The sequence below is a fragment of the Catelliglobosispora koreensis DSM 44566 genome (genome assembly GCF_000379685.1).
In the GTDB taxonomy this organism is placed as follows: domain Bacteria; phylum Actinomycetota; class Actinomycetes; order Mycobacteriales; family Micromonosporaceae; genus Catelliglobosispora; species Catelliglobosispora koreensis.
In genome coordinates, this window is record NZ_KB903252.1 from 56368 (window position 1) to 287053 (window position 230686).

A 230686-nucleotide genomic window follows, 5' to 3' on the forward strand; every position below is an offset into this window, starting at 1 on the left:
GACCCGGGTTTCCCCGGACAACGAGTGTGCGAAATCGCGCAGGCCTAGCCACATCGCCGGGGTCTGCGCGTTGCGCACCTCCGGCCGGTCCAATGTCACTGTCGCGACAGGACCGTCGATAGAAACACGGAAGCCGGTCGCGGTCATCCCCGGCCGGCTTCCTTCAGGCTCGCGCTAGCAAGGGCGCGGCTAGCGCCAGCCATCTGAGTCATGCTTTTTTGCGCCGACGGGCGCCGCCGCGCTGGCGAAGCTGGACACCCGACTCGGTAAGCACTCGGTGGATGAACCCATACGAGCGACCGGTCGAGGCGGCCAGCGCACGGATGCTCTCACCCGAGGTGTAGCGCTTCACGAGGTCTTTAGCGAGCGTTTGACGTTCGGTGCCGACGATCCGGCGTCCCTTCTCCGTCGTGCTAGCTGTGCCGGTGGCTGCCATCCTGATTCCCTCACGTCCTAGTGACGATACGGACTTTGCGGTCTCATCTATTAGACCGCCTTCGACGATCATGCGCTAGATATCAATTTCATGCCAACCGACACGCGCGCTCCTGTCGGGTACCCGATAGCGTGTTCCGCCGTGAGGACTCGTGAGCAAAGGGATCTGGCCGGCTGGTTGTTGCTGGTCAGCGTGGGGTTGCTCGTGACGTGGCTAGCGGTGCGCGGCGGCGCGCGGCTAGGCACCGCGAGTGCGCCATTCCTCGGCAGCTATCGATTTGAAGTTTCACCGCTATCACTGGCTGCTCCGGCCGTGGCCGTTGCGGTGCTTGCGTTTACCCGGCGCGGGCTCATGGACCGATTGCCGTGGTGGGCCATCTCCGCCGGGTCGGCGCTCGGCCTGCTGACCTGGTCTGTCGCACTGGCCCTTGTGGACGGAACCGCAGGACTCACGCGTTCACTCACGCCAGATAGCTATCTCGGCGATCTCGATGACGTCGGAGACGATCCGATTGGCTATCTGAAATCGTTTACTACTCGCAATGCCGAGCACACGATCGCCACTCGCGGACATCCGCCGGCGCCCGTGCTGTTCCTGTGGTTGCTGCAGCGCGCCGGAATCACCGAGCACTTCGGCTTCGCGATGGTGGTTACCATCATCGGCGCCATGGCCGCTCCGCTTGTCCTGGCAGCGATCCGCGACGCCAGCGGTGAAACGGCCGCACGCCATTTCGCTCCTGTCATCATCCTCGCGCCTTACGCCGTTTGGCTCGCCGTATCCATGGACGCCGTCGTCCTAACCATCGCCGCGGCGATGACCGTCGCGGGCCTCAAAGCCACGCGCCACAAAGGCTGGCAGGCCGCGCTCTGGGCCCTCGGGGCCGGTCTCCTGCTCGGCGTCGCGGCACTTTTCTCCTATGCCGCAGCCTGGCTCGGACTGTCCATTGTGGGCATTTACTTCGCCCGCCGCCGCGCCGCGCTAAACGTCTTCAGCGGCATCGGCGCTCTGGTGCCCGTCATGGGCGCCTCCCTGCTCGGCTTCACCTGGACCGACGGACTCCTTGCCGCGTATGAGGATTTCGCCACCCACATCGAGCCCGACCGTTCCGCTTTGTGGTGGGGCCTTATCAGCATGTGCGCCCTCCTCATCGCCGCCGGCCCACCTTTGGTCGCCAGCATCCGCAAGCTACGCAACACTCCCGGCTGGCCCTTCCTCCTCGGCGGCGCCGCGGCCGTCGTCTTCTCCGTCCTAGCCGGACTCGCCCGCGGCGGCATCGAACACGCTTGGCTGCCTTACTTCCCGTGGCTAACCATCGCCGTCATCGCCCCCGAAATCCAAGGCGGCGAACCAGCTCCCCCACCCTTGCTCCTCGTCGCCGCCGGAGCTCTCACCGCCATCGTCATCGAGGCCGTGCTCCTCACGCCATGGTGAAAACCCTTTAAGAGCCCGCTTTCCGACGCCCGCCGTGGTCCCGGCCGTCCCTCCCGCGAGGCCGCCACCTCCGCGCGCCCCGGCCTCTTTTCACCCACCCGGCCTGCCTTCGCGCCCCCCTGCGGTCGCACGCCCTAGGTCACGCCCACCGTTTTCACTCACTCGGCCTACCCTGCCGCCATCAGCCTTTCGCATGCCCGGGTCACGCCCACCCACCCGCCTGATCTTGCCGCCGTCCCGCTTTCGCTTCGTATCCCGGCCTCGCAACTCGCTTTGGGTTCCCTTCGCCAGGGCCTCAACGCCGCGCGTTCTCATCCCACCATCGCCCTTTTCCGCCGCCGCGTTCGCTTCGCTCTCCCCCCGCGGCCTCTTTCCGCATCGCCCTTCCCCCGCAATGCTCGCGCTTCCACGTTTCGCTTGCGCCCGGTCGCCCGCAATGCTCCCGCTTTCCCGTTTCGCCTCCACGTTTTCGCTTCCGCTGGTCAGTCCTCCCCGTTTCGCTTTTGCCCGCTCCCCGCGATGTTCGCGCGTCCCCGTTTGCCTCCGCCGGCCAAATCCTCCACTGCGTTTCGCTTGCGCCCGGTCCGGATTCGCTTTCCGTTTTTCCCGGTAATCCGTGGTCACGGTTACACCGTCCATTTCGGACGTTTTACCCTGCCGCCTCAGCGCCGAGCGTCGCGGTGTCCATATTGGACCGATCGGTGGAAAAGACCATTGGACCGTCTCGGGATGTGAATCTTGAGTCGTGATCCACATCCTAAAAGGAGTGATCAAATCGCCTGTGGATCACCCTTTTCGGAATCCGGATCATGCTCAAAGATCATCCTGGCCCCAAACCGAGATCCACATCCCACCAGACGTGATCAAATGCCCTGTCGATCACGTCCCAGTGGCTGTGGATCTCACTCTTGGCTGTGGATCAAGCCCAAGTAGCCCAAGCTGCTCATGCCGCCGAGGCCCATGTCTCCAGCGACCGCTCACCACATCCTTTCGTCGCAACGGCATACCTCAGGGCCGACATGGCGATGACAGGTGAAGCGGAGTGGGGCATGGAACCCGGAGCACGCGAAGGCAGCGGGCAGCGCGGGGCCGGGATGCGCCGAGGAAGCCGCCGAGTGGGGCGAGGAGACCCGTGCCGCCGGCGTCACGGGATGCGGATGGCGAGGCTCGGACGCGACGCGAAAGCAGGACGGCTCCCCGTGAAGCGGGGTGGGTGAAAGAGGCCGGGGTGCGCGGAGGTGGAGGCCTCGCGGGAGGGACGGTCTGGACCACGGCGGGCGTCGGACCAAAGGGGTTGAAGGGGTTGCGGCGTCAGGCGAGTTCGACGAGGTCGAGGAGGTCGTCGGACCAGGCGTCCTCGTCACCGTCGGGCAGAAGGATGGCGCGGTCGGGTTTGAGCGCGGCCACGGCGCCGGGGTCGTGGGTGACGAGGACGATCGCGCCGGGGTAGCGGGCGATGGCGTCGAGGACCTGTTCGCGGCTGACCGGGTCGAGGTTGTTGGTGGGCTCGTCGAGCAGGAGGACGTTCGCGCCCGAGCAGACGAGGGTCGCGAGGGCGAGACGGGTCTTCTCGCCGCCGGATAGTACGCCGGCCGGCTTGTCGACGTCGTCGCCACTGAACAGGAAGGCGCCAAGGATGCGGCGCAGCTCGGTGTCGGTCTGTTCAGGGGCGGCCGAGCGCATGTGGTCGAGGATGGAACGGTCGACCTCGAGCGTTTCGTGCTCCTGGGCGTAGTAGCCGAGGCGCAAGCCGTGACCTGCGTTCACGGAACCGGTGTCGGGCGTGAGCAGACCGGCGAGCATGCGCAGCAGGGTGGTCTTGCCCGCACCGTTGAGGCCGAGGATGACGACGCGGGAACCACGGTCCACGGCAACGTTGACGTCGGTGAAGATTTCGAGGGAACCGTAGGACTTGGACAGTTCCGACGCGGTCAGTGGGGTCTTGCCGCACGCGGCGGGCGTGGGGAAACGCACTTTGGCGACCCGGTCACTGGCACGCACCTCGTCGAGGCCGGAGAGCATCTTCTCGGCGCGCTTGGCCATGTTCTGCGCCGCGATCGTCTTGGTGGCCTTGGCCCGCAGTTTGTCGGCCTGTGCCATCAGGGCTCCGGCCTTCTTCTCCGCGTTGGCCCGCTCCCGTTTGCGGCGGCGCTCGTCGGTTTCGCGCTGTTCGAGGTAGGTCTTCCAGCCGACGTTGTACGTGTCCACAGTGGAACGGTTGGCGTCGAGGTACCAGACCTTGTTGACCACGGCTTCCAGGAGCGAGGCGTCGTGGGAGATGACGATGAGCCCGCCCTTGTGCCCGGACAGGAACCCGCGTAGCCAGGTGATGGAGTCGGAGTCGAGGTGGTTCGTGGGCTCGTCGAGGAGCAGGATGCCGCCGCCGTTTTCGCCCGCGTCGCGGAACAGGATGCGGGCTAGTTCGATGCGGCGGCGCTGGCCGCCGGACAGGGTGCCGATGGTTTGCGCGAGCACACGGTCGGGCAGGCCGAGGTTGGAGCAGATGCGTGCGGCTTCGGCTTCCGCCCCGTACCCGCCGAGCGCGGCGAATTGGTCTTCGAGCTGGCCATATTTACGCAGCAGTGCGTCGTCGGTGCCGAGCTGAGGCTCGAGTTCCTTCATCTGCGCGAGGAGCCGGTCGAGCCCGCGGGCGGACAGCACACGGTCAGCGGCCGTGACATCGAGATCGCCCGTGCGCGGATCCTGCGGGAGATAGCCCACGGCACCCCGGCGGTCGACCTGGCCCGCGTAGGGCGAGCCTTCCCCGGCGAGCACCTTGAGCGTCGTCGTCTTGCCCGCGCCGTTGCGGCCGACGAGACCGATTCGGTCACCCGGCTGCACGCGCAAGTTCGCACCCTCGAGCAGGATGCGTGCGCCCGCGCGCAACTCAAGGCCATTGGCCGAAATCATGACTTCCTCCACCGCGACAGCAAACCGACCAAGCTTACTCGTTGGCGAATCAGGCTAAAAATGGTTTAAATCCGGCTTACAGTCATGAACGTGAGCATCAACGAAAATGCCAACGTCGACCCCTCACAGGTCGAGGACATGCGCGGCCAGACAGGTGGCGGCGGCGGGGGCGGCTTCAACTTCCCCGGCCTGGGTTCCGGCGGGGGTGGTGGCGGAGGCGGCGGAGGCATGGGCGGTCTCGGCGCCGGGGCAGGCTGTCTGAGTGCTTTCCTGCCGATGTTCAAGAAGAACCCCAAACTTGGCTGCGCGATCGTCATCATCCTCGCGCTATGCATCGGTGGCTTTCTCTGTTTCGGTGGCGGTGGACAGCTCGGCAACCTGGGCAACGTCGGTGGCCTGGGCGGTGGCGGCACGGCTCCCCAGCCCGGCGACAACACCGACCTGCAAAAGGCATGTGATGTCAGTAACCCTGAGCGGTTCCAGCGCACCGACTGCCGCAATCTGCTCTACATCAACTCAGTTCAGGCGTACTGGCAGCAGGCCATGCCGCAATACTTCGGCACCCCGTATCAGAAGGCGACCACGCGTTACTTCAGCGGCGGCGTGAACACGGCATGTGGCAGTGCCAGCTCCGGCATGGGGCCGTTCTACTGCCCGGGTGACAATCACGTCTACATCGACCTGGCCTTCTACGACGAGCTCGCGAGACGGTTTGGGGCTTCGGGGCAGTTCGCTCAGGCTTATGTTCTGGCCCACGAGTACGGGCACCACGTGCAGACGCTGCTCGGCACGGAAGCCGAAGTTAGAAGGGCACAGCAGCGCGACCCGGCCAACGCGAACCGTTACTCCGTCGCCATGGAACTTCAGGCGGACTGTTTCGCCGGGACCTGGGCCAACGCCGCCTCCCGCACGACGGACGCCACGGGACAGCCTCTTTTCACGAGCATCACGCAAAAGGACATCGACGAGGCACTGCAAGCCGCAGCGGCGGTCGGCGACGACACCATCCAAAAGCGAGCGACCGGCACGATCAACGAGTCTGGCTTCACGCACGGATCAGCCCAGCAGCGGCAGCAATGGTTCAACCAGGGGTTCACGACCGGCGACCCGCGCCAGTGCAACACCTTCGGTTCGTAACACTTTTGCAATGTTCCTCACATAACGTGGGCCAATGGCGGATCTCTTCGAGGACTACCGCCTTGGCCCGGGCTGGGATGAGATGTTCGCCGAGCCCGCCGTGCCTAGGCCCAGCTACGAGACCCTTTACGCGACGCTTCAGGCACTGTCCAGTGCGGACTTAGGCCTGCGCTCAGAGGTGCTCCAGCGCGCCTTCCTGGATCAGGGCATCACGTTCGCCCTCAAAGGTGTGGAACGGCCGTTCCCGCTCGACATCGTGCCGCGGGTCATCACCGCCGCCGAGTGGGCACATGTGGAAGCCGGTGTGGCGCAACGCATCCAGGCCTTGGAGATGTTCCTCGCCGACGTTTACGGCCCGGCCACCGTGCTCAGTGACGGCATCGTGCCCAGGCGAGTCGTCGTGACCAGTGCCCACTTTCACCGGGAGGCCGCGGGGATCAACCCGGCCAACGGCGTGCGCATCCACGTCGCTGGCGTCGACCTCATACGCGACGAGCAGGGAGCGTTCCGCGTCCTGGAAGACAACGTGCGCACGCCGTCAGGCGTCAGCTATGTCATCGAGAACCGCCGCGCGATCTCGCATGTGCTGCCGGAAGTGCTTGCCTCGACCCGGATCCGGCCGGTGGACTCCTATCCCGCTCAGTTGCTTGCCGCGCTGCGGGCAGCCGCTCCAGCCGGGGTAAGCGATCCGACGGTCGTCGTGCTGACGCCGGGCGTGCACAACTCGGCCTACTTCGAGCACACGCTGCTGGCCCGCGAAATGGGCGTGGAACTCGTCGAAGGCCGCGACCTGCTGTGCGCGGCCAACGAGGTCTCGATGCGCACCACCGCCGGTGAGAAGCGGGTCGACGTCATCTACCGCCGCATCGACGACGACTTCCTCGATCCGGTCCACTTTAGAGCTGACTCAATGATCGGCGTCGCTGGCTTACTCAACGCCGCCCGCTGCGGCAAGGTCACCATCGCCAACGCGGTCGGCAACGGTGTGGCCGACGACAAGCTGCTCTACACCTATGTCCCCGACCTGATCCGCTACTACCTGGCGCAGGAGCCGATCCTGCCCAACGTCACCGCCTACCGGCTCGAGGACAACCCTGATGTGCTCGAATACGCCTTGGGCCGCATGGATTCGCTCGTGTTCAAACCGGTCGACGGATCGGGCGGGGCAGGCATCGTGATCGGGTCACGGGCCTCGGAAGAGGTACTGGAGAAGTTGCGAGCCCGGATAACCGTTGACCCACGCGGCTGGATCGCCCAGGAGGAAGTCGCCCTGTCGATGGTGCCGACGCTGATCGGCAACCGGCTGCGCGGCCGTCACGTCGACCTGCGCCCGTTCGCCGTCAACGATGGCGTCGCTGTCAAAGTTCTGCCGGGCGGGTTGACCCGCGTCGCGCTGCCTGAAGGCGAACTGGTCGTCAACTCCAGCCAGGGTGGCGGTTCCAAGGACACCTGGGTGCTCGCCGAAGCGACCGACCCGTCCGAGCCCAGCCCACAACACCCGCGCGGGGCCGCGATTCCACAACCCAGAAAACCAGACCCTGGCCCTGGTACTGGAGAAGTCGTCGCCCAGCAACAACAACAGCAACAGCAGACCGTCGGGGAGGCGCCATGCTGAGCCGGATAGCCGAGTCGCTCTACTGGATCGGCCGTTACGCAGAACGCGCTGAGGGAACCGCGCGCATCCTCGATGTGCACGTCCACGGCATGCTTCAGGACCCGTGGGTCGATCAGGAAGAGGCGTGCCGTTCACTGCTCAAGGTGATGGGCGTGACGACCGATGCCACACAGGTCTCAACGCTGCAAGTGGTCAGCCTGCTCGGACTCGAGCAGGCCAGCCCGAGCTCGGTGGTCGGAGCGCTCGCGGCCGCACGCGAAAACGCCCGTGGCGCAAGGGAAACCATCTCGACGGAAATGTGGGAGTGTCTCAACGCGACTTGGCTCGGCCTGCCGGCCGCGCGCATTCGGATTGAGCAGCAAGGCATGCACGCGTTCTTCGGGTGGGTCAGGGAACGCTGCTCGCTGCTCAACGGGCTGACCGAGGCGACGATGAGCCGTGATGACGGGTGGCTGTTCCTCATGCTGGGCCGCAGCATCGAGCGGGCTGACATGACGGCACGGCTGTTGTCGACGCACGCTGACGCGGGCGGCAGCATCCAGTCGTGGCTTTCGCTGCTGCGCTCGTGCGGGGCTTGGGAGACGTTCCTGCGCACCTATCGCGGCGCTCTGACGGACCGTCATGCGGCTGAGTTTCTCTTACTGGACAGACTGTTTCCCCGGTCCGCGTTCGCGGCCCTCAGCGCCGCGGAGTCATGTTTGGACGAGCTGGAGCAGGCGACCGGCCCACGGGCCGGAGTCGCGACGGACGCTCACCGCATCATCGGGCGTGCCCGCACCGATCTGGAGTTCCGTGGTGTCGACGAACTGCTGTCGAATCTGAGCAGCGTGCTGTCCACAGTGGAGCGTGCGTGCTCACGCGCCAACACCGCCATCACCGGCCGCTACTTCCGGGCGACCGCCGCGGTGACGTGGGCCGTCGCATGAACCAGGGCTGGCGCATGCGCATCACTCACCGCACGTGGTTCCAATACGACGGCAAGGCCGCCACGTCCTACAACGAAGCACGGATGTCGCCTCGTTCCGAGGGACGCCAGTCGGTGCTAGACGCGCGCGTGGAGATTCAGCCCGCGGCTTGGCTGTACAAGTACGAGGACTACTGGGGCAGTGTCGTCACCGCGTTTGACTTGCAGGAGGCGCACGAGTCGCTGACCGTGGTCGCGTCCGCTCTCGTGGAGACAATGCCCTCGGCACCGGTCACGCCGGACGGCCCGTCGTGGAACGATCTCGAAAACGAAGACAGGTGGCACGAATATCTGCTGCCGACCCCGCGCACAGCGCTCGACGAGGAACTGACCGCCCTGGCACTGGAAATCAAAGGCGCACACGACGGACCGCAAGCGGCGGCGCTAGCCGCGTGCGAGCTCGTCCAGTCCGAAGTGGAGTATCAGCCCGGCAGCACCGGTGTGCAGACCGACGCGGTGCACGCGTGGCGCCAGCGCAGCGGTGTCTGCCAGGACATCAGTCACCTTGTCGTGGGGTTGCTGCGCGGAATGGGTACGCCCGCGAAGTATGTCTCTGGGTATATGCACCCGCATCCCGACGGTCCCGTCGGCGAAGACGTGGCCGGGCAAAGCCATGCCTGGGTCGAGTGGTGGTCTGGCACCGGCTGGACCGGTTATGACCCCACGAATGGGGCCCCGATCCAGCCGCGCCATGTGGCCGTTGGCCGGGGGCGGGAATATGGCGATGTCCCGCCCCTCAAAGGGGTTTACTCCGGCCCACCGAGCGCGAACCAAGGCGTCGAGGTCCGGATAACGCGACTGCGCTAAAGGCTGCTGTCCACGCAGTAGTAGTCCGTGCCCGTGACACGTCCCTTGCGGGTGCGCTCTTCCATGTAGACATCGAGGTCGCCACAACCGTTTTCGGAGTTGGCTTCCGAAATCACCTTGCCGTCGTGGGTCTGTTCGCAGGCGACCCACTTCCAGCTGTCCGTGCCCGTGATGGCGACACAGCCGCCGACGCCGGACTTCGGCGCCCCGATCGCGACGGCGGCGATGACACCGACGAGCGCGAGGGGAACCCCCAGGCCAATCATGGTCGGGCGCAGGTAGACCGGCTTGCCCAGCGGCAGCGGCTGACCCGAGTTGGCGTCGGGCTGACGGGCCGGGAGCTTGGCCACCTTGCCGCGCTGGAACAGGTTGATGAGCAGCACGAACGGGGTGACGATGAACGATCCGTAGCCCCACCAGCCCTGCACGAGCGTGCGGCTGGTCATCGTGCGGAACGTGGAGATGCCACAGTCGCGGCAGAACGGTCCCTTTTGCTTGAGGAACTGCATCACGATGATGAGCCCACGGTGGCCACGGAACGTCGCGTCGGCGGTCGGCCCGGCCCCACACATCACGCACGGTGGCGTCCCGTGCTGCGGCGCATATGCCTGCTGCGAATACGCCTGTTGTGGGTATGCCTGCTGGGGCTGAACCTGCTGCGGATACGCCTGCGGCGGCACGGGTTGTGCGGGAGCACCTGGCTGCGCAACGCCATACGGCTGCGGAGGAGCCGATTGCGTTGGGTCAGCAAACGGTGACGGGTAAGGGTTTTGAGGTGGTTGGACTGTCACGCGGCGGGACTTTACAAGAACTACTGATCTCGCGCATGCCGGGAAAACCGTGCCCACAGCCACTCGGTGGCCCCGTCGGGCCATTCATGACCGCCACCATCGACGATGATCGTGGCAACCTCAACGTTTCCTGAACACTGCCAACGGTTCTGCGTGTACTTTCCGGACGGTGAGCTGACGCTCGCGCTCGGACATTGGGCCGTTCGGAGGAACGGGTCTAGCGATTCGTCCAGGGAACGGTAGTCCACTTTGGTGACTCCGGCCGGTCCTACACCGCCCTCAATCGGCACATTGCGGTCGGCGGTGCCGTGGATCGCGAAAACGGGCGTCGGCTTAGCCTTGTCACAGTCGGCGATCCGCGCACCCGCGACCGGCCCGATCGCTGCCACGTCGTCAGGAAACGCACACGCCACGGCGTACGACATCATCGCCCCGTTCGACATGCCCGTCACATAAACCCGCCGGGCATCCACTAACCCGTCGCGAACCAGTCGCGTGATCTCGCCGTGCAGAAAAGCCGCGTCGTCGTGCTCCTGCGGTCCACAGCACTCCGGTCCGGCGTTCCAGCTGCGGGACTTGCCGTTGGGGTAGGCGACCACGAAGCCGTGCTTGTCTGCGGCGGCGTCCCAGCCGTAGGCGCGCCGAGCTTGCGAGGCGCTGCCGAAGCCGCCGTGGAGCATCACGACCAGCGGCGCCGGTTTCACCACGGAAGAGGGGACGTAGACGATGGTTTCGTCAGAGCGCCCATCGGAAGCCGCGGCGGAACACCCAGCGAGCACTAGGAGCAGCACGGCTAATGCGGCCTTCATAGAACACCGGCCAAGCGGCCCTTCCACGGCCCGAGGATCCGTGCCGCGTCGGCGGCCAGCACGCGTTCGAGCACCGTCGTGTAGACGTCGCGGAAATCGGTGGTGTACTTGAGATCCCCGTTATCCAGATCGGACAGATTCGGTGGCTCGCCGTGGAGCCCACCAGTCACGCCGTCCCCCAGCAGGAACAGGCTAGATGCGGTCCCGTGGTCGGTGCCGTCGGAGGCGTTGGCTTTGACCCGCCGCCCGAACTCCGAATAAACCAGCACCACCACGTCTTTGCCCTGCACCCGTTTCAGGAACGCGCCCAGAGCCTTGTCGAGGATGCCCAACAGCCCTTGGTGCGGTTGCTTCTCATCGGCGTGCGTATCGAAGCCGCCAAGGGACACCGAGAACACCCGTGTCGCTACCCGTGCCTCAATGCATTGCGCGACAAGGGAAAGCTGAGCGTCGAGCCCGGCTCCCCCACCCGTGCCCGTTGCCTGAGCCTCATCGTCGGGCGAAGGCGAGTCGTCGGCGGCTTCCGACACCGTTGTCATGAGTTCGTCCACGCGCGCCAGATCAGCGAAGCACGCTGCGGCACGCGCTTGGAACGGTGATTCCCCGGACACCGAAGTCCCAAGAGCGGCAAGGGTTTCCCGCGTCACGCCGCGCGGCAGCTTGATTTCACCCGTGCCTACGACCGCTCCCGCGCTTGAGGCTCCCGCGAGCAGTGGTGGCAGCACCTTCTCGAACGAGACCGCCATCCTCGGATCGCCGCCGACGGCGTCGAGCCACCGGCCTAGCCAGCCCGTGGGGCCCGGCCGCTCTGGTTCGGCCGTGTGCCAGATGTCCATCGACTTGAAGTGACTGCGGTCGGGCTTGGGGTAGCCGATGCCACGGATGACGGCGAGCCGCCTCGTGCCGAACAATTCATGCAAGTTCTTCAGCGCTGGGTTCAGGCCCGTCGTGGCGTCAAGCTTGAGCACCTCCGGCTCGTCATAGGCCAGCTCCGGACGCGCGGAGTGATAAGCCTTGTCGGCGAAGGGAATCACCGTGTTCAGCCCGTCGTTGCCGCCATAGAGCGTGACGACCACCAGTGTCTTGGCTCCCGATGGCTTGTCGCCAGCGGTTTTCAGTACGTCTGACAGGGAAAGGGCGGTCGCCCCGGCCGCAAGCGCGCCAGCGCCCACGACCCCACTGCGGATCAGAAACTTACGTCGCGTCAAGGCATCCATCGCATCCTCCTCAGTGGACCGCGTATTCCGGGCTGGCCAAGGCCAGAGCGAGCCTGCGGCGCGGATCCTTCACGCCTTCGAGCAGTTTGCGAGTGCGGTCAGTCCAGGCGTCCACGCACAGCACGCGGGCGGCTTCGTCCGTATCGCTAGGGACGGTGACCGCCTTGGCCGCCAGCGCTTCGGCGACCCGCAGCCGGGTCTGCGCCGAAAACGTGGTGAGCCAAGCGTTGCCCGACGGCCACCCGGCCACACTCGGCGGGCGGAACGGCACCTGGTCCAAAGCGGTCAGTCCCTTGTAGAACGCCGACCGGTCGCCGGAGATCCCGAGCTGGCGCACGGCACCCACAAGCCATTCCACCGGTTGCTTGACGAGCTGCCCCTGGGCTCGCCCGAATTCTTCGGAACGAAGCATCGCGGTCATCATCGAAGCCACATCACCGGCAGCGCTCATGCTTTCCAGCACGCTCGATGGAATCGGTTCAGCCGAGCCGAACCGGAACCACAAACGGCTGGCCACAAACTTGGGCGCGGCCGCTTGCGACACCAGGTGATCGGCCAGACTGTCCACATCGAACTTGGCGGTCCGGCCGAGGATCATCTTTTGCCCGTCGTCGAACTTATTGGGTTCCAGTGAGGCGACTCCAGTCGTGCGGTCGATGGTCCAGCCCGTCAGCGCGCGGGCCGCTTCCTTGACGTCAGCCTCCGTGTAATTGCCGATGCCGAGGGTGAACAGCTCCATCAGCTCGCGCGCCAGATTCTCGTTGGGCGCCTTGCGCGTGTTGCGCTGACCATCGAGCCACAGAATCAGCGCGCTATCGCGCAGCATGGCCTTGACGAAATCGCCGAACGGGCCGTGCGCACGGGACCGGAAGATTTGTTGCTGCGCCAGCATGAGGTGTGCCGAGTTCACCTTCTGCACACTGGTCGCCCAGTGCCCGTGCCAGAAGAACACGAGCTTTTCGGCGAGCTGCCGCTCCGCCGTGACCATCCGGTCCAGCCACCAGCCGGTGATCTGCTGCACCTGCTCCCGGCGCGTCTTCTGAGCGGCCTGCCGCTCCTCGCGCGTCGACTGCCTCGTGAGCGCCGCGTAGGGGTCGGGCTCCAGCCGCGGATAGCTCAGATTGTCCGGACTGGACGGTCGCACCAGCATCTGCAGCGTCGCTTCGAACCCACGCTGCTCCGCCGCGTCGACTTCTCGCATGGTGGGACCAAACGTGGCGCGCCGCAGCAAATGGGCGGCCTTTTCCCGTTCAGGCATAAGCCGAACGCTAGTGGCGCGATGTAAGACGAATGTTCGGTGTTCCCGAACATGGCGTGAGCGTTTACAGTGTTCGGCGAGCGCAATGTCGGGCTTACGGAATGACACGTCACACCCTCCCGGAGCCTCGCCGTGCTTGCCATCACCGCTCTTCCCCGCCTCGTAGGCTGCGCTGACCTGCCGCTTTTCGCCCAGGCCGCGCCAGTGCCCGTGCTCGCCCGCCAACTGCCGGCGCTTCCCACGCAGTGGGCTGAAGTTCCGGGCACCCGCGTCGTGACTGACGCGCAGTGGTTCGCCGAGTTCCGGCATCCGTCCGGGAAAACCCTTCAGCTGCATTCGGTGTCAGGCTTGGGGTTTAGCCCACTGCCGTCGATCGCCAGGATCAGGCTCAGGGGGTACTCAGTGAGGGTTTCGAAGTCAAACGAGGGTTATGAGGCCCGGTGGGAAACGGCGACCGCGGCCCACCGGGTTTGGTGTTCAGGCAGTTTGGCGCAAGTCATGGACCTGCTCTATTCGCTTAGCTGGACGGAAACTCCCACGACAGCGTCACCGTCTCGGAACTTTCCGCAGACCCAGCTGAGCGGTACGTAGCCAGCGCGACCTCGTTGTCCGGGTCGACGCCCACCCACATGCCATAGCAGCCGTTGTCCTTAGCGATCTGTGCCAGTGCGTTGGTCAGGGCACGGCCGATCCCGTTGCGGCGGTACTTCTCCCCTACCCCTAGCTCGTAGAGGAACATCTCGGTTCCTTTGTCGGGATGGGTCATTTCGACACCACTGATGAAGCCGGCTGGAGCATCGTCCACATAGGCTATGAGCAGGTGGTGCCCGTGGCTGGCCAGGAACGTGGCGGCCCACTCGTGGCGGGCGGGATTATCGAAATGCTCTTCCGCGGCGAGAATCTCGGCCGGATCTGTGGCCCGGCGGATATCGAAGGTCAGCACCCCGCCATTATCTCTCCCCTTCCGGGTGGCAGTATGGCCCGGTGGCCTATGACCTGCGCACTCTCGAAGCCAAAGACACCGATGCCTCCTGGGACCTCGGCGCCGTGACATTCGGCTATCACGGCCAGCCACGGCCGGATAACTGGAGCGCGGTCACCCCGGGACGCATCGCGGTCGGGGCCTTCGACTCGACGGGACAGCTCGTCGCCAGGGCCGTCGACCGGGTGCAGGATCAGTGGTTCGGTGGACGGCCCGTGCCCACGTCGGGTGTCGCCGGAGTGGCCGTGGCGCCCTACGCGCGCCGGGGTGGCCTGGGACGCCTCGTGCTCACGCGCCTGCTCGCTGACGCTCGTTCACGTGGCGCGGCGATCAGCACCCTGTTCCCGACGACAGCGTTGCCTTACCGGGCGCTCGGCTGGGAAGAAGTCGGCGCGCTGACCTACACCGCTTTCCCGGCCAGTTCCCTCGCCCAGGTCAAGGCATCGCCGTCGATCACTTTGCGTCCGGCCACGGTTGACGACTTCCCGGCGATCCACGCCCTCTATGCGGCGGTCGCGTCCGCGAGCACCGGCATGCTCGACCGCGCTGGCCCCTGTTTCACGGCCACTGCGGCCGAGGCACTGGCGTCCGTCAACGGCTTCACGGTCGCGGTCAACCCCGACGGCGAGGTGTGCGGTTACGCGAGCTGGGACCGTGGCCCCGGTTACGACGCCACCGGAAAGTTGACCGTCTATGACCTCATCGCCAGCTCTTCGGCCGCGACGGCGAGCCTGCTGGCGTTCGTGGGCAACTGGGCCAGCGTCACGCCCACGGCTGTGCTGCGGCTGACCCCCGACGATCCCGCGCGGTACCTGTTCTCCCAAGTCGGCGCGACCGTCGAGAAGACGAACTCGTGGATGCTGCGCATCGTCGACGCCGTCGCCGCGATCGCCGCGCGCGGCTGGCCGTCCACTCTCGACGGTCGCGTGTCACTTGCCCTGAGCGACCCCGAATGTCCTTGGAATGCGGGCGATTTCGTGCTCACGTTCTCGGGCGGCAAGGCGACCCTGGAGCCGGGCGGTTCTGGCGACGTCGCGATGTCGCCCCGTGGCCTCGCCCTCTGGTACGCCGGCGTCAGCCCAGCCGTGCTCCGGCGCGCTGGTTTCCTGTCCGGCGACACGGCCTCAGACGCCTTGCTACAGACCGCTACCGCTGGCCCTCCGCCGTCCATTCACGACTACTTCTAGCCGGACTCGGCAACACCACCTCCCGGCACGGCGTCCCGCCCTTCGCCCGAGCCGATAGTGCCCGGGCGATGTTGGTTGCGGCGCCCCTTTTCAGGGCTGTGCTGCCTCTGCCTAGTCGCGTAGTTCTACGCGACTAGGCAGAAGAGGTGTCCGGCCGCGGACGGGCAGAGCGTGTGCGCGGCTACGTGTGCCGCGCGGCAAGGAGGTCAGTGACGGTGACGAATTCAAATCCACGGTTCTTCAGCCCGGAGATCATCGCGTCGAGATTGCCGATCGCCACGAGACGGTCCGCCGGACCTGTGTCGTGGGCGAGGATGATGTCGCCGGGCGCGGTCGCGGCGCTGATGTATTCGACTAGACCGGGCGGATCATCGCGGTAGTCCGACTCGAGCATCTGCCGGCTCCACAACACGACCGTGTAACCGAACTCGGCGGCGGTCAGCATGGTGCTGCCGGCGAGATGACCATACGGCGGGCGCAATAACGTCGGTGCTTTGCCTGTCACCTTGGTGATTTCGTCATGCGCGCGCTCAATGGCGTCTGTGGCTTCGGCGAGATCCTGGCGGGCCAAGTCTTTGTGTTCCCACGTGTGATTGGCGAGCTCGTGCTGCCCTTCGTACCCGCGGAAAATGTCTTTGTTCGCGGCGAGATTGCGGCCAACCACAAAGAACGTCGCCGGAATGCCCTGGCGTTTAAGCGATTCAAGCACCTTCGGCGTCCAGTTAGGCATCGGCCCGTCGTCGAATGTGAGCGCCACTAGCTTCCGCTCGGTGTCGACCGACCAGACCGTGTCCACTTGCGCGTGCTTCGGCGGCGTTCGGCGGTCGGCGTGGATGGAGGCGGCGGGGCCTTCGTAGAAAGGCAACGGGCCATTGGCTTGGATCGCGTCGACCGCCTTGACGGCGGCCGCTCCAGCGAAGGCGCCCGCCGTGGCGGACACCCCATGCCGCAGGAGCGCCCGCCTGCCACCGGAAAAAGTCACGCGAGCAAAGTTACCTTCTTAGCTCTGCGATGCAGCACTTAACGCTGCCGCCGCCCTTCTTGAGCTCAGAGAGGTCGGTGAGCACCGGCACGTAGCCGCGGTCCATCACCTTGGTGGCCATGCCGACCGACTCCGTGTTGAGGAAGACATTCAGCCCGTCGCTCACGAGATTGAGCGCGAACGCTTCGGCGTCTTCCTCGTCGGCGATCAGCGCGTCGGGGAACAGTTGCCTGAGCACGCGCTGGCTGGCTTCGCTGAACGCCTGCGGGTAATAGGTGATGTTGTCATCGTCGAGCGCGGCCAGAGCCGTGTCCAGGTGATAGAACCGCGGATCGACCAGCTTCAGACTGACGACCGGCCGCTGGAGCGCCTCCTGCGCCTCGGCGTGTGCTGTGACGTCAGTGCGGAATCCGTAGCCCGCGAGGATGAGCCCGTTGGCGTAGGCGAAGTCGCCTTCACCTTCGTTGGTCAGCGTCGGCGCCCTGAATGTCCAATCGCGACTCTCGTAGAACTCCCGGTGCGCCTTGGCTTCATCAGAGCGCTGGGGGTACTTGAACTTCGCCCCATAAGCGACCCCATCAACCGTGAACGCACCGTTGGCCGCGAACACCATGTCCGGCAGCCCCTTCTCCGGAACGAGCGTGTGCACGGTGTGCCCTTTGCTGATGAGAGCGTCCTTGAGCGCCTCCCACTGCTTGACCGCCAGGCGTGCGTCAACCTCCGTGGACGTATCCATCCACGGGTTAATCTCGTACTCCACCGCGAAGTTCTCTGGCGGGACCATCAGGTACTCCCGCGCGCGCAGCTGCCTCGTTGCAGCGGTCTGGCTCATCACGCGCACGAGATTACGTAACGATCCGTTGTGTCCCTACTTCGATCTGTTGCGTGTCTCCCGTCACGCCGTCGATCCATTGCAATCTTTACGGCGTGGAGGCTGACTCGGCGGCCGAGGACGGCCGTTTGAGTTTCGCGGGGGCGCGGGCTTGCTGATAACGCCACCAGAAGAAGGTGGCCGCTCCCAGTGGAATCGGCAGCATCCACGTGAAGATGCGGTAGAGCAGTGCCGCGGCGAGGATCTGGGCTTGGTAGTTGCCACCGTCGAGGGCGAGCACACCGAGGATGATGAACTCGGTGACGCCGATATTGCCTGGTGTTATGGGAACGATGGCAGCTATGGTGCCCAAGGCGAACGCGTAAAACGTTTCGCCCCACGAGATCAGCTCCGGCCCGAGCCCCACGAACCTAAGGGCCGCAAAGAGAACGACACTATTGGCGAACGCGGCAGCCAGCTGTCCAAACGTGACGAGCCAGCCGCGGCGCTTGAACTCTTTCACGATTAACGTGTGCAAACGCAGGACGCGTTCCGTGATTCCTGACGGGGCGGGCCGTTTGAAGAGCTTCGCCATCTTGTGCACGGCGTGTTCGAGACGGTGCGCGAACCGGTGTGCCAGGTCCTCGCGGCGCAGCAACAGCCACGGAATGATGGTCAGCAAAGCGAACGCGAGCAACCCCACGGCGAGAAGCAACGGTGTGTCATCGTCGCCGCGTCCCGTGAGCACGAGCACGGTCATGCCGATGAGGGGCAGAGACAGGAGGGTTAGATAACGGCCCACTCCCGTAACCGCGATCGCGGCGGTCACTTTTGAGGCGTTGAAGCCCCACGAGCGGTACATCGCGAAACGGACCGCCAAGTCAGCGCCGGTCGGCACAAGCGCGGTCAGAAAGTTGGCACAGACAGTGCTCAGGGTCCCGCGCCACCAGCTCAGGCTCCCGAGCGCCAGCTTCGCCGACCATCCCGTGACCGCGATGACGCCGAGCCCGAGGGCGAACAGCGTGACGATCTCCCCCGAACTCAGGGTGCCGATCGCGTTGGCGATGTCGGAATAACTCGCCACCCGCGGCAGCACCCACACCGCCACGATGACCACGCCCGCCAGTCCGGCGAGCCATATGATCTTCTCCCGCTTGCCTGTTCCGCTCTGCCGCGGTTCGGGCTCCATGGACTCAGATCCTAGGCGAGCGCCGTCGCAGATAGTTCCGTAACAGATTATCTTGCTACGCTCGGGACATGAACACGTCTGCTCCTGCCCGGAACGTAGACCTCATGCTGCTCTTGAACGTCGCGAGCCACAATCTCCTGACCGAGATGACCGCACGCCTGGCAGACCTAGGGATAACCCCAAGAGCCCATTGTGTACTCAGTAAGGCCGTCCGCCAGGACCTGACGCAATCCGAACTGGCCGAGCTGGCAAACCTCGACAAGACCACCATGGTCGTGACCATGGATGCTCTTGAGCAGGCCGGCCTCGCGGAGCGCGTGCCCTCCACGACTGACCGCCGGGCACGGATCATCCGGGTGACAGAGGCTGGCGAGGAAGTTCTCGACCAGGCCGACGAGGTCGTGTTCAGCATCTTCGATGACGTTCTGGACTCGCTGCCAGACGACGAACGGGCCGGCTTCCTGGCTGGCCTTCGCCGTCTCGCGCAGGGACGCCTTTCTGCCGCTCCCATGTGCGATAACCCTCCACGCCGGCGGGCTCCGCGAGTACCCAAGAAAATTGTTGGTTAAAAAATAGTCCCGAACAAAACCATCTGGTACGGTCCCAGTTATGACCGCCTCACAACCATCGGCTCGTTCGCGCTGGATCGCGCTCGTCGTGCTCTGCGCAGGCATGCTGATGATCGTTCTGGACCAGACCATTGTTAACGTCGCCCTGCCCGCTATTCGCGATGACTTGAAGTTCACTGACGCCGGGCTGGCGTGGGTGATCAACGCTTACCTGATCGCGTTTGGTGGCTTGCTGCTCCTGGCTGGACGCCTCGGCGACCTGATCGGCCGCAAACGCATCTTCCTGATCGGCTTGACCGTCTTCACCCTGGCGTCGCTTCTCTGCGGCGCGTCAACGACGCCGGAAATGCTTATCGTGTCACGGTTCTTGCAGGGTGTTGGTGGTGCGATGGCTACAGCAGTGACGCTGGGCATGATCGTGACCATGTTCCCCAAGCCCGCCGAACAAGCCCGCGCGATCGGCGTCTTCAGCTTCGTCGCCGCTGCCGGAGCCTCAATCGGCCTGCTGCTTGGCGGCGTCCTGACCCAGGCGCTGAACTGGCACTGGATCTTCCTCGTGAACGTCCCCATCGGTATCGCCGCTTTGGTATTCGCGACCCGGCTCATCGCCAACGAGCCCGGTGTGGGGCTACGCGAAGGTGCCGATGTCCTTGGCGCCACTTTGATTACGGGCTCACTGATGCTCGGTGTTTACTCCATTGTGGAGAGTCAGGCTCTACTCGGCGTGCTTGCCGTCGTGCTGCTTGCTGGCTTCATCGTGCGCCAGCTGACAGCTGCGAACCCGTTGCTATCACTGAGGATTTTCCGCTCGCGGAACATCACTGGCGCTAACGTTGTGCAAATTCTGATGATCGCTGGCATGTTCGGCATGTTCTTCCTCGGCACGCTTTACATGCAGTTTGTGTTGGGCTACAACGCTTTGCAGATCGGCCTGGCCTTCCTGCCGGTCGCTCTCGCCATCGGCACCTTCTCAGCCGGTTTCTCCGCACCGCTGATGGGCCGCTTCGGTCCAAAACCGTTGCTGATCGCGGGTTTGACGCTAGTTTTGGCTGGCCTGATTTGGTTCGCCCAGGTGCCTGTTGACGGCGTGTACTTGCGCGACATGTTCCCGGCGATGCTGCTCCTCGGTATCGGCGCTGGCGTCTCGTTCCCCACCTTGATGACGCTGGCGATGTCTGGCGCCACGTCTTCCGACGCTGGCCTGGCTTCCGGTCTCGTGAACACAACAGCCCAAGTCGGTGGCGCCGTTGGGCTCGCCGTGCTCGCTACGCTCTCCACGACTCGCACGGAATCCCTTGCCGCTACTGGAGTTTCGGCACCTGTCGCCTTAACTTCGGGCTTCCAGCTAGCGTTCTGGACCGGAGCGGCACTGGTCGCGATCGGCGTCGTCATCGCAGCGACGGTCATCCGCATCGTCCCCGCAACGGAAACCTCAGACGAAGAGGCCCCCGAGCGCGTCCTCGTGCACGTCTAAGCCCCGCTTTGTTGGGCGGCCTCGCGCCTCCGGCGCCCGGCCGCCCTACCAACGATATGCTGCAAGAGTTCACCTGGTCCCGCATATCCACGTCTCCCTTTTCGGGCACCCTCGCAGGGCTTGCCGAGGTTTAGCCGCATTGGGACATCCCCAGGACACAAGTATCAATCCATCTCAGGAAGATTTCCGCTCCCATAATCTTCGCCAAGTTGCTTTGTCAGAAATTCCGTGAAGGTTTCCCATCGCATCATTGGAGCGGAGTCTCCTTCCATATATAAAGCGACCGCAGGATCCGGGGACCCGGAGTTCTCCATCCAGTACACCTGGTATCCCTGGTGCATCGCAAACACAATGGCGCCGTCTGGCAACGGGATTCCGTCCAAATCCTCCGCAAAGAAGTCAGCGGCATCTTCGGCGAGGCTAAGGATTCCCGGATAAAAGGCGTCGGTACCTTGTAGGAGATGGCCTGCCCTGACGCCCATCTCCGAGAGAAACTCGGCATACACCTCTGGGAGTTCACCTACCCCGTATGCCGCCGTAACTTCATCGATCTGCTCCCGTGACAACCCGACCACAGAAGTTGGGTCCTGGCCCTTAATGAACACAGAGATCCGGCGAATGGTTTCGTGCATAAGCGTTTATCAACCTGTCATGATGTTGATCCGGATTCCCGGAAATGCCTGAGTGAACTGGCCAATCAGGCCGGAACCGCCTGTTGCACAAATTTGCCGAGCCAACACTCTCCGGATCGGAGTTGGCCAAGTGACGGACCACATACAAGCTAGTCCGCCTCGACGCTACTCTCCAATTTAGATCATGAGCCCGTCAATTCGAAGCGTGTCGCCGTTTCGGGAAACCTGCCCGCTCCAAAAGCGCAAACCGCTGGCCCGAATGTGCCAATACACGGCGCCCGGAAAACGCGAAGCCCAACCATTAAAGCTGGCCCACAAAGGATTTATCTCGTCCACTACTCGCCCACCGGACTTTGGCCCATTAATCGCTCTCCGATCGCCAGAGCCCATTCCACGCCACGACGCTACGTGTCGAGGCACCGAGGACTACCCCAGCACAAATGGAACGTCGGCCCGTCTCAACCCGCCTCTAGCAAGGCAACATCCACCCTAAACGTCCACATTGGATTGTATCCATCGATTCGCATGTGTTCCAGGCATTTGACAGCAGCCGTGACAGCAACGCCCTTCGGTGCACGACATTACCGAACCAGCACTCTCCGGAGCTGTTGCAAAGACCTCACCGCTCCGGATCAATCGAATGCAGTGAATGCTAAATTTCTGACGCCTTGCCGTGCTCCGCTTCAATTTCGGAGATCATTTCTGTCACATCATCGTCCGTAAACACAAAGGGACGCATTTGATCGGTAACAGCTTCTCTTTTAGCCTCTGGCGTGTACAAGTCATTCCACATTTTGACAAGGTAATCACGAATGGCTGGTCGTTCCATTGCTCGCGTGTCAAAACGACGCCAATCACGCCAACCCTGTGCTTTCCGAGGCTCTCCAGATGCATCATGATAGGCAATGATCGACTCAACCAGCCGTTCATGAATATGGCTCAAGAATGGACTCCCCTGCACCGCCCAATCCACATCGGACGTGTTGAAGCGGATCTCCATTAGACCCTTCTGAAGTGCGTAAAGCTCGTCGATGTTGTCGATCTCGAACATACTTCCTCATCATCCGAACGGATTCAGGCCGTGGAACACGACGTCGTCGAGCGTAAATCTGAACGATCCAGTGTGCATCAGCTCATTTGGCTGAGAACCAGGGGCTAGTTTAGTCCCGGCTGGAAGCCTGAAAGCGATCAGGTGGGTACCTCTGTCCCCGCCCCGTCCCATGAAGAGCGCGTTGCTTGTCTCTTTTGAGCTAAGCATTTCTTTCGTGAAATACGCGACGCCCTTTGAATTTGCAGTTATCACGCCACCATCCATGACTCCGGCGTGGCCAGCTTCCGACGTGTAATGGAATACAACATTGTCGTCAAGCGAGTCCGCGAGGTTATCCACGCTGTGTTTCGCCGCGTCGCCGCAGTTGTGGACCAAGACCGGGGTGTCGGCGGCCATCACAAAGTAGGTGTGGATTTCGGCGACCGTGAGGTCGCGCATTTCCTGTTCGCCCACGAAGTTGTGGACTGAGGCGACGGTCACTTGTTCGCCGTTCGGGGTGAACAAGTGGTGGCCGACGACCAGCTTGGAGGCGCCCGTCCATGCCTTCGTCGTGACGTCCCAGAACGGGTGGTTCGCGGTCGTCTCGATGACCTCGGTGGTTCCGTCTGCGAGCTGGACCTCGACGTTCGTTAGCTCAAGGTCGGTGTTGATAAAGACTCGTTCGACGGTGCGGGACTTGACTTCACCGGTTTCGGGATCTGTGGCGGCAACCTTGTCGCCAACCTTGATGTCGCCTATCCGTTTAGTCGTGCCATCCGCCATCAACACACGAGTGTCAGGATCGAAACTGTGTGTCTTGCAGGCTCCGCCCGCTTTCAGGTCGTCGAGTTTGGACTTGGCGTTGGCGATCAGGTCGTCGGCCTTCTTGAGGAACGCCTCCCCGACAGCGACGACTTTCTTCCACGCCTTGTACGCCGCCATACCTCGGTCGATGGCGTCGTAGATGGCCTTGCCCGCTTTAGCGACTCGGCCAAACGGCAGGAAGCCCAGGAGCATGGATCCGCACGCAATGGCGTCGCCACCAAAGCAGTCGAGGATGTCCTGCACACCAATCACGTCTAGAAGGAAGGCGAGGCCAACTCCGAGAAGGACGTCCTTGATTGACTTCTTCTTCTCCTTCTCGGCTGCGTTCTTCTTGGCTTCCAGATCCGCGATGTAGTTGGCTTCCTGGCAGATGTCGTCGCAGTACTGCGCCTCTTTGCCATCACACGCTTCGCCGTCGATGCAGGACTTGAGGCCTGACGGGTCGCTTCGGGTGACAGGCGAGCTATTGCTGTAGGTGTAGGGGTTCCACTGCTGCGGATCGCCAAGGTCCATGATCGGGTCGACGCTGACAAACCGGCCGATGCTCGGGTCGTATTCGCGAGCACCAAGGTGTGTTAGGCCCGTGGGAGTGTCCTTGGTTCCGCCAACGTAACCCGCGGTTCCCAGCCACGAAGCCGGTTCGAGCCGCGATTCGCCATACGGCATAAGGCGACGACGGTCAATGGTGCTGAGATTGGCAGAGTCAATTTGAACGATAGCCGTGCCTTGGTGATTGGCGACCGTCCATTTGAGACCAGTGTTGTTGCGGATAGCCACGCCGCCGAGATAACGCTGGCCGGAAACCGCCGTGCCCGTCTTTTCGAGCTCTGTGCCATCCGGAAGGTACAGCGTGGTCTTTGTCGTTCCGTTGACGGTGTTGGTGGCAAGCAGACGACTGCCGTCGGTGTTGTAGACATACGACGCAACTGTGGCCACACCCTCCTTCACCGTCTTGAGGTGGCCTTCGGCGTCCCAGGTGAGGTCTTGGAGAACTCCGGCCTCAGTCGTCCGGGTCTTCATGTTGCCGGCGTTGTCGTACGTGAAGGTCCTTGTGGGCTTCCCAGACGCCGTGATTTGACCGACCTGGTGTGGATCCACCGAACCAGCGGAGCCGTTGACGTAGGTCCATTTCGTTGCTTGCGAGCCGTCGGTGTTCTTATCGGTCTGGAATTTGCGGTTCCCGACGTCGTCAATTTCCCAGGTCCGCCAGTACGCGTCGGAGCCGTTCTTTTGCGGTATGCACTGGCCGGAGTTTTGGGTCCAGGCTTCGGTCAGGCGCCGCAGGCTGTCGTAGCGGAAACATTCCATGCCGTCGGATGCGCCATTTTTGTTGGCATCAATTGATGTCAGGTTTCCTGCCGGGTCCCATGCATGCAAGTAGTCAAAGGGAACACCGAATTGGCCTGGCGCGCCAAACTTCTCGGTCTGTATCCAGAGCTTGGACAGACGACGGGTAGTTGCGCTGAAGTCGGACACCACCTTGACCTGCTTACCCGCATTGCCGTGCAGACGCTGAAGCACTACGCCGTCGAAGTCATAGGTAGTGTCGGCGACAAGCTTCATTCCGCCGTAGCCGTTGGTATCCAATGTGGAGGGTAGTCCAGCACTGTTGTAGCCGACCGTCAGGTCTTCTGCGGCGAGGTCGCCAGCCGTTGGGAGCTTTGTCTTTTTCGGAGCGCCGTTGACCTCATACTCGAAAGTTGTCTCGTAAGTCAGTCCAGCACCGCCTACGCCAAAGCCCGGAGCAGTGAAGGTTGTTTTCTTTGGCCGGTAGCCGGAGTCGTAGTCGTTGATCTGAGTGACGAAGTCGCCAGTGGCGTCCTTGCGGGTGGTGGAGGACAGCTGGCCGACGGCCTTGACCGTCGCGCTTCCGTTGAACGCGGCCTTGTCATATTCCCACGTCGATAGCAGCGGTCCCGACGCCGAGTCGGCGTGCAGTTCGATTTGCCGGCCTAGGTCGTCGTACTTGTACCACAATTGCCGGTTCTCTGCGTCCTTCGTGGACAGAACCGAACCGTCGTTCCGGTACGAGGTATACGAGGTACCGGAGTCAGGATCGTTAATTTGGATCTTGCGGCCAAGCTTGTCGTAGATGTAGGTCCACGAACTGTTCGCCGGATCGGTTACCTTCCACAGCTGCCCGGAACGGTTGTACTCGTACTTTGTATTGACCGTCCCACCGGTGGGCTTTGCCTGCCTGAGCTCAGAAATATTGCCTCGGGCATCTGTGTAGGTGACGGTATGCGTCCCACCCTGCGGCGGTGTAGCAATCGTCCTGTGGCCCTGCGGGTCAATCGTGGTGTTCCAGCTGGACCCAAGCGGCGCTCCCCCGCTCCACGGAACGATGCTCGTTTGCTCGCCAAGGTTGTTATACGTGAACTTAGCCCGCTGCTTAACGAACGCGGTTTCGTAGCCTTCCATGTTCTGGTTAGGAGCACCAGCCATACCGAAGGTAAGCGAGTCAGCAACTCCACCCGTTGCGTAATACCAGATGTCAGACACATGCCGGTCGGTGCCGTCGGCCTGAAGGGTCTCGGTGCGTCGTGGGCGGAGCAATCCGTCGAACATCTCGAACGATGCCGGCAGCAAGGTTCCGCCCGGTCCGAGGACCTGAGTCTTAATGTAGGACGCATTGAGGGGGCGCAGCACATACTCGTACTGAGCATCAGGAGTCACATTGACCGGCCTATTGTTCTTCCAGACTTGAAGAAGCCGTCCCTGAGCATCGTATCGGGCTGTCGTCATAACGCCGTTCACATCGAACGCCACTTTCGGCAGTCCAAATCTGACATCCATCGTGGTCGTAGTCTTGTGACCAAGAGCGTTGGATACCTCGATGCTTGTAACCGGGCCGCCTTCGGCCGGGGAGTACACAGTCTCCGTCACCCGGTCCATGCCGTCCGCGGCTTTCTTGATGCGACCGTGTTTGTCGTAGTCGGTGGCAACGATGGTTCCGGTGGGGATCCAGACGTTTGCGCCGCCAGACTCTTCTTTGATGGCTTCTGTTTTCGTCACGCGGCCGAGTGCTTCGGCACCGGTTCCGAGTTGGCCATGGCTGGTTTTGCCGTCGTAGTAGGTGCGGTTGCCGGCGAGGATGTTACTGACACCGGTTCCGGCACAGTCTGTGGTTAGGGCTTGTCCTGGCAGTCCGATGATCCATTTGGCAGTGTCGTGGATGTATGTCGTTTCGGTGCAGACGTCGTCGTTGATGCCGGAGGGGTGGCTGCCGCCGTTTTCACCGTTGTCGGTGACTTTCAGCGGGAGCGGGTAGGTGGGGTCCCATGTGGTGGCGACCGTGGTGTAGCGGGTGTAGTCCTCATTGGAGGGTCCGCCGGCGGGATGGTGGGTGCCGTTGGTGGTGTGGTTTTCCAGTGCCCGCCAGCGTTTGATGGCGCCGCCGCTGATGTTCTGGTGGCCGAACTGCAGGACTTCGTGCTGGTGGCGGCTCATGCGGACCCAGGTGCCGGCTTGGCCGTCCTTGCGCAGGACGAGGCGTGGCTTGCCAGCTAGGGCGGGGTGGTCTTTGACCGGGGTTCCCCAGCCGTCGTTGATGTAGACGGTGCGGTTTTCCCACATGCCGCCGGAGCGGTCGGCGTCCATGCCGCGGAAGTAGATGGTGTCGGTGACTTGCTGATTGCCGGTGTTATCACGGGCGCCGACGATCGTGCGCACGTTGGTGTAGCCGCGCCATTGGTTGTGGGTGCGTTCGGTGGCGGGCACCAGCCAGTTGTCGTCGAAGTGCCAAAGGGCGCGTTCGATGCTGCTGCCTTGCCCGGCGCCGTTGGTGGCGGCGTCATTGGTGTAGACGTAGCGGGTCAAAACGTTTGGCGCGCCGCCGATGCGGTCGTGCTGCTCGATCTCGTTGACGACATACTTGTGGTACCAGTTGAACGCGGCACCTTCCCAGCGCGGGTAGCAGCGTTTTGTGTTGCGTTCTGCGTTGGACATGTTCGCATCCGCGCGCACGCAGTCCTCGCCCGAGTAGGCGACGGTGGTGTAGTCACCGGCGGGGCCGGAAAACGCGCTGATACGCCAGCGGGTCATCGGCGGCCGGCCAACATCGTTGCCCCACACGACCGCGTTGTTCTTCTGGTGCGCGTTGACAACAATCACGGTTTCGTTGCCACTGTTGGGGCGCACGACCTTGTTCAGCCACAGGGTTGGGGCGGTGTCTTGCACCCCAACAGGATTAACGAAATCACCCGTGGCCGGGAATGTCTGCTCGGTAGCGAACTTGTCCACAGTGGACCAGCCCGACGGCGCGGCCGCGTCCTTGACAGTCGACTCGATACCGGTCAGCCGGTACACCGACCAAAACGTCGGGCTGGTACGCCCCGGGCACGTTGACGCCAAATCGCCGCACGACTGATCCCACGGAGTATCCGGCCAGTTCGACGTGGAAAAGTCGGTGGTGCAGTTGGTGTTATAGCAACGCCAGTCATAGGAGTAGATGATCTTCGCCGCCTCAGTCGTGCCGGTGACCCGGTTGTTGAGGCCGTAGTGGATTTCCCGCAACACCGGCATCATGTCGTAGCCGAAAACCGTGGTGTTGCCGTTGGCCCCGTAATTATTGCGGTACGACTCCCACTTGTAGGTGATCTGGTTACCGAACCGGTCGGTCACCAGATCCAGGTTCCACCGGTAACCCATGGTGCACCATGAATTAGCGAACCCCGACCCGGTCCGGTTGAAACACGGCTCGTTCGCGTCGTTGGAATACACCGGCATGACCGCCGTGCCACCACCCAGCGACCCTGGGCCGCCATTGCCGTGTGGCTGAGACCCGAACAGATACTGGGTGCCATCCATCGTGGTAATACGGAAGTGCTCCCCCTCCCACGCCCAGTTCGCCGCACCCGTGAGCCGCTCCACCTTCCAGCCCAAAGACGCGTCAGCCACATCCCACTTCTGCGTCACCGAATCGCGAATGATCTGCGTCGACTGCCCATTGAGGACAATCGACAGCGGCGCCCAGTCAATGAAACACAGGTCGCCCTGGTTACCGCCCTGTCCGTCGTACTTGCACTGCCGGTAAGACCGCTCAATGAACGACACCCCACCGATAGACCAGCCATCACCAGCCTCAGAAGATTGGTTATTAGTCCCCGAACCCAGGCCATCGACAGACTGCGACGAGTAGTCCAACGTCACCGACGGAACCAAATCACCCGGCACCGGCGGCACTTTCAGCGAAACGCTCGTGGAAAACCCGCCAGCGCTACCGCCAGCTGACCACTGAACTGCCTCATTCATCTTCGTCTTCGTAAAGTCACCCGACTCCGACGACGCACCCGCGGCCAGCGCGAACACTGAGGCCCCGGCAGGCTCGGCCTGTTGTGCCGACATCCCCGCGATCTGCTGCCCAGCGGGCTTAGACGCGGCCGGAATTTCGACAGACGCCTCAACCGTCAAATCGAACACGTCATTGACCACACTGGCAACCGGGGTCTGCTGCTGACATTCCTTCAACGAAGGCGTGGTCAAAGCACACGCCGGCAGCTTGACGATCCGCAACCGGGAGCCGAAGTCAGCACCATAAGCGTTGGCGAACTTGCCGTAGTTCGCCGCCACACGCACCGACGGCCCCAAATCCCCCTGCGGAGCAGCCGTAAACACCACACCCCGCACGCCAAGCGCCGCTGAGGCAGACTGCGGCAAAACGCTCACATCAACCAAACCGCCAGAGCTTGGCAGTGATTGCGCCAGCAAACCTTCCGGATCCCCAGCCGTCGCGTCCGCCGTAATAGACAACGGCAATCCGCCCACCGTCACCGGTTCAGTTTCATCGGTCGAAGCCGAAAACGACGACATCCCACCAGGAATTTCAATCGTCGCCGACGCCGCAATGGGCCACGCAGGCGCCGCACCCTGCCACTTAGGCAACTCCGGCGACGGCAACGGCGCGGCCGTCTTACCCGGCAGCGAAGGCACCAGAGCCATAGGCGTCGGATCCACACCCGCCGCCGAAGCGGGCAACGGCGGCAACACAGCCACCAGCCCAGTCAGCAAGGAAACAGCAAACGACGCAGACAGCGAACGCGCGAAACGCACGGCAAAGCCTCCCCGTAACAGTGCCCGGGGGTTGGGGCACAGGGCAGCAACTTACGTGTCTTGGATGCGTAAGGTCAAGGTCAAAAGTGTGACTTCGCAGGCCAGGCAAGGTATGCCGAAAGGATCTTTCCCACTACGCCCGCCGCTTGCGGCAGGAAAGACGCCAATCGGTCGCTGGGCTAAGGTCTGGGCATGGCAGACATAATCTTGGTAGTCGCGGGAACGCTGGCTGCCCTGCTGGCGGGGTTGTTCTTTGGGTTCCAGGTAGCGGTTATGCCTGGGCTGGCGCGGTCCAGTGATCGCGAGTTTCTCCGGGCGATGCAGAACATCAACCGTGTCATCGTGAATCCGGTGTTCTTGCTGAGTTTCCTTGGCCCCATTGTGCTTCTGCCGATCGCGGCGTGGCTGAACTGGGACAAAGCCGGCTGGCTATTGGTAGCGGCCAGTGTCGCGCATATCGTTGGCGGGGTTGGGGTTACAGGGAGCAGGAACATTCCGCTCAACAACCGGCTCGATGCGCTTGATCTGGATGCGCAGAGCGACGCGGAGGCCGGTGCCTTCCGCAAGGAGTTTGAGAAGCCGTGGAATCAGTGGCATCTCATGAGGACAGTGGCGACGATACTCGCCACTGTCGCGGCGTTCGTAGCCGCGCTGCAAAGCTAATGAAACAGTGGCGCCGCTGAAAACAGCGGCGCCACAAAGGAACCCTAGCTCAGGGCCCGCTTGCGCCGGCGGAACTTTTCCCAAAGTTCAAGCGGCACAAAGATGATGGTGATGACGGCCGCCCCGACGATGGCCCAGAGGATCACAGCGCTGGGTCCCATGTGCGCGACGTCCAGCGCGTTCTTCCATGACGCGGGGTTGAGGCCGAGCAGCGGGAAGCCCTCCCAGAAGACGAACCACAGCAATGGGAGCAGACCCATCGCGACGCCGTAGGCGGTGAAGTGGCCGGCTTTAGAGAACAGGATGCCGAACAGCACAGCCAGGACAAGGTAGATGATGACCACCGTCTGCTGGCCGCCCTGGCTGGGGAAGCGGTCGGCCAGGTAGTTCCAGCCGTCGCCGATCGAGTTGAGGATCTGCTCCCAGAAGACGATGCCGAGCACCAGAACCGCCACCAGCACGGCTGCGATCAGCAGCCCGCGCATTATCTTTGTGCCGCCGCCCTCGCTGTCAGCCACGGCGCACCTCCAATATCACTTGAGGGATGAAGCAGCACCGATCATTGCAGTTGCGGTCCACTGTGGTCGATATCCGAGAGGATTTTTCTGGGTACCCCTATGGCAGGATCGTGCTATGGCGAAGTGGGAGTATGCCCGGTTCGAGTACAAAGTGGCCGGGACACTGGGTGATGACAAGTTTATGGATTGGGACGCTGTCTTCCATAGCCCGCAAGGTCCGCAGCGCTGGGGCACGGACGAGCGGTTTGACGACTTGTTTCACCTGAACAAGCTGGGGGAAGTCGAGTGGGAGGTGTATTCACGCAGCCCTGTCTACATGCACAACGAACCGCACCGGCTCTATTCGGTGACGTATTCGCTGCGCAGGCTAAGGCACGAGCCGGATACGCACTAGTTGCGCGTCAATAACGGCCTGCTCAAGGACGGTGAGCCGGGGTTCGGGGACGTCGAGCAGACGGTCATGACGCAGTGGCAGCAAGGCAGCGAGCCGAGCGTCAGCGAGGATCGCGTCGACGGTGGAACGGTCTCCCCCGCACACGAAGGCGTCCAAAGTGCCCGCTGGTAGCAGGATCCGGCAAGCAATGTCAGCCGCTTCACGAACGCCCGCCGCGGCCTGGTTGCCGCGGCGGCGCGCATATCGCTGCTGTGACCAGCCGCCGGCCGCTGTTCTCCCTTGCACGTAGAAACGCTCCACTTTGGACGCTTCCAGCGTTGTGCCTGATGAGACGCCTACGGCGACCGCGCCAGCGCGGGCTAACAGGAACCCGAGCCGTCGCGCGACGGTCAGTTCTGACAGAAAGTCGTCAACGTTTTGCACCGGTGGCATGCCTGGCGTCAGCTGAAGCTCGGCGGTGTCGCCGTTAGCGGCCCTGAGCAGCAGTCCTGTCTCGACGGCGCCGTCGTGACGTTGATAGAAGCCGTCGAGCCAGCCCCGGATTCGCGACGGGGAGATCTCGGCCCACCGGCCGCCACCGGCCGCCGGCTGCACCTTCATGAACCGAACGCTAGCCCATCGGACTCGGCGCGATAAAGCGAGATCGTTAGTTCGGCCATCTCCTCGGCGGTGATCTGCCCGTCAACGTAACGCTGGGCGATCGCTAGCGCGGCGGGACTGCGGCCGAGCTCTTCGAGCCGCAGCGTGGCGTCGGCTTCCGCCTCGGCGAGGGCACGCTCATGGGGATCCATAGGAACCCATCGTGCCACCAACCCAGCCCGGCCGTCCCCGATACGGCCAATGACCAGGCCACCCAGGCGCGGCGACACGGGCCCCGGTGGAAGGCGGGCCGGGAAGAAGGGCAGGCAGCAAAGGGCGGAGGCGGCCGATGGTGTCGGGGGTGGGTGCGAAGATCGAGCGATGGCGGTACGAGAGCTGGTCGATCAAGTGCGCGAGACGCTCCGCTCCCAGCGAGACGCTGAGCGGGCGCCGGCGATGAAGGCCTACATGCGGGACCAGTTCGAGTTCCTGGGGATCGCCAGCCCGCGGCTGAAGGTGCTGATCCGCGGGCTGAAGCTGCCGAAACTGGCCGATAAGGAACTGGCGAGTTTGGTCACAACGCTGTGGCGGGAGCCGGAGCGCGAGTATCAGTATGTCGCGCTCAGTGTGCTGCGGCGGGACGCTAAGAAGCTGGACAAGACATTCATCGAGACTGCTGAATCACTGATCGTCACCAAAAGCTGGTGGGACACGGTCGACGAGTTAGCCCAGCATTTGGTGGGGGTGCTCGTGCAGAACCACGCTGACCTAGTACCCACAATGGATGTTTGGGTAGAAAACGAGAATATGTGGCTTGTCCGCACCGCGATCCTGCATCAGAACCGGTATAAGAGCCAAACTGATGTGACAAGGCTGTTCAGCTATTGCGAACGCCAGGCTGGCCATCCAGACTTCTTTATCCGTAAGGCGATCGGCTGGGCGTTGCGGGAATATGCCAAGACCGATCCCGAAGCGGTGCGTGATTTCGTCAAACGCAACGACGATAGGCTTTCGGGTCTATCCAAGCGAGAAGCGCTCAAGAATATCGGCTAGCCGGGGAGGGACGCCGTTGTCTGAGCTGGGAGGCAGGCCAGATCCGGGCACGGCGCAAAATGCGGCCGGGTTCCTTGATCTGCTAAGGCAATTGCGGGTGGCCGCGGGCAATCCGTCACTGACGGTGTTGAGCCGGCGGACCGACGTTCCGCGTACGACGCTGCACGATGCCCTGAACGTTAGGCGCAGCACCGTTCCGCCGCTGGAGCTGGTGACCAAGGTGGCCGCGGCATGTGGCTGCCCGCCCGCCGAGGTCAAGGCGTGGGCGGCGGCGTGGCGGCAGGTGTGCCAGGCCAACCTGGTGGCCAGTGCTTATGTTCCGCGCCAGTTGCCAGCGCCACCAAGGCTTTTCAGCGGCCGGGAGGCTCAGCTCGCGGAGCTCAACAGTGTTGAGGGCACGAGCGCCGTCGCTGTGGTCACGGGAGTCGGCGGGATCGGCAAGACCTGGCTCGTCTTGCGGTGGGCGCATGACAACCTGGACCGGTTCCCTGACGGACAGCTTTACGTGGATCTGCGCGGCTTTGACCTGGCACAGGAGCCAACGCCGGTAGCGGTCGCCATCCGGTCGTTCTTGGACGCCCTGGGCGTTGAGGCGGCCAGCATCCCGGCTGACCTCGACGCACAGATCGGGCTCTACCGCACGGTGATCGCCCGCAAGAAGACCCTGATCGTGCTCGACAACGCGCGTGACACGCGGCAGGTGGTGCCGTTGCTGCCGGGCAGTCCACAGACGACAGTGCTGGTGACGAGCCGGCGGATGCTGGCTGGCATGGTGTCGGCGCACGGGGCATTGCCGGTCAAACTAGACGTATTGCCCGACGATGAGGCGCGGGAGTTACTGGCCCGGCACGTCGGCCCGGACCGTCTGGCGGCTGAACCGTGCGCGACGCAGGAGATCCTCGACATGTGCGGCGGCCTGCCGCTGGCGCTGTCGACCGTGGCCGCGCTGGCCGCCACGCAGCCCACCTTCAGCCTGTCGGTGATGCGCGACGAGCTGGCCGAGGCGCGGCTGGACGCTTTGGACACCGAAGACCTGCCTGCCAGCGTGCGCACGGTTTTCAACCAGTCCTATCGCGCGCTGGATCAAAACGCTAAAGAGCTGTTTGGCCTGCTCGGGCACGCACGGGGACCGGACATCAGCCTTGCCGCGGCGACGGCACTCGCTGGCTGGCCCGCCCGCAAAGCGCTCAAGGAGCTGCACCTGGCACATCTGGCCGAAGAGCATCAGCCGTCGCGGTTCCGGATGCATGACCTCGTGAAGCTCTTCGCAGCCGAGCAAAACCCGCCGAGCGCGGCGGCGCTGAAGCGGTTCGTTGACTTCTATTTGCAATCAGCCCTGAACGGGGCGTCCATCTTGGACAAAGACCGGCCTCCTGTGGACACTTCGGCCCCCGTCGAAGACTCACATCCGCTGACCTTCCAGACGCGGGCCGAGGCGCTGGAGTGGTTCGACGGTGAACGGTTCTGTTTGCTTGCGGCACAACGGATCGCGGCCGACCACAGCTGGCACGCGATGGTGTGGCAGCTGGCCTGGGCGATGAACATCTTCCACCGGCTGCGTGGCTTCCAGCATGACGCGCTCACAGCGCTGAGGGCTTGGGAGGGCGCGGCACACCGGCTCGCCGATGAGCCAACGCTCGCGCTGGCACGCCGTTATCTCGGCCGGGTGCTGGCCAACCTCGGCTCACACGAGGAGGCGATGGAGTGCCTGCGGCAAGCCCTGGAAGTCTACGAACGCAATGACGATCTGCTCGGGCAGGCCTACACGCGCCTGGTCATGGGCTGGTCGTGCGGCAAGCGCGGCGATCTGGCCGAGGGACTGGAGCACTCACAGCACGGGCTGAAGCTGTTCCGCGATGTGGGCCATCCGGTTTGGACAGTCGACGCGCTGTGTGCTGTCGGCACGTATCAAGCGCGGCTGCAAAGACCAGAGGCCCTAGCCACGATCACGGAAGCCTACGAAAAAGCCAAGCAGCACGACTACCGCGAGGGGCAGGCTAACAGCCTCGACCAGCTCGGCGTAGTACACCTGATGCTTGGCGATTATCCGAAGGCGGTCGCGGCACTTTCTCAAGCGCTGCAAGCGTTCCGGGATCTAGGCAACGTCTTCTTCGAACCAACGTGCCTGGGTTACCTCGGCGACGCTTACGCGGGGCTGGGCGAGGCGAAGACGGCCGAAACCCATTGGCTGCAAGCGATTGATCTGCTCACCGAGCAGTCGCGTTTCAGCGAGATCCCGCCCCTGGAGGAGAAGCTGAGCGCAATAGTTTCAGGAGCTCGTGACCGTTGAGCACGGTGGCGTCGGCGTCGTCATTCGGCGCCGGGGCCATCAGGATCGCGGCACCAACACCCGCACGCCGGGAACACTCGATGTCGCGGTGCACGGTGTCGCCCACCATCCAGCAATCCGAAGGCGCGACATACAGTTCGCGGGTCGCCGCGAAGATCATGTCAGGGTGCGGCTTGTAGCGGCCGAGTTCGTCGCTATAGACCTGCAGCGCGAATGCTCCGCCCACGCCAAGATGTTCGAGACCGACCCGGTGGGCCTGACCGGACGCGGTGTTGCTGACGACGGCGACGGGCAGTCCGCTTTGGAGCGTGTAGTCGAGCAGGTCAGACATGCCGTCCACGAGACGCCAGCTGCGGCGGTAACAGTAGTCGTAGGTCAAGTCAGCGGCATGGGCCACCACAGCTTCGCGCGCGGGCGCTGGCCACAAGTCCGCTACGAGCTCGCCCCAGAACCGCTCGGGCGAGATCTCCAGGCACTCGGCCGATTCCTTGCGCAACTCGTCGCGCAGCTGACCGGCACGCTGCAGCTCCGACTCGATCTCCGCCACGGTCAGCACGCCACCGATGAGCTGGCGCACACGCCCCGCCAGCTTCGGTAAGACCTCAGCGGAATGACCACGATCCGAGGTGACGATCACGCCACCAAAATCCAGCAGCAGGGCACGAGGTCGGGGTAGCACGCCCACACCCTATAAGCGTCGCGCCTATTCCGCGACCAGTGTTACCTCTCCGCCGTCGTGCTTTACCGCGAGCAGGGTTCCCGGCGGGTACGCGTCGAGGACCTCGGGCGGAAGCTGAATGGTGCCATCGCCCGCGATGACCGCGAACTCACGCCCGTTGCGGCCTTCCGAGCCGACCCGTCCATCCCGGATGGTCACGGCACGGCCAAGTCTCTCGCCGACGGCTGGATCGTGAGTCACCGCAACGATCGTGGTGCCCCGCTCGCGGTTGATGGCTTCGAGCGCGTCTAGCACCTCGTCTCGCCCCGCCCGGTCAAGCTGGCTCGTCGGCTCGTCGACGAGCAGCAGCCCGGGTGACGACGCGATCCCCACGGCCAAAGCGGCACGCTGCGCTTCGGCTGGTTCGAGATCGCGAACGCGGCGGTGCCCGTGACCGGGCAGCCCGACCAGGGCCAGGATCTGGTCGGGAGGCTCCAGGTCACGGGGCCTCACCTGAGCCGCCCGGCGCTGGGCGAGCCACAGATTGCTCATCAGTGTGGCGTATGGGAGCAGATTTCGCTTGGCGCCCTGAAGCACAACACCTAAGTCGGTGCCGCGCAAGCGGGCGAGCTCTTTTTCGCTGAGTTGCCCGATATCGGCGAGTCCAACCTGGACCCGGCCCGCGCTCGGGCGCATTAGCCCTGCGAGCAGGGCGATCAGCGTGGACTTTCCCGAGCCCGACGGCCCGACAAGGGCCACCATGCCGCCCGGGGCGATGTCGAGGTCCACACCGGACAGTGCGACCACGTCACCACCTTCGGCACGGTAGATGTGCACCACACGGCGGCAGACAACAGCTAGCCCGATCATCGCGAACTCCCCTCGGCACGGGCCACACGGGCCGCCACCCAGCAGATCACCAGCAGTCCGCCGAACGCCGCTCCCAGCACCGGAAGCAACGCGGAAACGTCTGGCAGGACAGGGATTCCGACGAGTTTGCTGCCGTCGGAGAACACCGGCACGACATGACGTGCCAGCCACCAGGAGATCCCGGCGGCGATCAGCCCGAGGAGAGCTGAGACGAACAGAGCCGCCCAGCGCAGCCCGGCCGCGACCGAACCGAGGGTGCCCGTCTTGAGGCCCTGCGGCCGCAGCGCGACGAAACCGTCTTCGGGCCGGTTGCGTTCCAGCACCGCGACGACCAGCAACGCGCCGGCCGCGATCACGAGTGCCCCAAACGCCGCCAGCACAAGGAATCTGGTCGCCTGCGCCGGGGACTGGTCGCGCAGTTCACCCTGGCGCACCGCGACCGTGCGATCCTCAAGCACCGTAAGCCCCGCGGCACGCAGGCGACCAAGCACATCAGCCGGTGCCTTGCGGTTAAGCCAAACTTCCGGCCGCGCGATCTCACCGCCGCCCGCGGGACCCAAATCCATGTATTCGATATCCATGACCGTGCCCGTGCGCCCAAACCGCGGCACCTGCTTCAGCGTCGCCACCGTGGTCACCGGATAGACCACGGTTCCACTGTGGCCGGTCAATTCCTGCGGCACACGTCCTGCCCCAGCCATGGGCACCTGCGCCGGAATCGCCTGCGGATAAAGCCTCGCGTCTTCGTTGGCGCCGGCGGGCATTTCGATCACGAGACCGTTTGCCCCGCCGTCGAGCAGGTACTTCGACGTCTGCGGCTTGAGCCAGCGGGCCCGGTCGCCCATTTCCGCGAGCGGCACCAGCACTTCACCGGACTCGTTCGTCATCTCGCCGATGGTCATTTTGAGCCGCGCCTGACGGGTCAGGAACCGCACTTCCAGCTCATCAAGCTGACATTCCTTTTGACAAACATCAGCTGGTACTCGGTAAGTCTGCCGGCCCGGCAGAAGTTCCACCGGATCCAGCGATTTCAGCACGCCACCGGACAGCACACGCATGTTGAGGACCACCAAAGCCCCGGCTGGCAATTCGGTGTCGAGCGTGAGCACGAATTCCTTGCCCCGCAACATAAGCGGCTTAGCCGCCACCGGGTGCAACGCCTTCGCGATGGTCTCGTCGTGCCACACCGCCACCGTCGCGAGCCGTGAACTGTCAACGGCCAGGATCGGTGCCTCGGACGATCCGCTATATTCCACGGCCGCCATAGCGAACTCGCCGTTGGGATCGGTCTGGCGGATCGCCTCCATAAGCAACGGAACGCTCGTGCGATCGACCCGTACGACACGGTCAGCCCCGAGCTCGATGCGCGCTCGTTCCTCGCGCGCACGCTCGGACACGTCACCGGCCGCGAGCGCGAAGCCGAACATGCCAAACACGACGGTGAGCAAGGTGACGATGGCGGGAGTGCCGGGACGCCTTGCCAGGGACAGGAAAATCAGTCCCGTGCGCATGAGCCCACGGCGCAACGCCCAGCGGCCGGCCCGGCTGGCTGGACCGGTCAGCAGCCTGGCGCCCGCGAGCCCAAGCCCAAGCGCGATCCCCACCGGGGCAAGCAGACCAACGCCTCCCTGCCCGGTGGTCAGTAACGCGGCCTGAACGCCAGCCCCGGCCGCGAGCACCAGCGCGCCGATCTCAGCGACCTGCCGGCCGGTGCCCGCCGCCACGGTTCTGGTGCGGCGCAACAGGGTCAGCACAGGTGCCGTGAGTGCACTGATCTGTGCCGCGCCACCGGCGATCAGCGCCCCGCCAATGGCCACGCCCGCGTAGGCGGCCGCTTCCCAGCCCGGCACCGGTTCGCCCGCGATCAGCTGCACGGCAAGGTATCCGAGGAAGTAGCCGGGCACGGCTCCAGCGAGCACGGGAATCGCGGTCTCCAGCGTCGGCAGCAGCCAGCGCCACCAGGCCGGAACGCCGCGCAAGGCGGCCAGTCCCAGCTCGCCACGCCGTTGCTCGACAGCCCCTGTAACGGCCAGGAAGAGCACCAGCCAGCTCAGCAACACCAGCGGAACCGTCGCCGTGAGCAGGCTTGTCGCCAGCAGTTGGTCGCTGCGCTCGATGCGCTCGATGAGTTCGGGCATCTCAGTGTTGACGCCGTACTGTCCCGCGAGCATGCGCTGCTGGATGACGTCGAGCTCGCGCTTGAGCGTGGGCAGGTCGGCGAAACCGGCTGGGGAACCAAGCAGGTCAACGATTTGCGGGCCCTCGCCCGTGGCAAGGGCGGCGGTGCGGTCGGTCGTGATGATGGGGCCGCCCTGGGCACCGATGAGTTCCTCGCGCATCGACCAGTACGGGTCGGACGCGTCCAGGAACCGGTAAACACCCACGATCACGAGCCGAACGTCGCCAATTTCAATGCCGTTGAACGTGATCTGGCTGCCGGGCTTGAGGCCCGTGTCTTCGCGGACGATCACTTCACTGTCCGCGACCGGGCACCGTCCACTCGCGAGCGACAAATGACCGCACGAGCCTGTTCTGCTCACCAGAAACGGAAGTCTTGTGCCCGGCCAGTTCTCCACCTGTCCCGGCACGATCCAGCCGTAGATGGTCTGAAACCCTGGCAGGTAAGGCACGGGTTCTTTCGTCTCAGCACCCGTGGTGGAAACCGAGCGCGACGCCAGGATCGTTCGTTCCATGACCGGCGCGGCCAGCACCTCAGCGGACCGCGAATGTTGCTGCGCCACGGAACCGAACAGCGGCCCAGCGACGGCGGCAGCCGTCGCGAAAGCCGACAGCACGAGCGTCACCACAGCGATCATCAACCGCGCCCGCAACGCGGGCCACAACAACGTCGTCATCGCCAGCCCCCAGCGGTGTGCGCCGCTTGGGCGCTGGGCGCGACCCGGAGCGCTTCGGCCGCGTGGCATGGTAGTGGGGTCATGCGGCACCTCCGGCGACGGCGCGGGCGAGGGCGCGTTTGGCGAAGCGGGCCGCGATCGCGAGCAGGACGGCCGAGCCAGTGAACACGGCCAGCAGCACGAGCGGGTCGGGTGGCTGGCCGACGGTCGGACTGACTTGCCACGTGAGGAGTGCGGTGAGCAGAGCGACCGGCATCGCCGCCGCCACGAGCAGGCCGTAGCCGCCGGTGGCCCGGTCCACGATGGACTGTGGAACCCCTTGCAACCGCAGCGCTTTGAGCTCAACGGCACGTGCCCGGCGGTCCGCTGACGCGACCACGGCCATCGCTGGCAGGAGCAGCAATAGCCCGATCACGGCCGCGATCAGGCGCAGCCGTGCTCCCGGCCCGGCACCGTAAACACCGATCTGAGCGGCCCGGCTCGCCACGGTTTCCGTCTTGATGGGGGTCAGCCCGGCGGCCCGCAACCGTGCCTCGGCATCAGACGGCGCGGCTGGCCCGAGCCAGACCTGAAGCAGCGCGCTGTTATCGAAACTGTCGTCGAGAAGGTCCGCGATCTCCAGGTCGGTTAGCACCCCGTTGACGGGCAGCCCCGGCAGGACCGGAATCGCGGCAATGAGGTCCAGCGGGCGTTCCGCCCCGCCGAATAGGGGGTGCGACGCGAGTTCTCTCGTGTACAGAAGGTCGGGCGGGCCGGACACGAGCGCGGGCACGGGAACCGGGTTTCCCGCCACGACAAGGCGAACCGCGGGATTGTCACCGGGACGGCGGGGCGCGTAAAACACCATCGCCGAGTCTTCGCCCATGAGCAGGTGTGCGGCACGGTCGTAGTTGAACTCCGTACGCCAGCGGCCGGGTGCGGCGATCTCCGGCCCGGCGAGCAGTGTCCTATCTGGACTGAGCTGACTGATGCGGATCAGGCTGAGGCCCGCTGGAGAGAACGCGAACTTTAACCAGGCCAATCGGCAGCCCTGCTTCGCAGTACACGCTGGGGTCGGAATCTTTCCTTGGGTTTGTTCAGGTTTAAGGGTGAACGAGCCCGAGACGGGAAGTCCGTCGGGGCCTTCGAGCACCACGGTCACTTCGACGGTGGCCACGAAGTTGGCTTCGCCCCGGAAGTCAAACACCGCTTCCGATCCGGTCACGCGAATCTGCTCCGCGCCTTGGGGGCGCAGGCGCCCGGCATACCCGGCCAGATCGGCGTGCCCGGTGACCGCGGCTAACCGCGTCGCGTCAGCGGCCACCAAAGCCACCTCATCGGTGTTTTCCCGCGCCACGGCCATCGCCCATTTGCCCTCGGGATCGGCCGTGCGCACGGCATGCAGCAAGTGGGTACGCGGCGTGCGCGCGACCGTCATCACCGAAGCCGCACCGAGCTCGGTTTCGGCTTGGGTCAGGGCCTGCTTCGCGGCGACGTCCCAAGCGGCGGCCGCTTGCAGCGCCATCGCGACCGCGACCACGATGAGCGTCACCAGACGGTCCGCCCCGGGGCGGCGCGAGAGCTGAATCGTCGCCAGGCCCAGGGAAAGCCGGCCTCGCCTAAGCGCCGCCGCTCCGGCTCCGGCCGCGATGCCACGCACCAGCCGGGCAGCCGCCAAGCCAGCGACAAGAGCGACCGCGACGGGGGCGAGCATGCCGATCCCCGACTCCGGGCCAGACGAAACCGCTTGCACCACAGCCAGGGCGGCGACAGCGACGGCGACCGCCTCGGCGATCAGCGTGGCCCGGCCGCCGCGGCGGGACGGAACGTTGCGCAACGCTTCGTGCAACGGCACCGCGTTCACACGCGAGATCGCGATAACGGCCGTCGTCAGGATGACGAGAACCGTTACCCCGGCGGCGATCCCGGCACCCGCGGTCGGCATCGCCTGGGCCGCAAGCAATCCCAGGACGAACCCGAACGGGCTAAACAGCAGCAGGGTGACAGCTGGCGGGGCAAACGTCGTGGCGAGCCGCACGCGGAACGGCGCTCCCCGCAACAATGTCACGCCGGACTCTCCCCTGCGCTGCAACGCACCGTAGGTGATGGTCAGCAGCAGCACGAGCCAGCACAGCAACAACAGCTGCACCGCTCCGGCGGGAAGCGAAGATCCCAGTGCGCGCCGCGTCGTGGTCACGCGGTCGAGCAGATAACGCAGCCCACGTGCCTCGTCGGGCGTGAAGCCGTAGGGAACCCGTTGGCGCAGTTGGCTCGCCAGCTCCGGCAGGTCGCCTTTGGACAGTGCTCCCGGGCCGGCGATCAGGTCAGCGTTGGCCGTGGCCGATCCGACACCGGATTGCACGATGGTGGCCGCTGGCGTGAAAACGGGGTTCGCGCTGCGATTCGGGTAGGGCGTCAGCGCGGACCGCCCGGCCCAGAAGGATTCGCTGACGGCGGCGACTTCGTCGTACACCCCGGTGACTTTGAGCGGGGACTCAGCACCGCCGCCGAAGGCGAGATAGGTGAACGTATCGCCGGGCTTTAAGTTCAGTTCTTTCGCCAGTGTCTGGCTGATGACGACATCACCTGTGCTGACGGGGCAGGTGCCCTGCAGCTTGAGGTGGTCGCAGACGCCTTCGCGCGCGGCGAGCACGGCGTCCACTTTGGAGTCAGCCTTGACGAACGTCCCGCTGACCCAGCCGCCTGTCGCGACCGTGAGCGCTGGCCACGAAATGACGGCCTGCAACTTCGACCGCATGCTCTCGGCGGCTGTCGCGATGTTGGCGTCGGGCGTCGTCATGCTCACCGTGACGCTGCGCTCGTTGGCCGTCGCCATTTCGAGCTCCGTCTCGATGGCGGTCCGTTCAGCGCTCTCCAGATATAACGGCGTCGCCGTCGCGGCGGCTGACGCCAAGACGGTCAGCACGATGAGCGCCAGCGTCTCCCCACGACGGCTGCGTAAGGCAGCCCACAGCAACCGAAACATTTAAGCCCCGTTCGTCGCGGCGCGGCCGTTGGGTTCCGCGGCGACAGCGCGGCCGTCGATGAGGTGCACGATGCGGTCGCAGGCCGCCGCCGCGTCCGGGTCGTGCGTGGCGAAGACGACCGCTGCCCCACGCGTCGCCTCGGCGCGCAGCAAATCGAGCACCTTCTGCCGGTTTGCCGCGTCTAGTTCGCTGGTTATCTCGTCGGCGAGCAACAGTTTGCCCCGCAAGGCGAGCCCGCGCGCGATGGCAGCCCGTTGCTGCTGACCGCCGGAAAGTTCCTCGACCAGTTGCGTGGCCTGACCGGCGAGCCCGACTTGCTCCAGCGCTTCTGAGCTACGCCGGCGCGCGTCAGGCCCGCTCACTCCATTGGCCAGCAGCACGACTTGCAGATTCTCGGTCGCGGTGAGCATGGTGGCCAGCCCGTTGTCTTGCGGGATGAGCACGATGCCCTGTTTGACAGCATGGTCCCGGTCGCCAACGCTGGAGCCTTGCCAGGAAACCTTGCCCTGCAACGGTTTCAGCAGCCCGGCCATCAGCCGCAAGAGCGTGGTCTTGCCCGCACCCGAAGGCCCAGTGACCGCAAGCATTTGCCCCGGCTCGACGCGCACCGTGAGCGCGCGCAGAACCTCTTTGCCGGGAACGTATCCGGCCGTCACCGCGTCCACTTCGAGCATCCGCGACCTTCCCTCATTCAGCTCATAAGAACCGCCAGGGCGAGACCGCCAATCATCAGGCTCGACGCCATTGCCGTGCCTAGCCGTCCCTTGGGCGTGGCCAGCACTTTGCCGACCATCGCCCCGCCGCCAGCCAGCAGCAGTTGCCAGGCGGCGGATGCGGCGAACACTGCCAGAACCCAGACAGCGCTCTCCGCGGCGGTGAAGCTTCCAGACGCCTGCCAGCCCAGAACCAACGCACCAAAGTAGAGGACCGTGGCCGGGTTGAGCAAGGTCAGTCCCAGAAGGACGCCGAACGATCGCATAGGGGTTGTCAGGCCCCCGAGGTCTTTGGCTTTCGCCGGATCGCGATAGTGCGCAATGGCGGTCACCGTCGTGCGGACCGCTAAGAACAGCAGCACCGCGACGGCGACGTATTTAAGCGGGACGGAAATGGGCTCAATGAACCGCGCCAGGGACGCGCCCCCGAGCACCGCTATCAGCGCATAGATGCCGTCAGCGGCCGCCACACCCAGTGCCGCGGCCGCGGCGATCTTCAGTCCGGCCCGTGCTCCCAGACTCACCAGCAGGGCACCGATCGCCCCGAGCGGGATAGCCACCCCGAGCCCGGCGAGCACGCCAGACCACAGTGCCTCACTCATGCCGAAGACTCCCTTCGGTCGCCTTCGTCACGAGGCACTAAGCGCCCTGCAATTCCGATGGGCTCGACAAGCTCGCCCATTAGCGCTGCGCCTTACGCACCGATCCCTCCGGCGTCGCCTGCTGCTGTCGCGCCGCCTTGAGGCCGGCGGACAGAGACTTAAGGCGGATTCGGGAATCAGTCATGCCCCGAATCTAACCGCGGTGTCCAGCGGTTTTATGACGGATCCAGACGTTGGGCTCCACGTAGACCGCGACGCCGTGCTCGACATCGCACAGCACGGGAGCCAGCGCCTTGGGCACCACGACCGGGCCGCTCGTGTCGAACGGCAAGCCAGTCCACTCGCGCCACTCGTCAAGCGTTCCGGGGATGACCATCGAGCGCGGGGCGACTTTGTCGATCGTGCCGCCGGCGCGCAAATGCACTCGCAGCCACGGATCGATGGGCTGCCCGTCCTCGCGTGTCTGGTACGCGTAGACGCTCATCGGCAGATGTGGATCGGTCTTCCCGTTGGGCCGCACCGGCGCCAGCAGCTCAGCGAACCCGTGACGGCCCGCGTTATCGCGCAGCGCGGCAAGGATCTGCGCGCTTAACCCCGTGCCTTGCAGGCCTGGCTTGATGACAATCTCGATCGCGGAAATCTTGTCCGGCTTTCCGCCCTCGGTCAGCGTCTGAATCCCGCGGCGGATCGCTCCATCCCAGCCATCGTCTGGAAGCTCATCGCTGCCCAGGTGAAACGGCACGGAGTAAGCTTTCGCCACGATCTCGCCGCTCTCGTCCTGGCAGACCAAGATGTATTCAGCGAACTTGCCGAACATGCCGTAATACATGTTGCCGATGGGGTCGTGCTTCATGAACTCGGGCCACGGGCTTTCCATGTCCCAGAACAGATCCATCAAGCCCGGGCGGTCGGCGAGCACCGAGATCTTCAGCTGCATAAGACCTATCCTGCCCTAACGGGCAACTCATATTTGCGCCTAATGCTCGATCCGAGCGCCGCTACGTCCGCGCCATAGATGTGGATGGAAATCACGCGGGTACTCGATGAGTTGCGCACCGAGTGAATATCACCTGGTGGCTCAAGGAAAACCGCTGTCCCAGCGTGGTTGTAGCTCACGCCATCTTCGGTTAGCACGCCGCCCACGAAGCGATAGCGCGTCTCTTCCTCGACCCCTTCGTGTGTCCCCACGACACACCAGCTGACGTGATCGTGAATGCAGGTTTCCTGTCCGGGTAGCCAAACCACTGCCGTCACCGAAAACGATCCGTCGGGTTCGACGTGCAGGATGTGCTGGCGGTAAGTGTTCGGGTCCGGTTCGGACTGTTCCGGTGTCAGCAGGTCATCACGGGTTAGGTACTTCTCGAGTACGTTCGCGATGTCCTGGGTCCGGAACGTGGCACGGATTTCCTCGACTAGCGACTGTATAACCACGACACTCTCCTTTCACGTCTTGTTGTTTCACTCCCCTGCACCGCTTCGCGTTCGGCGGTCAGGTCACGAGGACCGCCCCGAGGTAGGCCAGCCCCGCGATGAGCGCCGTCGACAGGAGCCCGAGGAGCGCCGCAGGCAAGCCAGCCCGGCGTAGCGTCCGCAGGCGAACCGCGGTGCCAAGCGCGAAAAGCGCCGCGGCGAGCAGATAGCCGTCGATCGTGTTGACGACCGTGAGCACGTTCGCCGGCACGAGCCCGGTGCTGCGGATGCCGATCATCAGCAGGAAGACCCCGACGAACAGTGGAAGCAACGGCGGCCGTTGCGCCGCGGAAGCCTTGCGGCGCTGGACAAAACTGACCGCCGCCAGCATCGGCGCGAGCAGCACGACCCGCGTCAGCTTGACCGCGACGGCGATGGCCAATGCTCCCGTGACCGGTGCCGCGGCGGCGACCACTTGTGCCACCTCGTGCACGCTGGCACCCGCCCAGATGCCGTAAGCCAAGTTCGACAGTCCCGTGAACGGCTGCAGCGCCGGAAGCACGAGCATGGCCAAGCTGCCGCAAAGCGTAACCAGGCCAAGGGCTTTGGCCACGTCTTCCTCATCCTGCTCAGCGACGCCATTCATGGCCGCCACCGCTGATGCCCCACAGATGGAAAATCCTGTCGCCACAAGCAATGTCGTTCCTTCGCCCGCGTTGAGCCACCGTCCAAGACGGACAGTCCCTACGAAGGTCACGACCACCACGGTCACGATGACGGCCAGCACGGCAGGCCCGAGCCCGAGCACGTCTGAGACCGCTAGCCGCAGGCCCAGCAGCGCCACCCCGATGCGCAGAATCTTCTTGGCTGTGAACTGAATCCCCGGCGCGAACAGCGGCGTGACCACGCCGACGTTGGCTGCCAGCACGCCGAGGAGGACAGCTCCCGTGAGCACACCCACCGCGCTCACGAAGGCGTTCAGCACCACCGCCACCGCGACACCAGCGGCCGCCAGGCCCACCCCCGGCACCAACCTCGCGGCAGCCTTCCGCCCTGTCGCAACATGTCCGAGGCCTGCGCCGTCACGGTCGTGTCCGGCACCCGTGCGGTCAAGCCCAGATGCGGCCACCGCGGTCCGCGGCCGCGCGTCTCCATCGCGAAGACTCGGCGCATCTTCTCCCGGCCCGGCCCCGTCGCGCTCGGGTCCGATAACGGTGCGTCCAGACGTGGCCGGTTCTGTGAAGTCGAGCGGTGGCAGGGGTTGGTTCAGCTTATGTGTTGGCTCATGGCGAAGCGTGCCGTTCAGAGCGGCCGCAGCATCGCGGGACGGGGAAAGAGCCACAGCCTCACGATCGTCTCGCGAAGCTATGAGCGGCAGAGGCCAGTTTGCGTTAGCCCTATAAGGCGTGCTTATGCGTGGCGGCCTGGCTGAGCAAAGCGTCGAGCGTGGCCCGGATCGCCGGGACGCGCAGGAGATCCGGCCACGTGTACGCCGACACCCGCCGTGTGACCTGCGGACTCACCGGCACGGCCACGATGTCGGGGTGCCGCAGGAACGACAGCACGAGCCGGGGTGACAACGACACCCCTAGCCCGGCTGAGACGAGACTCTGGATCGCCATGTTGTCGTCGGTTGAGCAGACGATGTCGGGAGTGAACCCCGACTCCTCGCACACCTCGACAAACTTGCCCCGGCACCGGGGACATCCCGCGATCCACCGCTCACCTGACAGCTCGGATAGTTTCACCTGCGGACGCGAGGCCAGATAGTGCCCACGCGGCAAGAGCACCGCCAGCGGATCGTCAAACAGCTTGACCTGCATCAGTTCCGCCGACTCCGGCGGACCGTCATAGTCGAACGCGACCACCAGATCGCAGGCGCCCCGCCGCAAAATGTCGAACGAATCCGGCGGCTCGTGCTCACTCAACTCCAGGCGAATGTTGGGGCGGCCCTTAATCAAAGCAGCGGCCGCCCTGGGCACTAGCGAAGCGTTGGCGCTCGGAAAGGCGCAAACCCTAACGGTGGCAACGTCATTGGCGGCGAGCGCCTGCACTTGCCTTTGCATGACCGCCATATCGTCGAGCATCGCCTCACAACGTTCCGCGAGCACGCGCCCAGCCTCGGTCAGCTGCAACCCCCGCCCGACCCGCAGAAACAGTGGACCTCCTACAGCCTTCTCCAAAGCCCGCATCTGCTGACTGATCGCGGGCTGACTGCAATGCAGCGCCCGGGCCGCGGCCGAAAACGACCCTGCCCGCACCACTTGCACAAACATCTCCAGCTGCCGCGTATCCATAAGCACAGCTTGGAGGTTACGCCTCAATCCACGACTCGCGGTTCCTCAAGCCATGGTGATGCGCACAGCCCTACTCCGCCGGCGTAAGCCGAGACGGGCAGCGGCACAGGCTAGCTATCAGGGAGACCGCGCCAGGCTTCCGCCTCAGTCGGCTTGGGCAGAACCCTGAACAGCGTGAACAACTATGACAACAAATCGGATCACCGCCCCACGTCGAGCGTGCAGACCCGAACTACCGCTCACACCATCACGTTTCCGGGGTGGGCAAACTTAGTCATGATCCATATCCCCATCCGTGATCCACAGCCCTCCAGACGTGATCAAACTGCCTTTTGATCACGTCCCCACGGATGTGGATCACAAAGTCGGTCGCCGACACGGGAAAGCGCGAGCCGCGAGGAGAAGGCGAGCCGCGGGCCGGGCGGGAGCCGCGGGGAGGGCGGAGGGTGGAGAAATGCTCGCGAGCCGGGGATGCGCGGTCCTTGAGGGCCTCGCGGGAGGGACGGTCGCCACCACGACGGACATCGGAAATAAAAGCTCTGAACGTCTTAACCCACGGCCCCAACCGAATACGCATAAACCAAAGCCGGCACCGCGACTCCCAGGAGTCGCAGGCACCGGCTCAATCCCAGCCCGTGAAGGCGGGATTAAACGTTGAAGCCCAAGGAGCGCAGCTGATCCCGGCCCTCGTCGGTGATTTTGTCGGGACCCCATGGCGGCAGCCAGACCCAGTTGATGCGCACGTCGGAGACCAGTCCGCCGCCTGGCCCGGTGCAAAGGGCGGTGCGGGTTTGCTCTTCGATGACGTCCGTCAGAGGACAAGCCGCTGACGTGAGCGTCATGTCAAGCGTGGCAACGTTTTCGTCGTCGATGTGCACGCCGTAGACGAGGCCGAGGTCGACAACGTTGATGCCCAACTCCGGGTCAACGACGTCTTTCATCGCCTCAGTGACGTCATCTTCAGCGGCTTTAACGATCTCGGTCATTGGTCCTCCACCTGGCCGATGGCGTCTTTTAGCGCCATCCAAGAAAGCAGCGCGCATTTCACTCGCGCGGGAAACTTTGCTACTCCAGCGAACGCCACACCGTCGCCGAGAATTTCCTCGTCCGGCTCGACCTGGCCTTTGCCGGTCATCAGCTCGGTGAACGCCGCATGCGCCTTCAGTGCGTCGCCCAGCTCAGCACCAGCGAGCAGTTCGTAGAGCACGCTCGCCGAGGCCTGGCTGATCGAGCAGCCGTGGCCTTCGTACGAAATGTCGATCAACTTGTCGTCGGCCAGCTGAACGCGCAACGTCACTTCATCGCCGCAAGTCGGGTTCACGTGGTGAACCTCGGCTGAGAACGGCTCGCGAAGCCCGCGCCCCTTTGGGTGCTTGTAGTGATCCAGGATGATCTCCTGGTAAAGCTGATCGAGCTGCATGGCTAGCTAAACATCCTCTTCACTTGATCGAGACCGCGTACCAGCGCGTCGATCTCGTCAGTAGTGTTATAGAGATAGAACGATGCCCGTGTCAGCGCTGGAACGCTGTAGCGGTCCATGATCGGGCGGGCGCAGTGGTGGCCAACCCGAACCTGGATGCCCAGTGAGTCCAGCACCTGGCCGACGTCGTGCGGGTGCACGCCCTCGACGCTGAAGGAGAGGGTCGCTCCCCTGCCGACAGGCACCTTTGGTCCGTAGATCCGCACACCGTCCACAGTGGACAGTGCGTCAAGCGCGTAGGACGTCAGCGTCTTCTCGTGCCAGGCGATAGCGTCCATGCCGATGTCGTTGAGGTAATCGATCGCGGCACCGAGGCCAACCGCTTGCGCGATCGGCGGCGTGCCCGCCTCGAACCGCGCTGGCGGGGCCGCCCACGTGGAGCCGGTCATGCGGACCGTTTCGATCATCGATCCGCCACCGAGGAACGGGGGCATCTTCTCCAGCAGTGAGGCACGCCCCCAGAGCACGCCAATGCCGGTGGGCCCCAGCATTTTGTGTCCCGTGAACACGATGAAATCCGCGTCGTAGTCGACGACGTCAAACGCCTTGTGCGGGATGGTTTGCGAGCAGTCGAGCATGAGCAGGGCGCCCACTTCCCGCACACGGTCGGTGATGCGCGCGGTGGCGTTGACCGTGCCGAGCACGTTGGAGGTGTGTGTAATCGACACCAGCTTCGTACGTTCGTTGATCAGTGTGTCCACATCGGACTCATCGAGGCGGCCAGTTTCGGTCAGCCCGAACCACTTCAGCGTCGCTCCCGTGCGCTCACACAAAAGCTGCCACGGCACGATGTTGGAGTGGTGCTCCATTTCGGAGATGACGATTTCGTCGCCCGGCTTGAGCGAGGAGCCCCAGCTGTGCGCGACAAGGTTTATCGCCTCGGTCGCGTTCTTGGTGAACACGATCTCGTCCGCGCTGGGCGCGTTGATGAAACGGGCGACCTTCTCACGAGCGCCCTCGTAAGCGAGGGTCGCCTCGGTGCCGAGCTGGTGCACGCTTCGCGCGACGTTGGCGTTGTGCAGCGCGTAATGCACCGCCATCGCCTCGATGACCTGTTGCGGCTTCTGCGAAGTGTTCGCACTGTCCAAATAGATCAGTGGCTGACCGCCGACCTCCCGGCCCAGGATCGGGAAATCCGCCCGGACCCTGTCCACGTCAAAGGTCGGCATATCGTCGTACTGCGGCATGCCGGCCGGGATGGTCATGGTCATGTCACGCTCCCTGGACCGCGCTGTAGCGCTCGTAACCTTCGGCTTCCAGCTTGTCGGCGAGCTCCGGGCCGCCTTCTTCCACGATCTTGCCCGCGACGAACACGTGCACGAAGTCCGGCTTGATGTAGCGCAGGATCCGCGTGTAGTGCGTGATGAGCAGAACGCCAGCGCCGGTCTCTTCCTTGACCCGGTTGACGCCTTCGCTCACTACCCGCAGCGCGTCAACGTCCAAACCGGAGTCGGTCTCGTCGAGGATGGCGATCTTCGGCTTGAGCAGCTCCAGCTGCACGATCTCGTGCCGCTTCTTCTCACCACCGGAGAAGCCCTCGTTCACGTTGCGGGAAGCGAAAGCCGGGTCCATGCCCATCTTTTCCATGCTGCCCTTGAGTTCGCCAGCCCACGTGCGCAGCTTCGGCGCTTCACCGTCGATCGCGGTCTTAGCGGTACGCAGGAAGTTCGCGACGCTCACGCCGGGGACCTCCACTGGGTACTGCATAGCGAGGAACAGCCCGGCACGAGCCCGCTCGTCGACCGACATCGCCAGCACGTCCTGACCGTCGAGGGTCACCGAACCGCTGGTGATCTGGTATTTCGGGTGTCCCGCGATGGAGTAGGCGAGCGTGGACTTCCCGGAGCCGTTGGGCCCCATGATGGCGTGAGTCTCGCCCGACTTCACGGTCAGGTTGACCCCGGACAGAATCGGCTTGAGCTCACCATCGGGAAGCTTGACCGACACCTGAAGGTCGCGGATTTCCAGGACGCTCATCACTTTGCTCCATTTACATCGACGTAGATCTCACCATCGCGGATCTCTACGGGAAAAACAGGTACGGGCTCTGTCGCCGGCAAGCCGGTCGGCTCACCCGTGCGCAGATCAAACCGGGAACCGTGCAGCCAGCACTCGAGAGTGCAGCCGTCCACTTCGCCTTCGCTCAAGGCGACAGCGGCGTGCGAACACTCGTCGTAGATCGCGTAAAACTGGTCGTCCTCGGCGTGGACCAGTGCGACCGGGGTGCCAGCGACCTCGACCGCGAGGGCCGTGCCTTTCGGCAGATCGTCAGCACTCGCCACGCGCATCATGCTCCGAGCCTCGCTTCAATGGCTTTGCCCAGCCGGTCACGAAGCGACTCGACCGGGATCTTGCCGAGAAGCTCAGCGAAGAATCCCCGAACGACCAGCTGCCGCGCCTCATCCTCGGGGATGCCGCGCGACATCAGGTAAAACAAGTGCTCATCATCGAAGCGGCCGGTCGCGCTGGCATGTCCGGCGCCAGCTACCTCGCCCGTTTCAATTTCCAGATTTGGTACTGAGTCAGCACGCGCCCCATCACTGAGGATCAGGTTGCGGTTGATCTCGTAAGTGTCCGTTCCGGTGGCCTCGGCGCGGATCAGGACATCGCCGACCCACACCGTGTGCGCGTCATCGCCTTGCAGCGCGCCGCGATAGCCGACGTAGGAACGACAATCCGGAACGGAGTGGTCAACGAGCAACCGGTGTTCCAGGTGCTGGCCAGCGTCGGCGAAGTAAAGGCCCCACGCCTCGACATCGCCACCGCGGCCGGCGTATTCCACGCTTGTGTACTGCCGGACCAGGTCACCGCCAAGGCTCACGTGAACGTGGATGACACGTGCGTCCTTGCCCACCTTGAACTTGATGTGCTGGGCCTGAACCGCGTCGCGGTCCCAGTCAGCCACCGTGACGAAGGTCAGCTTGGCGCCGTCTTTGACTTCTACTTCAACGTTGTCGGCCAGCGTTGCCGTGCCGGTCTGCTCAAGCACGAGCACCGCCTCGGCGAACAGCCCCACCTTGACGAAGGTGCGGGCGGCCGCGAAGCCTTGTCCCCCACCGGAAACCGTCACGATAGCGGGCTCCGCGACGACACCATCGATGTCGATGAGGGTGACGCCTGCGGCCTTCTCGAACGCGAGCGCGCTGATGCGGTCAAACGGCGTGAGCACGGGGCTGACGCTGTCCACAGTGGACACCGTCACGCCCTGCGGCAGCTCGTGGGAGTAGCTGACCTTCGCGGTCGGGTCCTCCGTTGTGCTTGCCAAGCCACGCAACCGCTTAAGTGGCGTGAATCGCCACTCCTCTTCACGGCCAGTCGGCACGGGGAAATCGTCCACCTTGAACGACCGCAGGGTTTGCGACTTCGTCTTCGGCGGTGCCAGTTCAGTGGTGCTCATTAGCCGACGGCGCCTTCCATCTGCATTTCGATCAAACGGTTGAGTTCAAGTGCGTACTCCATGGGGAGTTCCTTGGCGATCGGCTCGATGAAGCCACGAACGATCATGGCCATCGCCTCGTCCTCGGTCAGGCCGCGGCTCATCAAGTAGAAGAGCTGGTCGTCGCTGATCTTGGACACGGTCGCCTCGTGACCCATCGAGACATCGTCTTCGCGGATGTCTACGTAGGGATACGTGTCCGAACGCGAGATCGTGTCCACGAGCAGGGCGTCACACTTCACAGTCGACTTGGAGTGGTGCGAACCTTCCAGCACCTGAACCAGGCCACGGTAGGAAGTGCGGCCACCGCCACGGGCGATCGACTTGGAGATGATCGTGCTCGACGTGTGCGGCGCGGCGTGCACCATCTTGGCGCCGGCGTCCTGGTGCTGGCCTTCGCCCGCCATCGCGACGCTGAGGACCTCGCCCTTGGCGTGCTCGCCGACCATGAAGACCGCCGGGTACTTCATCGTGATCTTGGAGCCGATGTTGCCGTCGATCCACTCCATCGTCGCGCCCTCGTGGCAGACCGCCCGCTTGGTGACGAGGTTGTACACGTTGTTCGACCAGTTCTGGATCGTCGTGTACCGGCACCGGGCGTTCTTCTTCACGATGATCTCAACGACAGCCGAGTGCAGCGAGTCGCTTGAGTAGATCGGGGCTGTACAGCCTTCGACGTAGTGCACGTAGGAGTTCTCGTCCACGATGATCAGGGTCCGCTCGAACTGGCCCATGTTCTCCGTGTTGATGCGGAAGTAGGCCTGCAGCGGGATCTCGACGTTGACGTTCGGCGGCACGTAGATGAACGACCCACCACTCCAGACAGACGTGTTCAGGGCGGCGAACTTGTTGTCGCCCACCGGGATCACGGTGCCGAAGTACTCCTGGAAGATCTCCGGGTGCTCCTTGAGCGCGGTGTCGGTGTCCAGGAAGATGACACCCTGCTCCTCAAGGTCCTCACGGATCTTGTGATAGACGACCTCAGACTCATACTGAGCGGCCACTCCAGCGACGAGGCGCTGCTTTTCCGCCTCCGGGATGCCGAGGCGGTCGTAGGTGTTCTTGATGTCCTCGGGAAGGTCTTCCCAGCTCTGGGCCTGCTTCTCGGTGGACCGAACGAAGTATTTGATGTTGTCGAAGTCGATGGTCGACAGGTCAGCGCCCCACGATGGCATCGGCTTGCGGCCAAACAACCGCAGCCCCTTCAATCGCAGGTCGAGCATCCATTGGGGCTCGCTCTTCTTCGCTGAAATGTCCCGCACGACGGCCTCGGAAAGGCCACGCTGCGCGGCGGCACCGGCCACGTCTGAATCGGCCCAGCCGTATTCATAGGTGCCCAGCCCGGCGAGCTGGTCGTGAGCTGTTTCAGTCATCGATCTTCCTCACTAAATGCTGACCCGGAATGTGTGTAGTGCACACCCCATCGCCATGGGCGATAGTTGCGAGACGTTGCACGTGCGTGCCGATAAGCCGGGAAATAACCTGGGTTTCGGCCTCGCACAATTGCGGGAACTCGGCGGCCACATGAGCCACCGGGCAGTGATGCTGGCAAAGCTGGCCGCCCGAAGCGATCGTCGACGCGGACGCAGCGTAACCCTCGGATGTCAGGGCGTTAGCGAGCGCCTCCGCTCGGGCGAGAGGATCGTCACCCGCTTCACGAACCTTCGACGCACACCGCTCCTCCAGCTCGGCCACCTGAGCCCGGGCGAATTCTTCCACCGCCGCGCTGCCACGCTCCGCCGAGATCCACCGCAAGGCGGAAACAGCCAGGTTGTCGTAGGTGTGCTTGCCGTGCCCTTCACGGGCAGCCGGAGTGAGCTCGAAGAATTTGGCCGGGCGCCCCCGCCCCCGCGGACCGCGCCGTGGCTGCTCCCGCTCCGTGACCAGACCCTCTAGCAGCATGGCGTCTAGATGGCGGCGAATGGCCGCTGGTTTTAACCCCAGCTCAGCGCCCAGATCACTGGCGGTAGCCGCGCCCTGCGACAGCAGCGCGATAACCCGGTCTCGCGTACGGAGATCAGGCGCTGCATCGACGAGCGCGCTCTTTTTCACTACACCAGTGTGACTTATTTCAGCCGGGCAGGGCAAACCACCCCACCGGTGATCCGGCACACCTCAAGTTAGGCTAACCTAACATGACCTCTCCCGGGCGCTCAAGTTGGCCCCTCCACCGCCCGGCGAGCCGCGGACCCAGTGCGCCACTCCACCGCCCGGCGAGCCGCTGGCCCAGTCGCCCGGCGAGCCACTCCGCCGCCGGCCTAGCCCCCAGACCCGTGATCCACATCCCCTGGGACGTGATCAACAGGCGGTTTGATCACGTCTCGCGGGATGTAGATCACTCTTCGGGATGTGGATCACCGACAGCAAGCGGTGACGGGCGGGATGTGGATCACCGACAGCGAGCGGTGACGGGCGGGCCGTTTAGGTGACGGGGATGTCGCGGCGGCGGAACGCTGATAGGCCAGCCGCCATGAGCACGATGGCGATCGCGGTCAGGACGATCATCGGGGTCCAGGCCATCTCACCGCCGGGAACCCGCGGCGTGTGGGTGAACGGTGAGAGGTCGAGGACGGTTTGGCTCAGCCCGAGCAACGCTCCGACCTGGCCCAGCATCAGGCAGGCCGCCAGCGCACCCCAGCCGATGCCCGGGGCCAGCCGCGGCACCAGGCCGAACGCGGCGACCGTCAGGGCGGTCAGCACCCAGATCGCTGGGAGCTGGACGAGCGCTCCGCCTAGTACCCGCGGAAGGTCGTCAAAAACGGCACCGGTGCTCGCTCCATAAACGAGACCCGCGGATAGGCCGGTCGCCGCCATGACGACCAGCGGACCGAGGAACGCGAACACCAGGTGACTTGACGCCCAGCTCATCCGGCTCACCGAGGTGGCGAGGACCGGCTCACTGCGCAGCGACGCCTCTTCCAAACGCATCTTCAGCGCGGCCGAAATCCCATATGCCGCAACGGCTATGGCTCCTATGCCCATGGTGCCCGCGAGGAACATGTCCGCCGCCACTGAGTCACCGCCTAGGCGGGCCATGATTTCCTTGAGCTGTTCGTTGTCAGCTAACAGTTTCGTCGTGCTGTCGGCGACCCCGCCGAACAGAGCGCCGCCGACGAGCCCGAGGCCTATGGTCCAGCCCCACATGTTGCCGCGGTGCAGCCGCCAGGCCAGGGCTAGCGGTGTGCTGAATCCTGGGGAGGCAACGGCTCGCCCCAGGCGAGGTGGCAGGAGCCCGGCACCGACGTCACGGCGCGCCGACAGGCTGATCGCCAGGTAGGTGAAGGCAAGGGACGCAACGGCTACGAGCCCGAAGATCCACCAGCGGTCGAGAGTATAGGCGAAGACGTGATGGCTCCAGCCCAAGGGAGACAACCAGTTCAGCCAGCCGGTGTCGGTCATGTCCGCGGCACCGCGCACGGCGAAGGACACGCCGATGATGCCCAGGCCGATGCCACGCGCGGCGCCTGCGCCTTCGCTGAGTTGTGCGGCGATGGCTCCTATCGCGGCGAAGATGATGCCGGCCGAAGCCCACGCCAGACCCATGGCCACTGATCCCGCGGCAGGGGTGTCCTGGCTCATCATGCCAAGCGCCACAAGGATTCCGACGGCCACACTCGCGCCAGATGCGGCGAGCACAGCGGCCGCGAGACCAGCGTTGCGGCCGACGACGGCTGAGCCGAGTAGTTCGCGGCGCCCGGCCTCTTCTTCGACCCGGGTGTGCCGGATGACCATGAGCAACGTGATGATCGCGAGGATGACGATTCCGGTCGCTGACCGCCAGAAGACAAGCGCGCCAAGGCTTGGCTCAAGCGGCTTCGGGCCATAGAACATGACGAGCATGGGATTGGCCGCCAGGCCGTCAATGTAGCCTTGCCGGCCGGCGTCGGTTGGGTAAAGCGCTGCGGTGCCTGACGCTAGCGACAGCGGCAGCAGACCCATGAACAGGATCCAGATCGGCAGCAGCACCCGGTCACGGCGCAAGATGAGCCGGATCAGGGCACCGGTTCCGGTGAAGGAGTTCATTTCTGGTTCGCCCCCGCCGTTTCGGGCGTCTCGTAGTGGCGCAGGAAGAGTTCCTCAAGCGTGGGCGGCTGGCTCACGAGACTGCGCACGCCGCTGGCGCTGAGCTGACGGAGCACCGCGTCGAGCTGGGTCGAGTCGACCTGAAGGTTGACCTGGTGATCTTGGATGTGCACATCGTGCACACCGGGCAGTTCGGCGAGCCCGTTGGGCGGGCTGGCAAGCTCGGCTGAGATCGAGGTGCGGGTGAGGTGGCGCAGTTGGGCCAGGGTGCCGGTTTCGACGGTCCGTCCCAGGCGGATGATGCTCACCCGGTCACAGAGCGCCTCTACCTCGGACAGAATGTGGCTCGACAGCAGCACGGTGCGCCCGTTGCGCGCCTCTTCGGCGATGACCTGACGGAACTCTTCCTCCATCAGTGGATCGAGGCCGGACGTCGGCTCATCGAGGAGCAGAAGCTCCACATTGGACGCTAGCGCGGCTATCAGCCCGACCTTCTGCCGGTTGCCTTTGGAGTAGGCCCGCCCCTTCTTGCGAGGGTCGAGGTCGAACCGTTTCAGCAAATCTTTGCGGCGCTTGGGGTCCAGCCCACCGCGCAGGCGCCCGAGCAGGTCGATGACTTCACCGCCGGACAGGTTGGGCCAGAGCGTCACATCGCCGGGCACATAGGCGAGGCGCTTGTGCAGGGTGACCGCATCGCGCCAGGGGTCGCCGCCAAGCAAGGTCGCCTGACCGCTGTCAGCGCGAAGGAGACCGAGCAGCACGCGGATCGTCGTGGTCTTCCCGGCGCCGTTCGGCCCAAGGAAGCCGTGTACCTCGCCTGTAGCGACGGTCAGATCAAGGCCGTCCAGGGCACGTGTTGGGCCGAAGTTCTTGACGAGCCCAGACACCGAAATGGCGTTTTCCATAATTCAAAACGCTACACTCGTTTCACCAACTTGTGAAACTTCAGAAGCTTGCATTGACGATTTCTTGACGCGGGTCACGATGACGGAGGATTCGCCTATGACCAAGGCACCGCTGAGCAAGGCACCACAGCGTGACGAAGAGGCCATGCGGCAGTTCGTCGAGGACATGGCCCGGCTGCTCGCTGACTGGGGCTTTCCGCCGATGGCCGGGCGTGTGGTGTTCACGCTCATGGCCGCTAACGAGCGTTCGCTGACCGCGGGCGAGCTGGCGGAACGGCTCGGTGTCAGTGCTGCGGCGATCAGCGGGGCGGTCCGTTATCTCATTCAGATCAGCATGGTCGCCCGGGAACCGGTGCCCGGGTCAAGGCGTGACCGCTACCGCCTGGTTGACGATTCCTGGTACGAGGTGACTGTCGCCAAGATGTCCCTGCTCAAGACCATCGCCGACGCGGCCGACCAGGGAGTGACCGCCGCCGGTGGCCCGGGATCCATCGCCGGTGCCCGGCTGGCTGGCATGCGTGACTTCTACCTGTGGGTCCAGGACAACCTGCCCAGCCTGCTCGACCAATGGGCCGTGGAGAAACGTAAAGCGGGACGTTAAGGCGCGCCAGCCCATTGGGGGTGGCTGGCGCGCACTAGGGGTAAAGCTTCAGTTCACGGCATCGGCGAGGAGGTGGCCGAAGGCGTTCATGCCGTTGGCGTTGGGGTGCAGCGGGGCGGCGACGGACGTGGGCACGAAGCCCTCCAGCCACCGGTTGCTTGACGACTGACAGGTGTCATGACCGGCACCCGGTGTGCGGATGTCGACATAGGTGGCACCTGCGGCAGCCGCTTCACGGGCGGTGATCGTGTTGAGGTAGTCCACTTTGGCCTGCACGTAGTTGGCGTCGATCGGCAACAGCGGCTGGACGGGCCAGCAGCCGTTTCGCTTGACGTAAAGGCCATACCCGACGACGAAGACGCGTGCCTGCGGCGAACGCTGCTTGATCCCCGCCAGGGTCGCGGCGAGCTTGGGCGCGTACGCGTCGATGCGCTGATTGACCAGGTCCACGCCATTGACGACATTGTCGTAATAGCACGGACGCTCGAACGGGTTGAGCCGAACACACGACTCCCCGAGCGAGATCAGCCTGGTGTCATTGCCCCCGATCGTCAGCGAAACCAGGGTGGTGTCCCCGGTCAGCGCGTCGAACTGTGGCGGGACACCGCTTTGCGACTGCGTCATGTGGTCGGTTTTCGCTCCACTGCACGTCACGTCGCGCAATGTTGAGACGCCAAGCAGGTCAGCGGCAACGTGGGGGTAGTTGCGGGCTGAACGCCAGCACGGGTCGAGGGTCAGCTGCGGGAGGATTCCGGGCCCTGAAGCAGCCGAGTCTCCTAACGCGACATAGACCTCGCCCGCGGCCGCTGAGGCAGGTGACACCCCGGCAACGGTGGAGATCAGGAGTGTTACCGCGGCAACGAGGGCGTACCGAAGGGGTCTGCGATCCATCGATTCTCCTCAGGATTGTGAACGATGGGTGTCGCAGAGATGATGAAACTAAATTCCAGTCTGGTGAACTGGTGCGTAAAGTAAATTAATGGAGACCGATTTGTGATGGTGCACAAGGCCCTCAGTAAGCAGATCACGAGCCGGCTCACGGAGCTGGTGTCACGCATCATTTCCCGGCTGCTCCTCGAGGTCCCGCTCTATGCCAGGCTTCCGGCCGAAGAGCTGTATGGCGAGGTTTCGGCCATCATCACGCACAACGTGCGGCTGCTCGGCGTGCTCCTTCGCGAGCAACGGCTCGCCTTCTCCTCCGAACTGGACAGACAGCGCGCCTCCGCTCGCCGCCGGGCCGAAGAGGGGGTTCCTCTCGACGCCGTGCTCGAGGCCTACCACCTGGGCACGCTGGTCCTTTGGCAAGACATAACCTCGGGGGTACGAGATAGCGCTCTACACGACGAATATGCCCTTCTGCTCGGCTACTTGCGCCAGGTCACGACCGCGGTGAGCGCCGAATACATGGACGCGCGACAGTCGTTCCTGCAGTCCGAACACGACGCCCGGCGGTCCCTCATCACGGCCCTGCTGGCAGGCGTCGCCCTGGACAACCCAGCCCTGTCGCTGCCCTCGCGTTATGCCGTGCTCGTGCTCGCCATCGGACACCACCCGGACGAGGCCGACGAGTCCGTCAGCGCGACCGTGGCGGGCAGGCGGAAGATGCGCCGCGTTCAGGACGAGTTTGAGCGCTTTACCGAGGAACCGGTGCTCTCGGCATTAGACCCCACGGGCGGGATCGTCCTGCTCACGATGCAGGACTGGGACAAACTGCGGCACCTCATCTTGGCCGTCGGGTCAGCGGCGGGGGCACCCGTGATCGCGGGCGGCGGCCTGGCCTCGCCCGCCGACGTCCCGGCGACGGTCCGTGAGGCGACGGAAGTGCTGGAGCTGGTGCAGCGTCTCGGCTACGAACCGGGGCTTTACCGCCTCGGGGACGTGCTGCTGGAGTATCAGCTGTCGCGCCCGAGTGCCGCGCGGGCGGGGCTGGCGGAGCTGCTGGAGCCGCTCAACGGCAAGCCTGACTTGCTGCGCACGTTGCAGGTGTATCTACGCAACGAACTCAGCCGCACGCGAACAGCGGCTGAATTGTTCGTCCACCCCAACACGGTTGACTACCGGTTGCGGCGGATCGCTCAGCTGACCGGCCTGAATCCGGCTAGCCCGCAAGACTTGCCGCACCTGCGGGCGGCGATTCTGTCGAGATGAGGAAACCCCGGGGTTCGCTTGCGCGACCGGCTGGACAAGGCCGGGTGCCCCGGGGAATCTGGTAGCTGTTTAGCTCGCCGCGCCGCTGTTACACGGTCCCGGCAAAATTTTCGCCTGAAGAACAGCGGCTAACGAACAGCCACCTCAAGAGTCCTGTCGCTTAACAAAGCAGGATCACCTCCTTTCGCCGTGTACCGCGAACATTAACCACAACTGGCCGCGGCAACAACACTTTTTTGATCGCTGAGAATCAGCTTAGGATTCGCAGATGGCGGCACCCCTCCTCGGCCGCGCAGCCCCGGCGGCCCGGGTCAGGCAACTCCTGGCCGCGCAGAGCCCCGTGCTCGTCACCGGTGTGGCCGGAATCGGGAAAACGACGTTCCTGGAGCACCTGATTTCCGTGCGCGGTGGCGACGTCTGGCATCTGGCCCCCAGCCCCAGTGACCGGCACGTGCTCTTTTCCACGCTGGCTGCTCTGCTCACAAAGACGCCCTCGGCAGCAGCTGAAGCGTTGCCAGAGGTCTTGCGGGACGCCCTAGAGGTGCTTCGTGGCCGCGTTCCTGACGCACTTTCGCCGCTTCGCCTGCGCCAGGCGTTCCTGGAACTCCTGTCACCCGGCCTCCTCGCCATCGACAACGCGCACAACGTCGATGTAGCGAGCTGGGAGGTGCTGTGCTACCTCGCCGCCCACGGCCACCTCGGTTTGCAGACCGTCGCCACTACCCGGCTGCCCCAGACTTGGGACGGGTGGGTGACTGTCCGCTTAGGAGCGCTAGAGCCGGAACAGATCGCGCAACTGTTGCGCGGGGTGCCCTCGCGCGTGGCGGCACAGGTTCACGCGGCCAGTGGCGGGATCGCGGGGCTCGCGTTACGGGTGGCCGCAGACGACACCGTGGGCATCGCCGATGCCGTGAAAGCCTTGCTGGAACCAGTGTCGACGTCAGCTCTGGAGACATTGCGGCTGGCCGCTTTCGCCCGTCAGCCCACGGTTCGGTCCCTGATGCGGGCCGGGCGTGCTGACGCATCACGTGAGATGGACGCCTGCGCGGCCGCTGGACTGACCACAGTGGACGGTGACCGCGTTTCGTTCGTGGCGGGTGCGGTCGCTGCCCATCTCGTGCGCACGAGCACGCCGGCGCAACGGGCGCACTGCCACGGCATCCTGGCCACGGCGGCCGACGATCCCGTGGCGGCGCTGTGGCACCGGGCCTGCGCTCAGGACCACCTTGCTGCGGGGGTGAGTGCTCATTTGGTACCAGCCGCTGGGTTGAGAAGGCGTGATGGTGACCCGGTGTTCGCGGCGGAGCTGGTGTTGCGCGCGGCTGATCTTTCGCCGGCCGCCGCGGAACTCGCTGACGATATCGCCTGTGCGGCAAGGGATGCCGCTGCGGGCGGGCGGATGGATCTGGTGCGGCGCGCGGTGGCGTTGCTGGAGACGACTGGCGCCCCTAAGGCCGGGCTCGTGCGGGCACGCCTGGCGGTCGCTGACGCCGCCGGCCAGGCGCTCGATGGGCTCGATGAGATGCTGGGCCAGGCACGGGTTGAGGCTACGGGCGATCCTGCGTTGCTCGCACAAGTGCACCTGCGGCTCGCCTTGCGCGCCAACCTTTCCGAGGGTTCGCCCGAGAAGGCCAGTGAGCACGCGCGGCGTGCCGCCGAACACGCGCGAGCGGCCGGTGACGCGGCCACGGAGGCGATGGCACTGACGATGGTGGCCCGGATGCTCCGGATTCTTGGTGAGCCTGTCGCCGAAGACGTGCTACAGCAAGCACTTAGCCTGCCCGCACCGCCAGCGGGAACCGGATTGCGGGACACGGCAAGGTATCTAGCGGTCCGGCATGCCGTGTTCGACGATCGGCTCAGTGTCGCTCGTGAGGCGTTGCTGGAGATTCTGCCCGAGACGACCGCCGCTGGGATCGCCGAGGATCTCGTTGACGTGCTGAGAAGTCTGTCCGAAGTGGAGACTCGAAGCGGGCGCTGCCAAGCGGCGATCGAGCACGCCGCCAGAGCAATCACGGTCAGTGAACAAGCTGGCCTGTCCCCCGGCCCGGCTTGGTACACAGCGGCCGTGGCCGAGTGGGCGGGCGGCACCGCCGAACGCGCGCATGAGTTTGCCGCGCAAGCCATTCAGGCGTCACAAGAAGAACATGATCAGGTGTACTTGGCCCGGGCCATGCACATCACCGGCTTGATTCAGCTCATCCACGAACCGGCCGCCGCGGCGGCGACGCTGCGGCAAGTTCGTGCTCTCGAAGAGGCGCAACAGGCGCGAGACCCGTCCCTGTTGCGCTGGCATGGCGATCTGGCTGAAGCCCTTGTGGCCGTGGGAGAATACGACGAAGCTGAGCGGACCGTCGCGCACTGGCGCTCTGTCGCTTCGCGACTTAAGCGCACCGGTGTGCAAGCGGCACTCGCTCGCGCCGAAGGGGTGCTGCAGTCTTCTCTCGGTGAAGGAGACGCCGCCGTCGAGCTTCTGTATCGGGCATCGGACACGTTCGCTTCACTAGAGATGCCCGTCGAACAGGCACGAACGTTGATCTCACTGACCGTCGCGCAACGCCGCCGCCGACGGCGGGCCGCCGCACGGGAAGCTCAGGAGCAGGCCGTTGCCTTGCTGACATCGCTTGGCGCATATGGTCTTTTGCCTGCCGCTCAAGTCACAGGACTGTCCGAAGCGGACACTACCAGCGGCCTCACCGGCGCCGAGGCCCGCGTCGCCGAACTGGTCGCCAGCGGGGCCAGCAACCGCGAAATCGCCGCGACGTTGTTCTTGTCAGTGAAGACGGTCGAGGCCATGCTTACGCGGATTTACCGCCGTTTAGGCGTCCGTTCCCGCACGCAGCTCGCCACCGCTATGAGATCGCTGGCTTAACCACTGCGCGTGACGCAGCATCACGAAACTCGCCAGGTACACCCCGAACGCCGTGACACTGATCGCCATTAGGAACAGCGCGAAGAAGAACAACGACGGCGGGACGCGGTCAGCACTTAGCAGCGTCAGCGAGAGAGCGAGCGTCAGCCCGACGGTCAGCGGCAGCCCAATCCCCTGCGCGGGATGCGTCACCAGCCGCGGCGTTTCCGGAACCTTGTCCTTATAGGACGGACGAATCTCGGTCATGGCTAGAGGGTAGGGCAAAAGTGTGGGCTCCGGGGTGCAGCCGGAGCCCACGGTCCCCCTGGGTTAGAGCGTGATGGACCAGGAGTTGACGGAGCCGAAGTTCCAGGACCGGACGTCGGTCACGCGCAACTTCCAGGTGCCGCTAGCGGGCGAGGCCACACCCGTAGCGGAGTAGGTGCCTCCGCTGTAGCTGGCGCACTGCGTACCCCCTGATGGTTTGAGGTTGTAAAGGGATCCGTTGGGAGCGACCAGGTCGATGCGCAGTTCCGCGGCGCACCAGTGTGAGGCGGTCACCGTGACGGAGACGGTGCTCGCGGCGGAGCCGGTAGCGGTGGACGTGATGGGGCTGTCGACCGTGCCCGGGTCGGGGATGAAGACGAATTGGGTCGAGGTGAAGGTGCGGCCGCCGGGGGTGCCGGGCTGGGTGGTCGCGGTCACCGCATTGCTTGCGGCAGAGGTGTTTCCGGCCGCGTCACGAGCTTTGACCGTGAAGGTGTACGACGTGGAAGGGCTCAAGCCGGTGACAGTGGCCGAGGTGCCGGCGACCGAGGTCGCTAAGGCGGAACCGTTGTAGACGTCGTAGCCCGTCACACCAACGTTGTCGGTTGAAGCGGTCCAGGAAAGGCTGACGCTTGATGAAGTTGTGCCAGTGGAGGACGCGTTGGACGGAGCGGTCGGCGGCTGGGTGTCGCCGGTAGGCGGATCGACGACGAGGGTGAGGTTCCACTTGGCCAGTGCTTCGTTGACGGGCTGGAACCACGATTCCTGCTGGCCGCAGGTGTCGTTGTAGCCACCCTCATGCAGGCCAACGGCTTTACGCTCACTAGCGTTGACCCAAGCGCCGCCCGAGTCGCCGCCCTGGCCGCAGGTGCTGGCGTAGGTGAGGCCGCCGACGCTGAAACTGCCGTAGTTCACCGTCTGGTTGACCTTCGTGACGCTGCCGCACTTCCACTTGCTCGTGCCGCCGGAGTGGCAGACTGACTCGCCGACGATCGCTTCCTTGGAGCCAGTGATGCGAATGTCTTGTCCCACACCGTTTCCGGTCACGATCGGGCTCAACACCCAAGCGGATTCGGTGACGTCGACGAGGCCGAAGTCGCCTTCGAGCGCGTTGACGGTCTTGCTGCCGCCCACATTGGACGTTCCGATCCGGGTGCCATCCTTGCCATAGGCGGCCTGGTTGGCGTCGTTGGTGCAGTGTCCTGCCGTGAGGAAGTGCCGCTGTGAGGTCGCGCTGCTGGTCACGGAGAAGCCGACCGAGCAGTTCGGCTCCGAGCCCGGCTTCCAGTAGTCGCCGCCGCGAACGTCACCGCCATGCTGAACCGGTGTGTTCCTGCTGGTGTGGACCACGATGGCGTCGTGGCGGAGCGTGAACGCTGCCGGGTCGCTCGTGATCACGACAACGCGGTCGCTGGCGATGTCTGGGCCCCAAGCTTTTACGCTCGCTGGCGGGTTGCTCGCACTGATGGCGGCGCTGATGGCGTCAAGCTTGGCCAGGCCGTGCTTGACCGTCTTTGCCTGGGCGCCGGCGCTTTGGATAGCGCCTAGGTGGGTGGAGTCCGTCACGGCGACTTGGAGCTTGCCGGTAGCCGCGTCGATCCACGTCTGCCCCGGCTGGATGCCCGCCCGGGTGAGGGTTTGGAGAGCTTGGTTGGCCCTCGCCTCTTGGGCAAGCCGTGTTCTGGCTTGCGCGGTCGTGAGGCCCATGTCACGGCGCATCGCCTCGAGCAGGACGTCATCTTCGGCCGCCGCTGCTGCCGGGACGCTCAATGTCGCAGCCGCGATAACGGCTGTGAACAAGATATGTAGAGGTTTCACGGCGCGGAGCGTAGGCAGGATTCGGCATACGTCGATACGGGGGAAACCCTTGCCAGGAAGGGCTAAGTGAGCGGGGGTTATGCTCGGCTGCGTGCTGCGCTCACTGACTCTCGCTAACCTCATCGCGAACGTTGGCATCGTTGTCACAGGCGGCGCGGTGCGGCTGACCGGATCTGGCATGGGCTGCCCGACCTGGCCCAAGTGCACGTCGGACTCCTACGCCGCGACCCAGGCACTCGGCGTCAACGGGGCGATCGAGTTTGGCAACCGGGTTCTGTCGATCATCGTGGGCATGATCGCCGTCGCGACGGTGCTGGCCCTGTGGAAGCACCCGTCACGCGCGCTCGCCCGGTGGGTCCTGGCCGGAGTGTTGTTCCAGGGATTCCTCGGTGGACTGACCGTTCGCTTCCACCTCAGCCCCTATTTCGTCGGGCCGCACTTCCTGTTTTCGATCGTGCTGATCGCTCTGTCTTACTTCCTCTGGCGCCGGGTGTCCGCTGCAGCTTCCGGTCGCCCGGCCGCAGGCGCTGATTTCGCCGCTGCGGCCACGGAGCCCCGGCTTCGGCCGCTGGCCTGGGCGGTGACCGTCATTAGCGCTGTGGTGCTGGTGATCGGGGTCATCGTGACGGGCAGTGGACCGCACTCGGGTGACGCTGACGCGGTGCGCACGGGCCTTGACCCAGAGCTGATCTCGCAGCTGCATGTGGACGCGGTCTTCCTGTTCCTAGGGCTGTCCGTCGCGCTGTGGTTCGCCGCCCGGGCGCTGTCCTCACGTGAAGTGGCGCGGGCCGCGACTATCCTATTAGGAGTGTCGCTGAGTCAGGGCGCGATCGGGTTCGTTCAGTACTTCACGAATCTGCCGATCGTTCTCGTCGGCTTGCACATCTTCGGCGCGTGCCTCGTTTGGATAGCCACTTTGGCGGTCCTGCAAGCTACAGGGACAGGTCAAGATGGCCGATCGGGTGGTCTAGACCGCCAGGTGCGGGAGGATGCACCGGAGTTGGTCACTATCTGATAACCACCAGATTCCGATCTGGCACCCATCCCGCAGAGTAACCGTATGCCCCAGCGATGATGGGCAAGTGCCTTCCCCACTGCGCCGCGCCCCCCTCGCGCGCCCGGTTGACGCCCTTCCCGGCGCGGTGGCTCATGCCTTCACCCCTGCAGGACAACTGGACTACTGGTCTGCTGTCCGGCATGCCGAGGCAGCGGCCCCGCTGGTGGAAGAGCTTGCTGGACTCGTGCGCACAGGACAGGCGGCAGCCGCGGTGGCACCCCTGGCTACCGCGATCGGCCTCCTACTGACCACATTGGACAGTGCCGACGACTCCTCCGGGGCACTGGATCACCTCCTGGGACGGCTCCTGGCCGCCCATGCCGAGGCATGCCGCTCAGCGCCTTTGCCTGGCCTAGCTGACTGGCTGCTGGAGGTTCAGTTCACCGATGGCCGTTGGTGTCCCGTGGACATCACCGAATATGGGCCAGCCTTGTCTTCCCACGAACTCGAGCATTACCGCGCCGGGGTTCGCAAAAGGTGGGCCGCGGACCCCGGCGACCTAAGCGCACGCGACGCCCTGGAACGCCTGGCGTCGTGGGAACGTGACGTCACGACCCTCGTCGAGGTGATCGGTGGCGACCTGCGGCACGCCGCCCAGTACGGGCGGTTGGCGCGTGCTCTAGCCGAGATCGGCGAACCGCTCGCCGCCCGCGAGTGGGCCTCCCGTGGCCTTGCCGCGCACCCCGACGATCCGCCAGGGGCGGGGTTGCGCGCGTTTCTGTCCCGGCCCGCCGTGGTGGGCTCGCAGCACTGACGCGTTAGCGGGCTGGGAGGTGGCGCTGCAGGGCGGTCGCGAAGCGGGTGGCGGCGCCTTCGGCGTAGCCGAAGAACAGCGACGGTTCGGTCAGCTCTAGCTCGAGCAGCAGCGGGTTGCCGTCGCGGCCGGGGATGAGGTCGACGCGGGCGTAAAGCAGGTCCGAGGGCAGAGTGCGCACGACAGCGTCACCGATCGCGAGTTCCGCCGCCGTAGCTTCCCTCGGCGAGATGCTCTCCTGCTTGTAGAGGCCGTCGGCACCGGTGTCTGGGCCGTCGAGCAGCGGCCCTTTGCGGATCGCGTGACTGAACTCGCCGCCGAAGTAAAGCAGGGCCGTCTCACCGTAACTGTCCACAGCGGACAGATAGGGCTGGACCATGACCACTCGCCCGTGGCGCTGCAGCCGTGCCATGTGGGCGGACGCTTCGCCCGAAGTGGAGGGACCGTAGCGTCCAGTGTCACGGCTGCCCGCACTGACCGTTGGCTTGATGACGTATTCACCGTCGCCCGCAGGCGGCAGCCACACATCGTTAGGTGACACGAAAGTCGTTGGGGTGACGGGAATTCCGGCCGCTGCCAGCTCGGCCAGGTAGCGCTTGTCAGTGTTCCACGACACGACACTGGCGGGGTTCACCAAACGAGGCACCGAAGCAGCCCAGGCCGTGAACTCGGCGTGCCGCTCGGTGTAGTCCCAAGGTGACCGCAGCACGGTCAGATCGAACGCCTCCCAGTCGGCCGACGGCGAGTCCCACGCCACCGCCTCGACTTTGATTCCAGCTGACGACAGTGCCTGAACCGCGAGCTGATCGTCAGGATCGAGCTCCAGCAGCTCAGAGCACGTTACAAAGGCGACGGTGTAAGGGGCAGCCACGCCAGCAAGGCTATCAGCCAAAAAGATCGGCCCGGGCGTGAGCCCGGGCCGGAAACGGTCAAAGGGGTGGTGCCAGAAAACGTCAGCGGGACAGCGTGCGCTTCGACATCGAGCGCCACAGGTCGTTGGTCGGGCGCATCAACTCGATCAGCTCCCGCTCCCACTCGTTGTCGACGGTAACGCCAGCTTTCTCACAGGCCTGCCGAGCCGCCGACGTGCTTTCGGCGAACTGGTCGCCCCACTCGCCGTCATTTCCCACCAGGACAATGCGAGCGCCGCGGCGGCCAACATATTCGATGACTGCCTTTGCGCCGCCGTGAGCGCCTGCGAACTCCTTCAGGCCAGAAATGAGACTGGCTATCGGTTGTTCAAGCGTCACCGTCGTATCGGAACCATCTGCCATGCGGACCACACTAGCCATAACTAAGCGCCGCCATCGGACTGATGAACGCGAAATGTGATGCCAGTTACGGCTTGCCGCACACCTTTGTCCAGTTATATCGGCATTTATGTGGGCCGATCTTCACGCCAAATTTGAAGAGGCTGGCGAATCGGGCGCGTCCGGACGTATTCAGATAAAGACGTCTACCGCGGCGGCGACGAACACGATCGTCAAGTAGGCCGTGGACCAGTGGAAGAGCCGCATGGGCTTCACATCCTCACCCTTGGTGACGCGGCTATATAGCCCATGCGCCTCAAGGATGAAAAAACCGCCACAGATCATTGCTGGTACGCCGTAAATCGTCGACATTCCCATCGGCCACGCCGCGAGCGACACCAGGACGGTCAGCCACGCGTAGATGACCGCGTCGCGAGCGACGTGCCGTGGTGTCGCCACCACCGGCAGCATCGGGATGCCCGCCTTGGCGTAATCGTCACGGAACCGGATGGCCAGCGCGTAAAAGTGCGGCATCTGCCAGAAGAACACGATCCCGAAGAGCACCCACGCCAGCGGCGACAGCGACCCGGTCACGGCGGCCCAGCCGATGAGCACCGGCATCGCCCCGCAGATGCCACCCCAGAACGTGTTGTGCTTGGTGGTGCGCTTGAGCCACGCCGTGTAGATGACGTCGTAGTAGAAGATGGCGCCCGCCGTGAGAGCGGTAGCCAGAGGGTTCGTGAACGCCGCCATCAAGCTCACGGAGATGACCGCCAGCGTGAGCCCGAAGATCAGCGCGTTGCGTGGGGCGATCACGTGCGTGGCTAGCGGACGCTGTTTGGTCCGGCCCATGAGCGGGTCGATGTCGCGGTCGAGGTAGCAGTTGATCGCGCTTGACCCACCCGCGGCAAGCGATCCGCCGACGAGCACGACCAGCATCAGCCACCACTGCGGAAGCCCTTTGGCGGCAAGCATCATCGCCGGCAGCGTGGTCACCAGCAGCAGCTCGACGATCCGCGGCTTAGTCAGCGAGACATAGGCGCGTGTGCGGGAGAGTCGTTTGGCGGCGGTGACAGGCTGGGCTTCGGTGGCGATGGCCGTGCTCACGCCGCAAAGGGTACGGCCCGGGGGTTCCGCCTTGGCGCTCGGGGTGGTAATAGGCGAAACACACCACGGCACGCCATCGCGGGAAGGTAAATCGGCGCTGCGCGCTGCCCATCGTGCGGCCTCGAAACGCACCTCGTGCTCGCCTTTCGCGCGGCCTTGAAACGCCCTACGGGCTCGCCTTTCGTGCGGCATCGAAGCACGCTGCGCGCTGCCCATCGTGCGGCCTTGAAACGCCCTACGGGCGTCAAGGCCGGGTTCAAGCATGGAGCGTGCGCGCAGTGGGTAGGGTCAACTAGCGTGGAGCAACTCAACTGGTCCGATCTCGACCGCCGCGCTGTTGACACCGTACGCGTTCTGGCAATGGATGCCGTAGAGAACGCCGGTAATGGCCATCCAGGCACCGCTATGAGCCTGGCCCCCGCCGCCTACCTGCTTTTCCAGCGGGTCATGCGGCACAACCCGGTAGACCCCGACTGGCCGGGACGTGACCGGTTCGTGCTCTCATGTGGGCACTCCAGCCTCACCCTATATATTCAGCTTTACCTATCAGGTTATGGGCTTCAGCTCGGTGACCTCAAGGCGTTGCGCCAGTGGGGATCGCTCACTCCCGGGCACCCCGAGCACGGGCACACCAAGGGCGTGGAAACCACGACCGGCCCGCTCGGGCAGGGCCTGGGCAACGCGGTCGGCATGGCGATGGCGACCCGTCGCGAGCGCGGGCTGTTCGACCCCGACGCCGCACCTGGGACCAGTTTGTTCGACCACGACATCTACGTCTTCGTCTCCGATGGCGACATCGAAGAGGGTGTGACGCACGAGGTTTCGTCGATCGCCGGACACCAGAAGCTCGGCAACCTCATCGTGATCTACGACGACAACGAGATCTCGATTGAGGACGACACGAAGATCGCCAAGTCCGAGGACGTGCTCAAGCGCTACGAGGCTTATGGCTGGCACACCGAGCGCGTGGACTGGGTCGGCGCCGACGGTTATCACGAGGACGTTGACGCCCTGTGGGCGGCGATCCAGCGGGCCAAGGCCGACCGTGACCGCCCGAGCTTCATCTCCCTGCGCACCATCATCGGCTGGCCCGCGCCCAACAAGCAGAACACCGGGAAGATTCACGGTTCAGCGCTGGGCAAAGAGGAAGTGGCCGCGACCAAGAAGGTCCTCGGGTTCAACCCCGACGCCAGTTTCGAAGTCGCCGCCGAAGTCCTGGAGCACTCTCGTGAGGTGAGCGCTCGGGGCCGCGAGATGCAAAAGGAGTGGGAAGCCAAGTTCGAGAAGTGGGCCAGTGAAAGCCCAGACCGGGCTGAGCTGTTCAGGCGCCTCTCCACGCGTACCCTCCCGAAGGATTGGGAAGAGCAACTGCCCACCTTCCCGGCGGACCCCAAGGGCATCGCCACGCGCGCTGCTTCCGGGCAGGTCTTGAACGCCCTCGCCCCGGTGCTGCCGGAGTTGTGGGGCGGCTCGGCCGACCTCGCCGAATCGAACAACACCACGATGAAGGGCGAACCGTCCTTTGTGCCCAGTGAGTTCGCCACGAAGGAGTTCCCCGGCTACGAATACGGCCGGACCCTCCACTTTGGCATCCGTGAGCACGGCATGGGCGCGATCCTCAACGGCATCGTCCTGCACGGTGGCACGCGGGCGTACGGCGGAACGTTCCTGGTGTTCAGCGACTACATGCGCCCGGCGGTTCGCCTGGCCGCGCTGATGAAGCTGCCGGTCATCTACGTCTGGACACACGACTCGATCGGTCTCGGCGAAGACGGCCCGACGCACCAGCCAGTCGAGCACCTGGCGACGTTGCGCGCGATCCCCGGCCTCGATGTGGTCCGCCCGGCTGACGCCAACGAAACCGCGCTCGCGTGGCGGATGGCGCTCAACCACAAGGACCGCCCGACCGCGCTTTGCCTTACGCGGCAAGCACTTCCGGTCATGGAGCCGTCGGCCATCAAGGACTTCGACAAGGGCGCCTACATCCTGGCCGAAGCGACGGACAGCAACCCTGAGGTCATCATCATCGCCACGGGTTCGGAAGTAAACGTCGCGCTGACCGCCCGGGAGCGGCTGGAAGCCGAGGGCCACCGCGTGCGGGTCGTGTCGATGCCGTGCCGCGAATGGTTCGACCGCGCTGACGAGAGCTACCGCCACAAGGTGCTGCCGCCGTCGGTGAAGGCACGCGTGAGCGTCGAGGCCGGTATCGCGATGCCGTGGCGTGACCTCGTTGGCCCGTACGGGCAGTGCGTTTCGCTGGAGCACTTCGGCGCCAGCGCGCCCTACCAGGTGCTGTTCGAGCAGTTCGGCTTCACGCCGGACAACGTCGTGGCGGCGGCCCGTGCCACGTTGTCCCGCACCTTTCAGATCAAGGGCGAAACGACCGGGAACTGAGGAGTTAAGTCATGAGCGAGTGCTTGCACGAGCGAATCGAAATTGCAGGGTGCTTAGTGCCTCAGGGCGAAGGCGACCGAAGGGAGACTTCGGCATGAGTGGCAATCTCAAGGCTTTGTCTGACGCGGGTGTGGCGGTCTGGCTCGACGACATCTCGCGCGAGCGGCTGACCGTTGGCGGTTCGCACACGGCACTCACTGAGCTGCGGGACAACTCGCACGTCGTCGGGGTCACGAGCAATCCGACGATTTTCCAGCAGGCGGTGTCCTCAAGCGACGACTACGACCAGCAGCTCACCGATCTGGCCGTCCGCAAGATTTCCGTCGAGGAAGCGCTGCGGATGATCACGACCTATGACGTGCGCTGGGCGTGCGACGTGATGCGGCCGGTGTTCGACGCGACCAACGGGCTCGATGGGCGCGTGTCCATTGAGGTCGATCCACGGCTCGCGCACGTGACGTCGCCGACGGTCGCTGAGGCCAAGCAACTGTGGTGGCTGGTCGACCGGCCCAACCTGTTCATCAAGATTCCGGCGACCCGGGCGGGCTTGCCCGCCATCACTGCGGTGCTCGCCCAGGGCATCAGTGTCAACGTGACGCTGATCTTCTCGCTCGATCGGTACAAGGACGTCATGGACGCCTGGCTGTCCGGGCTGGAGCAGGCTGATCAGAACGGGCACGACCTGAGCAAGATCGAGTCTGTGGCGTCGTTCTTCGTGTCGCGAGTGGACACTGAAATCGACAAGCGCCTCGACGCACTGGGCAAGCCCGAGCTGAAGGGCAAGGCGGCCGTCGCGAATGCTCAGCTGGCCTATGAAGAGTTCCAGAAGGTCATGCAGAGCGCCCGCTGGGTTTCGCTTAAAGCGAAGGGCGCCAACCCACAGCGGCCGCTGTGGGCGTCAACGGGCACGAAGAACCCCGACTACTCCCCCACCCTCTACGTGGACGAGCTGGTCGCGCCGGGGACGGTCAACACCATGCCGGAGAAGACGTTGCAGGCTGTCGCGGCCTCCAGCACCGTCATCAGCAAGGACGCGATCACCCCGAATCTGGCCGAGGCGCATGCAACGATGGAAGCGCTCAAGGCCGCCGGAGTGGACTATGACGACGTCGTCGAGGTCCTGGAACGCGAGGGAGTGGAGAAGTTCTCCACGAGCTGGCAGGAGCTCCTTGACGGCGTGAAGTCTGCATTGGAGAGTCATGGATGATCAGCTTTTCGCCGCCGGCGGTCTCACGGTCCGCGTAGCCGAACCGGTATCGCTGGACGAATTGGCCGAAGCGGCGCCACTACTGGCGGCGAAGGACCCCACGCTGTGGGGTTCGGAGGCCGAGCCCGAGGCGTCCAAGCGCCTCGGCTGGGTCGACACGTTCGTCCGCAGCCGTGACCTCATCGCTCAGCTAGCTGAGCTTCGCGATGAGCTGGCCGATCTCGACCACGTGGTGCTCGCGGGGATGGGCGGCTCGTCGCTCGCCCCCGAAGTCATCACGCGCACCCTCGGCGTACCGCTGACAGTGCTCGACACCACCGATCCCGGCCAGGTGCTCGCGGCGCTCAAGGACCGTCTGCTCACGACGGTGGTGGTCGTGGCGTCAAAGTCGGGCTCGACCGTCGAAACCGACAGCCACCGCCGCGTGTACTGGCAAGCGTTCCTCGACGCTGGGCTCACCGAGGCGGAAGCCGGGCGGCACTTCGTGGTCGTCACCGATCCAGGCTCACCGCTTGAGACGACCGCCCGGGAAATGGGCGCCTACGTCATTTTGGCCGACCCCGATGTCGGCGGGCGCTACTCGGCGCTCACCGCTTTTGGTCTCGTGCCGTCAGCTCTGGCCGGCGTCGACATCGCCGAATTGCTAGACCAGGCAGCCGAATTCGCGCCCTCCATCGGATCCGCGACGGACAATCCGTCGCTGCTTCTCGGCGCGGCGCTGGCCAAAACGAAGTTTGCCGCGCTCATTGACGACGGCACCGGCATCACCGGTCTCGGCGACTGGGCCGAGCAGCTCATCGCCGAGTCAACCGGCAAGGAGGGCAAGGGAATCCTGCCGATCGTCGTCGAGACGCCGACCTCGCCGGGAGCCACCGGCCCGGGGGTTTTGACCGTGACCACGGGCGGGTCGCTCTACGCCGGAGACGTGCCTGGAAGTGGTGTCGCGCCAGGGGTTTCGGTCAACGGGCCGCTCGGGGCACAGTTCCTGTGCTGGGAGGCGGCGACGGCGTTCGCTGGCAAAGCCTTGGGCATCAACCCGTTCGATCAGCCCAACGTCACCGAGTCCAAGGACAACACGGCGGCGATCCTCACCTCGGGCATCCCCGTGGAGCAACCGGAGTTCGTGGACGGTGCCATCACCGCCTACGGCGTCGGCGGCTCGCTCACGGCAGCCATCGATTTGCTGGCGTCAGACGCCGATTACGTCGCCGTCATGGCCTATCTCGACCGGTTCGCGGACGCTGCGATCGCCGACCTCCGCCCTCTGCTGGCCGCTCGCTTCGGCAAGCCGGTCACCTTCGGCTGGGGGCCGCGCTTCCTGCACTCCACCGGGCAATTCCACAAAGGGGGGCCACAGGTGGGCGCCTTCCTTCAGCTCACCGGTGCGATTACCGAAGATTTGCGGGTACCAGGTAAGCCCTACACCTTCGGTGAGTTGCAAGCCGCTCAGGCGGCCGGTGACCGCCAGGCCTTGCTGACGCGTCAGAGCCCGTTGCTGCACTTGCACTTGAGCGACCGCGCCGCCGGCATCGACGAGCTGCTCAAGGCGCTGTCATGAGCGAGGGGGCGCCAATCGCAGCAAGGCCGGCCAATTGGTGGCGAAGCCTGAGCGCGAAGCACGTTTCCGGCTTTCCCGAGCGAATCGGGATCGCAGGGTGCTTAGTCCCTCGCGGCGAATGCGACCGAAGGGAGTGTTCGGCGTGAGTGACCGGTTGTCGAATCCGTTGCGGGATCCGCAGGACCGGCGGCTGCCGCGGGTCCCGGATCCTTGTGCCCTGGTCATTTTCGGTGTCACTGGTGACTTGGCGCGCAAGAAGCTGCTTCCCGCGGTTTACGACCTCGCCAACCGGGGGCTGTTGCCGCCCGGTTTTGTCGTGCTCGGGTTCGCCCGGCGCGATTGGGGTGACGGCGATTTCGAGCAACTGGCCCGCAAGGCGGCTCAGGAACACGCGCGCACCCCGTGGCGCGAAGAGGTGTGGGCCCGGTTGTCGGGCAACATTCGTTTCGTGGGCGGCTCGTTTGATGACGATGCCGCCTTCGATCACCTCGCGTCCACTTTGGACGAGCTGCGCGAAACGCATGGCATCCCCGGCAATGCGGCGTTCTACCTATCGATTCCGCCTTCGGCCTTCCCCATCGTGCTCAAGCAACTTGAGCGCACCGGCATGGCCAGCAACGCGAAGTCGGGCGGCTGGCGCCGTGTCGTGGTGGAGAAGCCGTTCGGCGAAGACATCACTACCGCCAAGGCACTCAACGATCTCGTCGACGACGTTGTCAGCGCCGAAGACGTGTTCCGCATCGACCACTACCTTGGCAAGGAGACAGTGCAGAACATCCTGGCGCTGCGTTTCGCCAACGCGCTCTGGGAACCGTTGTGGAACACCAAGTATGTCGATTCCGTGCAGATCACGATGGCCGAAGACGTCGGCATTGGATCGCGAGCCGGGTTCTATGACAACACCGGTGCCGCCCGTGACGTGCTGCAAAACCATCTGCTGCAGCTGATGGCGCTCATCGCGATGGAAGAACCGACGACGTTTGAGGCCGACGAGATCCGCAACGAGAAGCTGAAAGTGTTGCGGGCCATCACGATCCCTGCCGATATCGCGGCCGACACCGTGCGCGGTCAATACACGAGCGGCTGGGTGGCCGGGCAGCGCGTGCCGGGATACAAGGAAGAACCTGACGTCCCAGCGGAGTCCACCACGGAAACCTATGTCGCTGTGCGGCTGGGGATCCAAAATAGACGGTGGGCCGGAGTGCCGTTCTACATCAGGGCCGGCAAGCGCCTGCCCCGCCGGGTCACCGAAGTCGCCGTGCTCTTCAAGAAGGCGCCACACTTGCCGTTTCGCACCGACGACGCTGAACTGCTCGGGCACAACCAGCTCGTCATCCGGGTGCAGCCCGATGAAGGCATCATGCTCAAGTTCGGGTCGAAGGTGCCGGGCACAGCGATGGAGCTGCGCGACATCACGATGGACTTCGCCTATGGCGAGGCGTTCACCGAGTCCAGCCCGGAAGCCTACGAGCGGCTCATCCTCGACGTGCTGATCGGCGACCGGACGTTGTTCCCCGACGCCGCCGAAGTCGAAGAAGGCTGGCGCGTGGTCGACCCGCTGGAAGCCGCGTGGAACGCGACGACGCCGTTCAACTACCGCGCTGGCGAATGGGGGCCACGAGCCGCCGACGAGATGCTCGCCCGCTACGGCCACACCTGGCGAAGGGCCTAACATGCTGGCACTTTGGGACACCACTGGCACCGAAGTGGTCAAGAAACTCGCCGCGGAGCGGCGTAACGCGGGCGGCGTCGCGAGTGGACTCGCGCTCACCCTCGTCGTCATCGTGGACGAAGCTCGCGTACGCCAAGTGGAAGACGCCGCGACGATCGCCGCCTCGGCTCATCCCTACCGGCTGCTCGTCGTCTCACGCGGCCCCGTGCCTGGACCGGACGCGGCGACCGCCAACGCGAAGGACCGCCTCGACGCGGAAATCATCGTGGGCGGGCGCCTCGGTCCCACCGAAGCGGTCATCATGCGCATGCACGGCCGTCTCGCTCTGCACGCGGAATCGGTCATCATGCCGCTTCTGGCGCCCGATGTCCCCGTGGTCACGTGGTGGCACGGCCCTCCCCCGGAAAAGCTGGGCTATGACCCACTGGGCGTGGTCGCCGAGCGCCGGGTCACCGACATCGCCCAGTGCTTCGATCCCGCGACCTCGCTCCTGCAGCGGGCCGCGGATTACGCACCAGGCGACACCGACCTGTCGTGGACCAGGCTGACCGGCTGGCGCTCACTGATCGCCGGTGCCTTCGACACCGGTGGCGCGACGGCGATGCGGGCCAACGTCACGGGTTCCTTGCAGGACCCGGCGACCATCCTGTTGCGCGGCTGGCTCACCGACCGGCTCGGCATCGACGTCACGTTGACCGAAGCCAAAGCACTGTCCGGAGTGGACTTCCAGCTCGACGACGGCGGTGTGCTCAGCCTGACCAGCCGGCACGACGGGACGGCGGTGCTACACCGCAGTGGCGTCAACGACCGGATCCTGCCGCTCGTCAAGCGGCGCCTCGGGGAGGAACTCGCCGAAGAGCTGCGCCGCCTGGATCCAGATCAGCCTTACAGCTCCGCGTTGGGAGCGGCCACGGGCGTCGAGGGGCTTGAAGAGCGTTCCCCCTCGCGTACCCACATCTGGGTGGACCCGGCGAAATGACCACTGACGTTGTCGTTCACGCCGACCCTCACCTGCTCGCCCAGGCCGCCGCGGCGCGGCTGATCGTCAAGATGATCGACGCGCAGGCCTCCCGGGGGCTGGTCAGCATCGTGCTGACCGGCGGCCGGGTGGCCAAGGCGATCTATGAAGCCGTCGCGACGAACCCGGCCCGCGACGCGGTCGACTGGTCGCGCGTCGAGCTGTGGTGGGGAGATGAGCGGTTCCTGCCCAGCGGCGATCCCGAGCGCAACGAAACCCAAGCGCGCCAAGCACTTCTGGACAAGGTCCCGCTGAACCCGGACCGGGTGCACCCGATGCCCCCGAGTGATGGGCCAGACGGTGCCGATCCGGAACTGGCCGCCGCGCGTTACGCCAGTGTGCTGGCCCGTGCCGCGGCTCCCACCTCAGCCGAGCTGCCGTACTTCGACGTGGTTCTGCTGGGCGTGGGCGAAGACGGTCACGTGGCCTCGCTGTTCCCGGAGCATCCGGCGGCATACGAGTCCCGCCCGGTTAGTGCCGTGCGGGGCAGCCCGAAGCCGCCTCCCGTGCGGACGACGCTGACGCGGACCGCGCTCAACACGGCCGAAGAACTCTGGCTGATCGCCGCAGGACCGGACAAGGCGAAAGCGGTCGGCATGGCATTGGCTGGCGCGGGGCCTGTGCAAGTGCCCGCTGCTGGTGTGAGCGGCGTCACGAAAACGGTGTGGCTGCTCGACCGGGCCGCCGCGACTGAGGTTCCGCTCAAGTCCCGCGCTCTGCGCTAAAGCACTAGCTACGCCTGAAAGACACGCAGAAGGCCGCGCTCAGTGAGCGCGGCCTTCTGAACGTATCGAAGCTGTTAGCGGCCGAGGAAGGCGCTGAGGGCTTGAGCGGTGGTGTCCGCCGCCGGCTTGGCGAGCTCAAGCTTGAGCCACAGGCCGAGGCCGATGATGCAAGCGAGCCACACGATGCCGACGAGCAGGGTGTAACGGTCGAGGTTCTTCTCCGCGACCGAGGAGCCGGCCAGGCTGGTCGACACACCGCCACCGAACATGCTCGACATGCCGCCGCCCTTGCCGCGGTGCAGCAGGATCAGCATGGTCAGGATGGCGCTGGTGATAACCAGCAACACGATCAACGTGTAGGCAAAGCCGATCGGCATGATCATTTCCTCGGTTAGTCAGGGGTCGGAGCGTAGGCGGGACAAGAATACTCTAAGACGGCGATCCTGCTGTGCTCAAAAGGCCCATGGATGCCAGATCGGGCATGCCGAACGCGGAGTGAATGAACGCGCCCGCCACGTTTGACCCGTGCAAACGGATGGCCTGAGAGTAAATGATCGGGATCGTGGTCGCCTTCTGCTGCAGCCTCTTGTCGATCTCAGCCCAGTGCGCCCACTGCCGCTCGATGTTGTTTTCGAGCATGGCCTCGTCGATCATTCCGTCGATCTCGGGGTCCTGCAGATAGGAGTAGTTCGAGCCACCGATCGGTGCCGCCTGTGTCGCCACTTCCGTGCTCTTGAAAAGCGCCGGAAGCACGGCAGAACCGTTTGCCCAGTCAGGAATCCAGCCCACGTAAGCCATGTGCAGCTTGGTCTGCTGGTCGTAACGCTTCAGCAGGTTGTAGTAGTCGCCGGGCGGGATCGGGCGGAACGTGAGCTTGATGCCGAGCTCAAGGTAGGGCTCGACCATCGTCTTCATGTAACGGTTGGTCGTGGCGGCCACGTCAGGGTGAGCGACGATCAGCTCGGCGGGGCAGGTCACGCCATCGGTCTTGGCCTGGTTGAGCAGTTCCTGCGCGCGCTTGAGGTCGCCGTCGCCATTGGTGATGGCCGTGTTGTAGAAGTCGAACGGCTGATAGGCCTGCAGCGTCGGCGGCAGCACGGTCGTGGCCAGGTCACCGAGCAGTGAGCCACCCATCGCCTGGCGGAACTTGCGCTTATTGAACGCGAACGCCAGCGCCTGCCGGCACTTCTCCGGGACGAGCTTGGCGTTGAGCGCCATGTACCGGACCGCTCCCATAGGGCCAGACGCGGTGCGCGACAGCAGCGCCGGGTCGGTCATGACCTGCTGCACGAAGTTTGGCGCGACATCCTGCGACAGCATGATCGTGTTCTGGTTGTCGCCCTGGTTCTCGATGAGCGCGTTGGTCACCGCGGGAACGTTGCGGTCAGCCTTGAGGACGATCTCGTCCGGGAACGCCCGGCGAACCTTGTCCACCGTGGCCGACCAGTGCTCGTTGCGCACGAAAACCATCTCGGTATCGCTGCGGCTCTTGATTTTGTAAGGCCCGCTCGTCAACGGCGCGCGGTTGAACGCGTCTTTGTCGCTGTCAGCACCTGGCTTGACCGGGGCGAAGATCGGCAGCGCGACAGCGTAGTTGAAATCGCCGACCGGGTGCTTGAGCTGATAGCGGATCGTCTTCGTGTCGGGACACGTCACCGACTTGAGCCCCTCGGTGTTGCCGCCAATGAACGGCCCTTGATAGGCCGGCTCGTTGTCTTTCAAGTAACTGCGGGCGTAAGGCAAACCTGCCGCGAAGCTGGCGAAGTTGCGTTCCGCGCCGTACTTGAGCTGGGCACAGGTGATCGGGGATCCATCGGCCCACTTGATTCCGGGGCGGAGCTGGAACTCCCACATCGTGTTGTTCTCGCTGGCCCGGCCGAGGTCATTAGCCAGGTCAGGGACGATGTCGCCACTGGCCTTGCCCGACTCGGTCTTGAAGGTCGTCAGCGTCCTGGTGATCAGCCGGCTGACGTTGGCATCCACGGCCTGAGTGATGCGCTGCGGGTCGAGATCGGACGGCAGCGCGTTGAGGACCACCCGCAGAGTGCCACCGGTTTGGATGGCCGGCGCGGTATCTGTCGGGGAGTTACAGGCGGCAAGACTAACCGCGAGCAGAGCCGCGGCGGCAATGCGTGAGGGGTGACGCATGGTTGCACACTCTAGGGTGCCCACCCGGGTGTTAAGAACCCGGGTGGGGTAAGTAGTTTTATTTACCTAGGCGGCAAATGCGGGCAAACTCCTCGGCGTCGAGGCTCGCCCCGCCCACCAAAGCACCGTCCACATCGGCTTCGGCCATGATCTCGCCGACGTTGGCCGCCTTGACCGACCCTCCATAGAGGATCCGCACGGCCTGTGCCACGGTGTCGCCCTGTGTCTCGGCCAGCCGCGCCCGGATCGCGCCAATGACCTCCTGCGCGTCGGCGGGAGTGGCCGTCTTGCCCGTGCCAATCGCCCAGACCGGCTCGTAGGCCACGACGACCTTTTCCACCTGAGCCGGCGTCAGCCCGGCCAAGCCACCGTCGAGCTGCGCCAGCGTGTACTCCACGTGGGTGCCAGCCTCACGGATGTCCAGGCCCTCGCCCACGCACAGGATCGGCGTCAAGTCGTTGGTCAGCGCGGCTTTGACCTTGCTGTTGACCAGAGCATCGTCCTCGTTGTGGTACTGACGGCGCTCCGAGTGGCCCACCGTGACATAGGTGCAGCCGAGCTTGGCCAGCATCGGGCCGGAGATGTCACCGGTGTAGGCGCCGGAGGCGAACGGCGACAGATCCTGTGCGCCGTACCCGATGAGCAGTTTCTCGCCATCGACAAGCGTCTGAACGCTGCGGATATGCGTAAACGGCGGCAACACCACGACGTCAACGTCATTGAGCTGCTGTTCGGTTAGCGTCAGCGCGACTTTCTGCGCCAGGGAGATGGCCTCATAGTGGTTGAGGTTCATCTTCCAGTTGCCCGCCATCAATGGCTTGCGCTTCGATGCGTCCATGCTCAGATTCCCAACGCCGCGAGGCCCGGAAGGACCTTGCCCTCAAGGTATTCCAGCGACGCTCCGCCGCCGGTCGAGATGTGGCTGAAGGCTTCATCCTTGAGCCCAAGCGCCCGCACGGCGGCAGCCGAGTCGCCTCCACCAACGACGGTGAAAGCGCCTGAGGCGGCGATGGCCTGAGCCACGCCGAGGGTTCCGGCCGCGAAAGGCGCCAGCTCGAAGACGCCCATAGGACCATTCCAGAACACCGTTTTGGTACCAGCCAGAGCCTGCGAGAAGTCCTTAACCGATTCCGGGCCGATGTCTAGCCCGAGCCACCCGTCCGGGATAGCCGCGGCGTCCACAGTGGACACCTGCGCGTCGGCGGCGAACTTGTCCCCGATCACGATGTCGCGCGGGAGCACGATCTTGTCACCGTGCGCGGCGAGCAGCTCCTTGCACGTGTCCACCATTTCGTCCTGAAGCAGGGAGCCTCCAACGGAGTATCCCTTGGCTTTAAGGAACGTGAAGCACATGCCGCCGCCGATGAGGAGCTTGTCCGCTTTGGACAGCAGCGCCTCGATGACGGCCAGTTTATCGGAGACCTTGGAGCCGCCAAGCACGACCACATAAGGCTTTTCCGGGTTCTCGGTGAGCTTCTTGAGAACCTCGACCTCTTTGCCAACGAGCTGGCCAGCCTGGTGCGGCAGCCGCGCGGCGACGTCGTAAACGCTGGCGTGCTTGCGGTGCACCGCACCGAACGCGTCGTCAACGTAAACGTCGGCCAATGCGGCCAGCTGGTCGGCGAAGGCGCCACGCTCAGCGTCGTCCTTGCTGGTCTCGCCCGCGTTGAAACGCAGGTTCTCCAGGAGCGCCACGTCACCCTTGCCAAGAGCGTCCACAGTGGACTGTGCGCTCGGGCCAATGGTGTCGGTGGCGAACGCGACTGGCGCGTCAAGGAGTTCGCCGAGACGGACCGCCACCGGCCCGAGCGTGTACTTAGCCTGATCTGCCGTTGGCACTGGCGTGCCAAGTGGTTCGCCCTTGGGACGGCCCAGGTGCGAGATGACGATGACGCTCGCGCCGGCTTCGCGCAGCGCCCGGATCGTCGGCAGGACCGCCTTGATCCGGCCATCATCCGCGATGACGCCCGGCTGGTCCTTCAGGAACGGCACGTTGAGGTCGGCGCGCAAAAGCACGCGCCGACCGTCGACACTCGGGAACATTAGAGCGAGGCACCCACGTACTTGACGAGGTCAACGAGACGGTTCGAGTAACCCCACTCGTTGTCGTACCAGCCGACGACCTTGACCTGGTTGCCAATGACCTTGGTCAGGCCCGAGTCGAAGATGCAGGAAGCCGGGTCGGTCACGATGTCGGCCGACACGATCTCGTCTTCGGTGTAGGTCAGGATGCCCTTGAGCGGGCCCTCGGCGGCGGCCTTCATCGCGGCGTTGACCTCTTCGACCGTCGTCTCACGGCCAGCCGTGATGGTGAGGTCGGTGGCCGAACCGGTCGGGATCGGAACGCGCAGCGCGTAACCGTCGAGCTTGCCCTTGAGCTCGGGCAGCACGAGGCCGATCGCCTTGGCGGCACCGGTCGACGTCGGCACGATGTTGAGCGCCGCGGCCCGTGCGCGCCGCAGGTCACTGTGCGGACCGTCCTGCAGGTTCTGGTCCTGGGTGTAGGCGTGGATCGTCGTCATCAGACCCTTCTCGATGCCGAAGGTGTCCTGGAGGACCTTCGCCATCGGGGCCAGGCAGTTCGTGGTGCAGGACGCGTTGGAGATGATCGTGTGCGCGGCCGGGTCGTACTTCTCGTGGTTCACACCCATGACCACGGTCACGTCTTCATTCTTGGCCGGAGCCGAGATGATGACCTTCTTCGCGCCACCGTCGATGTGCGCCTTGGCCTTGGTGGCGTCGGTGAAGAAGCCGGTCGACTCGATGACGATGTCAGCGCCCAGGTCGCCCCAGGGCAGCTTGCCCGGGTCGCGCTCAGCGAACGCCTTGAAAGACTTGCCATTGACGGTGATGTCCTCGTCGGTCGCCTTCACCTCGTATGGAAGGCGGCCAAGGATGGAGTCATACTTCAGCAGGTGCGCCAACGTCGCGTTGCTGGTCAGGTCGTTTACCGCGACCAGCTCAATGTCCGCGCCGGAGGCAAGGAGCGCCCGGTAGAAGTTCCGCCCAATGCGGCCGAAGCCGTTAATGCCAACCCGGATGGTCACAGGTTCCATCTCCTCGAAGAAGAAGCGCCGAACCATATCTGGCCGGCAGCCGAATGGATGTATGGCCGGCGCCGTCGCCGTACTCTTGCGACCCTACACGGACAGCATTTCCGCAGTGACAGCAGCTTCGGTGTCTGGGATGCCAAGGTCACGCGCGCGTTTGTCAGCGAGGGCGAGCAGGCGCCGGATCCGCCCGGCGATAGCGTCCTTCGTCAATGGCGGGTCAGCTAGGCCACCCAGCTCTTCCAATGATGCCTGACGATGTTCGAGGCGGAGCTTGCCGGCACTCGTCAGGTGACTTGGCGCGTCCTCGGAAAGGATCTCCAGCGCCCGGGTGACCCGCGCCGCCGCCGCGACGGCCGCCCTAGCTGAGCGCCGCAGGTTCGCGTCGTCGAAGTTCGCCAGGCGGTTCGCGGTGGCCCGCACCTCACGCCGGACTCTTCTTTCCTCCCACGCGAGCACGCTGGCGTGGGCACCGATGCGGGTCAGCAGCGCCGCGATGGCGTCACCATCCTTGACCACGACCCGGTCGACTCCCCTGACCTCGCGCGCCTTGGCGCTGATGCCCAGTCGCCGTGCCGCGCCCACGAGAGCGAGCGCCGACTCCGGGCCCGGGCACGTGATCTCCAGGGCGCAGGAGCGCCCTGGCTCGGTCAGTGAGCCGTGTGCCAGGAACGCACCGCGCCAGGCGGCCACGGCACAGCAGACCAGCCCGTTGACGACGTTCTGCGGGAGGCCGCGCACGGGCCGTCCCCGCACGTCGAGCAGGCCCGTCTGGCGGGCGAGCGCTTCACCGTCCTTGACGATGCGCACGATGTAGTGGCTGGCCTTGCGCAGGCCACCGGACGCCAGGATGTGGACTTCCGACGGGTACCCGAAAAGGTCCGCGATCGAGGTGCGCAGCCGGCGTGCCACCGCCCCGGTGTCGAGCTCCGCCTCCACGACCACGCGGCCGGAGACGATGTGCAGGCCACCAGCAAAGCGCAGCAGAGCGGCCATTTCGGCTCGGCGGCAGCAGGGCTTGGGCACGTCAACCCGGCTCAGCTCATCTTTCACAGCTGCGGTCATCGCCATTGTGTAGTCACCTCGGGGCCGGGAATCGCTTAAGTTCGTACGTGCTTAACGAGCGGTGCCCAAGAGCGGCACCAAGGCTTGGCCCATTCGGACCGGATCGTGTCTTGCGGTGCCGTCTTGGACGGCGATGGAGCCAGAAGCGATCCGGGCACCAAGCATCCGCGCCGCATTTGCGACGGGCTCAGGGTCCGGAACAGCACCATTGTCCACAAGCACCATATCTACCCGCAAATCAGGCAGATATCGGGCCAGGGCCGCAAGATGGTCCGGAAGGGACAGACCGGCAGTTTCGTTGTCAGCGGCCAAGTTCAAAGTGACCAGCCGGCGGGCCGGGCTGTCCACAATGGCCTTCGCCAAATCCGGGACGATCAGATGCGGAATGACACTCGTGTACCAGCTGCCTGGCCCAAAGAGCAGCCAGTCGGCCTCCGCGATGGCGTGAAGCGCCTCCGCGCAAGCGGCCGGGGCTGGCGGAACGATCCGCACTTCGAGCACCTCGCCAGCCGCGACAGCCACCTCATGCTGGCCGTTGATCGTCACCACTTCGCCGTCGCGCAACAGATCCGCTTCGATACCAAGCGGTTCGCACGCCATCGGCAACACCCGGCCGACCGCGTTCACCATCGAGGCGGCGTGATCTAGCGCCAGCACCGGATCGTTGACCAGCTCCATCAGCCCGCACAACACCAGATTGCCCACGGGATGGCCACTGAGCGCGTCGCTGCCGGGAAAACGGTACTGGAACAGGGCTGCGTTGCCAGTGCTGAGTTTGTCCTCTCCAGCGAGCGCTGCGAGGGCCTGGCGGAGATCGCCGGGCGGCAGGACCCCACGGTCGGCGCGCAGCCGGCCGCTGGAACCGCCGTCATCGGCGACAGTAACCACGGCTGTGATCTCCAGCGGAAGACCGGTTGCCCGCAAGGCCCGCAATGTCGCGCCCAGGCCGTGCCCGCCGCCAAATGCCACTACCCGCAACTACTCACTCCCGTCCCAGATCGCGGTGCTGCGCGTGCGCCAGCAGCCGCTGCTCACGCAACCGCCGTGCCAGCTCCTCAGCGATGGCAACGCTGCGGTGCTTGCCACCGGTACACCCGACGGCGATGGTCAGGTACCTCTTGCCCTCGCGCTCGAAACCAGGCGCGGTCGCTACGACAAGTTTCGCGTATGTCTCGACGAAGGTACCCGCACCGCGCTGTCCAAGCACATAGCTACTGACTGGTTCGTCCCTTCCTGTCTGTTCCCGCAGCTCCGGAACCCAGAACGGGTTGGGCAAGAATCGCGCGTCCAGCACGAAGTCAGCGTCAGGCGGAAGACCGTACTTAAAGCCGAAACTCAGCACCGTCACGCGCAATTTCAGGGCTTCCGGGCTGGCGAAAAGCTCCTCGACCCGGGTCCTGAGCTGATTGACGTTCAGGTGCGACGTGTCGATGAGCACGTCGGCTGACTCGCGCGCCTCAGCGAGCAGAGCCCGCTCGGCGGCGATGCCGTCAGATAAACGCCCTTGCCCCTGCAGCGGATGCGAGCGGCGCACGCTCTCAAACCGCCGGATAAGCACCTCATCGTCGGCGTCGACAAAGACCACACGCGGCTCAAAGCCGCGTTCACGCAACTCCCGGATCGCACCGGACAGGTCAGTAGAAAACGCCCGGCTGCGCACGTCGAGCACCATCGCTGTCTGCCGCGCCGCTCCCCCGGCCTTGGCCGCCAGCTCCGCCATCTGCACCATCAGCGCCTGCGGAAGGTTGTCGACCACGTAGTAGCCAACGTTTTCCAGCGCCCGCGCCACCGTGCTGCGCCCGCCACCGGAAACACCGGTGACCACTACGAGATCCGTCCCGGAGTGTTCCTCCGGAATCTCACCGGCCGCCGCAGCAACCGCACTCGCCATCAGCTCCGCCCCCACCGGGCAATATTAGACGGACACCACAGCGGCCACGCCGGGCCGGTCCCCCCCGGCCGACCTGCGCTCACCGCCGCCGTACCCGCAAAACAGTCCTGATTGGAGAAACCATCAGCTTCAGGCTTTGCCCCGTTCACGAGGAATTGGCGGAGCTTTCTTGGTGCGGCACCTCGTCGTCAACTGTTGCTTCGGCGGGCTGAGGCTCGATGACTTCGGCACTGGCGGCTGCGCGGCGTTTACGGCCGTTGGCAGGGGCAGCCGATGGCGTGGTCTCGCCTTTGAGGGCGTCGAGAATCACCTGTGCGATGCGGGGCCCGATGCCCGGGACGGCCGCGACATCGTCGAGGCTGGCGGCCGAAAGCCGTTTCACCGAACCGAATTGGCGCAGCAACGCTTGCCGGCGGGTCTTGCCGACGCCCGGCACATTGTCCAGATCGGACATTGTCATGCGTACGGAACGCCGCTGGCGATGGAACGTGATCGCGAACCGGTGCGCCTCGTCGCGGACGCGCTGCAACAGATAGAGCCCCTCTGACGTGCGCGACATGATGACCGGCATCGGATCGTCGGGCAGCCAGACTTCTTCCAGCCGTTTCGCCAGCCCACACACGGCCACGTCGGTCACGCCCAGCTCGGTCATCACCGCCGCCGCGGCATTGACCTGTGGCCCACCACCGTCGACGACCACGAGCTGCGGCGGATAGGCGAATTTCTTCGGCCTTCCCTCGTCTTCGAGTTTTTCTTCCACCTGCATCCGGTGGAACCGGCGCCGGATCACTTCGCTGATCGCCGAAACATCGTCGGTCGCGCCCTTGATGACGAACCGGCGATAGTCACTCTTGCGGGCGATCCCATCTTCGAAGACCACCATCGACGCGACGACGTCGGTGCCCTGAATCTGGGAAATGTCAAAGCATTCGATGCGCAGCGGAGCCGTGGCCAAGCCAAGCGCGTCCTCGATCTCCTCCAGCGCGCGTCCCCTGGCGGTCAGGTCACCGGCCCGGCGCAGCTTGTGCTGCGCCAGCGCCTGCCCGGCGTTACGCGCGACGGTCTCCATCAGGGTCTTCTTGTCACCGCGCTGCGGAACCCGAAGGGCCACTTTGGACCCACGTTTTTGCGACAGCCACTCCGACAGCGCGTCGGCGTCGCCGGGAAGCTCAGGAACGAGGAGCTCACGTGGCACGTCATTCTCGCCGGCCTCGTCGCCATAGATCTGCGTGCAGAAGTGATGCACCAGATCGCCGATCGTCAGGTCTTCGGTCTTTTCCACGATCCAGCCGCGCTGACCGCGCACGCGGCCCCCACGCACATGGAACACCTGAACCGCCGCCTCAAGCGGATCGTCAGCGAAGGCCACCACATCGGCGTCGGTGCCGTCACCGAGCACAATGGACTGTTTCTCCATCGCCCGGCGCAACGCCATGAGGTCGTCGCGCAGTCGAGCCGCCTGCTCATATTCCTGATGCTCGGCCGCCTCATACATATTGCGCTCGATCTTGCGCTGCATGTGTTCCGTGCGCCCGGCCATGAACTCACAGAAGTCGAGCACGATGCCGCGATGGGTTTCCTCATCGACGCGCCCCACACACGGGGCGGAGCACTTGCCGATATCGCCGAGCAGGCAAGGACGGCCGATCTGGCCGGCCCGTTTGAACACCCCGGCCGAACACGTGCGCGCGGGGAAGATGCGCAGCAACAGATCTAGCGTTTCGCGGATCGCCCAGGCATGGCTGTAGGGCCCGAAATAACGCACCCCTTTGCGTTTCGCCCCGCGCATCACCTGCAGTCGCGGAAACGCCTCGTCCAGCGTGACGGCAAGGTAGGGATAGGACTTGTCGTCGCGATAGCGGACATTGAATTTCGGGTCGAACTCTTTGATCCAGGAGTATTCGAGCTGCAGCGCCTCGACCTCGGTCGTGACGACGACCCAGTCCACAGACGACGCCGTGGTGACCATCTGCTGGGTGCGCTGATGCAGCGTCCACGGGTCGGCGAAATAGGAGTTGAGCCTGCTCCGCAAGCTCTTGGCCTTGCCGACGTAGATGATCCGCCCCGTGGCGTCACGGAACCGGTAAACCCCGGGCGCATCGGGAATCGTGCCCGGAGCAGGCCTATAAGTTATCGGATCACCCACGTCGGCAAGACTAGTACGACGGTGTGACTCCTCACGCGAGCGTGATAGTGCCGCCTTCAACCTTCAGGTTCTTCTTCGACAGCGCCTGCCGTGCCGGGCCGTTGAGCACCTTGCCATCGGCGATGGCGAACTCGCTGCCGTGGCAACCGCACTTGATTCTGCCGTTTTCGATCTTGGCCAGGATGCACTGCTGGTGGGTGCAGATCGCGTTGAGCCCGACGAACGTGCCAGCAGTCGGCTGCGTGATGACTACCTCGTCCTCACCAAAGATCTTGCCGCCTCCGACGGGGATGTCACTCGTCTTGGCGGAGAACCCCTGAACCGGGGCCCCGGTTGTCGTCGCCGTGGTCGGCTTGGCCGTGCTGGTGCCGTTTGCCGTGCTGTTGGCCGCGGGGGTTTCCTCTCCCCCACAGGCCGCGAGCACGCCGGCGAGCCCGACGGCACCTGCCCCGGCGAAAACAGCCCGCCTGGACGCATGTACATCAGTCACTGTTTGCTACCTTCCACTCCGGACACTGGTCTTCTTCTTCTGCGCGACCACCGCTGGCTTGCCCACAATCTTGCGCAGGAACTGACCGGTGTAACTCTCCTTCACCTGAGCCAGTTCCTCGGGCGTGCCCATCGCCACGACGGTGCCACCCTTGTGGCCGCCCTCCGGGCCCATGTCGATCAGGTAGTCGGCGGACTTGATCACATCGAGATTGTGCTCGATGACGATCACCGTGTTTCCCTTGTCCACCAATCCCTGCAGGACCAGAAGAAGTTTTCGGATGTCTTCGAAGTGCAGGCCGGTCGTGGGCTCGTCGAGCACATAGACCGTGCGGCCGGTTGACCGTTTCTGCAATTCCGAAGCGAGCTTCACACGCTGAGCCTCACCTCCCGACAGCGTCGGCGCGCTCTGCCCGAGGCGCACATAGCCCAGGCCGACGTCGACGAGTGTCTTGAGGTGCCGGTGGATGGCGGGGATCGCCTCGAAGAAGCCTGACGCCTCTTCGATCGGCATCTCCAGCACCTCGGCGATGGTCCGGCCCTTGTAGTGAACCTCCAAGGTTTCCCGGTTGTACCGGGCTCCCTTGCATACCTCACATGGCACGTAGACGTCCGGGAGGAAGTTCATTTCGATCTTGATCGTGCCGTCGCCGGCGCAGTTTTCACACCGGCCGCCCTTCACATTGAAGGAGAAGCGCCCTGGCCCATAGCCACGGACCTTCGCCTCGGTGGTCTCCGCGAACAGCTTGCGGATGTTGTCGAAGACGCCGGTGTAGGTCGCCGGGTTGGACCGGGGCGTCCGGCCGATGGGCGACTGATCGACGCCGACGACCTTGTCCACATGATCCAGGCCGGTGACCCGGGTGTGGCGGCCAGGGACCATCCGGGCGCCGTTGATCTGATTGGCCAGGACGGTGTAGAGGATGTCGTTGACCAAGGTTGACTTGCCCGATCCGGACACGCCTGTGACCGCGATGAACTGTCCTAGGGGGAAGGCCACCGTCAGGTTGCGCAAGTTGTGTTCACGGGCGCCGACGACGGCCAGTTCACGGCCAGCCGTGCGGGGACGCCGGTGCGACGGAATCGGAATCTCCTTGCGCCCGCTGAGGTAGGCGCCCGTTGACGATTCTTTATTGGTCAGCAGCTCTTTATAGGGTCCACTGTGGACGATGCGGCCACCGTGCTCCCCCGCGCCGGGGCCGATGTCGACGACCCAGTCAGCGGTGCGGATGGTGTCCTCGTCGTGCTCGACCACGATCAGCGTGTTGCCCAGGTTGCGCAGGCGCACGAGTGTTTCGATCAGGCGCTGGTTGTCGCGCTGGTGTAGCCCGATCGATGGTTCGTCGAGCACATAGAGCACGCCCACGAGACCGGACCCGATCTGCGTGGCGAGCCGGATCCGCTGCGCCTCACCACCGGATAGCGACCCCGACGGACGGTCCAGCGAAAGGTAATCCAGGCCGACGTCGATGAGGAACCGCAGCCGCTCGTTGATTTCCTTGAGCACGCGCTCGGCGATGATCCGCTGACGGTCCGACAACTCAAGCTCGGACAGGACAGCCGCGGCCTCACCGACTGACAGTGAACACAACTCGGCGATGCTGTGACCGCCGAGTGTCACCGCGAGAACCTCGGGCTTGAGCCGGGACCCGCCACAGGCCGCACACGGAACCTCCCGCATGTAGCCCTCGTATTTTTCGCGCGACCACTCACTGTCGGTGTCGGAGTGCCGCCGCTCCAGCCACGGCACCACACCCTCGAAACCTGAGTAGTAGGAACGCTCGCGGCCGTATTTGTTGCGGTAGCGCACGTGCACCTGGTCTTCGGCGCCGTGCAGGATCGTCTTTTGCGCCTTGGCCGGCAGCTTGCGCCACGGCGTCTTCATGTCGAAGCCCTGCTCGTTTCCGAGGGCTTCAAGAAGGCGGACGAAATATTCCATCGTCTGGCCGTTGGCCCAGGGCGAGATCGCGCCGTCACCCAGAGACTTCTCCGGGTCGGGGATCACCAGCTCGGGGTCGACCTCTTTCTTGGTGCCCAGGCCGGTGCACTCGGTGCAGGCGCCGTAGGGCGAGTTGAACGAGAAGACCCGGGGCTCCAGGTCTTCGATCCCGAGTGGATGGTCGTTGGGACAAGCCAAGTGCTCGGAGAACTTGCGCTCACGGTTCTCGTCGTCTTCGGGGAGATCGACGAAGTCAAGCAGAACGATGCCACCGGCCAGGCCTAGCGCGGTCTCGATCGAGTCGGTCATGCGCTGCTTGGCACTCGCCTTCACGGCGAGCCGGTCGACGACCACCTCGATCGTGTGCTTCTGCTGCTTGCTCAGTTTGGGCACCTCGGTCAGCGAGTGCACCACGCCGTCAACGCGCGCCCGGGCGAAACCTTTGGCCTGAAGCTCGGCGAACAAGTCGACGTATTCACCCTTGCGGCCGCGGATCACCGGCGCGAGGACCTGGAACTTGGTGCCATCAGGCATCGCGAGCACACGGTCGACGATCTGCTGCGGGGTCTGCTTGGTGATGGCGTGGCCACACACCGGGCAATGCGGCTGACCCGCGCGAGCGAACAGCAGCCGGAGGTAGTCATAGACCTCCGTGATGGTGCCCACGGTCGAGCGCGGGTTGCGCGAGGTTGACTTCTGGTCGATCGAGACGGCTGGGGAAAGGCCCTCGATGAAGTCGACATCCGGCTTGTCCATCTGGCCGAGGAACTGGCGCGCATAGGCGGAGAGCGATTCGACGTAGCGTCGCTGCCCTTCGGCGAAGATGGTGTCAAAGGCAAGGCTCGATTTTCCGGAGCCGCTCAGGCCGGTGAAAACGATCAGCGCGTCGCGCGGCAAATCCAGGCTGACGTCACGCAGATTGTGCTCACGCGCACCACGAATGATCAAACGGTCGCTCACGGCGCAAGCCTAACCGCGCGGTATGACATTCCCGTTTTCACCACTACCGCCTCCGCTAGCTCCGAACTTTCACGGGCAACAGGTCTGTTCGCCCGTTTGGTCGGCTCCGGCTCGCTTTGCGGCCGGGGGCCGACAGGGAACACTGACGGAATGCCGTCACTTGACGGGCCAGGCGGATCTTGCGGCGGTCGTGATTGAATCCCGGACATGAATTCATCCCCCTCCGGCGTTACCCCCTCTGGTGAGCAGCCAGCTCCGGGCGAAGATCTGCCCGGGGTCAAGCTCACCGAGGCCGGCCCGGAGGCTCAGCCGCGCAAGCGGGTCAAGCGCTTAGTCTACGTGCTCAGCGTCCTGACCGGCCTGGTTGTGCTGTTGTGCGGCGGCGTCGTGGGTGGTCTATGGCTCTATGCCGGATCTGTCGACGACAAAATGAAGCGGGATGATTCCTTCGCCGGCCTCACCGACGAGATGCGGCCGTCAAAGTCGGCCTCCAAGGCACTCAACATTCTCTTGCTCGGCAGCGATTCGCGCGCGGGACGCGACGAGCCAGAAAGCGGTCCGGATGCCCGCGCCGACACGATCATCCTCGTGCACATTCCAGCGGCACGGGAAAACGCTCAGCTGATCTCGATCCCCCGCGACACCTGGGTGACGATCCCCGGCAAAGGCCAGCACAAAATCAACGCGGCGCTCAGTCTCGGCGGGACGCCGATGATGGTGCAGACGGTCGAGTCGTTCACCAACGTCCGCATCGATCACGTCGTGATGATTGACTTCTATGGCTTCAAGGACGTCGTCGACGCGATCGGCGGCATCGACGTCATGGTCGAAAAGGACTTCGTCTCCTATCACCAGCCGAAGCGCAAATTCACCAAGGGCATGATGCACATGAATGGTGAAGTGGCGCTGGATTACTCACGTCAGCGCAAGCAGTTCGCCGATGGCGACTTCAGCCGCATCGAGCACCAGCAGCAGGTCATCAAAGCGGTGCTCGACAAGGCGGCGTCCTCGGGGCTGATGACCGACCTGCCCCGCATGAACGCCTTCGTCAAGGCGACGGCCAGTTCACTGACGGTCGATCACGGCTTCTCGATGATCGACCTCGCGCTGGAGCTGCGGCACATCCGCGGGAGCAACCTGACCTTCATCACCAGCCCGTCCAAGGGATCGGGCATGATCAGTGGGCAGAGCGTGGTTCTCACCGACCCCGAGAAAGCTCCGGAACTGTTCGCCGCGGTCAACTCCGACCAGGTCGGTGCCTGGCTGAGTGCCAATCCGGCGTACGCGCGCTAGCACTGATCCGGTTCTGCTGGCGCTTCTGCTCAAACTCGAGCTCACGCACCAGTTTGAGCCAGCTGGCCCAGCGGCGGTGGGCGAGTTCTCCGGTAGCCAGCGCGGCAGCGATGGCGCACCCGGGCTCCCCCGCGTGAGCGCAGTCGGGGAACCGGCATTGCGCGGCTAGCCCACGCACATCGCTGAACGCGCGGTCGAGCCCCTGCACCCCGTCGAGCATGCCAATCGCCCTGATGCCTGGCGTATCGAGCAGGGCGCCGCCTCCGGGCACGGCGATGAGCGCGCGGAACGTGGTGGTGTGTTTGCCTTTTCCGTCGACGCGGCGGACTTGCTGAGTACCCATGATGTCTTCGCCTACCAGGGCGTTGACCAAAGTGGACTTTCCGGCGCCGGAGGCACCGATGAGGCCAAGGGTTTTTCCGTGTGCTGCCAAGGCTTTTAGCGCTTCGAGCCCGGTGCCCTGCTCGGCGCTAGCCGGGATGACCGGCACGCCGGGAGCGATGTCTGTCAATTGTTCAGCGATCGCGTCCGGATCGCGGACCAAGTCTGCCTTCGTGAGGATGAGCACCGGGGGTGCACCGGAATCCCAAGCTAAGGCCAGCAGCCGTTCGATCGTGGCCGACTCGGGCAACGGGTCCATCGAGGCGACCACGGCGGCCGTCGTGATGTTGGCGGCCAGCACCTGGCCGGCGGAGTCCTTGTCGGAGGTGCGCCTAATGATCGCCGTGCGCCGCGGGAGAATCTTCTCCATCGTGACGCGCTTGTCGGGCCAGTGCCGCACGAGCACCCAGTCGCCAGCGCAGGGCAAGGCCACCGGGTCGGCCGCGGCACACGCCATCGCGGCGCCGCCGAGGCTCGCCCGCACTTCGCCGGACGCGGTCACGACCGTGCTAATCCCACGATCAGCACGGACGATGCGGCCCGGTTCCATATCGGCCGGCACAGCGGACCGGTGGCGTTCCCAGCCCAGAGAGGAAAGAGACGTAGTCATTTGCCGACCGACGCTAGACCCTCGGCCGTCGCACCTCAAGCAGGTTATTCAAACACCTATGCGACCGGGACGTCGTATTGATAGAGGTTGTACTGGCGCATCAGCTCAATGAGCTTGTCTGCGTACGCCGGGCTCGTGGCGTAGCCGGCCGCGTGGACCTCGCGGGCGAAGCGGTCGGGGTCGCCCGCGTGCTTCATCGCCTCGGCATACCGCGACATCGACGACAGCTGACGCCCGTGGTCCACATAGGAGTCCTTCGTGCTGCGGTAGGAACGGAAGTCATCGTGCGTGGACCAGCAGTTTTGCCCCGAGCACTCGTGCGTGGCGTAGTTGCGGCAGCCGATCGCCAGTGGGCCCGGGCTGCCGAAGCACTTCATGCCGAAGTAGTTGTGGTCGTCGCGGGTCAGCGTGCTGCGGCCCCAGCCGGATTCGAGGATCGCCTGGGCGAGCGTCACCGACGCGGGCACTTTGTGCTGACGCTGGCTTTCGCGGGCCGCCTCGGCTGAGCTGGAGATGAACCCGGCCGTGCCGCCGTGGGCCGCCACGGCGGCGTCCTGACCACACCACGGGATCCACGGAATGCCGGAGGACCATCCGACGTAGACAGCCGACACATAGCGGCCTTCGCCGATGCGCATCCACACGTAACTGCCGGCAGCCTCGCTGCCCCACGTTAGGCATGTCACTTCGACGGGGCTGCCGTCGGAGGCTTGCGCCACGACGGAGTGCTCGGTTCCGGGGCCGGAACGCACGTTTAGGCCGGTCCCGGCCGTCACCCGGGAGTGTGTCGGGCCCGAAGACGAACACCACGGCACGACGGGACGTGATGGAGACCACGCCACGTAGGCGTCCGCTATGAACCTTCCGCCACCTATCCGATTCCAGAAAGGGCTGCTTCGCTGCGTACCCTCGATGTGTTCGCCCCATAGCTGGCACTCAACGGAGATCGAGTCATCGTCGTTGAGGGACCCGACGACGCTCTTGTCTGTGCCAGGTCCTGAGCGGATGTTCAGCGAAACGCTCTCCGAATCGATCTTGGTGTCCAGCGAAGAAGTGAAAGCCGCCGCAGGTAGGGGCAAAGTTAGGAACACTAGGACTGCGACCAGGAACGCGGCCAAGGACGACATATCCGACATAACGCCAATGACTCACCCTGAGTGATGAGCCAGCACCTTCTTAAGAAAGAATGAGCAGCATGCCAACCCGCCCTGATCTCCGCAATGTCGCTATCGTCGCGCACGTCGACCATGGCAAAACTACGCTCGTGGACGCGATGCTGACCCAAGCTGGTGCGTTCCACGCCCGCGCGGCGGCGGCAGACCGGGTCATGGACTCCATGGACCTGGAGCGGGAAAAAGGCATCACCATTCTCGCTAAGAACACCGCGGTGAAATACGTCGGCGAAGACGGCTCCCCCACGGTGATCAACATTATTGACACCCCGGGCCACGCTGACTTCGGCGGTGAGGTCGAGCGCGGCCTGACCATGGTGGACGGTGTCATCCTCCTGGTGGACGCCTCCGAAGGCCCGCTACCGCAGACTCGCTTCGTGCTGCGCAAGGCGCTCAAGGCACGGATGCCGATCATCCTGGTCATCAACAAGGTGGACCGCCCCGACTCGCGGATCAAAGAGGTCGTCGACGACACCTACGAGTTGTTCCTCGACCTTGACGCCGACGAAGCACAGATCGACTTCCCGATCGTGTACGCCTGCGCCCGTGACGGCATCGCCTCGCTGACCCAGCCGGCCGATGGCACGGTGCCCAGTGACAGCAACAGCTTGCAGCCGCTGTTCCAGACGCTGCTCGACACGATCCCGGCACCGTCCTACACGGAGGGTGCTCCGCTGCAAGCGCACGTGACAAACCTTGACGCGTCACCGTTCCTAGGCCGTCTGGCCCTGTGCCGGGTGCGCGAAGGAGAGATCCGCAAAGGACAGACCGTCGTGTGGTGCCGCACCGATGGCACGCAGGAACGGGTCCGCATCTCCGAACTGCTCATGACCGAAGCGCTGGAACGCAAGCCCGCTGACAGTGCGGGCCCGGGTGACATCATCGCCGTCGCCGGCATCCCAGAGATCATGATCGGTGAGACACTGGCCGACGCGGAGAACCCGATTCCGCTGCCGCTGATCACGGTCGACGAGCCAGCCATCTCGATGACCATTGGCACCAACACTTCCCCGCTCGTGGGCCGGGTCAAGGGCGCCAAGGTAACGGCCCGCATGGTCAAGGACCGCCTCGACCGGGAGCTGGTCGGTAACGTCTCGCTGCGTGTGCTCCCGACGGAACGCCCAGACGCCTGGGAAGTTCAGGGCCGCGGTGAGCTCGCCCTGGCGATCCTCGTCGAGCAGATGCGCCGGGAGTCCTACGAACTGACCGTCGGCAAGCCGCAGGTGGTCACGCGCGAGATCAACGGCAAGACCCACGAACCGGTGGAGCGCTTGACGATTGACGCTCCAGAGGAATATCTCGGCGCCATCACGCAGCTGCTCGCGACCCGCAAGGGGCGCATGGAACAGATGGTCAACCACGGCACCGGCTGGGTGCGCATGGAGTGGCTCGTTCCGGCTCGCGGTCTGATCGGCTTCCGGACCGAATTCCTTACGGACACTCGCGGCACGGGCATCTTGCACCACGTCTTCGAAAGCTATGAGCCGTGGTTCGGCGAGTTGCGTACGCGCTCGAGCGGGTCGCTCGTGGCCGACAGGGCCGGCACCGCAACGCCTTTCGCGATGATGAACATCCAGGAACGCGGCTCGCTGTTCATCGAGCCCGGTTCCGAGGTCTACGAAGGCATGATCGTGGGTGAGAACTCCCGGTGGGACGACATGGATGTCAACATCACCAAGGAGAAGAAGCTCACCAACATGCGCGCCTCCACCTCGGAGGAAACCGAGAAGCTGATCCCGCCGCGCAAGCTGTCGCTGGAGCAGGCCCTCGAGTTCTGCCGCGAAGACGAGTGCGTTGAGGTAACCCCGGCGAATGTCCGCATCCGCAAGGTGACCCTGGACCAGACCGTTCGCGCCCGGGAGATCTCGCGCCGCAAGCACGCTTAGTTGTACGCTGCGCGGATGTCCCGCGCAGTGATCATCGCTTTCTTCGCCTTCTCGGCGGCCAACATCGTGGCTTCCGGTTTCGAAAACGAGGCCGTCGAGACGGCGACTAAGCCGTTTTTGTTGTCCCTGCTGGCTTTGTGGGTTTTCCTGACCCACCGGCACTGGGGATTGATCACGGCGCTGTTGTTCTCACTGGCCGGCGATATCGCCATTGGGATCAACTTCATCGCGGGTATGGCGCTGTTCTTCTGCGCTCACATCGCTTACATCATCACGTTTATCAAAGCTGGGGCACGCCCTCGACCGGTCGTCATAGCCGGATATGCGGTGTTCCTTGGCATCGCTTTGGCATGGCTGTGGCAACCGCTTGGTGCGATGGCGGTGCCGATGCTGGGCTACGGCTTGGCTTTGACGACCACGGCGGTGCTGTCGAGCGCACTCAACTGGCGCACTGCCATCGGAGGGGCGCTATTCCTCATCTCCGACTTGCTGATCGCCGTGCGGGTGGCCGAGGTCGCCGACATTCCCGCTCAGGGCGCGTGGGTCATGCTGACCTACTGCGCGGCGCAATACCTTCTGGCGACAGGGTTCGTTCAGTACCGCGTCATCAACTCGCGGACGTTGTCCACGTAGCCAACGTTGGGATAGTTGACGTCGTCGCCGTCCTTGATCTCATCGATGACGGCTTGATGCCCGAAGTTGTAGGCGCTGATGACGGCGTTCAGCAAGCAGGCCTTGCGATTCGCGCATGCCGCCGGGTCCATGCTGAAGTCGCTGCCGAAGGCGGCCTTGCCGATCTCGCGCATCAGCCATTGCAGGTAAGCCGAGCCGAGCATCGTGTTGCCCGCGAGCGTGTATGGCCCGTATTGCTTGGTGCTCTCAAAGATCAGGTGCATGTGCTCGACCGTGGTGTTCATCAGCTGCATCGTGCCAATGCCACCGTCAGCCGCGATGCAGTTGGAGAACCAGCCGCTTTCCTGCTGGGCGATGGCTTTGATGAGTTCCGGTGGCACGCCATAGATGGGCGTCTCGGTCCAGAACCGGGTCTTGGCGGCCTTGTCGAGCGCGGCATTCACTTGCTGTGCCGTGGCTTTCTCGCCCTTGAAGCCGCCGCCGCACTCGGGCGGGCCCGGTGTCTTAGGCGGCTTTGAAGGCTCTTTTGAGGGCGGGGCTACCGATGGCGGTGGCGGTGTTGGGGAAGCTGGAGATGGCTTATATGCCGCGGCTGATGGTGATTGGCTTGGTTTCACAGGCTTCGTAGCGATGTCCGCTATTACCGCTTTCACCATGAAGAATCCGCCGAGGAGAGCGGCGGCGACAACCGTCGCCATGGCAGCCCAAACGTATTTGCGTGACAAATTTCCTCCCCCGTCTTGCCCGCCGAGATTAACTCACGGGTTACCTAGCGCCAACTGATAGGTTCGTCGGCGTGAACAGCGAGCTGGAGAAGGAACTAGACGCGTTCCCTGGCACAGCGTCTGTCTGGTTTGGACCGTTGGGCGGGCCGGCCCGGTTCAGCCGTGCCGCCTCCGCCCCGCACTACGCGGCTAGCACGATGAAGGCCGGCGTCATGGTCGCGGCCTTCCGCGAATTCGCCGATCTGAGCGCCCCCGTCTTGGTGCACAACAGCCACCGCTCGGCGGTCGAAGGCGCTCCTGCGTTCGGCAACGACCGCGGCGAAGACGGCGACATCGAAGTGTGGGACCGCCTCGGCCACGAAGTGCCGCTGCGCTGGCTGATCCAGCGCATGATCGTGCGCTCGTCGAATCTCGCGACCAACCTCGTGCTCGCGCAAACCGGTCTGGCGCAAGTGAATCAGGTCTGGCGCGACGCCGGGGCCTCGTTGGCACACACCGGCCGCGGGATCGAAGACGCGATGGCTCGCGAAGCCGGCATCTCCAACGACGTCACGGCGGCCGACTTGTCCAAGCTGATGAGCGCGCTCGCCCTGGGCCAGCTGGCACAGCCGGTCGAGACGAGCGAGATGCTCGCCATCCTGTGCGCACAGGAGTATCTGGACGATTTCGCCCAGGGACTCCCTTCTGGTACTCGGATGGCGTCGAAAAACGGCTGGGTGACCGGAGTGCGCCATTGCACGGCGGTCATCTATCCCGATGACGCCCCTGCCTACGTCTTGTCGGCCTGCACGACCGGGGAGATTTCCGATAGCGACGCTTGTGCCCTGCTGGGCCGCATCGCCAAAGCGAGCTGGGAGAACCGCAAGTGAGCATCGTGGCCGTCCGTGCCCATCGCATCAGTTCTCCCCTGCACACACCGTTTGTCACGGCTCTGCGCCGGGCGACGACGGCGGATTCGCTGATCGTTGAGGTCGTGGACGGCGACGGCAACTCCGGCTTCGGTGAAGCGCCGCAGGTGTGGGCGGTCACCGGGGCCAATATCCCCGGCTCTCAGGCATGTGTCGAGGAGATGATCGCTCCGAAGCTGATCGGCAAGGACGCTGACGATCTCAACGCCCGCTGCCGGGAAGTGGCGCGCGCTGTCGTGGGCAATGAGGCGGCCAGAGCGGCCGTTGATGTCGCATTGCATGACCTGGCCGCACGGCGCCTCGGCATACCGCTCTACCGGCTCCTAGGCGCCACCTCGCACGTGGTCCCCACCGACGTGACCCTCGCGGCCGGGGAACCAGGAGAGATCGCGGCAGCCGCCGAGGCGCGGCTCAGTGAAGGCTTCACGACCCTCAAACTGAAAGTCGGCACCGACGCCTCGACCGACCTCGACCGCATCAAGGCGGCCTGCGGTGTCGAAGGCGCCCAGATCCGCCTGGACGCCAATCAAGGCTGGACCGCGCGCGAAGCGATCCGGATCATCAACGGCATCTCGGCGGCCGGTTTGCCCGTCGAGCTGGTCGAGCAGCCTGTGCACCGGGCTGATCTGGCCGGTCTAGCCGAGGTGACCCGCAATGTCGATATCCCCATCATGGCCGACGAATCAGTGTTCTCGATCCGTGACCTCGTCGAGGTGATCACTCGTAGGGCCGCTGACCTGGTGAACATCAAACTCGCCAAGTGCGGCGGACTGTCCATCGCGCGCGTCATGCTGGACCTGGCCGAAACACACGGGCTGGGCACGTGTGTCGGGTCGATGATGGAAGGGCCGGTGGGGCTCGGGGCGGCGGCTAGCCTGGTCGCGGCCTACCCCACCACCGTGCTCAGTGATCTGGACGCCGCTTGGTGGCTGGCCAGCTCGCCGGTGCGCGGAGGCCTCACCTACGAGAACGGAACTGTGGTGCTGCCCAGCACCAGCGGATTGGGGTTAGAGGTATGAGCGAGGGCTTGCCTTTCGGCGCAGGACCACCGACGAGGTGGCGGGACCTGGGCGCGAAGCGCGTCTCAGGCTTTCCCGAGCGAATCGGGATGACAGGGTGGACAGTGCCTCAGGGCGAAAGCGACCGAAGGGAGTTTTCGGCATGAGGACAGCGACGGTCAGCGCGCCGGTGGCGACCCTGTGGGCCAAACCGGATTCGCCGCGTCCCGGCGTCGATGCGGCAGCCCTTGCGCCGCAATGCAATCCGGCCGAATGGGTGTCCGGAATGGACACGAGCGAGCGGATCTATCACGGCGTGCTCACGCAACTGCTTCAAGGCGAACCGGTGCTGATCGAGGAGATCAGCGACGGCTGGGCCCGGGTTGTCGCGACGGCACAGCCCGCTCAGCGCCTCGACCCGCGTGGCTACCCCGGCTGGCTTCCCGTGGATCAGCTGCGTTTCGATGACGTGCTGGAGATCGCGCGCAGCTGGATCGGCGTGCCCTACGTGTGGGGTGGGCTGACCGCGCACGGCATCGACTGTTCTGGCCTCGTGCACTTGGCGTTCCGCCGCGCTGGGCAGACCCTGCCCCGTGACGCCTCCGATCAGGCGCGCGCCACCACCGCGGTCCCGGCCGGGCAAGAGCGTGCGGGCGACCTTTACTTCTTCTCCAGCAAGCCTGATGGCCGGGTCACCCACGTCGGGTTCGTGACCGGCCCTGGCCGCATTCTGCACGCGTGCGGCGACCAGGGACTGGTCGTGGAAGAAGAGATGCCGCAGTACCGGCGCGAGACCCTACTGGGAATCCACCGGGCCGACTGAGGCCCTGGCCTTCTTATCGTCGCGAGACGACTTGATGAGGCTCGCCACCGTCGCCACCGCGAGAATGCCGATGATCACGCCTAGCGATACGCCAATGCTGATGTGCGGCACGTGGAACGGCTGACCGCCGTTGATGAACGGCAGGTTGTTGGTGGCGAGCGCTTCCAGGATCAGCTTGACCCCGATGAAGCCGAGCACCGCCGCAAGGCCGAGTGACAGGTAGACCAGCCGGTCGAGCAGCCCGCCGAGCAAGAAGTAAAGCTGCCGCAAACCCATGAGCGCGAACACGTTTGCCGTGAAGACGAGGTAGGGCTCTTTCGTCAGGCCGAAGATGGCCGGGATCGAGTCGAGCGCGAAGATGAGGTCGGTCGTCCCGATCGCGATCATGACGATCAGCATGGGGGTGAAGAACCGGCGGCCATCGATCGTCGTGGTCATCTTCGAGCCGTGGTAATCCTTGCTGATCGGCAGCACCCGGCGCGACCAGCGGATCAGCATGTTCTCCTTGTAGTCCTCTTCACCGGTCTCGCCGTGGCGAGTCAGCGTCCAGGCGGTGTAGATCAGGAAGACGCCGAAGATGTAGAACACCCAGGAGAACTGCGAGACCAGGGCTGAGCCAGCGGCGATGAAGATGCCACGCATGATCAGCGCGAGCACGATGCCGATGAGCAGCACCTTCTGCTGATAGATCCGGGGAACCCGGAACCTGGTCATGATGATCACGAAGACGAACAGGTTGTCCACGCTCAGGCTGTATTCGGTGACCCAGCCGGCGAAGAACTCCTGCCCATACGTCGAGCCGTAGTTGAAGAAGATCCAGGCGCCGAAGGCACAGGCCAAGGCCACATAAAAAACGACCCATGCGGTCGCTTCCTTCATCGACGGCTCGTGCGGCCTTCGGCCGACGACGAACAGATCGATAGCGAGAACCGCGGTCATCGCGATGAGGGTCACAACCCAGACCCACGTGGACACATTCACTTGAAAAACCCTCCGGTCGGCAGCACGACAAGCCCGGAGGTCTCTCCCGCTGCTGTCCGCACCTCAATGCGGCCTCCCCAGCGGCCGACGGTGCCGGGATCAGGCGCGAGCCTGATGCCGTGCTGACGACACCGCCGTGAAGGGATACTCCCCTCCCGATAACCCAGTATTCTTCACCATCCTCGCCGGTGCCTAATGATCGGGGCATGCAATGATCGGGCGCATGGTTCTCGAGGTTGCTCTAATCGACATCGCCCCAGGCCAAGAGGACGCTTTCGCGGCGGCCTACCGCAAAGGACATGAGATCCTTGCCACAACTCCGGGCTGCCTCAGCGTGCGGATGACCCAGGGGATCGAATCGCCTTCGCGTTTCGTCCTTCTGGTGGAATGGGACACCGTCGCGTCCCATGAGGACAACTTCCGCGCCACCGATCGGTTCACCCAATGGCGGGCATTGATCGGCTCCTACTTCGCCCAGCCACCACTGGTCGAGCACTTCAATGACATTCACCCTTAAGACCTCTGATGGGGTACTAGTAAGCGCGCACCACGAGCCGGGAGACCAAAGCGTGGCGTTCGTCGTCGCGCACGGGTTCACCGGCTCTTGGCGCCGCCCCGCGATGCGAAGGGCCGCAACGGTTTTCAAGTCCTACGGTGGTGTGATCACGTTTGACTTCCGTGGCCACGGCACTTCTGGCGGCACCTCAACCGTTGGCGATCAGGAGATCCACGACGTAGAAGCGGCCGTTCAGTGGGCTCGTTCGCTTGGCTACCAACGCATCGCGACCGTTGGTTTTTCCATGGGCGCCTCCGTAGTGGTTAGGCACGCCGCCCTCCTTCGTGATGTGGACGCCGTCGTCGCCGTGAGCAGCCCCGCCCGGTGGTACTACCGCGGCACTCCCCCGATGCGCCGAGTGCACTGGGTCATCGAACGCCGCCTGGGCCGTCTCGTCTCGCGGGCGGTGCTGCGTACCCGGATCGCTGTCGGCGGCTGGAATCCCGTGCCCGAAGCCCCACACGAGCTCGCCGGGAAGATCACGCCCACGCCTTTGCTTGTCGTGCACGGAGACGCGGACACTTACTTCCCGCTTGAGCACGCACATCAGCTCTACGAAGCGGCGTCGGAGCCGAAGGAGCTGTGGATCGAGCCCGGCTTCGCCCACGCCGAAAACGCGGCGACAGAAGACCTCCTCCACCGCATCGCCGCCTGGATCACGACCCACCTTCGCTAGCTCGCCCGCCGCCGGGCGCTTCCCTCCGTGATCCACGCCCTCGCCGCTTCACGCCATCCCCGCTTTCCTCCGTCGCCGCTTCACGCCCCCGTCGCTTCCCTCCGTGATCCACATCCCGTTAGACGTGATCAAACCGCCTTTCGATCACGTCTGACGGGATGTGGATCTGCATTGCGGATGTGGATCACGATGAAGCGGTGGCGAGGGACCACTGGACGGCGACGGGGATGTCGACGACAGGAAACAGGACACTGTGGACCGTCCGGTCCGGATCGACGATGAGGATGAACCGTCGCAGCCGTGGAGTCTCCCCTCCCGTGAACACAGGCAGGCGCAGAGCGGCCGTTAGCTCCAGCTTGGCGTCGGACAGGAGCGGAAACAGTACCCCCTCGTGGTCTGAGAAAGCCCGCTGCTGAGCTGGCAGCTGCGTGCTGACCCCGCGCACCGCGAGCCCCTTGCTCTGGAATTCGGCGTGAGCGTCGCGGAAGAGGCGGTTTTCCAGCGTGCAGCCGGACGCACCCGGGATGTCGTGCCAGCCCTCGGGCGGCGGTTGAGTGACGGTCATCGGATATCCAAATAGGACAGTGCGGGTCTCGGCGACGACATCGAGTGTGCCGCCGGTCGTGGCGGGCAAGGCGAGCTCGGGAACCCTGGTGCCCACGAGACCGTGCAAGCGGGCGGAAGTCGCGGGATCGTCCTGAGCCGAAGGCATGCCGTCGCCTAGGAGCCAGCGGTCACCCCAGTCCTGCAGGGCGACAAGGACAGGCACGAGAGCCGCGCCCCTGGGCGTCAGCCGGTACTCAAAGCGGACCGGCGCCTCCTGGTAGGGATGACGGTCGATGAGACCGTGCACTTCCAGTTTCCGCAGCCGTTCCGTGAGCACCTTCCGGGAGATGCCCAGCTCGGCGGTCAGCTGATCGAACCGGCGGATGCCGCGGACCAGGTCACGCACCAAAAGGACGTCCCACGCGTCGCTCAGCACCGCTAGCGACTGGGCGACCGCGCAGTGAGATTCCGGAATCCAGCTTGCCTGCGGCACCCCTGACCCCCTAAGTTCCCTTTTGAAACTGACACTAACACAACGGGGGTAGCCGAGATGGTCTGGCGGAGCTTGCGTGAGCTTCCAGTTTGGCTGAGAGTTTTCGTCTTCGGCCGCCTGATCAAATCGGCTGGTTCGCTCGCCTGGCTATATCTGACCGTCTATCTCGTCGACGAGCGCGGGCTCGACCCCGCTGTCGCTGGCCTCATCGTCGGCGCCAACGGGGTCGGCATCGTCGCCGGGGTCGCGTGCGGCGGCTGGATCGGTGACCATCTCGGCATCCGGCGCACGATGATCGTGGCGAACCTGGGCTCGGCTGCCGCCGCGCTGCTCGTTCCGGTGTCGCCGATCGCGTTGCTGGGTCCCGTTTTCACCCTCGGCGGGTTCATCGGCGCGATGTCGTTCCCGCTCGGCATGGCCTTGGTGACAGGCTCACTCCCGGAAACGCAACGTCGTGCGGGAGCCGCGCTATCGCGAGCGGCCATGAACGCGGGAGTGGTCATCGGGCCACCGCTCGGTGCGCTTGCCGCGGCGTACAGTTTCCACCTCATCTTCGTCATGGAAGCCGTTGCTGGCATAGCGATGGCGCTCTTGATTTGGCGGCTCGTACCGTCACCACCGGTCGCTCACGGTCCCACGCCCCGTCTGAAGTGGAATGCACTGCTAGCTGACCGTCCGATGTGGACACTGCTCGTGGCGGTCATGTTCGTTGACGCGGCGTACCGGCAGATCTTCACAGGACTTCCGTTGATGCTGACCGGATCCGGGACGCCACTGCTCGGCTTCGGCGTGCTTATCTCGCTGAGCAGTGTGCTGATCGTGCTCGCGGAAACGCCTTTGGCGATCCGCTTGAAGGGGCACTCCGCGCTGCGGATCATTCCGCTGGGCTACGCGTTCATCGCCGCCGGGTTCCTGGTGCTGACCGTCTGGCCCGCCTACGGTGGCGCGGTGCTGGCGATCGGCGTCATCACGACCGGCGAAATGCTTTACAAGCCAACGTCTGCCGCGTTCGCCGCCGACCGGGCGCCAGATGGCATGCACGGGCGCTACCAAGCGCTTTACAGCTCGGCCTCCATCATCGGCTCGGTTATCTCTCCACCGGTTGGTGGCGCGCTGTACCAGTTCGCGCCCTCACTGCTGTGGCCCGTCTGCACGCTGCTCGCCGCCGCCGGTGGGCTGATGCTCTACCGCGTCTCCCGCACCGGATCTCACGCACCGGCAAGCGCCAGCGACAACGTGTCTGGCACGGCTGGCCAAGCGGCTACCAGCCCGGCCTTGACGAGTGGCCGCATCCGGCCGTCTGTTGTGGACGACCGGATCCCGCGGCAGCACCGGCGGCGGCACTTTCCGGCGGAGTTTCGCGCGAGCCGCCCCGGGGTATCCCGAGACGCATGACGCTGCCACCCCTGCCTCACCTTCCTGGTGAAGACGACGACTTCCACTATCGTCCGCCCGGCCGCAGCATCATCGCGGTCCTGAGCGATGAGCATCTGCAGATCGCCGCGCTGTCTGCCGAGCTTTCCGAAAGCGAACAGCCAAATAAGGACCTGGCGAGCGTCGTGACAGCAACGGTGACGCGCCACCTTTCCGCCGAGGAGCAATACCTTTACCCGGCGGTCAAAGACGCGCTTCCCGACGGGCGGTCCATCGCCGAGCGTGAGGTCGCGCGCGATGCGGAGATCCTCAAGAAGCTGGCACAGCTCGAAGCCGAGAAGCCCGGGACCCGTGCGTTCAAGAAGCTCGTCGACACGATTGGCGCCGAGTTTCACGAGCACAGCAAGACGTGCGCGGGCGAGATCTTTCCCCGGTTGCGCGACGCGATAAGCGAAGCCAATCTGGTCCGCCTCGGCAACCGCGTGGAGATCGCGGAAGAGGCCGCTCCCACGCGGCCCCATCCCAGCTCTCCCGCGACCCCTCCCCTGAATAAAGTCACCGACGCCGCGCTGGGCGCCGCGGACAAGATCCGCGACGCCGTGACCGGCCGGAAGACCTATCCTGAAGATCTGGCCTAAGCGGCCTGCGCCATCTGGCGCAACTCTTTCTTCAGTTCGCGAATCTCGTCGCGGATCCGGGCGGCTAGCTCGAATTGCAGCTCCCCGGCCGCGGCGAGCATCTGCTCGGTCAGCTCCTGGACGAGGTTGCCCAGCTCCGCCTTGGCCATGCCTTCGGTCTTGGCGTCGATGCGTCCACGATCACGCGAACTCGTGCCTGGCGTCGGAGCTTTGCCCCGGCTCATCTGACGGCCGGAACCACCGATGATCGCCCCGCCCGGCCCGTGGCCGCCCATCGCGCTCTCGGTGTCTTCGGCCTCACGGTAGATGTCGTCGAGGATGTCGTGGATCTTCTTACGCAACGGTTGCGGGTCAACACCATTGGCGACGTTGTGCGCGACCTGCTTCTCACGGCGCCTGTTCGTCTCTTCGATCGCTTCGCGCATCGACGGCGTCATCTTGTCGGCATACATATGCACTTCACCGGACACGTTTCGGGCAGCACGCCCGATCGTCTGGATCAGTGACCTGCCGGACCGCAAGAAGCCTTCCTTGTCAGCATCCAAAATGGACACTAGCGAAACCTCTGGCAGGTCAAGACCTTCACGGAGCAGGTTGATGCCGACGAGCACGTCGTAGTCGCCCTTGCGCAGCTCCTTCAGCAGCTCCACCCGGCGCAGCGTGTCGACCTCGGAGTGCAGGTAACGCACACGGATGCCGTTTTCCAGCAGATAGTCGGTGAGGTCTTCGGCCATCTTCTTGGTCAGCGTGGTGACCAAGACGCGCTCGTCCTTCTCGGTGCGCACCCGGATCTCGTGCATGAGATCGTCGATCTGGCCCTTGGTCGGCTTGAGCACGACCTGCGGGTCGACCAGACCGGTGGGCCGGATGACCTGCTCGACGAACTCACCTTGGGCCTGGCCCATCTCCCATGGGCCAGGGGTCGCGGACAGGAAGACCATCTGCCCCACGCGCTCCAGGAACTCATCGAAGCGCAACGGCCGGTTGTCCATGGCGCTCGGCAACCGGAATCCGTGCTCGACCAGGATGCGTTTGCGGGAGGCGTCGCCCTCATACATCCCGCCGATCTGCGGGATCGTCACGTGCGACTCATCGACAACCGTGATGAAGTCGTCGGGGAAGTAGTCGATCAGACAGTGTGGCGGGCTGCCCGCCTCGCGCCCATCGATGTGACGCGAGTAGTTCTCGATGCCGGAACAGAAACCAACCTGGCGCATCATCTCGATGTCATAGCTCGTGCGCATGCGAAGCCGTTGTGCTTCAAGCAGTTTGCCCTGCCGCTCCAGTTCTTCGAGGCGCTCGGCGAGCTCTTCCTCGATCTGGCGCAGCGCCCGCTCCATGCGCTCGGGGCCCGCCGTGTAGTGGGTCGCCGGGAAGATCAGCAGCTCGTCGGTTTCCTTCACGACGTCGCCGGTCAGCGGGTGCAGGTAGGACAGCTTGTCGATCTCATCGCCAAACAGCTCGATGCGGATCGCCAGCTCCTCATACGCCGGGATGATCTCGAGCGTGTCACCGCGCACCCGGAACGTGCCACGGCTGAAAGCCATGTCGTTGCGCGTGTATTGGATATCGACCAGGCGCCGCAACAGTTTGTCACGGTCGATCTCTTGGCCGACCTTCACACGGACGGTCCGGTCGAGGTATTCCTCAGGGGTGCCCAGACCATAAATGGCGCTGACCGTCGCGACCACGATCACGTCACGGCGGGTCAACAGCGACATCGTCGCGGAGTGCCGCAGGCGCTCAACCTCTTCGTTGACCGACGAGTCCTTCTCGATATAGGTGTCGGTCTGCGGAACGTAAGCCTCGGGCTGGTAGTAGTCGTAGTAGCTGACGAAGTATTCCACCGCGTTGTTGGGCAACAGCTCACGGAACTCTTTGGCCAGCTGCGCGCAGAGTGTCTTGTTAGGAGCCAGAACCAGCGCCGGGCGCTGCAACTGCTCGATCAGCCACGCGGTGGTCGCCGACTTTCCCGTGCCGGTGGCACCCATGAGCACCGTGTGCTTGTCGCCCCGCTTGACCCGGCGAGTGAGATCAGCGATCGCCGTCGGCTGATCGCCAGCTGGCTTGAACTCACTAATAACCTCAAACTTGCCGCCTGCCCGCGGAATGTCCAGCACCATACAAAGAACCTAACTCGCCGGTGTGACAATCCGCGCCCACAACCAGGTCACCAGGCCCGATGACGCTAGGTAAGTGACCAACTCCGATGTAGTGATTGTGTGGTGTTTCTCACCGAGATACCGTCGTTGGGTAGGCCGCTCGCGGCGGCCGCCCCGCGATAGTTAACCGGTCGCGGCCGGACCTCCACACCGGCCGGCCAGCGACTGGCGCACCGGTAGCAGCACCCGATCCGCCCCACCGCAGGATCGGTGAGCGCACCGAGTGCGTGACCGTTCTATCGCGCAGTGGGCCCCGTCGCGGGCGGTCTAAAAACACCCAGCAGCACCCGATCCGCCGCCGGGCCACCAGATGCAGGACCGGAACCGAGTGCGTGACCGTTCTATCGCACAGTGGGCCCCCTCGCGGGCGGTCTAAAAACACCCACCAGGGCATCTCAGCACGGCACACATCAGAGCGTCACTGGAAGCGTGCGCAGAGCGTTGCAATTGCCGTGAGCGAAACCCTTCCGCGCCGTAAGGTCCTCAATGTCGTGCTGATTGTCGTTGTCGCCGTTGGGCTCATAGGCACGATGGCCGGGGTGATGGCGTCGTGCACCGGTGACGGCAAGGGCAAGACGAGAGCACTGTCAGACAGTGAGCTGCAGCTGCTGTCCCGGATGCGGATGAACAATCTTTCTGACGGCGCGGTGGCGATAAAGGCCCAGGTCGGCACCGGGTCGCGGTTGTCGAACATCGATGGCTGGGTGGACTGGAAGCGCAACCTCCTGTACTTCTCCGCGTATTCGCCGTCATCCAACGCGCTCGTGCAGGCGCGGCCGGGCGTGATCGCGATCCGGCCGGGAGACCCGGCGAAACCGGTCACGGGCAGCCCGCCGGAAATCCCGCCGGCCGATGGCTGGCGTGTGCGGCCGCTGTCGTTCTCTGGCGAGGACAAGGCACCGCTGGACAACCTGATCGCTTTCCTGTTCCTCATGGCGCACGATCAGCCCGACCGCGCGGATCTCCTTAAGAGCCTGCAAACCCAGTGGGTACGCCGTGACAACGCCAACGGCACCGAGGTCGATGTGCTCTTGGGCCCGGCGGTGATCCCGCAGACCGCACCCTCAACACCATCGCCGCTACCGCCCCTCACCCCGCAAGCCACACCTGACCCCAGTGCGAGCCCGAGCCCAAAGGAGAAACCGGCCGACCCGTTGTCGCTGGAGGCCAATGGCGGCGCCGTCGGCTATTGGCTCGACGCTGACGCCCGGTTGCACAAGGTGGAAACGTTCCTGGGCAAGGACATGAGCACGGTCATCGAGTTCACCCGGGGTGCCAAGAGCGATTTCGTGGCCGTCGATGCGCTCGGTGGCCGTGAAATCGCCCCGCGAGCGGTCAGTGACCCGGAGGCGACGCTGATTTCCGCGATGCGACAGCGGGACTACCGTGCGCGCGGTGCTGAGGTGACCGTGACGCTGCCGGTGCTTCCCGGCGCGCTGCGTAAAGCCAAGGGCTGGCTGGACTGGCAGCGCGGCGTGGTTTACCTGAGCGTGCGGGACATTGACGATCCGTCGCACAACGTCTTTCTGCACGCGACGCAGAAGGGCGTAGCCCTTCGTCCAGCTGGCGAGGCCGCGCCCGAGTTTCCGCCGGTGCCAGCCGCTCGTGAGAACTGGGAGAAGGCTCAATGGGGTGATCTGAGTGGCACAGAGGACCTCACCGATCTGGATGTGCTCGTCTTCGAGGTGCTGGGGATGGGCGTGAACAAACTCGACGACGTCAAACGGATCAAGGAAGGTGCCCGTCGGCTGCGGGTGGACGTGCTCAACGGAGTACCCGTTGGGGTGTTTGAACTTGAAGCCACGGCCCCGCCGGGGCAGGCACGGTTGCGCTATTGGCTCGACAACGGCGGGGTGTTGCGGCGTCTGGAAGCGCGGACCGCGACCGGCGGGCTGGCACAGCTCGACCTGACGCCGGGCACGACGTTGCCCGCCTTGCCCCTGACGGTCAGCTAGTCAGGATCTCCCACACTCTGTCCACTTGGGACTTGAGTTCCTCCAGCGTCCCGTCGTTGTAGATCTCCAGTCCCCCGGCGGCGTGCCGTTGTTCGTCGGTGGCCTGCGCGGCGATGCGGGAGCGTGCCTCATCTTCGGTCATGCCGCGGTCTCGCACGAGCCGGGCGATCCGCGTTTCCTCGGCGGCGAAGACGATGATGACGGCTTCGTACACCGGCACCAGGCCGGCTTCGATCAGCAGCGGAACGTCGTTGACGACAACCGTGTGTTCGGGTGCCTGCGAAGCCAGCTCAGCCGAGCGTTCCCGCACCAGCGGATGAATGATGCTCTCGAGCCGCTTGCGACGATCGGCATCCCCGAACACGAGACGCCCCAAGGCGGGCCGGTCGAGCGAGCCGTCACTGGCCACAATGGACGGTCCGAACATGGCGACAACCTGTTCGAACCCAGGCGTCCCAGGCTCAACCACTTCCCGTGCGATCTTGTCGGAGTCGATGATCACCGCCCCGTGCGCGGCCAGCATGCTGGCCACCGAACTTTTCCCCGACCCGATACCGCCTGTAAGACCGACCCATCGCACGCGCGCACGATAACAAATGACCAGCCCGCGCGCCTAGCACGATTCCGGCGAAACACCCCATAACGTTGCGAGACGTGGAACAGCTCAGCCTTGTCGTCTCTCACCGCTATCGCGGTCCCAAGCACCGCAACGGAACCCCGGGTCTCGTGCCCTACCGGCAGCGCAGCGGGCGCCCCGCCCGGCACCGCCGCCGAACCCGGGTCAAGATGCACCAAGTCACCCTCGCACTGGCGAGCATCACGGCAGGAATTCTGTTGGTGCTGAGCGGTTACCGGGCCGCCGAAGGTGCGGCGGTCATCCTGAGCATGTTCTGATCACGCCGAAGCCGGGCGCCGCCATGAGGCTGCGCCCGGCTTTCGTTTGCCCGCATGCGAAAGGCCCGCGGCAGTGCCGCGGGCCTTTCGGTTCACCAAGTGTTAGTTGCCGCCAGCGAGCTTCTCGCGCAGAGCCGCGAGAGCCTCGTCGGTGGCCAGGGTGCCACTCGGCTCCTCGGCCTTCTTCGCCTCGACCGGGGTCGAGGTGGAGACGTTGCCGGTAACCGGTGCCTCGGCAGCCGCGACAGCGTCGGCGGCACGCGAGGTCTGGACCTGCTTGGTGTGAGCTTCCCAGCGCGTGCGGGCGTCAGCGTATTGCTTCTCCCACAACTCGCGCTGCGAGTCGTATCCCTCAAGCCACTCGCCGGTCTCCGGGTCGAAGCCTTCGGGGTAGATGTAGTTGCCCTGCTCGTCGTAGGTCGCCGACATGCCGTAGAGGGTCGGGTCGAAGTGCTCTTCACCCTCGACGAAGCCCTCGTTGGCCTGCTTGAGCGACAGGCTGATCCGGCGGCGCTCAAGGTCGATGTCGATGACCTTGACCATCACGTCAGAACCGACCTGCACGACCTGCTCCGGGATCTCCACGTGGCGCTCGGCCAGCTCGGAGATGTGGACCAGACCCTCGATGCCGTCCTCGACGCGCACGAACGCACCGAACGGAACGAGCTTGGTGACCTTGCCCGGCACGATCTGGGTGATCGCGTGGGTGCGGGCGAACTGACGCCACGGGTCTTCCTGGGTCGCCTTCAGCGACAGGGAGACACGCTCGCGGTCGAGATCGACGTCGAGAACCTCGACCTCAACCTCGGTGCCGACCTCGACAACCTCGGACGGGTGGTCGATGTGCTTCCAGGACAGCTCGGAAACGTGGACGAGACCGTCGACGCCACCAAGGTCCACGAAGGCACCAAAGTTGACGATCGAGGAAACGACGCCCTTGCGAACCTGGCCCTTCTGCAACTTGTGCAGGAACTCGGTGCGCACCTCGGACTGAGTCTGCTCGAGGTAAGCACGGCGGGACAGGACCACGTTGTTGCGGTTCTTGTCCAGCTCGATGATCTTCGCCTCAAGCTCGCGGCCCACGTAAGGCTGCAGGTCGCGGACGCGGCGCATCTCGACCAGGGAGGCCGGCAGGAAGCCACGGAGACCGATGTCCAGGATGAGACCACCCTTGACGACCTCGATAACCGAGCCGCGGACGACGCCGTCGTCTTCCTTGATCTTCTCGATGGTGCCCCAGGCCCGCTCGTACTGCGCGCGCTTCTTGGACAGGATCAGCCGGCCTTCTTTGTCCTCCTTCTGGAGAACCAGGGCCTCGATGTGATCCCCGACCGTGACAACCTCAGCAGGATCCACGTCGTGCTTGATCGACAGCTCACGAGAAGGAATAACCCCCTCGGTCTTGTAGCCGATGTCGAGCAGGACTTCGTCCCGATCGACCTTGACGACGGTGCCTTCGACAATGTCGCCGTCATTGAAGTACTTGATGGTTTCGTCGATGGCGGCGAGGAAAGCTTCCTCAGAGCCGAGATCGTCGACGGTAACCTTGTTGGCGCTCGAGGTGGCCTCGATGCTGCTCGTCATGTGGACAGTTGCTCCGGTTGAATGGCGTCGTGCAGACTCCTGGGGACGCCCGTAGGTGACTGACCTATCTGCTCCCTGCTGAGATGGCCCCCAGCTCTCCCACCGATGGATGAGAAGCTGAACCCACGAACGCCGAAGCACAGCTTACCGTGCCTATTACCACATGGCGCAACCCCACCCCTGTGGTGACGCTCCTCTCTAACCGCCCATATCCTCGCTGGCGTGGAGCCAGGAGCAACGCGACGTGAGGTAACGGCCGCCGAGAACAGGCGCGCCTCGCGCGGCTGGTGGGACACGGATGCCGATAACTACCAGGAAGAACACGGCGATTTCCTCGGTGAGGTCGACTTCGTGTGGTGCCCGGAAGCGTTACGTGAACAGGACGCTCGCCTCCTCGGCGACGTTCGCGGTAAGCGAATTCTGGAACTCGGCTGCGGAGCCGCTTCCTCCGGGCGCTGGCTTGTTTCCCAGGGTGCTGAGGTGATTGGCCTAGACCTGTCCGCCGGCATGTTGCGCCACGCGGTTTCCCAAAACACTTCTTCGGGGGTACGCGTTCCGCTCGTTCAAGCCGACGCGACAGCGCTTCCCTTCCGCCCTCAGGCGTTCGACACCGTGTTCACCGCCTTCGGCGCCGTCCCGTTCATCGAAGACAGCGCCCGCGTCATGCGGGAGGTGTTCCGCGTGCTCAAGCCGGGCGGGAAATGGGTGTTCTCGGTCACGCACCCGATGCGGTGGATCTTCCTCGATGACCCGACCGAGCACGGTCTCGTGGCCGTGCACTCCTACTTCGACCGCCGTGCCTACGTCGAATACGACGAGACCGGTGCGGCGACCTATGTCGAGCACCACCGCACACTGGGCGACCGGATCAGGGAACTGCTCGCCGCGGGATTCGTGCTCGACGATCTCATCGAGCCGGAGTGGCCCGAGGGGCACGAGCAGATCTGGGGTCAGTGGTCTCCTCTGCGCGGCAAGCTTTTCCCCGGCACCGCGATCTTCGTGTCACACCGGCCGGCCGTTTAACGTCTCCCACAATTGCGTGCGCGTCCCGTTGGCTTCCAGCCGTTCCTGTGCCGCCATCACCGTTGACTGCTTGGGCAGCACCCAGCCGAAGCTGAAGATCAGGGCAGTGATGAAGCCGGGCAGGTAGAGCAGGAAGCTGCCATCCTGGACCGCGAGCGTCAGTCCCACCAGGGCAGCGGCTTCACTGACCGCCATGCCGGCCAAGACGCTCGCGCGCCACTTGCCTAAGGCCGCTGGCGTCGCCTCTTCGGTGGTGAGGCCAGCCGCAAGCGGCGTCAGGATAGAGCGCATCATGAAAACGGCAGCTAGCGGCAGCAGCAAAGCCGTGGCCACGGCGATGGTGAACAGCGTCTGGTTATGCACGGCGGTGTCCGGTGCGATCAGGTAGGCCACGGCGAGCATCAGCACGAGCCCGCCGTTGACCGCCAGAATCAGGAGCCGCATGACGCTCAGTGGAGTCTGCATGGCGAGATCGTACGGCCAGCACTCCAATCACGAGCATTCGCGACGTAGCGTGTAGGCGTGCTGTCGTACCGGGTCCTTGGCGAGCTGAGCATCAGTCGCGACGGGCAGCCTATTGAGCTGCCGACGCTGATGCTGCGCAAAGTCGCCGCGGTCCTGCTTTGTCACGCGGGCGAATACGTTTCGGCTGACGTGCTCGCCGACGCGATCTGGGAGGGCAGCCCGCCACCGACGGCCCGCAAGACGCTGCAGATCTATGTGCACCGGTTGCGGCGGGCGCTCGGCGGCGAGCACACGGTCGCCCGGGGACCGGTCGGCTACAAAGTCTCCCTAGATGACGCCGAAGTCGACGCCCTGACCTTCGCGTCGCTGCGCAAGCGGTCCGCTTGGGCGGAGGCGCTCGCGCTGTGGACGGGCCGCGCTTTCCAGGGCACGGGCGACTGCTCCTATGTGGACAAATTCGCTGCCGCGCTTGAGGAGCAGCGGGTGCAGACGGTGGAGCGGCTGGCTGACGGCGATCCCGGTTTGCTGGATGTGCTCACGGAACTGGCCGCGCAACATCCGTATCGGGAGTCGCTGCAAGCCAAGGTGATGCTGGCCTTGTTTCGCGCGGGCCGGCAGGCTGAGGCGCTGGAGCATTTCCAGACGGTCCGTGCCCGGCTCGCCGAAGACTTGGGTGTCGACCCGGGCCCAGAGCTGCGCCAGACACACGAAAGCTTGCTGCGCAACGACATCGCCGCGCCCAACTTCCTGCCAGCGGCGGTGACCGCCTTTACGGGCCGTGGCGCGGAACTCGCCTGGCTCTCGGGCACCACGGCCCCACTCGTGCTCATCAGCGGCGCGGGCGGGATGGGCAAGACCGCACTGGCCGTGCAGTGGGCCCGTCAGCAAGCGGCACGCTACCCCGACGGACAGCTTTACATCGACCTTCATGGCTACGATCCGGAGCAGCCACTCACGCCCCGGGAGGCGCTGACGCATTTGCTGCGTTGTCTCGGCGTACCAGCTGAACGAATTCCGGTTGAAACAGGGACCGCCGCGGCGCTTCTCCGGGCCGAATTCGCGGGCAAGCGGATGCTTCTCGTGCTCGACAACGCGCGCACGCTCGCCCAGATCCGGCCGCTGTTGCCGGGCGAGCCCGCCAGCCTGACCCTCATCACCAGCCGGGACCGGTTGTCCGGGCTGATTTCGCGGGAAGGCGCGCAGCGGCTGGTGCTGACTGTCCTATCCGGACCGGAGGCCATCGCGCTGCTGCGCCAAATCGCGGGCCCGCGTGTGACAGCCGAACCCGAAGCGGCGCAGGAGCTTTCCGAGCTGTGCTCACGGCTGCCGCTCGCCGTGCGCATCGCTGGGGCACACCTGGCCGATCAGCCGGCCCTGTCACTTCAGGATTATGTGGGCTATCTGCGTGCCTCAAACCGGGCCCGCGTGCTGAGCGTTCCGCATGACGAAAGCTTCGGTGTGCACGCTGTCATGGAACGGTCCTATGACACGCTTTCCGTTGGCGCCCAACGTGTTTTCCGGTTGCTCGGCTCGCTGCCGGCCGTGAGCTTCGGCTCCGAAGCCGTGGCCGCGCTGGCCAGGATCCCGCGGTCGCAGGCAGCGTCGCATCTGGAACATCTCGCCCAGACACATCTGCTGGAGCAGCGAGAGCCCGGGCGGTATACGTTCCACGACCTGTTGCGTGAGTTCGCCCGTGCGCTGCCTGAGGCGGAGCGGCCCGTCGCCTTGCAGCGCTACTACGACTGGCTGCTGATGATGACGAGCCAGTCCCGTGCGCTTCTCGCCCCTGGAGCCATCGGCCTGCCCGTGCCGGACTACGAGCACCGGGCGTTTTCCTCCCACGCCGAGGCCGTTGGCTGGCTCGACGCTGAGCGGGAGAACCTGCTGCCCGCGGTCGCCAGTGCCGATCAGCTCGGCCTCGGCGAGTTTGGCTGGCTCATCGCCGACAGCCTGCGCTCCTATCTGAAACTGCGCCGTCACATGGGTGACTGGCTGCAGATCGCGGTCGAGGGACTGGCCGCGGCTGTTGCCGCGCAAGACTTGCGGGCACAGTCGGGCTTGCTGAGCAATGTCGCGTCCGTGCACTACTACCTGTCCGAGTTCAAAGACGCGCTGAGGCACAGCGAGCAAGCCCTTGCCGCGGCGGAGGAATGCGGCTGGGTGGACGGGCAGACGCTGGCGCACAACGGCATCGGCGTGGTCCACCTCATGCAGGCGGAAATTCCTGAAGCCCGCGAAGCGTTCCAGACCGCGGCTGCCCTAGCGGAGTCAGCCGGGCACACCACCTTCGCCGCCACGCTGCTCAACAATCTCGCCTTCGTCGAACTGGACCGCGGCGATTTGCGGGAGGCGATGCGCCTGAGCGAACGTTCCCTGCACATGCACCAGGCGGCCGGGGCCAAGGTTTCCGCGACCTATGACTTGATCGCGCTCGCGTTCGGCCACCGCGATCTGGGCCAGCTCAACGAAGCCGTCGCCGCGGCGAACGCCGCCGCCGCCATGTTCGCCGAGCTCGGTGATATCGGCGGCATTGCCTCCACCAACGCCAGTCTGGCCTGGATTCTGTCCGAATCGGACGATTTCGCCAAGGGCCTGGCTATCGGCGAGGCCGCGCTGACCCAGTCACAGGAAGTCGGCAACGTTCGATCCGAAGGCGTCTCGAACTGCGCGCTCGCGGGCATCTCCCGCCGCATGGGCCTGCACGAGAGGTCGCTCAGCCACGCAGATCGCTCGCTGTCGCAAATGAAAGCGGTCGGCGAGACCCCCGGGCAGATCTATGCTCTGCTCGAACTGAGCCTCACCAAGCTCGCGCTCGGCCTGCCTGAAGACGCGATCGGCTATGCCCGCAGCGCGCACGATCTGGCCCAGGCTCGTGGACTGTCCAATCTGCACGGCCGGGCCCTGACCGTGCAGGCCCGGGCCCTGGCCGCGCAAGGCGCGCAAGCCGCGGCGCTTTCCGCCGCACGGCAAGCCGTAGCCATCTTCACCAGGACGGGAGAGAACCTTTACCGCCCTAGCGCCATGGCCATCGTGGAGGGGACCGCCCCCGTGACGGTCCAGCCCACGCCATAAGTTTGCCGGCCGGCGGTTGCACAATTCCTGCACGGCGTTCAAGGGCCCCACGGCATCGACAGCCACCGCTACAGTGAGGCGGTGTCGACCACCCTTCCCGTTTCCCGGGCACGATCCCGGCTGACCACGATCGCGGCGCTGATCAGCGTCCTCATCGTGGCCATGGCGGCCCAATGCCGGCCCGCCGCTGGGCAATCCGTCAAGGATTTCCGTGCCAAGTCGCCCACGCTGCAGCGTGCGGACAGCAGCCGCGTGCTGCGCATCGGCGTGACCGAGGAATATCCGCTGATGAGCATCTACGACAAGAACAGCACGGCGAAGGAAAGCCAGCGCTGGAGCGGATTCGACGTGGCGATCGCGCGCATGCTCGCCCGGGAACTCGGCTTCTCTCAGCCGGAGAATGTGCAGTTCGTTCCGATCACGACAGACAAGCGCATCCTTTCGCTGCAAAACGGTGATGTGCACCTAGTGGTGGCCGACTTCACGATGACCGACGAAAGGCGCAAGCACATCAGGTTCGCGGGGCCTTATCTGGTGACCACCCCAGAGGTGATGATCCGCAAGGAAGACCTGGGCCGGATTCGCAACATCGACGACCTGCGCAAGGCGAAGGTGTGCACCACCGGCGCCTCAACAACGGCTGACATGCTGGAGGCCGAGCACGTACCGCATACCAAAGTCGCGCGTGGTGCCGAGTGCGCCGCAGGACTCAAGACGGGTCAGTTCGACGCCCACTGCACCGACGAGGTCGTCATCGCGGGCTTCCTGCGCGGGGACGACACCCTGGCCAAAGTGGACATGCCCTTCACACAAACCGAGCCGCTCGGGATCGGGTTGCCGCTAGACGACCCCTACCTTGAGGCGTTGCTGGCGCACTATCTGCGCAAACAGCTCGCCCTCGGTTCAGCTAGCGAATGGCAGGCCGCCTACAACGCCTTCCTGACCGCCTCGCTCGGCCCGAAGGAACAGCCTCAGCTGCTGCCCGGATACCCCGAACTCGTCGACCAAGAGAACAGCCGTGGTTAAAGAGGGCAAGGATAACGAAGCATTTTGGACGGTCGCGATCGGCTTGCCCGTGCTGCTGTCCGTGCTGCGGTTGTGGGTCGAAGCCGGCGGTGAACTGCAAACCACCCTGCTACTCGTGGAACACATCGATCCGGTGAACCTGGTCGCCGCGATGGTCGCCACCGCCACCTGGCTCGTGACCGCCATGTTCGTCGCCGCGCTTGCCCTTGGCGGCGTCCTGAACGCCAGTGGCGAAGCGGGACAAGGGTTCTGGCTCGCCCGCTGGGCGGCCAGGGCACCCCTTTGGCTCAAGGCCGGCAGCTTCGCGCTCGCCGCGATCACGTGGCAAGTGCTTTACCTTCCCTTGCTGGTACTCGCCGCCTGTGCCGCGTATCAGTTGCGCCCGAGGGGCTGGCCGGGATGGCTGGCCGTCACCGGATTAGCGGCCGCCTATGGCTATCTGATCGGTCCAGTCGTCGCCGACGCGTGGCGGCTGGGTCCCTCGGTCTACGTCATGACCTACGTCCTGTTGCTTGTGCCGCCTTTGCTCAGCCTCGTCATCGCCGGCCCGCTCGCGCCCGGTGCCGTGCGCCCCATCGCGATTGTGACCCCGCTCGCGTCGGCTTTTCTGCTGGCCTGGATCGCCGTGCCGCTTGTGCAAACGCCCATCCTGCCGCACACGGTCACGATGATTAGCGCGCCGCCTGACCAATCGCCAGGCGCACCGAAATACATCGGTGGGCACATCGTCACGAGCGACAACACGCACACCGCCATCCTCGCGCAGCAGGGCGGCATCACTTATGTGCGCAACGAGCGCATTGAGGCGCAATACCTGTGCCCCACGGACGAGGAGTTCCCCCGCTATCCCCTGCGGATCCACCGCGCGGGACTCAGCATCGAACTGGAGCACTCCGTCTTGCGCGGCCTTGGCCGCGCCAACCGCGCCGGAACGCCCCTTCACCCCGCCTGCCGCGTGCCCGCCGGCAAGTGAACCGGCGCTCTGCGGTCAAACCCGCCGTGCCGCTGGCGGGAGCGGCGCTTCGCCGCAGGGGGCAGCGCGGCGAACCGGAGCTTCAGCCACCGTGTCGCTGGTCATCGCCGCAGGCTCAGTGTTCGGCGCTGTCCCAGTCGCGTCCGACGCCGACGGACACCTCAAGTGCGACGGTGAGGTCGTATGCGCCGCCCATTTCTTTGCGCACCAGCGCTTCCAGCTGTTCGCGCTCGCCGGTGGCGACTTCGAAGACCAGTTCATCGTGCACCTGCAGCAGCATCCGGGAACGCATTTCGCTGTCGCGCAGCGCTTTGTCGACGCGGAGCATCGCCACCTTGATGATGTCAGCGGCTGATCCCTGAATCGGCGCGTTGAGCGCCATCCGCTCGGCCATCTCGCGGCGCATCCGGTTGTCGCTGTTGAGGTCGGGCAGATAACGGCGGCGTCCCAGCACGGTCGCCGTGAAGTCGTCACGCCGGGCTTGAGCCACCACCGAGTGCAGATAGTCGCGTACTCCGCCGAACCGGGCGAAGTAGTCCTCCATCAGCCCGTTGGCTTCCGCCGTGGTGATGCCCAGCTGCTGCGACAGGCCATAGGCGGACAGCCCATAGGCCAGGCCGTACGACATCGCCTTGATCTTGCGACGGTGGTCAGCCGTAACATCCTTGGTGTCAAAGACTTTCGAGGCGATCGTCGTGTGCAGGTCTTCACCTTCGCGGAACGCCTCGATGAGTCCTTCGTCGCCGGACAGGTGGGCCATGATGCGCATCTCGATCTGGCTGTAGTCGGCGCTCATCAGTGACTCGAAGCCCTCGCCCACGATGAAGGCCCGGCGGATGCGCCGCCCCTCCTCCGTGCGGATCGGGACGTTTTGCAGGTTCGGGTCGGTGCTCGACAGCCGGCCCGTCGCCGCCACGGTTTGGTAGAACGTGGTGTGGATGCGCCCGTCATCACTGACAGACTTGAGCAGACCGTCCACTGTGGACTTCAGCTTGGCCACGTCGCGGTGGCGCAGCAGGTGTTCGAGCACGGGATCGCCGGTCTGCGCGTAGAGACCTTGCAGTGAGTCGGCGTCAGTGGTGTACCCCGTTTTGATTTTCTTGGTCTTCGGCAGTTTGCGTTCCTCGAACAGGATCTCCTGCAACTGCTTCGGTGAGCCCAGGTTGAACTCGCGCCCAACGATCGAATAAGCCGACTGCGCGGCCGCTTTCACCTCACCGGCGAAGAACGCCTCCAGCTCGGAAAGATAGTGCGTGTCGGCGGCGATGCCGGTGCGTTCCATCCGGGCCAGCACGTGCACCAGGGGCAGCTCAACCTCTTGCAGCAGCCGGTTGCCACCGTTTTCCCCGGCCTTGTCCAGCTCTGCGGCGAGCGCGTCCACCAGATCGAGCGTCGCCCGAGCGCGCAGCATGAGGCTTTCTTCGGCTTCGGTGTCGCCACCGTCGCCGAAATCCAGCGCCAGCTGGCCGTTGCCGGAAGCGGTCTCGGCCCGCAACTCGCGGTGCAGGTAACGCAAAGCAAGGTCGGCCAGGTCATAGGAACGCTGATCGGGCCGGGCCAGATAAGCGGCCAGGGCCGTGTCGCTGGACAGCCCCTGCAGATCCCAGCCGCGGGCGGCGAAAGCCAGCATCGCGGGCTTGGAATCGTGAATCACCTTGGGCTTCGCGGGATCGCTGAGCCACTGGGCGACGGCGGCCTCATCGTCACTGTCCAACGCGGACGGATCGAACCACGCCGCCTGATGCTCCCCGGCCACGGCGACGCCGGTGAGGTTGCCGGTGCCACGGCCGAAGGTGCCGCTGACGGCGATGCCCACGGGACTGCCCGCGTTGGCCTCGAGCCAGCGCTTCACCGCACCCGGCTCGCGCAGCACGGCACCGTCCACTTCGAACCCGGACTCCGCCTCGGGCTCGTTGGTCTCCAGGTATTGATAGAGGCGGTCACGCAGCACGCGGAACTCAAGGGCGTCAAAGACCCGCGCCACGGCTTCGCGGTCCCATCCGGACCACTTGCTCTCGTCAACGGACAGCGGCACGCTGAGGTCGTCGAGCAGCCGGTTCAGGTCGTAGTTGCGGATCACCCCGGCCAGGTGCTCGCGCAGACTGTCGCCGACCTTGCCCTTGATCTGGTCGGCGTGCTCGATGACACCCTCGACACCGTTGTATTGCACGATCCACTTAGCCGCTGTCTTAGGCCCCACGCCTGGAACACCGGGCAGGTTGTCGCTGGACTCCCCCACGAGTGCCGCTAGATCACGGTATTGCGCCGGCGACACACCGTATTTCTCCGTCACCGCCGCTGGCGTCATGCGGAACAGCTCGGACACGCCACGCACCGGATAGAGCAAGGTGACGTTGTCATTGACGAGCTGCATCGCGTCACGGTCGCCGCTGGTGATGAGCACTTTGAACCCGGCCTCGGAGGCTTGGCGCGACATCGTGGCGATGATGTCGTCGGCCTCGTAACCCTCCATCTGCACGTGGCGGATCTTCAGCGCGTCAAGCACCTCTTGCACGAGGCTGACCTGGCCCTTGAAATCTTGCGGCGTCTCGCTGCGGCCTGCCTTGTATTCGGTGTATTTCTCGGTGCGAAACGACTGCCGCGACACGTCGAAAGCCACCGCGATGTGGGTTGGTTTCTCGTCGCGCAACACGTTGATCAGCATCGAGGTAAAGCCATAGACGGCGTTCGTGTGCTGACCCGTGGTCGTCGAGAAGTTTTCCACCGGAAGGGCGAAGAATGCCCGGTATGCCAGTGAGTGTCCGTCGAGAAGCAACAGGGTCTGAGTCACCTGTGCAGCTTATGCCTTGGGTCTGACAGCTTCAGAGGACCCGCCCCAGGAACTCTCGTGTCCGCGGATGCTGGGGATTCGCGATGACATCACGCGGTTTGCCCGACTCCACGATCAGGCCATCGTCCATGAACACGAGCTGGTCTCCGACCTCGCGGGCGAAGCCGATCTCATGGGTCACGACCACCATCGTCATCCCGGCTTTGGCCAGGTCTTTCATCGCCTCAAGCACTTCGCCGACCAGTTCCGGGTCCAGCGCGCTCGTGGGCTCGTCGAACAACATCAGCTTCGGCCGCATCGCCAGCGCCCGCGCGATCGCGACCCGCTGCTGCTGCCCGCCGGAGAGCTGATTCGGGTAACTGTCCACTTTGGACGCCAAGCCGACCCGGCTCAGGAACTCAAGGGCGTCTTTGCGCGCCTGCTGTTTCGGCTGCCCCGCGACTTGCACCGGCGCTTCCATCACGTTTTCCAGCGCGGTCAAGTGCGGGAAGAGGTTGAACCGCTGAAACACCATGCCGATCTGCCGGCGCTGCCGCGCGACCTGCTTCTCGTGCAGCTCATAGAGTTTTTCACCCCTTTGGGCGTACCCGATGAGTTCTCCATCAACCCAAATGCGGCCTGAATTGATCTTCTCCAGATGGTTCACGCACCGCAGAAAGGTGCTCTTTCCTGACCCTGACGGGCCGATCACGACACACACCTGGCCCTGCGGCACGACCAGGTCGATGCCCTTGAGGACTTCAAGGCGCCCGAAACGTTTGTGCACGCCTTCGGCTTTGACCATCTCTGTCATCGTCATGTGAGCTTTCCGCCTTGCTCGCCCGCCAGGCCCTGCAAGCGAATCTTCGCGCGGGCGTCCTGACTTGTGCCGCGGGCGTAGTAACGCTCCAGGAAGTGCTGTCCCACCAGCAAAACGCTGACCAGGATGAGGTACCAGATAACCGCCGCCACATACATCGGAAAGATCTGGAACGTGCGCTTGCCGATGGCGTCGAGCTGGAAGAACAGCTCTGTGGTCACCGGCACCGCGATCAGCAGTGACGTGTCTTTAAGCATCGCGATGGTTTCGTTGCCGGTCGGCGGGATGATGACCCGCATCGCTTGCGGCAAAACGATTCTGCGCAGTGTCTTGGCGCGGCTCATGCCGAGCGCGGTCGCGGCTTCCTGCTGTCCGGGGTCAACCGACAGCATGCCGGCGCGCACGATCTCGGCCATGTAGGCCGCCTCCGATAAGGCGAGTCCCACAACGCCGACGGCCAGACCGCGCAGCAGATCGTTGACGTCGAACCCGAACACCCGCAGGCGCAGGTCCTGCACGCCGAAGAGGTTGCCCAGCTGATCGTCAAACGGGAACCCGAACTCCAGGCGTGACCACAGGACGCCGAGACTGCCAAGCAGCGTCAGCAAGACGAGCCGTGGGATGGCCCGGAAGAACCACGTATAGAACCAGGAAACGATGCGCAGCACCGGATTTTCCGATAGGCGGGCGATCGCCACGACGATGCCGAGCAGGATGCCGAAGACCATGGACAGCACCGTGACGACGATCGTGCCCCACAGCCCGCGCAGCACCGGTGCGTCAAACAGGTGCTGGAACAAGAACTTCCAGTTGAACGCCTTGTTCGTGATCAGCAGGTGCAGGAACTGGGCGACCAGAACGGCGATGATCCCGATCGCCACCCATCGCCACGGGTGGCGGACCGGGACCGCCTTGATTTCCTCAGGTTTCACGGGTTGATCTTTGACTCCGAAATAGACCCCTGATCCACGCCCCACGCCTTGAGGACCTCGGCGTACTGCCCGTCTTTGATGAGCGCGTTGACCGCCGCCATCACCGCGTCGGCGAAGGCTTGCTGGTCTTTGCTGACGACGTAGCCATAGGGCGCGGCTTCGAAGACCTCGCCCAGCAGCTCCAGCTGACCGCCGGACTGCTTGACCGCATAGGCGCTGACCGGCGAGTCGGCCAGCATCGCGTCGTTCTTCCCGGACACGACCGCGTTAGCCGCCTGATCCTGGCCGGGATACTGATCGATCGTGATGGCTTGCTTGCCTGCGGCCACGCAAGCCTCCGACCGCTTCGTCAGGTCGCCCACCTGAACCGTATCCCGTTGCACCGCAAGCTTTTTGCCGCACAGATCGTCGATGTTGACGTTGTTCGGGTTGTCCTTCTTGACCGCGAACTGACTGCCCGCCTCAAAATACGACACCATCAGCGCCTGTTCTTTGCGCTCGGGGTTGATGGTGATGGAGGAGACCCCGATCTCGTACTTTCCACTTGAGACACCGGGGATGATGTCGCCAAAGGTGCCGGGCTGGAATTCCGCCGTCAGCCCGAGCTTCGCCGCGACCGCCCGGAACAGGTCGACGTCAAAGCCGATCACCGTTTTGCCGTCAACGTCGAGGAACTCATTGGGTGCGTAGGTCGCCTCGGTTCCGGCGAGGATCTTGCCATCGGCTTTGATCGCGTCAGGAACCATCGCGGCGAGGGCCGCATCGGCGGCAATGCTCGGCACCGCGCTGGCCGGCGTGCCGGTTCCGGTGCCGTCATCGCCGCCGCAGCCGGAAATTCCCAGCGTCGCTGCCAGCACCACTACGCTCAGCCACTTTTGTCCCTTTTGCACCATCGCACATTAGCTGGAGCCGATCACGAAACGCCTACCCCCGTGGCGGCGTGTCGCTAGAGCTCGCAGGATCCGCGAATTGCGGCCATCATCGTCCTGCCCGGTTGCCATAAAGTTGCCACTGCGTAGGCCCTGGTCACTAACCCCTAGGAGGTGCCGGTGCAGTTCGAGCTCCTCGGTCCCATGCGCATCGTCGCTACCGACGGCGGCCTCCGGCTGCTGGAACGCCGGCGCGACCGGGAGGTTCTTGCCGTTCTCCTGCTGGAACCAGGCAAGGCGGTCTCGGTCGACCGGCTCATCGACCTGTTGTGGGATGGCGCTCCGCCGGCTCTAGCGCGGCGAGCGGTGCAGGCGCACATCGCCCGGATCAAGACCGCCGTGGGCACACTGATCAGCCGCTCAGGCGACGGCTACGTGATCGATGTCGATCCGCAAGCCGTTGACGCCCATAGATTCGTGGACCTGACGGTCCGTGCGGCGGGCATCGCGCTGCAGGAACGGGCCGACTTACTCAGCCAGGCACTCGGGATGTGGCGCGGGCCGATGCTGGTCGATGCCGCGAACAGCCGCCTGCGCGACCGGCTTTGCCTGAGTTTCGAGGAACTCAAGCTCAAGACCCTCGAAGACTGGCTCGACGCTGAACTCTCGCTTGGCCACCACTCAGAGCGCATTCCCGATCTGGCGACGGCGTGCGCGGCACACCCGGACCGGCAACGCCTTGCGGGCCTTCACATGCTGGCGCTCTACCGCTGCGGGCGGGCCGCGGCGGCCAGCGACGTCTACACCACATTTCGCCGGCACCTGGCCGACGCGACCGGTTTGGAGCCGAGTGCTTCCCTGCACGACCTGCACTTGCGGATTCTGCGTGGCGACTCCTCGCTGATGGCACCGGCCTCGTCTGCAGCCGGGCCGCCATCGTCGCTTCCCCGAGATGTTCCTGGCTTCGCCGGGCGTACGGCCGAGCTCGCGGAACTGGACGCTTATGCCAGCCAGGAAGCCAGTCGTGCGGCGGCGATTCTGGTGACCGGAGTTCCCGGCATCGGCAAGACGGCACTAGCCGTGCACTGGGCGCACCAAGCCGCGGCACGCTTTCCCGACGGCCAGCTTTACGTCAGCCTGCGTGGGCAAGACACGTCGCGTGCGCTGCGGCCTGGCGACGCCATCACGCGCCTGCTACGCCAGCTGGGCCGGCCCACCGACGGTCTGTCCGATGAAGACGAAGCCGTGGCGGCATACCGCATCGCCTTGTCGGGCAAGCGCGTCCTCGTGGTGCTCGATAATTCGCTCAACCCTGAGCAAGTACGCCCTCTGCTCCCGCCAGCGGCCGGCAGCCTCGCGCTCGTCACCAGCCGCAGCCGCCTGCAGGGCCTCGTGGCCACCGACAGCGCGCGGCGGCTGATGCTCGGCGCTCTCCCCCGCCCCGACGCGCTCCGCTTACTCACCGCCATGCTCGGTGCCGCCACGGAACCGTCGGCATTGGACAGGCTGGCCAGCGTCTGTGGCGACCACCCGCTCGCGCTACGAATCGCGGCCGCGCACCTCGCCGACCGGGAACAGCTCACGGTCACGGCCTATCTCGCCAGCCTCGCGGCGGGCCGTCTTGAGGCACTGTCGTTACCAGACGATCCGTCGACTGGGGTCCGTGCTGTGTTCAGCCAGGCATTCGAAAGCCTCCCACTGGCGAGCCAGCGCGCCTTCGCGCTCCTGGGTGCCTTCGACGGCACGCACTACACCACCGATTCGGCTGGCGCCCTGTGGAACACCAGCGCCCAGGAGACACAGTCCATTTTGGACAGTCTGCTCGACATGCACCTGCTCGCCGAGACCCGGCCCGGCCTGTTCGAGGTGCACGATCTGCTGCACGATTTCGCCTCCATGCTGACCAGCGACGAAGACACCAGCGCCCGTGAACGTCTCGTCGCGCACCTGCGCCAGCAAGCCGAAGCCAACAACGCCATCATCAGCGCCGAGGTCCAGGGCTCCCTTGCCGAGGCGATGGACTGGATGGAGCAAGAGCGCGCGAACCTCATCGAGGCGATCACCGTCGCGACCGCCAACGCGTGGACGGACACCGCGTGCCAGCTGGTGCTGTCGCTGTGGCGCTTCTTCCACTACGCCGGGCACACCGGCGACTGGATTCGCACCGCTGACCTGGTTCTGCAATCGGGCGGAGACGCCCTGGACCCAGCCTCCGGCGCGGCGATGCTGAACACCCTTGGCGGCGCCTATCTGAAGGCCGGTCACTACGACCTCGCGATCGACATGCACACCAAGTGCGTCGAGATCCGCGAACGCCTCGGAGACTACGCCGGCGCCTCGCGGACGTATGCCAACCTCGCCCTATCGCATGAGCACCAAGGAAGGTACGAGGCCGCGCTAAAGAACGCTCAGACAGCGATGGCGATGGCTAGCAAGGCTGGCGACCACCACTTCGAGGCGCTGCTCGTTAGCGGCAGCCTCACGAATGTGTACCAGGCGATGGGGCAGCATCAGCTCGCCATGGACACCATTGTCGAGTGGCTGCCCCGGATCCGGGCCGTGCTAGACGAGCGGCACTTGGCGCTGACGCTCCTCAACCTAGGTGAAGCCGAACGCCTGCTAGGCAAGACCGATGACGCGTTCACTCACGTGACCGAAGCGATCGCCATGAACCGGGCAGGCGGAAACCGTCACGGCGAGGCGGTCGCGATAGGCGTGCTCGGGTGCATCCACCGGGATAGGGGCGACACCGCCAAAGGCGTGGAACTACTGGAGCAGTGCCTGGAAATGGTGCGCAAGGTCGGGATGCGCGCCGAAGAATGCCGCGCTCTCAACGACCTCGCCGAAACGATGCTTCTGCTCGGCGACACGCAACGCGCCCGTGAGCTTTACCAAGCCAGCTTCGACCTCGCAGCGAAGCTCAAATCCACGTCGCTGCAACAGATCGCCGCGAGTGGTCTCACCGCGGCATCGTCCTAAAAGGACGGTGCCCGGCCGACTGTCGTCCACCGGGCACCGCGAGGTTTGAACTTAGGCCACGCCGAGGTAGGCGGCCTTGACCGCCGGGTCGTGCAGGAGGTCCTGCCCGGTCCCTTCCTTGACGATGTTGCCGGTTTCCAGGACGTAGGCCCGGTGTGCCCGCGACAGTGCCTGCTGAGCGTTCTGCTCCACCACGAGCACGGTGGTTCCCTGCTCGTTGATCTCCGTGATGATGCTGAAGATCTGCTGGATCAGCATGGGCGCCAGACCCATCGACGGCTCATCGAGCAACAGCAGCTTCGGGCGGCTCATGAGTGCCCGGCCGACGGCGAGCATCTGCTGCTCTCCACCGGACAGGGTGCCGCCGTTTTGCTTGATGCGCTCTTGCAACCGCGGGAACAAGGTGAGCACCCGTTCCATGTCCTCGGCGATGCCCGCCGCATCGCGACGGGTGTAGGCACCCATGTCCAGGTTCTCGCGCACCGTCATGCCCGGGAAGACTCCCCGGCCTTCAGGTGACTGCCCGATGCCCCGGATCACGCGCAAGTCGGCGCGCACGTTGGTGATGTCCTCACCGTTGAACCGGATGCGCCCGCTCGAAACCGGCCGCAGACCCGAGATCGCCCGCATGGTCGTCGTCTTGCCAGCACCGTTGGCGCCAATGAGGGCAACGACTTCACCCTCGTTGACGTTGAGGCTGATCCCGTGCAGGGCCTGAATCCGCCCGTAGTGCAGCGTGACGTTGTCAATCTCAAGCAGCATCGGGAACTCCCAGGTATGCGGCGATCACCTTCGGGTTGTCCCGGACTTCCGCCGGAGCTCCGTCCGCGATCTTACGGCCGAACTCCAGCACCACGATCCGGTCCGTCACTCCCATGACCAATCGCATGTCGTGCTCGATGAGAAGGACGGTCACGCCGGTGTCACGGATCTTCTTGATGAGATCCATGAGCTCCACCTTCTCAGCCGGGTTGAACCCAGCCGCCGGCTCATCGAGACACAGGAGTTTCGGCTCGGTCGCCAAGGCACGGGCGATTTCCAGCCGGCGCTGCGAACCATAAGGCAGGTTGCGTGCCTGCTCGTTCGCGGCGCGCTCGATACCACAGAAGTGCATCAGCTCCAGAGCTTTGCGCTCTGCCGCCCGCTCCTCCTGCATGTGCCGCGAGACGCCGAAGAACTTGGCAGCACTCCGCTTGAACTCCTGCCAAGAGCGGTCAGGGCCGCCCTTCGCGCGCACCTCTGGCAGATCCTCCTCGTGACCCCAGCGGCGCGGCAGGCCAAACAGTGCGCCTGGCGCACTGACCTTGTGCCGGGAGTCGGTGCCGACCAGGACGTTTTCCAGAGCGGTCATCTCCGGGAAGAGACGAATGTTCTGGAACGTCCGGGCGATCCCCGAGTGGTTGATCTCGTAGGGCTTCTTGCCACTGACCGTCTGCCCATCGAAGACAACCTGACCCGACGTCGGCCGGTAGACACCTGTCATCGCGTTGAAACAGGTCGTCTTACCGGCACCGTTCGGGCCGATGAGGCCCAGGATCTCGCCCTGGTACAGGTCGAAGCTGACGCTATCGAGAGCGACAACGCCGCCGAATTTCAGCGTGACGTTATCGACCTTGAGCAGCACACTGCGCTCAGCCATTGACTGGTACCTCCTGTGCGCGGTCTTTCAGCTCGCGGGCCCGGCGCTTACTGGGCAGCAGGCCCTGCGGGCGCAGGATCATCACTACCACCATCGCGAGACCGAAGAGCAGGTAACGGAACTCCGCCGGGTCCTGGAACCGTTCCGGCAGGAACTCCAGCGCACCGAGACTGCGCAGCCGCTCCGGCAGGTAGGTCAGCAGGATGGCACCGAGGGCGGCACCCGCCATGTTGCCCGCTCCACCGACGACGACCATCGCCACGAACAGGATCGACAGGTTGACGTTGAACTGACTCGGGTCGATGAACGCTTGCTGGCTCGCGAAGAGCAAACCAGAAAGGCCACCGATGGCCGCGCCGATCGCGAACGCCCACAGCTTGAACTTGAAGCCGTGCACACCCATGACAGCGGCGGCGTCCTCGTCTTCGCGGATAGCCAGCCACGAACGGCCGACCCGGCTGTTCTCCAGCCGCCGCACAGCGAGAATCACCACCAGCACGGCTACCAGCGCCAGCCAGTACCACCATTTCTGGTCGAGGATGCTGAAGTACTTGTTCTGAGCGTTAGGCGCGCCTTCCGGACCCGGAATCGCGGTAATGCCGTCGGGCCCACCGGTGATCGTGGAGTTACGCGCGATGATCCGGATGATCTCACCGAACCCGAGCGTCACGATCGCGAGGTAGTCACCCCTTAGCCGCAGGGTCGGCCAACCCAGCAGCACACCGGAGAACATCGTCAGCACGATGGCCAGCAGGATGCACCACGACCAGGCCAGAGCCCAGTCCGGAGCCAGATCGAAGTTTGCCCGCAGGAGCTTGACCACCGGCGACTGCTGCGACCCGAACAGGGCCACGCTGTAGGCACCGATGGCGAAGAAGCCGACATAACCGAGGTCGAGCAAACCCGCGAGTCCAACCACGACGTTGAGGCCAAGGGCAATCAGCACGAAGACCGCGCAGCGGAACAGGATGGAATCCCAGTCGGATCCACCCACCCCGACGTCAGTCCGCAAGAACCCAAGCCCGGGGATCTCCAGATTGGTACCTGGGATGTTGCCGAGTTCGGGAAGGTAGAACAGGAAGATGACACCGCCCATGATCCAGAAGAACCGGCTCCAGCCAGGCAGCCCGTTCCAGCGGTCGGCGAAGGACCTCTTCTTCTTCTTGGTCACAGTGTTCTCGTTCGCCGTCATGCGCGTGCCCTTCCCAGAGACTCGCCAAGGAGACCGGTCGGCCGGAACATGAGGACAACCACCAGCACGATGAACGCGAAGACGTCTTCCCACTTCGACGCGGTCAGGGTCGCGAAGTAAACCTCGATGACGCCGAGCAGCAGACCGCCAACGAGAGCGCCACGGAGGTTACCGATCCCGCCGAGCACGGCGGCGGTGAACGCCTTGAGGCCGATCACGAAACCGATATCGAACCTGGTGAAGCCGTAACGCATGTTCCACAGCACCGCCGCGACACCGGCCATCAGACCGCCGAGCGCGAAGATCAGCACGATCACGCGGTCCTTGTTCACGCCCATCAGAGCGGCCGTGTCAGGATTCTGCGCCACCGCCCGGACGCCCCGGCCGTACCGCGTCTTGTTAATGAACTGATCCAGACCGATCATCATCAAGAACGCCGCGGCCAAAACGATGAGCTGCAGGTTGGTGATCTCCACCCCGAGGAAATCGATAGCGATCGACTGGTTGAGGATCGTCGGCATACCTTGGATCTTGCGTTCACCGTTACCGGTGAAGATGCCGAAGATTTCCGTCAGCGACAGCGAGACACCGATCGCGGTAATCAGGAAGACCAGCGATGGTGCGTTCTTGCGCCGTAGGTGCCGGTAGGCCACCAGCTCTACGAGTACCGCGGTGCCGCCCGAAGCGGCCGCTCCAACCAGTCCACCAAGGACTAGCAAAAGTATGGCGATCCCAATTGACGGGGTGTTGCCCGCTCCGATCCCAATCCATGTCCACATGACGGCGAACGTGCCGACCATGAACACCTCGGAGTGAGCAAAGTTGATCAGGCGCAGAACGCCGTAAACCAAGGTGTAACCAAGTGCCACGAGGGCGTAGATCGCGCCTTTGGCAAGGCCGTCGACCGTGTGCTGACCGATATGATCGAATAGCGCGTCGAAGTTCACGAATATGCTCCCTTAACCGAACGCGGCAGGAGAGAGGTTGTTCCCCTCCCCTGCCGCATTTCAGTTATCGCTTAGCCCAGCTTGATTTCGGTCTTCGGCGTCAGCACGCCGCCCTTGATCTCGTAGGCCCAGACAACGACGTTCGCCTTGTCGACCTCACCGGTCGCGTCGAACTTAATCTTCTTGGACAGACCCTGCTCGTTGTAGGCGTCAACCCACGCGAGCATGTCAGCACGAGTCACCTTGCCGGCCTTGAAGCCCGACAGGAAGACCGTCGCGGCGTCCCAGCCCTCAGCCGTGTAAGCGCCCGGGTCCTTGCCGTACTCCGCCTTGAAGTCAGCGGCGAAGGTGCCGCCAGCCTTCTCAGCCGGGATACACGGGCAGGTCACGATCGCACCTTCGGCAGCGGTGCCAGCACCACTCGCGAACGCCGGGTCGTACACGCCGTCGAAGCCGACGAACGGAACGGTGATGCCAGCGGCACGGATCTGCTTGAGCAGCGGAGCACCTTCACCGGTGTAACCGGCGAAAGCGATAGCGTCGACACCCGCGACACCCTTGATCTTGGAGATCGTGGCGTCGAAGTTGGCCTGAGCCTTCTGGACGGTGTCTTCGCCGGCCTTCAGCGCGCCGAGGCCCGACTTGACGACGTCAGAGATGCCCTTGCCATAGGTGGAGCCATCATCGATAACGAAAACCTTGGTGGCCTTGACGGTGTCCTTGAAGTACTTGACCGCGGCCTCGCCCTGGGTGGTGTCGTTTCCGTTCACCCGGTGGAATGACTTGTTGCCGGTCTTGGTCAGGTCCGGGTTGGTCGCCGACTGGCTGACCATCACGAGGCCAGCGGCTTCGTAGATGGGCATGGTCGCCTTGCTCTCACCGGAGAAGGCACCACCGATGACACCGATGAACGAAGCGTCCGGTGCGATCTTGTTAGCAACCGGGGTCGCCTGCGCGGGGTCACCCTGCGTGTCGAACTCAACGAGCTCGACCTTGCAGTTCGGGTTCGCAGCCGCGAACTTCTTGAATGCCAGCTTGGCCGCGTCCCGCGAGGGCAGCACAGCGCCGGCGTCAGCACCGGTCAGGGCGCCCATGAAGGCGATCTTGCCTTCACACTTGGCGGCTTCGTTGGTGCCAGTGCCCTCTTTTTGGCAGGCAGCAGCACCCAGAACAAGCGCCGCAGCGGCGATTACGCCACCGAGCGAACGAGCAAACTTACGGCTCACTGCTTTTTCCTCCTCCGAATGCAGGCGAGTCAGCAGAACAGACCTGGGCGTCAAAATGCCCGTACGCCTACCCAGCAGGAACCGCACGCCTGCGTTGCGGCCCGTGAGCCCGGAGATTACTCCACCCGAAATCCGTAGTGGAAGGGAAGGAGCCCTTGCGTATCAAAACGTTACCGAGACGGCTCCGAACCATGCCTTTCCGTGCTCGCCATCATCGATTAACAGCAGACTACGCTGGTCAGAGCCGTTAATCGAGATAGTTCGCTCAGCACCTACCGGTGTGGCGGATGGCAACTGGACCTTCCGCCATTTACGTCCGTCCGCAGAGCCCCAAACTTCGTGGTCGTGGCCCGTCGCCCCGGCCACCAAGAGCCCGCCAGCCGCAGGAGCCAGGGACTTGACGCTCGGGGCGGCTGAGCCGCCCAAGGAGGAGAAGGCGCCGGTCTTCTCCCAGCTAGCCCCGTTGAGCCGCCACGCGCCGAAGGACTTTCCGTCCAGGCCGGCCGACCAGATTTCGCCGCCTCGGACCAGGACGCGTTGTAACTCTTCGTAACCGTCGGTCCCGGCGATGACGGTCCGCTGCCACGTCTTGCCGTCGGGGCTTGTCCACGCCATCGGGTCCCGGTCGATGCGGCCTTTCGGCAGGAAACCGCCCACGACCAGCCATCCGCTATTGGCGTAAACGCCATCTGCCGCCCACGTCTCGCCACGGGCGTCGGAAGCGAGCTCAGGGGCACCTTCGACGATGGTGAACTCCGTGGCATCCGGCGACAGCCAGACGGCCGAACCGGGTGTCCGGTTACCCACGATCAGCCAGCTCGACGGGCCGGGAACCATCCGGGCCACGTTCATGTAGTTCGGGCCGTTATATAACTCGAAATGCGAGACGACTTCGGTAAGCGAGCCATCGGTTCCCTGATACCAGGTGCTCACGCGCGGATTGCCATGCGCGCCGCCCGTCTTGCTGCCGATGACGGCGATCTTCCCGTCCTTGCAGCCCGCCGAGTAGAGAATGCTGCGCTCGCCGTAATACGTCTTGGGGTTCATCGGCACGGTCTGCCACTGATTGCCATCGGGAGACGACCAGACCACCGGCCGTGTCTCCTCGCCGGGCGGCAGGACAGCTCCCACGATGTACCACCGGCCGGCGCACTGAACCGATTCGCGCACCATGATCCGGCCAGTCACGCCCTGTGGAAGCGGAAGGCTGACCTCCTGCCAGGACGTCTGAATGAGCGTGTCCGGCTGCTGAGCGTCACCGCTCTCGCAGCCGGACACCAAAGTAATGAGCGCAAGGAACGAGGCAAGCACGCGGCCGGGACGCATACTTGCGGATTCTACGAACCTTCGGCTTGCTCCGCTTCCTCGATAATGCGCTCGGCGACTTCACGCATCGTCAAACGGTGATCCATGGCGTTGCGCTGAATCCACTTGAAAGCCTGCGGTTCGGTCATGCCGAACTGGGTCATGAGCGTGCCCTTGGCCCGTTCCACGGCTTTGCGTGTCTCCAGGCGGTCCGTCAGGCCGGCGACCTCAGCTTCGAGCGCGGCCACCTCCGAGAACCGCGACATCGCGATCTCGATCGCCGGAACCAGGTCGCTCTGCTGGAACGGCTTGACCAAATAGGCCATCGCTCCCGCCGCGCGCGCCCGCTCGACCAGATCACGCTGGCTGAACGCCGTCAGGATGATGACCGGCGCGATCCGGGCGCCAGCGATCTTCTCCGCCGCCGCGAGGCCGTCCATGATCGGCATCTTGATATCGAGGATGCATAGGTCGGGACGCAGCTCCTCAGCGAGCCGCACCGCCGTCTCCCCATCGCCAGCCTCGCCGACCACGTCGTAGCCTTCCTCGCCCAGCATTTCGGCAAGGTCGAGCCGGATCAGGGCCTCATCCTCTGCGATCAGCACCCGCTTGCGCGCCGAACCCGCCTGCACCTCGGTCACCTGCTACACCCCACACACCAGAACGTCGTTGCCTACCCGGCAGCCTAGTCGGGTACAGTATGCGAAGCCTCGCGGGTGGTGGAAAATCGCCGCCCCAAAAGGCCGCCGGCCGGAGTGGAGAAATCGGCAGACTCGGCGCACTCAAAATGCGTTGCCTGAAAGGGCGTGCGGGTTCAAATCCCGCCTCCGGCACCAAACTTTTGTCACACGTCCGCTCGAAAATCGCCGGGTGCACTCTATTCACCTTCGCGTGAAAGCGCGGGCACTCTACGCCCAAGGGCGTGGGCTTCGTGAAATCGGCCGGATTCTTGGGGTCCCCTACGACGCGATCCGCTACTGGTGTCGCATAACGACCACGCCAGATTCTTACCATGAAGGTCTGGTCGAATGCCCGAGGTGCATTGATCCACCAGCCGCACCTTCGCCACCGGACCAATACGCCTATTTGCTCGGTCAATATCTTGGCGACGGACACATCGTGCTGACGGCTCGGGTTCCCGTCCTGCGGATCGCCTGCGCGACTGCCTATCCCGCAATCATGGCTGAGTGCGAGACGGCCATGCGGATGCTGCTCGGACGAAGGGTTCAGCGCGTCAGCAGGGACGGCTGCACGACGGTGCAAAGTTGTTCGAAGCATTGGGTGTGCTTGTTTCCGCAAGCGGGGCCGGGCCGTAAGCACGAGCGGCCGATTGTGCTCGAAGAGTGGCAAAGGGAGATCGTGCACCCACATGCCGGGATGTTTCTGCGTGGCTTGTTCCATTCGGATGGGTGCCGTGTCGTCAATACCGTCAAGGTCGCGGGGCGGCTCTACGAGTACCCCCGATGGTTTTTCAATAATGAATCGCGGGATATCTTGGCGATCGCAGGCGAGGCGCTCAATATCCTCAATGTCCCGTGGCGGATGAACCGGGCCAACTCCATCAGCGTCGCAAAACGTGAAGCGGTGTCCATTCTCGACACGTTCATTGGATTCAAGGCGTGACACGCATCGGTTGATTGACATTCATCCCACCGATCGGGAAGCTCAGAGCGTCTTTGTCTTCCCATATCGAGGGGGAACAATGCGCAGAGCGCGGCTGGCTGTCATGACCATTACTGGCATGGTGGCCGCATTGGTGCTGAACGCGCCAGTGCAAGCAGCACCCGCGGGCGAACCGCAGCCCGGCACGATGGATGTCTACGTCGGTGAGATCCAGACTGGACAGTTGCCTGAGTTCGTGAAGGCCGGCGTCGCCCGTGAGGACGTGTCGACGAAAGGCACGGCGAACCCAGACAAAATCAAGGTCGAGGCGATCCTCACGATCAAACAGGCCAAGACGCTGAAGGCCCGGGGACTCAGCCTCAATGTCAAGACCATCAAAGGGGTACCAGCGTCAAAAGCGCTGCGGCAAAAGGCGCTCGCTGGCCACACTGTCTACCGTTCCTACAGCCAGGCAGGCGGGATCAAGGACGAACTCATCCGGACCGCTCGTGACAACCCCGGCATCACGAAGCTGGTCAACATCGGCAAGACGCATCAGGGCAAGGACATTTACGCGCTGAAGGTCTCGTCGATGGCGCGGTGGCTGCCAGATGGTTTGAAGCCGTCCACTTTGTACGCCGGTGGGCAGCACGCACGCGAGTGGATCACGCCGGAGATGACCCGGCGCCTGATGCATCACGTGATCGCTGGCTACGGTAAGGACGCTCAGCTCACGAAACTGATTAACACCACGGAACTGTGGTTCCTGCCGGTCATCAACCCCGACGGCTACGATCACACGTTCACGCCGGACAATCGCTTGTGGCGCAAGAACTTGCGCGACAACGACGGCGACGGTCAGATCACGACGGCTGACGGCGTGGACCCGAACCGCAACTACGCGACCAAGTGGGCCTTTGACGACGAGGGTTCCTCGCCCGATCCGGCTAACGACACCTACCGTGGCCCGGGGCCGAACTCCGAGCCGGAGTCCAAGGCACTGGACGGGCTGTTCAAGAAGCTGCGGCCGAAGTTCTTCATCAACTACCACTCCGCCGCGGAACTATTGCTTTACGGCGTTGGCTGGCAGGTCAGCACCCCACTGCCCGATGACGAGATCGCCGTCGCGCTCGCGGGCACGGACTCCAACTCGGCCATCCCCGGATATGACCCCGATATCTCGGCCGAGCTCTACACGACCAACGGTGACACCGACACCCACATGCAGGTCAAGTACGGCTCGATTGGCTTCACGCCAGAGATGACGACCTGTGAGACGGTTTCGGACTCCATTCCCGACGATGAATGGTTCGCCGAGGACTGCGAAAGTGGCTTCAACTTCCCGGATGACGAGGAGCTGATCCAGGCGGAGTTCGCCAAGAACATTCCGTTCGCGCTCTCGCTGGCGAAATCGGCTTGGGACCCGGCCAACCCGAAGACCGTCACCGGACTGTCCACTCCCGATTTCGCCGTCGATAAGTTCGACACCTCATTCGGGGGTACTCAGCAAGTCGCCGCGATCGCACGCAAGTCCTTGCTGGCGGTGCGCATGCACTTCGCCATCAACGGCGGCGCGCCCAAGACGGCCCGCGTCGACGAGTGGAAGGGTGGCGAGCGTTACGGCGACACCCACACGGAGTATTTCGCCGAGTACCGCGGCAAAGTGACCGGCGCTAAAGCTGGTGACAGCGTCAAGGTGTGGTTCAGCGGTTTGAAGCTGGGCGCTGGTTTCGTGAACAGTGAGTCGTTCACCTACAAGGTGCACAACGACATCGGCGGCGACGTGCTCATCCTGGCCGCCGAGGACACGACCGGGCTTAGCCCGGTGCAGAACCTGCCCAGCGCGCAGTATGCCGATGAGGTGGCCGCATCGCTGACCGCGGCCGGGTTCTCAAGCGACGTCTACGACTTCGATCTGCAGGGCCGCAAGGCTCCGCATCACCTCGGAGTCTTGTCGCATTACCGGGCAGTGGTATGGGAAACGGGCGAGGACATCATCACGCGTTCCCCTGGTCAGGTGCCCGGCACGACAACGCGATCCGCGCTCGAGATCGAGCTGAACGTCCGGGACTATCTCAACGAGGGCGGCAAGCTGCTCGTGAGCGGAAAGTACGCGTTGTTCGCCCAGGCGGCCAACGGTGCGTACAACTACAACCCTGACGCCCCACCGGAATGCACGACCCCCGGTGACTACCCGTGTCTGACGTTGGGTGACGACTTCCTGCAGTACTGGCTGGGCGCTTACGTCTACGTCAGTGGCGCGGGATCGACCGCGACGGGGACCTATCCGCTGGACGGCAACGCTGGACAATTCGCCGGCTTTGACGCCCAGCTCGACGACAGCCAGGACAACACCTCGTCGTTCCTGGCGACGTCAACGTTCCTGCCGCAGTTCCCCGGTTCGGCCACGGTGGACTGGATCCGCCCGGGCGCGGCTCCGTTCGATCCGCACACGGGAAGCTGGTATCTGTACAGCGGACGCAATGACGAATCGTTCAAGCGAATGACCCGCACCGTGGACTTGACCTCCGCGGCGACCGGTTCACTGAACTTCTGGACCTCTTATGACGTGGAGGCGGACTGGGATTACCTGTTCGTCGAAGCGCACGAGGTCGGGACGGACACCTGGACCACGTTGCCGGAAGCCAACGGGCACACCCAAACCGGTACCGGCGAAAGCTGCCTTAGCGGCAATGGCTGGCGTGAGCTGCACCCGCAGCTGAACCACTACCAGGGTCTGGACTGTTCGCCAACGGGAACGACCGGCACGTGGAACGCGGCGACAGGCTCGTCTGGTGGCTGGCAGGAGTGGACGGTTGACCTGTCCGCTTACGCGGGCAAGCAGGTCGAGATCTCCATCAGCTACGCGTCGGACTGGGGCACACAGGGCCTCGGTGTGTTCATCGACGACACCACGGTCACCGTTGGTGGCTCGACGTCCTTTGAGGACGGTCTGGGTGGCTGGACTGTTGGCACGGCGCCGGGTTCGGCGGCGACCGCCACGTTCACGCGCAGTCAGACCGCGTTCGACGAAGGTGCTGTGGTCGTCACGGCTGACACCGTTTACACCGGCTTCGGGCTGGAAGGCCTGACCCCGGCGGCCCGCGCCGACTTCGTCGCCAGGGCCATGCGTCACCTGCTCGGCAGCTAGAGTCCTTCGCACATGCGGGCCGTCGCGAATTTCCGCGGCGGCCCGCTCAACATTCTTTGGTAGTTACAGAGCCGGTGTGGGCACGCCCAGGGGTGGCAGGTCACCACTGACCACATGCGACACCTTGACCTCGGTCAGGATGTGCCGTTCGGCGTCTTCGAGCGCTGTCCACACCTGCTGTAGCGCTCCGCTGCTCTGGCTGCGTGGCGACCCCAGCGGACCGTCGATGACTTCGATGATCTCGAGCAAGGAAATCTCGGTGACCGGCTTGGCCAGCCAGTAGCCGCCTTCCGGCCCGCGCTGGGCGAAGACGATGCCGCCGCGGCGCAGCTGCAGCAGGATGCTTTCGCAGAACTTCGGTGGGATTTCCTGCGCACGGGCGATCTTGTCTGCGGTGACGGGTGACTCCCCACCGGTGGCGAGTTCCAGCACGGCGCGGAGGGCGTAATCGACACGGGCAGACAGTCGCATGCGATCAAGCTTAGGTGAGGCAAGTTCGCAACAGCGACGGGTCTACATTTCCGCCGCTGAGCACGGCGACTGTCCGGCCCTTCGGCAGCAGCCCGCTCCGGTGGGCGGCCACTGCCAGGGCACCGCTCGGCTCGACGACGAGCCGGGCGTTGAGGGCCAGATCGCCCATCGCGGCACAGATGTCCTCTTCGCTCACGGTCACGACGTCATCGACGTAGGCCTGGATGTGCTCGAAAGTCAGCGGGGACGGCGCGGTGCGTACGCCATCGGCAATGGTTTGGTAGGTCTTCTCAATCGGCCACGTCACCAGTTCGCCGTGGCGGAAGCTCTCAGCGGTCTCCCCCGCCAGTTCCGGTTCCACGCCGATCACCTTCACTGATGGCTTGAGCGCTTTGGCGGCTACGGCGATGCCGGAGATGAGCCCGCCACCGCCGACCGGAGTGGCGATGACGTCCACATCGGACAGATCATGCAGGATCTCCAGCGCGATCGTGCCCTGCCCGGCAATGACAAGCGGATGATCGAACGGTGGGATGAGCACCGCATCTTGTTCTGCCGCAATGCTTTCCGCGCGCGAAAGGCGATCGGCTGGCTCGACGACGACGATGGCCGCTCCGGAGCGGCGCAGAGCCTCCATCTTGCCAGCGGGGGTGGTCGAGGGCACGACGATCGTGGCCGGAATGCCAAATGTCTTGGCGGCCAAGGCAATCGCTTGCCCATGATTGCCGGACGAGTGGGTGACGACCGCTTTGGGCTTAAGCGCTGAGACAGCGTTTACGCCGCCGCGGACCTTAAAGGCGCCAATGGACTGAAGCGTTTCCGGCTTGAGCCACAGACCTTCGCCAAACGGCAAAAGCGGCGTCCACATGGCGATGCCACGGATGCGTTCGGCCGCGTCCTGGACATCCTTCAGCGTGATCATGCGCCGACCCGCCGCAGCAAACCCTCCTGCACGGCCGACGCGATGTGCCGCCCGTCGCGGGTGAACATGCGCCCGGTCGCCAGGCCACGGCTGCCCGACGCGGTCGGGCTCGTGCAGTCGTAGAGGAACCACTCATCGACCCGGAACGGGCGGTGGAACCACATCGCGTGGTCGAGGGAAGCGCCGATCACGCCGCCCGGTCCCCACACTTCGCCGTGCACCGAAAGAACCGAGTCCAGCAGCGTCATGTCCGACGCATACGTGAGCAGGCAAGCGTGCAGCAGCGGATCGTCGGGCAGTTTGCCGTCAAGCTTCATCCACACGCGATGGTTGGGCTCGGCTTTGCGATCGCCCGGCCGCATCCAGCCCGGGGCGTCGAGATAACGCACGTCAAAGGGCCGCGGCATGGACTTCCAGATGCCGATGCGCTCGGGATAGTGGGCGATCAGCTCACTGAGCGTCGGCACGTCTTCCGGCCCTGGCAGCTCGGCCGGGGCCGGCTCGTGATGGTCGAGCCCCTGCTCCTGGATCTGGAACGACGCTGACATGAAGAAGATCGTCTTGCCGCCCTGCTTGGCGACCGAGCGCCGCACCGAGAACGAGCGGCCATCACGGATCTTTTCCACCTCGTACTCAATCGGCTCGCCCGTGTCGCCAGCCCGCACGAAATAGCCGTGCAGCGAGTGCACATGGCGCTTGGGATCAACCGTCCGCCCGGCGGCGACCAGGGCCTGCGCGGCGACCTGACCGCCATAAACCCGCATCGGGCCAAGCGGCGGATTCTGCCCGGTGAACCGCAAATCCTCGTCTTGCGACAAGTTGAGCAGCTCTACCAGGGCGTCCACGGATGCTTGGCCCGATAGCGGTGCGTCTGGTGCGCCTTCGGTCCGAAACTGCGGCGTCTTCACCTCATGAAGGTATCGCCAGCGACCCGAGTTGGTGCACGCGCAGGGTATTTGTCGAGCCCGGGGTTCCCGGCGGGCTTCCCGCCACGACCACGACGTAGTCGCCGACGTTGGCCCGGCCCAGCGTGAGCAACCGCTCGTCGACCTGCTTGAACATGTCGTCGGTGTGGTGCACGAACGGCATGAAAAACGTTTCGACGCCCCAGGACAGCGCGAGCTGATCACGCACGGCCCGCTCAGGGGTGAAAGCCAGGAGGGGAAGCTCACAGTGCAGGCGCGACAGGCGGCGGACCGTGTCACCGGTGACGGTGAACGCGACTAACGCCTTGGCCCCGGTCGCGCGCGCGATCTGCGAAGCCGCGACCGTCAGGGCGCCGCCACGGGTGCGGGGGTCGTGCTGCAAACGCGGCACACCGAGCTGCCCGGCCTCCGTCGTTTCGATGATCTTCGCCATCGTGGAGACCGTCAGCACCGGGTACTTGCCGACGCTTGTCTCGCCGGAAAGCATGACGGCGTCAGCACCATCGAGGACGGCGTTGGCGACATCGGAAGCCTCAGCACGAGTCGGCCGCGAGTTCTCAATCATCGAGTCGAGCATCTGCGTCGCCACGATGACCGGCTTGGCGAATTCCCGGCCGAGCTGCACGGCACGCTTTTGCACCAGCGGCACCTGGTCGAGCGGGAGTTCCACGCCCAGATCGCCACGGGCCACCATGATGCCGTCGAACGCGTCGACGATGGCCTCGAGGTTCTCGACCGCCTCCGGCTTCTCAATCTTGGCGATGACGGGCCGCAGCACGCCCTCTTCCTGCATGATCGCGTGCACGAGCTTGATGTCATCAGGCGAGCGCACGAACGACAGCGCGATGAAGTCAACGCCCAGGCGCAGCGAGAACCGCAGGTCCTCGACGTCCTTTTCCGACAGTGCCGGCACACTCACCGCGACGTTCGGCAGCGAAACGCCTTTGTTATTGGAAACCGGGCCGCCCTCGATGACGAGGCACTTGATGTCGGGCCCTTCCACGGCGGTCACCTCAACGGCGACCTTGCCGTCATCGATCAGCAGTTTGTCGCCGACCTTCACTTCCTCGGGAAGCTTCTTATATGTACAGGAAACGCGTTCTTTGGTTCCCAGGATCTCTTCACTAGTGATGACAACGCTGTCACCAGTCCGCCACTCGTGCGGTCCATCCGCGAACTTGCCCAGACGGATCTTCGGCCCCTGCAGATCAGCCAGTGTCGCTACGGACTTGCCGGAGGCGTCGGCAGCTTCGCGGACGCGGCGGTAAGCCTGCTCGTGGTCGCTGTGCGATCCGTGGCTGAAGTTCATGCGGGCAACGTCCATGCCAGCCTCGATGAGGCCTCGCAGGCGCTCCGGCGACCAGGTGGCGGGGCCTAGCGTGCAGACGATTTTTGCTCGGCGTGTCACGCCGGCAAGCCTAGTCCCTTATGTGACTTGCGCCGCAACCGGGACTGTCAGCTTTTCCGCGCGGATCCGCTGGCTGATCGGCGAGAATGTCCACATGGCGAAACGGCCAGGCCGGGTTGAAGCACTCAACCTCGACCGAACCGTGTCCTTTTCCGACGCGGTTATCGCGATCGCCATGACCCTGCTGGCGATCGACCTCCCACTACCCCGCGGCCACCACGTCACGTGAACTGTGGCAAGACTTCGCCAGCAATCTGCCCACCAGTTACCTGTCTTTCGCCATCAGTTTCACCGTGATCGCGATCTTCTGGTACCAGCATCACCGCCTCTTCGATCGCATCGCCCATGTCAACACTCAGCTCACGATCTGGAATCTGGTCAGTCTCTTCGCCATCGTCGTGATTCCGTTCTCGACCAAGCTGCTTTCCGTTGGCGACGGCGAGAACTCCCTGGGCCCCGTGCTGTACGCGTCGACGCTGTTGTTGTGGGGCGCCGCTTTCGTCCTGATGGCGCTGGCCGCCCGGCGTTCGAACCTTTGGCGCGACGGCACCGCGGGCAACACCAGCGGCGACATCATCTTCGGCACGGCAACGGCACTGTCCATGTTCGCCGTGTCCATCCCGATCGCGTTCGTCAATCCTTCGCTAGCCATGTTGAGCTGGCTGCTGATCCCGGTCGTCTCAGCCCTGTCCGACAGGATTAGGAGCCGAGTTTCTCTTCACCAGCACGACAGCCACTAAGTAAGCGAGATCCAGCAGAAGGGTGGCGAGGTACAGGTAGACGAGCAACGGTGTGTCCCGCCCGGCGTCGAACGTCCAGATCGCCGCGCTCGCCAATGCTGTCCCCGCTAGCTTCGCCGCCGCGATCCACACCGACTGCCCGCGCAGACCCGCCCGGCTGATCAGCATGGCGATAAACAGCGCCGACATCATCAGGTTCTGCCCGAACGCCGCGTAGGTCGCCTTTCCGGCATCGAATTCGTCGCTAACCAGCAGCACGCCACCGAAGGCCAGCCCTAAGGTCCCCGCCACCAGCAAGGAGAAGTGCAACGGCCGCAACTTCGGAAACTCGCGTGGCCCAAACTTTAGAACCGTATAGAGAATCGCGAGATCCGCCACGAACCACACGATGTTCACCATTGTCTGCACCGGCTGTCCTTGCCGCACGAACCCGAACAGGAACTCCCACGACAAGTTCGCTCCGAGCGCAGCCAGCGGCATGCCATAAGTCTTGTCACGCAAGCCTTTTAGGATGATCAGCACATAGGTCAGGGTCCAGAAGAGGCCAGAGCCGAGCATGAGCGCCATTCGCATGTGGATAGTTAACCCCAGGAACATCATTTCCGATGTCCGCCGAGGTCAAGACCGCCCTTCACACAAGGCCCTCAAGCTCTGCGCGTCCCGGGCTTTCTAAAGGGCCGCACGAAAAGTCATCCCGTTCGCATGCGTCCACCGCACTGTGGCCGTATCAACTCGCACACTCACAGCCCTGTCGTAGTCATCACTCGTCCAGACAGCAAAGTAATAACCGTCCTTTATGGACAGCGGCACTGTCTTTCCCGACGACAATCTGAGCTGCCCTCTCACCGCCCCCTCCGGCGCCCTCCCGAAAGCATGCCCAGAGGTGCCATGTGACCGGACCAGCGGTTCAAGCGGCTCGGCAAGCTGGCCAGCGTTCCGGTAGGACAGGTCAACATCCGCGTTCCATCGAGTCGGGCCCAGCCGGTTGATACGGCAGGCGACGAGCGTCTCGCCATCGGCGAATAGGTGTGCCCGGCCTCCGCCTGGAAGGTCCCGTGAATAGACCTCGGCCGGAGCCGAACTCTTCGGCGTGGGAACAGGAAGCTGGCTCATGGCGTCCACGCACCACGCCCTCACCTCCGCTGCCCCTGGCGTTCGCGAAAGGCCACTGGCGATACCCGGCGAGTCGAAGAAACCTTTGTGCGCCAAGGGTTTGCGGTCAGGGTTTGACAGCGTTTTTGTGGAGCTGCCGGGTTTCCCGATGCACGTTAAGGTCGACAGGCTGTCGCCGTAGATCAGCAGCCCCCGGTCGCCCTTCTGGCGCTGGGCCAGCAGCGGCGGCGCAGTGGCGGTGTAGGTCGGCGAGGAGGCGCAAAGCGACGACTTCACGCTGACGGCGCGGGAGGTTCGCGACCAGTTGGCGCAACTGGCCGTTGGGTGACTCTGTCGTGATAGGACGGTCCGGAATGTCGCCGAGCACTTCACGCCGCGTGCGCCGCCACCACGAACGCTGGAAGTTGAGCGCCGTGCGCAGCACCCACGCGAGCGGGTTCGGGTGCGCCCGCACCGCGGACCATCGCGCACAAGCGCGTGCGTATGCCCCGGCGACCGAGTCTTCGGCGCCAGCCCGGTTTCCGCTCGCCGCAGGACAGCGCGAAACACGCTGTCCTTGGTCGACAGGTAGAAACCTTCGAAGTCGTCCACCACTACCTCCTGCCCGGACTACTCCTAGGCCGGGCAGGAGCTTTACCTACCGAGATTGCGGTTAGATAACCGCGAGGGCACGTGAGGCCGGGGAGACCGGCGACGGGAGCGAACCGGAACCGCCAAGGTAGGCGTGGATCGACGCGGCAGCGGCCCGGCCTTCGGCGATCGCCCACACGATCAGGGACGCACCGCGGTGTGCGTCGCCGGCGGTGAAGACACCAGGGCGGGTGGTCTGCCAGTCCTCGTCACAGTCGATCGTGCCGCGTGGGCTGACCGGAATGTCGCCGAATTCGGTGCCTTCAAAGCCAACGGCCAGCAGAACCAGGTCGGCCGGGATCTCGCGCTCCGTGCCCGGAACCGGGACGGCGACACGGTTTTCCACGACCACGTCAGCGATCCGGATCGCGGTCAGCTTGCCTTCCGTGCCCACGAACTCCTGCACGGCCACGGCGAAGACCCGGTCGCCGCCTTCCTCATGCGCTGCATAGGAACGCAGAATCCACGGCCACACCGGCCACGGATCGCGCTCCTCGGCACGCGCCGAGGGCGGCAGCGGATAGCGGTCGAGCTGCGTCACCGAAAGCGCACCTTGGCGGTGTGCGACACCGAGGCAGTCGGCACCCGTGTCACCGCCGCCGATGATGACCACGTGCTTGCCTTCAGCAGAGATCGCTGGCGCCTGCCCAACAGCAACAAACCTATTCGCTTGTACTAAGTGATCCATCGCCAAGTGAATCCCCGAAAGCGAACGCCCCGGCGTGTCCACGTCGCGCGCACGCAACGCTCCCGTGGCCAGAAGCACCGCGTCATGCCGCAGTGCATCCAGCGACGTCACGTTGACACCAGTCTTGAAGACGACGCCCTCGGCGGCGAGCTGCACCACCCGCCGGTCGATGTGGTGCTTTTCGAGCTTGAAGTCGGGAATCCCGTACCGCAGCAGACCGCCAACAGCATCGTCACGTTCATACACGACGACGTCGTGCCCGGCCCGTGCGAGTTGTTGCGCCGCAGCCAATCCGGCCGGTCCCGAGCCGACGACGCCGACAGACTTGCCCGAGCGCACGGAAGCGGGCTGTGGCTCATATGTCGCACGGTCGGCTATGGACACTTCGATCTGCTTGATGGTGACCGGCTCGGCACCCGCGAATCCCAGCACACAGGCCGCTTCGCAGGGAGCCGGGCACAACCGTCCCGTGAATTCCGGGAAGTTGTTGGTGGCATAAAGCGATTCGGCCGCATGCTCCCAGTCGCCCAGGCGCGCAGAGTCGTTCCAGTCCGGGATGCGGTTGCCCAGCGGGCAGCCGTCGTGACAGAAGGGAATGCCACAGTCCATGCACCGGGTCGCCTGTTCCCGCACCAGTTGCGGGGCGGCCGGCGGGTAGACCTCTTTCCAGTCCAGGATCCGCACCGGGACGGGCCGCCGCGCGGGCAGCTCCCGGTCATAACGCATAAACCCATGAGGGTCAGGCACGGGCCACCTCCATGACTGCCACGTCGACGTCACGGCCGGCAGCGGCGGCGGCTTGCATGACTTCCAGCACGCGCTGGTAGTCCCGGGGGACGACAGCGGTGAAGCGGGAAACATCCCAGTTGGACAACAGCTTCGCCGCGACGGCGGAGCCGGTCTCGTCAAAGTGCTTCTGCACCAACGTGTGCAGCGGTGCCTCGTCGATCACCGGGCGCAGGTCGACGAGTTCCCGGTTGACGAGCAACGGGTCGAGGTCGAGCACATATGCCGTACCCCCGGACATGCCGGCGGCGAAGTTGCGGCCTGTAGGACCAAGCACGACAACGGTTCCCCCGGTCATGTACTCACAGCCGTGGTCGCCGACGCCCTCGACGACGGCTGTCGCACCGGAGTTACGCACGGCGAACCGCTGGCCCACCCGGCCGCGCAGGAACACCTCTCCCGCGGTCGCGCCATAAAGGAGCGTATTGCCCGCGATGATGTTTTCCTCGGCCGCGAAAGCCGACGCCTCATGGGGTCGCACGACGAGACGCCCGCCAGAAAGACCCTTGGCGACGTAGTCATTCGCATCGCCGAACAAGCGGAGCGTCACGCCCGCGGGAAGGAACGCGCCAAACGATTGCCCTGCCGTGCCGTGCAACGTGACATCGATCGTGCCCGCTGGCAGAGAACCGAAGCGCCGCACCAGTTCCCCGCCGAGCATCGCGCCCACACTGCGGTGCACATTGCTCACGTCGAACTCAGCGGACACCCGGCCGAATGCACCCGGCGCGGACGCTCCACCAGCACCGACCGCGCCATTCGCGCCGACGGCAGCGCTCGCATCCGTTGCGCCGTTTGCATTCTGGCCCGGCACAAAGCCGCCGTCCACGGCGATCCGGTCGAGCAACGGCAGCAAACGCTGGTCAAAGGCGTCCTCAAGGCGATGATCCTGCCCGCGCATGCGCCGTTTGGCGTCTCCGTAGGGCGAAGACGGAATCGCCAGCACGGGTGACAGGTCGAGGCCGTGCGCCTTCCAGTGCTCGTTCGCGAGAGCGACGTCGAGCAGGTCAGCGCGGCCAACGGCCTCGTCGAGGGAGCGCAAGCCCAGCGCAGCCAGGTGTTCGCGCACCTCTTCGGCGAGGAAGAGGAAGAAGTTCTCGACAAACTCCGGCTTGCCGGTGAACCGCTCACGCAACGCCGGGTTTTGCGTGGCGATGCCCACGGGACACGTGTCCAGGTGACAGACCCGCATCAGGATGCAGCCGCTGACGATCAGCGGTGAGGTGGCGAAGCCAAACTCTTCCGCACCAAGCAATGCGGCGATCACGACGTCACGCCCGGTCTTGAGCTGACCGTCGACCTGAACGGTGACCCGATCGCGCAATCCGTTGAGCAGCAACGTTTGCTGTATCTCGGCCAGCCCCAGCTCCCACGGCGTGCCCGCGTGCTTGAGTGAGTTGAGCGGAGACGCACCCGTGCCACCGTCGTGACCACTGATCAGGATCACGTCAGCTTTCAGCTTCGCCACACCAGCGGCCACCGTGCCAACGCCGACCTCTGACACCAGCTTCACGTGCACACGGGCCGCCGGGTTGACGCACTTGACGTCGAAAACGAGCTGCGCGAGGTCTTCGATCGAGTAGATGTCGTGGTGCGGCGGCGGCGAGATCAGGCCAACGCCGGGGGTCGCGTGCCGCGTCTTAGCGATCCACGGCCACACCTTGTTTCCGGGCAGCTGGCCGCCTTCGCCCGGCTTAGCGCCCTGGGCCATCTTGATTTGGATGTCGTCGGCATGCACGAGATATTCCGTCGTCACGCCGAACCGTCCACTCGCGACCTGCTTCACCGCCGACCGGCGCAACGGGTCGTGCAAGCGGTCGGCGTCTTCGCCGCCTTCACCAGTGTTGGACCTGGCGCCCAAGCGGTTCATCGCGATGGCGAGGTTCTCATGCGCCTCGGCGGAGATCGATCCGTATGACATCGCCCCGGTCGCGAACCGCTTCACGATCTCTGACGCGGGCTCGACCTCTTCCAGTGGTACCGGCTGAGTGCCTTTGAATTTGAGCAAACCGCGCAGGGAACCCGCTTTTGCCGCAAGGGCATCGACCTTCTCGGTGTAACGCCGGAACACATCGGCCTGACCCGAGCGGGTCGCGTGCTGCAGCAGGAAGACGGTTTCCGGGTTGAACAGGTGCACCTCACCCTCGCGCCGCCACTGCCATTCGCCGCCGACTTCCAGGCGCCGGTGCGCCTGCTCGGCCGGGTTGACCGGATAGGCGACCGCGTGCCGCACAGCGACTTCCGCGTGGATTTCCGCCAGGCCGATGCCTTCGATTTTTGAGGGGGTACCGGTGAAGTAGCGCTCGGTCAGCTTGGAGCTGAGCCCGACCGCCTCGAAAACCTGTGCCCCACAATAGGAAGCGACCGTCGAGATGCCCATCTTGGACATCACCTTCTGGATTCCCTTACCGAGGCTCTTCACGACATTGCGGATGGCCTTCTCCGGCGTGATGCCCGTCAGGACACCGGTCGAGATGAGGTCCTCGACGCTCTCGAAAGCCAAGTAGGGGTTGACCGCGGCGGCGCCGTAGCCGACGAGCACGGCGGCATGATGAACCGCCCGGCAGTCACCCGACTCGACGACCAATGCGACCTGCGTGCGGGTCTGCTCACGGACCAGGTGCTGGTGCACAGCCGCGGTCAGCAACAGCGACGGAATCGGGGCGAGGTCTGCGGTGCTGTCGCGATCGGAAAGCACCAGAACGCGCACACCATCTTCGATCGCCTCGGACACGTGCCGGCAGATCTCGACGAGCCGTGATTTCAGGCCTTGCGCCCCGTCACGCAACGGATAGAGCCCACTGACCCGGACCGCCTTGAAGCCCGGCATGTCCCCGTCGTCGTTAATGGACAGGATCTTGGCAAGCTCATCATTGTCGATGATGGGGTACGGGAGAACGACCTGACGGCAGCTCGCCGGCCCCGGCTCGAGCAGATTGCCTTCCGGCCCGATCGTCAGACTGAGGCTGGTGACCAGTTCCTCGCGGATCGCGTCCAGGGGCGGGTTCGTCACCTGGGCGAAGATCTGGTGGAAGTAGTCGTAGAGCAGCCGCGGCTTCGTCGATAGCGGCGAGACCGGGGTGTCGGTTCCCATGGAGCCCAGCGGTTCCGCGCCGGCGCGGGCCATCGGGCCGATGATCAGCTTGAGTTCCTCTTCGGTGTAGCCGAAGGTTTGCTGGCGCCGCTGCACCGAATCGTGGGTGTAGACGATGTGCCGCCGCTCCGGCAAGCCTTCCAGGTGCATCAGACCGCCGTGCAGCCAGTCCTGATAAGGCTTTTGAGCCGCGAGCTCTTGCTTGATCTCGTCGTCTTCGATGACTCGCTGAGCCGCGGTGTCAACTAGGAACATCTTGCCTGGCTCGAGGCGACCTTTCGCGACGATCGTCGCGGGGTCGAGGTCGAGCATGCCCGCCTCGCTGCCGAGCACGACCAGACCGTCACTGGTGCGCCACCATCGTCCCGGGCGCAGACCGTTGCGGTCGAGCACCGCCCCGACCAGCGTCCCATCGGTGAACGCCACGCTCGCCGGGCCGTCCCACGGCTCCATCAAACTGGCATGGAACTGGTAGAAAGCACGTTTCGCGCCGTCCATGACCGGGTCATTTTCCCACGCTTCGGGAATCATCATCAGCAATGCGTGAGGCAGTGACCGGCCCGCAAGGTGAAGCAGCTCAAGGACTTCGTCGAAGTTCGCCGAGTCGCTAGCGCCGGGCGTGCACACCGGGAACAGCCGCTTGATGTTGCCAGGCATGAGCGGGCTTGCCAGCAGCGCCTCCCGCGCGCGCATCCAGTTCACGTTGCCGCGCACGGTGTTGATCTCGCCGTTGTGGGCGATGAACCGGTACGGGTGGGCCAGCGGCCAGCTCGGGAACGTGTTCGTGGAGAACCGGCTGTGCACCAAGGCAATAGCGGACTTGACCCGCTCGTCGGACAGTTCCGGGAAGAACGTGCCGAGCTGGTCGGGGGTCAGCATCCCCTTATAGACGATCGTGCGCCCGCTCAGCGACGGGAAGTAAGCCGGGACGCCGCGCTCACGGGTCTCGCGTTCGGCTTGTTTACGCACGCAGAACGCGACCCGCTCCAACTCCATGCCACTGAGCGGTTCGCCCGTGCTCAAGTTGTGCGCGGAGAGGAAGACTTGCCGGATATGGGGACGGGCCGTCTCAGCGGTCGCGCCGAGGTCCTCCGGGTTGACCGGAACGTCACGCCAGCCCTCAATGTGGGCACCCTCGACGAGCGCGTACTTCTCCAGGACGGTCAGCGCACGGGCCTCATCGGCGCCATTACGGGGCAAGAACACGAGTCCCGTGGCGTAAAAGCCCTGCTCCGGGAGGTCAAAATCCACTTCCGCGCGCAGGAATTCGTCGGGAATCTGGATGAGAATGCCAGCACCGTCGCCCGTCGTCGTTTCCGCCCCGCGGGCTCCCCGGTGATCCAGCCTGCACAGGGCGTCTAAGCCCTTCTGCACCACGTCATGGCTCTTCTTGCCGGCCACATCGGCAATGAAGGCAACACCACAGGAGTCGTGCTCGAATGCCGGGTCGTAAAGAGACTGCACCGGGCCTCCTCAGTCGTCACGGGGGAATACGGGACGACGTCGGCCCAAGAGTCAGTTTGTTGAGTCTACGTTAAAGAGACAGAGGCGCCACTAGGTGGAGATTGATCACACTTCCACATACTGAGACCGCGCACGCGCTCTGACCGTTGACCCCCGTTTCGGTCACGTTACGTGCGCGGTCTGGCGTACAGCGCTTACCGGCGGCGGTCCTGCTTCCACGACAGCGGGCCGGGGAGGTCGACACGGTGCGCCCGGGCGCGGGAGTTCCACGACCACCGGCCGATTTTGATGCTCCACGAGGAGAAGCCCTGCTGGGTGAAGTTAAGCCGGAGGGGTCCGAGCTTCATCGTGCGGCGGAAGATAATTCCCATAGATCATGTGTACCCAACGCGCGCAACGTCCAAAACAGACTTTGCCAGGGACTATTCGGGCATACTGCCAGTTATGGCGGACGATCACAGCGCGGGCGAACGCCACGCCTCCTGGATCGAGCTGTTCTTCGACCTTGTCCTCGTGGCCGGCATCGCCCAGTTGGCACATGTCTTGTCGCACGGGCCATCGCTGGCTGACCTGGGTCTGTATGTGTTGCTGTACTTGGCTTTCTGGATCACCTGGGCGACCTTCACCGTCTACGGAAGGGTACGTGGTGAGAAGACCCGCATTCTGCCGATCCTGCTTGCCATGATGGGTTTGGCCGTGATGGTGGCGTCGGTTCCCGGGGTGCGAGAGGAGCACACGACGGCGTTCGTTGTGGCGCTATATCGCTCTACGCTGGCTCGGCGGTCGCATCTACGGGCGGACGCAGATCGTCGTTGACTGGCCACTCGCTCAGTACGGCGTGGGCGCCCTGCCTTGGCTCATCTCGATTTGGGCTCCAGACGGCGCACGCTATTGGCGGTGGGCGCTCGGTGTGGGCATCGACCTCTACAGCCTGCTTGCCGTGTCCGGAACGGACATGATGCGCTCAGCCGAACGCAAGCTCGACCGGCTTCTTCAGCACCGCAAGAACAGATCGGTCTTGGCGATCGCGATCGTCCGGATCTTCCCTGCCCACGGATAGACCTGCCCGATGAGCTGCCGGTGGAAATCACAGAGGTGAGCCACATCGTAGTGGCCGGGCAATACGCGCACCGTTAAGCCGGCCATGGCGGCCACGGCCAGGTCCGTTTCGATTGGAGCCAGCCGGGCCGAATCGTGCCGGCCGAAGCGATTGATGAGCACGCCGGAGTCGGCATAGGAATATGGATCCACGGATCAGTCGAGCCCGTGAAGCTCTCGCACCAACTCAAGCATGCGTGCTTCGCTGAATTCTCCGCGGGCCCATCGCTGCATAATGGACGCCACCTGGCTGCTCGGCTCGACTCCTTCAGCGCGGGTGGAACCGACGGCATCGGCGACAGCAGCGCTGCGCTGGGCGACGAACTCGTCGTAAACCTCGACCGGGAGCATGACAGCTTCAGTCTTGCGATGTGAGCCAACGCCAACCGGCGTGCGGTCACCATTGCGGAAGCGGTCTAAGACCGCAGGCAGCTGCTCGCGCGCTTCGCGCACGGAAAGTGTTTCGAGGCGCATGAAGCCATTCTAGCTAACGTGTACGCAAATGTGTACACGTTCAGTAGGGCGGGGTCCAGTCGGCGACGAGGTCGGCGGCTTTGTCGAGGACGCGGGGGGCGAGAGCGCCGAAGGCGCGTTCGCGGGCGCGCGTGAGCAAAGCCCCTCGCGGGGCGAGGATCGCACCCACGCGCTGGGTTTGCCTGACGACCTGGGCGATGCGTGGGCGGCGCTGTGCCGAATAGGCGGACATCGCCGCATCTAGGCCCGCTCCACCTGTGCCCACGAGCATGCGGAGCGTCGCCGCGTCTTCCAACGCAAGGCCCGCGCCCTGGGTGAGGTGGTGCGGCATCGCGTGCGCGGCGTCGCCGAGGAGCACGAAACCGCCTACGCCACAAGGGAAAGCGAGCTCGGCAGGCAACGGGCGCAACTGGCGTCCGTCCTGTTGGGACAGATCGTCTGGTTCCGTCGCGGCGAGCAGGTCGCCGATGGGGGCGTGCCAGCCGGCGAACCAGCGGCGTAGCAGCGTCAGCTGTGTGGCCGGCGGCTCTGGACGGGCCGCACCAGCGACCGTCGCGGTCCAGTAGATGCCGCCACGGCTGGAGGCGCCCGCACTGCCGCGGTTGCCCAACGAGGCGGCCTGGAACCGGTAACCGCCGCCCAGCGTCTCGCCCGCGAGCGGTGCGTCGTCGGGGAGCTTCGGTGCCCGGTACCAAGGAATGACCGCGCGCCAAGCGGCATAGCCGGAGCTGACGGCCAGTGATTGCGGGGCGAGCCGGGAGCGGATGAAGCTGTCGGCCCCATCAGCGGCCACGATCAAGTCGGCGTCCCAGACGTTCTTGCCGTCGCCCACGGCCGCTCGCTCGCCTGGGCGGTTGTGCACCTGGCGCACGCGAATGCCGGTCTGGATGTCAATGCGCGCACCCAGACCGGCGATCAGCGTGTCGTGCAGATCTTCGGAGTGGACCACGACCGGGGTCACGCCACCGGGGGCCGGGCGCGAAAGCCACTGCCCGTCGGGACGGCGCACCCCAGCGGCCGGGACCTGGGTCGAGATCTCGCCCATGCCGTGGCCGAGGCCCAGGGATTTGAGCGCGGCCAAGGCGTTTGGCCACAGCAGCAGGGCGGCCGGGTCAGCGCGAAGGCGGTCGGACTGGTCCAGCAAAGACACTCGCCAACCGGCACGAGCTAACGCACCGGAGATCGCGAGCCCGCCAACTCCAGCTCCGACCACCACCGCTGTATACACTGATGTCAATCCTTGAGTTGCGCCTCGGATGAAGGTTTCGCCTCATCGTCATCTGGGTCGTTGGCGTGTGCCTCTGGCTCGTCTCCGGACGTCTCAGCCGACTCCGAAGTGGACGCTCCAGCCTGGTGGGCAAGGAACTCTTCTTCGGTGACGGTCAGGAAGCCCTTGCCATCCGGGTTCGGGATGAGGAACTCCTGCGGGCCCTTGCGGAGCAAGAAGTAGGCCAACGCGCCCAGGAACACGATGATCGAGACCCAGACGTTGAGACGCTGCCCCAGGATTATCTTGGCGTCGTCGGTGCGCATGGCTTCGACCCAGGCCCGGCCAGCCGTGTATGCCATGACGTAGAGGGCGAAGGCACGGCCCTTACCGAACTTGTACTTGCGGTCGAGCCAGTAGACCAGCCCGGCCACGCCAAGGTTCCAGAGCAACTCATAGAGGAAGGTCGGATGGTAAAGCCCATCCAGCAGCACCGGGTTTCCGTTCGCGTCTTTCAGCGCAGAACCAACCGGCGGGTTCCCCTCACCACCGGTGGACATCTTGTGGATCTCCAACCCCCACGGCACTTCCGTCTTGCCGCCGTAGAGTTCGTTGTTGAACCAGTTGCCAAGCCGGCCAACCGCTTGAGCCAGCGGAAGACCGACCGCGATGCAGTCTGCGACGAAAGTGAAACTCATCCGGAGCTGCTTGCAGGCGATCCAGGCGCCCAGCGCTCCCCCGGCGACGCCGCCCCAGATACCGAGGCCGCCTTCCCAGATCTTGATCGCTCCCCCGATGCCGGAACCACCGGCACCCCAGTATTGGTCGGGCGAACTGATCACGTGATAGATCCGCGCCCCCACGATGCCGAACGGCACCGCCCACATGGCGATGTCGAGGACGGCCCAGGGTGGCGCGCCACGGCTGCGCATGCGCCGGTCCGTGACGATGCAGGCGATCACGATGCCGGCGATGATGCACAGCGCGTAAGCCCGCAGCGGGATGGTCGTAAAGCCCAGGTTTAGGTGCCAGACCGCTGTCGCGGGGCTGGGAATGCTCGCGAGTGTCACGGGTGCGAACACTACCGTCCCACAGCGAAAACACCAGTCCTCGTGCTCAACAGATCATGACAGGTCGTAAAGCAGCCGGTACCAGGCAATACGCTCAGGGTCAGGCGCGATCCCGTAGCCCTGGAAGAAATCTTGTTCATAGTCAGGTCCAAGATTCCTAGTTACGCTCCCGGACCCGCACGCGAGATCCCACCACGGATCGACTATCGCCAATCTACCCAGATCCAGGTACCCGGTGATCTCGTCGCCGGTGAAGAAAACGTTCGGCAGGCAATAGTCCCCGTGGCAGACCACCTCAGCGCCCGGTTCCGGGACGGTGGCCAGCAGCCGCTCAACCGCGTCAGGTGTGCTGATGAGCCCTGCCGCTAAGCGGGCCTTGACGTGACGGACCGCCGTCTCGGTGCCGAACTCGAACGGGCACTCCTCAACGCGTACCAGCGAATGGAAATGGCGCAACCCCTCACCCAGCGTGCGCGCCAGGCGGGCCGGCTCTGTCGCGAACCAGGGGTGTTTTGTGGCATCGACGCCGGGCAGTTCCTCGGTCATCAGCCAGTCGGTGTCACCGTCGCTGCCGTATTCGATGACACGCGGGCACGGCAGCCATGCGCCAGCGAACCGCAGCCGCTGCGCCTCGTCGGGCAAAGCGTTGCCCGACGGGGCGAGCTTGACGAAGCGGCGCGCCTCGCCGTTCGTCATGCGATACGTCGGTGCTTCCGGCGTCAAGTCCCACACGACCTCCCAGCGCCACTTCGCGTAGCGGTCAACGAGATCGAAGGGCATTGGCCGGGTCATGGGCGGCTACGCGGGCAGGCCGGAGCGCAGCTCCTGCGTCAGGGCCGCCACGCCAGCGGTTCCAGACTCGGCGAGAGCGCTCACGAGAGCGCTTCCGACGATGACAGCGTCCGCGTATGCGGCGATCTCGCGCACCTGCGCGCCGTTGCGGACACCTAGGCCCACGCCGACGGGCAGATTGGTAACGCCTTTAACCCGGCTGACGAGCGTTGGAGCGGCCGTGGACGTCGACTCCCGGGCTCCGGTCACCCCCATCACCGCCGTCGCGTAGACGAAGCCACGGCAGTGCGAGGTCGTCATCGCGATCCGATCGTCCGTTGAGGACGGTGACACGAGGAAAATGCGGTCGAGGTCATGCTCATCTGACGCCGCGAGCCACTCACCTGCCTCATCGGGGATGAGATCTGGCGTGATCAGTCCACTTCCGCCAGCGTTGGCCAGGTCACGCGCGAACGCGTCCACGCCATAGCGCTCGACCGGGTTCCAGTAGGTCATCACGACGATCGGCACCCCCTGCCCGGCGACAGCCGCGACGGTGTCGAAAACATCACGCGTGCGTACGCCGTTGGCCAGCGCCTGTTCCGACGCCCGCTGAATGACCGGACCGTCAATCACCGGATCGCTATAAGGCAGGCCGACCTCGACAATGTCCACTCCGGACGCCACCATCGCGGCGATGGCCTCTTTGGCACCGGCGACGGTCGGAAATCCTGTGGGCAGATAGCCAACGAGGGCGGGACGCCCCTTCGTGAACGCTTTAGCAGTGGTCATGACAGCAGTCCAAAGTAGTCACCGGCGGTGTGCATGTCTTTGTCACCGCGGCCCGACAGGTTCACAATGATGACCGGTTCACGGCCCAGCTCGGCTTTGAGCTTCGGCACGATCCGCAGCGCGCCAGCGAGCGCGTGTGCGCTTTCCAGCGCCGGGATGATGCCTTCGGTGCGGCACAGCAACGCGAACGCGTCCATGGCCTCGGTGTCGGTGACCGCCTCGTAAACGGCCCGCTTCTGGTCGTGCAGCCACGCGTGTTCCGGGCCGACACTCGGGTAGTCCAGCCCGGCCGAGATCGAGTGCGACTCGATGGTCTGTCCGTCCTCGTCCTGCATGATGAACGTCCGGGCGCCGTGCAGCACACCTCGGCTGCCGCCGGAAAGACTCGCGCTGTGACGGCCCGTCTCGACCCCGTCGCCGCCGCCTTCAAACCCATACAGACGGACCGTCTCGTCGGGGATGAAGGCGTGGAACAGCCCGATCGCGTTAGAGCCACCGCCGACGCACGCGGCCACGGCATCGGGCAGCGCGCCGGTCAGCTCATGGCACTGCTCACGGGCTTCGACGCCGATCCCGCGTACGAAATCGCGGACCATCACCGGGAACGGATGCGGACCGGCCACGGTGCCCAGCAGGTAGTGCGTGGAGTCCACATTGGTCACCCAGTCGCGCAGCGCCTCATTAATAGCGTCTTTGAGGGTACGAGAGCCGTTCGTCACCGGAATGACCGTCGCCCCAAGCATTTTCATGCGCGCGACGTTGAGTGCCTGCCGTTGCGTGTCGAGTTCGCCCATGTACACGATGCACTCGAGGTCCAGGTAAGCGGCGGCCGTCGCACTGGCCACACCGTGCTGCCCCGCTCCGGTTTCCGCGATCACGCGGTGCTTGCCCATGCGCTTGGTCAGCAGCGCCTGGCCGAGCACGTTACGGACCTTGTGCGCACCGGTGTGGTTGAGGTCTTCGCGCTTGAGCAGAATCCGTGCGCCCGCCTGCTCTGACAGCCTCGTCGCGTCGTAGAGCAGGGACGGCGTACCCGCGTATTGGCGCAACATGCGGTCGAACTCGCTGAGGAAGGTCGGGTCGGCCATGGCCTTGCGGTAATGAATGTCCAGCTCATCCAGGGCGGCAATCAGTGCCTCCGGGACGAACCTGCCACCGAACGGGCCGAAGTGGCCTCTCTCGTCCGGGTCCATGTGTGCCTCCTAACGCGTGGGGCGCGGCGTCGCGGGATGGTTACCCGCGTTGACCAGCTCCGCCACCGCTTCCCGCGGGCTCTTCTGCGTTACCAGGCCCTCGCCGACGAGGACCGCGTCAGCACCAGCGCTGGCGTAACGGATCAAATCGAGCGGCCCGCGCACACCCGACTCAGCAATCTTGACAACGTTATTGGGCAGCCCCGGCGCGATGCGCTCAAAGGCGGACCGGTCGACCTCAAGCGTCCTGAGGTCACGGGCGTTGACGCCGATGACCCGGGCTCCGGCTTCGAGCGCACGGTCGGCTTCTTCCTCCGTGTGCACCTCGACAAGTGCCGTCATGCCCAGCGACTCGATGCGGTCGAGCAGGCCGGTAAGCACCTTCTGCTCCAGCGCGGCGACGATGAGCAGGACCAGGTCGGCTCCCCACGCACGGGCCTCGTGCACTTGGTACGTCGACACGATGAAGTCCTTGCGCAGGACGGGGATCTCAATCCGTGCCCTTACCGCGGCGAGGTCATCGAGCGATCCGCCAAACCATCGGCCTTCGGTGAGCACGCTCACCACGCGTGCGCCGCCCGCGGCGTACTCGCTTGCCAGCTCAGCCGGGTCAGGGATCTCCGCGAGGGGTCCCTTGGACGGCGAAGAGCGCTTTACCTCAGCGATCACGCCAACGCCGGGCTGGCGCAGCGCCGCGTAAGCGTCGCGTGGTGCCACCGCGACGGCGGCGAGCTTCTTGATCTCTTCGAGGGGTACCAGCCGCTGACGTGCCTCCACGTCCTCACGGACGCCCGCGATGATCTCGTCAAGCACGTTGCTGCCGATGCCTTCGTCTCCGGGTGCCATGGCCCGATGCTAGGCACTGGCTGGTAGCGCAAGGTCTGCGGGGTATGGCGTGCCTCACCAAATGGGCTGGTGCATAATGCACGGCCCTACTTTCCCGATTCTCCTGCGACCCTTTCGCCAGAAAAATAGGCTTTCGATGGCAATTGGCGTTCGCCCGCCTGGCGGCGGCCAAGAGAGGGGACACAGCATGGACATGCCAGCCGAGGGCACACTACTCGAAGAAGAAGGCACCGGCCTCAAGTTCGTCGTCATGGACGGCAAGCTCAGTTACGTCGAAAACGCCGGCCTATTCGCTGGCGACGCGCAGTCGATCGGCACCGAAGACCTCGAAACGCTACGCGCCACGGGCGGGGACCAGATTGGTTCCGACGCGTACTTGGCTATGGCCGAAGGACGCGGCTACCTCGTCAACGGCGGCAAGAAGCGGTATCTGGCCTCGGCCGAGACCGTCGGCAAGTATCACTTCAACTCCGGTGCGTTCCAGGACAAGGCTCCCGGCGACCTGCCCGCTGACGACGGCCCCGAGCTGTCCTAGCGCTTAAGGAAACGCTTCAATCGCTCACCGTATTCAACACGGGTGGCGAAGGGGTCAGCTGCCATGGTTCGCACGAGCCGCTGGAAGCTGGCCCCTCCTTCCGTCGCCGCCAGAATCAGGTTGCCCTGGCGCCGGCCCCGCAGCACCGAGGCGTCAGCGACGATCGCGACTTGCTCGAAGACCTCTTGCAGCACCCGAGCTTGTTCCCGGGCGAACGCCAGGTCTGGCTGGTCCATGATGTTCGCCACGTAGCAACCGTCGTGTCGCAGTGCTTGCCGCGCGGATCGCGCGAAGTCCACCGTGGACACATGTTGCGGGATTTTCGCCCCCTGGAAGATGTCGGCCACGATCACGTCCAGGCTCGCGGGCCGTTGCGCCGCAAGCTCCTCCGCCGCGTCGGCGACGACTGTCTCAATGAGAGTGTCATCTGGGAGCGGCAAGTATTCCAGCACGAAGCTGAGCAGTTCGCCGTCGATTTCCACCACGCGCTGCGCACTGCCCGCCCTCATGTGCGCCAGGCACCGTGGCAACGTCATGGCGCCCGCACCGAGGTGCAGCACCTCCAACGGTCCTGACGGCGCAAGGGAATCGATCACATCAACTATGTACCGGATGTAATCAAAGGCGATCAGTTCCGGCTCGTTGAGGTCCACATGCGACTGTGCGACAGCGTTGAGATACAGCGTGTACGCGCCGGGCATCTCCCGGTCCTCGACCAGTTGCGCCACACCGGTTTCGACGGTCCGATTAATGATCAATTTCGTGCCGTGGGGTCTTCACCCCGGTCGATCGCTGACCACATGTCGGTGTCCTGCTTTCGTTCATAGCGGGCGCCCATGGTGGGCCAGCGCGGAGCATTGACGAAAGCGATCACTCCGCCCGCGACGATGAGAAGCCCTGCGGCTATTGCCATCGCGGTCCCGCCCGTGAGCATGAGCAGTCCCAAGGCGACGGTCACGCCGGCCACCGCCCGCCGCACCCACCCCTTCGTCGCCAGGATCGCGCCGACCGCCGCCAGCACCACCACGCCAATTGTCTTGCTGCCGCCGGGCGTGTCCGTCACCAGCACCGAGCCGCCCCCGAGCACACACAGGCCCAGGGCCGCGAGGCGAGACCTCACGACGCCTCCTCCAGCAACTCATTGGTGAAACATGACCTGGTACCGGTGTGACAGGCCGGGCCTGTTTGGTCAACGCTCAGCAACACAGCGTCGCCATCACAGTCCAGGGCCACCGACTTCACCTCCTGATGATGCCCGGACGTCTCGCCCTTGACCCAAATCTCGCCCCGGCTGCGCGACCAATACGTCCCGCGCCGCGTCGTCAGCGTCCGCTCCAAAGCGTCGTCATTCATCCACGCGAGCATCAAAACTTCGCCGGTGTCGTATTGCCGCACTACAGCGGCGATCAACCCATCCCGGTCACGTTTCAGTCGCTCAGCGATCATCGGATCCAGTGCCACATTTTGATTCTCCTCTTGCCACATCGGGTGTTTGTGGGTACCCCTGATCCATCCCCTGCATGTACCGTGACGTACGTCACGCTCGCCCCATCTTCCGCGAAAGCTGAGGAGCCATGACACATCCCCATTTCGTACCCCCAGGCGGTATGCCTGCCCCTCCCCCNCCCCCTCCCGCCCCGGCCGGCCCACCTGGCTTGCCGTCCTTCCTGCCGCCCCCAGAAGTCCCTCATGTCAACGGAAAGGAGGCCATGGCCGAGAAAACCAAAGAGCTTCCTATGCTCAAGATGTCTACAAAGGACGACCTCTCGGCCGCCGTCACCAGCGCGGTCGCGGAAATCAATGCCCTAGCTGACTCCTTGTCCCCCCGCCAGCCAGCCAAGACCGTTGCGGAAGCGGTCTCGACTGACGACAATCCGTCCACTGAAGACACCGAGCCGGCCAGCGATGACCAAGCCAGTGACCCCGTACAAGAAGGCACCACTCCCGAAACTGAAGAAGAACCCGCGGCAGGCTCCGCCGTGGGTGAACCTGTTGTCCCACAAGCAGATGAGGCCACCCCTACCTCCGAGGCCCTTGCCGAGATCGACGAAGCCGGCCCACCAGCCGAAACCCTCGCCGACGACGAAGCCGAAGAAGCCATTGTGGCCGAAGAGGAATCTCCCGCCGAAGCTGAAGGTGCGACAGCCGAGGACGCGGAAGACGCCTCCACTGATGGCGAGGACGCTTCCGCCGCCGCGGATGACGACGCCGCCCAAGACGCGGCCGAAGACCCCGAAGCCACGGACTCCAACGACGAGGACGCTTCCAGTGACGGCGAGGACGCTTCCAGTGACGGCGAGGACGCTTCCAGTGACGCGGCCGCGGAAGCCGAGGCCGGCCCAGACGCGCACCCCGACGCTGAAGCCGAAGTCTCGGACCCCGAAGCCGACACCGAGCCCGCGACTGAAGCTGAAGCCGAACTCACGGATCCCGAAGCGGAAGCCTCGGCGGACCCTGAAGCCGAAGCTGATACCGAACTCGCGACCGACGACGAAGTGGAAGCCTCGGCGAGCCCTGACGCGGAACCGGAAGCCGCAACCGACGCGGTCGACGATGTCACCGAAGCAGCAACTAACGACAATGAAACCGAAGCGGCAGCGGAATCGGAGGCGACCGCGACACCCGACGCGGAAGCCGAGACGGTCGAAGACGCCACCGCCACCGAAGCAGCAGCCGACGCGGATGCAGAGGCCTCCAGCCCGGACGCCGAGGCGGTCGAGGACACCGAGTCCGAATCAACTGACGCGGAAACCGAAGAAGGAACCGACGGCGCACCTGAAGCCGAAGTAACGGAAGCGGAAGCGACCGAGACGGCCGACGCGGAAGCCGAAACCGCCGAACCCGAGGCAGCGGCAGACGACCCCTCCGAAGACGACGCGATCGAGGTCGAACTCGGACCGGTTGAAGACTCAGCCGGCACCGAAGCCACCGTTGACGATGCGGTCGCTGAAGAAGGTGGCGAGGAACCGACAGAAGTCGATGCCGAAGCGACCCCGGCCGAAGACGCCGAAGTCGATGGCAGCGAAGTCGAAGCTCCGGAAACCGAGGCAGGCGAAGTCACCGCCGCGGAAGCCGACGACACAGCCACAACCCTCGACGACGCCACCAACGACGTCGATGCCGAGGCAAGCGAAGGCGACGCGGGTGACAATGCCGCCGATGAACCGGCCGAAGCCGGTGACGCTGGCGACGATGTCGAGGCCACAGAGCCGGAAGCGGTCGCAGCAGCCGAAACTGAAGCGGCAGAAGGCGAAGAAGCAGCAGCCGAAGCAACCGCAGAGGTAACTGAAGCGGCGGAAGCCGCTGAAACCGTTGCCGCAGAAGCGGAAGCCGTCGACGACGCGGCCGAGTCCGAAGACGCCGGCGAGACCCCAGACACCGGGGACGAAGCCTCCGAAGCAACCGAGGCCACCGCTGACGACATCGATGCCGAAGAGGCAGCCGAAGAGCCGGAAGCAACCCACGCCATCGCCGAAGACACGGACGCGACTGACGCAGTCATCGAAGAAGCAGGCGAGCCCGAGGCAGTCACGGAAGAAGCAGCTGCAGAAGAGGCCGGCGAGGAAAAGGAAGCGACCGAGACCGTTGCCGAAGAAGCCGGCGACGCCGGCCCGGAAGACGCGGCAGCAGGGGTCACGGAAGAGGCTGACGCGGAAGTGACCGAGGCAGTCGCGGAGGATGCGGCCGCTGAAGAAACCGCCGAGGAAACGGAAGCGACTGAGGCACCCGCCGCAGAAGAAGGCGAGGCCGAAAGCGCGGAAGTGGCTGAAGCCGGCGAGGTCGTGGAAGCGGAAGAGGCCGGCGGCGCGGAAGCGGAAGGCGTGGCAGCAGAAGCGGAAGCGGAAGGCGTGGCAGCGGAAGTGGCTGGCGATGGCGAAGGTGATGGGGAAATGGGCGAGGAGGTCGCGGCGGAAGGTGTTGCGGCTGCGGCGTCTGGAACGGATGCAGGGCAAGAACTGAGCGGAGACGGAGAGGAAGCTGTGGCACAAGCGCAGGAAGCGATTGAGGAAGCGCAGGCCGAACTCGACGCGGCTCAGGCTGATATTGAGGAAGCGGATGCCGCTCTAGAGGACGCTCAGACGGAGTTGGAGATCGCGGAGGCTGAGCTCGAGGAAACGCAAGCCGAGATCGAGGAAGCTCAGGCTGAGATCGCGGTGGCGGAAGCCGAAGAGGACATCATCGTGATCGTGCCCGAGCCGGCGCAGGCCCGTCCCGGGGACTTGGCCGATTCGCCGATCGCTATCTGGGACGGCAACGTCGCGAACCGTTACCGGGACGCGTGGCGGGACGTTCAGGGGCAGTTTGTCGATGAGCCCGAGGCCGCTCTGACTGAAGCCCAGAAGCTGGTCGCTGAGGCGGTTCAGGCGCTGGCCGAAGCTCTGCTCGCCGAGCAGGTGTCGATTGACCCGCACAACTCCGGTGGCGCTCCGGACACCGAAGCCATGCGGGTGGCGATGAAGGGCTACAAGAACTTCCTGGAACGCGTGCTCGCGCTCTAAAGACGAACTAGACGGCGGCAGAGTCCTTATCTACCAAGGACACTGCCGCCGTTGACGTTGATGATCTGTCCGGTCACGTAACCGGAGTCGAGCAGCCAGCGGACCGTCGAAGCGATGTCGGCGGGCGTTCCGGCGCGGCCCACGAGTGTCTGCCCGACGCGGCTGGCGTGTCCCTCTGGAGTCATGCGGCCCGCGAAGAACTCGGTGTCCTCCACATATCCAGGGGAGATGACGTTCGCGGTCACTCCGTCAGGTCCTAACTGGACGGCCAGGTCAAGGGTGTAACCGTGTAAGGCGGCTTTCATGGCCGAATAGGGTCCTCCCCCACCGCGCTGGGCCGCGATCGAGCTGAACGTGATGACCCGTCCGCCGGGGCGGCGCAGCGACGGCAGGAGCGCGCCGGTCAGGTTGACCGCCGTCATCACGTTGGTTTCGAAGGTGTCCCGCCATTGCCGCTCAACCGTTGCCGTGAGCCCGATGTAGCCACCCGCGTTGTTGATCACAGCGTCAACCGGGCGGCCCGCCACGGCGGAGACAACAGGAGCCGCCGACGTGCGCAGGTCGCAGGTCACCGCCACAGCGCCCTCCAAAGTGGACGCCACCTCTTTCAAAAGGTCAGCCCGCCGGCCGCAGAGGATGAGGTCGTAGCCGTCGGCCGATAGGGAACGGGCGATTTCCGCACCGATGCCGGTGCCCCCGCCAGAAATAACAGCAAGCTTTGTCACCGCGCCACCCTAGCCAGAATCGCGAAATTCAACTAGCGTTGAATTTATGGAGAACACCGCGATCGAGGTCAGGGACCTCGTCGTACATCGGGGCAAAAAGCCGGTACTGCATGGGTTTTCCTGTGCGATCCCGGCTGGCAGCGTGACCGGGCTGCTCGGGCCTTCGGGCAGCGGCAAGACAACGTTGATGCGCGCGATTGTCGGCGTGCAGCTGGTGAAATCGGGCACCGTGACCGTGCTCGGCAAGCCCGCGGGCGACAAGCAGTTGCGCCACGAAATGGGCTATCTCACCCAGGCTCCCAGCGTTTACGGCGACTTGACCGTGCGCGAAAACGCCCGCTACTTCGCCGCGCTCTACGGGCTCAGCCACAAAGAGGCTGACGCCGCTATCAAGGATGTCGGCCTCGAAGAGGCTAAGAATCAGCTCGTGGGCGACCTGTCCGGCGGTCAGCACAGCCGCGCGAGCCTTGCCTGCGCGATTGTCAGCAACCCCAAAATCCTGGTACTCGATGAGCCCACCGTCGGCCAGGACCCCGTGCTCAGAGACGAGCTGTGGAAACGGTTCCGCGGTTTCGCCGAAGCCGGCACGACTCTCCTCGTGTCCAGTCACGTGATGGATGAGGCGAACCGGTGCGACCGGTTGCTGCTGATCCGCGAGGGCAAGCTGATCGCCGACGACACGCCTGCCGCCGTGAAGGCCAGTGCCGGGACAGATGATCTGGACCAGGCTTTCCTCAACCTCATCCGTGCGGGCGAGACGCCTGGGGAGACGTCATGAGAACTCTCGTTGCCACGACGGGCCGGATTTTGCGGCAGCTCAGGCACGACAAGCGCACCATCGGCCTGCTCATCGTCGTACCAAATCTGCTGTTGACGTTGTTGTATTTCATGTTTGACAGCAGGATCTTCAACGGCCTCGCGCTAACCATGCTTGGGATTTTCCCCTTCCTGATCATGTTCTTGATCACGAGCATCGCGATGCTCAGAGAGCGCACGACCGGCACGCTGGAGCGGCTGCTCACGACGCCGCTGCGCAAGACTGATCTGCTGTTCGGTTATGGAATCGCGTTCGGTATCGCCGCGACGATCCAGGCTGCTGTGGTGAGCGTGGTCGCGTATTTGTTCCTGGGCATGGACACACTCGGCAGCCCTGGTTACGTCATTCTCATCGCGGCGGCAAACGCCGTTCTCGGTGTGGCCCTTGGCCTTCTGGCCAGCGCCTTCGCCAAGACCGAGTTCCAGGCCGTGCAGTTCATGCCGGTGATAGTGCTGCCGCAGATCCTCCTATGTGGACTGTTCGTCGCCCGTGAGCAGATGGCGGGCTGGCTGCAGGCGATCAGTGACGTGCTCCCGCTCACCTACTCTGTGGAGGCGTTGCAGGAGGTCGGAAGGTTCGCCAACCCGACCAGTACGATGTGGCGGGACTTGGCGATCGTTGGAGGAGCGGTGATAGTGGCACTTGTCGCCGCTGCGGCAACCTTGAGGCGCCGCACGCCGTGAATTTGAAGAAAGGCCGGCGCCGCGGCAGCCCCGATACACGCGAGTCCATTTTGGACGCCGCGCGCCGGCTTTTCTCCGAAAAAGGCTTCGACGCGACCACGGTCCGGGCGATCGCGGCGGAAGCCAAGGTGGATCCCGCGATGATCCACCATTACTACGGCACGAAGGATCAGCTGTTCGCTGAGACGATCCAGTTCCCGATCGACCCGAACGTGCTGATCAGTCAAATCATCGCCGGTGGGCCGGATACCGCTGGCGAACGGCTCGTCGGTGCCTTCATCCGCGTCTGGGACTCCCCCGTGGGCGCGGCGGGTGTAGCCCTCATCCGCTCCGCGATGAGCCATGAGTGGACCACCAGGCTGCTGCGGGAGTTCTTCACCACGCAGATCCTGCGCCGGGTCAGTGCCGAGCTCCAGCTCGACCCGAAGGACGCTCAGCTGCGCGTCAACCTCGTCGCGACACAGATGGCCGGGCTGGCCGTCATGCGCTACATCATCAAGATCGAACCGCTCGCTTCCCTTCCTCCGGAGCAGGTGGTGGCCGCCATAGGGCCAAACGTGCAGCGCTATATCACCGGGGATATCGCTTAGGGTAGCCTTACTTAGGTTGCCCTAACTCGGAGGAAGAAGACGTGAACAACTCCCGGCCCAAGGCCAAGCTCTCCCGCGCACTCGGGATCGCGCTGACGCCGAAGTGCGTGAAGTATTTCGAGCGCCGGCCATTCCCGCCGGGCCAGCACGGCCGCGCCCGCAAGAAGCCCTCGGACTATTCGGTGCGCCTGCTGGAAAAGCAGCGCCTGCGCCACCAATACAACATCAGCGAGACCCAGCTGCGCCGCATCTATGCCGTGGCCCAAAAATCGTCCGGCAAGACCGGCGAGCGCCTGGTCATCGAGCTTGAGTGCCGCCTTGACGCGCTCGTGCTGCGCGCCGGTTTCGCCCGCACCATCTACCAGGCCCGCCAGCTCGTCAACCACGCGCACTTCCTGGTCGACGGCCGCAAGGTCAACATCCCGTCGTACCGGGTGAAGCCGGGCCAGATCATCACGGTCCGCGACAAGAGCCGGGCCATGCTCCCGTTCCAGGTGGCGGCGGCCGGAGCACACCAAAACTCAGTCACCGCACCATATCTGGCGACCGGGCTGACCGATCTGAGCACGACGCTGATCCGGGAACCCCAGCGCGCTGAGATCCCCGTGATCTGCGACGAGCAGTTGATCGTCGAGTTCTACTCCCGTTGATCAGCGAGTTTGTTCGAGCCAGCTCGCGTAAAGCTTGGCGTAAATGGACCCTTCCTGGGCGACAAGCTTGTCGTGCGAACCACGCTGCACGATGACTCCCTTGTCCACCACGATCACCTCATCGGCCGCCTGGGCCGTAGACAGCCGGTGAGCGATGGCGACGGTCGTCCGGCCTCTCGTGACCGCGTCTAGCGTGCGCTGGAGCCGGACTTCCGTCGCCGGGTCCACGGCACTGGTCGCCTCATCGAGCACGAGCAGATCCGGGTCGGCCACATAAGCGCGGACCAGGGCAACGAGCTGCCTTTCCCCCACGCTCAGGGCTTCTCCGCGCTCGCCGACACGGGTGTCGTAGCCATGGCCGAGCCCTTGCACCCAGTCCCCGAGGCCGAGTTCCGTGAACGCGAGATCGAGTTCAGCGTCGGTCATGCCAGGCTTGGCGAACCGCACATTCTCAGCGACGGTCGCATCAAACAAGAACCCATCCTGTGGTACTAGGACCACGCGCGATCGCAATGAACTGAACTTGACGGTCGTCAGCGGTGTGCCAGACAGCAGCACTTGCCCGTCGACCGGATCCATCAGCCGGGTCAGTAGTTTCGCGAACGTGGTCTTCCCGCTGCCGGTCTCACCAACGACCGCGACCCGGGTCTTGGCCGGTATTTCGAGCTGAATGTCATTCAGCACGCGCGGTCCGCCCGGGTAGTTGAAGTTGACGTCGGCGAATTTCAGGTCCAGTGGCCCGGCCGGCAATTCAACGCCCTGTTCAGCAGGGTCAGCCACGTCAGGCTGAACGTCGAGGATGTCCAGGACCCGGCGCCAGCCAGCGATCGCGTTCTGGGCTTCGTTGAGCACTTCAGTCGCGATTTGCACCGGCTGGATGAACAGGGTGACCAGGAACAAGAAGGCGGTCAGCTGCCCAAGCGTCAGCTGACCGTCGGCGCCGAGGCTGGCCCCGGCGATGACGACCGCCGCGAGCGCGAGCGCCGCCGCGATCTCCCCGGTGGAAAAGCTCATGACGCTCATGAACAATCCACGCTTCTGGGCCGCCTGGAACTCGCCGATGCTCTTGTCGAGCTTCTGAGCGGTCCGTGCCGACGTTCCGTACGACCGGATGATCGGAGCCCCGACAACGGACTCTGAGATCGCGGCGAGCATGTGCCCGATGCGCCGCCGTGTCTCGGCATAGGCCGCGGCGAGCCGCTTCTGGAACAGCTTGATCATCAAGATCGCGGGCAGGAACGCCGTCAGCACGACGAGGGTCAGCTGCCAGGACATCGCGAACATGAGCGCCGTCGTCACGATCAGCTGACCACCGCTGATCAGGAGAATGACGCCACCCCACTGGATGAAGTGCGTGATCGTGTCCACATCGGAGGTCACGCGCGAGACCAGGGAACCACGCCGCTCCGCCTGCTGGTGCAGCATCGACAGATCGTGGATGTGGCGGAACGTGCGCACCCGGATGTTGGCCAGCGCGGTCTCACTCACCTGATAAAGGCGGCGGATCATCAAGTACCCGCAAATGGTTGTCACGACGAGAAGCGCGAGCGTGACGCCCACAATGATGGCCACGACCTGGACATCGGGGGTGTCTTTACCGACTAAGCCGAGGTCGATTCCCTTTTGGATGGCGAAGGGGACGATCGCCCGGCCGACCATCGAAACGATGGCGAGCAACAAGGTGCCGGCGAGTCCGACTTTGAGCTCGGGCGACAGAGCCAGCCCGCGCCGGAAGGTGCGCCACGTCGATTGTGGCGTCTGTTTTTCCTGCTCCTCAGCATTGAGGCTGAACATACTCACGCTAGTGCCCCTTCGGGGAGATCGTCCTCGTCATAGACGTGTTCCCGCTCGCGCTCGGCTTCGGCCTTCTCGTAGGCGGTCACCAAGTTGCGGTATCCCTCCACTTTGGACAGCAACTCCTCGTGGCTGCCGTGGGCGAGGACCCGGCCCTGCTCGACGTATACGACCTCGTCGGCGAGCGCGATCGTGGCGCGGCGGTACGCGACGACGAGAACCGAAGTCGCCTCAGCGGATCCGCGTAGCGAAGCCAGAATGCGCGCTTCGATCCGTGGGTCCACGGCACTGGTCGCGTCATCGAGAATGAGCAGGCGCGGAGTTCCCGCCAGCGCGCGGGCCAAGGTCAGCCGCTGGCGCTGGCCGCCAGAAAGCGAGGTGCCACGCTCGCCGAGCATGGTGTCGACACCTTCCGGAAGGCGCATGACAAACGTGTCCGCTTGCGCGATCGACAGCGCGTTGCGAATGCGCCGGTCGTCGGCCTCCGGGCGGTTCAGCGAGACGTTCTCCTCAACGGAGTCATCAAAGATAAAGGCGATTTGGGGTACTAGAGCCACGTTGCGGCTCAGCGACGCTGACGTGAGCGTGCGCAGATCGGCACCGTCGAGTGTGATCATGCCCTGGTCCGGGTCGACGAGCCGGGAGGCCAGCATCGCGATCGTGGATTTGCCGGAACCCGTTGGCCCGACTAGCGCGACCGTCTTGCCAGCCGGCACCGTGAAGGTGACGTCATGCAAGACGGGCTGTTCCTCTTCATAGGAGAAGTTGACGTTAGCGAACCGCAAGGTGGCGGCGTCTTGCCCGCGCACATCGGCTTCGCCGTATTCCATCTTTCCGGTCGCGGACAGAACCTTCTCGACCCGTTCCCAGCCGGCCACGGAGCGCGGCAAGTCACCGAGCACCCAGCCGATCGCCCGCACTGGGAAGGCGAGCACCGTGAACAAGAAGGTCACCGAAACCAGTTCCGGCAACCCGATCGCACCCTGCTTGATGCGGATGACGCCAACGATCAGCGCGATGAGCGTGCCCGCAAACGGCAGCGATTCGACTAGCGGGTCAAACAATCCGCGCAGGCGGCCGACACGGATCAGGGCGTCACGCAACTCGCTCGCCTTCTGAGCGAACCTTTCGGTCTCCTGCTCCTCGCGTCCCATCGTCTTGACGACGAGGGCGCCGTCGAAGCTCTCGTGCGCGATGGCGCTGACTTCGGCCCGCTTCTGCTGAGCCAGGCTGACGCGCGGCGCCATGCGGCGGGAGAAGAACACGTTGACCGCGAACAGGGCTGGGAAAATGACGAGCCCGACCAGAGCCAGGGCCCAGTCGGTGGCGAACAACGTGCCAACCGCGCCGAACAGCATGAACACGGTTCCGACGGCGAACGGAAGTGGAGCGAGCGGAAACCAGGCCGACTCCACGTCAGCGTTGGCATTGGACAGCAACGTCCCCGTGGCGTGCTGTTGATGCCACGACAGCGGCAGCTCCAGGTAACGGCGGGTCACGCGACGGCGATAGCGCGCCTGCTGGGCGAACATCATGTAGCCGGAACCCAGGCGGCGGCCGAAGATGCCGATGACCCGGCCCACACCCATGGCGAGCAATACGCCCGCCGCTAACACCAGCGAACCAGAAGCAACGTGCCGCTGCTCGTTGAACGATTCAGCGACAACGTCTCCGACGATCCAGCCGACCACTGTCGCCTGCCCTACGACTAGGGCGCCGAATAAGCAGCTGGCTAAGACCGCGATCGCGAAAATCCGGGGCTCATCACGGATCGCCCGAACCATCACCCGGGCCCCGCGTGCCAGAACATCTCTCCCCGTTATCTCTGGCTTGCCCTCGTTCGCCACGCCCACCGCCGTTCACTAGTAAGTCCAAACCGGGACTCTCATCCTTACTGAGCCAGGTTCTTAAAGGCGACCCGGATTCCGGTCTGCGTGTGATCTCACATAACCGGACACCTAGGATCGCCACATGAGCAGGTTCGCGCACGACGAACGGCTGGCTCTGGCCGACCTAATGGCCAAAACCGGGCCGGATGCTCCCACCCTTTGCGGCGGCTGGACCGTCCGCGACTTACTGGCGCACTTGATCCTTCGGGAACGCCGCCCCGATGCGGCGCTAGGCATCCTGGTCAAGCGCTTCGCCGGGCGCACCGAGCAGGTGCAGCGACAGTTAGCCGCCCGCGATTTCGCGGCCCAGCTCTCTGAGCTGCGGCAACCCCCCTGGTGGAACCCATTGACCCGTCCCCCATTCGATGAGCTGGTCAACCTCACCGAAATGTTTGTGCACTTCGAGGATGTCAGACGCGCGAGTCCAACGTGGACACCGCGTCAGCTATCCGCTGAGATACAAAAAGCTCTATGGAAGATGGTGCAACGGAGAGCCCGCTTGGCGCTACGCCGGCTTAGCTATCGAGTGCGGATCGCCGCTCCCGGCTTCGGCGTCGTTTTCGCAGGCAAACTCGGCCCTGACGCCGTCACGGTCACCGGGGATCCCGCTGAATTACTGATCTTCTTATTCGGGCGGCAAGCGCATAGCCTGGCTACCGTTGAGGGGCCACCAGAATTGACCGACCGGCTGCTGAGAGCCCGTCTCGGGATCTGAGCACGTTGGCCTTGCCGTACAAGTACTCTTCGGTAACACTGCATTAACGTGTTCCCCGTCACGTTCTAACGAAATGGGCGACCTCCAGATGACCCTTGAAGTGCCGTACCGCTCTATTCCTGACATGTTCCTGCAACGTGTCGCGGCGACGCCCGACTCGCATGCCTTTGGTGGCCCCGGCCCGGATGAGAAGCCGGTTTGGCACACCTGGGCGCAGATCGGTCAGCGCGCCTCGGCCGTCGCGGCCGGGCTCACCACCCTTGGCGTGGGCAAGGAGGACCGCGTAGCCATCGCGGCGACCACTCGCCTCGACTGGATCGTGGCAGACCTCGGCATCATGTGCGCCGGAGCGGCGACGACCACCGTTTATCCCACCACCGAGCCAGAGGACGCGTGCTTCATCATCGCCGACTCCGGTTCCAAGGTGCTCATCGCCGAGAACCAGGCGCAGGCCGCCAAGATGGATCCGACGGCGGTGCCCTCGCTCAAGCACATCGTGCTGATCGACGGTGCGCCTGACCCGTCAGCCGGCATCCCGCAGATCACGCTCGCCGAGCTGGAGAGCCGGGGCACCGAGTTGCTCGCCGGCAACCCCAGCCTGGTCAAGGATCTCAGCGCCGCTGTTGGCCCAGACGACCTCGCCACCCTGATCTACACGTCCGGCACGACGGGCCGCCCCAAGGGCGTTGAGCTCCTGCATGGCGGATGGGTTTGGGAAGGCGTGGCCCAGGGTGACGTCGGCGTGCTGCTCCCGACCGACCTTCAGTTCCTGTGGCTGCCGCTGTCGCACTCGTTTGGCAAGACCCTGATCTGCGGCATCATCCACGTTGGCGTGCCGACCTATGTCGACGGCCGCGTGGACAAGATTGTCGACAACCTGGGCATCATCAAGCCGACCCTCATGTGTGCCGCACCGCGCATCTTCGAGAAGGTCTACAACCGTGTCGTCACGCAGGCCACTTCGGCTGGCGGGCTCAAGGCGAAGATCTTCGGCTGGGCTGTGCGCACCGGTAAGAAGAAGGTCGCGCTGGAGCAGGCTGGCAAGCCGGTGCCCGGTGGCCTGCAGCGCAAGTACAACCTCGCGCACAAACTCGTGTTCAGCAAGCTGCACGCGCGCCTGGGCGGCAACATGCGTTACATGGTCTCGGGTTCGGCCGCGCTGTCCGTGCCGATCGCGGAGTTCTTCGCCGCGGCTGGACTGCCGATCAGCGAAGGCTACGGACTGACCGAAAACAGCGCCGGTGCCTTCGTTAACCGGCCGGGCGCACTGAAGATCGGTACCGTCGGGCAGGCACTCGCGGACATGGAATGCAAGATTGACGAAGACGGCGAGATCCTCCTGCGTGGAACGCCCATCATGCGCGGCTACCACAACCTGCCGGAAGAGACCTCGGCTGTCTTCACCGAAGACGGCTTCTTCCGCACCGGCGACATCGGTGAGCTTGACGCCGACGGCTTCCTGAAGATCACGGACCGCAAGAAGGACCTCATGAAGACCTCGGGCGGCAAATACGTCGCGCCGAGCCACATCGAGGGCATCTTCAAGTCCATCAACCCTTACACGTCGCAGTGCCTCATCATCGGCAACGCCCGCAACTACTGCACGTTGCTGGTCACGCTCGACCCGGAGAGCATCACGGCGTGGGGCACGGCCAACGGCCTGGAAGGCAAGTCCTACACCGAAATCGTGGCCTCGCCTGAGGCGCACAAACTCGTGCAGGGCTACGTCGACGAGCTGAACACCAAGCTCAACCGGTGGGAGACGGTCAAGAAGTTCACCATCCTGCACCGCGACCTCACCATCGAAGACGGCGAGATCACGCCGTCGCTGAAGCTGAAGCGCAAGGTCATCGAGGCCAACTTCAGCGGTGAGATCGAGAAGATGTACGAAGGCACCGTCGCCGCCGTCTAACGGTTTTACGCGATCAGTTCGGGCTCGCTCCATTGTGGACGCGAGCCCGTTCTGTCTAGGTCGTAACGGGCCGAGGCGATCCGGGCGATGCCGTCCTGCAACTCTGGAATGGTCTGCGTGAACGGAAGCCGCAGGAACCGCTCTAACGTCCCGTCGACGCCGAAGCGTGGCCCGGGAGCCAGCCGCACTCCCAACGGCTCCACGGCACGGGCAAGGGCACTGGATACCGGGCCGTCAAGTTCGGCCCACAGCGTCACCCCACCCGAGGGCGGCACGACCCTCCAATCAGGAAGGTGCTCGGCGACTATTCGCAGCAGTTCATCTCTTTGCGCTCTTAGCTGGTTGCGCCTAACCGCGATGACCTGCTCAGTCTGGCTCAGCAAATGCACCCCGATCAGCTGCTCCAGCACGGGTCCCGAGGTGTCCACCCCGACGCGCTGAGCCGCCAGCCGCTGGACTGTCGGTGCACTGGCCCTGATCCAGCCCAGGCGCAGACCGCCCCAGAACGGCTTGCTCATCCCGCCGATCGTCATGACGCGGCCATGCCTGTCAAAGCTCGCGACCGCTGGCGGCATCTCCTGGCCGTCGAGGGCCAAGTCCACAAAGGACTCATCGATCACGAGATCGGTGCCCGCCCGTTGTGCCGCGACGACAAGCTGCTCTCTGAACGCGGCGGGCATCAAGTGGCCGGTCGGATTCTGAAACTCCGGGATCAGGTAAGCCAGCCGCGGCCGCACCTGCCTGAGCGTGCTCAGCAGCAGTTCGGCGTCCCAGCCGTTCTCGTCGAGGCCATGCGTGGAGATCCTCGCCCGCCGGTCCCTAAGCGCGGCAAGCGCATTGGGATAGGTCGGAGATTCCACAAGAACAGGAGCTCCAACTGGTACTAGAAGGCGCAGCACCAAATCCAGAGCGTGCAGGACGCCGTTGGTCACCATGATCTGCTCGGGACTGGTGGGCAGCCCGCGGGCGGTGAATTGCGCGGCCACCGCGGCACGGAACTCCGGAATGCCAGACGGGTGATAACCGGTGGAGTTCAGATAACGGGGAAGGTCGTTGAGCGCGGCTTTCGTCGCCGCCATGAGTTCATCAGGAGCCGACAGCGCGGCACAGCTCAAGTCGATCAGGTCGAGGTCTTCCGAGGAAGTCCAAAGCCCGCTGCCTTCGACTTTCAGTCCACTGGGCAGGGCCGTCCAGCTGCCAGCGCCCCGCTTGCTGTTGAGGTGGCCCGATTCCCTGAGCTCACGGTAGGCCGCGGAGACAGTCGTGCGGGAGATCGCGAGGGCATCAGCCAGCTCCCGCTCGGCGGGAAGCCTGACTCCCAGCGGCAGCCGTCCGTCGGCGAGCAGTCCACGGACCGCGCTGGCGAGCGCCGCGTAGTCCGGGCTGCGCCTGCGCGCTGGCAACGCGTGCCACCTGCCCAGTAACCGGGCGAGCTGCGTCCCACGTACCGTCGGCGTCATCCCGCCCACCTCCCTGTGGCATTCACGTTTGCCGAGGTCTTTGGTCCACCACGCCAGAATTGGCTCTTTCTGGTGCCTGGATTGGCCTCCAGACTGGCAGACATGACCGCGAAAGACAAGCCAATGCCGATGCCACTCACCTTCCGGCTGCCGCTGCGGCTTGCACAGCTCATGGCCGGCCTTACCGGGTACGCCGTGAGCATCAGCCTGATGCTCAAAGCTGGCCTGGGAAACCAGCCGTGGGACGTCTTCCACCAGGGCATCGCTCTCAAGACCGGCCTGAGCATTGGCACCGTGCTCGTCATCGCCGGCGCGGTCGTCCTGTTGTGCTGGATCCCGCTACGGCAGCGGCCCGGCATCGGGACCATCTCGAACATTCTCGTAATCGGCGTCGTGGTCGATCTCGTCAATACGTTCCTGCCGACGCCCGGCCACCTCGCGGTGCGGTGGCTCTTCCTCATCGGCGGCATCGTCCTGTGCGGCGCGGCAAGTGGCCTCTACATTGGAGCCAATTTGGGCCCTGGCCCCCGCGACGGCCTCATGACCGGCTTGGCCGCACGCTCATGGTCGCTGCGCGGATGGCGAACCGTCATCGAGATCGCCGTCGTCGCGATCGGCGTCATCCTCGGCGGCCGTGCCCACATCGGCACGATCCTCTACGCACTGGCCATCGGTCCGCTCGCGCAATTCTTCTTGCCCATGTTCACGATCCGCCCCGCCGCCCGCACTCCGGAACCGCTAAGCGGGGAGGTCGTCGGCGCGACGGCGCAGGTGAGCTGACTGCGGGACGCTCAGGCCCAGGGCGATCGCCTTGTCGTAGGCGGTCCGCGCTTCGTCTGGCCGGTCAAGGCGCCGCAAGAGTTCGGCTCGGGTGGCGTGCCACCACGGATAGCTTTCCAGCCCACTGATCTCATCGACGAGCTTTAGCGCTGGCACTGGGCCGTCGCGTTCAGCGATCGCGACGGCCCTGTTCAGCCTGGCGACCGGCGTCTCGTGCACGGTCAGCAAGACGTCATACCAAGAGATCACGGCATCCCAGTCGGTCTGCGCGTAGGACGGTGCGAGCGCGTGACAGGCCGCGATGGCGGCCTGGACGGCGTACGCATTGGGCACGTGCGGGGTTCGCTTCAGCGCGGCGCCGGCGAGTTCGACGCCTTCCTTGATCTGAGCCCGGTCCCACGTGCCACGGTCCTGCTCGGGCAGCAGCACTGGATTGCCTTGTGCGTCAAGGCGGCTCGCACGACGAGAGTCCTGAAGCAGAAGCAGGGCAAGCAATCCGAGCGCGGTGGCTTCGTCAGGCATGAGTTCAGTGAGCAGTCGCGCCAGGCGAATCGCTTCTCGCGTCAGCGAATGGCGTTGCAGATCAGCGCCAGTGCTCGCTGAGTACCCCTCGTTGAATATCAGATAGATCGTGGCCGCGACGGACGCTAACCGCTCCGGCAACTCCCCGGAATCCGGGACCTGGTAAGGGATTCGCTCTTGCTCGATCTTCTGCTTCGCCCGCGTGAGCCGTTTGGCCATGCTCGCCTCGGAGACGACGAGAGCGCGGGCGACTTCCACTGTGGACAATCCACCGAGGGTACGCAGAGCGAGCGCCACTTGCGCCTCCGGTGCCAGAGCCGGGTGACAGCACGTGAAGATGAGCCGCAGCAAGTCATCGCGCACTACCTCATCGGGCTCGGGCGCCGGATCCAGCAACGACATGGCCTCGGCTTCCTTCTCGGGCCGGCGAATCTCGCGGCGGATGAGATCGATCGCCCGCCGTTTCGCGGTGACCGTCAGCCAGGCACGCGGGTTATCGGGCACACCGTCTTGGGGCCAGGTCTCCAGCGCGCGCACGACAGCGTCCTGCACCGCGTCTTCGGCCAGGCTCATGTCCCCGGTGAGGCGAATGAGCGTCGCCAGCACCCGGGTACCTTCGTGTTTGACAGCCTGTTCAGCGGCCGTTGCTGGATCCATCGTCACGAGTAAAGCGTGGGGTGCACCTGCCGCACTTCGATCGTGCCGTAGGCGGCGGCCGGAATCTTGGCCGCCACCTTCATCGCCTCATCGAGGTCAGCGCACTCGAGCAGGTAGAAGCCGGTGATGACTTCTTTGGTTTCCGCGAAGGGGCCGTCGCTGATCACGGGAGCGCCCCCGTCTTGCCGAACCGTCACCTTCTTCGCCGTGGCCGTCGGGTAAAGCGCGTGGCCACCGCGCAGAATCGCGGCATGCGCCTCCTCGAAGCGGGTGTATTCCTTCAGCCCTTCAGCGAACTCCGGCTGATGCCAGTCGGCTTCTTCGGTGTAGGTGAACGCGATGTAGAGCGGCATCTATATTCTCTCCTTGAGGACGACAGTGACGGTGTCACCTGCCTCCTTGCCGATCGCCTTACGGACTTCGGCTTTGACTGGAAGCTTGTGCCTGCCGTCCCCGAGCGCCATGAACGAGCTCTGAAACTCTTGCCCGTCAATCGTTCCCTTGACTTTGACGAGACCCCGCGTGCCAAAGTACGTCACCGACTCGGGCCACACGAGGTAAGTGTGCGCGCCCTTCGCCGAGCCCTTCTCCAACGTGGCCGTGAACTTCTTATTCATTGCCCTGTCCAATCCCGACGATGATGAGCGTGTTGCCTTCTGAATCGCGCACCGTGAACATCGGGGGCACGTCCCCCAGGTCCATGATCTCGTCATCCGCATCGGCTCCGCTTGCTTTCAGCCGCGCGTGCATCGCCTTGGCATCGTCAGTGAACAATCTGATGCCGGAAGGCACGTCCTCCTTGATGAGAGCGATCGTGGTCTGACCTCCAGGCGGACCGACCTCGATCCACGGCCCGTCCCCAAACGCAACGTCCCGCCGGACCTCGAACCCGAGCGTCTTGGTGTAAAACTCCAGCGCCCGCTGCTGGTCAGCGACCCTGACCCCAACGTTGCCGATGATCGTGTGACTCATGATGTCCTCCTTCTTTACCTTAAGGACGAATGAGCTGACGGGATCTGGACAACTGAGGCTCGCGCAGGTCGTGGTGTCTTGACCGGGGGTCTGATTCGAACTAATGTTCTAGTTAGTTCTTCGGACGTGTGTTCGATCATCGGGTGAGAGAACGCGCTGCCGGGTGAACCAGCCAACAACAGCATCAAAGGTCTCCGGGGGGAGCGATTCGCGGCGCAAAACCCTGGAAGCGGTGGTCGCAACACCGCACTACGGGACGTCAGCTTTCTGCCCACGACCCCCGGGCAGAAAGCTGACGCACCCGGCTTTAAGCCGCACACACGAGGGAGCACCACCAATGTCAGCTGCGATTCTGGTTCCAGCTCACGCTCTCCCGCACCGAACTCCCCTTGAGCTGCTTGTCATAGCCCGTCGCGGTCTCGTCGAGGCGCGCACGACCGACTCTTACGCACAGAGCTACGCCACGGCCCACCTGGCCGCGCTGCGCGCGGCTGCCGCCGTGCTCGCCTACCGCGCCCGCCCCGCGGCACAGGGCCGCAGACGCATCACCAGCGTCTGGGTCCTGTTAACGATGGTCGCGCCGGAGTTAAGCGACTGGGCGGCCTTCTTCGCCGCTGGCGCGGCGAAACGTTCCGCCGCCGAGTCCGGCATCGCCGTGGTGACGGCTGAGGAAGCCGACCACCTGATCCTGCACGCGGCCCGCTTCATCGAGCTGGTGCAGGAACTCCTCGGACTGTCCTAACGAGACCTATTACATAACTCCACCGCCGAAGCCTGGGCCGCGCCGCAGTCACGCGCCCAGGCTTCCTCCTTGCGCGCCCTCGCTCCCTTCCTTTTCCCGCGCGCCCCGTGGCCGCATTGCGCTTGCTGGGAGGCGACCTGGGGCGGGTGAGTCCACATTGGGCGGTTCGTGGCGTTCGGCCTCCTAGCAGCGATGGCGTTCGATGAGATTTGGATCGTGACTCCTGATCCACAGCCCGACAGGGTGATCAACAGGCAGTTTGACACGCCTTTTTGGGATGTGGATCACTTCGCAAGATCACGCGGGTCTGTCGAAGTCCATATTGGACGGCTGTCGGGCGCCGATCGGACGCTTCATCGTGATCCACAGCCCTTGACGAGATCCACAGCCCACCAGACGTGATCAAACTGCCTTTTGATCACGTCCCCAGGGATGTGGATCACCGGGAAGGAAGCGCGGCGGGCGGGCAGGAGCGGGCGGGCAGAAGCGGGCGGGCAGAAGCGGGCGGGCAGAAGCGGGCGGGCAGGAGGTGGCGGGTGGCGATTTGGGACACCAACGGCCGCGAGCGGAGGCCGGAGGCGAGGGGCTTGGCTAGACTGATCAGCAGCGAAGCCCGTGCGATAGGGCTCCCCTCCGGACGAGATGCGCCGTACCCGGCCCGATAAGACGACGCGCTACCGGAGGTGTGTCATGGGCCAGGTCGTTCAGGTCGCTGGGTCTTTGCTTGTGCTCGCGGGATTCGCGTTGTCGCAGTGGGGTGTGCTGAACCCGAAATCGCTCGTCTATCTCGTGCTCAATGCTGTCGGCTCGGCCGTGCTGGCTGTCGACGCGTTCCTGGGGCAGCAGTGGGGATTCCTACTGCTCGAAGGAGTGTGGGCGATCGTGTCCGTCCTCGGGCTTGCCCAAGTATTGAGACCACGTAAGGGGCAGACTTCAGAGCAGTCCTAACAAACAAGTAGCATGAGCGGGTGCCGATCCGTCCCCGCCCTGCCCTTGGCGTCGTCATGGTGATCATGGCCGCGTTCTTCTTCTCCGTCAACGGAAGCGTGGCCAAGACGATCCTGCGTGCGGGCATTCCGGCAGCGGATCTGACGACGTTCCGCGCGCTTGGTGCGGCGGTTGGGTTGTTCGTGATCGGTGCGCTCGTCAGGCCGGGCATCAAGCGGTTCCGGATCACCGGCAAAGAGGTGCCGCTGCTGCTCGTTTATGGACTGACCGGCTTCTTCGCCGTGCCGATCCTGTATTTCGTTGCTATTTCCCGGCTTCCGGTCGGCATTGGGCTGTTGTTCGAGTTCACGGCACCGTTGTTCGTGGCGCTTTGGGCCCGGTTCGGCCAGCGGCAGCAGGTGCGCGGGCGCCTTTGGGTGGGCTTCGCGCTCAGTTTGGCGGGCCTCGCCGTCGTCGCCGAGGTGTGGGGCGACATTCACCTCGACACGCTTGGCGTCGCCGCGGCCCTGCTCTCGGCAGTATTACTCGCGATCTATTTTGTGCTCGGGGCAAAGGGCGCGACCAGCCGTGACACGATTTCGCTGACCGGGTTCGCGTTCGTGATCTCAGCAGCCGCAGGGTTCCTGACCAAGGCCGTGACCGGGCAACTGCCCGACTGGAGCGTTTTGAGCCAGGACACGCCCGGTGGCGTGCCGATCTATCTGCTTTGCGCCTACCTGATCATCCTCGGAACGATCGTTCCCTATTCGCTTGTCGTCGCCGGATTCCATCACTTGCCTGCTACCAGCGTCGGGATCTTGGGCATGACGGAGCCTGTCATGGCGGCAGCTGTGGCGTGGGTGGCCCTAGGCGAGCAGCTCAACACGGCACAACTCGCCGGCGGGGCGATCCTGCTCGTAGGAGTGGTATTAGCCGAGACGGCACGGGTGAGTGTCGGGCAGAATGAGCCGCATGCTCCAGCCGAAAGCGCCAGTGCATCCGAACGTGACCGCAGTCCAGCAGCGACTGGCTGAAGCGGGCGTCGAAAGCACCGTCGTCATCCTCGACGAAGGTGTGCACACGGCCGCCGCGGCTGCCGCCGCGCTCAACGTCGAGGTCGGGCAGATCGCCAACTCGCTGATCTTCGAGGTCGCTGGCGAACCGTTGCTGGTGCTGACCTCGGGCGCTCACCGCGTCGACACGGCAAAAGTGGCCACTGCCATCGGCGCGGCCAAGCTGAAGCGGGCCACGCCGGAGTTTGTCAAAGAGCACACGGGACAGCCGATTGGCGGTGTCGCACCCATCGGCCATCGACAGCCCATCAAGACATTGATTGACGCCGAATTAAGCAAGTTTGACGTCATCTGGGCGGCCGGAGGCGTACCAGCCGCGGTGTTTGAAATCTCTTATGAAGAGCTGCGCAAGCTGACCGATGCCATCGAGGTGGAGGTGGCATGAGGCTAGTGCGGTGGGCGCCATCCGATCTGGCGCGCCGCATGGAGGACGTCCTCGTGGTGTTTGGCGAGGCGATGTCCTATGACCGCCAAATGCTTGAGGTGAGAAGGGGTTACATCACCACTCACCTGCGCCGGCCACAGTTTCGGGCGGTGGCGACGCTTGACGACGACGATTCGCTCGTTGGCTTCGGCTATGGCTACCTCTCACAGCAGGGGCAGTGGTGGCATGAACAGGTGCGCGACGCGCTGACCGAAGACGACCGCCAACGGTGGCTCGCCTTGGCGTTCGAGATCGTCGAACTGCACGTTCACCCGCGCTCTCAAGGCAAAGGGCTAGGCGAGGCCCAGCTGCGCCAACTGCTCGCCGACGCACCGGGGCGTGTCGCCTTACTGTCCACACCGGAGGCTGACGAGACGGCGTCCCGGGCATGGCGGTTGTACCGGCGAAATGGTTTCTCCGACGTCGTAAGGCACCTGATCTTTCCCGGCGATCCGCGCCCGTTCGCGGTGCTGGGGCGGGATCTGCCTATGCCAGCACCTTCTTGACGATCGCCAGCAGCTGGAAGACGCCGACGAGAGCCAGCGCGATCCAGATCAGCACGATGAGCGTCACGATGCCGGCCGCCAGGTCAGCGCCCACGGGAGCCGCGATCGCGGCTAGCAGGAACGCGGCGATCGTGAGCCAGATCCGCGACGGGCGGTCGCCGACAGTCGCCGTGGCGATGGCGCGCATCGAGGCGCCGCCAGCCCGGGCCCTAATGTATTCCTGCGCCCAAACCAAAGCGGCACAAGCAAAAATCAAGCCCGGTCTGACCCCGAGCGTACTCAGTGCCGCTAACCAGGCGACCTCAGCGAGCCGTTCCACTATGGACTGATAAAACGCCCCAAGGCGGGACATCGCTCCCTTGAAGACAGTCAAGCTTCCACTGACCGCGTCGGCGAAAAGGCTTGCTATCAAAGCGATCGCGGCCAGAGCTGGCCACGGCCCGCCCTGCATCGCGAGCAGCGGGACGGCCAGCGACAGCATGGCCGAGATGATCATCAATGAGGCCGGGCGGACGCCGAGCCGGGCTAGCACGCCACCGGTTTTGTAACCGAAGTGGAGCACGGCCCGGGTCGCGGCCGGGGCTTGCCGCATGTCGTATCCATCGTGTGACCTGGCCCAGCCTGAGACGAATTCGTCCCAGGTCAGTGACATCGGCAAGTGTTACTCCCTCATCAGGCAGCGGCACCCACCGCGGCCAAATTCTGCCAAACCTGACGGGTGGCGGTTGAGCTGTTGAGGGTGATGAAGTGCAGGCCAGGGGCACCTTCAGCGAGCAGGCGCGCGCCGAACTCGGTCGCGACCTCCACGCCGATGGCACGGACCGCTTGTTTGTCGTCGGCCACGGCACGCAGCCGTTCGGCGAGCTTCTCGGGGAACTTGGCGCCGCTGAGGATGGACATCCGCTCGATCTGGCTGACGTTGGTCACCGGCATGACGCCGGGGATGATCGGCACGTCACAACCTTGCGCCGCACTGGCGTCGCGCAGGCGGGCCCAGTCTTCCCAGTTGAAGAAGAACTGCGTGATCGCGAAATCGGCTCCGGCACGGCACTTCTGCGTGAAGTAGCGGACCTCGGAATCAAAGTCGGCCGAGCGCGGGTGCTTCTCGGGGAAGGCGGCGACCGCGACGCAGTAGTCGCCGCTGCGCTTGACGAGGGCGACGAGCTCATCGGCGTGCAACAGACCATCGGGGTGCTTGATCCACTCACCTTGCGGATCGCCCGGCGGGTCGCCGCGGACCAGCAGCATGTTGCGGATCCCCGCGTCGGAGTAGCGCCCGATGACATGGCGCAGCTCGTTGACCGAGTGGTTGACCGCCGTGAGGTGGGCCATAGGCAGCAACGTCGTCTCAGTCGCTATGCGTTCGGTGACCGACACGGTCGTGTCGCGGGTCGTCCCGCCAGCGCCGTAGGTGATCGACACGAAGTCCGGGCGCAGCGGTTCCAGCTCACGGATGGTGGTCCATAAGCGCTGGTCCTGCTCCGGCGTCCGCGGAGGGAAAAACTCGAACGAGAAGGTAGGCCGGCCCGAGCGCAGCAAATCACTGATGCGTGGACGTGGACCTGGCATCGTCGAGGGGGCGAGTCCGGTCACCCCCTGACTCTATCGGCCAGCCAGGTAAAACGCATGGAGCACCGGTGGAGGCGCGTCCCGCGTCGTACCGGTGCGATAGAAATGTCGCAGGCGCCCTGGGGTCAGCGCCGGCCAGCGCCGCGTGCCGCTGGCCCGGATAGCACCCATGCAGTGCGGAGGGCGGCCCATGCCTGATCAGTCCAGCCTCGGGCACCGGCTGGCCCGCCTGCGGCGCCGCCGTGGGCTCAGCCAGCAGCAGCTCGCCGACCGTCTGTGCGCGGCCGCTGGCACAGCGACCATCAGCCGCAACGAGATCTCCCGCTGGGAACGCGGCGTTCGCGTGCCCAGCGGTGCTTGGCTGACCCTCCTGTCGCAGGTGCTGGGCGCCGCGCTGGGGCCGCCCGGCCCGTAGCGCTCGGTAGCGATCGACTACGTTCTAAAGCCATGACCGACGGCTTGCCGGAGGTCATCGTGAGTCCGGTTGCTGAGCCGTGCGTGGCCCGCGACCGCGCGACTCACGTATGGCAGGAGGAGACACGTATGTCCGACCGGGCTCGCGCTGAACTTCGCGAACGGGTGCAGCACGCACTCACGGGTTACCTGGACAGCCAGCGCCAGCACATGGCGACTGTTGACGGATCTTTGTCGCCTCTGGCCGACGCGGCCGAGGCGTTCGTGCTCGGTGGGGGCAAGCGATTGCGGCCCGCGTTCGCCTACTGGGGCTTCATTGGGGCGGGTGGCCAGGACTGCGACGAGGTCATCACCGCGGTGTCCACATTGGAGCTAATCCAGGCCGGCGCTCTGATCCACGACGACTTGATGGACGCGTCCGACACCCGGCGCGGGGTGCCCTCGGTGCACCGCCGGTTCGAAAGCCTGCACCGGGAACGGTTCTGGAGCGGCCCGCCGAGCCAATTCGGCCTCGCTGGGGCGATCCTGCTCGGCGACGTCTGCCTCGTCTGGGCCGACGATTTGCTCGACCGCTGTGGCCTCGACGCCGTGACCATCGCCGCCGCGCGTCCCGTGTTCAACCTCATGCGCATCGAGGTCATGCTCGGGCAGTACCTAGACGTGCAGTCCCAGGCCGCCGCCGAGACCTCGGCCGAGCGCGCCAGCCTTGTCGCCAAGTTCAAGTCCGCTAAGTACACGGTGGAGCATCCGCTGCTGTTCGGCGGGGCTCTCGCCGGGGCTGCTCCCTCGCTAAACGAGGCCTACTCCGCGTTTGGGCTTCCGCTCGGGGAGGCCTTCCAGCTGCGTGACGACGTCCTAGGCGTCTTCGGCGACCCGGTCACGACAGGGAAACCAGCGGGCGATGACCTGCGCGAAGGCAAGCGGACCTACATCGTGGCGGCCGCGATGGAGGCCAGCTCACCTGACGGACGGCACCTGCTGGAGAAGTCGCTGGGCGACCCGAAGCTCGACGAGGCCACCGTCGACCAGTTGCGCGAAGTCATCGTCCAAAGTGGAGCCCTCGATCGCACCGAGGCACGCATAGCTGAGCTAACCGCAGCGGCATTGGAAGCACTCGACGCCGTCACGCTCGCGGGCGGCGCGTCAGAAGCGTTGCGGGAACTAGCGTCTGCCGCCGTTCACCGCAGCACCTGACGAAACGACTCGTAGTGGTCGCTGGTGTAGTACACGTCGCCATCCTGTCCCTTGACGATCCGTCTGGCTCCGCGATCTCGTGATCCCGGGGTGACCACGGTGTATTCGCGGTAGTAACCGCGGGGCTTCTGCGGCAGCAGCCTTTCGTTGTTCCCGAAGACCGAACCATCTTTTTCATACTTGTACGGTCCACCGGCGTCGACAAGCCGAAGCGTCTCGTGTGCCTCCTTAGGCAGTTCGCTCGCCTTGACGGTGGGAAGCCCTGAGACAGGGGTGCTGACGCTCGCGGGCGTCTGCGGCTGACTATCCGTCATGGACCGTCGCGCGAGGAACCCGGCGACGGCCACCAGGCCGACGACCAGGACGGCGATGCCGGCGAGGAGGGTGTAACGACGCGTCACCAGGAGAACCTTACCGACTAGCATCGACCCGTGCCCGTTTGGTGGAGGTTGTTAGGTTTCGGGGGCTCCGTCCTGCTGGCCCTCGCCGCCGTCGCCCCGCTGACGGTCAGTGTGGTGCTGTGGGTGCTGGGGCTCGCAGCCGTGTCGTGGGCGTGGATCCGCGATGGCCTGCACTGGACGGCTTTCCTTCCGCTGCTCGTGGTGGCGCCCCTGGGCAGTAGCGACGTCTACTCCTACGCCTGCCAGGGCTGGCTGTGGATCAACGGTATCGATCCCTACACGACGGGTGTCCTAGATGGAGGGTGCCCGTGGGCGTCACAGGTGCCGTCGATCTGGTGGCACACGCCCGCTCCCTATGGCCCGCTAGCGCTCGCGATCTCGGGCTTGGCGGCCAGCACCGGAAGCATGGCAGGTGCCGTCGGCTTACTCCGGCTCGCCGCGCTCGCCGGAGCCGGCCTCCTCGCCTGGCAACTCCCGCGTCTCACCGTCAACTTTTCCCCCACCGCCAGCGTGTTTGGATCACGTCTGAGCGGATCTGGATCATTGTCGGTCCTAGCGCTCGGGGTGCTTAGCCCGCTCGTGCTGATTCATGGCGTTTCTGGCGCACATCATGATCTCCTCATGACCGCGCTCGCGATCACCGCACTTGCGATCGCCTCGCCGGGCAGGCTTCACGCACTACAACGGCTGGCCGCACCGTCGCAGGCAGCGGCACGGACCTGGTGGCATCCTGCGGTCGCGGGCATTTTCGTCGCGCTGGCCATCGCGATAAAAGTGACCGCGATCGTGGTGCTGCCGTTCGTGCTGCTGCTCCTCCTGCGCGGCCGAATCGCGGTCGGCGGCTCCAACCACCCCGGCCCGGCAGAGCAAGCGATTGGCGATACGGGAAAGGCGGGATGGCTTCGGGTAGCGGGGGCGATGTTCGCCGCGATCGTGATGTTCACGGGACTGACGCTGGGCACGGGAATGGGGCTCGGCTGGGTGAAGGCCCTTGGCGGCACGGGCAGTGTCACACAGTGGAGTTCGCCGCCGACGGCTGTTGGGATGACGGTCAGTTATGTGCTGCGGCTGTTCGGAGTGGACAGTTCGCTGCCCGTCACGATCGCGCGAGCGGTGGCGCTCGTGGCGCTGGCCGTCATCGCCGTCGTGCTCGTAACCCAAGCGTGGCAAGGTAAACGAGACATCATCGTCGCTTGTGGACTGACAGTCACGGCGATGACGTTGCTAGGTCCCGTGTTCTACCCGTGGTATGCCATCCTGCCCGTCGCGCTGCTAGCGCTAACGCGTCTAGTCTGGCTGCCCGCAGCCCTCATCGGCATCACGGCACTGACGCTGCCTAACGGCGACGGCATTCCCGCGCTCACCAAGCTGCCGGGAGCGTTGCTGGTTACGGCAGCCCTGGCTTACTGGGCGTTTAGAACGCGACGGCCTGTGCGCGGCGCTTGACCTCACGCGCTTTGTCGCCGCCGAGCGCTGCCGCAGGCGTACCCGGAAGGGTGTCATCTTCGGTGAGGAGCCACCGGAGCGCCTCTTCGTCGTTGAACCCGGCGTCGTGCAGCAATGTCAACACGCCGGGGAGGTGTTTGAGCACGGTGTCATTGGCCACCAGCTCGAAGGGCACCTGCCGGACTCCGTCGCGCCGCACGGCGATCAGCGCGCCGTCCTTGATTAATTGGTGGACCTTGATGATCGATAGGTCAAGTCGTTCGGCCACATCAGGCAAGGTCAGCCAGCGCCCATTTTCGGTCACATTCACACCATGCCACGCCACGGGAGGCGACCTCACATGAACCCCTGGCAATTTCTGCGCCGGGAGATCGGCGGCACTGTCCGGTCACTGCGCTACGACATGGCAGCAGGACGCGCTCGCCGCCGGATGACTCAGGAAACGATGGAGCTTCCGGTGATCGCGCCCGGTGCCATGTTCACCCGCAAGCGCCGCCGGGTCGTGCTCGCCGCCGGGACCGCACTGGTCGCGGCCGCTGGGGTGAGTGGGTATTTCGCGGTCTCAGCCGGGCTTGACGCCTTCGTCGGCGGCGGTGGCGGTCCGGGTGCGCTGCCCGGCACGAGCACCAAGCCGAAGTCCCCGTCACCGAACGTGAGTCCTGCCACATCTACGGTTCCGGTCGGGGCACAGGTCGACGGCGGTTCACCGCCCAAGAAGCCGGTCGTGCCGGTGTCGGCCACACCGACGCTGACGCCGCCGGTTCCCACGCCGGCGCCCACGTGCAACTGCCCGACCCCGAGTCCGACGCCCAGCGCGTCAATATCGCCTAGCCCCAGTCCTTCTGGATCTCCGAGCACCAGCCCGTCTGCCTCGTCATCTGCCACGATGATGCCGTAACGCGGGCGGGTGTACGACGATAACGTTTTCCTGACTTAGACTCGCCTCCAATGAATACTCAGGTAGCTGATCCCCTGCTTGGATCGCTCATCGACGCCAGATACCGCGTTCGGAGCCGTGTGGCCCGGGGCGGAATGGCCACCGTATACACGGCTGTCGATGAGCGGCTGGAGCGTACGGTTGCCCTGAAGATCATCCACCCCGGCCAGGTCCGCGACGCGTCCTTTGTGGACCGGTTCACTGACGAGGCTAAGACGATCGCACGGCTAACCCATCCCAACGTGGTTGCCGTGTACGACCAGGGAACCCACTCCGGCCTCCCCTATCTCGTCATGGAATATGTCCGTGGCCGGACGTTGCGCGACATTCTCACCGATCGCCGCCGGTTAGCCCCGGCCGAAGCGCTCGCCGTGATGGAACAGGTGCTGTCGGCCCTCGCCGCGGCCCACCACGCTGGTCTCGTTCACCGCGACGTCAAGCCGGAGAACGTCCTCGTCGCCGAGTCGCCGGCCAGTTCCAGCCTTGTCGATGCGGTCGTCAAGGTCGCTGACTTCGGGCTGGCGCGGGCGGTTGAGGCCTCGGCCGAAGACCCGGAGGCCGGCCATCTCATGGCGACCGTGGCCTACGTCGCACCGGAGCTTGTCGCCGACGGCCTGTCCGACCCACGCAGCGACGTCTACAGCGCTGGCGTGATGCTTTTCGAGATGCTGACCGGCCGTGTGCCCTATGACGGCGAGCGTCCCGTGGACGTCGCGTGGCAGCACGTCGACCGGGATGTCCCGCCGCCCTCGAAATTCGTGGCGGCGCTTCCGCCGTCGATTGACGATCTCGTGAGCAAGGCCACCCGCCGTGACCCGTCCGAGCGGCCCACCGACGCGGGAGCTTTGCTGTCGTCGATTCAGGGCGCACGCGAAGGGCTCGCGCACGGCAACGCGGCCACCCAGCGGATCAGGCCGATCGTTCAGCCGACCGTGGTGGTTAGCCAGATCGACCGCGAACGGCCCTCGTGGGCACGGCTGCCCGCACCGGAGCGCGAGCGTGACAGCGGGCGCGACCGTCCCCGGCCACGCCGCAAGCAGCAGCTCACGCTGGGCGAGCAGGTGCGGCAGTGGCACCGGCAGATCATGCGCAGCCCCCGCAACCGCAACATCCTCGCCGGCACGATGGCTTTGGTCCTGCTGCTCATCCTGGCGGGCGGCTACTGGCTGGCCTTTGGCCGATTCGAAACCACACCCAACTTCGTGCAGATGTCGCGCGAGCAGGCTGAAGCGATGGCGACCGAAGCCGGGCTGAAGATCGAAACCGATGCCGGGGTCTTCAACGAAGAGATCAAAAAGGGCACGGTTCTAGCGCAGAACCCGCCTGCGGGCGAGAAGATCTCCAAGGGCGGGACCATCGTCCTCACGCTCTCCAACGGCCCTGAGCGTTACGTCGTGCCCGGTGTTGGCGGCAAGTCCGTGGATGCCGCGAAGGCCGACCTAGAGCAGCTCAAGTTCACGGTCAAGGAAGGCCCGCAGAAGTTCAGCGACACCGTCCCGGCCGGGATCGTCCTGGAGACCATTCCCCCGGAGGGCCAAGAGCTCAAGCCAGGCTCCGAGGTGCAGCTGATCGTGAGCAAGGGCCGCGCTCCGATCACGGTTCCCTCCGTGGTCGGCAAGCAGGTCAACGAGGCGACCGCGGAGCTTCAGGCGCTGGGCCTGACCGTCGTGCACGAACTCGACAACACGAGCACGGCACCGCGCGGTGAGGTCATCGAGCAGACACCACCGGCAGGCTCGGGCGCTGAACGCAACCAGCAGGTCAAGCTGAAGGTCAGCAACAACCCGAACATGACCGCCATGCCGGAAGTCCGCAACATGTACTGCGACCAGGCCACGGCACATCTGCAGGCCGCCGGGTTCGAAGTCGAGGTGCGCGGGCTGAACTTCCCTGGAGTGCCCGTGCGCGATCAGAACCCCAACGCCGGCCAGCCAGTGCGCCCCGGCCAGAAGGTCACGATCACGTGCCGAATCTGAAAGTGGGAGCCCACGCGCCGTCGGCGGGTGGGCTCGCCAAGGCCGCGCTGCCCTACCTAGACAAGGTTGGGGCCAGCGCGGTGCAGGTCTACGTCGGCAACTCCCGTGGCTGGGCCCGTCCAGCGGGCAATCGGGAGCAAGATGAGCTGTTCGCGGCAGGCTGCGCTGAGCGTGATGTTCCAGCGTTCATCCACTCCTCGCTACTCGTCAACATCGGCTCCCCCACCGAAGCCACTGTCGAGCAGTCCCGTGAAGTGCTCATCCATGCTCTCGTGCGGGCCACGGAGATCGGTGCGCAAGGCGTGGTTTTCCACGCCGGGTCAGCCGTTGACGTCAGCCACCGTCCGCGGGCGATGCGCCAAGTGCGCGAAGTCTTGCTGCCTCTTCTCGACGCTCTGGATGACCGGAGCCCGAAGCTGCTCGTCGAGCCGAGCGCTGGTGGCGGCCGTTCCCTGGCCTCCAAGGTCAGCGACTTGGGTCCCTATCTTGAGGCCGTCGACTTCCACCCTCAGCTGGGCGTTTGCTTTGACACGTGTCACGCCTGGGCCGCGGGACATGATCTAGCAGCGCCCGGTGGCATGAAGGCCACCCTCGACGAACTGATCAGCGTGATCGGCGAGAACCGGCTGAAACTGGTGCACGCCAACGATTCCAAGGACCCGTGCGGCTCGGTCCGCGACCGGCACGAAAATGTGGGCCACGGCACGATTGGTCCCGAGCCCTTCCTCGAAATGATGTCCCATCCTGCCCTTATCGGCGTTCCTGTCGTAGTTGAGACCCCGGATGAGCGACACGTTGACGACATTCGCCTGCTCAGGGGCTTGCATTAGGTGAACGCTTAGGGCAACCTTACCTAAGCAAAGTAAGGCTCCCCTCACCTGAACGGCAGCGCCACGTGTTTGTTTGCATCTGTGCCCGCGTACGCGATTGCGAAGTCCGCGACGTCATTCGTTGCGGCGCTCGCTGCATCGAAAGTGTCGGCGAGGCAAGCGATGCGGGAACAGGCTGTGGAAGCTGCCACGACCGGATCGCCGAGATGATCCAAGAGGAGACAGCCGACACGCTCGTGGGTGTGAGCGCATAACTCGGACATTTAGCTTTAGCCTTGCTCCTATGCAGGGCGATAAGCGCGTCATTGAATTTCTTAACGAGCAGCTCACGGCCGAATTGACGGCCATCAATCAGTACTTCCTGCACTACAAGATGCAGGAGAACTGGGGCTACACGAAGCTCGCCAAATACACCCGGCACGAATCCATCGATGAGATGAAGCACGCCGAGGTGCTGACGGACCGGATCCTCTTCCTCGAAGGCTTGCCGAACTATCAGAAGCTCTTCGCGCTCCGGATCGGTGAGACCGTCAAAGAACAGTTCGAATGTGACATGAAGATCGAGCAGGAAGCCGTCAAGCGGCTGCGCGAAGGCATCACCTACATGCGCTCGATCGGCGACGTCACCTCGGCTGGCATCTTCGAAGACATCCTCCAGGACGAAGAGCACCACATCGACTACCTCGAAACCCAGCTGCAGCTGATCGAAACGCTCGGTGAGGCGCTCTACCTCCAGAACGTTACGGAGCACCCAGAGGCTTAAAGCAGCTTCCCCAACACCTCGATGACGCGGTCAATGGCCGCGTCATCGACGTCTAGATGGGTGATCAGACGGACCGTTCGCGGGGCTGTCGCTCCAATGAGGACGCCATGTTCGGCTGCCACCTCGACAAGTGCTGGCGCGTCAGCGCAGTCGATGTAGACGATATTCGTTCCGCCCCAGCGCCCGCCGAGTTCGGCGGCGATCCGCTCCGCCCGCTCGTGGTCGGCGGCGAGCCGTTCAACGTTGTGGTCGAGCGCGTAAAGTGCCGCCGCCGCAAGGATTCCGACCTGGCGCATGCCGCCGCCGAGCCGTTTACGGATCTGGCGAGCCTGGGCCATGCGGTCGGCCGTGCCGATGAGCAGTGAGCCCACCGGCGCTCCTAGACCCTTGGACAGGCAGACGCTGATCGAGTCAAAAAGCGCGCCATATTCGGCGAACGAGACGCCTGTCGCCGCGTGCGCGTTCCAGATCCGGGCACCGTCGCAATGCAGGAACGCCCCCGCGTCGGAAGTCACGGCACGCAGGCGCTCCAAAGTGGACAGCGGGATCACCGCACCCGCGGCCACATTGTGGGTTTGCTCAACGGCGACAACCCTTGTGCGTACTTGATAGTTGCCGCCCGGGCGAATCATGCTGGCCACGAGATCGACGTCGATATCGGCGCCAGCGGGCGACCATGTGCGCGACTGCCAGCCCCCGTACGCGGCACCCGCCCCCAGTTCGTAAAGCATGATGTGCGCGTCCGCGTCGCACAGCACCTCTTCGCCTGGTCCAACAAGCGTCTGCAATGCGACCTGGTTGGCCATGGACCCCGACGGCGTGAACAGCGCAGCCTCGTGGCCAAACAGTGCGGCCACGCGTTCTTGCAACGCGAGCACGGTCGGATCGTCGCCGAAAACGTCGTCGCCAACGTCAGCTGACGCCATAGCCGCCCGCATGGCCGCGCCAGGACGCGTGACCGTGTCGGACCGCAGATCAGCCACGCAGCATCTCCGCCACGAGGAAGGCCAGCTCCAGGGACTGCTGGGTGTTCAGACGCGGGTCGCAGGCGGTTTCGTAACGGCCGGGGAGGTCTTCGTCCACGATGGCCTGTGCCCCACCGAGACACTCGGTCACGTCTTCGCCCGTGAGCTCGATGTGGATGCCGCCCGGGTGGGTGCCCATCATCTTGTGGACTTCGAAGTAGCCGAGGACCTCGTCGACGATGCGGTCGAAGTGACGGGTCTTGTAGCCGTTGGACGACTCGTGAGTGTTGCCGTGCATGGGATCGCACTGCCACACGACCTTGGCTCCGCTGTCGCGCACCTGCTCGATCAGGCCAGGCAGCTTATCGCGTACCTGGTGGTTGCCCATCCGGCTGATCAGGGTCAGCTTGCCGGGAACGTTGCCCGGGTTGAGCATCTCGCAAAGGTCGCGCACGTAAGAGGCCGAAGTAGAAGGCCCGAGCTTTACGCCGACCGGGTTGGCGATGCGGGAGATGAAGTCCAGATGCGCACCGTCGAGTTCGCGGGTGCGTTCGCCGACCCACAGGAAGTGCCCGGACAGACCGTAGGCCTTGCCGCTGGCGACGCGCGTGAGCGCCCGGTCGTATTCGAGGGCCAGTGCCTCGTGTGAGCAGTAAAGCGTGACCGTGCGCAGGGCCTCTTCGTCGGTCATGCCACAGGCTTTGATGAACGCCAGCGCGCGGTCGATCTCGCGGGCGATGGCCTCGTAACGTTCGCCGAACGCTGACGTGCGCACGAAGTCACGGTTCCAGTCGTGCACGGCGTGCAGGTCGCCCATGCCACCGCCGAGATAGGCGCGCAACATGTTCATCGCCGCGGCCGCGTTGGCGTAGGCACGGATCATCCGCTGCGGGTCAGCCACACGCGCTTCGGCGTTGGGCTCCAACGAGTTGATCATGTCGCCGCGGTAGGCGGGCAGCCCCAGGGCGTCCAGTGCCGAGGAACGGGGCTTCGTGTACTGCCCGGCCACACGAGCGACCTTGACCACGGGCAACGACGCGCCATAGGTCAGCACGACCGCCATCTGGAGCAACGTGCGAGCGTTAGCGAGCAGATGCTGCTCGGTGTTGTCGTCGAACGTTTCGGCGCAGTCACCGCCCTGCAGCAGGAACGCCTTGCCTTCACAGACGTCGGCGAGTTTGCGCAGCAGCTGGTCGACTTCGTAAGGCGCGACAATCGATGGCACGACCTCAAGGACCCGGGAAACCTTTTCAACCTCGGCATAATCGGGCCACGGCGGCATCTGCGCGCGGGGCCGCTCGCGCCATGAGTCGAGGCCCAGGGCCGCGGCTTCGGATGGGTCAAGGGCCGGGCGGCTCACTGCCACCCCAGCCGAAGAGGACTCGTGCCATTCGCGCATGGTGATAAGCGTACGGTCGCGTTAGCGATCACTAGCCACGGCATTCCGTAACCTGGGATCCGTGACCCAGATTCCGGACATTTCCCGATATAAAGAACATCGGCTTATCGAGGACGTCGACCTCGAAGGCCACGTCGTCCCCGGCCTGACCGGCCGTTTCTATGAGCGCAAGGCGGGCCGCCGGATCGCCACCGCCGGCGTCTACAGCTATCGCGATATCGAGCTCTTCATTTCCTGGGGGTACCGGGATGAGCCGCACTGCGCCTACACCGCTTACCGCACGATCCGTGGAGATTGGACAGTCCCGCACGAGGGCTGCCCGCGAATGCGGACCATGCCTGCCTCTGTCGTGCTCAACACCGGTGAGCGGGAGATTGTCTTACGGACCGCCCCGGTGCGCCGGCTAGCCGGGCTGGGCTACTAAGCACGTGGCAACGCCCGACCCGGGGCGGAGGCTTGCAACCGGGTCGGGCGGTTGGGGGCCGGGCTGCTGGTTACCCGGTGCTCCCCTTTATTGGGGATGGGTCTTTGGGTTGTCGTTACCGCCACCGGCCGCCCGCGGCGTAGCGCACACAGCCGGCAGCGGGTTTATCTATCTGACGGTGGACGTGACCCGGGCTGCTACCCGGGCTTCCCGCCGCACATAGATGAGGGAAGCCACTGTCACGCCTAGGCTGACAGCCAGCGCGAGAGTGTGCACGACAGGGTCGGCGATCGGAACGAAGGCGATAACCGCCGCCGGGATTTGGACGAGTGCGATAAGCGTCAGGAGCATGGCGGAACGCTTGCCGCGCGTCCAGGTGAAAGCTGTCCAGATTGGAGCCGTGACGACCGCGAGGGTCAGGACATCCAGGGCAGCGTGCAGGTACGGGTTGGACACCCGGTCGTGCGCATAGGCATAAGCGGGCGCCGAGATGGTCAGTAGGGTCAGGCTTGCGAGCAGGACGGTGACGGCACGGCGCATGACTTCCCTCCAGGGCTGGTAGAGCACTTTCTCCCTGGTCAAAAGCCTACGACCGTCCTTTTTGCAGCGTAACCCCCTGAAGCGTGAATGAGCGATCTGCCAGGTGGCATGCGGCAAGCTGCCTTTTTACAAGTTCTGGTCGGCAATTTCCTTCGCGCGGTCCCGGGCGGCTTCTAGCGCACCGAGCAGCGCAGCGCGTACCCCATGATTCTCCAGCTCGCGAATGGCGGAGATGGTCGTCCCCGCTGGCGAGGTGACCGCTTCCCGGAGTTTGACCGGGTGCTCGCCGGAATCGCGCAGCATGATGGCCGACCCGATCGCGGTCTGCACGATGAGGTCGTGCGCGACCTGGCGCGGCAGTCCTAAAAGGATGCCCGCGTCGGTCATCGCCTCCACGAGGTAGTAGAAATACGCCGGCCCAGAGCCAGAAAGCGCTGTCACCGCGTCCTGTTGCGACTCGGGCACCCGGATCGTGCGGCCGAGCGGTGAGAACATCTCCTCGGCCAGTTCCAGATGCTCGGCGGTCGCGTGCGGGCCCGCCGAAATCGCCGTCATGGCCTCATCGACGAGCGCGGGCGTATTGGTCATCACGCGGATGATCGGCGTGCCGCCGGCCAGATACTTCGTGAAGAAACTGGTCGGCAGGCCGGCGCACAGCGAGATGAGCAGCTTGCCTGCCGGGATGTGTGGCCCGAGGTCCGTCATCAGGGCGCCAGCGTCCTGTGGTTTGACCGCGATCGCGATGACGTCGGCCGCGGCGGCGGCGTCCGCATTGGACAGCACACGGATGCCATAGCGCTCTTGCAGCAGAACGGCCCGTTCCGGGCGCCGCGCTGTCGCGATGAGACGGTCCGCTGGCCAGCCAGCCTTGAGGAGGCCGGAAAGAAGGACCTCGCCTATCTTTCCGGCTCCGATTACCGCAATGGTGTGTGACATCAGTCGAAGAAGGCTTCCGCTTCACCGTAACGGTGCGCTGGCACCGTCTTGAGTTCCCTGGTGGCCTCGGCCAGCGGGACGCGTACGATCTCGGTGCCTTGCAGGGCAACCATTTTGCCCCAGTCACCATCGTTGGCGGCGTCGATCGCCTGCAGCCCGAATCGGGTCGCCAGGACGCGGTCGAACGCGGTCGGCGTGCCACCGCGCTGCACGTGACCGAGCACGACGCAACGCGCTTCCTTGCCGGTCTGCTTCTCGATCTGGTCGGCGAGCCAGTTGCCGATGCCACCCAGGCGCACGTGGCCGAACGCGTCGAGTTCACCCGTCAGCGTGATCATGTCGCCATCGGTCGGCATCGCGCCTTCGGAGATGACGATGATCGGCGAGTAGTCGATCTCGAACCGCTTCTGCACGTGCGCGACGACCTCACCGAGGTCGAACTTCTGCTCCGGGATCAGCACCACGTTGGCGCCACCGGCGATGCCGGCGTGCAGCGCGATCCAGCCCGCGTGACGGCCCATGACCTCGACGACCACGGCACGGTGGTGTGACTCGGCGGTGGTGTGCAGCCGGTCGATCGCCTCCATGGCGATATTGACCGCGGTGTCGAAGCCGAAGGTGAAGTCGGTGGCACCGAGGTCGTTGTCGATGGTCTTCGGCACACCGATGACGTTGACGCCGAGGGCGTCCAGCTTGGTCGCGACACCGAGGGTGTCCTCGCCACCGATGGCGATCAGGGCGTCGACGCCGCCAGCGGCCAGGTTTTCCTTGATCTTCTCAACGCCGTTCTCAATCTTGAACGGGTTGGTGCGCGAGGAGCGCAGGATCGTGCCGCCGCGCGGCAGAATGCCACGGACCTCTTTGATGCCAAGCGGCATCGTCTTGTTCTCTAGCGGGCCGCGCCAGCCGTCGCGAAAGCCCACGAATTCATGCCCGTAAGTCCCGACACCTTTGCGGACCACGGCGCGGATAACCGCGTTGAGACCGGGGCAGTCGCCGCCTCCAGTCAATACGCCGATACGCATGTTTCTTGTCCTCCCATGAGGGGATGGATAGCTGGTTCGGCGTCGTTGCCGTGCACGTCGGCACTATACCGAAACACCAGCGTTACGCAGCTTTCAGAACCCGCCAGCGCGCGAGATTGTGCCGCGCGTCGGCCAGGGCGTCATGCCTGGCGCTAGCCGCCGCGGGAAGCACCGGCTGCCCTTTGTCGTCCCACAGTTGGCGCAGTTCTTTGGTGAATCTTGGGACCACTCGCGGCAGCGCCGGCATCGCTCCCCATAACTGACATAACGCCACATGGTCGTAGGCGCCATACCAAGCCCAGAGCTCCATCGTTTCACCGGGACGCCCCCGCAGCGGCTCGGTGAGGAAATCCAGCAACTCGTCGCGGATCCTTAGACGCGAGCGCCAGGCCTTATTGGCCGGGGATGGCAGCTGGTTGAGGACGTTATCGCGTACCCAGGGAATGGCTTTCTTGGGATCGAATTCTGTGGATACCGCGTAGAACTCGCGGCCGTTTTCGTCCACAACGCCAATCGAGACCAGCTCTATCGTGGTCCCATCCTCGATAAATTCACAATCATAGAAGTATGGGTACGCCATCAGCCCTCACCTGGTTTATCTTGCGCGCATGACGTTCTCGATAGTCGCGCGTTCCGCTGACGGGTCCGCACACGGGGTCGCGGTGGCGAGCAAATTCCTGGCCGTGGGCGCCGCCGTCCCCGCCGCACAGGCCGCCACCGGTGCCCTGGCCACCCAGTCTTACGCCAATCTCGCCTATCGCCCACAGGGGCTGGCACTTCTGAGCACGGGAGTGTCCGCGGCGGACACCGTCGCGGGACTGACCGCGGCTGACCCCGGGCGAGCCCAGCGGCAGCTGGGCGTGGTCGGGGTCAGCGGCGACGGGGCGACGTACACGGGTACGAACTGCCACGGCTGGGCCGGCGGCCTCGCCGGGGACGGATTCGCCATCCAGGGCAACATCCTGACCGGCCCCGAGGTGGTGGAGGCGATGCGGGACGCCTGGCTGGCCTCTGAGCTGCCGTTCGCGCAACGCCTGCTCGCCGCCCTGACCGCGGGCGACGCGGCCGGTGGGGACAAACGTGGACGGCAAAGCGCGGCTCTGCTGGTCGTTGCCCCCGGCCAAGGTTACGGCGGCACTTCAGACGTGGTCGTTGACCTGCGCGTGGACGATCATCTTGACCCATGCAGCGAGATGGCCCGCCTGCTCGACATCCACGAGCTGCTTTTCGGCAAGCCAGATCCGTCTACTTTGCTCGACCTGTCCGGTGAGCTAGCTCTTGAAGTGCGCGCGCTGCTTAACGCCGAAGGCGACCTTGACGCCGCTCTGGCCGACTGGGCCGGTGTGGAGAACCTCGAGGAGCGGATGGTCCCCGGCAAGGTGGACCCGATCGTGCTCAAGCACCTGCGGCGCTCAGCCCAGTAGGGCTTCCCTAGCTTGGGCGAGTCCCTGCATGTCATCCACTGTGGACTCACTCGCGAGCCGGCGGGCGAAGTAGTCGGCCCGGGCGGCCCAGCGCAGCTGCAGCAGCGTGGGCAGGGCCGACTCGATCTCCGGCTTGGGCACGACTCCTGCCGAGCTGTAGGCGTCGAGCAGGTCGCCCGCCTGGGCGGTGCCGCCCGCGTACATGACCGCGGTGGCCAGGTCGTAGAGCAGCGGGCCGATGCACACGTGACCCCAGCCGACGACGCCAACGCGGCCCGTCTCGTGGTCGAGGAGGAACGCGGCTGGCCGTGGGTCGCCGTGCAGGCAGCCAAACGTGAGCCGGTCGAGGACGGTCAGCTTCTCGAACGCTTCGACCGCTCGGCGGACGGCTGGCCCGAGCCACGAATAGGCCGGGCGGTGGACCGCCTCGGCGCGCAGCGTCTGCCACGGCCCCAGGCCGGAATGGGTGAATGTGGACAGTGCGCGCTGACAGGCGGCGAGCCGGTCACCCCACCAGAGTTGGTCGACTGGGTCAAGCGGGTCGATGGGCTTTCCGTCCACGAAACGCAATAACACCAGGAGCGGCGGGCCTAACGTGGGCAAGCCCACAGACGGCAATTCCATCGTGTCAGCGGACTCGAGCCCATTCTGACCGCCCTGCGTCCTGATCTGTTGCGTGAGCGCCCCGTCTATGCAGCGCAGCGGGGGTCCAGCCGGGTAACCAGCGCGCTCCAGATGCTCCGAAGCGGACAGTCCAGCCTCAAGTTGTGGTCGCCGTGAGTAACTGACTACTTTCGCTACGTAGCGATTTTGCCCTTCAGTAACCAACCAGGCATGTGAGTCCACCTCTCCGGTCAACGGAGTGAGCCCATCTGGCTGAAGGTGCCATGACGTGCGAAGTACTGCCCGGATCGTATGGTCAGCCAGCACTCGCGGATTATGGCACGTGTTGCGCAACCTAGTAATCGGCATAAAGACTGTACCGGCTAGCTACGCCACGCCGGCTGACGCGGCCTTACGGCCGCAGACGTTGGATGCCGGTTTGGCTCCAGGGGGTAGACGGCACGGCATAGCCGGGTGATGATCTGACATGCCCGGGTGTGGGGCGCTGGCTGGGGAAACAGCCGGCGTGGCAAGAAGGGGATATGGGGTGGACACACGCAGCGGCGAGCCCGCGGACGCTTTGACCGGCGTCGAGATGTTTGCTGGGCTCGAGCCAGAGGTGCGGCAGCGCGTTATCGCGGCGGCCGTGCCGAGACAGTTCCGCAAAGGACAGTTGCTGTTCGTGGAAAACGACCCGGGCGAATCCCTCATCGTGCTCAAGCGCGGTTCGGTGGCGGTCTTCCGGACCTCGCCGACTGGCGAACGTGCCGTGCTCAGCGTGCTGCGCCCGCCGGAGGTGCTCGGCGAGGTGTCGCTTTTGGACGGATCGGCGCGCTCACTGTCGGCCGAAGCGCTCGAAGACTGTGCCGCCCTTGCCCTTTCGCGTGGCGCGTTTATGGAGCTGATTCACGCCAACCCACGCATTCTCGACGCTGTCATGCGCTCGCTTGGAGCGCTCATCCGCCGCCTGACGGAGCAGAACGCCGACCACGTGTTCCTTGACCTGCCTGGACGCGTTGCCAAGACGCTCGTCAGGCTCGCCGGTGAAAGCCAGGCTCCGATGATCACGATTGAGCTGAACCAGAGTCAGCTGGCCGAGATGGCCGGTGGCTCGCGGCAAAGCGTCAACCAGGCCATTGGCTCGTTCGCGAGCCGGGGCTGGCTGCGCACCGAGGGCCGGCGCATCGTCGTCATGGACGTGCCCGCCCTGCGCCGCAGAGCAGGAATGGCGGAGCGCTAACGCTCCGCCACCCCCCCGCTTACATGGCTTTGGCTGACGCCTAGGCGTTGCCGTCGTCATCAGGCTCGCTGGTCGGGCTCGTCCAGTCGTCCTTCTCGTTGTCCGGATCGCTCGTGGGGCTGGTCCAGGTGGGGTCAGCCTCGGGATCGCTGGTCGGGCTGGTCCAGGTTGGCGTTGGATCGGTCATGTTCATCACCACTCCTTGCTCTTCTAATTCCGCGAGGGTCACCGCATCGATGTCCACAAGCTCACCCGCGCCATGAGGCACCCCGAAAGGGTCAGTCCAGGCGAGCGCCAGCCGCACCAACATCGCAAGGGCCTCCACGCGTTCATTAGCGATCAGTGCGACGAAACTTTAGCCGCGCGGCCGTTTTTTGAAAGGGCCTTGTCGGTTTGGCTACACCTGTAGCTGGGTGACCGCTGGTGGGAGATACTGAACGTCCCGCAAGACCTGGTGGAGATGTGAACAGCACAACCTGTGGTAACTGCTCCCGCGTGGCCGGCCCTGAGGACAGATTCTGCGCCGGCTGCGGGGCTGGACTTACCCGAAACTGCTTCCAATGTGGACGGTCGCTGCCCACCGACGCCTCTTTCTGCACCTCTTGCGGAGCCCCGGTCACCGTCACCACGGCCACCAAAATCGAGGACCGCCGCCGGATCACCGTGCTGTTCATCGATATGGCCGGCTTCACCAAAATCTCCGAGTGGGCCGACCCTGAGCAGATCCGCAATTTCCAGCAGGAATACTTCGCGACGGTCCGCGAGGTCATGCGGCAATACGGTGGCGTGGTCGAGAAATACATCGGTGACGCGGTCATGGCCGTGTTCGGTGCTCCTATCGCGACAGAGGATGACCCGCTGCGTGCGGTGCGCGCCGGGCTGGAAGCCCAGCGGGTGCTTAGCCGCGGCAAGCTCGGCGATTCGGCCGCTTTCCGGGTTGGCATCGCCAGCGGTGAAGCGGTAGTTGAGCTGTCTGCGATGCGCGAAGGTGGCCAGGGCATGGTGTCCGGTGACGTCGTCGCGACCGCGTCGCGGATGCAGACCGCCGCACCGGAAGGCGGCGTGCTCGTCTGCGACATCACGATGGAAGCGACGAAGCACGAGATCGAATACGCCGAACAACCTCTGCTGACCTTGCGCGGGCGCAGCACGCCGCGGCGGCTTTTTCTTGCCCTGTCAGCGAAACTGCACCGCCGCGACCGCGACGAGTCCACCCCGATGGTCAACCGCGAGCAGGAGCGCGGGCTGCTCATCACCGCTTTGCACCGGATGATCCGCGACCGCAGCCCGCAGCTGGTCACCATCTTCGGCCCGGCCGGCATCGGCAAGAGCCGCATTCTGCGCGAGCTGGCCCGGCACGCGGCCACCATCCCCGGCACGAAGGTGAACTGGCGCACCGGCCATTGCCCGCCATTTGGCGAAAACGTCACCTACGCGGCCCTGGCCGAAATCGTCAAGAGCCAGCTCGGCATGCTCGACACCGACGACGAGGCGACCACTCGCTCGCGTTTGGACAGTGCGCTGCGCAACATCGCCACCGCTCAGGAAGCGGCCCGTCTCGCCGACGCCCTTGGCCCCCTGATCGGTCTGCCCTCAGCCGGTTTGAACCCCGACGAGACCGAGTCGGCGTGGCGCCGGTTCCTGCTCGCGATGGCGGCCGCTGAGCCAACAGTGCTCGTGTTCGAGGACATGCACTGGGCCGATGACAAGATGCTGCGCCTGGTCGAGATGCTGAGCAGTCTTGGCTCCGGAGTGCCGTTGCTCATTGTGGCCACGGCCCGGCCAGAATTGCGTGAGCGCCGTCCAGATTGGGCAAACGCGGTCACCGGTGCGGTGTCGCTGTCCCTGGGGCCGATGCACGACGAGCACATCGCGACCATGTGCGGCTTGATGTTTGGCCAGGCCGTGTTCCCAGACGAGAGCGTCGCTCCGCTCGTCGAGCTAGCCGGGGGCAACCCGCTCTACGCCCACGAATTCGTGCGGATGCTGGTCGAGCGCGGTGAGCTGCGCCCGATCGGCGAATACTGGACGCTCAGTGATCCCAACCGTGCGCCGATGCCGCAGACCGTGCAGGCCGTTATCGCCAACCGCCTCGATCTGCTCGACCACATGGACCGGTCGGTACTGCAAGCGGCCGCCGTGGTGGGCACGTCGTTTTGGCCCGGGGCGGTAGCGGCGGCACTGAACAACAGCATCGACGTGGTGACCAGATCGCTGGAACGCTTGCAGCAGCGCGATTTGGTGCAAGCGCGCGGGACGTCGGCGATGGCGGGCCAGACGGAGTACGGGTTCCGGCACATCCTCGTGCGTGACGTTTGCTACCAACGGCTTCCGCGTCGCGAGCGGGTCAGCCGCCACGAACGCGCGGCGGACTGGATCGAGCAGGTCGTGGGCAACCGCGACACCGACCTCGCCGAAGTGCTGGCTAACCACCGGTGGGCCGCGCATGAGATCGCCCGCACGCTCGGCATGGAAACGGCGCCCTATGCCGCGGCCGCGCGCAGTGCTCTGCAACGTGCGGCCCGGCGCGCCTATCGCCTCAACGCCCTCGACGCGGCCTCGACGGCGATCGGCCGGGCACTGGGCCTGCAACTGGGTGAGGACCCGGCTCTGGAACTGCTGGCGGCCGAGTTCGCGTTGTTCCGCGACGGTGACGCGTTCCTCAACAACGGTGGGCTGGAAAAACTCAACCGCCTCGCCAAGGACCTCGTGCAGGCCAAGGACGAAAGCGGCGCTGCCCGTGCGCTGACCCTCCTCGGCTCGGCGGCCTGGGCCCGCGCTGACCGTAACGCCGCACTGTCCTATCTGGACGAAGCTGTCAACCGGTACGAGTCGTTGCCCGAGAATCTCGACCAGGCCGAAGCGCTGCTTGAGCTGGCCCGTGTGCACATGACGAACTTCGAGACCACACCGGCCATCGCGGCGGCCGAAGCGGCGGCTGACATCGCCGACCGGCTCGCCCTCGCCGAGGTCAGCGGCAACGCCCGCATCACGTCTGCCACCGCGCGCTGCTTCGCCGGGGACCCCGACGGTCCCGCCGAACTGGCCGCCGTTACCGCACACGCCCGCTCGCACGGGCTGGTTTGCCAGCGCCGCGCGATGCAGAACCTCGCCTGGGCGACCCTCGAAGAAGGTGACCTGACCGGGCACGACCGCATCCTCGCCGAACGCGACCGCATCACCAACCGCGGGCTGACCCTGTCGTCCTATCAGGACGCGGTCAACGCCTTCTTCGCCGGTGACTGGCAAGCCCAGATCGACGAGATGGAACGCACGATGCGGTTGCCCAGCAACGAATGGGACCCTAACGCGGTGCTGACCACCGCCTGGATTCGCGAGATCCGGGGCGAAGAGGCAGCCGACGCCGCGGTCGAAAGCATCCTGCACAACGCGCGGCAGAGCGGCTTTCACCGGCCGCTGCGTAGCGCCACCGCGCACGCCGCACTCCTGCGGGCACTGCAAAACCGCAACGACGACGCATTGGCACTTTTGTCCGAATTGGACGATGACTGGCGTAAAGCGATCGCGCTTCCGTTCGGCGAATGGGTCGCCGCCGCTGGACATGCCGCTCACCTGCTCGGCGAGCCGGGCAGAGCGAAGTTCGCCGCGATGATGCAGCTGTCTCCCCGGCGCACGCCCTGGGTCGACGCGGCGGTCGCCACGGTCCAGGGCGACCATCGCCTCGCCGCCGCCATCTATCAGCGGATCGGCGACACCACCGACCAGATGCTGTCACTGGCCTGGGGAGCGCGGGCCGGGCAACTGTCCGCTTCGGACGAAGCCGAGTTGCGCGACTTCGCCGAGCGCAACAAGGCGAAACTGCTCGCGCCGGTCACCGTTAAGCGGGGGCGGCGGCCAGCTTGAGCTTCTGCGCGTAGACATCAACGTATTCGCGCCCGGACAGTTCCATCAGCTCATACATGATCTCGTCGGTGATCGCGCGCTCCACCATGCGATCCCCCGCTTTGCCCGCGTAACGCGAGAATTGCATCGGCGCGCCGAACCGGATTTTGACCCGCATCAGCTTCGGCACCAGTTTGCCTGTCGGCTGAATGACATCTGTGTTCAGCATCGCCACCGGGATCACCGGTGCGCCGCTTTCCAGAGCCAACCTGGCGACACCCGTCTTGCCACGGTAAAGCCGGCCGTCAGGCGACCTGGTGCCCTCGGGATAGATGCCCGCGATCTCGCCGGAACGCAGCACACGCAGCTGCGTGTCCAGGGCGGCACGCGCGGCGTCGCCACCCGTGCGGTCGACAGGGATGCAGCCCGTCGCCGTGAAGAACATCTTCGTCAGCCAGCCTTTCAGGCCAGTACCCGTGAAATATTCGGCCTTGGCGACGAAAGTCACCCGGCGCTTAACCACGAGCGGCATGAAAATCGAGTCCGAAAAGGACAGATGGTTTCCGGCCAGAATGGCCGGCCCGGAGGCGGGGACGTTTTTCAGCCCGTCGACCTGCGGACGGAAGATCAGCCGCAGAATCGGGCCTAGGACGATGTACTTCAAAAGCCAGTAGAACACGTATGACCCACCGGTGCTCGAAGGATAGGGATCGGTTGGCATGAGCCTACTGCCGCGAACGGCGATTCTCGTGTCAGACTGGACCGGTGCCGAGCCACGACAGCCACGACCAGCAGCCGGCCGACTCGCCCCAGTCCGGTCCGGATCACATCGACGCCGAGTTCGCGAAGATAGTCGCGGGCTTCGATGCTGCACCCCAATGGCCGGCCGCCGAAGGTGAAGTGACCCCGGCGGAACCGACGGAACCCAAGGCCAAAGGGCCTGTGTGGCCCGCATCAGGACCCGTTCTCAACCAGCCGTCCTTGCTCGACGGCCTCGACACCTTCGGCGCGCACCTGCCCGATGACGCGCCTGAGAAGTTCGTGCCGCCGACTCCCCCGCCGTGGCCGAAGATCCCGTTTGCCGCCATTCTCGCCGTCGTCTCCATCATTTTCGGCTTCGTGCTCTTTTTCGATCGCGAGCTGCTTCCCGTCTCCAGTGGCGTCGGCATGCTGCTCGGTGTCATCGGCGTGCTCGGCGGCGCGGCCGCATTGATCATGCGACTGCGCCCGGGCGGCGACGATGACGAGCCCATGGACGACGGGGCTGTCGTCTAGTTCGCCTTATCCAGCCAGTCGAGGATCGCGTCGATCGGCTCACGCCACCGCGCGTCCAGCATCAGGTCATGCCCCATGCCCGGAAACAGCAGCGGCGCACCGCCATAGCGGCGGGCCACCCGGCGCACCGCGTTGTCAGCGACGATCCGGTCATCCGGGCTGCCGACCACGAGGATCGGCGGGTCACCGACCGGATCTTCCGGATCGCGCCCCCACAGCAGCTGCCGTTGCGCCTTGCCCGACGCCCGGCCCATCCGCCGCGCGTAGGCACGTGCCGTGTTCTGCGGCACCTCGCGGCTAAACAGCTGCCCGGCCGGCAACCGCAGGCCAGCCCCAAAAAGAGCCGGAAGACAGAGGAACGGGTTGCGCAGGGCCGTGCCTATCCCACCGAAGACCGGGGCCAGCAATACACAAGCCTTCGCCGGGTACCGGGAAAGCGCGTGCGCCGTCGCGAGCGCCCCCGCGCCGTGGCCAACGATCACCGCCCTGCTCGGCAGACTCGCCGCGACTTGGGCCACGTCGTGGGCATAGGCGCGCATGTCGGCCTTGGGCGCCGGGGCGCTATTGCCATGCCCGCGCAGGCTCATGGCGTAGGCGGGGAAACCACGATCAGCCGTGTGCTCCAGCCAGTGCTCGGTGAAAACCCAAGCGCCGTGGCCGAATCCGGGCACGAACAGCACCGGCGGCTTTCCCGTGTCGACCTCTGGCGTGGCCTTGACGACCTCACGTTTGGCGGGCGGGACCGGGAACGCCCATTCCTTCGTCCTGACAACAGAAACGGTCATGGGCGTGCCTCCTGGATCAGACGCTCAAGAGCCTTCAGATAGGTCAGGTGACTGATCTCGAACCAGTGCCGCGACGAGTCCTTCACCTTGGCGTCGGTCCAGCTCTTGTCCACTTCGGACTCCAGCTTGCGGTAAAGCGAGGCCGCCTTGCCGGGCGCGGAGTCACGCAACTTCAGCAGGCGCGCGAACGCGACGGTTTGCCAGTGCACCAGCGGGAACAGTCCGCTATCGGGCTGAAGCAGACCCGCGACGGCCAGCGTCGGAAACCGTTTCGGGAACGCGTGCAGGGCCAGGCGGGGTCTGCCGTTAGCGTCCACCGCGAGCAGGTTGGGGTCGAGGAACTCGAACACCGGCTGATAACCGGTCGCCATCACGACGAGGTCGGGCTCGATCTCCTGCCCGTCTTTGAGCTCAACACTGTTGCGGTGGAACAGTTTCACGTCTGGCACCGGGGTGATGTCACCGTGCCCGAGGTAGTAGACGAGCTGACTATTCGCGATCGGGTGCGTCTCGTAGAGCTTGTGATCCGGCGCGGGCAGGCCAAAGCGGGTGAGGTCACCGACGGTGGACTTCATGGTCTTCTGCCCGATGAACTGCCTGAGTTTGAGGGGCAGCTTCAAGTGCAGCATGAGGTCGTTGACCTGATCGGCTGGACGGCCCAGGGCGAACTTCGGGGCGTACCAGTAGCCGCGCCTTGAGCTGTGCCAGCACTTCGCGGCCTGCTGAGCCGCCTCTACCGCGATGTCGCAGCCGGTGTTGCCGGCGCCGATCACGAGCACCTTGCGGTTGCGCAACTGGGCGGCGTCCTTGTAGGCGCTGGCGTGGATCACCTCGCCCTTGAACGTGTCTAGGCCTTCGAATTCGGGCAGCTTCGGCGACCAGTTGTGGCCGTTAGCCACGATCACCGCGTCGTAACGGTGTGTGCGCTCCGTGCCGTAACCGCCCGTGCTGCGAGTGGTGACGTCCCAGCGGTCGTTCTCAGCCGGCTCGACCCGGACCACTTCACTGCCGAACCAGATGTGCGGCCGCAGGCCAAAGTGGTCAGCGTAGTGATCCAGATAGGCCAGTACCTGCGTGTGCTTGGGGTAGTCGGGCCAGTCATCCGGCATCGGAAAGTCGGGGAACTGCGTGAACGGCTTCGACGAGATCAGGTGGGTGCTCGCGTAGACCGGGCTGCGATCGTGCCGCCAGTTCCACGCGCCACCGACGCCGGTTTCCCTTTCGTAGCAGTCGACGCCGAACCCTTCCTCGCGAAGGTTCTTCATCGCCGTCAGGCCGGACGGCCCTGCCCCGATGACACAAACCGTGCCTTCGCGGTCATAGACCGGAGACCCGTTCCGCCACGCCGTCGCTGGTCCACTGTCGCCGCCCGCATAGCTCACCCGGGCATCTTTAGCTATCCCGTCACTAATTGTCTAGTGCTGATAACGTCAGCACGTGGCTGTCCCCTTGCGGATCGTCTCCTACAACGTGCATTCGCTGCGCGATGATCTGGACGCGCTAGCGTCGGTCGTGCGCTCGCTTTCCCCGGACGTGATCGTCGTCCAGGAAGCGCCCCGCCGCTGGCGATGGCGGTCCAAATGCGCGGCCCTGGCCCACTCCTTCGGCATGTATGTCGCCGTGGGCGGCCTGCCCAGCCTGGGCAATTTGATCGTCACTTCGCTGCGTGTGCGGGTGCTCGAGTCGTGGTGCCTGCAATATCCGCTCACCAAAGGACGGCACATGCGAGGCGCCGCGTTCGCCCGTTGTGAAGTCCCGGGCGCGGCACCTTTTGTCGTCGCCGGCTCGCATCTGTCCACTGACGACACCGAACGCCCCACCCAGGCCGCTCTGCTTACACCCGCGCTACTTTCCTGCTCAGCGCCGACCGTCCTCGCGATCGACTTGAACGAAACCCCCGGCGGACCGTCCTACCGCATCCTCACCGCGATCGGCACCGACCTAGGCGCCACGTCGCCCGAGCCGACCTTCCCCGCCGCTGGCCCCGACCGCCGCATCGACTTCCTGTTCGCCCACCCGTCCCTGTCGCTGCAGTCGTTCCGTGTCCACACCGCCGAACCAACAGTTGCCGCGAGCGACCACTTCCCGATCGTCGCCGACCTCCTCCTCCCTTCCGCCTAACCGCCCGTGCTCGGCCGAACCACTTTCCTGCTCGGCCGCCTCTCCCGCAGCTGCCCCATCTGATCCGCATCCACCGCGCCTCATCTCGCCTCGCTCCACGCCGCTCCGTGCCGCGCCGCTCCGTGCCGCGCCGCTCCGTGCCGCGCCGATCGGTGATCGGTGATCCACATCCCTTGAGACGTGATCAAAAGGCCGTTTGATCACGTCTCAAGGGATGTGGATCTCACATACGGATGTGGATCATCGGGAAGAGGCCTGGAGTCGGGCATAAGAGCGACAAGCGAGGGCGAAGGGCGGGCTACGGGAACCGCGGCGGGAAGGGCGAAGGGGCGGCGACCGACGGCGAAACCCGAGGCGGGGTTTGGGATGCGCGGACCTGGAGGCCTAAAGGCGGTGCTTCGCACTGTCCTATCGTGCGGCGCCGAAGCTGCTTCGCAGCCGTCACCGGGAGGGACGGTCGCGACCACGGCGGACATCGGAAATGGTTGAAAAGGGCCTCACTCAAAAGCGCGAGGCCCTGGAAGCTAACGGATGCGGGCGAGGTCCGCGGCGCCGATGAGGCCGGCTTCGTTGCCCATTTCCGCTGGGCGGACTTCGGCTGCCGGGAGCTTGCCGCGGTTGGTGAGCGCGTCGTTGTAAGCAGCGCGAAGCGGCTTCATCAGGAGGTCGCCGGTCTCGACCACGCCGCCGCCGATGACGACGACCTGGGGGTCGAGGAGCTGGACGATGTCGGCGACGCCCTGGGCGAGCCAGTAGGCGACCTGCTCGAAGGCGTCAACGGCCACGGCGTCGCCGGCCAGGGCGGCGGAGGTGACCATCGGGCCGGTGAGTTCGTCCACTCCGGACAGTGAAGACGGGTTGGCCATGGCGCCTTCGCGGGCGAAACGCACGAGCGCGTTGCCGGAGGCGTATTGCTCAAGGCACCCCAGACGGCCGCAGCCGCACAGGTGGCCCTCGGGCACGGCGAGCATATGGCCACTTTCGGCGGCCATGCCGTGTGCGCCGCGCAGCAACTGTCCGCCTAGGACGATCCCGCCGCCGATGCCGGTGCCGACCGTGAACATGACCATCGAGTCGTCGGCGTCTTCGGCTGCGCCGTAACGGAATTCGGCCCAGGCCGCCGCGTTCGCGTCGTTTTCGACCACGACCGGAACGGATAGAGCCTGCTGAACGTAAGCCTGCAGCGGCTCATTGCGCCAAGCGAGGTTGGGGGCGAACAGAACGGTCGAGCGAGCCGCGTCGATCCAGCCAGCGGCACCGATGCCGACGGCTTCCACCTCGTGCTTGGCGGCGAGTTCCTGGACCACTTCGACGATGACGTCACGGGTCGCCGCGACGTCCTGTGCCGGGGTCGAGCGCCGGGCAGTTTCCAGCACCTTGCCACTGGGGTCCACTACCCCGCCGAGCACCTTGGTGCCACCGATGTCCACGCCAATGGTGAGCGACACGGTCTTCACCCTAACTTTCTGTCTTCTTACGCACGGCCTTCTTGACTACCTTTTTCGGCGGAGGCTTCGTTGCTTCCTCCCACGCCTTGGACTCGGGCTCCTTGGATTCCGGGGCAGCCGGGCCGTTAACGTTCCGCAAGAAGCTAGCAAGCCCGGCGGCCAGATCTCCGGCGCCGGTCGCGATGCGTTCGACAGTTTGCGGGTCAGGATCGCGGACCGCCGCGATCACTTTGCAGAGCGGGCAGACGCAGCATTCGGCACTGCCCGTAGAAATCTGCGGGTACGCGTTCGCGGTGAGCGTGGCCGCGGCTAGCACCGCGGCGACCAGGCGTTCCGCCTCTTCCCTGGCCGTGCCAGGTTCGCTGAACATTAAGCTTCGACCCGCTTCTTGAGCTCCTTGAGCGCTGTGTCGAGGATGGCCTTCTCGGCCTTCTTCTTGAACATGCCGAGCATTCCGATCGACAGGTCGATCGTCAGCGAATAGGTGACCGTGCAGGTGCCGTCGCCGTTGTCGACGATGTCGTAGGCGCCGGTCTGGGCCTTTTGCATCTTCGACGGCGCGACGAGATGCCACTCGATACGCGAGATGTCCTCGGCGTAGTCGTAGTGCAGCGTGTATTCGTCCTGCACCACTCCAGCGTCGATGACGAAGCGCACGGTAGCTGGATAACCGTCTTCGTATTCCTCGAGAACTTCGGCGACTTTGATCGCCTGAGTCCAGCTCGGATAGGACGGGTAATCGCAGATGACCTCGGCTATTTGGGCCGGGGTGGCGCTGATGACAATCGACTGGGACGAGGATTCCGCCATGTCCAGCAGGCTACCGCAGGGCATGCGGGTAACTTTTCCCTGTGGAGTTCACAACGCCCCCAGCCGTCGTGATTGGCGATCACCAGCGGCTCACCGACCCCGTGTGGTCTAACGCTATTTCTCATGGCGACTTGGTCCAGTTTGCCCCGGATATCACCTGCGTGGCGTTTCGCGACCAGGTGGCCGCCTTGGCGGGTGGGCTGATCGCCGCGGGCATCCAGCCTGGCGACCGTGTCGCCCTCATGAGCAAGACCCGCTACGAGTGGACGCTCGCGGACTACGCGATCTTGGCGATTGGTGCCATCACGGTCCCGATCTTCGAGACGTCCAGCGCCGAGCAGGTCTCCTGGATCCTTGAAGACTCCGGGGCGGTGGCCTGCTTCGCGGAGCGCCCAGCGCAGATCCCCGGTGAGCTTCAGGTGTGGGCGATGGATGATCTTCCGTTCGGGGAGCCCATCACCGAGCCCTATCAAGGCAGCGCGGATGACACCGCGACGATCATCTACACGAGTGGCACGACAGGCCGCCCCAAGGGCTGCGTCCTGACCCACCGCAACATGCTCTCCGACATCAGCAACGCGATGCCGGCCCTGCACCAGCTCTTCGCTGAGGGATCGTCCACGGTGCTGTTCCTGCCGCTGGCGCACTCGTTTGCCCGGCTGCTGCAGATCGGTGCCGTGCAGGGGCGGGTCAACACGATGTACACCGCCGACATCAAGGACCTCGTCGCCGACCTCGGCCGGTTTAAGCCCACTTTCCTGCTCAGCGTGCCGCGCGTGTTCGAGAAGGTCTACAACGGCGCCAAGCAGAAGGCACACGCCGGTGGCAAGGGCGCGATCTTCGACCGGGCCGAGAAGGTCGCGATCGAGTACAGCCAGGCACAAGACAAGCCGGGAGGCCCCGGGCTCGCACTTCGCTTGCAGCACATGGTGTTTGACCGTCTCGTCTACAGCAAGCTGCGTGCCGCGCTCGGTGGCCGGTGTGAGCGTGCGATCAGCGGCGGCGCTCCGATGGGCGCGCGGCTCGGGCACTTCTTCCGTGGCATCGGGCTCATCGTGCTTGAGGGTTATGGGCTGACCGAGACCTCGCCCGCGATCACGTTCAACCGCGAAGGGGCGCAGAAGATCGGCAGCGTGGGCCAGCCCCTGCCCGGCGTGACGGTCCGCATCGCCGACGATGGCGAGATCCTGGCGAAGGGCGAAATCGTGTTCCAGGGCTACTGGAACAATCCTGCGGCCACCGCCGAAGTGATCGACGAGGACGGCTGGTTCCACACCGGAGACATCGGCTCGCTGGACGCCCAGGGCTTCCTCACCATCACCGGCCGCAAGAAGGAACTCATTGTGACGGCGGGCGGCAAGAACGTCGCTCCGGCGGTGCTTGAGGACCGGGTGCGGGCACACCCTCTCGTCAGTCAGTGCATGGTCGTCGGTGATCGCCAGCCGTTCATCGCCGCCCTCATCACGATCGATCCAGAAGCTATAGCCGACAGGGCCATCTCCGATATCACCCGCGACGAGCAATTGCGTGCTGAAATTCAGGTAGCGGTGGACGAAGCCAACAAGGCAGTGTCCAAAGCGGAGGCAATCAAGGTCTTCCGCATCCTGCCCCGTGATTTCACCGAAGCCACCGGCGAGCTGACCCCCTCACTGAAGGTCAAGCGCGCTGTCGTTATGAAGGAGTACGCCAACGAAATCGAAGCTATCTACCGGAGCTGATTTCGTGTTTAGCCGCCCCGGGCCAGCCAGCATTAGCGCGCATACGATCGGGATCACGCTGCGCGCCGCTCTGCTCGCCCTCCTAACGGGACTGATCTGGTTCGCCACGCGCGACCCGGCCCAGCTTTGGCTCGTCGCCGCCTTGGCGGTGGCGGCCATCCCGGCCGTACTCGCGCCACAGAACCGGTTCGCCGCGCCCATTGGCCGCACCGCCGAGATGCTGCTCGTTGGCCTGGGAGCGAGCATGGTCGCCGCCTCGGCAGACGCGGCAGGCATCGTGACCAATGGCGTTGGCGCCGCGGCGGTGTTGCCCTACTTGGCGGTGCCGCTGACGTCGGCGACGTTTCAGGGACGGTCGCTGGAATCGGCCGGTCTGCTCACCATCGCCGCGGCGACCCTTGCCGTCGCGGGCTGGCTCACGCCGGTACCAGGTGGCGGGACGCAACTGCAGCAGATCGGTTACCTCGCTGTCAGTGCGCAATGGGTGACCCTGGCCGCGATCGGCACCATCACCGCGGGCGCGATGCAGCGGGCCGTTTTGGCCAGGCGAGCGCCACAGCCCTATGCCGAGGCGACACGTCTGCTCACACAGCTGCGGCAAGTGGCCCGTCAGCTGCCTGGAGCCACGTTGGACCCGGGCAGCATCGCCGACCACCTCCTCGAAGAACTGCGCTCCATCGGCCGGGCTGACCGGGCTGCCGTGTTCGCGGCTTCCGGGGGCGGGCGGCTCGAAGTGCTTGCCCAGTTTGGGGTGGACGGTGACGCGTCGGTTCGCCCGTCTTGGGAAACGCACCTGGACGCCGACTCGGCCATCGCCGACGCGTGGGCCAGTCAGCAGCCGCAGATCTCCTCCCGCACCCAGTTGCGTTCCGTGGCACCCACCGACCCGGTGTCCGCCCTGGTGGTGCCCTTGATCGCCGGGGTGCGAACGGTCGGGCTGGTCGTCTTGGAACGTGACGGTGTCGGGGGCTATCCGCCGAGCCTGACGTACAAAATCATCGCCTCAGCGGCTCCTGCGGCGCTCAGGCTGGAGGCGGCGCTGCTCTTCGACGAGGTGCGGTCGCTGGCCACCAACGAGGAACGTCAGCGGCTCGCCCGCGAAATCCACGACGGTGTCGCCCAGGAACTAGCGATGATCGGTTACGGCATCGACAACGCTCAAGCCGGCTTGCCCGAAGGGGCGACGCAAACGGCTGAAGAGCTACGTGAGCTGCGTGCCGAGGTGACGCGCGTGATCACCGAGTTGCGGTTGAGCCTGTTCGAGCTGCGCACCGAGGTTGACCGCCACGGTGGGCTCACGGCGGCTATCGCCGAGTTCGCCCGGATCTCTGGAAACCAGGCGGGGCTCAAGGTTCACCTCAGCCTTGACGAAGCGGGACGCCTTCCCGCATCGATGGAGTCCGAGTTGCTCAGAATCGCCCAAGAAGCCATAACTAATGCCAGACGGCACGCTTTTGCGGCGAATCTTTGGGTAACGTGCACCGTTGATCCACCGTTCGCATTGATCGAAGTGTCTGATGATGGTCAGGGGCTGCCAGACCAGCGTAGCCAGGGACGCTACGGTCTTGCGATCATGGCAGAGAGGGCGGAACGTATCCGTGGTCGGCTTGAGATCACGCCAAGAGACCCAAGCGGCACTACCGTCAGTGTTGTTGTTGGCGGCACCGCGAGGTGAGGCTGGGCCGCTAGATGAAGAAAGCCGGCCAACCAGCTAACGTGTATCACCCACGTGTTGAATCCGGGCGTGGGCGTTCCAGATAGGGAGTAAGCGGGCAATGACTACCAATGCCGTGCCAGCGGGGCGCACTCGGGTCCTGCTCGTTGATGATCACGACCTGATTCGCAAGGGCCTGCGTCACGCCTTTGAACGCGATCGTCAGTTCGAGGTCGTTGGCGAGGCCGGCACGGCGGCCGAGGCCGTGCGCCAGGCCGGGGCACTTCACCCCGACGTCGTCATCATGGACCTCCGCCTGCCCGACGGCAGCGGTCTGGAAGCCACCCGCACCCTGCGCAAGTCCAGCGCCACCATGGGCATCGTCGTCCTCACCATGTACGCGGGCGACGACCAGCTCTTCGGCGCTCTTGAGGCTGGCGCTAGCGCGTTCGTGCCCAAGACGGCACCGGCCGACGAGGTCGTGGCGGCCGCCCGCCACGCGGCCAGCGCCCCGAGTGCGTTCACCGCCGCGGATCTCGCCGAGGCGATGAAGCGCCGGCTCACGCCAAGCGGCCCACAGCTTTCCCCGCGCGAGAGCCAGGTGCTCAAGCTGCTCGCCGAGGGCATGAGCGTTTCCGGGATCGCCAAGCAGCTGTTCGTCAGCGAGTCGACGGCCAAGACGCATATCTCCAAGCTTTACGAAAAGCTTGGTGCGGCTAACCGGGCACAGGCGCTGATGACAGCCCTGCGACTCGGCCTGCTCCAGGCTCCCGACGCGCCGAACCTGAGCTGATCATGGGTAAGCACTCCTCCGCTGCCCCGCTGTTGCCCGATGGCGAGCCGGACTGGCTCGCCTACGCCCGCAGCGGGGACAACCCGCTCGCCATGGCGAAGCTGCCCAGTGGCTATGTCGTCTTTGGAGACACGCAGTTTCTCCCGGGCTATTGCGTGCTGCTGTCCGATGTGGACGATGCCGACCACCTGACCGACCTTCCGCTCACGCAACAGCAGCAGTTCCTGGCGGACATGGCTTTGGTCGGGCAGGCGATCTACAGCGCTTGCAGCGGCTACGATCCGGCGTTTCGCCGGGTGAACTATGAGATCCTCGGCAACCTTTACGAGCACCTGCACGCGCACGTGACGCCGCGCTACAGCTGGGAACCAGCCGAGTTCCGGCTGGGCCCGGTCGCGCGGTATCCGCTGGAGGACCGTAAAGCGGAGGAGTTCGACACGATCAAATCGCCGCGGGCAGAGGAATATGACGCGTTGCGCGAGGCGATCACCAACGAGATCAACCGGTTGTGCGCACTCTCCTTGTAACCAATGACTTTCCGCCTCGGCCCGGCGGAATCCAGCGCTACGTTCACGACCTCGCCATCCGCCAGCCGGATGGCGAGCTGGTCGTTTACAGCTCTGATTGGCGTGACTCCAAGACGTTTGACGCCGAGCAGCCGTTCCCGGTGATCCGCGAGAACACGAAGGTCCTGCTGCCGACACCGCGTATTACCAAGCGCGCCAAGGAAATCGCCAAAGTCGAAGGCTGTGACCGGGTGTGGTTCGGCGCCGCCGCACCGCTCGGTCTCATGGCACGCAAGCTAAACGTCAGGGCGGTCGGCCTCACTCACGGACACGAGGTCGGCTGGGCGGCGCTTCCGCTGGCGCGCACCGCTCTCAAGCGGATCGCCGATGGCTGCGATGTGCTCACCTATCTCACCGAATATCAGCGCACCCGTCTTGCCCCGGTGACCGAAGGCCGGTGTTCGCTGGAGCGCCTGACGCCTGGCGTTGACTCCACGACCTATCACCCTGGCGTGGACGGGGGCGAGGTCCGCAGAAAATACGGGCTCGAAGACCGTCCCGTGATCGTGTGCGTGTCCCGCCTCGTGCCGCGTAAAGGGCAGGACATGCTCATTGAAGCCCTCCCCCTGGTACGCAAGCGTGTGCCCGATGCCGCCCTCCTGCTCGTGAGCGGTGGCCCGCATCGCGCCACGTTGCAGCGCATGGCCCGTGAGCACGCCGTGGCCGACCATGTGGTGCTGACCGGTTCGGTCCCGTGGGCTGAGCTGCCCGCGCACTACGCGGCCGGTGATGTCTTCGCGATGCCCTGTCGTACACGCAACGGCGGGCTCGATGTCGAAGGCCTCGGCATTGTCTACCTGGAGGCCAGCGCGATGGGGTTGCCAGTCGTCGCCGGGGATTCAGGCGGCGCACCGGATGCCGTGCTCGAGGGCAAGACCGGGTTCGTCGTTGATGGACGGTCGAAGGAAGCCGTCGCGGACCGTCTCGTCACCCTCCTCACCGATCAGGAGCTGGCCCGCCAGATGGGCGCCGCCGGTCGTGAGTGGACGGTGAACGAGTGGTCGTGGGACTCCCGCGCGGCGACCCTGCGCGCGATGCTCAACGGCTAAACGCCCGGGCGGCCGCGATCCGCTCCACCGTCGTCGGATGACTTCCCCGCCACGCCTGCTCCCATGCGGGAGGGTCGGGGTCGGCTAGATTGACGAAGGCCAGCCGCTTCTGCATGGCTTCGAACGTCGCCGGATCCTGTGTCAACCGCAGCGCGTGCTCGTCAGCGCGGGCCTCGATACGCCGGGACACGAACGCTTGCAACGGTCCGCTGAACAGGCCGATGACCGTGGCGACGGCGAGCAGAAGCCCGATCGCTTGCGGCGCGGCGATCGAGTCCACGCCAGCCATACGCAGCAACCACGACCACGAGCCGAGTAGGTACAGCCCCACCACGAGCAAAGCCGCGCCCAGCGCGCCGATCACGGTGCCCACGACCACATCCTTGTCGGCGGCGTGCCCAAGTTCATGTGCCACAACGCTTTCGACCTCGGCCGCAGGCGCCTCACGCAGCAGGGTGTCGTAAACGACGATCCGCCGCGTCGGCCCGATTCCGCTCACGTAAGCGTTTAGCGCTGTCGTGCGGCGGGACGCGTCAGCCACGAGCACGTCCTTGACGGGGACGCCATCGCGTTCGGCGAGCCGCATCAGCGACGTGCGCAACGGGCTGTCTTGCATCGGCGTGAACTTGTTGAACACCGGCTCGACGAGCACCGGGAAGATGAAGCTCAGCAGCACGACGAGACCGGCCGCGCCAGCCGCGCCCCAGGCCCACCACCAGTTTGGGGCCAGCTTCGTCAGGCCAAAGAAACCCAGCAACGCCACGGTCGTGAAGACGAGGCCGACCGCGTACCCCTTAAGGACATCAACCCACCACCCGCCCCAATCCTGAGTGGACAGTCCATAGCGGACCATGACCGTGTGCCGCCAGGCCGCGAACGGCAGCGCCAGCAGCTCGCCGATCAGCATGATGAGCAGGCCACCGCCGAGCACCTTGGCGGGCCAAGGGCCAGGCACTAGATTGACGATCTTCGCACCCAGGGGCGTCAAACCCAACCCCAAAGCCAAGATCAAACCCAAGACCAGCTGGGGGTACGCGATGAGCCTGCCCTCTCCCCGAAGTGCCTTGGCCTGGCTGACGCGGTCAGCGGGCAGCTCGGCCAGTGCCGCGAGCTGGTCAGCCCGCGGGGCAGGTGGCCGGTGCCACGGCACGAGGATCCAGGCGGCGACGGCCAGCCCGGCGAGCAAAACGAGGAAGGTGAGCACGGCCCAGCCACGCACGGTCATCCCATGAGGGTATTCCCTGAACTGTCCCTGAAAGCGGCCGACTTAAGGTGGACGATCATCGTGAGCTGGCGCGACGGTGGATCGCGTGACTCAGCCAGTTGTCAAACGCAGCCCTTGGAAGAAAATTCTCATCGTTGCCCTCGTCCTTCTCCTGATCTGTTGTGGCGGCGCGGTGGCGTTCGTGACGTGGTTGCTGACCGGCAACAAGATCGACACGTTCGGCAAAGTGGATTTCGCCAACCAGCTCGCGATCCCGGCGCTGGCTCCTTCGCAGGTGGACGCGCAGGGGCGCCGTATCTTCAACCTCACGGCACAGGCCGGCCAGCACACGTTTGGTTCCGGGCGCGGTGGCAATGGCACGACGTGGGGATTCAACGGCGACTACCTCGGCCCCACGTTGCGGGCTAAGGCGGGCGAGCAGGTTGTCGTGAACGTGCACAACAAGCTCGACGAGACGACGACCGTGCACTGGCACGGCATGCACTTGCCCGCGGCGATGGATGGCGGGCCGCACCAGCTGGTTTCGGCCGGCAAGACGTGGTCTCCGACCTGGAAGATCGCGCAACCGGCGTCGACACTGTGGTATCACCCGCATCTGCACGGCGAGACCGCCGATCACGTGTACAAAGGCCTGGCGGGAATGTTCATTTTGGACGGTGACACGCCCAAGGGTTTGCCGGAAACCTATGGCGTGGACGACATTCCGCTGATCGTGCAAGACAAGGCGTTTGAGAGCAACGGAAAGCTCGACGACCGCAACCCGTTCCTTTCCGGTGTCGGCATTCTCGGCGACGAGATCGTCGTCAACGGCACGCACTCCCCCTTCCTCGATGTAACCGCGGAACGGGTCCGGCTGCGGGTGCTCAACGCGTCAAACGCCCGCGTGTTCAACTTCGGGTTCGACGACGACCGGCGCTTCGACGTCATCGGCACCGATGGTGGCCTGCTGGAAAAGCCCGTGTCGATGGACCGGCTGCAGCTGTCGGCGGGCGAGCGGGCCGAGATCGTGGTCTCGATGAAGCCCGGTGAGCGGATCGTCCTGCGCAGCTACGACCCCGATCTGGGATCGCTGTTCGACGACCTCAAGGGCGGTGCTGACCAGTTCGACGTGCTGCAGTTGCGGGCCGCGGCGTCGCTCAAGCCCTCCGCTGCCCTGCCCGCGACGCTCACCACGATCGACCGTCTCAGCAACCCCGCTGTCACGCGCAAGTTCTCGTTGTCGGGGCACAGCATCAACGGCAAGCAGATGCAGATGAACCGCATCGACTTCGCGCCAACGGTGAACACGACCGAGGCGTGGGAAGTCTTCAACAACGACGGCGACCTGCACAGCTTCCACGTGCACGACGTGCAGTTCCAGATCCTGGCCGTGAACGGGGCACCACCACCGCCACACCTGATGGGGTGGAAGGACACCGTGCTCGTGGCGTCGGACATGTCGTACAAGCTGATCATGAGGTTCACCGATCACGCCGACCCGAACGTGCCGTACATGTACCACTGTCACGTGCTCTACCACGAAGACGCCGGGATGATGGGGCAGTTCGTGGTCGTCCAACCAGGACAGTCCCCCGGCACACCGCCCTCGCACGAGGACCACTCGGCACACGCGGGGCACCACTAATGCCCTGCCGCCGGCCGTGATGCAGGGATGCGTGCCCGATACGTGGTCGGCGGCCTGGCGATAGTGATCGCGGTCGCGGTGTGGGCCGTCGACATGGCGGCGTTTCAGCCCGAGGTCGAGCGGCTCACCATCGCCGAGAACAACTCCTAATTGGCGCAGCGCCCTGCACTTCTGTGCGGCGTCCAAGCAGCTACGCTGCGGACCCCGGGCCAGGGACCTTCGCCACGCGGCGATGTTCCTGGCCTTCGCGGGTCTGGTGCTCCTGGCCGAAGGCCGTCTGATCGCCGCCCTGACCGGATTCGGCGCGATGGCGGGCTGGGGAACGGCCGGCATCTTCCTTGACAAAGCCGATCTCGGCGCCTTCGGCAGCGGCATCGCGGCCGTCGTCATCGCGGCCGCTTTCGGGACACTGGCGTGGTACTTGAACACCGCCACGATCGTGCGGCCCGACAGCCAGAGCGTTCTCTACTTCACGGCCGCTATTTGCGTTTTCTTCGTCACTTTGATGTCGTTCGCCCAGACACCGGCCGAGATCGTGCCCGGTCGGCTGGCTATCACTTCGGCGTTTGTCGCGGTGGCCTTCGTCATCGTGGCATGCGCTCTGGCGGGAACCGCGACCGTCCATATCGGACGATGGGCCATCACGGCACTAGCGCTGAGCCTGCTGCCCCTGGGCGTGATCGCCTATCGCCGGGCCTATGGCGAACCGATGGATCTGGACTACTGCGCCTTTACCTTCGGCCCGGCGATCGTCATGCTCGCGGCGCTGACCTGGCTCGCGGGACGGTGGCCAAAGGATCCGCGCCGCCTCGCTAGCGTGATTGCCTTGCTCCTGCTTGTCGTGCCCGTAATGGCCACGGTGGGAACGCTCATCGCTGTGCGACCAGTCTCGGCATCGCTGACGAACTGACCGCCGCGGCCGGCAACCCAGCGGTCAGCGCGGCAGATTCGGATTTGCTCATGGGTCTAGTCGCGCTACTGGCCGGCACGTTGAACGCCTTACTGATGCTCGCGGCCACGCAGCGGCCAGTCGAGCTAGGCCTGCAAGTGGCGCCGAAGCTCGCTGATGACAGCGTGGGCGTGCGCTAACTCGAGGTGCAGCCGGGTCACTTCGAACTCAAGCTGCACGATGCGGCAAGCGGCGGCAAGCGTCATGCCCAGGTCGACGACCTCCCGCGCGCGGGCCGCCCGGGCCAGATCATCGCGCGAGTAACGCCGGTGGCCGCCGCCTGAGCGGGCCGGTCGCAGCAGCCCGCTGTCACCGAGGCTGCGCAGAAACCCGGGCTGCACGCCGAGCAGGCTCGCCGCCGTGCTCATGGTGTAAAGCGGGTAACTCGCGTCATCGAATGGCTCGGTCATGCTTTTGGTCTCCTGAAAACTTAAGGCGGCTCCAATGTAGCTGGAGCCGCCTTATCGCTTGAGGATCAGCCTGCTGATTAGGCGGTCAGAACCTTGTTGTCCTCGCCCAGACCGACCTCGATGCGGCGGGGCTTGGCCTGCTCGGCGACCGGGATGCTCACCGTGAGCACACCGTTGTTGTAGTCAGCTTTGACAGCCTCAAGGTTCAGGCCGTCGCCGACGACGATCTGCCGGCTGTAGGTGCCGGACGGACGCTCGGCCACCACGTAGTTGACGCCCTCGCCAGCCTCTGGCTTGCGCTCGGCGCGGACCGTCAGCGTGTTCTTCTCAGCCACCACGTCGAGGCTGCCCGGCTGGATGCCCGGGAGGTCGAAACGAAGCACGTAGGAGTCGCCGTCGCGGTAGGCGTCCATGGGCATGAGGCGCGGCGAACGGGACGTGCCCCAGACCTCGCTGGCCAACCGGTCGAAGTCGCGGAAGGGATCAAATCGCAATGAAGTCATACCGAGAACGTTAGCGTGCTCGGCTCAAAAAAACTACTCCAGTCAGATGAGATTTTCTGTTACGAACGTGACAGTCTCCGGAGCAGGCTGTCGGAACTCATGGGGTAGGCGCCGTGCCGCTTGACGCCGACGGCCACTTCCTTGTCAGAGGAGATGACGACGATCGGGCGGCCGGCCGGTTCAGCGCGCACGAGCCGGCGGATGAGTTCGTCGGCGGTCTCTCCCTTGCGGGAGAACAAGACCCGTACGCCGCGCGGCGCTGGCGGCAGCCCGTGCACGCGTTCGGCCCCATCGAACACGACCGTTGTTTCGGCGCCGGTCTGCGCGACAACCAGTCCGAGCGCGGCGACCAGGCGGTTGCGCTGCTGCTCCAGGGACATCTCGGCGAAGCCACGCTTGGTCACGTTGTAGCCATCGACGATGAGATGGGCCTTAGGCAGGGCGAGCAGCTGGTTGAGCCGGCCGGGGTCGTCGACGTCGAGCCCACGGGAAGCTGGCGACTGCTTTCCCGGGCTGTCCGCGTGAGCGGCCGCTACGGCGTCGCCAGGCAGCATCTGCGCTGGGTCGAGCGCCAGCTCACGGCGCAGCCCAACAGCAGCCTGGCCGATCGTCTCCAGCAGCAGCCACAGGCGCGCCTCATCCATCGCGCGGGCTTCCCGCGCGGTGTGGCGCACATCGTCTTTGGCAGCCTCGGCATCGGACAGTCTGGACCGCAGTTTGCGCAGCTCAGCATCAAAATCACTGGCAGCCTTGGTGGCCCGCCCCTTTTCGATGGACAGCAACTCAGCGGACCGTTTCGCCGCTGCCTGGGCCTCCCGCAACGCCTTTGCCGTCTCGCGCGCTTCGGTCTGCACAGTGGTCATTTCGTCGCGCAGTTTGGCCAGCTCAGCCCGAAGCTTCTCGGTCTCAATCTTGGCGACGGTGCGATCGTGCTCGGCCCGCGCGGCCCGGACCTCGGCGTCGCGCAGCGCTTCGGCGGCAGCGGCGGTTTCGGCCTGCTCCGCGACGGCTTCGGCCGAAGCGGCGATCATCTCGCGCCAGCCCTGCGGCCGCAGAAGGTAGGCCAGGGCGGCGATCTCGGCAGGATCCCCCGCAGCCGGTGGTGTGCCGCTGGCTATCGCTTCGCCCAGCTCACCGGCATCGGCGGCGGCCTTCTCGCCAATCCGCTGCCGGAACAACGCGTCGGTGCTCAGCTGCATGGCGATGGTCGGTCCGCCCAGGCGCGCCCGGCGGTTGGGGGCGAACTTCGCGACCTTGCGCAAGGGCTGCGGCAACTCGTCGGCGGGCAGCATGGTTAACACGGCCGCGGCGAGCGCCACCACCCGTTGGCGGATCAGCTCCGGCAGGTGTGGTTCGGGGGCAAACTCCGCCGCGGAAGCACCAGCCCCAAGGGGGGCTGTGGAGGCTGGCTCAGCGGCGGAGGACATGCATTCCAGTCTCCCACCGCCCGGCGATCTTGTCTCCTGGTATGCCGTACCGGCCAGTGATCTTGGACCTGGGCAAGAATGTCGGACTGTCCGATTAGGGTGCGGCTTCGTGCACGTCCAACTCTCGATGGCCGGGCTGTGGGATGACCCCCTCGCCCTCGATCTAAGGCAGACGACCTTTGTCGTCCTCGACCTCGAGACCACGGGAGGTGCCCCCGACGGGGGCGGCATCACCGAGATCGGTGCCGTCAAAGTCCGTGGCGGGGAACAGATCGGCAAGCTCGCCACCCTGATCAACCCGGGGGTGCCGATCCCGCCGTTCGTCACCGTCCTAACCGGAATCACGACCGCGATGGTGGCCCCGGCCCCGCCCATCGAAGAGGTGCTTCCGTCGCTATTGGAGTTTCTGCAAGGCGCCGTCCTGGTCGCGCACAACGCCCCCTATGACACCGGTTTCCTCAAGGCCGCCTGTGCCGCCCACGGCTACACCTGGCCCGCCCCCAAGGTGCTGTGCACGGCCCAGCTCGCCCGGCGGGTGCTCCAGCGCGACGAGGTGCCCAACCGCAAACTTGGCACGCTCGCCTGGTATTTCAAGACGCACCCGCCCACGCACCGGGCTTTCGACGACGCTCTGGCCACGGTCGATGTGCTGCACGCGCTCATCGGCCGGCTGGGCAGCCTCGGGGTCAGCTCGCTCGGCGACGCCCTGGCCTACCTCAAGCCGGTCACCCCGACCCAGCGCGCCAAACGTCATCTGGGCGAAGGGCTCCCCCAGGCGCCCGGGGTCTACATCTTCCGGGCACACGACGGGCGGCCACTCTACGTAGGCAAGTCCGTCAATATCGCGACCAGGGTGAAGACCTATTTCGGTTCGGGCGAGAAACGAGCCCGGATCAGCGAGATGCTCGCCGCCTCGGTGAAGGTCGACGCGATCGAGTGCGCGCACTCGCTGGAAGCCGAGGTGCGCGAGCTGAGGCTGATCGCGGCACATGCCCCGCCTTATAACCGCCGCTCTAAGTATCCGGAACGCGTTCACTGGATCAAGCTCACGCAGGAGGCGTACCCCCGATTGTCTTTAGTGCGCGAGCCAGGAACCGACCCCGAGTCCTGCCTTGGCCCCTTTCCGGGAAGGCGGATCGCGCAGGCCGCGATCGACGCGGTGCTTGAGGCGCTGCCGTTGCGCCAGTGCACGACGAAGCTGTCGGCGAAGAAGGAGTCGGCCTCTTGCGCGCTGGCCGAGATCGGCCGGTGCCCGGCGCCTTGCCTGCTGCGGATTAGCACGAGTGACTACGAGTCCACTTTGGCCGGTCCGGTCCGCCAGGCATTTCGCGGTGACCCCGATCCGGTGGTGCAGCCGCTGCTCGCCCGCATGGCGAAGCTATCGGGCGATCAGCGGTTCGAGGAGGCGACCCGGCTGCGCAACCGCATGGCGGCCTTCGTGCGGGCGGCGATGCGCATGCAGCGGCTGTCGGCGCTGACCGGCATCAGCGAGCTGGTCGCCGCCAAACGGACCGCTAAGGGCGGCTGGGATATTTCGATCATCAGGCACGGGCGGCTGGCCGCGGCGGCGTTCGCCCCACCCGGCGTCCATCCACGTAGGACACTCAACGAGGTCTGGCCCACGGCGGAAACGGTCCTGCCACCGGCTCCCGGGCACCCGACCCCTTGTGCGACGGCCGAAGAGACGGAGCGAATCATCGACTGGCTTGAATTGCCGGAAACCCGGCTGGTCGAGACATCGGCCGGATGGGCGTCACCCGCCCGGGGTGCCATCCGGTTACGCAGCATGCTCACGCAGTTCGGAATGAGTGAGGGGCGGGGCTCAGTGTTGACCGAATGATGGACGGGTATTGACCATTCGGCCACCATATTCGTTACTAGGCTGTAAGCACGCTGGCGAGGGAGGTGTCCTGAATGGATGTCGATGCCGGCGCGAGCCCGGGGACCCCCCTAGGACGCATCGGGGAGAGCCTTCTGGCCGCCCGGTTGCGTGCGATGCTGAGCTGGCCCGCGTCCCGCGACCGCTCTGTGCCCCAAGTAGACCCGGTCCAGCGCCTCATTCGCACCCATCGCGGCGTCCATCCGGACGCCGATGTCAATTTGCTCCGCCGTTCCTACTCGGTCGCCGAGCGCGCTCACCGCGATCAGAAGCGCAAGAGTGGCGAGCCCTACATCACGCACCCGCTGGAAGTGGCCCACATTCTGGCCGTCCTCGGCATGGACACGGTCACGCTCGCCGCGGCGCTGCTGCATGACACGGTCGAAGACACCGACTACACGCTGCCCCAGTTGCGCGCCGACTTCGGCGCCGAGGTGGCCCTGCTCGTCAACGGCGTGACCAAGTTCGACAAGGCGCACTTCGCTCAGGCCGAGGCCGAAACGATCCGCAAGATGATCGTCTCGGCGGGCAAAGACATCCGCGTGCTCGTCATCAAGATCGCCGATCGCTTGCACAACATGGAAACGCTTGACGCCCGCTCGCCCGCTTCGCGGGCTCGCATCGCCTCGGCGACCCGTGAAGTGCTCGTCCCCTTGTGCGACCGGCTTGGCATCCAGGCGCTCAAGGGCCCGTTCGAAGACGTCGTGCTGCGTTACGTCGATCCTGAGGCCTATCAGCTCATCGATGAGATGGTCACGCGGGAGCGTCCACATTGGAACGAATACGTCGAGCGGTTCGTCGGGGCCGGCAATGACGCTCTCAAGCGCGAAAAGCTTGACGGGCACCTGATTCCACGCCCCCGGCACTACTACACGATCTGGAAAGACACCAAGGCGGCGGGAAGTCCTTCGCCCATCAACCTTCCGCGCGTCGTGGTGATCCTCGACGGCGACGAGGCCGACTGTTATGCCGCGCTAGGCGTGATGCACCAGCGCTGGCTGCCGATCCCGGGACGGTTCAAGGACTACATCGCCGCGCCGAAGAACAACCTCTACCGTTCGCTGCACACGACCGTGCTCGGGCCGGACGACCAGATGGTCGAGGTGCTGATCCGCACGGATCAAATGCACAAGGCCGTGGAATATGGGGTCGTCGCCCCTTATCGCTATCCGGTGCGCCCGCCCCGCTTCGGCAAGAAGGTCCCCGCGGCGGCGCCCAAGCAGGACCAGATGGCCTGGCTGCGGCGCGCTCTGGAACTGGAGGCGGCAGCCCCCGACGCCGTCCAGTTTGTCCAAACGCTTCGCTGTGACCTGGCCGAACAGCAGATCCAGGTGTTTGGGCACGGCACACGAATGCTTCTTCCGGCCGGGGCAACCCCGGTCGATGTCGCTTATGAGCTCAGTTTCCGCATAGGTGACCGGTGCGTGGCAGCGACGGTCAACGGTGTGCTGACACCGCTCAACGCCGAGCTCACGGATGGCGATGTCGTCGACATTCTGGTCAGCCGGGACAAGAATCACCCCGGCCCCCGCCCCGAATGGCTGGATTTCGTCAAGTCACCCAACGCAAGGCTGCGCCTGAGCCGCCGGTTCAGCGAGCCCGAGGCTCCGGCCGGGACGGTCAGTGACCGGCTCCAGATCGGCCGCGCGGCGATCGGCTTGGCCCTGCGCCGCCGTGACCGCGCCCTGTCCAGTGAGCAGCGGTTGGTGGACCTCGCTCAGGAGCTGGGATACCCCGATTTGGACACGCTGCTGATCGCGATAGCCGAGCACCGCGTGCGCGCCGACGTCATCGTCGACCAGCTGATCGCCAGCGTCGACGCCAGTGCCGGCCAGCGTGGCATACCGGTGCAGCCGCAGCAGTCACCGACCGAATCGTCTAGCCTGACTGGGTGATCAGGTCCCGCTCGCCGCTGCGCCGGCGCATGCTCTCGATGGCGTACGGGATCTTCTACCGGATTCCGCCGAAGTGGCGTTCCCGGCTGGTCAAGACCATCAGCCCGAAATACATCCTCGGTTCCGTGGTGCTCATCTATGACACGGAGAAGCCGGATCATCTGCTGTTGTTGCGCCAGCCACCAGGGCGCGGCTGGACGCTGCCGGCCGGATTGCTCGACCGGGGCGAAACTCCGATACAGGCGGCTTGCCGTGAGGCGGCTGAGGAAACCGGCATCGAGTTCACTTTGGATCAGCTCACGCCGGCTGTTCCTAACGCGGTGGTGCACACCAAGGGCCGCTGGGTGGACATGGTGTTCACGGCACGGGTTCCGGCCTCCACTACGGCGCTTTCCGTGGACGGGGCTGAGGTCTGGGAAGCCGCCTGGCACCCCATCGGCAGCCTCCCCCGGCTGACCGTCGCGACTGCCCGTTTACTGGAGCATTACGGCATACGATCTCAATCATGACGGCGCCGGATGATGTTTGCGCGGTGGTGCTGGCCGCTGGGCTGGGCACCCGGTTGCGGCCGCTGACCAGTTTGCGGCCGAAAGCGCTTGTGCCCGTGGGCAATGTGCCGCTTCTCGACCGGGCCCTGCACCGTCTCGCGGCGGCGGGCCTTACCGGGCCGGGAAGGGTGGCGGTCAACGCGCATCACTTCGCTGACATGATCGCGAGCCACGTTGGTACCCGCGCGCATTTGTCCATTGAAGACGGCGAACCTTTGGGATCGGCGGGAGCCGTGGGCAAGCTGCACAGCTGGATCGATGGGCGGGCGGTCCTCGTCGTCAACGCCGATGCCTATGTGGACGCTCCCGCGGGAGATTTGCGCGACCTGCTCGACGACTGGGACGGACGGACCGTCCGGCTGTCGGGGCACGTCGCCGACGACGGCCACCCGCCTTTTGGCGGGCTCGCGTTCGCCGGGGCGTCGTTACTTCCGGCCCCGGAAGCAGCGGTCTTGAAGCCCGAATACTCGCATCTCGTGCTCACGACCTGGCGCCCTGCCGAGCGCGAGCAACGGCTGGAGTCCTTTCCGCTCAACGGGACCTACATCGACTGCGGCACCCCGGCCGACTATCTCGCCGCCAACCTGCACGCGGCTAACGGCGAGAACCTCATCGCCGAGGACGCTGTGGTGACCGGCGCGGTTCTGTCCAGTGTCATCGGGGCGGGCAGCGCGATGTATGGCGTGGTCCGGCGCTGCGTGCTGTGGCCTGGCGCACACGTCGACGCCGACGAGGTGCTGACCGATGCCGTACGGGTGGGGCGCGACCTGACAGTGAAGGTTACTCCCGCGTAATATCGCGGCATGCAACAGCGACCTCACGCACGAGAAGCTGATTCCGCCGGCGCCAGGCCGCCCGTCGAGGCGATCGTGGACCGAGGAACTGACCGCCTAACCGTTCGCCTCTATGACCTTGTCAGTTCCCGCACGCTTGCGGTGATCTTCCCCGCGATGGGTGTCCCGGCCAGCTACTACGAACGTTTCGCGGTGTCGCTCAACGAGGCTGGCATGGCCGTCGCGATCGCTGACCTTCGCGGCACCGGCAACAGCACGCCAAAGCCCAGCACCCGAAGCCGTTACGGTTACGACGACCTGGCCGCCGATGTGGGTGCGGTGCTGGAAACCCTTGCGCCGCAACGAGAAGGCCGCCGTACCATCCTCATGGGACACTCCCTGGGCGGGCAGGCGTGCATCATGCACGTGGCCCGGCACCCAGAGTCCGTTGACGGTCTCGTGCTCATCGCGGTCGGCCTGCCCTACTGGCGCACCTATGGCCGTCAGCGCCTTGGTGTGTATGGCGTCGTGCAAGGCATCAGCACCGTCTCGTCCGCCCTGCGCGTCTGGCCCGGCTGGGGTTTCGGCGGCCGTCAAGCCCGCGGCGTCATGCAGGACTGGGCATACACCGGCCGCCACGGCCTGTTCCCGCCACACCTGCGCGTCGAGGAACGGCTCGCCGACATCACGCTTCCGGTGCTCGCGATCTCCGTGGACGACGATCAGTACACCCCGGCGCCCACGATGGACTTCACCGTGGGCAAGCTCACGTCGGCGAAGGTAACCCGGGCACACGTGTCTACAGCGGACGCTGGCATCCCGCTTGACCACTTCAAATGGGTAAAAGCCGGCCGGGCTATTACGGCTCTGCTTAGAGACTGGATGCCGCGTTAGCGAGGTTGAGTCGCCAGTTCTCGAAGACTTGCGGGCCACCGAACTGCACGGTGTGTTCCTCGTCTGCCTTTTCAAATCCGGCCCGCGCGTAGAGGCGCCGTGCTCCGTCGAGGTCCGCGTTGGTCCACAACACCATTTGGGGGTACCCAGTGAGCCGTGCGAACTCCACGCAGGCGTCGACGAGCTTGGCGCCGATCCCGAGCCCGCGAGCCCAGGGTTCCACGAGCAGCAGCCGCAACTGGGCCGTGCTGTCGTCCTTGCGCACACAGAACACGCAGCCAGCGGGTGTGCCTTTGACGTCGGCGATCCAGGCCCGGTCATAGCGCGGGTCGCGGTGCTTCACGTAGTCGGCGACGATCCCCGAGACCAATGCCTCGAATTCGTCGGTGTAGCCGTATTCGCTGGCGTAGATTGCCCCGTGGCGGGCGACGACCCAGCCCAGCTCCCCCGGCTTGGGTGCGCGCAGCGTGACGTCGGCTGGAACCGAAGGCGCCCATAGTCTTTCGATCAGTGCCATGGCCGCCAGCAAGTCCTGCTGGCCGACGGTGTCGAGGCGTTGCAGCAACGCGGTCATGTCTTCGATCGCGTGCTGGTCGAGGGTCGCGAAGACCTTGCGCCCCTGGGCGGTCAGCGAGACGGTCTGTTTGCGGTTGTCCGCACTTGACCGTCCAAGCTGGACCATCCCGTCAGAGTCGAACCGGCTCAGGATGCGGCTGAGGTAGCCCGGGTCGAGGCCGAGCGCTGTGCGCAGGGCCAGGGTCTCGGTCTGCTCCGCTTGGGCCAGCTCGAAGAGCACGCGGCACTCGGTCAGCGAATAGGGCGACCGCTGAATGCCATCGCCGAGAACACCGATCGTCCTGGTGTAGAACCGGTTGAACCGGCGGACCGCCGCGACGTCGCCCGCGCTCACCACCGCATTGTTTGACACAGTCAAAGAATAGGACAGAGGGTACTGTCTGCGCCATGACCACAACACCCCTTGTGCCGGAACAGCCCGGTGGGAGCGAACCGGCGCTGGAACAGACCAATGTGTCCGCTAACGACAATGTGCACGCGGCTCTGGAACGCGGGCGCGAAGCGGCCGAACGTGTCGGCGAAGCCGTTACATCGCTGGTGGGAAAGCTGCGCAATAGTGCCGAGCTCGACGGGGACCGGGGCACCACGACGATCGCCGATGAGGTTGTCGGCAAGATCGCTGGCATCGCCGCCCGGGAAGTTCAGGGCGTCTACGACCTCGGCGGCGACGCCGCCCGCGTTTTCGCTTCACTGAAAGAACGCATCGGCCTGTCCGCCGAAGGAACGGGTGAAGACTCCGACCGCGGCGTCCGCGTGCGCCTCGAAGGCACCAACGCCATCGTCGACATGACGATCGTCATCGAGTTCGGCTACGTCGTGCACACCGTGACCGACGCGGTCCGCACCAAGGTCATTAGCTCGGTCGAGACGATGCTGGGCCTGGAAGTCACCGCGGTCAACATCCGCGTAGACGACGTGCACGTGGCCGACTCCGGTGCGCTCACGCCGTAGTAGTCCGCCTTGAAGGTCCTGGCCCAGGGCACCCCCGTGCTGCCCTGAGCCGGGACCTATCGGCTAGCCGGATTGCTGGATCTCCTGGGTCCAGTTGGCTTCCCACGTCGCGCCGTCGGCCGAAACCGCCTGCTCCCAGCGGGCAGACGTTTCGGTGATGTCCGTCCAGCGAAACCGCAGCAGCTGCCGGTTTCCCTGCTCGTCTTCGTCTTCGCCGAACATCTCGATCACACCGTCGGCCAGGCGTCCCTTCATCGGCCGGAAATCGGGCGCCGCCCGCTCATTGAGCCAGACGTAGGACCATTCATTTGTCTCGTCATCATGAGCGAACACGGCAACTCCCTTGGGGCGATCGCCCGAGGGAAGCAGAAACTCAATTTCCTCGATGAGAACCTTGCCGCCGAGATGGCTCGTGACCATCTGAACCGCGGCGAACTCTTCCCACCCACCGTCACGCGCCGGCCGCCGGTTGAGGACCTCGGATTTACCTACTGAGAAAGCGAAATCTTCACGCACCGGAGAATCGTCCGATAGCCAGGTCACCCGCACCACGATTTCGGCACAGCTTAATTCGCGCTACCGTTCGAGCGTGATTGAGCTGATGCTCGGCTCGGCCGACCTCGCCCGGATCCGGTTCGCCGGCTCCCATCTAGAGGAGTTGGTCAACAGCCTCGACGTGCTCACGGGCCTGCGGGCCGGTGCTATGCACCGGTCGTGGATCACCGCGACCAGCCCGAGAGTGCGCGGGATCGACATGGCGACGCTGACCGCGCTCACTTGCGGCAGCCGGTTCATGGCCGACTTCCTTGCCCCGCCAATAGATCTCGTGCCTTGCGGCTTCGACGTCGAGCTGGAGTGGGTCCGGGCGCAGCCCGATGAGGCGATCCGTAGCGGCATCGACGAAGTGCGCGACGGCGGTCCGCTCCCACCCGTGCTGCGGCCGCTTTACGAGAACCCGTCAGCGGCACTGGGCACCCTGACCGACACCTTGCGCGCCTACTGGCGGGCCGCGATCGAGCCCGTCTGGCCCCGCCTCAGTGCTGTGCATCAGGCCGATATCGGGTACCGGATGAGTCATCTCGTCGCGGGCGGGTTCATGCGGGTGTTTGAGAACCTCCACCCGGAAGTCGAGTTCACGGGAGACCGGCTCCTCGTTCACAAATCGCATCACCACGCCGTGCGGCCCGCCGGAGACGGGCTTCTTTTGCTGCCAACGGTTTTCGCCTGGCCCCGGCTGTGCGTCAGCTACAACCCGCCTTATCAGCCGTCCCTGGCCTACGCGCCACGAGGCATCGGGCACGTGTGGGCCAGCACCGAGCAGGGGCCTGCCCAGCCGCTCGGCGAGCTCCTGGGCCGCAACCGCGCCAGCCTGCTCGCCCACCTTGATCTGCCGTTATCGACCAGCCAGCTAGCTTCGTACTTGGACATGACCGCGCCAGCTGTCAGCCAGCACCTGGCCATCCTGCGCCGGTGCCAGCTCGTCACCTCCCGCCGCGACGGCCGGTGGGTCCTGCACCAGCGCACGGATCTCGCCACTAGCCTTCTCAACGCCGCGCACTGACGCAATCATGCATACATGCGGTGGATCGATTCCTTGCCACAGCGGGCCGCGCAGAACCTGCCAGCCCCCGTTGCCGAGTACTACGCCCAGGGCGCGACAGCCGGAGTGACCGCCCGCGAAGCGCCTGACAGCTGGGAAACCTACCGGCTGCGCCCGCGAGTGATGCGCAACGTCCGCGAGATCTCAACCGCGACCTCCGTGCTCGGGCACGAACTCGCGACACCCGTGCTCATCGCACCGTCCACTTTGCAGCGCCAGGCCGACGATGCCGGCGAAGCCGCCACCACCCGCGCTGCCGCCAGGGCCGGCTCCTTGGCCTGCATCACTTCCAACTCTGGTACGAGGTTCGAAGTCCTTGGCGCCCTTGGTGTTCCGTGGTGGGTGCAGGCCTACGTGTTCCGCGACCGCGGGCTGTCGGCTGAGATGCTGCGCCAGGCCCGTGACTGTGGTGCCACCGCTGTCGTGCTGACCGTCGACACCCCGCTCCCGGGCACGAAATACAACGCCGGAAAAGCCGTGTGGGACATCGTTCCGAGCGAACACCT

At 64.8% G+C, this 230686-nt stretch carries 214 protein-coding genes, 1 tRNA gene, 1 pseudogene and 1 riboswitch (2 of these 217 running past the window's edge); of the genes and pseudogenes, 89 read left to right on the forward strand and 127 right to left on the reverse strand.

Features of this window, described 5'->3' with window-relative positions; translation table 11 throughout:
* Both A3E1_RS0112525 and A3E1_RS0112530 read right to left on the reverse strand, forming a co-directional pair.
* Positions 1-147: the 5' portion of an enoyl-CoA hydratase/isomerase family protein gene (locus A3E1_RS0112525; protein WP_020521112.1), read on the reverse strand. 603 nt of this gene lie to the left of the window's left edge; the window shows 147 of its 750 coding nt (coding positions 1-147); its start codon is at positions 145-147; its stop codon lies beyond the left edge, outside the window.
* Between the two features lie 61 nt (positions 148-208).
* A complete protein-coding gene (locus A3E1_RS0112530) occupies positions 209-436 on the reverse strand; it encodes a helix-turn-helix domain-containing protein (RefSeq protein WP_020521113.1) in 228 nt (75 codons plus the stop codon).
* A 141-nt stretch (positions 437-577) separates the two neighbouring features.
* Between A3E1_RS0112530 and A3E1_RS0112535 the strand changes: the two genes are divergently transcribed.
* Positions 578-1867, forward strand: a complete 1290-nt coding sequence (locus tag A3E1_RS0112535; RefSeq protein WP_245571145.1) for a hypothetical protein — start codon at positions 578-580, stop codon at positions 1865-1867.
* A gap of 1311 nt (positions 1868-3178) precedes the next feature.
* On the opposite strand, the gene A3E1_RS0112540 is transcribed toward A3E1_RS0112535, so the two are convergent.
* Positions 3179-4777: an ABC-F family ATP-binding cassette domain-containing protein gene (locus tag A3E1_RS0112540; protein WP_020521115.1), complete on the reverse strand. Its 1599-nt coding sequence runs from the start codon at positions 4775-4777 to the stop codon at positions 3179-3181.
* Between the two features lie 90 nt (positions 4778-4867).
* Between A3E1_RS0112540 and ypfJ the strand changes: the two genes are divergently transcribed.
* From ypfJ to A3E1_RS0112560, 4 genes are read left to right on the forward strand one after another with little or no spacing between them, the layout of a single operon-like run.
* Complete coding sequence (gene ypfJ / locus A3E1_RS0112545; RefSeq protein ID WP_026208359.1) at positions 4868-5914, forward strand: KPN_02809 family neutral zinc metallopeptidase; 1047 nt, start codon at positions 4868-4870, stop codon at positions 5912-5914.
* A 34-nt stretch (positions 5915-5948) separates the two neighbouring features.
* The gene (locus A3E1_RS0112550) at positions 5949-7529 is read left to right on the forward strand and encodes a circularly permuted type 2 ATP-grasp protein (RefSeq protein ID WP_020521117.1); all 1581 of its coding nucleotides are present in this window, start codon (positions 5949-5951) and stop codon (positions 7527-7529) included.
* Positions 7523-8455 carry an alpha-E domain-containing protein gene (locus A3E1_RS0112555; RefSeq protein ID WP_020521118.1) on the forward strand — a complete coding sequence of 311 codons (933 nt, stop codon included), beginning with the start codon at positions 7523-7525 and terminating at the stop codon, positions 8453-8455. Before A3E1_RS0112550 ends, A3E1_RS0112555 begins: the two co-directional genes overlap by 7 nt.
* Positions 8452-9300 (forward strand): transglutaminase family protein, encoded by an 849-nt coding sequence (locus A3E1_RS0112560; RefSeq protein WP_020521119.1) that lies wholly within the window; start codon positions 8452-8454, stop codon positions 9298-9300. Before A3E1_RS0112555 ends, A3E1_RS0112560 begins: the two co-directional genes overlap by 4 nt.
* Here A3E1_RS0112560 and A3E1_RS44635 read toward each other — a convergent pair.
* The 5 genes from A3E1_RS44635 to A3E1_RS0112585 form a co-directional block, all read right to left on the reverse strand.
* A complete protein-coding gene (locus A3E1_RS44635) occupies positions 9297-10091 on the reverse strand; it encodes a hypothetical protein (RefSeq protein WP_157631483.1) in 795 nt (264 codons plus the stop codon). The genes A3E1_RS0112560 and A3E1_RS44635 overlap by 4 nt on opposite strands.
* Before the next feature lie 20 nt (positions 10092-10111).
* The gene (locus A3E1_RS0112570) at positions 10112-10900 is read right to left on the reverse strand and encodes an alpha/beta hydrolase family esterase (protein ID WP_020521121.1); all 789 of its coding nucleotides are present in this window, start codon (positions 10898-10900) and stop codon (positions 10112-10114) included.
* Positions 10897-12117, reverse strand: coding sequence for a DUF1501 domain-containing protein (locus A3E1_RS0112575; protein WP_020521122.1), 1221 nt, complete (start codon positions 12115-12117; stop codon positions 10897-10899). The genes A3E1_RS0112570 and A3E1_RS0112575 overlap by 4 nt, the downstream gene beginning before the upstream one ends.
* Positions 12118-12127: 10 nt before the next feature.
* Positions 12128-13375, reverse strand: coding sequence for a DUF1800 domain-containing protein (locus A3E1_RS0112580; RefSeq protein ID WP_026208360.1), 1248 nt, complete (start codon positions 13373-13375; stop codon positions 12128-12130).
* Between the two features lie 517 nt (positions 13376-13892).
* Positions 13893-14318 (reverse strand): GNAT family N-acetyltransferase, encoded by a 426-nt coding sequence (locus A3E1_RS0112585; protein WP_020521124.1) that lies wholly within the window; start codon positions 14316-14318, stop codon positions 13893-13895.
* A 41-nt stretch (positions 14319-14359) separates the two neighbouring features.
* Here A3E1_RS0112585 and A3E1_RS40025 point away from each other — a divergent pair, with 41 nt between their 5' ends.
* Complete coding sequence (locus A3E1_RS40025) at positions 14360-15544, forward strand: GNAT family N-acetyltransferase (RefSeq protein ID WP_020521125.1); 1185 nt, start codon at positions 14360-14362, stop codon at positions 15542-15544.
* Between the two features lie 181 nt (positions 15545-15725).
* Here A3E1_RS40025 and A3E1_RS40030 read toward each other — a convergent pair whose 3' ends face one another.
* The 3 genes from A3E1_RS40030 to A3E1_RS0112605 all read right to left on the reverse strand — a co-directional run bounded on the left by A3E1_RS40030 (position 15726) and on the right by A3E1_RS0112605 (position 18526).
* A complete protein-coding gene (locus A3E1_RS40030; protein WP_020521126.1) occupies positions 15726-16526 on the reverse strand; it encodes a polysaccharide deacetylase family protein in 801 nt (266 codons plus the stop codon).
* Positions 16527-16536: 10 nt separating this feature from the next.
* Positions 16537-17358, reverse strand: coding sequence for a dimethylargininase (gene ddaH / locus A3E1_RS0112600; protein ID WP_020521127.1), 822 nt, complete (start codon positions 17356-17358; stop codon positions 16537-16539).
* A gap of 88 nt (positions 17359-17446) precedes the next feature.
* Entirely contained in the window at positions 17447-18526 is a 1080-nt protein-coding gene (locus A3E1_RS0112605) for a lysylphosphatidylglycerol synthase transmembrane domain-containing protein (RefSeq protein WP_020521128.1), read from the reverse strand.
* Positions 18527-18594: 68 nt separating this feature from the next.
* On the opposite strand from A3E1_RS0112605, the gene A3E1_RS0112610 reads away from it, so the two are divergent.
* Positions 18595-19095 (forward strand): MarR family winged helix-turn-helix transcriptional regulator, encoded by a 501-nt coding sequence (locus A3E1_RS0112610; protein ID WP_026208362.1) that lies wholly within the window; start codon positions 18595-18597, stop codon positions 19093-19095.
* A 40-nt stretch (positions 19096-19135) separates the two neighbouring features.
* A complete protein-coding gene (locus tag A3E1_RS40035; protein WP_020521130.1) occupies positions 19136-20569 on the forward strand; it encodes an MFS transporter in 1434 nt (477 codons plus the stop codon).
* A 164-nt stretch (positions 20570-20733) separates the two neighbouring features.
* On the opposite strand, the gene A3E1_RS44640 is transcribed toward A3E1_RS40035, so the two are convergent.
* The 3 genes from A3E1_RS44640 to A3E1_RS0112630 form a co-directional block, all read right to left on the reverse strand.
* A complete protein-coding gene (locus A3E1_RS44640) occupies positions 20734-21201 on the reverse strand; it encodes an SMI1/KNR4 family protein (RefSeq protein WP_020521131.1) in 468 nt (155 codons plus the stop codon).
* 652 nt (positions 21202-21853) lie between these two features.
* Positions 21854-22252: a hypothetical protein gene (locus A3E1_RS0112625; protein ID WP_020521132.1), complete on the reverse strand. Its 399-nt coding sequence runs from the start codon at positions 22250-22252 to the stop codon at positions 21854-21856.
* A 9-nt stretch (positions 22253-22261) separates the two neighbouring features.
* Positions 22262-29107 (reverse strand): polymorphic toxin-type HINT domain-containing protein, encoded by a 6846-nt coding sequence (locus A3E1_RS0112630; protein WP_020521133.1) that lies wholly within the window; start codon positions 29105-29107, stop codon positions 22262-22264.
* 192 nt (positions 29108-29299) lie between these two features.
* Here A3E1_RS0112630 and A3E1_RS40045 point away from each other — a divergent pair, with 192 nt between their 5' ends.
* Positions 29300-29770, forward strand: a complete 471-nt coding sequence (locus tag A3E1_RS40045; protein ID WP_020521134.1) for an anthrone oxygenase family protein — start codon at positions 29300-29302, stop codon at positions 29768-29770.
* A 44-nt stretch (positions 29771-29814) separates the two neighbouring features.
* Here the strand turns inward: A3E1_RS40045 and A3E1_RS0112640 are convergent, their stop codons facing one another.
* Positions 29815-30288 (reverse strand): hypothetical protein, encoded by a 474-nt coding sequence (locus A3E1_RS0112640; protein ID WP_020521135.1) that lies wholly within the window; start codon positions 30286-30288, stop codon positions 29815-29817.
* Positions 30289-30403: 115 nt separating this feature from the next.
* Here A3E1_RS0112640 and A3E1_RS0112645 point away from each other — a divergent pair, with 115 nt between their 5' ends.
* Positions 30404-30682, forward strand: coding sequence for a hypothetical protein (locus A3E1_RS0112645; RefSeq protein ID WP_020521136.1), 279 nt, complete (start codon positions 30404-30406; stop codon positions 30680-30682).
* Here A3E1_RS0112645 and A3E1_RS0112650 read toward each other — a convergent pair.
* Positions 30656-31282 (reverse strand): acVLRF1 family peptidyl-tRNA hydrolase, encoded by a 627-nt coding sequence (locus A3E1_RS0112650; RefSeq protein WP_020521137.1) that lies wholly within the window; start codon positions 31280-31282, stop codon positions 30656-30658. The two genes, A3E1_RS0112645 and A3E1_RS0112650, sit on opposite strands and share 27 nt — an antisense overlap.
* Complete coding sequence (locus tag A3E1_RS0112655) at positions 31279-31473, reverse strand: antitoxin VbhA family protein (protein WP_020521138.1); 195 nt, start codon at positions 31471-31473, stop codon at positions 31279-31281. Before A3E1_RS0112655 ends, A3E1_RS0112650 begins: the two co-directional genes overlap by 4 nt.
* A 169-nt stretch (positions 31474-31642) precedes the next feature.
* On the opposite strand from A3E1_RS0112655, the gene A3E1_RS0112660 reads away from it, so the two are divergent.
* Positions 31643-32314 (forward strand): DNA alkylation repair protein, encoded by a 672-nt coding sequence (locus A3E1_RS0112660; RefSeq protein WP_020521139.1) that lies wholly within the window; start codon positions 31643-31645, stop codon positions 32312-32314.
* 16 nt (positions 32315-32330) lie between these two features.
* Positions 32331-34604, forward strand: coding sequence for an ATP-binding protein (locus A3E1_RS0112665; RefSeq protein WP_169454395.1), 2274 nt, complete (start codon positions 32331-32333; stop codon positions 34602-34604).
* On the opposite strand, the gene A3E1_RS0112670 is transcribed toward A3E1_RS0112665, so the two are convergent.
* From A3E1_RS0112670 to A3E1_RS0112765, 20 genes are all read right to left on the reverse strand, one after another.
* The gene (locus tag A3E1_RS0112670; RefSeq protein WP_063825128.1) at positions 34540-35283 is read right to left on the reverse strand and encodes an HAD family hydrolase; all 744 of its coding nucleotides are present in this window, start codon (positions 35281-35283) and stop codon (positions 34540-34542) included. The genes A3E1_RS0112665 and A3E1_RS0112670 overlap by 65 nt on opposite strands.
* A gap of 24 nt (positions 35284-35307) precedes the next feature.
* Entirely contained in the window at positions 35308-36132 is an 825-nt protein-coding gene (locus A3E1_RS0112675) for an ABC transporter ATP-binding protein (RefSeq protein WP_020521142.1), read from the reverse strand.
* Positions 36129-38987, reverse strand: a complete 2859-nt coding sequence (locus tag A3E1_RS0112680) for an FtsX-like permease family protein (protein WP_020521143.1) — start codon at positions 38985-38987, stop codon at positions 36129-36131. Before A3E1_RS0112680 ends, A3E1_RS0112675 begins: the two co-directional genes overlap by 4 nt.
* Positions 38988-39066: 79 nt before the next feature.
* A complete protein-coding gene (locus A3E1_RS0112685) occupies positions 39067-41952 on the reverse strand; it encodes a hypothetical protein (RefSeq protein ID WP_020521144.1) in 2886 nt (961 codons plus the stop codon).
* Positions 41953-42627: a heme ABC exporter ATP-binding protein CcmA gene (gene ccmA, locus A3E1_RS0112690; RefSeq protein WP_020521145.1), complete on the reverse strand. Its 675-nt coding sequence runs from the start codon at positions 42625-42627 to the stop codon at positions 41953-41955.
* Positions 42628-42644: 17 nt separating this feature from the next.
* Entirely contained in the window at positions 42645-43268 is a 624-nt protein-coding gene (locus A3E1_RS0112695; protein ID WP_020521146.1) for a LysE family transporter, read from the reverse strand.
* 193 nt (positions 43269-43461) lie between these two features.
* On the reverse strand, positions 43462-44205 hold the full coding sequence (locus A3E1_RS0112700) for a hypothetical protein (RefSeq protein ID WP_020521147.1): 744 nt from the start codon (positions 44203-44205) through the stop codon (positions 43462-43464).
* Between the two features lie 5 nt (positions 44206-44210).
* Positions 44211-44699: a cysteine dioxygenase family protein gene (locus A3E1_RS0112705; protein WP_020521148.1), complete on the reverse strand. Its 489-nt coding sequence runs from the start codon at positions 44697-44699 to the stop codon at positions 44211-44213.
* A 58-nt stretch (positions 44700-44757) separates the two neighbouring features.
* Positions 44758-45699 (reverse strand): YeiH family protein, encoded by a 942-nt coding sequence (locus A3E1_RS0112710; protein WP_245571146.1) that lies wholly within the window; start codon positions 45697-45699, stop codon positions 44758-44760.
* Positions 45700-46075: 376 nt separating this feature from the next.
* The gene (locus A3E1_RS0112715) at positions 46076-46975 is read right to left on the reverse strand and encodes a LysR family transcriptional regulator (RefSeq protein ID WP_020521150.1); all 900 of its coding nucleotides are present in this window, start codon (positions 46973-46975) and stop codon (positions 46076-46078) included.
* 647 nt (positions 46976-47622) lie between these two features.
* Entirely contained in the window at positions 47623-48018 is a 396-nt protein-coding gene (locus tag A3E1_RS0112720) for a metal-sulfur cluster assembly factor (RefSeq protein WP_083929479.1), read from the reverse strand.
* Complete coding sequence (gene sufU, locus A3E1_RS0112725; RefSeq protein WP_020521152.1) at positions 47958-48395, reverse strand: Fe-S cluster assembly sulfur transfer protein SufU; 438 nt, start codon at positions 48393-48395, stop codon at positions 47958-47960. Before sufU ends, A3E1_RS0112720 begins: the two co-directional genes overlap by 61 nt.
* Before the next feature lie 2 nt (positions 48396-48397).
* Entirely contained in the window at positions 48398-49666 is a 1269-nt protein-coding gene (locus A3E1_RS0112730) for a cysteine desulfurase (protein WP_020521153.1), read from the reverse strand.
* Between the two features lies 1 nt (position 49667).
* A complete protein-coding gene (gene sufC / locus A3E1_RS0112735) occupies positions 49668-50432 on the reverse strand; it encodes a Fe-S cluster assembly ATPase SufC (protein WP_020521154.1) in 765 nt (254 codons plus the stop codon).
* A complete protein-coding gene (locus A3E1_RS0112740; protein WP_020521155.1) occupies positions 50432-50746 on the reverse strand; it encodes a non-heme iron oxygenase ferredoxin subunit in 315 nt (104 codons plus the stop codon). Before A3E1_RS0112740 ends, sufC begins: the two co-directional genes overlap by 1 nt.
* On the reverse strand, positions 50743-51852 hold the full coding sequence (sufD, locus tag A3E1_RS0112745; protein WP_020521156.1) for a Fe-S cluster assembly protein SufD: 1110 nt from the start codon (positions 51850-51852) through the stop codon (positions 50743-50745). Before sufD ends, A3E1_RS0112740 begins: the two co-directional genes overlap by 4 nt.
* Complete coding sequence (gene sufB, locus A3E1_RS0112750; protein WP_020521157.1) at positions 51852-53264, reverse strand: Fe-S cluster assembly protein SufB; 1413 nt, start codon at positions 53262-53264, stop codon at positions 51852-51854. The genes sufD and sufB overlap by 1 nt, the downstream gene beginning before the upstream one ends.
* Positions 53257-53943 (reverse strand): helix-turn-helix transcriptional regulator, encoded by a 687-nt coding sequence (locus A3E1_RS0112755; RefSeq protein ID WP_020521158.1) that lies wholly within the window; start codon positions 53941-53943, stop codon positions 53257-53259. Before A3E1_RS0112755 ends, sufB begins: the two co-directional genes overlap by 8 nt.
* A 369-nt stretch (positions 53944-54312) precedes the next feature.
* Positions 54313-55914: an ABC transporter permease gene (locus tag A3E1_RS0112760; protein WP_020521159.1), complete on the reverse strand. Its 1602-nt coding sequence runs from the start codon at positions 55912-55914 to the stop codon at positions 54313-54315.
* The gene (locus A3E1_RS0112765; protein WP_020521160.1) at positions 55911-56819 is read right to left on the reverse strand and encodes an ABC transporter ATP-binding protein; all 909 of its coding nucleotides are present in this window, start codon (positions 56817-56819) and stop codon (positions 55911-55913) included. The genes A3E1_RS0112760 and A3E1_RS0112765 overlap by 4 nt, the downstream gene beginning before the upstream one ends.
* A 97-nt stretch (positions 56820-56916) precedes the next feature.
* On the opposite strand from A3E1_RS0112765, the gene A3E1_RS0112770 reads away from it, so the two are divergent.
* On the forward strand, positions 56917-57420 hold the full coding sequence (locus A3E1_RS0112770; RefSeq protein WP_020521161.1) for a GbsR/MarR family transcriptional regulator: 504 nt from the start codon (positions 56917-56919) through the stop codon (positions 57418-57420).
* Positions 57421-57468: 48 nt separating this feature from the next.
* Here the strand turns inward: A3E1_RS0112770 and A3E1_RS0112775 are convergent, their stop codons facing one another.
* Positions 57469-58311 carry an SGNH/GDSL hydrolase family protein gene (locus A3E1_RS0112775; RefSeq protein ID WP_020521162.1) on the reverse strand — a complete coding sequence of 281 codons (843 nt, stop codon included), beginning with the start codon at positions 58309-58311 and terminating at the stop codon, positions 57469-57471.
* 105 nt (positions 58312-58416) lie between these two features.
* On the opposite strand from A3E1_RS0112775, the gene A3E1_RS0112780 reads away from it, so the two are divergent.
* Both A3E1_RS0112780 and A3E1_RS40050 read left to right on the forward strand, forming a co-directional pair.
* The gene (locus tag A3E1_RS0112780) at positions 58417-59568 is read left to right on the forward strand and encodes a PucR family transcriptional regulator (RefSeq protein WP_020521163.1); all 1152 of its coding nucleotides are present in this window, start codon (positions 58417-58419) and stop codon (positions 59566-59568) included.
* Positions 59569-59836: 268 nt separating this feature from the next.
* Entirely contained in the window at positions 59837-62440 is a 2604-nt protein-coding gene (locus tag A3E1_RS40050) for a helix-turn-helix transcriptional regulator (RefSeq protein WP_020521164.1), read from the forward strand.
* Here the strand turns inward: A3E1_RS40050 and A3E1_RS0112790 are convergent.
* Positions 62387-62686 (reverse strand): hypothetical protein, encoded by a 300-nt coding sequence (locus A3E1_RS0112790; RefSeq protein WP_020521165.1) that lies wholly within the window; start codon positions 62684-62686, stop codon positions 62387-62389. The two genes, A3E1_RS40050 and A3E1_RS0112790, sit on opposite strands and share 54 nt — an antisense overlap.
* A 63-nt stretch (positions 62687-62749) precedes the next feature.
* Positions 62750-64504 (reverse strand): proprotein convertase P-domain-containing protein, encoded by a 1755-nt coding sequence (locus tag A3E1_RS0112795; protein WP_211215920.1) that lies wholly within the window; start codon positions 64502-64504, stop codon positions 62750-62752.
* Positions 64505-64595: 91 nt separating this feature from the next.
* On the opposite strand from A3E1_RS0112795, the gene A3E1_RS0112800 reads away from it, so the two are divergent.
* Both A3E1_RS0112800 and A3E1_RS0112805 read left to right on the forward strand, forming a co-directional pair.
* Positions 64596-65519 carry a COX15/CtaA family protein gene (locus A3E1_RS0112800; RefSeq protein ID WP_157631485.1) on the forward strand — a complete coding sequence of 308 codons (924 nt, stop codon included), beginning with the start codon at positions 64596-64598 and terminating at the stop codon, positions 65517-65519.
* Between the two features lie 67 nt (positions 65520-65586).
* Positions 65587-66315: a hypothetical protein gene (locus A3E1_RS0112805; protein WP_020521168.1), complete on the forward strand. Its 729-nt coding sequence runs from the start codon at positions 65587-65589 to the stop codon at positions 66313-66315.
* Between the two features lie 4 nt (positions 66316-66319).
* Here A3E1_RS0112805 and A3E1_RS0112810 read toward each other — a convergent pair whose 3' ends face one another.
* The 3 genes from A3E1_RS0112810 to A3E1_RS0112820 form a co-directional block, all read right to left on the reverse strand.
* Complete coding sequence (locus A3E1_RS0112810; RefSeq protein ID WP_020521169.1) at positions 66320-67186, reverse strand: ATP-grasp domain-containing protein; 867 nt, start codon at positions 67184-67186, stop codon at positions 66320-66322.
* Positions 67187-67268: 82 nt separating this feature from the next.
* On the reverse strand, positions 67269-67589 hold the full coding sequence (locus tag A3E1_RS0112815) for a hypothetical protein (RefSeq protein ID WP_026208368.1): 321 nt from the start codon (positions 67587-67589) through the stop codon (positions 67269-67271).
* A gap of 168 nt (positions 67590-67757) precedes the next feature.
* Positions 67758-68660, reverse strand: coding sequence for a heme o synthase (locus A3E1_RS0112820; protein ID WP_051105014.1), 903 nt, complete (start codon positions 68658-68660; stop codon positions 67758-67760).
* 309 nt (positions 68661-68969) lie between these two features.
* On the opposite strand from A3E1_RS0112820, the gene tkt reads away from it, so the two are divergent.
* The 6 genes from tkt to pgl all read left to right on the forward strand — a co-directional run bounded on the left by tkt (position 68970) and on the right by pgl (position 77246).
* Positions 68970-71066: a transketolase gene (gene tkt / locus A3E1_RS0112825; RefSeq protein ID WP_020521172.1), complete on the forward strand. Its 2097-nt coding sequence runs from the start codon at positions 68970-68972 to the stop codon at positions 71064-71066.
* A 94-nt stretch (positions 71067-71160) separates the two neighbouring features.
* Positions 71161-72273, forward strand: a complete 1113-nt coding sequence (tal, locus tag A3E1_RS0112830; RefSeq protein ID WP_020521173.1) for a transaldolase — start codon at positions 71161-71163, stop codon at positions 72271-72273.
* Positions 72266-73831: a hypothetical protein gene (locus tag A3E1_RS0112835; protein ID WP_020521174.1), complete on the forward strand. Its 1566-nt coding sequence runs from the start codon at positions 72266-72268 to the stop codon at positions 73829-73831. Before tal ends, A3E1_RS0112835 begins: the two co-directional genes overlap by 8 nt.
* Positions 73832-73985: 154 nt before the next feature.
* Complete coding sequence (zwf, locus tag A3E1_RS0112840) at positions 73986-75503, forward strand: glucose-6-phosphate dehydrogenase (protein WP_169454399.1); 1518 nt, start codon at positions 73986-73988, stop codon at positions 75501-75503.
* A gap of 1 nt (position 75504) precedes the next feature.
* A complete protein-coding gene (locus tag A3E1_RS0112845) occupies positions 75505-76482 on the forward strand; it encodes a glucose-6-phosphate dehydrogenase assembly protein OpcA (protein ID WP_020521176.1) in 978 nt (325 codons plus the stop codon).
* The gene (gene pgl / locus A3E1_RS0112850) at positions 76479-77246 is read left to right on the forward strand and encodes a 6-phosphogluconolactonase (protein ID WP_020521177.1); all 768 of its coding nucleotides are present in this window, start codon (positions 76479-76481) and stop codon (positions 77244-77246) included. The genes A3E1_RS0112845 and pgl overlap by 4 nt, the downstream gene beginning before the upstream one ends.
* 74 nt (positions 77247-77320) lie before the next feature.
* On the opposite strand, the gene secG is transcribed toward pgl, so the two are convergent.
* The 11 genes from secG to uvrA all read right to left on the reverse strand — a co-directional run bounded on the left by secG (position 77321) and on the right by uvrA (position 90934).
* Positions 77321-77623 (reverse strand): preprotein translocase subunit SecG, encoded by a 303-nt coding sequence (gene secG / locus A3E1_RS40055; protein ID WP_051105004.1) that lies wholly within the window; start codon positions 77621-77623, stop codon positions 77321-77323.
* A 52-nt stretch (positions 77624-77675) separates the two neighbouring features.
* Positions 77676-79394 (reverse strand): ABC transporter substrate-binding protein, encoded by a 1719-nt coding sequence (locus tag A3E1_RS0112860; protein WP_026208370.1) that lies wholly within the window; start codon positions 79392-79394, stop codon positions 77676-77678.
* A gap of 58 nt (positions 79395-79452) precedes the next feature.
* Positions 79453-80232, reverse strand: coding sequence for a triose-phosphate isomerase (gene tpiA, locus A3E1_RS0112865; RefSeq protein WP_020521180.1), 780 nt, complete (start codon positions 80230-80232; stop codon positions 79453-79455).
* 2 nt (positions 80233-80234) lie between these two features.
* Positions 80235-81437: a phosphoglycerate kinase gene (locus tag A3E1_RS0112870; protein ID WP_020521181.1), complete on the reverse strand. Its 1203-nt coding sequence runs from the start codon at positions 81435-81437 to the stop codon at positions 80235-80237.
* Entirely contained in the window at positions 81437-82441 is a 1005-nt protein-coding gene (gene gap / locus A3E1_RS0112875; protein ID WP_026208371.1) for a type I glyceraldehyde-3-phosphate dehydrogenase, read from the reverse strand. The genes A3E1_RS0112870 and gap overlap by 1 nt, the downstream gene beginning before the upstream one ends.
* Positions 82442-82534: 93 nt before the next feature.
* Positions 82535-83515, reverse strand: coding sequence for a DNA-binding protein WhiA (gene whiA, locus A3E1_RS0112880; RefSeq protein ID WP_020521183.1), 981 nt, complete (start codon positions 83513-83515; stop codon positions 82535-82537).
* Positions 83516-83560: 45 nt separating this feature from the next.
* Positions 83561-84487 carry a gluconeogenesis factor YvcK family protein gene (locus A3E1_RS0112885; RefSeq protein WP_040390799.1) on the reverse strand — a complete coding sequence of 309 codons (927 nt, stop codon included), beginning with the start codon at positions 84485-84487 and terminating at the stop codon, positions 83561-83563.
* Positions 84488-84491: 4 nt separating this feature from the next.
* Positions 84492-85400 (reverse strand): RNase adapter RapZ, encoded by a 909-nt coding sequence (rapZ, locus tag A3E1_RS0112890; protein ID WP_020521185.1) that lies wholly within the window; start codon positions 85398-85400, stop codon positions 84492-84494.
* 145 nt (positions 85401-85545) lie between these two features.
* The gene (uvrC, locus tag A3E1_RS0112895) at positions 85546-87546 is read right to left on the reverse strand and encodes an excinuclease ABC subunit UvrC (protein WP_020521186.1); all 2001 of its coding nucleotides are present in this window, start codon (positions 87544-87546) and stop codon (positions 85546-85548) included.
* Between the two features lie 31 nt (positions 87547-87577).
* Entirely contained in the window at positions 87578-88036 is a 459-nt protein-coding gene (locus A3E1_RS0112900) for a Rieske (2Fe-2S) protein (protein ID WP_020521187.1), read from the reverse strand.
* A gap of 6 nt (positions 88037-88042) precedes the next feature.
* Entirely contained in the window at positions 88043-90934 is a 2892-nt protein-coding gene (gene uvrA, locus A3E1_RS0112905) for an excinuclease ABC subunit UvrA (protein WP_020521188.1), read from the reverse strand.
* A 207-nt stretch (positions 90935-91141) separates the two neighbouring features.
* Between uvrA and A3E1_RS0112910 the strand changes: the two genes are divergently transcribed.
* A complete protein-coding gene (locus A3E1_RS0112910; RefSeq protein ID WP_020521189.1) occupies positions 91142-92227 on the forward strand; it encodes an LCP family protein in 1086 nt (361 codons plus the stop codon).
* Here A3E1_RS0112910 and rsgA read toward each other — a convergent pair.
* Together rsgA and gsmA are read right to left on the reverse strand one after the other, a co-directional pair.
* Positions 92172-93218 carry a ribosome small subunit-dependent GTPase A gene (gene rsgA / locus A3E1_RS0112915; protein ID WP_026208372.1) on the reverse strand — a complete coding sequence of 349 codons (1047 nt, stop codon included), beginning with the start codon at positions 93216-93218 and terminating at the stop codon, positions 92172-92174. The two genes, A3E1_RS0112910 and rsgA, sit on opposite strands and share 56 nt — an antisense overlap.
* Positions 93219-93274: 56 nt before the next feature.
* The gene (gene gsmA / locus A3E1_RS46050) at positions 93275-94297 is read right to left on the reverse strand and encodes a sporangiospore maturation cell wall hydrolase GsmA (RefSeq protein ID WP_169454396.1); all 1023 of its coding nucleotides are present in this window, start codon (positions 94295-94297) and stop codon (positions 93275-93277) included.
* A 116-nt stretch (positions 94298-94413) separates the two neighbouring features.
* On the opposite strand from gsmA, the gene typA reads away from it, so the two are divergent.
* Together typA and A3E1_RS40060 are read left to right on the forward strand one after the other, a co-directional pair.
* The gene (gene typA, locus A3E1_RS0112925) at positions 94414-96276 is read left to right on the forward strand and encodes a translational GTPase TypA (protein WP_026208374.1); all 1863 of its coding nucleotides are present in this window, start codon (positions 94414-94416) and stop codon (positions 96274-96276) included.
* Positions 96277-96291: 15 nt separating this feature from the next.
* Positions 96292-96909, forward strand: a complete 618-nt coding sequence (locus A3E1_RS40060) for a lysoplasmalogenase (RefSeq protein ID WP_063825129.1) — start codon at positions 96292-96294, stop codon at positions 96907-96909.
* Here the strand turns inward: A3E1_RS40060 and A3E1_RS0112935 are convergent.
* A complete protein-coding gene (locus A3E1_RS0112935; RefSeq protein ID WP_157631487.1) occupies positions 96870-97634 on the reverse strand; it encodes a transglycosylase SLT domain-containing protein in 765 nt (254 codons plus the stop codon). The genes A3E1_RS40060 and A3E1_RS0112935 overlap by 40 nt on opposite strands.
* A 71-nt stretch (positions 97635-97705) precedes the next feature.
* Between A3E1_RS0112935 and A3E1_RS0112945 the strand changes: the two genes are divergently transcribed.
* The 3 genes from A3E1_RS0112945 (at position 97706) to A3E1_RS0112955 (ending at position 100363) form a co-directional block, all read left to right on the forward strand.
* Entirely contained in the window at positions 97706-98503 is a 798-nt protein-coding gene (locus tag A3E1_RS0112945; protein ID WP_020521195.1) for a serine hydrolase, read from the forward strand.
* Entirely contained in the window at positions 98500-99561 is a 1062-nt protein-coding gene (locus A3E1_RS0112950; protein ID WP_020521196.1) for a mandelate racemase/muconate lactonizing enzyme family protein, read from the forward strand. Before A3E1_RS0112945 ends, A3E1_RS0112950 begins: the two co-directional genes overlap by 4 nt.
* 142 nt (positions 99562-99703) lie before the next feature.
* On the forward strand, positions 99704-100363 hold the full coding sequence (locus tag A3E1_RS0112955) for a C40 family peptidase (RefSeq protein ID WP_026208375.1): 660 nt from the start codon (positions 99704-99706) through the stop codon (positions 100361-100363).
* Here the strand turns inward: A3E1_RS0112955 and A3E1_RS0112960 are convergent.
* Positions 100337-101344 (reverse strand): TerC family protein, encoded by a 1008-nt coding sequence (locus A3E1_RS0112960; RefSeq protein ID WP_020521198.1) that lies wholly within the window; start codon positions 101342-101344, stop codon positions 100337-100339. The genes A3E1_RS0112955 and A3E1_RS0112960 overlap by 27 nt on opposite strands.
* A 223-nt stretch (positions 101345-101567) precedes the next feature.
* On the opposite strand from A3E1_RS0112960, the gene A3E1_RS0112965 reads away from it, so the two are divergent.
* Together A3E1_RS0112965 and A3E1_RS0112970 are read left to right on the forward strand one after the other, a co-directional pair.
* Complete coding sequence (locus tag A3E1_RS0112965) at positions 101568-101861, forward strand: antibiotic biosynthesis monooxygenase family protein (RefSeq protein ID WP_026208376.1); 294 nt, start codon at positions 101568-101570, stop codon at positions 101859-101861.
* Positions 101845-102576 carry an alpha/beta hydrolase gene (locus A3E1_RS0112970; protein ID WP_026208377.1) on the forward strand — a complete coding sequence of 244 codons (732 nt, stop codon included), beginning with the start codon at positions 101845-101847 and terminating at the stop codon, positions 102574-102576. Before A3E1_RS0112965 ends, A3E1_RS0112970 begins: the two co-directional genes overlap by 17 nt.
* 184 nt (positions 102577-102760) lie before the next feature.
* On the opposite strand, the gene A3E1_RS0112975 is transcribed toward A3E1_RS0112970, so the two are convergent.
* Positions 102761-103615: a winged helix-turn-helix transcriptional regulator gene (locus A3E1_RS0112975; protein ID WP_026208378.1), complete on the reverse strand. Its 855-nt coding sequence runs from the start codon at positions 103613-103615 to the stop codon at positions 102761-102763.
* Positions 103616-103672: 57 nt separating this feature from the next.
* On the opposite strand from A3E1_RS0112975, the gene A3E1_RS40065 reads away from it, so the two are divergent.
* Together A3E1_RS40065 and A3E1_RS0112985 are read left to right on the forward strand one after the other, a co-directional pair.
* A complete protein-coding gene (locus tag A3E1_RS40065; protein ID WP_020521202.1) occupies positions 103673-105010 on the forward strand; it encodes an MFS transporter in 1338 nt (445 codons plus the stop codon).
* The gene (locus A3E1_RS0112985; protein ID WP_020521203.1) at positions 105007-105627 is read left to right on the forward strand and encodes a hemerythrin domain-containing protein; all 621 of its coding nucleotides are present in this window, start codon (positions 105007-105009) and stop codon (positions 105625-105627) included. Before A3E1_RS40065 ends, A3E1_RS0112985 begins: the two co-directional genes overlap by 4 nt.
* On the opposite strand, the gene uvrB is transcribed toward A3E1_RS0112985, so the two are convergent.
* Complete coding sequence (gene uvrB / locus A3E1_RS0112990) at positions 105624-107750, reverse strand: excinuclease ABC subunit UvrB (RefSeq protein WP_020521204.1); 2127 nt, start codon at positions 107748-107750, stop codon at positions 105624-105626. The genes A3E1_RS0112985 and uvrB overlap by 4 nt on opposite strands.
* Positions 107751-108241: 491 nt before the next feature.
* On the opposite strand from uvrB, the gene A3E1_RS0112995 reads away from it, so the two are divergent.
* Positions 108242-109744: a hypothetical protein gene (locus A3E1_RS0112995; RefSeq protein WP_020521205.1), complete on the forward strand. Its 1503-nt coding sequence runs from the start codon at positions 108242-108244 to the stop codon at positions 109742-109744.
* On the opposite strand, the gene coaE is transcribed toward A3E1_RS0112995, so the two are convergent.
* Positions 109737-110324, reverse strand: coding sequence for a dephospho-CoA kinase (gene coaE, locus A3E1_RS0113000; protein WP_040390800.1), 588 nt, complete (start codon positions 110322-110324; stop codon positions 109737-109739). The genes A3E1_RS0112995 and coaE overlap by 8 nt on opposite strands.
* A 74-nt stretch (positions 110325-110398) precedes the next feature.
* Between coaE and A3E1_RS0113005 the strand changes: the two genes are divergently transcribed.
* Entirely contained in the window at positions 110399-110638 is a 240-nt protein-coding gene (locus A3E1_RS0113005; RefSeq protein WP_020521207.1) for a hypothetical protein, read from the forward strand.
* Between the two features lie 102 nt (positions 110639-110740).
* Here A3E1_RS0113005 and rpsA read toward each other — a convergent pair whose 3' ends face one another.
* The gene (gene rpsA, locus A3E1_RS0113010) at positions 110741-112222 is read right to left on the reverse strand and encodes a 30S ribosomal protein S1 (protein ID WP_020521208.1); all 1482 of its coding nucleotides are present in this window, start codon (positions 112220-112222) and stop codon (positions 110741-110743) included.
* 222 nt (positions 112223-112444) lie between these two features.
* Between rpsA and A3E1_RS0113015 the strand changes: the two genes are divergently transcribed.
* On the forward strand, positions 112445-113245 hold the full coding sequence (locus A3E1_RS0113015) for a class I SAM-dependent methyltransferase (RefSeq protein ID WP_020521209.1): 801 nt from the start codon (positions 112445-112447) through the stop codon (positions 113243-113245).
* Here A3E1_RS0113015 and A3E1_RS0113020 read toward each other — a convergent pair.
* Positions 113225-113710, reverse strand: coding sequence for a hypothetical protein (locus tag A3E1_RS0113020; RefSeq protein WP_020521210.1), 486 nt, complete (start codon positions 113708-113710; stop codon positions 113225-113227). The two genes, A3E1_RS0113015 and A3E1_RS0113020, sit on opposite strands and share 21 nt — an antisense overlap.
* 57 nt (positions 113711-113767) lie before the next feature.
* On the opposite strand from A3E1_RS0113020, the gene A3E1_RS0113025 reads away from it, so the two are divergent.
* The 3 genes from A3E1_RS0113025 to A3E1_RS0113035 all read left to right on the forward strand — a co-directional run bounded on the left by A3E1_RS0113025 (position 113768) and on the right by A3E1_RS0113035 (position 118781).
* Positions 113768-116782, forward strand: coding sequence for an AfsR/SARP family transcriptional regulator (locus A3E1_RS0113025; RefSeq protein ID WP_020521211.1), 3015 nt, complete (start codon positions 113768-113770; stop codon positions 116780-116782).
* 81 nt (positions 116783-116863) lie between these two features.
* Entirely contained in the window at positions 116864-117808 is a 945-nt protein-coding gene (locus A3E1_RS0113030) for a transporter substrate-binding domain-containing protein (protein ID WP_020521212.1), read from the forward strand.
* On the forward strand, positions 117801-118781 hold the full coding sequence (locus A3E1_RS0113035; protein WP_020521213.1) for a hypothetical protein: 981 nt from the start codon (positions 117801-117803) through the stop codon (positions 118779-118781). The genes A3E1_RS0113030 and A3E1_RS0113035 overlap by 8 nt, the downstream gene beginning before the upstream one ends.
* 115 nt (positions 118782-118896) lie before the next feature.
* Here A3E1_RS0113035 and polA read toward each other — a convergent pair whose 3' ends face one another.
* Genes polA through A3E1_RS0113055 form a run of 4 tightly spaced genes read right to left on the reverse strand, consistent with a single transcriptional unit; the run spans position 118897 to position 124196 of the window.
* Positions 118897-121572, reverse strand: a complete 2676-nt coding sequence (gene polA / locus A3E1_RS0113040) for a DNA polymerase I (RefSeq protein ID WP_020521214.1) — start codon at positions 121570-121572, stop codon at positions 118897-118899.
* A 31-nt stretch (positions 121573-121603) separates the two neighbouring features.
* The gene (locus A3E1_RS0113045; protein ID WP_020521215.1) at positions 121604-122371 is read right to left on the reverse strand and encodes an ATP-binding cassette domain-containing protein; all 768 of its coding nucleotides are present in this window, start codon (positions 122369-122371) and stop codon (positions 121604-121606) included.
* Entirely contained in the window at positions 122368-123303 is a 936-nt protein-coding gene (locus A3E1_RS0113050; protein WP_020521216.1) for an amino acid ABC transporter permease, read from the reverse strand. The genes A3E1_RS0113045 and A3E1_RS0113050 overlap by 4 nt, the downstream gene beginning before the upstream one ends.
* A complete protein-coding gene (locus A3E1_RS0113055) occupies positions 123300-124196 on the reverse strand; it encodes an ABC transporter substrate-binding protein (protein WP_020521217.1) in 897 nt (298 codons plus the stop codon). The genes A3E1_RS0113050 and A3E1_RS0113055 overlap by 4 nt, the downstream gene beginning before the upstream one ends.
* Before the next feature lie 156 nt (positions 124197-124352).
* On the opposite strand from A3E1_RS0113055, the gene A3E1_RS0113060 reads away from it, so the two are divergent.
* Positions 124353-127151, forward strand: coding sequence for an AfsR/SARP family transcriptional regulator (locus tag A3E1_RS0113060; RefSeq protein ID WP_026208381.1), 2799 nt, complete (start codon positions 124353-124355; stop codon positions 127149-127151).
* A 51-nt stretch (positions 127152-127202) separates the two neighbouring features.
* On the opposite strand, the gene A3E1_RS0113065 is transcribed toward A3E1_RS0113060, so the two are convergent.
* From A3E1_RS0113065 to A3E1_RS0113095, 7 genes are all read right to left on the reverse strand, one after another.
* Complete coding sequence (locus A3E1_RS0113065) at positions 127203-127913, reverse strand: ABC transporter ATP-binding protein (protein WP_020521219.1); 711 nt, start codon at positions 127911-127913, stop codon at positions 127203-127205.
* On the reverse strand, positions 127903-128790 hold the full coding sequence (locus tag A3E1_RS0113070; RefSeq protein ID WP_020521220.1) for an ABC transporter ATP-binding protein: 888 nt from the start codon (positions 128788-128790) through the stop codon (positions 127903-127905). Before A3E1_RS0113070 ends, A3E1_RS0113065 begins: the two co-directional genes overlap by 11 nt.
* Positions 128783-129982, reverse strand: coding sequence for a branched-chain amino acid ABC transporter permease (locus A3E1_RS0113075; protein ID WP_020521221.1), 1200 nt, complete (start codon positions 129980-129982; stop codon positions 128783-128785). The genes A3E1_RS0113070 and A3E1_RS0113075 overlap by 8 nt, the downstream gene beginning before the upstream one ends.
* Entirely contained in the window at positions 129979-130929 is a 951-nt protein-coding gene (locus tag A3E1_RS0113080) for a branched-chain amino acid ABC transporter permease (protein ID WP_020521222.1), read from the reverse strand. The genes A3E1_RS0113075 and A3E1_RS0113080 overlap by 4 nt, the downstream gene beginning before the upstream one ends.
* A gap of 71 nt (positions 130930-131000) precedes the next feature.
* Positions 131001-132155, reverse strand: a complete 1155-nt coding sequence (locus A3E1_RS0113085) for a branched-chain amino acid ABC transporter substrate-binding protein (RefSeq protein WP_020521223.1) — start codon at positions 132153-132155, stop codon at positions 131001-131003.
* A 162-nt stretch (positions 132156-132317) separates the two neighbouring features.
* Positions 132318-133481: a hypothetical protein gene (locus tag A3E1_RS0113090; RefSeq protein ID WP_020521224.1), complete on the reverse strand. Its 1164-nt coding sequence runs from the start codon at positions 133479-133481 to the stop codon at positions 132318-132320.
* An 11-nt stretch (positions 133482-133492) separates the two neighbouring features.
* Positions 133493-134101 carry an ANTAR domain-containing response regulator gene (locus tag A3E1_RS0113095; protein WP_020521225.1) on the reverse strand — a complete coding sequence of 203 codons (609 nt, stop codon included), beginning with the start codon at positions 134099-134101 and terminating at the stop codon, positions 133493-133495.
* 108 nt (positions 134102-134209) lie between these two features.
* Between A3E1_RS0113095 and A3E1_RS0113100 the strand changes: the two genes are divergently transcribed.
* The 3 genes from A3E1_RS0113100 to A3E1_RS0113110 all read left to right on the forward strand — a co-directional run bounded on the left by A3E1_RS0113100 (position 134210) and on the right by A3E1_RS0113110 (position 138213).
* Positions 134210-134296, forward strand: a tRNA-Leu gene (locus tag A3E1_RS0113100).
* A 55-nt stretch (positions 134297-134351) separates the two neighbouring features.
* Positions 134352-135083 (forward strand): transcriptional regulator, encoded by a 732-nt coding sequence (locus A3E1_RS0113105; protein ID WP_245571150.1) that lies wholly within the window; start codon positions 134352-134354, stop codon positions 135081-135083.
* A 79-nt stretch (positions 135084-135162) separates the two neighbouring features.
* Positions 135163-138213 carry a M14 family metallopeptidase gene (locus A3E1_RS0113110; protein ID WP_026208382.1) on the forward strand — a complete coding sequence of 1017 codons (3051 nt, stop codon included), beginning with the start codon at positions 135163-135165 and terminating at the stop codon, positions 138211-138213.
* A 63-nt stretch (positions 138214-138276) separates the two neighbouring features.
* Here the strand turns inward: A3E1_RS0113110 and A3E1_RS0113115 are convergent, their stop codons facing one another.
* The 4 genes from A3E1_RS0113115 to pyk are packed head-to-tail and all read right to left on the reverse strand — an operon-like array spanning position 138277 to position 141940.
* Entirely contained in the window at positions 138277-138684 is a 408-nt protein-coding gene (locus A3E1_RS0113115) for an RrF2 family transcriptional regulator (RefSeq protein WP_020521228.1), read from the reverse strand.
* Between the two features lie 10 nt (positions 138685-138694).
* Positions 138695-139606, reverse strand: coding sequence for a threonine ammonia-lyase (locus A3E1_RS0113120; protein ID WP_020521229.1), 912 nt, complete (start codon positions 139604-139606; stop codon positions 138695-138697).
* On the reverse strand, positions 139603-140514 hold the full coding sequence (locus A3E1_RS0113125) for an acyl-CoA thioesterase (RefSeq protein WP_051105008.1): 912 nt from the start codon (positions 140512-140514) through the stop codon (positions 139603-139605). The genes A3E1_RS0113120 and A3E1_RS0113125 overlap by 4 nt, the downstream gene beginning before the upstream one ends.
* Position 140515: 1 nt before the next feature.
* On the reverse strand, positions 140516-141940 hold the full coding sequence (pyk, locus tag A3E1_RS0113130; RefSeq protein ID WP_083929483.1) for a pyruvate kinase: 1425 nt from the start codon (positions 141938-141940) through the stop codon (positions 140516-140518).
* Positions 141941-142034: 94 nt separating this feature from the next.
* On the opposite strand from pyk, the gene A3E1_RS48820 reads away from it, so the two are divergent.
* Together A3E1_RS48820 and A3E1_RS45640 are read left to right on the forward strand one after the other, a co-directional pair.
* Positions 142035-142169: a TMEM175 family protein gene (locus A3E1_RS48820; protein ID WP_020521232.1), complete on the forward strand. Its 135-nt coding sequence runs from the start codon at positions 142035-142037 to the stop codon at positions 142167-142169.
* 25 nt (positions 142170-142194) lie between these two features.
* Complete coding sequence (locus tag A3E1_RS45640; RefSeq protein ID WP_407637361.1) at positions 142195-142680, forward strand: TMEM175 family protein; 486 nt, start codon at positions 142195-142197, stop codon at positions 142678-142680.
* Here A3E1_RS45640 and A3E1_RS0113145 read toward each other — a convergent pair.
* From A3E1_RS0113145 to A3E1_RS46055, 5 genes and pseudogenes are all read right to left on the reverse strand, one after another.
* Entirely contained in the window at positions 142621-143253 is a 633-nt protein-coding gene (locus A3E1_RS0113145) for a transmembrane-type terpene cyclase (RefSeq protein ID WP_026208384.1), read from the reverse strand. The two genes, A3E1_RS45640 and A3E1_RS0113145, sit on opposite strands and share 60 nt — an antisense overlap.
* 646 nt (positions 143254-143899) lie before the next feature.
* Positions 143900-144247 (reverse strand): SigE family RNA polymerase sigma factor, encoded by a 348-nt coding sequence (locus A3E1_RS44655; RefSeq protein WP_020521236.1) that lies wholly within the window; start codon positions 144245-144247, stop codon positions 143900-143902.
* 198 nt (positions 144248-144445) lie between these two features.
* Positions 144446-145858 (reverse strand): glutamate synthase subunit beta, encoded by a 1413-nt coding sequence (locus A3E1_RS0113160; protein WP_026208385.1) that lies wholly within the window; start codon positions 145856-145858, stop codon positions 144446-144448.
* Positions 145851-150446: pseudogene (gene gltB / locus A3E1_RS0113165) on the reverse strand (glutamate synthase large subunit); the annotation flags it as partial. The pseudogene gltB and the gene A3E1_RS0113160, both read right to left, overlap by 8 nt.
* Before the next feature lie 203 nt (positions 150447-150649).
* Positions 150650-150826: a DUF4236 domain-containing protein gene (locus A3E1_RS46055; RefSeq protein ID WP_020521239.1), complete on the reverse strand. Its 177-nt coding sequence runs from the start codon at positions 150824-150826 to the stop codon at positions 150650-150652.
* Positions 150827-150899: 73 nt separating this feature from the next.
* Here A3E1_RS46055 and A3E1_RS40080 point away from each other — a divergent pair, with 73 nt between their 5' ends.
* Positions 150900-151271 (forward strand): low temperature requirement protein A, encoded by a 372-nt coding sequence (locus A3E1_RS40080; protein ID WP_026208386.1) that lies wholly within the window; start codon positions 150900-150902, stop codon positions 151269-151271.
* Positions 151272-151448: 177 nt separating this feature from the next.
* Here the strand turns inward: A3E1_RS40080 and A3E1_RS40085 are convergent, their stop codons facing one another.
* From A3E1_RS40085 to trpC, 8 genes are read right to left on the reverse strand one after another with little or no spacing between them, the layout of a single operon-like run.
* Positions 151449-151706: a hypothetical protein gene (locus tag A3E1_RS40085; RefSeq protein WP_020521240.1), complete on the reverse strand. Its 258-nt coding sequence runs from the start codon at positions 151704-151706 to the stop codon at positions 151449-151451.
* A 3-nt stretch (positions 151707-151709) separates the two neighbouring features.
* A complete protein-coding gene (locus tag A3E1_RS0113185; RefSeq protein ID WP_020521241.1) occupies positions 151710-152027 on the reverse strand; it encodes an antitoxin VbhA family protein in 318 nt (105 codons plus the stop codon).
* A gap of 40 nt (positions 152028-152067) precedes the next feature.
* On the reverse strand, positions 152068-153255 hold the full coding sequence (locus A3E1_RS0113190) for an FAD-dependent oxidoreductase (RefSeq protein WP_020521242.1): 1188 nt from the start codon (positions 153253-153255) through the stop codon (positions 152068-152070).
* A gap of 5 nt (positions 153256-153260) precedes the next feature.
* Positions 153261-154304 (reverse strand): prolipoprotein diacylglyceryl transferase, encoded by a 1044-nt coding sequence (gene lgt / locus A3E1_RS0113195; protein ID WP_245571159.1) that lies wholly within the window; start codon positions 154302-154304, stop codon positions 153261-153263.
* Between the two features lie 54 nt (positions 154305-154358).
* Entirely contained in the window at positions 154359-155096 is a 738-nt protein-coding gene (locus tag A3E1_RS40090; RefSeq protein ID WP_020521244.1) for an aminoglycoside 3'-phosphotransferase, read from the reverse strand.
* A 6-nt stretch (positions 155097-155102) separates the two neighbouring features.
* A complete protein-coding gene (gene trpA, locus A3E1_RS0113205) occupies positions 155103-155867 on the reverse strand; it encodes a tryptophan synthase subunit alpha (protein WP_020521245.1) in 765 nt (254 codons plus the stop codon).
* The gene (trpB, locus tag A3E1_RS0113210; RefSeq protein WP_020521246.1) at positions 155864-157060 is read right to left on the reverse strand and encodes a tryptophan synthase subunit beta; all 1197 of its coding nucleotides are present in this window, start codon (positions 157058-157060) and stop codon (positions 155864-155866) included. The genes trpA and trpB overlap by 4 nt, the downstream gene beginning before the upstream one ends.
* 9 nt (positions 157061-157069) lie before the next feature.
* On the reverse strand, positions 157070-157873 hold the full coding sequence (gene trpC, locus A3E1_RS0113215) for an indole-3-glycerol phosphate synthase TrpC (RefSeq protein ID WP_026208387.1): 804 nt from the start codon (positions 157871-157873) through the stop codon (positions 157070-157072).
* A 220-nt stretch (positions 157874-158093) separates the two neighbouring features.
* Here trpC and A3E1_RS0113220 point away from each other — a divergent pair, with 220 nt between their 5' ends.
* Entirely contained in the window at positions 158094-158441 is a 348-nt protein-coding gene (locus A3E1_RS0113220; RefSeq protein WP_020521248.1) for a hypothetical protein, read from the forward strand.
* Here A3E1_RS0113220 and A3E1_RS40095 read toward each other — a convergent pair.
* The 3 genes from A3E1_RS40095 to hisI are packed head-to-tail and all read right to left on the reverse strand — an operon-like array spanning position 158438 to position 159926.
* Complete coding sequence (locus A3E1_RS40095) at positions 158438-159199, reverse strand: spermidine synthase (protein WP_020521249.1); 762 nt, start codon at positions 159197-159199, stop codon at positions 158438-158440. The two genes, A3E1_RS0113220 and A3E1_RS40095, sit on opposite strands and share 4 nt — an antisense overlap.
* The gene (locus tag A3E1_RS0113230) at positions 159196-159561 is read right to left on the reverse strand and encodes a Trp biosynthesis-associated membrane protein (RefSeq protein ID WP_020521250.1); all 366 of its coding nucleotides are present in this window, start codon (positions 159559-159561) and stop codon (positions 159196-159198) included. The genes A3E1_RS40095 and A3E1_RS0113230 overlap by 4 nt, the downstream gene beginning before the upstream one ends.
* Complete coding sequence (hisI, locus tag A3E1_RS40100; RefSeq protein WP_020521251.1) at positions 159558-159926, reverse strand: phosphoribosyl-AMP cyclohydrolase; 369 nt, start codon at positions 159924-159926, stop codon at positions 159558-159560. The genes A3E1_RS0113230 and hisI overlap by 4 nt, the downstream gene beginning before the upstream one ends.
* A 224-nt stretch (positions 159927-160150) precedes the next feature.
* Here hisI and A3E1_RS0113240 point away from each other — a divergent pair, with 224 nt between their 5' ends.
* On the forward strand, positions 160151-162940 hold the full coding sequence (locus A3E1_RS0113240) for a midas domain-containing protein (protein WP_020521252.1): 2790 nt from the start codon (positions 160151-160153) through the stop codon (positions 162938-162940).
* Positions 162941-162966: 26 nt separating this feature from the next.
* Here the strand turns inward: A3E1_RS0113240 and A3E1_RS0113245 are convergent, their stop codons facing one another.
* The gene (locus tag A3E1_RS0113245; protein ID WP_020521253.1) at positions 162967-163665 is read right to left on the reverse strand and encodes an SDR family NAD(P)-dependent oxidoreductase; all 699 of its coding nucleotides are present in this window, start codon (positions 163663-163665) and stop codon (positions 162967-162969) included.
* A 46-nt stretch (positions 163666-163711) separates the two neighbouring features.
* On the opposite strand from A3E1_RS0113245, the gene A3E1_RS0113250 reads away from it, so the two are divergent.
* From A3E1_RS0113250 to rpsD, 4 genes are read left to right on the forward strand one after another with little or no spacing between them, the layout of a single operon-like run.
* On the forward strand, positions 163712-164443 hold the full coding sequence (locus tag A3E1_RS0113250; RefSeq protein WP_020521254.1) for an ABC transporter ATP-binding protein: 732 nt from the start codon (positions 163712-163714) through the stop codon (positions 164441-164443).
* The gene (locus A3E1_RS0113255; protein ID WP_020521255.1) at positions 164440-165165 is read left to right on the forward strand and encodes an ABC transporter permease; all 726 of its coding nucleotides are present in this window, start codon (positions 164440-164442) and stop codon (positions 165163-165165) included. The genes A3E1_RS0113250 and A3E1_RS0113255 overlap by 4 nt, the downstream gene beginning before the upstream one ends.
* Positions 165162-165755, forward strand: coding sequence for a TetR/AcrR family transcriptional regulator (locus A3E1_RS0113260; protein WP_020521256.1), 594 nt, complete (start codon positions 165162-165164; stop codon positions 165753-165755). The genes A3E1_RS0113255 and A3E1_RS0113260 overlap by 4 nt, the downstream gene beginning before the upstream one ends.
* Positions 165756-165796: 41 nt before the next feature.
* Positions 165797-166405, forward strand: coding sequence for a 30S ribosomal protein S4 (rpsD, locus tag A3E1_RS0113265; RefSeq protein ID WP_020521257.1), 609 nt, complete (start codon positions 165797-165799; stop codon positions 166403-166405).
* Here the strand turns inward: rpsD and A3E1_RS0113270 are convergent, their stop codons facing one another.
* Both A3E1_RS0113270 and A3E1_RS0113275 read right to left on the reverse strand, forming a co-directional pair.
* Positions 166406-168199, reverse strand: coding sequence for an ABC transporter ATP-binding protein (locus A3E1_RS0113270; RefSeq protein ID WP_020521258.1), 1794 nt, complete (start codon positions 168197-168199; stop codon positions 166406-166408). It abuts the gene before it with no gap.
* 2 nt (positions 168200-168201) lie between these two features.
* On the reverse strand, positions 168202-169983 hold the full coding sequence (locus A3E1_RS0113275; RefSeq protein ID WP_020521259.1) for an ABC transporter ATP-binding protein: 1782 nt from the start codon (positions 169981-169983) through the stop codon (positions 168202-168204).
* 187 nt (positions 169984-170170) lie between these two features.
* Between A3E1_RS0113275 and A3E1_RS0113280 the strand changes: the two genes are divergently transcribed.
* Both A3E1_RS0113280 and A3E1_RS0113285 read left to right on the forward strand, forming a co-directional pair.
* Positions 170171-170803 carry a TIGR03085 family metal-binding protein gene (locus A3E1_RS0113280; RefSeq protein ID WP_020521260.1) on the forward strand — a complete coding sequence of 211 codons (633 nt, stop codon included), beginning with the start codon at positions 170171-170173 and terminating at the stop codon, positions 170801-170803.
* Between the two features lie 88 nt (positions 170804-170891).
* Positions 170892-172715: an AMP-dependent synthetase/ligase gene (locus A3E1_RS0113285; protein WP_026208389.1), complete on the forward strand. Its 1824-nt coding sequence runs from the start codon at positions 170892-170894 to the stop codon at positions 172713-172715.
* 5 nt (positions 172716-172720) lie between these two features.
* Here A3E1_RS0113285 and yczR read toward each other — a convergent pair whose 3' ends face one another.
* Positions 172721-174175: a MocR-like transcription factor YczR gene (gene yczR / locus A3E1_RS0113290; RefSeq protein WP_020521262.1), complete on the reverse strand. Its 1455-nt coding sequence runs from the start codon at positions 174173-174175 to the stop codon at positions 172721-172723.
* Between the two features lie 102 nt (positions 174176-174277).
* Between yczR and yczE the strand changes: the two genes are divergently transcribed.
* Positions 174278-174955 carry a membrane protein YczE gene (gene yczE / locus A3E1_RS40105; RefSeq protein WP_020521263.1) on the forward strand — a complete coding sequence of 226 codons (678 nt, stop codon included), beginning with the start codon at positions 174278-174280 and terminating at the stop codon, positions 174953-174955.
* On the opposite strand, the gene A3E1_RS0113300 is transcribed toward yczE, so the two are convergent.
* The 4 genes from A3E1_RS0113300 to A3E1_RS0113315 are packed head-to-tail and all read right to left on the reverse strand — an operon-like array spanning position 174914 to position 177106.
* Positions 174914-176134: an RNA polymerase sigma factor gene (locus tag A3E1_RS0113300; protein ID WP_083929486.1), complete on the reverse strand. Its 1221-nt coding sequence runs from the start codon at positions 176132-176134 to the stop codon at positions 174914-174916. The genes yczE and A3E1_RS0113300 overlap by 42 nt on opposite strands.
* A 2-nt stretch (positions 176135-176136) precedes the next feature.
* On the reverse strand, positions 176137-176487 hold the full coding sequence (locus A3E1_RS0113305; RefSeq protein ID WP_020521265.1) for a YciI family protein: 351 nt from the start codon (positions 176485-176487) through the stop codon (positions 176137-176139).
* A complete protein-coding gene (locus A3E1_RS0113310; RefSeq protein WP_020521266.1) occupies positions 176488-176751 on the reverse strand; it encodes a DUF1905 domain-containing protein in 264 nt (87 codons plus the stop codon). It abuts the gene before it with no gap.
* The gene (locus A3E1_RS0113315) at positions 176744-177106 is read right to left on the reverse strand and encodes a VOC family protein (RefSeq protein WP_020521267.1); all 363 of its coding nucleotides are present in this window, start codon (positions 177104-177106) and stop codon (positions 176744-176746) included. The genes A3E1_RS0113310 and A3E1_RS0113315 overlap by 8 nt, the downstream gene beginning before the upstream one ends.
* A 337-nt stretch (positions 177107-177443) precedes the next feature.
* On the opposite strand from A3E1_RS0113315, the gene A3E1_RS0113320 reads away from it, so the two are divergent.
* The 5 genes from A3E1_RS0113320 (at position 177444) to A3E1_RS0113340 (ending at position 180778) form a co-directional block, all read left to right on the forward strand.
* Positions 177444-177848, forward strand: a complete 405-nt coding sequence (locus A3E1_RS0113320) for an SAV_6107 family HEPN domain-containing protein (protein WP_020521268.1) — start codon at positions 177444-177446, stop codon at positions 177846-177848.
* Between the two features lie 618 nt (positions 177849-178466).
* Positions 178467-178524, forward strand: a riboswitch (guanidine-III (ykkC-III) riboswitch).
* 14 nt (positions 178525-178538) lie between these two features.
* Positions 178539-178796 carry a CBU_0592 family membrane protein gene (locus A3E1_RS0113325; RefSeq protein ID WP_020521269.1) on the forward strand — a complete coding sequence of 86 codons (258 nt, stop codon included), beginning with the start codon at positions 178539-178541 and terminating at the stop codon, positions 178794-178796.
* A 20-nt stretch (positions 178797-178816) separates the two neighbouring features.
* Entirely contained in the window at positions 178817-179809 is a 993-nt protein-coding gene (locus A3E1_RS40110; RefSeq protein WP_157631490.1) for an EamA family transporter, read from the forward strand.
* Positions 179748-180233, forward strand: coding sequence for a YbaK/EbsC family protein (locus A3E1_RS0113335; protein ID WP_040390803.1), 486 nt, complete (start codon positions 179748-179750; stop codon positions 180231-180233). The genes A3E1_RS40110 and A3E1_RS0113335 overlap by 62 nt, the downstream gene beginning before the upstream one ends.
* Entirely contained in the window at positions 180230-180778 is a 549-nt protein-coding gene (locus tag A3E1_RS0113340) for a GNAT family N-acetyltransferase (RefSeq protein WP_020521272.1), read from the forward strand. The genes A3E1_RS0113335 and A3E1_RS0113340 overlap by 4 nt, the downstream gene beginning before the upstream one ends.
* On the opposite strand, the gene A3E1_RS0113345 is transcribed toward A3E1_RS0113340, so the two are convergent.
* Together A3E1_RS0113345 and metF are read right to left on the reverse strand one after the other, a co-directional pair.
* The gene (locus A3E1_RS0113345) at positions 180759-181436 is read right to left on the reverse strand and encodes a hypothetical protein (protein WP_026208390.1); all 678 of its coding nucleotides are present in this window, start codon (positions 181434-181436) and stop codon (positions 180759-180761) included. The two genes, A3E1_RS0113340 and A3E1_RS0113345, sit on opposite strands and share 20 nt — an antisense overlap.
* A gap of 14 nt (positions 181437-181450) precedes the next feature.
* The gene (gene metF / locus A3E1_RS0113350) at positions 181451-182347 is read right to left on the reverse strand and encodes a methylenetetrahydrofolate reductase [NAD(P)H] (RefSeq protein ID WP_020521274.1); all 897 of its coding nucleotides are present in this window, start codon (positions 182345-182347) and stop codon (positions 181451-181453) included.
* 190 nt (positions 182348-182537) lie between these two features.
* Between metF and A3E1_RS40115 the strand changes: the two genes are divergently transcribed.
* Together A3E1_RS40115 and A3E1_RS0113360 are read left to right on the forward strand one after the other, a co-directional pair.
* Positions 182538-182762 carry a helix-turn-helix domain-containing protein gene (locus A3E1_RS40115; RefSeq protein WP_020521275.1) on the forward strand — a complete coding sequence of 75 codons (225 nt, stop codon included), beginning with the start codon at positions 182538-182540 and terminating at the stop codon, positions 182760-182762.
* A gap of 128 nt (positions 182763-182890) precedes the next feature.
* A complete protein-coding gene (locus tag A3E1_RS0113360; protein ID WP_020521276.1) occupies positions 182891-183955 on the forward strand; it encodes a polyprenyl synthetase family protein in 1065 nt (354 codons plus the stop codon).
* Here the strand turns inward: A3E1_RS0113360 and A3E1_RS0113365 are convergent.
* On the reverse strand, positions 183940-184356 hold the full coding sequence (locus A3E1_RS0113365; RefSeq protein WP_020521277.1) for a ribonuclease domain-containing protein: 417 nt from the start codon (positions 184354-184356) through the stop codon (positions 183940-183942). The genes A3E1_RS0113360 and A3E1_RS0113365 overlap by 16 nt on opposite strands.
* Before the next feature lie 30 nt (positions 184357-184386).
* On the opposite strand from A3E1_RS0113365, the gene mptB reads away from it, so the two are divergent.
* Positions 184387-185802: a polyprenol phosphomannose-dependent alpha 1,6 mannosyltransferase MptB gene (mptB, locus tag A3E1_RS40120; RefSeq protein ID WP_051105010.1), complete on the forward strand. Its 1416-nt coding sequence runs from the start codon at positions 184387-184389 to the stop codon at positions 185800-185802.
* Here the strand turns inward: mptB and A3E1_RS0113375 are convergent.
* Together A3E1_RS0113375 and A3E1_RS40125 are read right to left on the reverse strand one after the other, a co-directional pair.
* Positions 185771-186127 (reverse strand): Rv2175c family DNA-binding protein, encoded by a 357-nt coding sequence (locus A3E1_RS0113375; RefSeq protein ID WP_020521279.1) that lies wholly within the window; start codon positions 186125-186127, stop codon positions 185771-185773. The genes mptB and A3E1_RS0113375 overlap by 32 nt on opposite strands.
* A gap of 110 nt (positions 186128-186237) precedes the next feature.
* Positions 186238-186687: a hypothetical protein gene (locus tag A3E1_RS40125; protein ID WP_020521280.1), complete on the reverse strand. Its 450-nt coding sequence runs from the start codon at positions 186685-186687 to the stop codon at positions 186238-186240.
* A gap of 63 nt (positions 186688-186750) precedes the next feature.
* Here A3E1_RS40125 and pknB point away from each other — a divergent pair, with 63 nt between their 5' ends.
* The 4 genes from pknB (at position 186751) to bfr (ending at position 190308) form a co-directional block, all read left to right on the forward strand.
* Positions 186751-188715, forward strand: coding sequence for a Stk1 family PASTA domain-containing Ser/Thr kinase (gene pknB / locus A3E1_RS0113385; protein ID WP_026208392.1), 1965 nt, complete (start codon positions 186751-186753; stop codon positions 188713-188715).
* A complete protein-coding gene (locus A3E1_RS0113390; protein ID WP_020521282.1) occupies positions 188703-189545 on the forward strand; it encodes a deoxyribonuclease IV in 843 nt (280 codons plus the stop codon). Before pknB ends, A3E1_RS0113390 begins: the two co-directional genes overlap by 13 nt.
* A 65-nt stretch (positions 189546-189610) precedes the next feature.
* Entirely contained in the window at positions 189611-189799 is a 189-nt protein-coding gene (locus tag A3E1_RS46060; RefSeq protein ID WP_083929488.1) for a (2Fe-2S)-binding protein, read from the forward strand.
* 29 nt (positions 189800-189828) lie between these two features.
* Entirely contained in the window at positions 189829-190308 is a 480-nt protein-coding gene (gene bfr, locus A3E1_RS0113400; RefSeq protein WP_020521284.1) for a bacterioferritin, read from the forward strand.
* Here bfr and A3E1_RS0113405 read toward each other — a convergent pair.
* Complete coding sequence (locus A3E1_RS0113405; protein ID WP_020521285.1) at positions 190305-191291, reverse strand: threonine aldolase family protein; 987 nt, start codon at positions 191289-191291, stop codon at positions 190305-190307. The two genes, bfr and A3E1_RS0113405, sit on opposite strands and share 4 nt — an antisense overlap.
* The gene (locus A3E1_RS0113410) at positions 191284-192672 is read right to left on the reverse strand and encodes a class II 3-deoxy-7-phosphoheptulonate synthase (protein WP_026208393.1); all 1389 of its coding nucleotides are present in this window, start codon (positions 192670-192672) and stop codon (positions 191284-191286) included. The genes A3E1_RS0113405 and A3E1_RS0113410 overlap by 8 nt, the downstream gene beginning before the upstream one ends.
* 61 nt (positions 192673-192733) lie before the next feature.
* Here A3E1_RS0113410 and A3E1_RS0113415 point away from each other — a divergent pair, with 61 nt between their 5' ends.
* Positions 192734-193096 (forward strand): hypothetical protein, encoded by a 363-nt coding sequence (locus tag A3E1_RS0113415; RefSeq protein WP_020521287.1) that lies wholly within the window; start codon positions 192734-192736, stop codon positions 193094-193096.
* Between the two features lie 168 nt (positions 193097-193264).
* Here A3E1_RS0113415 and A3E1_RS0113420 read toward each other — a convergent pair whose 3' ends face one another.
* From A3E1_RS0113420 to A3E1_RS0113435, 4 genes are all read right to left on the reverse strand, one after another.
* The gene (locus A3E1_RS0113420) at positions 193265-193678 is read right to left on the reverse strand and encodes a hypothetical protein (RefSeq protein WP_245571161.1); all 414 of its coding nucleotides are present in this window, start codon (positions 193676-193678) and stop codon (positions 193265-193267) included.
* 84 nt (positions 193679-193762) lie between these two features.
* Positions 193763-194572, reverse strand: a complete 810-nt coding sequence (gene proC / locus A3E1_RS0113425) for a pyrroline-5-carboxylate reductase (protein ID WP_020521289.1) — start codon at positions 194570-194572, stop codon at positions 193763-193765.
* Complete coding sequence (locus A3E1_RS0113430) at positions 194572-195597, reverse strand: 6-phosphofructokinase (protein WP_020521290.1); 1026 nt, start codon at positions 195595-195597, stop codon at positions 194572-194574. Before A3E1_RS0113430 ends, proC begins: the two co-directional genes overlap by 1 nt.
* Positions 195598-195679: 82 nt before the next feature.
* Entirely contained in the window at positions 195680-196177 is a 498-nt protein-coding gene (locus tag A3E1_RS0113435; RefSeq protein ID WP_020521291.1) for a polyadenylate-specific 3'-exoribonuclease AS, read from the reverse strand.
* A 28-nt stretch (positions 196178-196205) separates the two neighbouring features.
* On the opposite strand from A3E1_RS0113435, the gene A3E1_RS0113440 reads away from it, so the two are divergent.
* Positions 196206-197021 (forward strand): DUF1028 domain-containing protein, encoded by an 816-nt coding sequence (locus tag A3E1_RS0113440; RefSeq protein WP_020521292.1) that lies wholly within the window; start codon positions 196206-196208, stop codon positions 197019-197021.
* On the opposite strand, the gene A3E1_RS45645 is transcribed toward A3E1_RS0113440, so the two are convergent.
* Entirely contained in the window at positions 197010-197993 is a 984-nt protein-coding gene (locus A3E1_RS45645) for a phosphotransferase enzyme family protein (protein ID WP_026208394.1), read from the reverse strand. The two genes, A3E1_RS0113440 and A3E1_RS45645, sit on opposite strands and share 12 nt — an antisense overlap.
* A 226-nt stretch (positions 197994-198219) precedes the next feature.
* On the opposite strand from A3E1_RS45645, the gene A3E1_RS0113450 reads away from it, so the two are divergent.
* Positions 198220-198864, forward strand: a complete 645-nt coding sequence (locus A3E1_RS0113450) for a Crp/Fnr family transcriptional regulator (RefSeq protein ID WP_407637362.1) — start codon at positions 198220-198222, stop codon at positions 198862-198864.
* Between the two features lie 40 nt (positions 198865-198904).
* On the opposite strand, the gene A3E1_RS40130 is transcribed toward A3E1_RS0113450, so the two are convergent.
* Positions 198905-199174 carry a hypothetical protein gene (locus A3E1_RS40130; RefSeq protein WP_020521295.1) on the reverse strand — a complete coding sequence of 90 codons (270 nt, stop codon included), beginning with the start codon at positions 199172-199174 and terminating at the stop codon, positions 198905-198907.
* Positions 199175-199326: 152 nt separating this feature from the next.
* Here A3E1_RS40130 and A3E1_RS40135 point away from each other — a divergent pair, with 152 nt between their 5' ends.
* Entirely contained in the window at positions 199327-202728 is a 3402-nt protein-coding gene (locus tag A3E1_RS40135) for an adenylate/guanylate cyclase domain-containing protein (protein ID WP_157631491.1), read from the forward strand.
* Here A3E1_RS40135 and A3E1_RS0113465 read toward each other — a convergent pair.
* Complete coding sequence (locus A3E1_RS0113465) at positions 202703-203386, reverse strand: lysophospholipid acyltransferase family protein (RefSeq protein ID WP_026208395.1); 684 nt, start codon at positions 203384-203386, stop codon at positions 202703-202705. The two genes, A3E1_RS40135 and A3E1_RS0113465, sit on opposite strands and share 26 nt — an antisense overlap.
* 86 nt (positions 203387-203472) lie before the next feature.
* Between A3E1_RS0113465 and A3E1_RS40140 the strand changes: the two genes are divergently transcribed.
* Positions 203473-203982: a hypothetical protein gene (locus A3E1_RS40140; protein ID WP_020521298.1), complete on the forward strand. Its 510-nt coding sequence runs from the start codon at positions 203473-203475 to the stop codon at positions 203980-203982.
* On the opposite strand, the gene A3E1_RS0113475 is transcribed toward A3E1_RS40140, so the two are convergent.
* Both A3E1_RS0113475 and A3E1_RS0113480 read right to left on the reverse strand, forming a co-directional pair.
* Positions 203979-204767 (reverse strand): alpha/beta hydrolase, encoded by a 789-nt coding sequence (locus A3E1_RS0113475; protein ID WP_020521299.1) that lies wholly within the window; start codon positions 204765-204767, stop codon positions 203979-203981. The genes A3E1_RS40140 and A3E1_RS0113475 overlap by 4 nt on opposite strands.
* Positions 204764-206149, reverse strand: coding sequence for a flavin-containing monooxygenase (locus A3E1_RS0113480; protein WP_020521300.1), 1386 nt, complete (start codon positions 206147-206149; stop codon positions 204764-204766). Before A3E1_RS0113480 ends, A3E1_RS0113475 begins: the two co-directional genes overlap by 4 nt.
* Positions 206150-206204: 55 nt before the next feature.
* On the opposite strand from A3E1_RS0113480, the gene A3E1_RS0113485 reads away from it, so the two are divergent.
* Entirely contained in the window at positions 206205-206888 is a 684-nt protein-coding gene (locus tag A3E1_RS0113485; protein ID WP_020521301.1) for an endonuclease/exonuclease/phosphatase family protein, read from the forward strand.
* A gap of 524 nt (positions 206889-207412) precedes the next feature.
* Here the strand turns inward: A3E1_RS0113485 and A3E1_RS0113490 are convergent.
* From A3E1_RS0113490 to A3E1_RS0113500, 3 genes are read right to left on the reverse strand one after another with little or no spacing between them, the layout of a single operon-like run.
* Positions 207413-208336 carry an ROK family glucokinase gene (locus A3E1_RS0113490; protein WP_026208396.1) on the reverse strand — a complete coding sequence of 308 codons (924 nt, stop codon included), beginning with the start codon at positions 208334-208336 and terminating at the stop codon, positions 207413-207415.
* Positions 208337-208346: 10 nt separating this feature from the next.
* A complete protein-coding gene (locus A3E1_RS40145) occupies positions 208347-208706 on the reverse strand; it encodes a hypothetical protein (RefSeq protein ID WP_020521303.1) in 360 nt (119 codons plus the stop codon).
* Positions 208706-209146 carry an SRPBCC family protein gene (locus A3E1_RS0113500; RefSeq protein ID WP_026208397.1) on the reverse strand — a complete coding sequence of 147 codons (441 nt, stop codon included), beginning with the start codon at positions 209144-209146 and terminating at the stop codon, positions 208706-208708. Before A3E1_RS0113500 ends, A3E1_RS40145 begins: the two co-directional genes overlap by 1 nt.
* Positions 209147-209187: 41 nt before the next feature.
* On the opposite strand from A3E1_RS0113500, the gene A3E1_RS0113505 reads away from it, so the two are divergent.
* The 5 genes from A3E1_RS0113505 to A3E1_RS0113525 all read left to right on the forward strand — a co-directional run bounded on the left by A3E1_RS0113505 (position 209188) and on the right by A3E1_RS0113525 (position 214926).
* Positions 209188-210864 carry an AMP-dependent synthetase/ligase gene (locus A3E1_RS0113505; RefSeq protein WP_020521305.1) on the forward strand — a complete coding sequence of 559 codons (1677 nt, stop codon included), beginning with the start codon at positions 209188-209190 and terminating at the stop codon, positions 210862-210864.
* Positions 210865-210895: 31 nt separating this feature from the next.
* Entirely contained in the window at positions 210896-212539 is a 1644-nt protein-coding gene (locus A3E1_RS0113510) for a sensor histidine kinase (protein WP_051105017.1), read from the forward strand.
* 100 nt (positions 212540-212639) lie between these two features.
* Entirely contained in the window at positions 212640-213311 is a 672-nt protein-coding gene (locus tag A3E1_RS0113515) for a response regulator transcription factor (protein WP_020521307.1), read from the forward strand.
* Between the two features lie 2 nt (positions 213312-213313).
* On the forward strand, positions 213314-213838 hold the full coding sequence (locus tag A3E1_RS0113520; RefSeq protein ID WP_020521308.1) for a hypothetical protein: 525 nt from the start codon (positions 213314-213316) through the stop codon (positions 213836-213838).
* Positions 213820-214926, forward strand: a complete 1107-nt coding sequence (locus A3E1_RS0113525; protein ID WP_020521309.1) for a glycosyltransferase family 4 protein — start codon at positions 213820-213822, stop codon at positions 214924-214926. The genes A3E1_RS0113520 and A3E1_RS0113525 overlap by 19 nt, the downstream gene beginning before the upstream one ends.
* Here A3E1_RS0113525 and A3E1_RS0113530 read toward each other — a convergent pair.
* A complete protein-coding gene (locus A3E1_RS0113530) occupies positions 214916-216151 on the reverse strand; it encodes a M48 family metallopeptidase (protein ID WP_020521310.1) in 1236 nt (411 codons plus the stop codon). The two genes, A3E1_RS0113525 and A3E1_RS0113530, sit on opposite strands and share 11 nt — an antisense overlap.
* Before the next feature lie 85 nt (positions 216152-216236).
* Between A3E1_RS0113530 and A3E1_RS0113535 the strand changes: the two genes are divergently transcribed.
* The 3 genes from A3E1_RS0113535 (at position 216237) to A3E1_RS0113545 (ending at position 218685) form a co-directional block, all read left to right on the forward strand.
* Positions 216237-217775 carry a multicopper oxidase family protein gene (locus A3E1_RS0113535; protein WP_020521311.1) on the forward strand — a complete coding sequence of 513 codons (1539 nt, stop codon included), beginning with the start codon at positions 216237-216239 and terminating at the stop codon, positions 217773-217775.
* Between the two features lie 27 nt (positions 217776-217802).
* Positions 217803-217925 carry a hypothetical protein gene (locus A3E1_RS48825; protein WP_020521312.1) on the forward strand — a complete coding sequence of 41 codons (123 nt, stop codon included), beginning with the start codon at positions 217803-217805 and terminating at the stop codon, positions 217923-217925.
* 82 nt (positions 217926-218007) lie between these two features.
* A complete protein-coding gene (locus A3E1_RS0113545; RefSeq protein WP_020521313.1) occupies positions 218008-218685 on the forward strand; it encodes a hypothetical protein in 678 nt (225 codons plus the stop codon).
* 125 nt (positions 218686-218810) lie between these two features.
* Here the strand turns inward: A3E1_RS0113545 and A3E1_RS0113550 are convergent, their stop codons facing one another.
* The 3 genes from A3E1_RS0113550 to A3E1_RS0113560 all read right to left on the reverse strand — a co-directional run bounded on the left by A3E1_RS0113550 (position 218811) and on the right by A3E1_RS0113560 (position 221064).
* On the reverse strand, positions 218811-219134 hold the full coding sequence (locus A3E1_RS0113550) for a MerR family transcriptional regulator (protein WP_020521314.1): 324 nt from the start codon (positions 219132-219134) through the stop codon (positions 218811-218813).
* Between the two features lie 77 nt (positions 219135-219211).
* The gene (locus A3E1_RS0113555; protein ID WP_020521315.1) at positions 219212-219637 is read right to left on the reverse strand and encodes an Hsp20/alpha crystallin family protein; all 426 of its coding nucleotides are present in this window, start codon (positions 219635-219637) and stop codon (positions 219212-219214) included.
* Positions 219638-219696: 59 nt separating this feature from the next.
* On the reverse strand, positions 219697-221064 hold the full coding sequence (locus A3E1_RS0113560; protein ID WP_020521316.1) for an NYN domain-containing protein: 1368 nt from the start codon (positions 221062-221064) through the stop codon (positions 219697-219699).
* Positions 221065-221191: 127 nt separating this feature from the next.
* On the opposite strand from A3E1_RS0113560, the gene A3E1_RS40150 reads away from it, so the two are divergent.
* The 5 genes from A3E1_RS40150 (at position 221192) to A3E1_RS40160 (ending at position 227053) form a co-directional block, all read left to right on the forward strand.
* The gene (locus A3E1_RS40150) at positions 221192-222904 is read left to right on the forward strand and encodes a DEDD exonuclease domain-containing protein (RefSeq protein ID WP_020521317.1); all 1713 of its coding nucleotides are present in this window, start codon (positions 221192-221194) and stop codon (positions 222902-222904) included.
* 74 nt (positions 222905-222978) lie between these two features.
* Positions 222979-224838, forward strand: a complete 1860-nt coding sequence (locus A3E1_RS0113570) for a RelA/SpoT family protein (RefSeq protein ID WP_020521318.1) — start codon at positions 222979-222981, stop codon at positions 224836-224838.
* Between the two features lie 29 nt (positions 224839-224867).
* Positions 224868-225347, forward strand: a complete 480-nt coding sequence (locus tag A3E1_RS40155) for an NUDIX hydrolase (RefSeq protein ID WP_020521319.1) — start codon at positions 224868-224870, stop codon at positions 225345-225347.
* Positions 225344-226180, forward strand: a complete 837-nt coding sequence (locus tag A3E1_RS0113580; RefSeq protein ID WP_020521320.1) for a nucleotidyltransferase family protein — start codon at positions 225344-225346, stop codon at positions 226178-226180. Before A3E1_RS40155 ends, A3E1_RS0113580 begins: the two co-directional genes overlap by 4 nt.
* Positions 226181-226189: 9 nt before the next feature.
* Entirely contained in the window at positions 226190-227053 is an 864-nt protein-coding gene (locus tag A3E1_RS40160; protein ID WP_020521321.1) for an alpha/beta hydrolase family protein, read from the forward strand.
* Here the strand turns inward: A3E1_RS40160 and A3E1_RS0113590 are convergent.
* Positions 227031-227981 carry a bifunctional helix-turn-helix transcriptional regulator/GNAT family N-acetyltransferase gene (locus A3E1_RS0113590; RefSeq protein WP_020521322.1) on the reverse strand — a complete coding sequence of 317 codons (951 nt, stop codon included), beginning with the start codon at positions 227979-227981 and terminating at the stop codon, positions 227031-227033. The two genes, A3E1_RS40160 and A3E1_RS0113590, sit on opposite strands and share 23 nt — an antisense overlap.
* Before the next feature lie 35 nt (positions 227982-228016).
* Here A3E1_RS0113590 and A3E1_RS0113595 point away from each other — a divergent pair, with 35 nt between their 5' ends.
* Positions 228017-228580, forward strand: a complete 564-nt coding sequence (locus tag A3E1_RS0113595) for an Asp23/Gls24 family envelope stress response protein (protein WP_020521323.1) — start codon at positions 228017-228019, stop codon at positions 228578-228580.
* Between the two features lie 63 nt (positions 228581-228643).
* Here A3E1_RS0113595 and A3E1_RS0113600 read toward each other — a convergent pair whose 3' ends face one another.
* Positions 228644-229123, reverse strand: a complete 480-nt coding sequence (locus A3E1_RS0113600; RefSeq protein ID WP_157631492.1) for a DUF1579 domain-containing protein — start codon at positions 229121-229123, stop codon at positions 228644-228646.
* 46 nt (positions 229124-229169) lie between these two features.
* Here A3E1_RS0113600 and A3E1_RS0113605 point away from each other — a divergent pair, with 46 nt between their 5' ends.
* Entirely contained in the window at positions 229170-230141 is a 972-nt protein-coding gene (locus A3E1_RS0113605) for an ArsR/SmtB family transcription factor (protein ID WP_020521325.1), read from the forward strand.
* 15 nt (positions 230142-230156) lie between these two features.
* On the forward strand, positions 230157-230686 hold the 5' portion of the coding sequence (locus tag A3E1_RS0113610; RefSeq protein ID WP_020521326.1) for an alpha-hydroxy acid oxidase. Its footprint extends 502 nt past the window's final position; the window shows 530 of its 1032 coding nt (coding positions 1-530); its start codon is at positions 230157-230159; the stop codon falls past the right edge of the window.

What these genes read in the sequence shown, in the direction of transcription:
- A3E1_RS40155 (WP_020521319.1), top strand. Translation starts at nt 224,868, where the DNA reads ATGCTCTCGATGGCGTACGGGATCTTCTACCGGATTCCGCCGAAGTGG.
- A3E1_RS0113550 (WP_020521314.1), bottom strand. Translation starts at nt 219,134, where the DNA reads ATGACCGAGCCATTCGATGACGCGAGTTACCCGCTTTACACCATGAGC.
- A3E1_RS0112720 (WP_083929479.1), bottom strand. Translation starts at nt 48,018, where the DNA reads ATGCGCGCTGCTTTCTTGGATGGCGCTAAAAGACGCCATCGGCCAGGT.
- A3E1_RS0113580 (WP_020521320.1), top strand. Translation starts at nt 225,344, where the DNA reads ATGACGGCGCCGGATGATGTTTGCGCGGTGGTGCTGGCCGCTGGGCTG.
- A3E1_RS40045 (WP_020521134.1), top strand. Translation starts at nt 29,300, where the DNA reads ATGGCAGACATAATCTTGGTAGTCGCGGGAACGCTGGCTGCCCTGCTG.
- A3E1_RS0112860 (WP_026208370.1), bottom strand. Translation starts at nt 79,394, where the DNA reads ATGCGTCACCCCTCACGCATTGCCGCCGCGGCTCTGCTCGCGGTTAGT.
- secG (WP_051105004.1), bottom strand. Translation starts at nt 77,623, where the DNA reads ATGCCGATCGGCTTTGCCTACACGTTGATCGTGTTGCTGGTTATCACC.
- A3E1_RS40150 (WP_020521317.1), top strand. Translation starts at nt 221,192, where the DNA reads ATGGCCGGGCTGTGGGATGACCCCCTCGCCCTCGATCTAAGGCAGACG.
- A3E1_RS0113255 (WP_020521255.1), top strand. Translation starts at nt 164,440, where the DNA reads ATGAGAACTCTCGTTGCCACGACGGGCCGGATTTTGCGGCAGCTCAGG.
- metF (WP_020521274.1), bottom strand. Translation starts at nt 182,347, where the DNA reads ATGCCAGGTCCACGTCCACGCATCAGTGATTTGCTGCGCTCGGGCCGG.
- A3E1_RS0113065 (WP_020521219.1), bottom strand. Translation starts at nt 127,913, where the DNA reads ATGCTGCTTGAGATTGACAACGTCACGCTGCACTACGGGCGGATTCAG.
- A3E1_RS0113075 (WP_020521221.1), bottom strand. Translation starts at nt 129,982, where the DNA reads ATGACGGCGAACGAGAACACTGTGACCAAGAAGAAGAAGAGGTCCTTC.
- A3E1_RS0113045 (WP_020521215.1), bottom strand. Translation starts at nt 122,371, where the DNA reads ATGACGATGACAGAGATGGTCAAAGCCGAAGGCGTGCACAAACGTTTC.
- A3E1_RS0113055 (WP_020521217.1), bottom strand. Translation starts at nt 124,196, where the DNA reads ATGGTGCAAAAGGGACAAAAGTGGCTGAGCGTAGTGGTGCTGGCAGCG.
- A3E1_RS40065 (WP_020521202.1), top strand. Translation starts at nt 103,673, where the DNA reads ATGGTCTGGCGGAGCTTGCGTGAGCTTCCAGTTTGGCTGAGAGTTTTC.
- A3E1_RS0112610 (WP_026208362.1), top strand. Translation starts at nt 18,595, where the DNA reads ATGAACACGTCTGCTCCTGCCCGGAACGTAGACCTCATGCTGCTCTTG.
- rsgA (WP_026208372.1), bottom strand. Translation starts at nt 93,218, where the DNA reads ATGACTACGTCTCTTTCCTCTCTGGGCTGGGAACGCCACCGGTCCGCT.
- A3E1_RS0112605 (WP_020521128.1), bottom strand. Translation starts at nt 18,526, where the DNA reads ATGGAGCCCGAACCGCGGCAGAGCGGAACAGGCAAGCGGGAGAAGATC.
- A3E1_RS0113120 (WP_020521229.1), bottom strand. Translation starts at nt 139,606, where the DNA reads ATGATCACGCTGAAGGATGTCCAGGACGCGGCCGAACGCATCCGTGGC.
- A3E1_RS0112695 (WP_020521146.1), bottom strand. Translation starts at nt 43,268, where the DNA reads ATGAGTGAGGCACTGTGGTCTGGCGTGCTCGCCGGGCTCGGGGTGGCT.
- A3E1_RS0113560 (WP_020521316.1), bottom strand. Translation starts at nt 221,064, where the DNA reads ATGTCCTCCGCCGCTGAGCCAGCCTCCACAGCCCCCCTTGGGGCTGGT.
- A3E1_RS0113500 (WP_026208397.1), bottom strand. Translation starts at nt 209,146, where the DNA reads ATGGCGGAATCCTCGTCCCAGTCGATTGTCATCAGCGCCACCCCGGCC.
- A3E1_RS0113315 (WP_020521267.1), bottom strand. Translation starts at nt 177,106, where the DNA reads ATGAGTCACACGATCATCGGCAACGTTGGGGTCAGGGTCGCTGACCAG.
- A3E1_RS40090 (WP_020521244.1), bottom strand. Translation starts at nt 155,096, where the DNA reads ATGACCCGGCCAATGCCCTTCGATCTCGTTGACCGCTACGCGAAGTGG.
- A3E1_RS0113240 (WP_020521252.1), top strand. Translation starts at nt 160,151, where the DNA reads ATGGCCGAGAAAACCAAAGAGCTTCCTATGCTCAAGATGTCTACAAAG.
- A3E1_RS0112790 (WP_020521165.1), bottom strand. Translation starts at nt 62,686, where the DNA reads ATGACCGAGATTCGTCCGTCCTATAAGGACAAGGTTCCGGAAACGCCG.
- A3E1_RS0113110 (WP_026208382.1), top strand. Translation starts at nt 135,163, where the DNA reads ATGCGCAGAGCGCGGCTGGCTGTCATGACCATTACTGGCATGGTGGCC.
- A3E1_RS0112540 (WP_020521115.1), bottom strand. Translation starts at nt 4,777, where the DNA reads ATGATTTCGGCCAATGGCCTTGAGTTGCGCGCGGGCGCACGCATCCTG.
- A3E1_RS0113340 (WP_020521272.1), top strand. Translation starts at nt 180,230, where the DNA reads ATGAGGCTAGTGCGGTGGGCGCCATCCGATCTGGCGCGCCGCATGGAG.
- trpA (WP_020521245.1), bottom strand. Translation starts at nt 155,867, where the DNA reads ATGACCACTGCTAAAGCGTTCACGAAGGGGCGTCCCGCCCTCGTTGGC.
- bfr (WP_020521284.1), top strand. Translation starts at nt 189,829, where the DNA reads ATGCAGGGCGATAAGCGCGTCATTGAATTTCTTAACGAGCAGCTCACG.
- A3E1_RS0112580 (WP_026208360.1), bottom strand. Translation starts at nt 13,375, where the DNA reads ATGCCTGAACGGGAAAAGGCCGCCCATTTGCTGCGGCGCGCCACGTTT.
- A3E1_RS0113440 (WP_020521292.1), top strand. Translation starts at nt 196,206, where the DNA reads ATGACGTTCTCGATAGTCGCGCGTTCCGCTGACGGGTCCGCACACGGG.
- A3E1_RS0112815 (WP_026208368.1), bottom strand. Translation starts at nt 67,589, where the DNA reads ATGGCAGATGGTTCCGATACGACGGTGACGCTTGAACAACCGATAGCC.
- A3E1_RS0112740 (WP_020521155.1), bottom strand. Translation starts at nt 50,746, where the DNA reads ATGATGCGCGTGGCGAGTGCTGACGATCTGCCGAAAGGCACGGCCCTC.
- A3E1_RS0112760 (WP_020521159.1), bottom strand. Translation starts at nt 55,914, where the DNA reads ATGAACTCCTTCACCGGAACCGGTGCCCTGATCCGGCTCATCTTGCGC.
- uvrB (WP_020521204.1), bottom strand. Translation starts at nt 107,750, where the DNA reads ATGGTGCTGGACATTCCGCGGGCAGGCGGCAAGTTTGAGGTTATTAGT.
- ccmA (WP_020521145.1), bottom strand. Translation starts at nt 42,627, where the DNA reads ATGCTCGAAGTGGACGCGGTGACGGCCGGATACGTTCCCGGCAAAGAG.
- A3E1_RS0112550 (WP_020521117.1), top strand. Translation starts at nt 5,949, where the DNA reads ATGGCGGATCTCTTCGAGGACTACCGCCTTGGCCCGGGCTGGGATGAG.
- A3E1_RS0113545 (WP_020521313.1), top strand. Translation starts at nt 218,008, where the DNA reads ATGTTCCTGGCCTTCGCGGGTCTGGTGCTCCTGGCCGAAGGCCGTCTG.
- A3E1_RS0113515 (WP_020521307.1), top strand. Translation starts at nt 212,640, where the DNA reads ATGACTACCAATGCCGTGCCAGCGGGGCGCACTCGGGTCCTGCTCGTT.
- A3E1_RS40115 (WP_020521275.1), top strand. Translation starts at nt 182,538, where the DNA reads ATGCCTGATCAGTCCAGCCTCGGGCACCGGCTGGCCCGCCTGCGGCGC.
- A3E1_RS40130 (WP_020521295.1), bottom strand. Translation starts at nt 199,174, where the DNA reads ATGTTGGTGCGGCTGGCGCTCGCCTGGACTGACCCTTTCGGGGTGCCT.
- A3E1_RS0112965 (WP_026208376.1), top strand. Translation starts at nt 101,568, where the DNA reads ATGGTTCTCGAGGTTGCTCTAATCGACATCGCCCCAGGCCAAGAGGAC.
- A3E1_RS0113435 (WP_020521291.1), bottom strand. Translation starts at nt 196,177, where the DNA reads ATGGCGTACCCATACTTCTATGATTGTGAATTTATCGAGGATGGGACC.
- typA (WP_026208374.1), top strand. Translation starts at nt 94,414, where the DNA reads ATGCCAACCCGCCCTGATCTCCGCAATGTCGCTATCGTCGCGCACGTC.
- A3E1_RS0112570 (WP_020521121.1), bottom strand. Translation starts at nt 10,900, where the DNA reads ATGAAGGCCGCATTAGCCGTGCTGCTCCTAGTGCTCGCTGGGTGTTCC.
- A3E1_RS40145 (WP_020521303.1), bottom strand. Translation starts at nt 208,706, where the DNA reads ATGTTCAGCGAACCTGGCACGGCCAGGGAAGAGGCGGAACGCCTGGTC.
- A3E1_RS0113145 (WP_026208384.1), bottom strand. Translation starts at nt 143,253, where the DNA reads ATGCGAATGGCGCTCATGCTCGGCTCTGGCCTCTTCTGGACCCTGACC.
- A3E1_RS0112645 (WP_020521136.1), top strand. Translation starts at nt 30,404, where the DNA reads ATGGCGAAGTGGGAGTATGCCCGGTTCGAGTACAAAGTGGCCGGGACA.
- A3E1_RS0112845 (WP_020521176.1), top strand. Translation starts at nt 75,505, where the DNA reads ATGCTGGCACTTTGGGACACCACTGGCACCGAAGTGGTCAAGAAACTC.
- A3E1_RS0112660 (WP_020521139.1), top strand. Translation starts at nt 31,643, where the DNA reads ATGGCGGTACGAGAGCTGGTCGATCAAGTGCGCGAGACGCTCCGCTCC.
- A3E1_RS0112560 (WP_020521119.1), top strand. Translation starts at nt 8,452, where the DNA reads ATGAACCAGGGCTGGCGCATGCGCATCACTCACCGCACGTGGTTCCAA.
- A3E1_RS0113185 (WP_020521241.1), bottom strand. Translation starts at nt 152,027, where the DNA reads ATGCGCCTCGAAACACTTTCCGTGCGCGAAGCGCGCGAGCAGCTGCCT.
- A3E1_RS0113320 (WP_020521268.1), top strand. Translation starts at nt 177,444, where the DNA reads ATGTCAGCTGCGATTCTGGTTCCAGCTCACGCTCTCCCGCACCGAACT.
- A3E1_RS0112625 (WP_020521132.1), bottom strand. Translation starts at nt 22,252, where the DNA reads ATGTTCGAGATCGACAACATCGACGAGCTTTACGCACTTCAGAAGGGT.
- A3E1_RS0112675 (WP_020521142.1), bottom strand. Translation starts at nt 36,132, where the DNA reads ATGATCGGGCTAGCTGTTGTCTGCCGCCGTGTGGTGCACATCTACCGT.
- A3E1_RS0113325 (WP_020521269.1), top strand. Translation starts at nt 178,539, where the DNA reads ATGGGCCAGGTCGTTCAGGTCGCTGGGTCTTTGCTTGTGCTCGCGGGA.
- A3E1_RS40160 (WP_020521321.1), top strand. Translation starts at nt 226,190, where the DNA reads ATGCAACAGCGACCTCACGCACGAGAAGCTGATTCCGCCGGCGCCAGG.
- A3E1_RS0112770 (WP_020521161.1), top strand. Translation starts at nt 56,917, where the DNA reads ATGACCAAGGCACCGCTGAGCAAGGCACCACAGCGTGACGAAGAGGCC.
- A3E1_RS0113555 (WP_020521315.1), bottom strand. Translation starts at nt 219,637, where the DNA reads ATGACTTCATTGCGATTTGATCCCTTCCGCGACTTCGACCGGTTGGCC.
- A3E1_RS0113090 (WP_020521224.1), bottom strand. Translation starts at nt 133,481, where the DNA reads ATGCGTCCCGGCCGCGTGCTTGCCTCGTTCCTTGCGCTCATTACTTTG.
- A3E1_RS0113360 (WP_020521276.1), top strand. Translation starts at nt 182,891, where the DNA reads ATGTCCGACCGGGCTCGCGCTGAACTTCGCGAACGGGTGCAGCACGCA.
- A3E1_RS0112650 (WP_020521137.1), bottom strand. Translation starts at nt 31,282, where the DNA reads ATGAAGGTGCAGCCGGCGGCCGGTGGCGGCCGGTGGGCCGAGATCTCC.
- rapZ (WP_020521185.1), bottom strand. Translation starts at nt 85,400, where the DNA reads ATGGCGAGTGCGGTTGCTGCGGCGGCCGGTGAGATTCCGGAGGAACAC.
- tpiA (WP_020521180.1), bottom strand. Translation starts at nt 80,232, where the DNA reads ATGGACGCATCGAAGCGCAAGCCATTGATGGCGGGCAACTGGAAGATG.
- A3E1_RS0112970 (WP_026208377.1), top strand. Translation starts at nt 101,845, where the DNA reads ATGACATTCACCCTTAAGACCTCTGATGGGGTACTAGTAAGCGCGCAC.
- ddaH (WP_020521127.1), bottom strand. Translation starts at nt 17,358, where the DNA reads ATGAGCCAGACCGCTGCAACGAGGCAGCTGCGCGCGCGGGAGTACCTG.
- A3E1_RS0113300 (WP_083929486.1), bottom strand. Translation starts at nt 176,134, where the DNA reads ATGGATCCAGCAACGGCCGCTGAACAGGCTGTCAAACACGAAGGTACC.
- sufD (WP_020521156.1), bottom strand. Translation starts at nt 51,852, where the DNA reads ATGAGCACCACTGAACTGGCACCGCCGAAGACGAAGTCGCAAACCCTG.
- A3E1_RS0112730 (WP_020521153.1), bottom strand. Translation starts at nt 49,666, where the DNA reads ATGACCATGACCATCCCGGCCGGCATGCCGCAGTACGACGATATGCCG.
- A3E1_RS0112910 (WP_020521189.1), top strand. Translation starts at nt 91,142, where the DNA reads ATGAATTCATCCCCCTCCGGCGTTACCCCCTCTGGTGAGCAGCCAGCT.
- A3E1_RS0112775 (WP_020521162.1), bottom strand. Translation starts at nt 58,311, where the DNA reads ATGGATCGCAGACCCCTTCGGTACGCCCTCGTTGCCGCGGTAACACTC.
- A3E1_RS0112765 (WP_020521160.1), bottom strand. Translation starts at nt 56,819, where the DNA reads ATGGAAAACGCCATTTCGGTGTCTGGGCTCGTCAAGAACTTCGGCCCA.
- A3E1_RS0113430 (WP_020521290.1), bottom strand. Translation starts at nt 195,597, where the DNA reads ATGCGTATCGGCGTATTGACTGGAGGCGGCGACTGCCCCGGTCTCAAC.
- A3E1_RS0112835 (WP_020521174.1), top strand. Translation starts at nt 72,266, where the DNA reads ATGGATGATCAGCTTTTCGCCGCCGGCGGTCTCACGGTCCGCGTAGCC.
- trpB (WP_020521246.1), bottom strand. Translation starts at nt 157,060, where the DNA reads ATGGACCCGGACGAGAGAGGCCACTTCGGCCCGTTCGGTGGCAGGTTC.
- rpsA (WP_020521208.1), bottom strand. Translation starts at nt 112,222, where the DNA reads ATGACGAGCAGCATCGAGGCCACCTCGAGCGCCAACAAGGTTACCGTC.
- A3E1_RS0112985 (WP_020521203.1), top strand. Translation starts at nt 105,007, where the DNA reads ATGACGCTGCCACCCCTGCCTCACCTTCCTGGTGAAGACGACGACTTC.
- A3E1_RS45645 (WP_026208394.1), bottom strand. Translation starts at nt 197,993, where the DNA reads ATGCCGATTACTAGGTTGCGCAACACGTGCCATAATCCGCGAGTGCTG.
- A3E1_RS44640 (WP_020521131.1), bottom strand. Translation starts at nt 21,201, where the DNA reads ATGCACGAAACCATTCGCCGGATCTCTGTGTTCATTAAGGGCCAGGAC.
- A3E1_RS0113280 (WP_020521260.1), top strand. Translation starts at nt 170,171, where the DNA reads ATGAGCAGGTTCGCGCACGACGAACGGCTGGCTCTGGCCGACCTAATG.
- pknB (WP_026208392.1), top strand. Translation starts at nt 186,751, where the DNA reads ATGAATACTCAGGTAGCTGATCCCCTGCTTGGATCGCTCATCGACGCC.
- yczE (WP_020521263.1), top strand. Translation starts at nt 174,278, where the DNA reads ATGACCGCGAAAGACAAGCCAATGCCGATGCCACTCACCTTCCGGCTG.
- A3E1_RS0113520 (WP_020521308.1), top strand. Translation starts at nt 213,314, where the DNA reads ATGGGTAAGCACTCCTCCGCTGCCCCGCTGTTGCCCGATGGCGAGCCG.
- A3E1_RS0113275 (WP_020521259.1), bottom strand. Translation starts at nt 169,983, where the DNA reads ATGGTTCGGGCGATCCGTGATGAGCCCCGGATTTTCGCGATCGCGGTC.
- A3E1_RS40035 (WP_020521130.1), top strand. Translation starts at nt 19,136, where the DNA reads ATGACCGCCTCACAACCATCGGCTCGTTCGCGCTGGATCGCGCTCGTC.
- pgl (WP_020521177.1), top strand. Translation starts at nt 76,479, where the DNA reads ATGACCACTGACGTTGTCGTTCACGCCGACCCTCACCTGCTCGCCCAG.
- A3E1_RS0113450 (WP_407637362.1), top strand. Translation starts at nt 198,220, where the DNA reads ATGTTTGCTGGGCTCGAGCCAGAGGTGCGGCAGCGCGTTATCGCGGCG.
- A3E1_RS0113595 (WP_020521323.1), top strand. Translation starts at nt 228,017, where the DNA reads ATGACCACAACACCCCTTGTGCCGGAACAGCCCGGTGGGAGCGAACCG.
- A3E1_RS0113475 (WP_020521299.1), bottom strand. Translation starts at nt 204,767, where the DNA reads ATGACCGTTTCTGTTGTCAGGACGAAGGAATGGGCGTTCCCGGTCCCG.
- sufU (WP_020521152.1), bottom strand. Translation starts at nt 48,395, where the DNA reads ATGCAGCTCGATCAGCTTTACCAGGAGATCATCCTGGATCACTACAAG.
- A3E1_RS48825 (WP_020521312.1), top strand. Translation starts at nt 217,803, where the DNA reads ATGCGTGCCCGATACGTGGTCGGCGGCCTGGCGATAGTGATCGCGGTC.
- A3E1_RS0113305 (WP_020521265.1), bottom strand. Translation starts at nt 176,487, where the DNA reads ATGCCGCTCTACATCGCGTTCACCTACACCGAAGAAGCCGACTGGCAT.
- A3E1_RS0113020 (WP_020521210.1), bottom strand. Translation starts at nt 113,710, where the DNA reads ATGCAGACTCCACTGAGCGTCATGCGGCTCCTGATTCTGGCGGTCAAC.
- sufC (WP_020521154.1), bottom strand. Translation starts at nt 50,432, where the DNA reads ATGAGCGTCCTGGAAATCCGCGACCTTCAGGTGTCGGTCAAGCTTCCC.
- A3E1_RS0113570 (WP_020521318.1), top strand. Translation starts at nt 222,979, where the DNA reads ATGGATGTCGATGCCGGCGCGAGCCCGGGGACCCCCCTAGGACGCATC.
- A3E1_RS0113530 (WP_020521310.1), bottom strand. Translation starts at nt 216,151, where the DNA reads ATGACCGTGCGTGGCTGGGCCGTGCTCACCTTCCTCGTTTTGCTCGCC.
- A3E1_RS0113285 (WP_026208389.1), top strand. Translation starts at nt 170,892, where the DNA reads ATGACCCTTGAAGTGCCGTACCGCTCTATTCCTGACATGTTCCTGCAA.
- A3E1_RS46055 (WP_020521239.1), bottom strand. Translation starts at nt 150,826, where the DNA reads ATGGGAATTATCTTCCGCCGCACGATGAAGCTCGGACCCCTCCGGCTT.
- A3E1_RS0112575 (WP_020521122.1), bottom strand. Translation starts at nt 12,117, where the DNA reads ATGGATGCCTTGACGCGACGTAAGTTTCTGATCCGCAGTGGGGTCGTG.
- A3E1_RS0113270 (WP_020521258.1), bottom strand. Translation starts at nt 168,199, where the DNA reads ATGTTCAGCCTCAATGCTGAGGAGCAGGAAAAACAGACGCCACAATCG.
- A3E1_RS0112555 (WP_020521118.1), top strand. Translation starts at nt 7,523, where the DNA reads ATGCTGAGCCGGATAGCCGAGTCGCTCTACTGGATCGGCCGTTACGCA.
- yczR (WP_020521262.1), bottom strand. Translation starts at nt 174,175, where the DNA reads ATGACGCCGACGGTACGTGGGACGCAGCTCGCCCGGTTACTGGGCAGG.
- A3E1_RS0112715 (WP_020521150.1), bottom strand. Translation starts at nt 46,975, where the DNA reads ATGGATACGCGGCAGCTGGAGATGTTTGTGCAAGTGGTGCGGGCAGGG.
- proC (WP_020521289.1), bottom strand. Translation starts at nt 194,572, where the DNA reads ATGTCACACACCATTGCGGTAATCGGAGCCGGAAAGATAGGCGAGGTC.
- A3E1_RS0112685 (WP_020521144.1), bottom strand. Translation starts at nt 41,952, where the DNA reads ATGTTTCGGTTGCTGTGGGCTGCCTTACGCAGCCGTCGTGGGGAGACG.
- A3E1_RS0113250 (WP_020521254.1), top strand. Translation starts at nt 163,712, where the DNA reads ATGGAGAACACCGCGATCGAGGTCAGGGACCTCGTCGTACATCGGGGC.
- A3E1_RS0112870 (WP_020521181.1), bottom strand. Translation starts at nt 81,437, where the DNA reads ATGTTCCCGAGTGTCGACGGTCGGCGCGTGCTTTTGCGCGCCGACCTC.
- A3E1_RS0112955 (WP_026208375.1), top strand. Translation starts at nt 99,704, where the DNA reads ATGAGGACAGCGACGGTCAGCGCGCCGGTGGCGACCCTGTGGGCCAAA.
- A3E1_RS40060 (WP_063825129.1), top strand. Translation starts at nt 96,292, where the DNA reads ATGTCCCGCGCAGTGATCATCGCTTTCTTCGCCTTCTCGGCGGCCAAC.
- A3E1_RS0113310 (WP_020521266.1), bottom strand. Translation starts at nt 176,751, where the DNA reads ATGAATAAGAAGTTCACGGCCACGTTGGAGAAGGGCTCGGCGAAGGGC.
- A3E1_RS0113220 (WP_020521248.1), top strand. Translation starts at nt 158,094, where the DNA reads ATGGACATGCCAGCCGAGGGCACACTACTCGAAGAAGAAGGCACCGGC.
- A3E1_RS0112655 (WP_020521138.1), bottom strand. Translation starts at nt 31,473, where the DNA reads ATGGATCCCCATGAGCGTGCCCTCGCCGAGGCGGAAGCCGACGCCACG.
- tal (WP_020521173.1), top strand. Translation starts at nt 71,161, where the DNA reads ATGAGTGGCAATCTCAAGGCTTTGTCTGACGCGGGTGTGGCGGTCTGG.
- A3E1_RS0112780 (WP_020521163.1), top strand. Translation starts at nt 58,417, where the DNA reads ATGGTGCACAAGGCCCTCAGTAAGCAGATCACGAGCCGGCTCACGGAG.
- sufB (WP_020521157.1), bottom strand. Translation starts at nt 53,264, where the DNA reads ATGACTGAAACAGCTCACGACCAGCTCGCCGGGCTGGGCACCTATGAA.
- hisI (WP_020521251.1), bottom strand. Translation starts at nt 159,926, where the DNA reads ATGTGGCAAGAGGAGAATCAAAATGTGGCACTGGATCCGATGATCGCT.
- A3E1_RS40050 (WP_020521164.1), top strand. Translation starts at nt 59,837, where the DNA reads ATGGCGGCACCCCTCCTCGGCCGCGCAGCCCCGGCGGCCCGGGTCAGG.
- A3E1_RS40080 (WP_026208386.1), top strand. Translation starts at nt 150,900, where the DNA reads ATGGCGGACGATCACAGCGCGGGCGAACGCCACGCCTCCTGGATCGAG.
- whiA (WP_020521183.1), bottom strand. Translation starts at nt 83,515, where the DNA reads ATGGCGATGACCGCAGCTGTGAAAGATGAGCTGAGCCGGGTTGACGTG.
- A3E1_RS0113070 (WP_020521220.1), bottom strand. Translation starts at nt 128,790, where the DNA reads ATGGCTGAGCGCAGTGTGCTGCTCAAGGTCGATAACGTCACGCTGAAA.
- A3E1_RS0113335 (WP_040390803.1), top strand. Translation starts at nt 179,748, where the DNA reads ATGCTCCAGCCGAAAGCGCCAGTGCATCCGAACGTGACCGCAGTCCAG.
- A3E1_RS0112530 (WP_020521113.1), bottom strand. Translation starts at nt 436, where the DNA reads ATGGCAGCCACCGGCACAGCTAGCACGACGGAGAAGGGACGCCGGATC.
- A3E1_RS0113410 (WP_026208393.1), bottom strand. Translation starts at nt 192,672, where the DNA reads ATGCGCGAATGGCACGAGTCCTCTTCGGCTGGGGTGGCAGTGAGCCGC.
- A3E1_RS48820 (WP_020521232.1), top strand. Translation starts at nt 142,035, where the DNA reads ATGGCGAAACGGCCAGGCCGGGTTGAAGCACTCAACCTCGACCGAACC.
- A3E1_RS0112680 (WP_020521143.1), bottom strand. Translation starts at nt 38,987, where the DNA reads ATGACGACGTTGTTGTGGCCCGCGTTGCGGGCGCGGTTGATGATCGCT.
- A3E1_RS0112700 (WP_020521147.1), bottom strand. Translation starts at nt 44,205, where the DNA reads ATGCAGCTGAAGATCTCGGTGCTCGCCGACCGCCCGGGCTTGATGGAT.
- A3E1_RS0113115 (WP_020521228.1), bottom strand. Translation starts at nt 138,684, where the DNA reads ATGCGACTGTCTGCCCGTGTCGATTACGCCCTCCGCGCCGTGCTGGAA.